Raw genomic sequence first — 229473 nt, 5'->3', positions numbered from 1 at the left:
AACGTGCCGGTCAGCGTCACCCAGTTGCCCACCGGTGCCGGCGGCGCGGCGGGCACCGACCTCGGCGGGGCGTTCTCGGTCCGCAACGACTACGGCGCGCAGGGGTACGGCGGTGCCGCCCCGCCGGCCGGCGACCGCCCGCACCGGTACGTCTTCGCGGTGCACGCCCTGGACGTCGACCGCCTGGACCTGACCCCGGACGCCACCCCCGCCTACGTCGGCTTCAACCTCACGTTCCACACCCTGGCCCGAGCGGTGATCCGCCCCACGTACCAGATCAAGGAGTGACCGGTACCCCGCGATCTTGCGCGTGACCGTGAGGCACGGTGCAAGATCGCGGGGGTGGGGTCAGGCTGGGACGCGGGCTACGGCGAAGACGGACTGGCCGAAGGGTGGGAGGACGAGCTGCTCGGCGGCCTTGGTGGCGGGCAGGACGAGGGTGTCGTACACCTTGACCATCGGGCCCTCCTTCGGCATCAGCCGGAAGACCTTGGTGGCCATGAAGTAGCCGATCAGCCCGAGCGCGTTGGCGTAGTGGATCTTCTCGATGGTCAGGCCGGCCTCGGTCATCGCCGCCCCGAGCGTCTTCTTCGTGTAGCGGCGGACGTGCCCGGTGGCGATGTCGGCCGGGCCCATCGCGAACTGGAACGCCGGCACGATGATGATCACGGCGCCGCCGGGTCGGACCAGGTCGCGCATGCTCTGCAGCGCGCCCACGTGGTCCTCTATGTGCTCCAGGACGTTGTACGAGACGGCGGCGCTGTAGTCGCCCCGGTCGTTGTGTGGCAGCAGCATCTGCCGGACGTCGATGTTCGGACGGTCGGCGAGGCGCTCCTTGAGCTGCACCAGTCGGTCCGGGTCGGCCTCGGTGGCGGTGAACCGGGGCAACCGCTCGGACCATTCCAGCGCGTAGTCACCAAGGCCGCTGCCGATTTCGATCGGGTCGTCGCCGAGGTACGGCACGGCCAGTTCGATGAACCAGCGGCGGTGGTTGACAGCTGTCGCAAGGCCTTCCAGCACCTCGGACTGAACGCGCTGATCCCCAGTGATTTCTGCCATGCGTCGATTCCTCACGATATGAACTCGACCCGTGCCTGGACCGACAGAGTGAATCATCCGCTGGGACGGCGAAAAAATCGAGGCATCGGGGTGGCCGAATTGTGGTCGGGGGGTGGGTTCGTGATCGGCGGTCGGCGAACCCGGCACATAGTACGGCAGTACCCCGAAACATGTCACGGCGGTGCCATACGCTGACTACCCTATGAATTGTCATGACTACTCCTGAACCGGACGTGCCCAGCGACAGCGGCGGCCCGGCCGCCGCTTCGTCGGCGGAGGGGGTCTCCGGTGCCGTTCGGCCTTCCCTCAGGCGGAAGTGGGCCGATCTGGCTGCGGTGCTGAGCTTCGTGGTGCTCGGCTTCTGGGTCACCGGCCGGCTCTGGCTGGACCCGGGCAGCGATGTGCGGGACAACCAGTCCGATCAGTCGCAGTTCGAATGGATGATGGCCCACGGTGCGCGAGTGGTCACGCACTTTGCGTATCCGTTCCATTCCAATCAGATGAACGTCCCCGACGGCGTGAATCTGATGGCCAATACGTCCGTATTATCCATTTCATTGCCAATGACGCCGATCACCCTGCTTATCGGACCTCGAGCGTCATTCCTGGTCTTTCTCACCGTCGGCATGATTGCCACCGCCACGGCCTGGTATTTCCTGCTCTCCCGGGTCCTGATCGGCAGCCGGGGGCCGGCGTGGCTGGGTGCCGGCTTCTGCGCGTACGCGCCGGCCATGGTGTCGCACGCCAATGGACACCCGAACATCGTGTCGCAGTTCGTCGTCCCCTTGATCATTTGGCGCACGCTGCGACTCGGCGATCCGGGCCGCTGGCTGCGGAACGGGGTCCTTCTCGCGCTGGTCATCGTCTGGCAGGCATTCCTCAACCTGGAGATCCTGCTGATGACCGCGATCGGGCTCGGCGTGATCATCGGTGTGCTCGCCATCGGCCGCGCGGACCTGCGGTCGCGGGCCCGACCGTTCCTCGCCGGCCTGGCCGTCGCGGCCGGTGTCGCCCTCCTGCTGCTGGCGTACCCCCTGTACGTCCAGTTCTTCGGACCGGGCGCGTACTCCGGGTTGTCCCGCCTGATCCGCGGCTACTCCAGCGACGTTGCCTCGTTCGCCGCGTACTCCCGGGAATCACTCGCCGGGAGCGCGCGCACCGCCGCGGGCCTGGCCAAGAACCCGACCGAGGAGAACAGCTTCTTCGGGTGGGCGCTGCTGGTTCTGGTGGTCGCACTGGTCTGGTGGCTGCGCCGCTCGATCGTGGTGCTCGCGCTGGCGGCGCTCGGGTTGCTCTTCGCCGTGCTCTCGCTGGGTCGGGAGGTCCGGTTCGACAACCGGGGTACGGGGGTGCCAGGCCCCTGGGCGGCGCTGGAGAACCTGCCCATCCTGCACTCGGTGGTGCCGACGCGCTGGGCGCTGGCGATCACCCCGATCATCGGGCTGCTGCTCGCCTACGGCGCCGAACGTGCCCGTGAGTTGGCCGCCGCGCACCCGGCCGCCCGGGGGCAGGTCCGCTTCGGCACCGCGACAGTGCTCACGATGGCCCTGTTGCCGATCGTCCCCACCCCGCTGCCGGTGGCCCACCTCGACCCGGTCCCCACCTTCGTGACAGGTGGGGCCTGGCGGCCGTACGTGACAGGTGGGCGCAGTGTGGTGACCCTGCCGTTGCCGGACAGCACGTACGCGGAGCCGCTTCGTTGGTCGGCGGCGACCCGGCTGGACATGCCGTTGGCCCGTGGTTACTTCCTTGGCCCGGACACCCGCCCGAACGCCGACCCGCCGAAGGTGGCGCTGTTCGGCGCGACGCCCCGCCCCACCAGCAGCTTCTTCGCCACCATCCGACGCACCGGCGCGGTGCCGCCGATCACGCCGCAGAGCCGGGTCCGAGCTGTCGACGACCTGCGCTACTGGCGGGCCGGGGTGGTCATCCTCGGGCCGCACGAGCACGAGGCCGCGCTGCGCCGGGGGATGACCGAGCTGACCGGCATCCAACCGGTCTTCACCGGCGGCGTGTGGGTGTGGGACGTCCGGTCGTTGACCGACTGACCCCGTGCGGCCCAGCCCTCAGCGGACGCAGCCCCGCCTAGCGGACGCAGCAGCCCTGGCAGACCTTCGGCCGGGGCAGGGTGAAGGCGAGGCAGCAGGTGCGGCGCTGCACTGTCGGCTCACCTGTCGGCCCCGGCACCAGCTCGATCAGGTCGGTCAGGTCGAGGGCGCCGAGCAGGGTGTCGATGCTCTGCACCGTGGAGCCGGGCAGACCGTCCGCGGCCCGCAGGAGACCGTGCGCGATGCCGGAGGCGACCGAGCCGAGCAGCGTCCGGGTGCCCACCCGGACCTCGGACTGGATCGCCGTGATGAGCGGTGCCAGGTGGGCGTCGAGCAGTGCCGCGCGCAGCGCGACCAGCAGCTCCGCCTCGTCGGCGACGACCCGCACCTCCGGCAGGCCGGCGAGCGCCAGCGGATCGTTCGGCAGCACCGCCACGGTGGTGCCCCGGCGCAGGCCCATGGTGAGCAGCTGCCGGTGGTCCTCGAAGTGGATCAGCACGTCGGCCGGATCGAGCAGCGGCACCCGCCGGGCGGAGGCCCAGCCGAGCACGACCGGCAGGGCGGTCCAGTAGCTGTACGACTTCCAGGCCAGGGCGGCGCAGGCGTGCGGGGTGCCACCCCAGCGGACGGCAGCGCCGTTCAGCAATTCCGGCAGTCGGCTGCCGTCGATCAGGGTGGTGGCGGGCGCCCAGCCGAGCTCGTCGTCGACAAGGAGGCCACGGGCGAGCCCGGGGAGGTCGTCGGTGCCGAACATCGCCCGGAGCGCTGCGGTGACGGGAGCGAGCGGCGTGGTGGCGGCTTCGCGCCTCGGCATCACCGCTGTCACCTGAGTCGTCCCCTGTCTGTGTGACCGAGGAGTGCGCCCCGGCGGACGAACACGTGCCGTCCTGAGCTAAGGCTAGCCTAACCAGACCCTCCGCCGTAAGGGAAGCCTCACCTTGGTCACATCCCCGACGCCCAGGTCACCCCGCATTCGCGGGAGTAGCGCTCCGCCTACTACCCGGAGTCAACGCTGGGAAACGCCGCCGCACAATCGATGGTCATCAGTTGTTTGTCAAGCGGTGTGTCGAAAAGATGCCACATGCGTGTGTGCCCGCGTACGGAACGTGAAACTTATATCCCCGGCCACGAGGAAGCTGATGACGACCTCACCCCTCGAACGGGCTGCCGACTCCTTCGCGGCCGAACTCGCCCGGCAACGGACCGGGCGCGGGCTGTCCAAGAAGCAACTGGCCGTCCTGATGGGGTTCGACCCGTCCTACGTGAGCCACGTCGAGGGGCGCCGGCACCGCCCGACCGAGGATTTCGCCCGCCGCGCGGAGGCCGTCCTGGAGGCCAGCGGCGCGATCTGGCAGCGCTTCCGGGAGTACGACGATCTGCGGCACGCCCGGGTGGGCCAGTCGCACCGCGAGCCGCACCTGCCGGGACAGTGGCTGCCACCCGGCACCGGCCTGGTCGTGGAACGGGAACTGGCCACCCTCACCCACACCGAGGACGGCTACCGGTGCGTCATCCACCGTGAGCTGTACAACGCCGGCACCGAGCCGGTCACCCGCTACCTGGTCCGGGTCGCCGTCGACCGCTACCCGAACGACCCCGGCCGCTCCAACCGGCACCACCGGGAGCACCCCCTCACGTTCGCCGAGCTGCAGATACAGGCCCGTCGAGACGACAGCGGCGGCGACCCGGAGCCGATGCACTGGCGAGCCAAACACGATCGGGACGCGTTCAAGGAGATCTGGCTGCTCTTCGAGAACGGGGAGCGACGCTTCCCCCTCTACCCGGGCGACCGGGCCACCATCGAGTACGCGTACAGCGTCGGGCACGAGAAGTGGGGCCCCTGGTTCCAGCGGGCCGTCCGGCTGCCCACCCGGCAGCTCGCCGTACGCCTGGACCTTCCTGCGGGGCTCGACCCGCAGGTCTGGGGCGTGGAGACCTCGCTCAGCGCGGAGGAGGGCCCGCTGCGGACGGCGCCGCAGCGCCACGACGAGGGTGACCGGGCGCTCTACGACTGGCAGACCGACGACCCGCCGTTGAACGCCCGCTACCGGATGCAGTGGCGTTTCCGCGCCCGCCCGGACACCGAACCGGACATCGGCCCCGGCGGTTCCCGGGTCCGACCCAGCGACCGGATGCGCGGCCTCGGCATCGTGCAGCGCGGGGACGACCTGCTCCGCCAGCGCGCCCGCCCGTTCGACCTGCCCGGGGAGGAACACGTGGCCCGGGACGTGGTCGACCGGCTCACCATGGCCCTGGCCCGCCTCGACGAGCTGCACCCGTTCAGCAAGGGGGTGGGTGTCGCCGCGCCGCAGTTCGGCATCGGCCGCGCGGCGGCCGTCGTGCGGCCCCCCGACCGGTCGGCGGAGCCGGTCGTGCTGCTCAACCCCCGGGTGGTCGACGCCGACCTGGAGACCGACGAGCAGTACGAGGGCTGCCTCTCCTTCTTCGACCACCGAGGTCTGGTGCCCCGGCCGCTGCGACTGGACGTGGAGCACGCCCAGTGGGACGGCAGCCGGATCATCACGTCGTTCGAGTTCGGCATGGCCCGGCTGGTCGCACACGAGATCGACCACCTGGAGGGCCGGCTCTACGTCGACCGGATGGCACCCGGCGTGCCGTTGGTGCCGGTGGAGGAGTACCGCGAGACCGGGCACCCCTGGCGCTACTGACCGAGGAAGGGACCGGGGCGCGTGCCCCAGGGGGCAGGGGCACGCGCCCCGGTGTGGGGGGAGGAACGTCTAGAGGTCACCGAAGGTGTCGTACCGGATGTGCGGCGGCGGCACGTCGTCCGCGGCGAGCACCCGCAGGGTGGACCGGACCATCCGGGCGGCACCGGAGACGTAGCAGTCGTGGGTGGTCCACGGGCCGTACCGGGCCACCACCTCCGGGATGTCGCCCTGCTCGCCGTCGAAGTCCGGCTCCTCGCTGCACGCCGGGGTCACCGACAACCACGGGTGTACGGCCACCAACTCCTGCAACCCGGCCAGCCCGTACAGGTCGGCTGCCTGCCGGGCACCGTAGAAGACGTGCACCCACCGGGTCCGGTTGAAGGTCGCCAACTCCTCCACCAACGCCTTGATCGGCGCGAGCCCGACGCCGCCGGCCACGCACAGGATGTCCCGTTCCGAGGTGCGATCCAGGGTCATCGACCCCATCGGCGCTGCCAGGCGGAGCAGGTCACCCGGCCGCACCCGACGCACCAACGCCCCGGACACCCAACCAGCCCCCGGGGACCGCACGTGGAACTCCAGCACGCTGTCGTCGTTCGGGGCGTTCGCCACGGAGTAGTTGCGCCACACCCGGGGGTGGTAGCGCGGTACCTCCAGGCTCACGTACTGCCCCGCCTGCCAGCGCAGCGGATGCTGCAACGCCCGGCAGGTCAGCACGGCGGTGTCCGGGCCGTGCCGCTCGTGGGTCAGCACCTCGGCGTGCCAGAACGGAGGGTCGTCGTCGTCGGCCGCGCCGGCCACCATCAGGGAGGCGATCGCCGCGTACGCCTCCCGCCACGCCTGGTCGTACTCCAGGTTCCAGCCGTCGCCGGCGGTGCTGCGCAGCGCGTCCAACAGCGCGACTCCCATCGTCGCGTAGTGCCGCTCGTCGACGTGGTACTTACGGTGGTCGCGGCCCAGCGCCCGGAGAAACTCGTCGAAGCTCTCCGGGTCGTCGACGGTGTGGATCGCCGCGATGATCGCTTCGAGCAGGCGGTCGCCCTGGCCGGTCATCTGCACTGGAAAGAGTTGCCGCAGGGCGGGGTCGAGCAGGAACAGCCGAGCGTAGAAGTGACCGCTCAGCCGGACCCGGTCGTCCTCGACCAGGGTCCAACTCTCCTTCAGCAACCGCGCGAGGTTGTCCACGGACGCTCCTTCTCCAGACGGCAACGGATCGGGCGTCCATAGAATCTCCACGGAGAGTGTCGACTGGTCGCACAGAATGTGCGATCGGCTCACGCTGGCCGGTCGGCCGTGTCACCGGTGCCGCACGTCGGGCAGAGTGGTGCGGTGACAGTTGAGCTGACCCGCCCGGTGTCCCGCCGACTGCTGGGCACCGAGACGCTGCTGGTCCTCGGCCTCTCCCTCGGCCAGTCGGCGATCTACGCGGTGGTCTCGATCATCGCGAAGCTGACCGCCGACGGTCCGCTCTCCAAGCAGACCGCCTCGCTGAACACCTCGGCGTCGGCCCGCCCCTGGCTGGACCTCACCTACCAGTTGCTCGGCATCGTGTTCGCGCTGCTGCCGGTGCTGCTCGCCGTACACCTGCTCAGTCGTGACCCCGGCGACCCGGCGCGGACCCTCGGCCTGGACGCCCGACGGCCCGGTCAGGACGTGGCGCGCGGGGCCGGCCTGGCGGCGCTGATCGGCCTGCCCGGGCTGGCGCTGTTCTGGGCGGCGGCCCACCTGGGCCTCAACGCCACACTGGTGCCGGCCGCGCTGCCGCCGGTCTGGTGGGCGGTGCCGGTGCTGATCCTCGCCGCCGTGCAGAACGCCGTGCTGGAGGAGGTGATCGTGGTCGGCTACCTGGTCACCCGGCTGCGCCAGCTCCACTGGCGGCTCGCCACGATCATCGCGGCCAGCGCGCTGCTCCGCGGCTCGTACCACCTCTACCAGGGCTTCGGCGCGTTCGTGGGCAACGCGATCATGGGCGTCGTGTTCAGCCTCTTCTACCTACGCACCCGGCGGGTGATGCCGCTGGTCATCGCGCACACACTGCTCGACGTGTTCGCCTTCGTCGGCTACGCGCTGCTGCCCCGGGAGTGGTTCGACTGGCTCTGACCGGTCACCGCCGGTCAGGTCGGTAGACGGCCACCGCCCGGGCCGCGAGCCGGTCGGCCGCCGCCGCGTCGCCAAGCGCCGCCGCGAGCACCGCCGCGCCCGGCAGCAACCGGGCCACCAGCCGCAGAGCGACCCAACCACCGGCCTGCGCCGTGAGCGGCGCGGCCAACCGCCAGGCCGCCTCCGCCGCCCGCGGCCACGCCCCCTCGACCGGGTCGCCAGCCGTCTCGGCGGCGGCCAGTGCCGCCGCCGCGCTCGCCCGATCCGGGTGCACCTGGGTCAGTACCAGCAGGTCGACGGCCCGGTCGGGATGCGTCGGATCCTTGCCGTACGCGGCGGCCAGGTGCAGCACCAACTCCGAATGCGTCCACAGCACCGCCGCCAACTCGGCCAGCGGCGCGAACAGACCAGCCAGCGCGGCGGTCGCCCCACCCGCACCCGCCGAGCGGACGAACCGCCGGGTCGCCAACCGGGCCAGGCCGTCGGCGGAGGCGTCCGGGTACCGGGTGCGCAACCCCACCGCCCACCCGGCCGCGCCGGGCCCGAGCGCCCGCACCGCGGCCAGAGCCAACAGCTCCGGTGCGAAGCCTGGGTGGTCGAGCACGCGCGCGGCGACCGCGCGCAGCTCCGATTCCGGGGTACGCCCCAGAGTCGGCCCCGCCGCCCGCACGGCGGATTCTGCCGGTGCCGTCTGCTGCTCGGTGGGTGCGGTCGGTTGCTGGGCGGGTGTCGCCTGTTGCTCGGCGGGTGTTGCCTGCTGCTCGGCCACGGGTTCGGGGGCGGGCTTCGGCGGGGTGGTGCTCTTGCGTGGGGTGGCCGCGCGCCTGGTGGTCTTTGCGGCCCTGGTCGGGGTCGCTGGACTGGTGGTGTCCGCCTCTTCGGTGGCGCTCGCGGCTGTGGTGCTCCCTGCCGTGGTGGTGCTCGCGGGCTTGGTGGGGCTCGCGGCGCGCCTGCGGGGTGCCGGCGCGGTCGGGGTCACCTCGGTGGGCGTCTCGGCTGCTTTCCGGGGTGCGGCCTTGCGAGCGGGGGTGGTCCGGGCCTGCGGCGGAGTCGGCGCGACGCCTGCTGCTGGACCTGGTTGGTCGCCGTTCGGCTGTTCCGGCCGTTCTGGCTGTTCTGGCTGCTCCGCGCTCGCGGCGGTGGTCAACTCGGTCGGCGCAGGTCGGGGCTGTCGAGGCAGGGGGCGGTCCGGCTCCGGTGGCTGGAAGAGCACGGCGGGGGCAGCCTTGGCCCGTCGAGGACGCTGGCTCGCCGGGGTGGCTGCCGGCGGTGCTGTCGACTCGGTGGGCTCCACCGTCCCGGTGGGCTCCTCGGCCACCGTCGGCGGCCTGAAAGTGGCCCGTGGAGAGCGCTTACGCGCTCGTTCAGCAGGCTCTCGACGGGTCGACTCGCTGGGCGGCTGCTCCTGCATATCGATGGAGCGTAGTCCCGATCACGCCGGCGCACAGCGTTGAAACACGTGGGCGGGCGGGCGCTGGTGGGCGTACCCCGGAAGTCGTTTTGCTCCCGGTGGGTGGCGACCTGTATCCTCGGGCGCGGTGGTCTGAGGATCACCAGGGAGACTTCGCCTAGTCTGGTCTATGGCGCCGCACTGCTAATGCGGTTGGGGTCTTAAAGCCCCTCCCGGGTTCGAATCCCGGAGTCTCCGCGCGAAAGCCGGGTGTGTACACTGGCTGAGCACAAGCGCCCGTAGCTCAATGGATAGAGCATCTGACTACGGATCAGAAGGTTAGGGGTTCGAGTCCCTTCGGGCGCACAAGATCATCAGACGTCTGGCCTGCGGAAACGCGGTCAGGCGTTTTTTGTTGATCGCCCCGTTTGGACAGTGGGTGTCGCGTGGGAGTCATGTGGGCCCCGTCACTTTCCGTAGTCAGGCCTGAGGCGCCTGGACGTTGACCTGCCCCTCTCGTGGCCGAGCTGATCTTGCACGGCGTCGAGAGGATGCCCGACTGCTCAGCCAACAGACGGACTTCCTTTACGGGCATGACCTTCGATGTACATGGTCATCAGCGACGGTTGGGCTCCACCCCCTGACGAAAGGCTGCCGCCCATGCCGATCGCGCCCTCTGCTACTCCCTTCTCACGTCTCATGCACCGTGTCGGCGCGATCGCGGTCACCGCCCTCGCGGGGGCCTGCCTGGCTGTTGTGAGTGCGCAGCCGGCCTTGGCCACGCCTCCCGGGATCCCGTCCAAGGCGACAGCACAGTCCCAGCTCAACGCCCTGACCGTGGCCACCCAGGGCTCGACCAGCGGCTACTCCCGCGACCTGTTCCCGCACTGGATCACGGTCAGCGGCAGCTGCAACACCCGCGAGCAGGTCCTCAAGCGCGACGGAACCTCCGTCGTCGTCGACAGCTCCTGCGCGGCGACCTCAGGCCGCTGGTACAGCCCGTACGACGGGGCGACCTGGACTGCCGCCGCCGACGTCGACATCGACCACGTCGTGCCCCTGGCCGAAGCCTGGCGCTCCGGCGCCAACTCCTGGACAACCAGCCGCCGACAGAGCTTTGCCAACGACCTCACCCGACCCCAGTTGATCGCGGTGACGGACAACGTCAACCAGTCCAAGGGCGACCAGGACCCCTCCACCTGGCAGCCTTCACTGGCGTCGTACCGGTGCACCTACAGCAAAATGTGGATCACCGTGAAGTACAGCTGGGGCCTGACCCTGCAGTCGTCGGAGAAGTCGGCGCTACAGGGCATGCTCAACACCTGCGCCTCCTGACCAGCGAGCGGTCACCCGGTCGACAGCCATGCGGCGAAGAGGTCGGCCGGGTCGCTCGGCGATAGACCTGACCTGGAGCTGCATCGGCTTCCACGAGAGGAACACCTGCGGGCGGTGCATGCCAGAAGGCTCGCGACCGTCGGGCTGCGGCAGAGCCACGGTCGTCCCGGAGACGGCATCCGGTCCCGCCGCAGGTCCAGTCTTCGTGACCGAACCTGTGCGGGACCGGATGCCAGACCTTCACGGCCTGACTGTTGAGGCGATCGGGTGATCAGCCGAAGCAGTTGGGAACAGGCGGTGAGCTGGGTGTGCAGTTCGTGGGCCGGTTGCCGCTGATGACCGTCTTCTGGTCCACGGTGACCTGGCCGCCGTCGTTGAAGATCCCGCCGGGTGCCAGGGTGGAGATGTTGTCGGTGACCTTGCTTTCGGTCAGGTTGAGCGTGGCGTTGTTGTAGATTCCACCGCCCTGGGAGCTTGAGCCGATGGCCCGGTTCCGGTCGACGTGGGTGCGGCGCAGTACGACGGTGCCACTGCCGTTGTAGATGCCACCGCCGTGTTCGATGGTGCTGTTCGTGCTCGCGACGTTCTCGCTGATCCGGCTGTCTTCGGCAACGAACTGGTTGATCTGGTTGAAGACGCCGCCGCCGCGTTGGCCGGCTTCGTTGTGGTGGACCTTGCTGTGCTTGAGGTGGAAGACGCCGTCGCTGAAGATCCCGCCGCCCTCGCTGCCGGCTCGGTTCTCGTTGACCTCAACGTTCCTGGCCTCGGTGGTGGAGTTGATGCCGCCGCGGATGCCGCCGCCACGGAAGCCTGCGGTGTTGTTGTGCAGGTGGACGTTCTCGAGCACGGCGACGCTGCTGTTCGACAACCCGCCACCGGCGCCACCGATGGGCGTGATGCTGAAGACCCCGATGGTGTTGTTGTAGCTCAGTCGGGTGTTCTGCACGGTGAGGTTGCCGTTGGTGAAGATGCCACCGCCGTCGAACACGGCGCTGTTGTTGCTGATGTTGCTGACGCCGCCCTTCTTCTTGTCCTTGTCCTTGCCGTCCCAGTCCTTGCCGTGGTCGCTCCCGCCAAGGATCTTCGTGACGCCGAAGTTGGCGATGCCGCCACCCGGGCCGTTGGTGTGGTTGTAGACCACCTCGGTGTTCTCGATGACGGCCCTGCCGCCGACGTCGATCCGGATGCCACCGCCGCCTTGGCCGATCCCACCGTCGGCCAGGCCGCCCTTGATGGTGGCGTCGCGCAGCGTCAGGTCGCCGCCGGTTCCGACCTCGAGGATCCGGAACGGGGTGGCGTTGGCCGCGCGGACGATTGTGGAGCCGTTCCCGTCGATCACGACCTGCTGGGTGATGATCGGCAGGCCGACCGCACCGAAGGGCACCGGTGGCTGGGGTGCCGACCTGGTGAGCGTGTAGGTGCACTTCTCGGCGAGCCGGAGCTTCGCGCCGGAGCCGGCGTTCGCGCGGACGATCGCCGCGATCAACTCGTCAGCGTTGCAGGGCACGGACCGGAAGTCGTCGCCCCTGTCGTCCCGATGGTCGTTGTCCTTCTTGTGATCCTTGCCGTCGCGGCCGCCCGGGTCCTGGCCTCCGTGGTCGTCGCCGCTGCTCCGGCTGCCGTCGGCGAGGACCTGCGTTCCGGCGTTCGACGGGCTGTTACCGCTCTCCCCGAACGCTCCGCTCGCTCCGGCCGGGGTGAAGGCGGCCAGACCGACCACACCTGTCAACCCGGCCACCCCGGCGACGAGCCAACGCGCCCGCCGCCTCTTCGGCAGAGCGGCCTGACCTGCCGCTACTTCGCTCATGTTCGGGTGCAGATAGTTGGACATCGAGCTACCCAGCCCTTCTCCGTACACCATGTCCCTGCACGTCACAGTCAGTGCAGAAGGCGACAAATCGGTTGTCGCCACCAAGGCGAACGTAGTCGAGCGTTCCTCACATCAAACGGTCTTATGCGAAAAAGACCTACATTCGGTGTACGTGCCACTAGCGTCTCGGTGGCACCACCTTGCCCATCGGAACCGGAGTGGATCACGCTGATCCCGGTGCGCGTCGACCGGAGCTTCCGGTGCTTGACGTAGGGCAGGTCAGCGACAAGAATTTACAGGGATCGCTGTTAGCGTTAACAATCCGTCCCAGTGCTGCGACGGCATCGTCATGCCGATGTGGCGTCGTCGCGACGGCCTGACTCCTCCGTCAGCACTACCACTGCAGGGGAGAAACCTATGCGAACGAGGGCAAGATGGCTCGCGGCGACTGCCGCACTCGGTGTTGTCCTCGCCGGGGTGCTGACGTCGACCGGTCCGGCCAACGCGGAATCCAACGGCGGGGTGCGGGTGATGCCGCTCGGCGACTCCATCACCGAGGGCACCCAGGTGCCGGGCGGGTACCGCATCGGGCTCTGGCAACGCCTCGTCAACGGTCGATACACGGTGGACTTCGTCGGGTCGCAGTTCAACGGGCCAGCCAGCCTGGTGACCACGACCACCAGGGGCATCCCGGCTGGCGCATCGACCAGATCGACGCGAACATCGTCGGCTGGCTGAACACCCAACGGCCGCAGACCGTCCTGCTGCACATCGGCACCAACGACATCCTTCAGAACTACAACGTGAGCACCGCGCCGAACAGGCTCTCCACCCTGATCGACCGGATCACCGCCACCGCTCCCAACGCGGAGGTGTTCGTCGCGCAGATCATCCCGCTCTCCAACAGCAACCAGGATGCGGCCGCACGCACCTTCAACGCGGCGATCCCCGGCATCGTGCAGAGCAAGGTGAACGCCGGCAAGCGGGTGCGCCTGGTCGACATGCACAGCGCCCTCACCACCGCCGACCTGATCGACGGCGTCCACCCCACGTCCGGGGGCTACGACAAGATGGCTGCCCGCTGGTACAGCGCCCTGCAGTCGGTGCCCGGCAGCATCGGCGACCCGGGCAGCGGCACCGCACCGACCACTGCGATCGTGGGCGCCCTGTCCGGCCGCTGCGTCGACGTCCCCGGCTCCTCCACCACCAACGGCACCCAGGTGCAGTTGTGGGACTGTCACGGCCGCACCAACCAACAGTGGACCTACACGAGCAGCAAGACGCTGACCGTGTACGGCAACAAGTGCCTCGACGCCGCCGGCTACGGCACCTCCCCGGGCACCCTGGTCACCATCTACGACTGCCACGGCGGAACGAACCAGCAGTGGAACGTCAACGCCAACGGCACCATCACCGGCGTGCAGTCCGGCCTCTGCCTGGACCCCTACAACGTGGGTACCGGCAACGGCACGAAGCTCGTCCTCTGGACCTGCACCGGTCAGACCAACCAGCAGTGGAGCCGCCGATAGTTCGTGCGATCGCGCCGGGTGGTCGGATCGTTGATGATCCGACCACCGTCTGCCCCACTCCTGGACGGCATCGACGGGGCTCGGTGGTCGGGCGATAGGCTGCGGCCGGCGTCGGAGTGACCTAAGGGGAACTGGTGATAGGCGGAACGGTTCGCGCGGTGGTCGCGGCGTGAGCGACGGGTTGCGCCCCGGTGACCCGGCACGCCTCGGTGGGTACGAGGTGCTCGAGCGGCTCGGCGACGGGGGCATGGGCACTGTCTTCCTGGCCCGCTCGCCTCAAGGGCGGCGGGTGGCGGTCAAGGTCGTCCGTCCGGAGCTCTCGCACGACGAGGAGTTCCGGGGGCGGTTCCGTAGTGAGGTGAACCGCGCCCGCCAGGTTCCACCGTTCTGCACGGCCGAGGTTCTGGACGCCGACCCGGACCATGACCCGCCGTATCTGGTGGTGGAGTACGTCGAGGGCCCCAGTCTGGCCCAGGTGGTTCGGGAACAGGGGCCGCTGGGGGCCGCGCAACTGCACAGCATCGCGGTTGGGGTGGCCACCGCGCTCACCGCCATCCATGGCGCCGGGGTGATCCACCGCGACCTGAAGCCGGCGAACGTCCTGATCGCACCGGGTGGGATCAAGGTCATCGACTTCGGCATTGCCAGAGCGTTCGAGGCGACGAGCCAGCACACCCGGACCAACCAGATGGTCGGCACCGTCTCGTACATGGCTCCGGAGCGGTTCGATACGGCGTCCGGCCGTCCGGTGGGCCCGGCCGCGGACATCTTCGCCTGGGGTGCCCTGGTCGCCCATGCCGCGACCGGCCGCAACCCGTTCGGGGGTGACTCCGCCACCGCCACCGCGATGCGGATCCTCACCCAACCGCCGGACCTGACCGGGCTCGGCGGGCCGATGCGGGAGTTGGTCTCCCGTGCGTTGGAGAAGGATCCCGCTGCCCGGCCCACCGCCCGGGAGTTGCTCGACGGGTTGTTGACCGCGGCGTCGCCCGGGGGTGCCGGCGGGGCGGCACAGCTCCTCGGCGGGACGCCTGCGGCGACTGTGTCGCCCACTGCCGCTGGTGATGACCAGGGCCAGCGGTCGACGCCACCGGGTCTGGCCACTGCCGGTCGCGCCAACTCACGCCGGCGTCGCCTGCTCACCGCACTGGGGGTGACCGCCGCAGTGATCGCGGTGCTGGTGCCCGCTTCGCTGTTCGGCCCGAAGCTGCTGCGGGGGCAGTCCAACCCGGACCCCGACGGTTCGACGACGACCGGCAGCCCGGCGGCGAGCGGGCCGACGGCCGCCACGCCAACGCCCACATCGGGTACGCCGACCGCCTCACCGTCGGCAAGCGTGGACCCCACCCGGGCCATGCTGGCCGGTCAGCGGCGATTCCTGCTGCACGTGGTAGAGATCAACCGTGACCTGTCGCTGCCGTCTCACGGCGAGGTCGAGGTCGGCGACGGGACCGGCAAGGATGCGCTCTTCGTGCTCGAACCGGTCGGTGTCGACTACATGATCAAATCCGTCAACCCGGACATCGCCCACCGACCGTGCCTCGGGGTCAAGATCGATTCAGAGGGGTACGCGTCGCTGGTGGGAGCCGACTGTCAGCCGACCAAGGCGACAGTGTTCGCGATGTCCCGCGAGGGCAAGGACGACAAGGGGCGCACCTCCTACTCCATCATCAACGACGAGTACGGCGTGGTGCAGTGGAGCCCGAGCAAGAAGGTGATCTACGTCGAGTTCCTCGGCGACGCCCCGATCGACACCACTTTCAGCCTGGTTGACCGAGGCGCGGTCTGACTCGTCGCCGCGCCAGCGCTTTACCCGGTCGAGGTGCAGGGCTGAGTCGCACCGCCCCCCAGGCAATGGGCAAACGTCGATGTTAACGTGCTCGCGGCGGCTCCTCAAGGGTCCCGCCCATGGTCTGGTCCGGGATCCAGGGCGATGCCTGCGGGAAGTCGGTGGAAGAGGTTTCGCGCCAAGATCCGCAGCTCGACAACGACCGATGTTCCCAGCACGTTACGTCTTGACGAACGGCATGTTATCGCTCACAGTCGATGCCTAAGGACGACGACACCTCGGCTTTCCGGGCAAGCCCTGCTTCGTCGATCTCGAATCAGGCGTGCGCCACAGCTCGCAGGCATCGTGTTAACGCTAACTCTCTGACGCCTGCGTGCTCGGCCACGCGTCGCGGTACGCCCACCCTCGGGCAGGCCGTTCGGCTCTTGGTCACTGAAGGAGGATCATGTCTGCGCTGGATAGGTCTCCATCGATCGAACCCTCGTCGCGGCGGCGACGTTGGTGGTTGCCCCGCCTTCTCGCCGCCAGCGCGGCGGCGCTGATGGTCGGTGGCGCCGCCGTAGTGGTGGTGTCGTCACCCGCAGCGGCGGCGACTGTCGACACGAGCGCGTGGTACGTGTTGGTCAACCGCAACAGCGGCAAGGCCCTGGACGTCTACAACCTGGCCACGAATGACGGCGCCCGGATCACGCAGTGGGCCCGCAACAACGGCAACCAGCAGCAGTGGCAGTTCGTCGACTCCGGTGGTGGCTACTACCGGGTGAAGTCGCGGCTGTCCGGCAAGGTGCTGGACGTCTCGGGCTTCTCGACCGCCAACGGCGCCAGCATCGTGCAGTGGGCCGACAACAACAGCACCAACCAGCAGTTCCGGTTGGCCGACTCGGACAGCGGCTACGTCCGGCTGATCAACCGCAACAGCAACAAGGTGATGGAGGTGCAGGGCGCGTCGACCGCCGACGGCGGAAACATCGTGCAGTACGACGACTGGAACGGCAGCAACCAGCAGTGGCAGTTCGTCCGCGTCGACGGCGGCACCACGCCGCCCCCGACGACGACCCCGCCGCCGAGCGGCACGTGTGATCTTCCGTCGACGTACCGGTGGTCGTCGACCGGGGTGTTGGCGAATCCGAGGTCGGGGTGGGTGTCGTTGAAGGACTTCACTGTTGCTCCGTACAACGGGCAGCAGTTGGTCTACGCCACCACGCACGACAACGGCTCGTCGTGGGGTTCGATGAACTTCGGTCTCTTCTCGAACTACTCGCAGATGGGCTCGGCCAGCCAGAACGCGATGAACAACGCGACGGTGGCGCCGTCGTTGTTCTACTTCGCGCCGCGCAACATCTGGGTGTTGGCGTATCAGTGGGGTGGGCCGGCGTTCTCGTACCGGACCTCGAGTGATCCGACGAATCCGAACGGTTGGTCCGGGGCGCAGACGTTGTTCAGTGGGAGCATCACCGGTTCGGGTACCGGTCCGATCGATCAGGCGGTGATCGGTGACGGTACGAACATGTACCTGTTCTTCGCCGGTGACAACGGCAAGATCTACCGGGCCAGCATGCCGATCGGGAACTTCCCGGGCAGCTTCGGCAGCAACTACACGACCATCATGAGCGACACCACGAACAACCTGTTCGAGGCCGTTCAGGTCTACAAGCTGCAGGGTCTGAACAAGTACCTGATGATCGTCGAGGCGATCGGTTCGCAGGGCCGCTACTTCCGTTCGTTCACGGCCACCAGCCTGGGTGGTTCGTGGACGCCGCAGGCCACCAGCGAGAGCAACCCGTTCGCCGGTAAGGCCAACAGCGGCGCCACCTGGACCAACGACATCAGCCACGGTGAGCTGCTACGGACCAGCGCCGACCAGACGATGACCGTCAACGCCTGCAACCTGCAACTGCTCTACCAGGGTCGTTCCCCCAACTCCGGCGGCGACTACGGCCTCCTGCCGTACCGGCCGGGCCTGCTGACCCTGCAACGCTGACACGATTTGATCAAGCTCGACTGATCCGGAACGGGCGGGCTCGGCGTCACGCCGAGCCCGCCCGGCTCATGTCGACGCTGCGGTCAGCCCGGGCTCACGGGATCGGCGTGCCGGTGACACAGGTCAGCACCTGGCCCTGACCACGGGTGGCGCTCGATGTGGTGGTGGCGAAACCGTGGGTTTCGAGCAGCAGTTCGGTAGCGGTGAGGTTCGCGGTGGCGTGTGCGGCCGTGGGTCGCTCGCCGAAGACGTAGAGCCGTCCTCCCGGCGCCAGCAGGCTTCGCATCCGAGCGATCTGCTGCGCGGCGTCGCCCAACCAGAAGAGGCTGACGTTCACCGCGAAGATCTTGGTGAAGTGCTCAGCCGGAAGGTCGGCCGACTCGAACCCGGCACACCGGATCTCGGCCGTGCCGGCGTCGATGTGGCTCAGGTTGCGCTGGGTCGCGAGCCGCACCATCGTCGCGGCGCGGTCGATGGCGACGATCCGGCCGGTGGTGAGTTGGCCGGCGACCAGGGAGACGGCCGCTCCCCGACCGCAGCCGATCTCCAGGACCTGGTCGTCGGGCGCGACAGCCATGGTCTCCACCGCCCAGCGCTGCCGTTGGGCGGCCGTCACCCGGATCGGGTCGTTCGCCGTGGACGTCGTGCCGGCGCTGGGCGAAAGAGCTGACCTCACCACGTCACTCTCCGGTGCCTTCTCTGCCCACACCTCTGATTCCACTACCTCAGCGGAGTCAGTGCACCGTGTCCTCGGTCACCGCACCCCGATCGACAGGTGTGACAGCCAGCCGGGACGGGCTCCGGGGCGGCGGCTCAGGCGGGCCGCCGCCCCGGGACCGGGCGGTGCGTCAGGCGATCCGATAGGCCCGCAGGATCGTCTGCGTGACAGTGTTGCCGGCAGTGTCGGTGGCGGTCAGTCGCAGCGAGACGAATCCGGCCCGTCGCGGGTGACTGATGAGAGCGACGTTCCGGAGCACCGGCAACGCGACCCAGGTACGCCCGTCGTCGAACGACGCGGACACGCCGAGCGTGCGGTTGGCCGCGGCCTTCGAGCCGGCCTGCCGGTCCAGCGCCACGGGGATCGCCATGATCCGGCCCGTCCGTGCCGTGTTGGTGTCGTCGAGCGCCGGCGTCGGGCGGGCCGTCGTCAGCGGCAACCGCTCCGGCGACGTGGTGTGCGCCGAGGTGAAGGTCCAGGCCACCGAGACCGACGTCGACAGCGTGTCCGGGGCGCCTCGGGTGGCGCTCGCCTCCAGACGGTAGGTGGCCTTCCCGGCGGGCACCGCGAACTCGGCCCACGGGCTGTCCGAGGTGCCGATCTCCTTACCGTCGCGCAGCAGCCGGAGCCGCACCGGCCGGTCGTCGCGGCTCGCCGGGCGCCCTGTCGCGTCCCCGAAGAGGGGCACCGACGCGAGCGAGATGGTGTCGCCGTCGCGGCCCGCGTACCCCACTGGTGACAGGGTCGGTGCCTGGGCCACTGTAGGCCCGAAGGGTGCCGCGTTCCACGTCTGGGCGTACGTACGCCCCGCCGTGAACGTCGAATCCTGCGTCGTGAGGTTGTCCCCCTCGACGAACGTGGACGTCCAGACGATGCCGCCGTCGGTGTTGTAGTACTCGGTGCCCGTGAACGGCAGGTCGACAGGCGTGTTCGACCCGATCGGGCCCGAGCCTCCGGGCGCCGAGGCGCGGTGGAACCGGGTGGCCGTCGTCGTCTCGGACTGGCTGCGGTAGGTCGTCCTGACCGTGGCCAGGTTCTTCGGCGACAGCTTCCTGGCCAGGCCGGTGAACATGTCGCCCTTGCCGACGTACGCCAGGTCGTAGGTGTAGGGGCTGTTCCGGAAGGTGCCGTCCTTGCCCGGTCGCGCGAGCCCCACGCCCAGCGTCGCGGTGAACTCGGGTGCCGCGACGGCGGGCCCGATCCGGCCGAAGAAGACGTCCGCGAAGGACACCCCGCTGAGCTGGACGCCCGGGTAACGGAAGCCGTCGTCCCAGTTGGCGCTCACGTTGATCGAGATCGGGGCGGCGTCGCGCTGCGGCACTGTCACCGCGACCGGCTTGGCGGTGCGGGCGTCGACCGCCTCGGTGACCGGCCCGCGTACGTCCAGGACCGGCTGCGCGAGCAGAGTCGACACGGTGCCCTCGTGGATGGTGCTGTACAGCGCGTACCGACCCTTGGGCAGCCGCAGGACGCCGCCGCCCGGTGTCGCGTCGAGGGTGCTGAACTCGCCGGTGGTCAGGTTCGCCGCCACTGTCGTGTACTCGGTGGCCGGCTTGCCGTCGCGTCCGGTGTGGTTGAGCCGTACGTCGTAGCTCTCGATCTCACGGTTCAGCGCGAAGGGCGTCCGTACCCGCAGGTCGCCGGCGCCGGTCGCGGTGAGCGCCCCCTGGTAGACGCCGTCCGGGGCGTCCACCCGGGTGTCCACCGTGATCGTCGCCTCGGCGCGGCCGCCGGCCGGCACCACGAGCGAGGTCGGGCTGACGGTGAGCATGCCGGCCGGGGCCGGGGCGATGGCCAGCGCCAGGGTGACCGGCGCGGTGCCCGTGTTGCGGTAGCCGACCACCTGGGTGATCGGGCTGTCGTCGCCATGCGGCCAGCGCTGCACCGGAAAGTCGATGGCGGCGACGTCGGCGGCGACGGGCTGGGCGACCGCGCGGGCGATGTCCACCCGGCCGGCGCCCTGCTCGTAGATGGTGTCCGCGCCGGTCGGCTTGGCCGAGCCCATCAGGGCGGCCTTGAGTTGCGGGCCGGTCCAGTCCGGGTGCTGTCCGGCGAGAATCGCGGCGGTGCCGGCCACGTGCGGAGTCGCCATCGACGTACCCGACATGGTGGCGTAGTCACCGCCGGGGGCGGCGGCCACGATGTCGACGCCCGGCGCGCTGATCTCGGGCTTGATGTGGTTGTCGCCGACGCGCGGGCCCCGGCTGGAGAAGTAGGCCCGCTGGTCGTCGGCGTCCACCGCGGCGACGGCGAGAGCGTCGTCGGCGGAGGCCGGCGAGGAGACCGACTTCGGCTTCCCCTCGTTGCCGGCCGCGACCACGAAGAGGGTGCCGTACTGGTGGCTCAGCTCCTGGACCGCGTTCTCCAGCGGGTCGAGGCCGGGTGCGTCGTCGCCGCCCACGCTCAGGTTGACCACCCGGGTCCGCGGCGCGAGCCACTGCATGCCGGTGATGATGTCCGAGTCCTGGCACTCGGTGGTGGCGCAGACCTTGCCGACGAGCAGCTTCGCCCCCGGCGCCACCCCGCGGTACCTGCCACCGGATGCCGCGCCGCTGCCGACGATCGTCGACGCCACGTGGGTGCCGTGGCCGACCGAGTCGCTGGGGTCGTCGCCGCCGGTGAAGTCCCGGACCTCGGTGAGGTGGCCGGCGAAGTCGGGGTGGCTGGCGTCGATCCCGGTGTCCAGCACGCCGACGGTGACGCCTGAGCCGTCGAAACCGGCCTGCCACGCCGCCGGGGCGCCGATCTGCGGCACGCTTCGATCGAGGGAGACCGTGCGCTTGCCGTCCAGCCAGATGTGGGTGACCCCTGCGGTGAGGGTGCGCGCGGACGACGTACCGCGGGTGAGCGACGCCCAGAGCGTCACCCGGTCCTCCCGGTCCGCCCGGACCGCGAGCGCGTGGGCGGCCGGGAGGTCGGCCCGCACGCGCCCGGCACCCCCGGTGGTCGCGGTCCGCGCCCGCGCCGCCATGTTCTCGGGGTACGCGACCAGCAGCGGCAACTCGGCTGCCCGGTCGTCGTAGCCGAACTCGCCGAGCGTGGTGAGGTCGAACAGCCGCCGGTCGAGCCGCCCGTCCCGCACCAGTGGCATCGCGTCCACCGGGATGACGTACTCGTGACCGTCCTCCCGGCTGCTCACGAACCGCATCCCGGCCCGACCCGGCCCGCGCTGGATCTGCGGGCGACCCGCCGCGTCCAACGACACCCGGTCCCCGGTGATCAGGGTGAAGGTCCCGTGGGCGCCGGGGACGGTGGCCGCCGGCCTCTCCCGCGCGTTCGCCGGTTGGGCGGTCAGGCCCGCCGCAACCAGCGTGGTCGCGAGTACGCCGGCTGTCAGGGCGCGTCGTTGCCGTCGTCGCACATCGTCCTCTCCGCCACGGGCATCTCCCGGGTCGGCACGATGACGCCTGGCCAGCTCGTAAGGTTGATCACTCCGGTGTGACAGAGGCCACAAACTCGCCCCGCGCCGACGCGACCGCTCCACCCGGGCGAGTTCCATGCGGCGGTGACCAGGGGACGAGGCGTTGGAGGGCACCGGTCGGATGCGTGATGCCGAAGAGTTCGACGCCCTCTACGCGGCCTGTGCGGGTCGCGTCGTGGGTCACGTGTACGCGCTCACCGGCAACCGGGCCGAGGCCGAGGACGCCGTCGCCGAGGCGTTCATGCGGGCCTGGCAGCGGTGGCGGACGGTGCGGGAGACGGACAGTCCGGAGGCGTGGGTCCGCCGGGTGGCCTCCCGGATCGCGGTGAGCAGCTGGCGCAAGGCGTTCAACCGGGTACGCGCACACCGCCGGGCCGCTGTCGACCAGGGTGTGCCCGGCCTGAACGAGGACCATGTCGCACTGTTGCAGGCGCTGCAACGGCTGAGCGCCAACGAGCGGCGGGCCGTCGTGCTGCACCACCTCAACGATCTCAGCGTCGCGGAGGTGGCAGCCGAGATGCAGGCCCCCGTCGGAACGGTGAAGACGTACCTCGCCCGTGGGCGGAGAGCGATGGCCGGGTTGCTGACCGATGCGCATCAGGAGGAGACCTCCCATGGCTGATCCGCGCGACGATCTCACCGCGATCGTGGACGAGGTCCGGCGAGTCACCACGCTGCCGGGGGCACAGACGTTGCGGCATCGCAGCGACAGGCGTCGGCGGCGTCGGGCGGCCGTCGGCGCGGCGGGGCTGGCCGTGGTGGCCGTCGCCGCTGGCACCACTCTGCTGCAGGTGCGGAAGAACGTCGAAACGCCAGGCGTCGGCCCGGCCACCCAGGTCGCACCGTCAGTGGTTCCGTCCGCGACCCCGTCGGCGGGACCGCAGGAGATCCTCGGCGGCCGGCGGCAGGTCCAGATCGTGCTCCCCGGCATGCGCGGGGCCACCCTCGCGATCGACAGCGACGGCGATCAGGTGCGGGCCACCACCGAACAGGGCATCGACGATCGGGCGCTGTGGGTGCTGCGCCCCGAGGGCGACAGGTACCGGATCCTCCTGGCGTCCGGTGCCGACGCGGTCTGCATGACAGTCGTGCACGACGTCGCGCCGGGCAGCGTACGCGGCCGGGCGTGTGACGCCGCCGCCTCGACGCAGCTCTTCCGGATCGACCAGGTTCCTGACGGCAGCTACTCGATCTTCCAGGGGAAGCGCTACGTCCAGGTGGTCGACGGCACCAACGCCCTGGTCCCCGACCTGCCCGAGGGCCTCACCACCACCTACGAGTTCCTGGACCGCGGGCCGAGATAGCCAGCCTCGACACTGCGGCAACACAGCGGGGGTGGGCCAGAGTCGGCCCACCCCCGTTGTTGTCTGTTGCTGAATCAGTCGCGCGGGAGCTGCAGCACCACGCGGCGACGGCGGAACAGCACGAACAGCACAGCGCCGAGCGCGAGCACCGCCGCACCGCCGCCGGCGAGCATGGCCGCCGGTGCGCCGGTGATGGGAAGGCTGCCGCCGTCATCGTCACCGTCACCGCCACCTCCACCGGCGGCGCCGGTGGTGATGACGATCTGCGCGGTGTTGTTCTCCGGCTTGGACTCGGACGCCGGGGTGACGCTGCGGGCCACGATCGTGCCGTCGGTGCCCGGAGCGGACTTGATCTTCACCTGGACCGTCGACTTGATACGGCCCCAACCGGAAGCCGTGGTCGGGAACTCGCTCTCGAAGTTGCACCGGAGCTTGGCCGATTCCGGCAACGTCTCGTACTCGGTGCCGTCGGTCCAGCACCACTCGCTGGGCAGCAGGACCGTGCCGGTCGGCGCAGTGATGATCACGGACGGGCCGCCGCCGTCGGAGGGGCCGTTGTTGACGACCTCGTAGGCGACGTTGACCGTCTGACCGACGGCGCCCTTCACGGCCGGCGCGTTCACCGAGATGTCGAGGGTGTTCGGCTTGCTCCAGAACCCGAACGACGCGTAGTTGTCGGACTCGTCGAGCTCGCGCTGCGCGGCGCGCTGCTTCGCGAGACCGCCCTTCGCGCCCTTCGCCTCGAGCTTACGAACGGCGTCGGCGAACGACGGCCCGGTGCCCTTGGTACGGGCGCTGCCCTTGGCCGAGCGCTCCTGCCCGGCGAGGGCGACATCCACCGAGCCGTAGTTCTCGCTCGGGCCGTCGAGGTTACGGCCAAAGGTGATGTTGAACAGCGACTTCCCGGTCTCGTCGTCGAAGAAGAGCAGACCGTCGCCGGGTTCGAGGCTCGTCGGGACCACGCAACTGACCTCGCCGGGCCCGTACACGTAAGGCTTGCCGATGTCGTTCGGGTAGTAGTCGGTGTAGGTGCAGTCGCTGTACCGCTCGGCGAACGTGGCGCCGGTGGGAACGACGACCCGCACTGTGAAGTTCTCGGCGGCGGTGTCGCCCTCGTTGCCGACGCCCGCGTACAGCGGGACGGTGTCACCAGGGCCGACCGGCTCGTTCTTGCCGTTCAGGTCCTGTGCGGCGGCCACCAGATCGGGGCCGGACGCGATCACCGTGACCGGGAAGGAGGTGGTGTCGTTGCCCGGTGCCATGTCGTCTTCGATGCCGTCGATGGTGACGGTCACCGAACCGGCGTCGCCAGGGGCGGCACCTTGGCGGCTGGCCAGCGACAGGGGGTGCACGGTCGTGATCTGGCCGGCATCGAGGGCTCCGACCTTGCAGGTGACCTTGGTGCCGGCGAGCTTGCAGAGGTCGTCCCAGTCCGGCACGGAAACGGTGACCGCGTCGGAGACCTTGCTCAGGTCCAGGGTGACGGTCACCCCCGTCGCGGGAGCTTCGCCGTAGTTGTAGACGTACATGCCGACGGTGCTGCCGTTGTTGTCGATCTCAGCAACGGGCTCGCGGTCGAACGAGACGAACAGATCGGGCAGGGCCTCGGCGGCAACTGCCGCGTTCGGGGCGCTGAAGAGGGTGGCCGTTGCCAGCAGCGCTGTTGCCGTGGCAAGGCGCGACATTGTGGAAGATATACGGTTCACGTGATCTCCGGTGAGGGGGTGTTGGCCGCACTCTAGCTGCTGATCATCAGAAATTCCGTCCCGATCCTCGCGGTCCGGCGCTGCCCGTAGCAGGGTGTCGGATCGGCCGTTTCCGAGCCGCAGTCCCGGCGTGTCCGACCGCTGGCCGTCAGAGCCAGACCACGATCCCGGTCAGGTCGTTGAGGACCGCTGCCGTGCCCGCCCGGATGGCCGCCGAGCAGCGCTCCGCGGTGAACGAGTTCGGGTCGTACGTCGAGGACATGCCGAGCCCCTCACCACGGAACGACGCACCGTCCCAGTCGACAGCCGTGACGTTGTGGGTGGGCTCGGCCAGTTCCGCGCCGACCACGAGGAACTTCTCGTCCAGGTGGTTCGGGGTGACGAGCGCCAGTGCGTCGACGAGGTCGTTGCCCGCGCTGACGATGAGGTCCGGGCCCATCTCCATCGCCTTGGCGATGCTGGGAACGGTGTCGTGCGCACTGCCGACGACCATCGTCCTGAGGTCGACGTCCTCGTCGTCGGCCCACTCCTTGACCGCCGTCACGAGGGCCTTCGTCGGGTTGTCCGTACCGCTGGTCAGCAGGACGACCCGGTAGTCCTTCGGCGGGTGGACGCCCGCCCACGAGCCGGGCTGCGGCGTGATGGTCGCCTCCGGCGCGGGCTTCGTGGAGGGGTCGACGAACCCCGGGCCGAGAGTGCCGATGGCGCTGGGCGCCGGACGTGGCTCGGACCAGTCGTCGCCGGAGTTGCAGGCGGTGACCAGAGCGGCGGTCGCGGCCAGCATGGCAAGGGCCCGAAGCGGGGGGCGCAAGGTGATCGTCCTCCGGGTGGTGGCGGAAAGTGCGCGTACTTCTGCGTATTCCTATCTCAATTCCGGTCACCGGCAATCGGTGGGCGGTCCTGCGGGAGTTTTGTTCTCCGGTGGTTCGTCGGTGCGCGGGCTGGTGTTCACCCAGGCCATGCAACGTGCACTGGCCAACCGAGGGAGTCGAATGTCAGGCCGCATCCGCCGTACCGTTATCGTCGCCGCTGTCGGTTTCGCCGCAGCGGTGGTTCCGTTTCTGGGCGCCGAACCGGCGTCCGCGCACGGTTTCTCGTCGACTGTGTACACGGAAATTGCGGCGGGAGATGAGGGTCACATTCGGACGACGGTGGAGCTCGAATACGACCTCCTCGTCGTCTCCGCCGCGGATGCCGGTGACGACGACCCGCTCTTCCAGTCGGGAACGGCCGCCTTCGAGGCGGGCGACAGCGGTGCCCAGGCCGCCGCTCTGAGGAGTCACACGTCGGCGGTCCTGAAGTACGTCTCCGACCGGTTCTCGGTCAGTTCCCGGGGTGCGGCCTGCCTCCCGACCCAGGTGGGTGACGCGACGATCGGCGAGCGCGAGGGCGTGCCGTACGCGGACCTGCTGCTCGACTGGACCTGCCCCGAGCGGGTCGACGAGCACGTCGTGCGCAGCGGCCTCTTCCCGGACGGCGAGGGCTACGTCAAGGGTACGAAGACGATCGTCACCTACGAGATCGACGGCCGTTCTGGCAGCGCGGCGCTCGACGCCGCCAACCCGTCCTTCTCGACCGCGCAGACCTGGTATCAGCGGTTCGGCGAGTTCTTCCTCCTCGGCGCCGAGCACCTGCTGACCGGGATCGACCACATCCTGTTCCTGCTGGCGCTCATCGCCGGCTCGCGGCGGCTCCGGGAGATCGTGCTCGCGGCGACCAGCTTCACCCTGGCGCACTCGGTGACGTTCATGCTCGCCGCGCTCGGTCTGGTCGAGGTGTCGGGCGCGATCGTGGAGCCGGTCATCGCGCTGTCGATCGCGGTCGTCGCCGGCTGGCACCTGTGGGGGATCTGGCGGCGTGGTCAGCACGCGACCGACCTGGAGACGGAAGGGCGCGGGCACCTCAGCCTGGACCGGGCCGGCTGGATCCGCCTCGGTGTGGTGTTCTGCTTCGGCCTCGTGCACGGCCTGGGCTTCGCGGGCGCGCTGGGTATCAACGAGGCGTGGTCGTGGACCCTGCTGTGGTCCCTGTTGGTGTTCAACGTCGGCATCGAGGTCGTTCAGTTGACGATTATCGCTGTCGTCTTCCCGCTGTTGTTCCTGCTGCGCCGCCGTGCGCCGAAAGCTGGCCTCTGGGCGACCGGGGCCGTTTCCGCAGCCGTGTCCATTATGGGGCTGATCTGGTTTGTGCAGCGCGTTTCTGGATCATGAGTAAGGCTAAGTAGTTCGTGAAGTGCAGTCTTTCGCAAGATCACGTTCATGGTTGGTTCATCGGGCGGCGAAAGCGTGGATTTGCTTCCCCAGCGTCGGGTGAAGGCACAATCCATTTCTCTATTTGAAAAGGGAACAATGTCGATGACATTGAGCACCTCGACACGGGCCTCCGCGCTCGTGCGGCGGCGCCTGGTCGCCGGGGTCGCAGCCGGCTTCCTGGGAATGGGCGCGGCCCTCGGTAGTGGCCTGATGGCCACCGCGAGCGCGGCCGAGTCCACCACGATCAGCAGCGTGATCCTCGGCGTCGGCGCCAACGAGACCCAGCGCATCGTGACCTGGTACTCCTCCGCCGACACCGCCCAGAAGATCCAGCTCGCCCCGACCGCCGAGATCGTCAACGGCGAGTTCCCGACCAGCGCGGTCAGCTTCGACGCCGTCGGTGCGGCGAACACCTCCACCACCGGGTTCAACCGGCATGCCACGATCAGCAACCTGCGCGAGAACACGGCGTACTCGTACCGGGTCGGCGCCGAGGGCAGCTGGTCCCCGGCGTACGCCTTCAAGACGCAGGACTTCGAGGGCGACTACGACTTCCTGTTCTTCGGCGACCCGCAGATCGGCTCCTCCGGCGACCGGCTGAAGGACCAGGCCGGCTGGGAGGACACCCTGAAGGTCGCCACCGCGGCCAACCCGAACGCCGAGCTGCTGGTCTCCGGCGGCGACCACGTCGAGTCCGCCAACGACGAGGGCCAGTGGACCTCGTTCATGGCGCCCGACCAGCTTCGTCAGTACCCCCTCGTCGCCACCATCGGTAACCACGACGTCGGCGGCAAGTCCTACGAGCAGCACCACTTCACCCCGAACACCGACCGCACGGCCCCGTACTACGACAACGGGAACCCGGCGGGCACCAAGTCCGGTGGTGACTACTGGTTCGTCTACAAGGACGTGCTGTTCATCGACATCAACAGCAACAGCTACAAGCTGCCGACCGACGGCAGCAACGCCGGCGACGCCGCGCACGTCGCGTACATCACCGACGTGGTGAACAAGCACGGCTCCGAGGCCAAGTGGAAGGTGCTGGTCTACCACCACTCCATCTACTCGCCGGCCAGCCACGCGACCGACACCGACAACAAGCAGCGGCGGGAAGACTTCACCACTGCCTTCTCGAACCTCGGCATCGACATGGTGCTGCAGGGTCACGACCACAGCTACTCGCGCAGCTACTCCATCAAGAACGGCCAGAAGGAGAACCCGGCCGAGAAGCCGGGTGCTGCTGATGTGTTCCCCGGCCCGGGCGGCGTCATCTACGTGACGGCCAACTCGGCCTCCGGCTCGAAGTACTACGACATCAAGAAGCCGGACGCCACCGGCACCGGCATCCGTGGCAACGGCCCGGACCCGCTGGACCCGAACAAGTACTGGTACAACTCGGTGCAGAACCAGGAGCACGTCCGCAGCTACGTCAAGGTGCAGGTGCGCGGCGACAAGCTGGTCCTGGCGAACGTGCGCAGCGGCACCTGCGCGGCGCCGAACGCGGCGGTCGAGGCCGGCCTCTCCTGCGTCAACACCCCGGACGGCCAGCCGGTCGGCTCGATCGTCGACAACGTGACGGTGCACCCGTTCAACGGTGACGGCCAGGCCATCCAGGTGAACGTGCCGAACCCGGCTCCGGGCGAGTTCGGCTGGACGATCGACGGCTACAACGGTCTGGTCGACCTGGGTACCGCGCAGGAGCGCGACGGCACCTACTTCCAGGCCAACGGCAAGATCAACCCGATCCTCGTGTCGGACAGCCGCCGCTCGCTCGCCCCGTGGTCGATCTCGGCCAACGTCGGCGACTTCCAGGACGCCGACAAGAAGTTCTCCGGCTCCTACCTCGGTTGGAACCCGTACGTGCTCGACGCCGGCGCCGGCGCCGAGGCCGGTGCCCCGGTCCTGTCGTCCCTCGACGACCAGGGCAAGGGCCTCTCGGTCTCCAGCGCACTCGCCGCGGCCGCGCAGGGTCACCCGCGCGGCGGCGCCAAGCTCGGTGCTGACCTGGATCTGAAGATCCCGGACAGCATCGCGAAGGGCAGCTACCGCACCACCCTCACGATCACTGCGCTGAGCAGCTGACCGGACAGTTCCATCGGGCGGGGTAGGCACCTTCGGGGCCTACCCCGCCACCGGTTCACCCACTACCAAGATCACCACAAGGACTTGAGATGCAACCGTCCGTAACTCGCTGGAAGACCACGACCGCCGCACGTCTCCGTACGACCGCACTGTCCCTGCTCGCCGTCGTCGCGGCCGTCGGTGTCGGTGCCGGTCCCGCCCTGGCCGCGGACGGAAACGTCGCCTGGACGGTCCGGACGGCCTCCAACGGCTACGGCGAGGCCCGGTCCAGCTACAGCTACAACGTCAACCCGGGCGGTGCCGTCGAGGACGCCATGGTGGTGGCCAACCGCGGCCCGGCGCCGCTGACCCTCGCCGTGTACGCGGCCGACGGCTTCACCACCGACGCCGGCCAGCTCGACCTGCTCACCAAGGACAAGAAGTCCATCGCGATCGGCGCCTGGGTGAAGCCGAACGCCGGCAGCGTCGTGATCCAGCCCGGTAAGACCGCGCAGGTCCCCTTCACGGTCAACGTCCCGGAGAACGCCACGCCCGGTGACTACGTCGGCGGCATCCTCACCACGCTGACCCAGGCCGACCAAGCTGAGGGAATCAACGTCGACCGTCGCCTCGGCATCCGGATCAAGTTGCGGGTGGGCGGCGAGCTGAAGCCGAACCTCGCCATCGAGAACCTGCACGTGACGTACGCCGGACCGGCCAACCCGTTCAGCAAGGGTGACGCCACCATCACCTACAAGGTCCACAACGTCGGCAACGCGGCGCTCTCCGGTAAGCAGGCGGTGACGGTCTCGGGCCCGTTCGGCCTGCTGCGGGTGCGGGCCGAGGACGTCGCCGCGCCGCCGGAGCTGCTTCCGGGTGAGAGCTGGGACGTGACGGTTCCCGTACACGGGGTGGCTCCCACCATCTCGCTGGCCGCGACCGCGACCCTGACACCCCTGCTCACCGATGCCTCGGGCTCCACCACCTCGCTCAAGCCGGTCGAGGTGACCGCGCACGGATGGGCCCTGCCCTGGACGCTGGTGCTGGTGCTCGTCGTGCTGATCGCCGCGCTCGTCGGGGCGTACCTGTACCGGCGCCGCACCCAGGCGCAGCGCAAGGCGCGCGAGGACGCCCGCGTCCGCGACGCCGTCGAGCAGGCGCTCCGTGGCCCGGAGCCGCAGACCTCCTGATCGCGGCTCCGGTCAGCTCGGCTGGCTTCGGCCGGCGGCGGTTCCCGCGCGCTGGGTCAGACCGATCGCGAACGCGATCACGGCGACCACCAGCACCGCCGCCGGCACGGATGCCCAGGTCGGGGCCGTACGCAGCACCACAGTGCCGAGCGCCGCGCCCGCCACCAGCCCGGCCAGCCGGCCGACGCCGCCCACGTCGGCGAACCGGTGCGGGTCGACGACGCGCCGCCGGACCAGGTCGGTGAGCGAGCCGGTCAGGTAGGTGGTCGACGCACCCCGTACGCCGGCAGCCACGGTGATCACGCTCTGGATGCCGCTCGACACGGCCGCCATCGCCAGCAGCACGAGCCCGAAGCCGTACCCCGGACGTGCCGAGCAGGCGAACCAGCCGACCGTGAAGCCGAGCAGCAGCACCGCCTCGGCCGACGTCACCACCGCGGTACGGCGGTTCCAACCCGGCGGGGTGTGGCGCAACGGCACCGTGGCAGCGGCCACCCCCACCGCGTACCCGCCAACCGCCACCACCGCCCCCGCCAGCGAGCGGCCGTCCGCCGTGCTGAGCGCGTGGCCGAAGTGCACCAGATTGCCGGTGATCACGCTGGCGAAGTAGCCGTCGAGCCTGGTCAGACAGATCACGTCCACGCAGCCGGAGGCCGCGGCGAGTGCCACCAGGAGCCAGGCCGTGGCCCGTGTCGACGGCGCGTGCACGATGCCCCTCCCGTGGGTTCCGCGGCCGGCCCGCCGCGCCCGGCGTGGTTCGCGGACATTCCCGTGCCCGCCTCGGCTACGCCCGGCGAGGCCCGTCGAGCGTGGGCGTTCGTCCTTGTGGGTGAACGACGCTCAGCTCCGGGCCACGCCTGTTCCCGAGCCGGCATGCTGCGACGGTGACGCCGGCACGGAGAGGGAATCCACATGGTTGACGGGGATGTGCCAGAGCGGATGCAGGCCGCGGCCTTCGACGAGTTCGGCGGGCCGGAGGTGATCACGCTGCGAAAGCTGCCGGTCCCGCAGGTCGCCGACGACGAGGTGCTGATCAAGGTCTGGAGCGCCGGCGTCGGGGTGTGGGACGCGTACGAGAGGCAGGGTGTGCTGGTGCCGGAGGGCTCCGCGCTCCCGATCGTGCCCGGCTCCGACGGTGCCGGAACCGTCATCGCGGCCGGCAGCAAGGTGACCAGCCTGGCGGTGGGCGACCTGGTCTACGTCTCCGCCACGGCCCGCCCGAAGGGCGGCTTGTACGCCGAGTACGCCTCGGTCAAGGCGGAGTACGCGGCGAAGGTGCCCGACGGTGTGCCCGCCGAGCACGCCGGTGCCATGCCCACCGACGCGCTGACCGCGCTGGCCGGGCTCGACGCGATCAGCCTGTCGGCGGGTGCCTGGCTGCTGATCTTCGGTGCGAGCGGAGGTCAGGGCCACCTGGCCGTGCAGCTGGCGAAGCGGCAGGGGCTCAACGTGATCGCTGTGGCGTCCGGGGCGGACGGCGTCGCGCTGGTGACCCGGCTCGGGGCCGACGTGTCCCTCGACGGGCACGGCGACATGACCGACGTGCTGGCCCGGATCCGGGACGCGGCGCCGGGCGGGGTGAACGCCATCCTGGCGATGGCCGGCGGCGGAACGCTGGACCAGCTCACCGAGGCGCTGGCCGACGGCGGGGTGGTCGCGTTCGCCCACGGGGTGAAGCCGGAGCCCCAGGAGCGGCCGGGCGTCACGGTCCGGGCGTACGACGGCGAATCGAACCCTCGACAGTTGCAGCGCCTCAACGAACTCATCGAGGCGGGGCCGTTCGTGGTGCACGTCGCGGAGAAGTTCCCACTGGGCAAGGTGCGGGAGGCGCACCAGCGCCTACAGACGTCCTACGCCGGGAAGCTCCTGCTGACGGTGGCCTGAGACCTCAGGGCGTGCGCTGTTGCGGCACGCGTACCGATGCCATGCCGGCCGCCGTCGCGGCCTGGATGCCCAGGTCGGTGTCCTCGAAGACCAGGCAGGACTCCGGGGGTACGCCGAGCTGGTCCGCCGCGAGCAGGAACGCCTCCGGGTCGGGCTTGGCCCGGGTGTAGTCGTCGGCGCAGACCAGCACGTCGAACCGGTCCAGCAGGCCGAGCGCGTCCAGGGAGGCGGTGACCGACGCGCGGGTGCTGCCGGAGACGACGGCGAACGGGACCCGCCGGTGCGCGTCGTGGATGTGCGCCAGCACCTCGGGCACGGCGGCGAGCTGCGGCAGCAACTCCTGGTAGTAGCTCTCCCGGCGCTCGACGACGGCAGCCACCGGCATGGCCAGACCCTGCTGCTCGTTCAGGGCGACGATGATGTCGGCGGTGGGCCGACCACCCCACGCGTAGAAGAGGTCCTCCGGGAACTCGCAGCCCCACTCCTCCAGGGCCCGCTGCCAGGCCAGATAGTGCAGCGGCATCGAGTCGACGATGGTGCCGTCGCAGTCGAACAGGTACGCGGCGAACGGCCCGGGAGGCAGAGGCAGACTCACCCGGGGAAGGGTACAGCTCACTCGGTCGTGACGGCTTTCAGTTGGCTGAGCAGGTACGCGCGCTCCGGTTCGGTGCCGTCAAGCGTCAACGCGCTGCGGTACGCGGCGGCGGCCTCGTCGTACCGGCCGAGCCGGCGCAGCAGGTCGGCCCGCGCCGCCGGATAGGGGTGGTGGCCACGCAGGCGCGGATCGTCGGCCAACTCGTCGAGCAGCGTGAGCCCCGCCTCCGGCCCGTCCCGCATGGCCACCGCGGCGGCCCGGTTCAGCGCGACGACAGGTGAGGGCACCAGGCTGAGCAGCACGTCGTAGAGCGCCACCACCTGCGGCCAGTCGGTGCTGGCGACGTCGGCGGCCTCGTCGTGCAGAGCGGCGATGGCGGCCTGCAACCCGTACGGGCCGGGCCCTCGGCCGGTCAGCGCGACCACCACCAGGCCGCGCCCCTCCTCGATCATCTGACGGTCCCAGCGTCCCCGGTCCTGGTCGTCGAGGAGGATCATGGCGCCGTCCGGTCCGGTACGCGCGTCGCGTCGGGCGTGGACCAGCAGCATCAGGCCGAGCAGTCCGGCGACCTCCCGCTCGGCCGGCAACAGCCGGCGCAGGATCCGGCCGAGCCGGATGGCCTCCTCGGCCAGGCCGATCCGTTGCAGCTCCGGGCCGGAGCTGGCCGCGTACCCCTCGGTGAAGACCGAGTAGACGGCCTGGAGCACCGTGGGCAGCCGACCGGGCAACTCGTCGGGGCCCGGCACCCGGAACGGGATGCGGGCGTCGCGGATCTTCCGTTTGGCCCGGACGAGTCGCTGGGCCATGGTGGCGGGCGGCACCAGGAAAGCCCGCGCGACCTCGGTGGTGGTGAGGCCGGCCAGGAACCGCAGGGTGAGAGCGCCACGATCCTGCGCGGCCAGGGCCGGGTGCGCACAGGTGAAGAAGAGCGCCAGCCGGTCGTCGGGCAGGTCCCGGTCCGCGTCCGCGGGCGGGGCGTGATCGGCCCGCTCGGCCTCCGCCTGGAGTACGGCGAGCCTGGTCGCCAGCACCCGGTCGCGGCGCAGTCGGTCCACGGCTCGACGTCGCGCCGTGGTGAGCAGCCAGGCACCCGGTCGGCTCGGGACGCCGTCGGTCGGCCAGTGCGTCAGCGCCGCCTCGATGGCCTCGGACGCGACCTCCTCGGCCAGGTCGAGGTCGCCGAAGCGGCGCACGAGCGAAGCGAGGAGTCGGCCGCGCTCCTCCCGGAACACCGCCTCCACCGACGACCCGACGGCTGCCCTCTCACCCGGCATGGTCAGACCGGAATGTCGATCTCGGCGATCGGGCGGACCTGGACCGATCCGGTGCCGATGGCCCCGGGACTGCGGGCCGCCCAGTCCAGCGCGGCGTCGAGGTCCGGCACGTCGATGATGTCGTACCCGCCGAGCAGCTCACGGGTCTCGGCGAACGGCCCGTCGGTGACCGTGCGCTCGCCGTCCGGGCCGACCTGCACTGTCGTGCAGGTGGTCAGGTCCTGTAACGGATGCCCGGAGACCCAGACCCCGGCGTCCTTCATCTCCCGGTCGAAGCGGATCCAGTCCTCGAAGCTGCACCCGTTGTCGACGACCTCCCCGTCGGCCATGGGACTCATGAACAGCAGCATGTACTTCACGTCTCGGCTCCTCTCGGTGCGGCGTGTCGCCGTACAGCATGACGACGAACGAGGGCCGCCGACATCGACACGGCGCGTCAGGTTTCTCCTGGCCGTTCGTCGCGTCGGTCCATCCGTCGCTCGAACCAGGTCACCCCGATCAGGAACGCGGTCAGCAGGGTGAGCGCCGCCAGGGGCGGCAGAGACCGACCGATCGGCAGCAGGGCCAGCGGCAACAGCGCGGCGACGACCTGCGCCGCGTACACCGCACCGACGGTCAGTCGACGGAAGAGCAACCTGCTGAGCAGATAGAGGGCACTGCCGCCGTAGAGCGCGGCGGCAGCCTCCCAGCCCAGCCGGCCGGGATGCGCCGACCCCTCGGTGAGCTGGGCGATCACCTCCTCGATGCCGAGCGCGACGTAGATGGCGCCGATGATGAGCGTGGAGTGCCCGAGGCCGTACGCGTCGCCCGCCACGCTGGCCCGTCGCTCACCCGGCACGTTGCTGACCGCCTCCCGGGCGGTGGGCGCCAGCCGATCGAAGTAGAGCCACCACAGGCACACCGTGCTGGTGAGGCCGAGCAGCGCTGCCAGCAGGGCAGAGCCGACCGGCGCCATCGCCCTCGGGCCAGCGCCGGCAGAGATCAGTGACTCACCCAGCGCGATGATGAGCACCAGACCGAACCGCTCACTGAAGTGGTCCACGCTGCGCAGTTGCCACGGCCGGAAGGTGGACGCGATCCGCGCACCGCCGATGTTCAGCAGAAACGCCACAGTCCAGAGCGCTGTCTGCGCTGCGCCACCGAGCAGAGCACCGATGATCAGCGGGACCCAGCCCAGCACCACAGGCACTGTGAAGAACCGCAGCGTCGAGCGCAGCGCAGGGTTCGTCGCGCTCGCCCAGAACAGGATCACGAGCTGTACGGCCCGGCCGACCACGTAGGCCAGGGCGAGTGTCAACGGCGCGTCGAACAGCTCCGGGCTCTGCCGCCACGCGTCCGGCAGCACCAACGCGGCCACGAAGATCGCCGCCATCGCGACCAGGGTGATGGCGCGGACCGGCCCGACGTCCGGCCGGACCAGGTTCCCCACCCAGATGTACGGCGACCAGGAGTAGAGCAGCAGTAGCAGGAGGAGTAGCCCCTGGGCCAGGGTGAGCGCGCTCGGCGATGCCGCCATGAAGGTGATGACCCGGGTGAGTGCGAAGACGAAGACCAGGTCGAAGAAGATCTCGAACATCGTGGTCCGGTGCGTCACCCCCGCCGGCACCGGACGAATGTCGAGAATCCTCCTCATCACCGCATTCTGCGCCATGGAGGTCGACGGTTCAGCCGGCTCGACGGCCCCGGCCTCAGGTCGAGGCGTCCGTTCGGCGCCGGCTCCGCTCGGCCCGCCGCCGCACCTGCTGGTACGCGCCGGTCAGCCCCATCGCCCGGCGTACCTCGAGGACGGTCTGGCGCACCTCCAGGCGGGTCCGTTCCGTGCCCTCGACGATCAGCCGGTCGACCAGACCCCGGTCGGCTTCGATCTCGGCCCGCCGCTGCCGGATCGGCGCCAGGAACCCCTCCAGCGCGACGACCAGCCGTTCCTTGACCTCCACGTCGCCCACCCGCCCGGCCCGGTAACGCCGGGCCAGGTCGGCGACCTCGTCGCGGTCCGGATTGAAAACCTCGTGGTACGCGAACACCGGGTTGCCCTCCACCGTGCCCGGCACGTCGGCCCGCACCCGGTTCGGGTCGGTGTACATGCCGAGCACCTTGCGACGCACCGTCGCCGCGTCGTCGGAGAGCGCGATCGAGTTGCCCCGGCTCTTGCTCATCTTGGCGGCGCCGTCGGTCCCCACCAGGCTCGGTGTGTCCGCCGGGATCAACTCGGGCACCGGGAAGACCGGGCCGTACAGGTGGTTGAACCGTCGGGCGATCTCCCTGGTCACCTCGACGTGTGCGGCGTTGTCCCGACCGACCGGGACCACCTCGCCCTTGACGCAGAGGATGTCCGCGGCCTGGAGCACCGGGTAACCCAGCAGCCCGTACGGCATCTCCTCCTTGCCGGCGTCGCGGGCCATGTCCTTGAGCGACGGCACCCGCTCCAGCCGGGGAACTGTCACCAGGTTCTGCAGGAGGGTGTTGAGGTCGCCGACCTCGGGGATGGCCGACTGGAGGTAGAAGGTGGCCCGGTCCGGGTCGACCCCTGCGGCGAGGATGTCGGTCACCATCTCGCGGGCGTTGCCGGAGACCTGGTCGATGTCCTCGCGGCGGTTGCGAGTGGTGAGCATGTGCAGGTCGGCGATGATGAAGAAGCTCTCGTAGCGGTGGTGCAGGCGTACCCGGTTGGCGATGCTGCCGACGTAGTGGCCGAGGTGCAGGCGGCCGGTGGGCCGGTCCCCGGTGAGCATTCGTGCGACGGACATGGTGGTGCCTCTCGTTACCGAAGGTGGGTCACGCGTGGGCGCGCCGAACAGGGCTGGCTCAGCCCTGCTCGGTCAGCGGGATCGACTCAGCGAGTCGCCCGCCATCGCGCGCCGGCGCGGAACCGCAGACCACCGGCACGGAGGACGTTCAGAAGTTGCTCTCGGCCGTCACCGGAGCTGGTCGGGATCCCGGGCACGGCACCGAGGCGGAGGCCGTCGACCAGGTCGACCGCCTCCGGTGCGCACTTGCCCGTCCGGACCACGGCCTCAGATTACCCGCGGAATGGCGCCGGGAGGCGGGAGGTAGCTGTCGGCGTAGTAGGTGCCGATGCGGTCCCGGTGCTCCTGGTCGGCCGAGTCAGGATCGAACGGCGGTGCGTCCCTGATCTGCTGTCGGGTCCGGTCGACGTGCACGACGCGTTCCTGGTGATCAACCCGGACCACCGTCCCGGCCGGCAGCAACACCTTCTGCCCGAAGATCCACGGGCCGGTGTCCACCACCAGGTGCGCGGCGTCCGCCTCGTCGCTCGTCTCGTCGATGCTGCCGATGCGCCCATCGCTCGCCTGCACCTGATAGCCCACCAGGTCGACGGGCGTGCCCGGGCCGGGTGCGTCCGGGCCGTCGTGGCCACCCTCCTGGTCGTCCGGCGGGATGACCGAGGGTGTGGCCTGCGTGTACCCACCGGCCAGGGCGGACGGGTCACGCCAGGCCCAGGGGTTGACGATCGAGGATTGCATGGGGCACCTCCGGGGGGCGGTCCTCAGCTGTCCTCCTTCGTAGTGCCCACCCCGCCGCCGCCGGAAACAGCCCTGCCATCCAGGCGTGGCAGTACGTTCGCTTTCGCACCGCCGGTCCGCTGAGCAGCTGCGCTGGCATACTCGGCTGCCATGGTGCTGTCGCGAGGGTGGAGTCTCTTCCTGGTCGGAGTCGGCGTCTGGACCTGGGTGATCTGGCCGAGGTTCGCGGTGGCCATCTGGCAGGACCCGCGGTCCTGGGCGTCCGGCACGGTGGCCGACGGCGCAGTCACCAGCTTCCTGTGGGTGCACGCGCTGCTGATCGCCGCGTCGCTGGCGATCGGGACCACCGCCGGCGTCCTCGGCGTCCGGGGATGGCTCGCCGCCCGGCGGCGGCGGACGTCCTGATCGCCGCTGACGCTCCCGAGGTCAGGTGGTCGGCCCCCGGCTCCGGAAGCCCCGACCGCACCTGTTTGTGCCTAGATGCTGCTGACCTGCGGAAACCGTCCGAAGGTGCGAATGTGACGCGCGCCGCTACCCGTGGATTTGACGATCAAACCCGCAGACGCGTAACTTTCTCTCTGCCAGCGCGGAACGGGGCAAACGGGACGAAGGTCCTGGAGCACCGGAACGGGGTGGCAACCGGGTCAAGCAGGGGTTCGCTCCTGCCGGACACGGTCCGGGCGGGGCTCGCCAGATCGGCCGCGAGGCGGATTTGGTGCGGCGAAGCCGACCGGGTAAGGTTCACGACCGGCAGGGAACCGGGCGAGACTGCGGGAAACCGCAGCGGCCGGTCTGCCGAATCCGACGACCTGACGCAGCGGTTTGCTGCTGCGTGAGTGCGCCGGCGCTGACCCGTACGAAGCATGACAGACCGGGACACACGGTTTGACACGGCGAAGACGGTGAGGTAACGTAGTAAAAGTGCCCGGCGCGAGAGCGGCGGGGACACAGTACGAAAGCCCCGGTTGGGGTTCCACTGTGGTGGGGCTTCTGGCTGGTGTGTGGTTGTTCTTTGAGAACTCAACAGGGTGCTTGTAAAGCCAGTGCCAATTATGATTTATACCCCGGACTGGTCGGTTCTTGTAACTGGCTGGTTGGGATTCCTTTGGCAACATTTGTTTGTTGTCAGGATGCTGTTCAACTAATTTTTGTTGGAGAGTTTGATCCTGGCTCAGGACGAACGCTGGCGGCGTGCTTAACACATGCAAGTCGAGCGGAAAGGCCCTTCGGGGTACTCGAGCGGCGAACGGGTGAGTAACACGTGAGCAACCTGCCCCAAGCTTTGGGATAACCCTCGGAAACGGGGGCTAATACCGAATAGGACTGCTGGCCGCATGGCTGGTGGTGGAAAGTTTTTCGGCTTGGGATGGGCTCGCGGCCTATCAGCTTGTTGGTGGGGTGATGGCCTACCAAGGCGACGACGGGTAGCCGGCCTGAGAGGGCGACCGGCCACACTGGGACTGAGACACGGCCCAGACTCCTACGGGAGGCAGCAGTGGGGAATATTGCACAATGGGCGGAAGCCTGATGCAGCGACGCCGCGTGAGGGATGACGGCCTTCGGGTTGTAAACCTCTTTCAGCAGGGACGAAGCGAGAGTGACGGTACCTGCAGAAGAAGCACCGGCCAACTACGTGCCAGCAGCCGCGGTAAGACGTAGGGTGCGAGCGTTGTCCGGATTTATTGGGCGTAAAGAGCTCGTAGGCGGCTTGTCGCGTCGACCGTGAAAACTTGGGGCTCAACCCCAAGCCTGCGGTCGATACGGGCAGGCTAGAGTTCGGTAGGGGAGACTGGAATTCCTGGTGTAGCGGTGAAATGCGCAGATATCAGGAGGAACACCGGTGGCGAAGGCGGGTCTCTGGGCCGATACTGACGCTGAGGAGCGAAAGCGTGGGGAGCGAACAGGATTAGATACCCTGGTAGTCCACGCTGTAAACGTTGGGCGCTAGGTGTGGGGGGCCTCTCCGGTTCCCTGTGCCGCAGCTAACGCATTAAGCGCCCCGCCTGGGGAGTACGGCCGCAAGGCTAAAACTCAAAGGAATTGACGGGGGCCCGCACAAGCGGCGGAGCATGCGGATTAATTCGATGCAACGCGAAGAACCTTACCTGGGTTTGACATGGCCGCAAAACCTCCAGAGATGGGGGGTCCTTCGGGGGCGGTCACAGGTGGTGCATGGCTGTCGTCAGCTCGTGTCGTGAGATGTTGGGTTAAGTCCCGCAACGAGCGCAACCCTCGTTCGATGTTGCCAGCGCGTTATGGCGGGGACTCATCGAAGACTGCCGGGGTCAACTCGGAGGAAGGTGGGGATGACGTCAAGTCATCATGCCCCTTATGTCCAGGGCTTCACGCATGCTACAATGGCCGGTACAATGGGCTGCGATACCGCGAGGTGGAGCGAATCCCAAAAAGCCGGTCTCAGTTCGGATCGGGGTCTGCAACTCGACCCCGTGAAGTCGGAGTCGCTAGTAATCGCAGATCAGCAACGCTGCGGTGAATACGTTCCCGGGCCTTGTACACACCGCCCGTCACGTCACGAAAGTCGGCAACACCCGAAGCCGGTGGCCCAACCCTTGTGGAGGGAGCCGTCGAAGGTGGGGCTGGCGATTGGGACGAAGTCGTAACAAGGTAGCCGTACCGGAAGGTGCGGCTGGATCACCTCCTTTCTAAGGAGCACCTTCCGACGAAAGTCGGTAAGGAGCCCGCACTGCCCGAATGTGGTGGTGGGGTGCTCGAATGGCGGAGACACTGGCAAGTTTTTCCTCGGCAACGGCCGGGTTCCTTCTAGTACAGCCTTCCTTCGGGTTGGTGGGAACGAAGCCCTGGTGCGGCTGAGAAGAAATGTGAGCACCCTGTTGGGTCCTGAAGGAACAACCATCGTGTTGTTGTTTCAGAGACTTGTCCGGCCCCCTTGGTGGGGCTGGAAGTCTGCCAGGCATGGCCTGGCCCCATATACCGCTGGTCTGAGGATCGGGTTTGGTGTGGGGCGGATCGGGTTGTGGGTTGGTCGTTTGTTGAGAATTGCACAGTGGACGCGAGCATCTTTGTGGTCAAGTTGTCAAGGGCGAACGGTGAATGCCTTGGCACCAGGAGCCGATGAAGGACGTGGGAGGCCGCGATAGGCCTGGGGGAGCTGTCAACCAAGCTGTGATCCCAGGGTGTCCGAATGGGGAAACCTGGCACCAGTCATGTGGTGTCACCCACACCTGAACACATAGGGTGTGTGGAGGGAACGCGGGGAAGTGAAACATCTCAGTACCCGTAGGAAGAGAAAACAATTTAGTGATTCCGTGAGTAGTGGCGAGCGAAAGCGGATCGAGGCTAAACCGGCTGCGTGTGATACCTGTCAGGGGTTGCGTGGTCGGGGTTGTGGGACCCCGCTGAACAAGCTGACACTTGTTCGAGGAGTTACAAAGTCAGTGGCTAGTCGAACAGTCTGGAATGGCTGACCGTAGACGGTGAGAGTCCGGTAGGTGAAAGTTGCTGACCTTCTGTGGGTGTTCCCGAGTAGCGGCGGACCCCTGAAATCTGCCGTGAATCTGCCAGGACCACCTGGTAAGCCTAAATACTTCCTGGTGACCGATAGCGGACAAGTACCGTGAGGGAATGGTGAAAAGTACCCCGGGAGGGGAGTGAAATAGTACCTGAAACCGTTCGCCTACAATCCGTCGGAGCCTTGCGGGGTGACGGCGTGCCTTTTGAAGAATGAGCCTGCGAGTTAGTGGCATGTGGCGAGGTTAACCCGTGTGGGGGAGCCGTAGCGAAAGCGAGTCTGAATAGGGCGATTCAGTCGCGTGTCCTAGACCCGAAGCGGAGTGATCTAGCCATGGGCAGGCTGAAGCGCGGGTAAGACCGCGTGGAGGGCCGAACCCACCAATGTTGAAAAATTGGGGGATGACCTGTGGTTAGGGGTGAAAGGCCAATCAAACTCCGTGATAGCTGGTTCTCCCCGAAATGCATTTAGGTGCAGCGTCGCGTGTTTCTTGCCGGAGGTAGAGCACTGGATGGTCTAGGGGGCCCACAAGCTTACCGAAATCAGCCAAACTCCGAATGCCGGTAAGTGAGAGCGCGGCAGTGAGACTGCGGGGGATAAGCTTCGTAGTCGAGAGGGAAACAGCCCAGATCACCAGCTAAGGCCCCTAAGCGTGTGCTAAGTGGAAAAGGATGTGGGGTCGCATAGACAACCAGGAGGTTGGCTTAGAAGCAGCCACCCTTTAAAGAGTGCGTAATAGCTCACTGGTCAAGTGGTTCCGCGCCGACAATGTAGCGGGGCTCAAGCACACCGCCGAAGCTGTGGCATTCACATTTTATCCTCGCTTGGACTTGATTCCTTGTGCAGGTGTGTGGATGGGTAGGGGAGCGTCGTGCCGCGAGTGAAGCAGCGGGGTGACCCAGTTGTGGACGCGGCACGAGTGAGAATGCAGGCATGAGTAGCGAAAGAAGGGTGAGAAACCCTTCCGCCGGATGACCAAGGGTTCCAGGGCCAGGCTAATCCGCCCTGGGTGAGTCGGGACCTAAGGCGAGGCCGAGAGGCGTAGTCGATGGACAACGGGTTGATATTCCCGTACCCGCGAAAGAGCGTCCCTGATGAACCTCGTTGTGCTAACCACCCGAACTTGGTGAGGTCTTCGGACTGAGCTGAGGGAGCGTGGGAACCTGATGGGTAGTAGTCAAGCGATGGGGTGACGCAGGAAGGTAGCTGAGCCCGGCCGGTGGTTGTGCCGGGGTAAGCGTGTAGGCCGTGTTGTAGGCAAATCCGCAACACATGAAGGCTGAGACGTGATGCCGAGCCGATTCAGGTGAAGTCAGTGATCCTATGCTGCCGAGAAAAGCCTCTAGCGAGTTCTTAGCGGCCCGTACCCCAAACCGACACAGGTGGTCAGGTAGAGAATACCGAGGCGATCGGGCGAACTGTGGTTAAGGAACTCGGCAAATTGCCCCCGTAACTTAGGGAGAAGGGGGGCCGGAGACGTGAAGCCCCGCGCGGGTGGAGCGTTGTATGGCCGCAGAGAGCAGGGGGAAGCGACTGTTTACTAAAAACACAGGTCCATGCGAAGAAGTAATTCGATGTATATGGACTGACGCCTGCCCGGTGCTGGAACGTTAAGGGGACCTGTTAGCTCTTCGGGGCGAAGCGGAGAACTTAAGCGCCAGTAAACGGCGGTGGTAACTATAACCATCCTAAGGTAGCGAAATTCCTTGTCGGGTAAGTTCCGACCTGCACGAATGGCGTAACGACTTCCCCACTGTCTCAACCACAGGCCCGGCGAAATTGCAGTACGAGTAAAGATGCTCGTTACGCGCGGCAGGACGGAAAGACCCCGGGACCTTTACTATAGCTTGACATTGGTACTCGAATTAGCTTGTGTAGGATAGGTGGGAGCCGGTGAAGTCCATACGCCAGTATGGGTGGAGGCAATCTTGAAATACCACTCTGGTTGATTTGGGTATCTAACTTCGGACCGTTATCCGGTTCAGGGACAGTGTCTGGTGGGTAGTTTAACTGGGGCGGTTGCCTCCTAAAAGGTAACGGAGGCGCCCAAAGGTTCCCTCAGCCTGGTTGGCAATCAGGTGTTGAGTGCAAGTACACAAGGGAGCTTGACTGTGAGACTGACAGGTCGAGCAGGGACGAAAGTCGGGACTAGTGATCCGGCACTTGCGAGTGGAAGCGGTGTCGCTCAACGGATAAAAGGTACCCCGGGGATAACAGGCTGATCTTCCCCAAGAGTCCATATCGACGGGATGGTTTGGCACCTCGATGTCGGCTCGTCGCATCCTGGGGCTGTAGCAGGTCCCAAGGGTTGGGCTGTTCGCCCATTAAAGCGGTACGCGAGCTGGGTTTAGAACGTCGTGAGACAGTTCGGTCCCTATCCGCCGTGCGCGTAGGATACTTGAGAAGGGCTGTCCCTAGTACGAGAGGACCGGGACGGACGAACCTCTGGTGTGCCAGTTGTCCTGCCAAGGGCACGGCTGGTTAGCTACGTTCGGAAGGGATAACCGCTGAAAGCATCTAAGCGGGAAGCCTGCTTCAAGATGAGGTATCCCACCCACTTTGTGGGGTAAGGCCCCCAGCTAGACGACTGGGTTGATAGGCCGGAAATGTAAGCCCGGTAACGGGTTCAGTTGACCGGTACTAATAGGCCGAGGACTTGACTACTAAGCTGCTACGCGTCCACTGTGCAACTCTGAACGAGCGAACACCCGTGAGTGTGTGCCGGTGTTGTTTGATATGTTCATAGAGTTACGGCGGTCATGGCGGAGGGGAAACGCCCGGTCACATTCCGAACCCGGAAGCTAAGCCCTCCAGCGCCGATGGTACTGCACTCGTGAGGGTGTGGGAGAGTAGGACGCCGCCGGACAATCTTCCAGAAAAAAAGGCCACCCCCAACGGGGTGGCCTTTTCTGCGTTCCACCAAAGGTCACGCCTGATCATGCGGCCTGCGGACCGGGCGGCGCCCTGGTGTGACACCACCCCTGCTGGACGGGGTCACGCTGGCACTGGCGGCGGTCAATACTCTCGTGATGACCCTCGAAACGTGTGAGTGCTCATGAGCCCGCCTGCCGGCGAACGCGGGCTGCCGGGCACGGCCCGGCTGGCAGTGGGCGCGCTGATTCTGTGGGCGGTCGTCGACGTGGTACGCACCATCCTCATGATGGGGCACTACGAGGATCGCATCGAGACTGCGACCCACGGCAACGTCGACCTGGTGCCGGCCTGGCTCGCGTACATAATCCTGAGCGAACCGTTCCCGTACGGCTTCGTGACCGCCGCGGCGGACCGGCTGTGGATACTCGCCGCACTTGTCGCGGCCGCCGCCGTCGTCACGTGGCGGTACTACGTGCGGCGCACGGCGGAGGGGCTGGGAGACGCGACGCCGGGGCCGCCAGCCCGGACGGCGTGGGCGTGGTTCGTGACAGTTCTCGGCGCTGGCGTTCTCTGCCTGGTCAGCTGGCTGCACCGCCTGGTTACCGCGGAGGGCGGCAGGTTTCACGAGACGTCGCTGGACACTCGTCCGGTGGCCTATCCGCTGTGGACCGTCGGGACGGTGTTGGTCGTGCTCACGGCGGTCCTGAGCGTGCGGGTCGTGCGGCGGACGGTCGAAGCTCAGGAAGGCTTGGGACCGCAGACGTAGCGGGGCTCCGCGTCGTAGCGCCAGGTGAACTTCTCCCGCTTGACCACCACGCCGCCCTTCTTGATGACGCGGAAGGCGTCCTGGGTGAAGCCGTTGATGCCGTTGGTCTCGATGCACGAGGGGCCGGGTGTCAGGTGGATCTGCTTCGGGGTCGTGATGTTGCGACGTGGCCCGTACTCCGTCTTCACGCTGTCGTAGATCTTCGTGCTCCACATCGAGACGGTGATCGTGCTTGACGTGTACGACGTGTCGATGAGCACGCCGTACTCGGTGTTGTTGCGGAACTTGAAGTCCAGACTCGGCCAGAAGATTGTCGACTCGATGACCGCCGGGTACCTGTCGAACCAGTACGAGTGCGGCTTGTGCTCGACATCCTCCAGGCCGGCGTAGTAGCTCGCGTTGAACAGCGTGGTGGTGAACTGTGACGTGCCGCCGCCGACGCCCGGCACCAGCTTGCCGTCGAGGATGACGGGTGCGTCCCGGTAGCCCTGGGCGTAGCCGCGCTCGCCGGTGTGCCCGTTGAGCGAGAACGTCTTCCCGGGCAGCACGACAGTGCCGTCCACCTTCCGCGCGATGGTCGCGATGTTCTGGCTGCGCGACGAGGCCATGCCGCCGGTGAACCGGGTGGTGAAGGTCGAGACCCGCTCCTTGATCCCCAGGCCGGCGAGCTTCTCCCCGGTCAGCTGCGGCGGGGTCGGCTTCAACTCGCCGGTCACCTCGCGGCCATCCGTCTTCGGCAGCACGGCCAGCAGGTCCCGACCGAGAGTCGCCGTGTCCAGCTGCTGCCCGGCTCTCCCCTCGGTTGCGGTGGGCCGGCCCCCGGAAATTGTCATCGTGGCGTCCTTCGGCGGCACCTCGATGGCGTCCAGGTCATCGCCGAGCGCCGTGCGCAGCCGCTTGACGTCCACCGCGGGGGTCAGTTTGCCGGTCTTGTCGGCGCTGAACCGCAGGCTCTTCGCGATGGCGGCGGGCGGGATCGTCACCGAGCCCTTGTTGGTGCGCAGGGTGACAGGTGCGGCGACCGCCGGCTTCGCCAGCTCGCTGACCAGCCGGTCCAACTCCTCCGGGGTGGTCGCCGGGTGGGTCTCCACCAGGGGCACGGTGACCGGGGCGCCGGCCAACCAGCCGGCGCGGACCACGTCGGCGGAGCGCTGCGGGTTCAGGGCCAGCCCGGGCTTGGGTTGTACGACCTTCGGCGTGGTGCCCTGGAAGGTGATCGCCGGCATCGTCATCCCCTGGGCCTGGTCGCCGAGCACCTTACGGAGCGCGTCGTCCAACCGGCCCACGTCGACTGTGACCACCGGCTCGACAGTGCGGGAGCCGACCAGCCGACTGACCGGGTGCGCGTCGGCCTCGGCCGCCGCCGCGACGGTCGCCGGAACGTCGACGGCCAGCCCGACGTCGGCCGGGTTGATCTCGGCGGTACGTCCGTCGACGGTGACCTTCAGCGGTGTGGCGAGCTCCGCCGCCCGTCGGTCCAGCTCCGCCCGCAACTCCCGGTCGGCGTCCGCGCGGCTCCGGCCGCCCAGCTCGGTGCCGAGCACGCTGGTGCCACGGGGAACGTCGCCGGCGTACGCCCAGGCGCCGGCACCCGCCACGGCGGCGAGGACGCCACCGGTGATGCCGGCGGCGAGCAGCATCCGCACCCGACGCGGGCGGCGCGGGCCGCCGGCCGGCTCGCCGGGAGTGGCTGTGGTGACCGGCGCAGGTCCATCGTCCGGCCAGGTGACCGCGGTGACCTGCACGGTGGGCCGGTCGTCGGCGGGTGGAGTCTTTTCGCCGTACAGCGTCACTGCAACCTCGATCGCCAGGGTGCCGCGGGAGGTTCTCCCTCCCGGAGGCACCTACGGTAACGAATGCCCGGCCGTCCCCGTGGGCTGCGCCCACCAGGTGCTGCTACCGCGTGTCGTTCGGCGTGTCGTACCGACCCGGGGGCGGTGCCGACGGCGGACCACCGACGTGGCACGGTGACCGGGTGGGCACTGCGGAGCGGGTGTTGGCGTACGGGGGCGGCTGGCTGGACCGGGCGGGCCCGTTGCGCACCGATCCGACGCGGTTGAGCGCGCTGCTCACCGAGCCGGCCACAGTGCTGCTGCCGATGTGGCGGGACCGCTGCCTCGTCGACGGCCACGGGCCGCTTCGGCTCAGCGCGGAACGTGCGGCGCTGGTCCGATCCGCCGCCAGCGAGACCGTCTTCCTGGGTCTCGACGCGGAGGTCGCCGTGTTCGCCGCGGACCTCTCCGCGCTCCCCGAGACTTCCGCCGTGGAGATGGCCGGCGCGGTGCGGTCCGTCGACGTGCGGGCACTCGTCGGGCGGCTCGGGCCCGGCGACGCGGCCGTCCAGGCGTACGCCAGGGGTTTGCTGCACTGGCACCGGCAGCAGCGATTCTGTGGGACGTGCGGCGCGCCGGCCGTCGCCGGCGGCGGCGGGCACCTGCGGACCTGCACCGGTGCGGAGTGCGGACGTCTGCTGTTCCCCCGGATCGAGCCGGCGATCATCGTGCTGGTCGAAGCGCCCGGTCGGCCGGGGCGCTGTCTGCTGGCCCGGCACGCGGGCGCGGCCGAGGACGCGTACTCGACGCTGGCCGGCTTCGTCGAGGTCGGCGAGAGCCTGGAGGACGCGGTCCGTCGGGAAATGGCCGAGGAGGCGGGTGTGACAGTCACCGACGTGACCTACCAGGGGTCGCAGGCGTGGCCGTTCCCCGCCGGCCTGATGGTGGGCTTCCGGGCCACCGCCACCTCCGACGAGGTACGCGTCGACGGCGAGGAGCTGCTGGAGGCGCGCTGGTTCACCCGGGAGGAGCTGCGGGACCGGGCGGCCTCGGGACGCCCGCTCGGTCGGGTGGACGCGATCGACCACCGTCTCCTGGAGGACTGGTTGGCAGGGGAATCGTGACAGGTGCTCCGTCGACCTGTTCAGGTGTGCCGTCGACCCGTACCCTTTGCGCTCATGCCGTCTTCGACCGGTCTGCTGACCGCGGTGAGCTCGCACGTGGCGTCGCTGCTTCCCGATCGGGCCGTGGCGGGGGCCATCCGCGCGGTCTATCCACGAATCGAGCCTGAGCTCGCGCACCTGGCGGAATTCATGCCGAAGGGTGGCACTGCCCTCGATGTCGGTGCCTGGTTCGGGCCATGGACTCGGCGGATGCGCAAGCTGGCCGACCACGTCGTCGCCTTCGAGCCGAACGAGGAACTGGCGCGCAGCATCGCCCGCGCCTTCCCCGAGGTACGGGTCGTCCGCGCGGTGGCGTCGGATCATGAGGGAAGCGCCGAGTTGTTCCTGCCGGAGAGTGGCCCCGCCGTGGGCACCTCATCCCTGGAGTACGGTGCCGGTCGCTCGGTGACCGTCCCCCGCGTGACGATCGACGGCCTGGGCCTCAACGATGTGCGGTTCCTGAAGATCGATGTCGAAGGGCACGAACTGCCGACGTTGCGCGGCGCGGCCGAGACGATCCACCGAGACGGCCCGGTGCTGCTGGTGGAGGTCGAGGAGCGGGTCCAACCGGTCGCCCCGATCATCGATCTGTTGACCGAGTGGGGTTATCGCGGCTACGTGCTGCCGGGGCGGGAGTGGTTGCCGCTCGCTGACTTCGACATCCGTGGCCATCAGCGCGACGCGATAGCCCGGATCCACCAGAGTTTCGCGCGACGGGTCGTCCTCCCACGGCCGCGATACGTCAATTCGGTCCTGTTCAAGAGGGACATCAGCTGACCCGACCGGCGAGGTCCGGGGGTGCGACAGTGTGCCGCGTCGGCCCCGCCGGTGGGCTGCGGCGTCGCGCCGACGCACGGACGACCACCGCCAGGGTGAGCGCGGCGGCCGCGGCAGCGGCGGTGGCGGTCCACATGATGCCGGCGAAGGTGTGCGGCACCAGAAAGACCGCCACGAGCACCAGCCCGCCGGCCGCCGCCCAGAGGGGCACCGAGGGCCAGCGGGCGCCGCTCGCGATCTGCGCGTTGATCAGCACGAATGCCAGAGCGTAGAAGGCGCCGGTGGCGGCGAAGAACGGCGCGTATCTGCCGAAGGCGGCGTAGTCCTGCCCGCCGGCGAGCCGGAAGGCGAGACCGCCGGCCAGCGCGGAGCCCAGGACGAGTGCGGCGCCGCACGCGCCGACGACGGCCCAGGCGGCCCGCCGTGTCCTGCCGTCGAGGCGGGCCATCCGGGGAAGGGCCAGCACGGTGACCACCTGCGGCGCCCAGAGCGCTCCCTTGGTGAGCACCGTCCCGACCGAATAGGCACCTGACTCCGCCGGTGTCAGCAGTTGCCGGGCCAGGATGAGATCGGCGTACGACGCGACCAACATAGCCAGGGTGGCGCTGCTGGCCGTGCTGACCTGCCGCAGACCCAGCGTCGACCCGACGGCCGCGCGGCCCCCGGTCGGCGGGGCCCCGAGCACCCCGGCTGCGGGGCCGGCGACCAGGCGCAGGATCGGCAGAGCGACGTAGGAGCAGACGAGACCGGCCAGCAACGAGCCGACCAGGCCGGCGCCGAGGGCGAGCCCACCGATCACGCCGGCGTAGCGCCCGACGGCCAGCACGCCCATTCCGACCGCCAGGCGCAGGAAGCGCTGGTCCCCCTGCAACTCGCCGAGCGAACCGGCGGCCAGGACGACGGGAAGCGTCATGCCCACCAGCAGTGCCACCACCGCGATCGGCAGGTGCAGGCCTGTGACGATCAGAGGAATGGCCGCCACCAGGATGCCGGCGGTGACAGCCGCCGTTGTGAGGGTGACGCGTACGGTCGGCGTGTGCGGATGACGTGCCCGGTGCACGGCGACGGCGGTCTGGAGACCCGCGCCAGCCACGCCGGCGATGGCGACAAGAGCCTGCACGGTCGCCAGTGCCCCGAGGTCGGCGGCGGTGAGGTGGCGGGCGCCGAGCATGGGCACCAGGTAGGCCAACCCGTTGGTCAGGGTCGCCGCAGCCATCACGGCGCCGCCGGTCACCGCCATCCGGCCGGCGTCCGAAACCGGTGCGGTCGTCCCTCTCATGCCGGCCGTCTGCCTCCGCTTCTCCCCGCCGTCGTGACGGCAGGGTGGGCAACCGTCGGGCGCACACAGGGTACAGAGAGGAACGGGGCGGTGCGGGGCGGTAGTCGGGCCGTCCGGCCGGTCGACTGCGCCCGGTGGAGCGGCTAACGTCTCCCCGCGCGACCGGCTCGGGCAGGGTCTCACCACTGACGATGTCCCGGCGTCGCCAGCACACCACCCCGTTCTGGCCCACACATAGGAGCCACGCGTGAAGCTCCCCGGTGCCCACCGCGCCGACCTGGCACGATCGGTGCGCCTGTTCCGTGCGTTTCGCGTGGAGCAGACCGATCCTGATTTCTTCTACGGCCTGCTCGCGCAGGACACCGTCGACCAGCTTCAGACCTACGCTGACCTGGCGGGTGCCGTCGTCCTGGACGTCGGAGGGGGCGCCGGCTACTTCGCCGAGGCCCTCGACCGGGCCGGTGCGCGGATCGTCTGCGTGGACTGCGACGCGGGCGAGATGTCCGCGCGAGGTGAGGTCGTGCCGGGCGGTGTGATGGGTAGTGCGCTCGACATGCCCGTTCGCAGCGGCGTGGTCGACGTCTGCTTCTCCTCCAACGTGCTCGAACACGTGCCGCGGCCGTACGCCATGGCCGACGAGATGCTCCGCGTGACCCGTTCCGGTGGCACGATCTTCCTGTCCTTCACCAACTGGCTCTCGCCGTGGGGCGGTCACGAGACGTCGCCCTGGCACTACCTGGGCGGGCAGCGCGCGGCGCGGCGGTACGAGCGCAAGCAGGGTCGACGGCCGAAGAACGTCTTCGGCGAGAGCATGTACGCCGTTTCGGTCGGCGAGATGCTCCGCTGGGCCCGGCGGCAGTCCGAGGCCGAGGTCGTCGACATCCTGCCGCGCTACCTGCCGGCGTGGGCCAAGGGAGTGGTCCGCGTTCCCGGCGTACGCGAGGTCCTCACCTGGAACCTGGTCCTTGTCCTCCGCAAGCGCTGACCAGCGCGGTCGGCTGCGCCTGCACGTCGCCGCCGCAGTCACCGCCCTCCTCGTGTTGGCGCCCCTGATCCGACCGGGCTACGTGCTGCGCTACGACATGGTCTTCGTACCTCGGCAGCCGCTGCGATGGGATCTGTTCGCCTCGGGTGACGCGCTCCCGCGTGCCGTGCCGCAGGACGCGGTGGTGTCCCTGCTCAACCTGGCGGTGCCCGGCTGGCTGCTGCAGCGGATCGCACTCGTCGCGATCATCTGGTTCGCGGTGGTGGGCGCGGGCCGTCTGGTGCCGGCGCGACGTGAGCTGACCCGCCTCGTCGCGGCCATCGGGTACGCCTGGACGCCGTTCCTGGCCGAGCGGCTGCTGTTGGGGCAGTGGGGTCTGCTGCTGGCGTACGCCGCGCTGCCCTGGCTGGTCCGGGCCGCGATCGGTTTGCGCGAGGGTCGACCCGGGGCGCTGCCGCGGTTGGTTGTGGCCGCTGCTGCCGCGGCGATCACTCCCACCGGGGGCCTGCTGGCCCTGACGACGGTCTCGGTCCTGCTCCTGGGTCGCGGTGGCCCCGGTAGGAGGGCGTGCGGCGCGGCGCTCGGTGCCGTGGCCGCGCTCAACCTTCCCTGGCTGGTCGCGGCTGCGGTGACTACTGCCGGTGGTCGTTCGGATCCCGATGGTGTGGCGGCCTTCGCCGCTCGGGGCGAGAACTGGGGTGGTCCACTCGTCGCGCTCGCCGGCACCGGTGGGATCTGGAACTCGCTGACCACCCCGGCCAGTCGGGGGGCCCTACTCGTGCCTGTCGTCACGGCCGGGCTGCTCGTCCTCGCGGCCCTCGGCTTTCCGGTGCTGCGTGACCGCTTGCCGAAGGGTGTGGCGACTCGGTTGGGCGTGCTGGCCGTCGGCTCGTTCGTGGGTGCAGCCTTCGCGACGCTGCCCGGTGGCGCGGCCGCTCTGCGCTGGCTGGTGGCGGAGGTGCCCGGTGCCGGCCTGCTTCGCGACGGTCAGAAGCTCCTCATCCCGTACGTGCTCTGCCTGGTGCTCTGCGCGGCGCTCGGTGGCGAACGGGTGGCAGCGCGACTGAAACAGCCCGGGGACCGCCTGGCCCTGGTCGGGCTGGTGCTGCTGCCGGTGGCGGTCCTTCCCGATCTGGCGTATGGCGTTGCCGGCCGGTTGCATCCGGTCCGTTACCCGCAGGAGTGGGGTGTCGTCGCGCGGGCGGTCGCCGAGGAGCCCGGGCCGACCCTTTCGTTGCCGATGAGCATGTACCGGTCGTACCTGTGGAACCACGGCACGGTGGTGATCGACCCGCTGGCGCGCTATCTCCCGGTGGAGGTGATCACGGACGACACTCTCCTCGTCGGTGACCGGACGGTGGACGGGGAGAGCGGCCGGGTGGCGCGGCTCCGCGCGGCGCTCGTCGAACGGCGTTCGCTGGCGGGCAGCGAGCTGCGGTGGGTGGTGGTGCAGCACCGGTCGGGGGGAACGGTCCCGCCGCAGGTGCTGGACGGGCTCCAGGTCGTCCACAGTGGTTCGGAGCTGACGCTCTACCGGAATCCGACGGTGCCGCCGGCCGGCGCGGGGCAGCCTGCCGGGTGGCCTCTGGTGCTGAGTCTCTGCTGCGCCGTGGCGATGCTCCTGCTCGCGGCTGTGAGCCTGTTGCGCCGTCCTACCGCGTGGTAACGTGCCGCCACGCTTATCGATGGAGGAGGGTACACAATGCCGAAGCCGCTTACCTTGATGCTGGCCGCGGTGGTCGGTGCGGTGCTGGCGGTGGTGGCGCTGAGTGCCATGACGCAGCAGCTCGTCGTTTCGTCGGGCACCGCGGCGAGCACGTCCGACGACAACGGCGACCCTCAGCACTACGGCGTCCGGTAGCCTGCCGCCGGCTTCGGCCCGCCGTCGGTGACGGCCCGCACGAGGTCGGCGAAACGGTTTCCCGATGCCGACCAGGTGAAGCAGGCAGCGTGCGACTGCGCCGCCTTTCCCATTTCGAGGCGGAACACGTCGTCGGCCAGAAGACTCCGTACCTGTGCGACGAAGTCATCCGTGTCATGGGCGAGTAAACCCGTTTCTCCGGCGACGATTGCCTCGGTGACACCACCCGCTTCGTGAAACGCTACGGTCGGCGTGCCAACTGCGCCAGCCTCGACGATCGTCAGGCCCCATCCCTCTTTCAGGGAGGGGGTCAGGGCGACCCATGTCGAGCAGAGCAATTCGTGCTTCTCCGACTCCGAGACGAAGCCAGCAAAATGCACCCGGTCGGCGATGTCCATTATGTCCACGACTTGGCGTAGTCTCGTTTCCCACCAGCCCTGCCCGGCGATGGTCAGCCGCAGGCTCGGGAATTCCGCAGCGAGTCGCGCCACCGCTTCCAGTGCGATCTCCACCCGCTTGTGGGGGACGAGCCGGCACAGCACCAGGAGCGAGGGGTAAGGGGTACGAGGGGCGGTGTCGGGCGTCAATTCCGGAGTCCCGTTGTAAACCACAGTGACGCGAGCCGGGTCGACGCCCAGCAATGCCAGTTCGTCACGGGTCGCTGACGAGACGGTCACGTAGCGGCACCGCCGGTAGATGCGCGTCGCGAAGCTCGACTCGATCCACCATCCGATCCGGGCACCCCAGGCGCCGAGGACCACGGGCCACTGCTCACGGTGCACGTGGTGCACGAGGATGACGATGGCGCAGCGTGCGTATAGCGGGGAGAGGAAGGGCAGCCCGTTGCACACGTCGACGATCAGGTCGGGTCGGCCGAGCGATCGCGCCCGCAACGGGCCGAGCCCGACCAGGCCGGCGAGATAGACGAGCGCGGCCCGCAGGTAAACGGTGTGCCGACCACCCCGACGAAGGATCCGTAAACCGTGCTCTGTCGTCTCCTCGCGGGGTGCACCCGGATGGTTGGCGCACAATAGCGTCGCGCGGTGCCCGTGCGCTATCAACTCTTCGGCGATGCGCTCGACATAGACCTCCGAACCCCCACCTTCCGGATTGCGCGTGTCGCGCCAGTTGAGGAACAGTACGTGCCGTCCGGGGCCGTCGAGGGTCTGCACCCGCTGCTCCTACTGCCGAGTAGTGTTCGCGATCGCGCCACCCTAAGGCGCTCGTGTCCGAACCCGCAATGGGTCGACGCGTCGGTCCGATGTGCACCTGGCGGCCGGCAGTAGACGGGAGAGGCGAAATGCGCGAGGCATCGCAGCCGGCGGGAGAGTCGGCGCCCTACGGCGCTTCCTCGGCGGTGTGGCGATTGCGGACAGCCTCGGTCTGCGTCGCACTCACGGCGCTCGCGTTCCTTCAGGAACCCGGCAAGATCGTGATGGACACCAAGGTTGATCTTGCGACAAATCCCGTCGGATGGCTCGAACGCGCATTGCACGTCTGGAATCCAGCAGGGTCGTTCGGCCAACTACAGAACCAGGCGTACGGCTATCTATGGCCGATGGGACCATTCTTCGCAGCCGGCGATGCCATGGGTGTACCCGCCTGGGTGGTGCAACGGCTCTGGTGGGCACTGCTGATGTGCGTCGCCTGCGTCGGGGTCATCAAACTGGCCGAGCGGCTGGCCATCGGCACGCCTGCTGCCCGGATCATCGCGGGCGTCGCGTTCGCGCTCTCTCCCAGGCTCGTCACCGAACTCGGGCCGATCTCGGTGGAGGCATGGCCCAGCGCGATCGCCCCCTGGGTGCTCGTACCCCTGATCGGGTTGGCCCACGGCGCGTCGCTGCGCCGGGCCGTCGCCTGGTCCGCACTGGCCGTTGCCTGCGCCGGCGGTGTCAACGCCACGGCCGTGCTCGCTGTCGTACCGCTGGCGGTGCTCTGGCTGGTCACCCTGCGGCCGATGCGGCGTCGGCTCCTCGCGGTCGGCGCCTGGGGAGCGGCTGTCGCCGCCGCGACCGCCTGGTGGTTGGTGCCGTTGCTGCTGCTCGGCAAGTACAGTCCACCGTTCCTCGACTACATCGAGACGGCCCCCGTGACCACTCGGGTGACCGACCTGGTGACGACCATGCGCGGGACGTCGCACTGGCTTGCCTACGGTCGATCCTGGGGCGCCGGTGCCCAACTCGCGCTCGACGGCCCGCTGATCATCGCCACCATCGTGGTCGCCGGTCTCGGTCTCGCCGGCCTGGCCCGCAGCGGCATGCCGCACCGGCGATTCCTGATCACCGGCCTGCTCGTCGGCATCGCCCTGGTCGCAATGGGGCACGTCGCCGCCGTCGACGGCTTCTTCGCCGAGTCGCAACGAACCTTCCTCGACCGCGCGGGGGCACCGCTGCGCAACGTGCACAAGTTCGACGTGGTGCTGCGACTGCCGCTGATCCTCGGCCTGGCGCACCTGCTCGGCGTGTTCGCCCGCACTGCCGCGGTGGCCGGCCGCCGATGGCACTCGGCCCAGAAACGCGCGATCGTGGTGAAGGTCGTGGCGTTGACCGGAATCGCCGCCATCGCGAGCCCCGCCCTCGCCGGTCAACTGCCGACCAAGGGCAGCTTCGAGAGCGTTCCCGGTTACTGGCAGGCCGCCGGCAGCTGGCTGGACGCCAACCTCGGGCGCGACCGTGTGCTGGTGGCACCGGCCGCCCGCTTTCCGGACTACCGGTGGGGAAGCCCCGCCGACGAGATCATCCAACCCCTGTTGAAGAGCTCCTGGGCGGTGCGCAACTCGATCCCGCTCACCCCACCGGCAACGATCAGGCTCCTCGACGCCGTCGAATCGGTGGTGAGCACCGGCGCTGGTTCGGACGGCCTGGCCGACCTGCTCGCCCGGTCCGGAGTGCGGTACGTCCTGCTCCGGTCGGACCTCGACTACGGGGCGTCCCGTGCGGCTCGCCCACTGCAGGCGCGGCAGGCCATCGACCGCTCTCCCGGACTGCGACTGGTCGCCGCCTTCGGCCCGATGGTCGGTGGCGGAAACGCCTTCGGCGGGTACCGCGACCAGGGCCTGGACGTGCCGACCCGCGCCCTGGAGGTGTACGAGGTCCAGCAGGTTGTGCAGCCCGTGGTCGCGTACGACGCCACGGCGGTCTCGACCGTGGTCGGAGGGCCGGAATCGCTGCTGGACATCGCCGCTGCCCGCCGGCTCGACGCGGCACCCACGGTGCTCGCCGGCGACCTGCCGAACGGTCAGGCGCTGGGCCCGGTGCTGCTGACCGACGGGATGCGTCGACGGGAGGTGACCTTCGGGCTGTTGCACGACAACGCGTCGGCCACCACCGAAGCCGACCAGCGGTCCCTGCTCGGCGGAATCGCGCGCGACTACCTGCCGGCTTGGGGGGACGAGTACGCCACGGTGGCACGGTACGTCGGCATCAACGGGGTCACTGCCTCCAGCTCCTGGGCGCAGGCCCATCCTCTGAGCGGCTCCCGCCCAGCCCACCTCCCGTACGCGGCGGTCGACGGCGATCCGTCGACCTCGTGGCGCACCGCCCCCAGCGCCCCCACTCGTCAGTGGCTGGAGGTCGAACTCGCCGAGCCGAGGAAGGTCTCGGAGGTGCGGCTGCGTTTCGACACCGAGGCGGACATGCTGCCCACGAAGGTGACAGTGCGCAGTGGCCCAGAGCGGGTCACTGTCGACTCGTTCGAGCCGACGTTGACTGTGCGGCTTCCCGGTGTGCACTCCAGCACCCGGATCAGGGTCACCATCGAGGCGGCGTGGCCGGTCCGGACCGGTCAGGGGCGAGTCGGCATCGCGGAGCTGGAGATCCCCGGGGTGCAGGCGGCGCGGACACTTGTCACGCCGCCGGGCCCGGACACCGAGCGGCCCGCGACGGTGGTGCTGACCTCGGCGCCGTCCATCGAGTCGTGCTTCTTCGTCAACGACGTGCCGCGTTGCGGTTCGGGAGTGGGCCGAGAGTCCGAGGACGGCGGTCAGATCGACCGGACGGTGGTCCTGCCGGCAGGTGCCTCGTACACACCGGCGGTCTGGGCGCGGCCGAAGGCCGGCCCACAGCTCAGTGCACTGCTCGACGCGGAGGTGGCGAAATCGTGGCCGCTGACGTTGCCACCGCGCGCCACCGCCTCGTCCAGCGCGGTGCCCGACCCGGTGGCCCGCCCCGGCGCCGTCATCGACGGGGACCCAGCGACGGCCTGGCTGCCGGCGGCCGAGGACGAGGGCCCGTGGTTGAAACTCAACTGGCTCACCACCCGCACGATCACCGGCCTGCGGCTGTCGTCTGCGGAGTCGGTCGCCCGTGCGCGCCCCTGGCGAGTCACCGTCATCGGCGACGGCGGGGTACGCGCGGGCGCAGTCGACAAGGACGGGTTGCTCAGGTTCGACCGGCCGTTGCGAACCGACGAGGTCACGATCCTCTTCCGTGCGAACACCTCAGTGAAGAGTTTCGACCCGTACAAGGGCAGGTCCGAGCGGCTGCCGCTGGGAATCGGCGAGGTGAGCACACTGCCCGCGGGCCCGCCGATCGGAGTGAATCTCGACGAGCGCGTGACGTTGCCGTGCGGCAGCGGGCCGACGCTTCAGGTTGCCGACAGGCAGATGCGGACGGCCATCACAGCCAGCCGCCGGGAGCTGCTGGAACTGCGGGAGGTGCGGGCCACCGGGTGCGGCCAGAAGGTGGCGAAGCCACTGGAGCTGCCCGCGGGTGAGCTGCGGGTGGTGGCGGCCGGGAGCGATCTGGCCACCCCGACGAGGCTCGTTCTGGACCCGGCTGGTCGCACCGGCCCGATCGCGACGCCGAGCCCCGTACGCATCGACGACTGGTCGGCGATGGAACGACGGCTGCACGTCGCCGCAAACCCGGGCGGCACCGTCCTGGCCGTGCGGGAGAACGAGAACCCTGGTTGGCAGGCGACAGTGGCGGGGCACAAACTGACGCCGATCGTGCTGGACGGATGGCAACAGGGTTGGTTGCTGCCACCCAACGTCGGCGGGGACGTCGTACTCCGCTTCACGCCGGACCGCACCTACCGGGTTGGCCTGGTGGCGGGTGCGGCACTGCTCGGGGTCGTCCTGCTGCTCGCGGTGCTTCCGTCCCGCCGCCCGCCGAGGTCGATCGTGGCCGCACCGGGACGGCGTCGGCGAGGATGGCTGCTGCCCGGCGTCGTCGGTGCCGTAGCGCTGGTGAGCGTCGGCGGAATCTGGGCTGCCGTGCTGGTGGTCGTCGGAGCGGCGTTGGTTGTCGCCCCCGGGATACTCGCGCCGCACCTGCACCGGAGTGAACTGCGGCGGCTTCGCCGGATCAGCCGGCTGGTGGCATGGCTGCTCCCGGTCGTCTGCTTCGGTGCGGCAGGCTGGATCTCGGTCGTCGGTCCCCTCCCGCACACGTCCGCGGCGCCTCAACTGGCGGCGCTGGCCGCCCTCACCGCCCTCTGGTGCTCGGTCACCCTGCCCGCACGGCGCCTCGCGTTCGCCGACCCCCAGCGCAGCAACGGGCGCTCGACGACGTAGTAGCTGACCGTCGCGAACACGATCGCACCGCACAGGGTGAGCGCGTAGGTCCGCAACGGGTTGCCTGTGAAGTAGGCGCGACCCTCGACGCGGTAGATCAGCTCCAGCACCAACGGGTGCCACAGAAACATGCCGTAGGAGAGCGTGCCGAGCCAGCGGATCGGTGCGCTACCGAGGGCCAGCGACATCAGCGTGGTCGGGCCGAACACCAGGGGGATCATGATCATTACCGCGACACCGGCGTAGAGCCCGAGCTGCGCGGCGAACTGCCCGGCCGTCGGGGCGGCGACGCCCCGCGGCCCGGTGACCGAGGTGCTGGCCACGGCGAGCAACCCGAGCGCGATGCCCCAACAGGCCAGTGGCGCGGAGCCGAGCTGATCGAAGACCTGCCACGAGCGGGGTGCCGTAGACGTCCGAAGCGCCACGTGGATTGTGGCGAGCACGATGCCCGCGGCGAACCACAGCGCGTACGACGGGAACCACATGATGTGCAGGCCGGTGTCCAGGAAGCCCATTCCCATCGCGACGATCCAGCCCACCGTGATCACCAAGCCGGCACCCGCGAGCGTCACCGTGCGGACAGGTCTCCATCGCCTCCCGACGAGTGCCGCCGCCGCCAACGGCAGCACCAGGTAGAAGACCACCTCGGTGGAGAGGCTCCAGGTCTGACCCAGACCGGGCCTGATCTGTGCGTGCTCGTAGATCTGGGTGAAGGTGAAGTGCCGCAGCCAGTCACCCCACGGAGCGACGCCGTGCTCTGGGAGGACCGTGAGGCAGACGATGACCGCGAGCCAGTACGCCGGCAGGATCCGTATCGCCCGCTTCCAGTAGAAGCGTCGGGCACCCGGCGTCGCGGAACCGGTGGCGGCAGCGCGGGCCCAGGGGCGGAAGAGCAGGAAGCCCGAGAGCGTGAAGAAGAGCGCGACCGCGAAATCCATCATGGCGATCCATCCGCCCCAGGTTTCCCGGGTGGTGACGCCCGTGATGAATCCGACGTGTTGGGCAATCACCGCTGCCGCACCGATTACCCGCACCCCGTCGAGGGCCGGCAGACGCGGAAGCGCGGGGGCGGAGGGGGCAGTAAACATCAAGCTTCCCGGGGGTCGCGGAGGGAGGTGACTGGAGAGTAACGTGCCGCCATGCCAGAGGCGTCCACTCGTGATGTCGATGTCTTCAGCGCTTGGCTGGCTGGCGCCTTTTCGCCTTGTCATTGAAGGAGGAGCAGTGAAGAGGATTGTCGGCGCCGCGCTTTTTGGCCTTGGCGTCCTGCTGGTCGTCGCCGCTGTGGGGCTGCCACTGTACGTCGCACCCGTGGTCGGTCAGTTGCCGTACGACCTGAAGCGGTCCGAGTCCGTGGCTGAGTCGGCCAACGCCGAGTTCCTCCAGATCAAGGCGGGCGCCGCGAACGTCGAGCGGGGTGGTCTCCGGTCGACTGTGGAGGTGGTCCCGCTGCCGAAGACCACCGAGGAGAAGATGACAGGTGACCTCAAGGGCGAGGCTGTTGTCTGGGACGTGTTCCAGTCGGTGAGGCGCGTCGACAACAACGAGATCATTAGCGAGTACAGCACTGAACTCGCCATTGACCGCCGCAGTGGTGCCGCTGCCAAGTGGGATCCTGCCTGGCTCGATGACGGCACCGGTCAACCCGCGAACTACGCGGGCCAGGTCTACAAGTTCCCCTTCGGCACGGAGAAGAAGGACTATCCGGTCTACGACCGTGAGATTCGCAAGACGGTCCCGGCGCAGTTCAAAGAGGTCACCGAGGTGCGCGGGGTCGAGGCCTACCGCTTCGAGCAGACCGTCCCCGAGGCGCAGTTGGTGGTGGCCGAGAGCAGCCTGAAGGTGCTGTTGGCGCGCTTCGCGCCAGGGGCCACGACCGCCCGACTCATGTACACCAACACGCGCACGTTCTGGGTGGAGCCCGTCACCGGCTCGTACGTGGACGTCCGCGACCAGCCGCGCAAGGTGCTGGTGCCGGACGTGGGCACGCCGACGGTGCTGCTGAACGCCGACTTCCGCTACAACGAGGCGACTGTGATCTCCAGTGCCGACCGCGCTGCGGAGAACGCCCGGTCCATCAAGCTCGTGAGCCTCTGGGGCCCGATCACGCTGGGACTGCTCGGTCTGCTGGCGCTCGTCGGCGGCATGCTGCTGGTTCTGCGCGGCTCCGGCAAGCAGGCCGTTGCCGCCGAAGGGGCCGTCGCTGCCGAGCCGGTCGAGGAGAAGCGGGGCGGTAGCCACCGGGCCGACCGGGATGGTGCGGTCGCCGAGTCGGATGCGCCGAAGCCCGATGCCGACTCCACCGAGCAGACGGTGCCCGAGCAGCGGTCGGCGACCGAGCGTTCCGCGACGCTCTGAGCCCTGAGAGTCACCTTTCGGTGGGCCCGGTTCGCCGGGCCCACCGAACTGCTTTTCAGCGCTTGACGGCGGACACCACGAGGATCGAGGCGAGCGAGGGTCGGCGGCTCATGGCCGCGTCGAACCAGGCCATGCTCGACGGGACCCCGTGGAACCCCGCGCCCCGCAGGGTGACCGGCTCGAACCCTTCGCGGCGGAGCAGGTCGAGCAACGCGGTGCGATTGAACAGGCGCAGATGCCCGACCGGCATGGTGTCGGTCTTGAGGCGACGCAGCACCCCGGCACCGACCTCGGTCGACCGCGTGGAGGTCTCGTAGAAGATCGGCTGGACGCCGGCCAGGAAGAGCGCCCTGTTGTACCAGGCTTGCAGGTTCGGCGTGGTCAGCACGAGGTGCCCGCCCGGCCGGAGCACGCGGGCGCACTCCTCCAACAGGTGGTCGGGGTCGTACAGATGCTCAAGCACCTCGCCGGCATGTACCAGGTCGATCGAGGCGTCCGGTAGGGGCAGGCCGTCTCCGAGGTCGCAGCGGTGGAACTCGTACGGCAGCTCAGCGGCCCGCGCGAGTTGGTGCTCCGAGTAGTCGACCCCGATCCAACGGATGTCCCGATCGGGAGCAGCGGACGCGAGATGGGCCAGGAAGCTGCCGTCGCCGCACCCGACATCGAGGACGCTCGACCGTGTTGCGGAGTCAGCGGCCAGCGCGGAGAGGATCAGGTCGGTTGCGACGTGTTGGCGCTGCCGCAACGGGGGTGATTGGCTGCCCCAGCCCTGGGGGCCGTAGTAATCGATCAGCGGCACGCCGCAGAGCATAGCCATCAGGTAGCGCCTGAGGGAGGGCCGCGCGACCCGAGATCGCGCCGAGCGCCCCCACCTGCTTTACATTTGTTATCTTTTTGTAATCCGTCGATACGCCGCTTACTCTCCGCTGCTTGAGTGGGGGTAAATGTCGGCCTTGGCGCTGAATTGGGGAAACTCTTCCCATGGTCTCTCAACGGAAAGTGATGCTTCGCCGCCTCCGAGTCGACAGTTGATTACCGGCCGGTAATCAGGGGGTTGTGACCTGCGCCGCAACGGGTGCACCATCAAGCCCGATGGTTACCAGCCGGTAACAGACCGCGGGCCCCAGTGCGGGCCGCCCGTCCGGGACCGGCCACTCGTGCGCATCGACCCGAGGAGGAACCCGTGCAGGATCGGTTTGACAGTCAGGGTCGTACCCGATGGCGGCGCTTCGCGGCCATGATGGTGCCCGCCACGGCGGCCGCCGGCGCCATCCTCTTCGGAATGTCGACAGGCGCGATCGCCTCCGACATCACCGTCTCCGGACAGACGTTCAAGATCGGCGCGGACCGCCTCGAGGGTGACGGCTTCAAGCAGTACGGCGGCATCGTTCGCGAGAAGGGCAAGGACGGGAAGGCCGGCCAGGTCCACCCGATCGCGCTCTCCGAGATCAGCAGCGCCGAGCTGTACAGCCTCTGCCAGTCCGTCCGCGCCGACCTGCCGGGCCTGCCGGTGGTGCTCACCATCAACGCCGGCGAGGGCAAGGAACCCGCCCGCGCCAAGGACCTGCTCATCGCGATGGACTCGTTGAACGGCAACGCGACCTTCACCAACATCAGGATCGGTCGGGACGCCACCGACCTGAACCCGACCGCGCAGGCCGGCTCGTTCGGCCAGAACTCCGACCACGTCACCATCACCAACCTGCAGCAGGTGTCCCGATACACCACGGCTGCCACGTTCAACCTGGTCGGCCTCCGACTCAAGGTCAACGTGGGTGACGACGCCAAGGGCAAGGAGTGCTTCTGAGATGAGCCACGGCCCGCGGTGGTCAGCACCGCGGGCCGGGCCCATGTCCCCGTCCCCGCTCGGCCAGGAGGAGTACGTGACAACCGCGAACCCGTCCCACGCCCGGCCCGGTGGCCCGGCTCAGGCGTGGCGGCTGTTCCGCCGCTGGCAGCGCAGCCGGCCGTTCTGGGGCGGACTGCTCATCGCCCTGGCCGGGCTGGAGATGTTCGCCTCCACCCGGATGACACTCAACGGGCTCAGCTTCCACAGTGGTGCGACAGGCCTGCTCTCGCTGTTGATCCCGATCATCCTGGTGACCTGTGGCCTGCTGCTCTGGTTCACCCCGGCGCAGCGGCTGTTCTACTCGGTCGTCGCGGCGGTCACCGCGGTCTACTCGCTGATCGGGCTCAATCTCGGCGGCTTCTTCGTCGGTCTGCTGCTCGGCATCGTCGGCAGCGCGCTCGCCTTCGCCTGGACGCCGATCCGCCCCGCACCACCCGCACCGCGACAGACCGAGATCGAGCAGGACGGCGTCGAGCAGGACGGCGTTGACCAGGACGGCGTCGAGCAGGACGGCGTCGAGCAGGTCGACGTTGAGCGGGCCGGCGTCGAGCGGGCCGATCCTCTGGGGGTCCGGGCGTCCGACGAGGTCGCGCCGCCGGAGTGGCCGGGACGTTCCGCTGATCCCCGGGCCTTCGCCATCGCCTTCGTGGTCCTCGGCCTGGCGGCCGTCGGCCTGGCCGCCCAGCCCCGAGCGGTGCAGGCTGCGCCGAGCCGGCCGGCCTCGACCGGCTGCCCCACCCCGCCCCGGCCCGTCACGCCGTCGCCCAGCCGCGGCGCGGCCACGCCGACGCCCAGCCCGAGCCCGGAGCGGGGCGGCAACGTGATCACCGACATCCTGGACGGGATCGGCGATCTGCTCGGCCTCGGAGGCGGAGAGGACCCGGCGCCCCCGGTACGCCCCACCGCCACGCCGACGCCCCGGCCGACCAGCACGGCGACGCCCCGACCCGGCCCCGCCGACTGCCCGTCGCAGCCCCCGAGCAAGCCCGGCACACCGCCAACCGGCAAGCCGGGGAGGGTGCAGCCGGGCAAACCGCTGCCGCGTATCGCCGCCGATCCGGCCCTGCCGACGGTGGCCCAGACGCCGTCGAAGCTCACCGGGTCGTCGGTGCGGATGACCGGGCTACGGTTCGACGGGGTCACCGACCTGCACACCGTGAAGGGCGACCTCAAGGTGCTGAAGTTCAGCATGCGGGAGGCGGTGACCAACGACTTCCTGCTGCGGGCCGACGGCCCCGCGGGGCGCAACCAGCGGTACGCGACCAACCAGTTGACCGTCCGGGGGGATGTGGCCTTCTACGCGACCCGGTTCGTCGGCCGACTACTCGGCATCAAGGTCACGTTGACTCCGGATCTGCCGCTACCGGATGGCATCCCGATCACCTCGCCCATCCCGATCACGTTCACCGACCCCGCCATCGACCTGGCGTACGTCACCAGCGACACGCTGACCGCCCGCCCGGCGTTGGCACTCACCCTCGGCTGAGCGCACAGCCGGGCGAGCGCCCTCGGGCGGAGTGCGGGAGCCTCGACTCGGGCGTGGCTGCGCGCGGCGACGGACTCGTCGTACCGTCGGCGCGCGCAGCCGTGGCTCGTCAGATCCGGGCCAGGGCCCGGCGCAGCGGGTCGAGACCCAGCGCACCCAGGTCCAACGCCTGCCGGTGGAACTCCCGCAGGTCGAAGTCGGCACCCTTGCGGGCCTTGGCGTCCTCGCGGGCCTGGAGCCAGATCCGCTCACCCACCTTGTACGACGGCGCCTGCCCCGGCCAACCCAGGTAGCGGTTCAGCTCGAAGCGCAGGTTCTCGTCCGGGACCCGGCAGTGCGCCCGCATGAACTCCCAGCCCAGCTCGGGCGTCCACCGCTCGCCCGGGTGGAAACCGAAGGGATTGTCCTTCGGGATCTCCAGCTCCAGGTGCATGCCGATGTCCACGATCACCCGTGCCGCGCGCATCGCCTGGCCGTCGAGCATGCCCAGCTTGTCGCCCGGATCATCCAGGTAACCCAGCTCGTCCATCAACCGCTCCGAGTAGAGCGCCCAGCCCTCACCGTGCCCGGAGACCCAGCAGAGCAGCCGCTGCCATCGGTTGAGCAGGTCGGCCCGGACGGCGGTCTGCGCCACCTGGAGGTGGTGACCTGGCACGCCCTCGTGGTAGACCGTGGTCACCTCTCGCCAGGTGGAGAAGTCGCTGATGCCCTGCGGCACCGCCCACCACATCCGACCGGGGCGGGAGAAGTCCTCACTCGGGCCGGTGTAGTAGATCGCGCCGTCGCTGGTCGGGGCGAGGCAGCACTCGATGCGGCGGACCTGCTCCGGGATGTCGAAGTGGGTGCCGTGCAGCTCGGTGATCGCCTTGTCGGCAAGCGCCTGCATCCAGTCCCGGAACGCCTCCTTGCCCTGGATGGTCCGGGCCGGGTCGGCGTCCAGGGTGGCGACGGCCTCGTCGACGGTGGCACCGGCGCCGGAGATGCGGCCCGCCACGACCCGCATCTCCGCCTCCAGGCGGGCCAGCTCCGCGAAGCCCCAGGCGTACGTCTCGTCCAGGTCGATCTTGGCGCCGAGGAAATACTGTGAGGCGAGCTCGTAGCGCTCCCGGCCGGCGGCCTGCTTGTCCCGCCCGTGCGGGGCCAACTCGGTCCGCAGGAACTGCCCGAACTCGGCGGTCGCCGCGGTCGCCGCCGCCGCACCCCGACGCAGCTCCGAGCCGAGCGTGCCCTCCGCCCCCAGCCGCTCGACCAGCCCGTGGAAGAAGTTGTCGCCGGTCGGGTCGACCCAGATGTCACACTGCTTGGCCACCTCGACCAGCTGCACCTTCGAGCTGACCTCACCGGCGGCGAGTGCCTCGCGCAGCGTGGTCTTGTAGCCCTCCAGAGCGGCGCCGAAGCCGTTGAGCCGGGCGGCGATGTTGGCCTGGTCGTCACTGGTAGCGGTGGGCATCAGGTCGAACACCATGCGGATCTCGTGCAGCCCGCTGGTGATGACGCTCACCTCGCTGGTCACCTCGCCGGCGTCGTACCGGGCGAGGTCCAGGCCGAGCCGTTCCTGCATGGCCTCCTTGGCGGTCCGTTCCGATTCGGTCTGCGGCTCGGTCACCTCCAGCTCGGCGAGCGTCCGGCGCGTGAGGTCCGCGCGTGCCCCGTAGCCGTCGGGCGAGAGGTCGTCGAGCTGGTCGTCATGGCCGGCGATGCCGACGAAGGTCGCGCCGGTGGGGCTCAACGGCGCCCACTCGGCCACGTAGCGGTTGGCGAGTTCATCAATTCGTCCCACGCTGCGACCCTACGTGACCACCCCACCCCCTTGTCGCCGACGTTTGTCGTGTTCGAGCTGCGTGTTCGGCACAGCGTGACGGCCGAAAGGCGCGCGACTTTGTCGTACGGTTGCGGCAGAGTGTCAGGGGTGACCACCGATACCACTCCTGACAAGGCGCCGGTCCGCGCCTGGTTGCCCGGCTTCATCGCCCTCGCCGCGATCTGGGGTTCCAGCTTCCTCTTCATCAAGGTCGGGGTGGCCGAGCTGCACCCGGTTCAACTCACCCTCTACCGGGTCGTCGCCGGCGCGTTGACCCTGCTCGTGGTCCTCGCCGTGCTGCGCGACCGGCTGCCCCGCGAGCCCCGGGTCTGGGCGCACCTGACCGTCGTCGCCGCCTTCGGCGTGGCGGTGCCGTTCACCCTCTTCGGCTACGGAGAGCAGCGGGTCGAGTCGATGCTGGCCGGCATCTGGAACGCCACGACGCCGTTGATCGTGCTGCCGCTGGCGGTGCTGGTCTTCCGCACCGAGCGGCTGACCATGCGCCGTGCGGTCGGGCTCGGGCTGGGCTTCGTCGGGGTGCTTGTGGTGCTCGGGGTCTGGGAGGGCATCGGCGGGGCGCACTTCACCGGGCAGCTCATGTGCCTCGGTGCCGCGGCCTGCTACGGCGTGTCCATTCCGTACCAGAAGCGCTTCGTTGCCGGCAGCGCCTACTCGGGGCTGTCGCTCTCCACCGCGCAACTGCTGCTCGCCGCTGTGCAGTTGGCCATCGTCACCCCCTTCGTCGCCGGCCTTCCGCCGCTGCCCACCGAGTTGTCGCCGGGGGTGGTGGCCAGTGTGCTCACTCTGGGCGCGCTCGGCACCGGGCTCGCGTTCGTGATCAACATGCGCAACATCCGGGTGGCCGGCGCGAGCACCGCGTCCACCGTCACGTACCTGATCCCGATCTTCGCGGTGTTGATCGGTGCCGTGGCGCTCGACGAACGACTCAACTGGCACCAACCGGTCGGCGCGCTGATCGTGCTGCTCGGGGTCGCGGTCTCGCAGGGGATGTTCGGTCGCCGCCGCACCAGCCCGGTCGTCGGCGTCGGCGCACCCGCAACCCCCGCCGCCGAGCCCGCCCGCCACTGATGAGCCGCTCGCGACCAGCTCAGCGCCGAGCCGGTCGGGCCTGAGCTGGTCGGGCACTGAACGGGCGGGGGTTGGGCCGGTCAGGGGCGGTTGTGCGTCCAGGCCACCAGTTGCTCTGCCGACCAGGTGTTGACGACGCGGTCGGCGGAGACGCCGCAGAGGGCGGCACGTTCGCAGCCGAATCGTTGCCAGTCGAGTTGGCCGGGCGCGTGCGCGTCCGTGTTGATGGCGAACCGGCAACCAGCCTCCAGCGCACGGCGGATCAGGCGCTTCGGGGGGTCCTGCCGCTCCGGCCGAGAGTTGATCTCGACGGCGGTGTCGTGCTCGGCGCAGGCGGCGAAGACGGCGTCCGCGTCGAAGTCGCTCTCCGCCCGGGTACGCGCGCGGTGCCCCCGATCGCCCGGACCTGTCACGCCGGCCGGGCGGGACGACACCATCCGGCCGGTGACGTGGCCGAGGATGTCCAGGTGCGGGTTGGCGACGGCGGCCAGCATGCGCCGGGTCATCTTCGACCGCTCGTCCTTCAGGCCGCTGTGCACCGACCCGACCACCACGTCCAGCCGGGCCAGCAGGTCGTCGTCCTGGTCCAGGGAGCCGTCGGCGAGGATGTCCACCTCGATCCCGGTGAGGATCCGGAAACCCTCGGGGAGCGCCGAGTTGACCTGCGCCACGTGGTCGAGCTGGCGGCGCAGCCGGTCCGCGGTCAGCCCCCGGGCCACCGTCAGCCGGGGCGAGTGGTCGGTCAGCACCAGGTACTCGTGGCCCAACTCCACAGCGGCCAGCGCCATCTCCTCGATCGGCGAGCCGCCGTCGGACCAGTCCGAGTGGGTGTGACAGTCGCCGCGTAGGGCGGCACGCAGCGCCGTGGCCTCGGCGTCCAGGTCGCTGCCCTCGGTCGCCACCAGCCGGCGCAGGTAGACCGGCTCCTCACCGGCGAGGGACTCCGCCACGCAGCGGGCCGTGACGTCACCGACCCCGGCCAGCTCGGTCAGCGTGCCGTTGGCGGCCCGTTCGGTCATCTCGGCCGCAGGCATGCCGGCCAGCGCCTTCGCCGCCGACCGGAACGCGCGTACCCGGTAGGTGGCCTCGTTGGCCCGCTCCAGGAGGAACGCGATCCGGCGCAGGTCGGCGATGGGATCTCTCGCGGGAGCCATGTCAGGGCGCCTTCGGGCAGCCGTGTCGGCGTTGCCACGTGGTGACCTCGGCGGCCGGCTCCCGGTTGCCGCCGCGCCGCCAGGAGTCCAGGTAACGCGCCGGCCAGATCACCCCGCGCCGGATCCACCAGCCGTCCTTGCCCGCGCACGCCGGCGAGATGCCGAAGTGCACGTGGCACACGTTGTTCGCGTTGCCGGTGCGGCCCACCTTGCCGAGCTGCTGCCCGGCGCGGACCCGCACCCCGGCGTCGACGCCGCCGGTCACGACGCTCAGGTGCGAGCCGTAGTAACGCACCCCGTCGTCGCCGAGCAGGGAGACCGACAGGCCGCCGTTGTCAGGCCCCTGCCGCCCGCGTTTGGTGTACCTGTCGACGCGGCTCACCTCCAGCACCGTCCCGTCCGTCACCGCCACGAACGGCTCGCCGCAGTCGGCGAAGAGGTCCGTCGCCGGGTACGCACCGTGCGTCGGGTGGTAATCGACGTTGCTGGTGCGTACCGGAAAGACATGCTTCAGCCCGGCGCGGGGTGCCGTCGCCGACGGACTGGCCGACGACGGCGCCGGGGGGCTCGGGTCGGTCGCCGTCGGCGTGGGTGACTGTGCCGGCGGCTGGTCGGCGGTCGCCCAGGCCGCCGGTGGCGTCGGCGCGGCGCCCCCGGGCACCCCCGGCCGGGTGGTCGCGCAGCCGGCGGCCAGCACCGGGGCGAGCAGCAGCAGGATCGGGTACGCCGGACGAGCGCGGCGGCTGATCGTCGGCGAGGACATCCGGTCATCCTGGCAGAGCCGGTACCGTGGGCACGAGCGGCACGCGTGAGGGAGGGCAGAGACGGTGACGATTGCCCGACCCGAACCCGGCCCGGATTTCGGTGCCGCCCGGCAGGCGCCGCGTACCCCGTCGGGTCTGTTCCCCTCCGGGCCCCCGACCCGGCCCACCTACCGTGAGCCGCACCCGATCACCGGCGGAGGTGTCGCCACCGGCGGCGGCGCGGCGGCCGCCTGGCTGCTGCTGTTCGGCCTGCTCGGCACCGACGTGGCCAGCTACGCGTGGTGGACGGTGATCGCCGGCCTGCTGGCCTGGGTCACCGCCCTGGTGCTGGTCCGCTACGGCGACCGAGGGGTGGCCACCGGTGTCGCCATCGTCACGGCGGGTGGTTGGAGCATCGCCGCCGCCGTGGTGGCCGTCCGCTGGGCCACCGGTGGTGACTGGCCGCTGTGGTGACCGGCACGGACCGGCCCCGGAAGGGCGCTCGGTGACTGCACCGTGTGCCCGGTTGGCTGCGTAGCGAACGCCGTCTTGACGTGGCCGCCGAGACTCGGCACGCTCGGGACTATGGCCTGGACCACTCCCCGGCAGGATCCCGATCGCAGTCGCCGTCGCCTGCAGTTGCTGGCCGAGTTGGCGGGCGCCCGGGCGGTCCGACAGCGCAGCCGACCGCAGCGGCAGCGCACCGAGCGTCTGCGCCAGCTCATCGCCACCCGCCGTCGAGTCGTCGGCTGATCCGACTTTGTCAGGAATGACCCGCCCTTCGGGGCGTTGACGGGTCGCCCGCCGACCCGACCGGCTAACGTGCACGCGTAACGAGTCGACGCTGTGTCGAGGGCTATTGGGGGGACCGTGTCGTACTTCGCTGCGGCCGTGGTGCGCGACGACAGTGGCTGGACCGCCGCCGAGGTCAGCCTGCGTGGCGCCACCGACATCGACGAGGTTGCCGACCGGCTGCGTGACGTCGACCAGGAGGCCGACGTGTCGCTGCTCTTCGTCGAGGCCGACGACGCGTACCTGGTGGTCCTGCGCCTCGACGAGGGCGAGGACCTGCGGGTGTTCGGTTCGGACTCCGCGTACGCCGAGGAGTCGCAGCTGGGGTCGCTGCTGGTCGGTGACCTGAAGACCTCGGTCACCGGGCTCGACGGCGACGACGAGCCACGCCCGGTGAGCACCGGTGACGAGGAGAGCGAGCAGCCCGTCGTCGACCCGGAGGCCGACCCGGTCGGTGACGCCGACCTGCTGGCCAACCTGGGTATCTCCGCGCAGAAGCTGCTGACCCTCTGCACCCACGAGGGAATGATGCCGGCGGACGTCACCGCCGAGATCTGCGCGGTGCTCGGCTGCGCCGACGAGGTCGAGGAGCTGCGTGAGGTCTGAGCCGGCCGACGCCACCGATCCGTCTCTGGAGTCGATCCGGCCGGGACAGCCGACCCCCGGTGTGGTGGGCCGCGCCGGGCCCGGTGCCCACGAGGGCCTGGCCGACCTGGGCGAGGTCGGCCGACGGCAGCGGCACGAGCTGTGGATGCGCCGTGCCCTGGAGGTCGCCGTGGCCGGTCCGCCGGTCGGCGACGCGGTCAGCACCGACGTCGACGACGTGCCGGTGGGGGCGGTCCTCTATGGGCCGGACGGCACCGAGTTGGCCACCGGACGCAACGAGCGGGAGCTGACCGGCGACCCCACCGCCCACGCCGAGGTGCTGGCCCTGCGCCGGGGCGCCGAGCGCACCGGCCGGTGGCGGCTGGACGGCTGCACCCTGGTGGTCACCCTCGAACCGTGCACCATGTGCGCCGGGGCGCTGGTGCTGGCCCGGGTCTCCACAGTCGTGTTCGGCGCCTGGGAGCCCAAGACCGGCGCGGCCGGATCGCTCTGGGACGTGCTGCGGGACCGGCGGCTCAACCACCGCCCCGAGGTCTACGGCGGGGTGCTGGAGGCCGAGACCGCCACAGTCCTGCGCGCGTTCTTCCGCTGAGGCCGTGCGGGCAGCCCGCCTCGCGCCGACCGAAGCGCCGGCCGCCGTCTGACTCTTCCGTCCTGATGTGCGAGAGCGTGATGACTCCGCAGAGTCATCACGCTCTTCGCGGTGTTGCGTTGCGCCCGAACAGGTCAGGCGATGATCGTGTCGAGGGCGATCTCGACCATCTGGCTGAAGGTCTGCTCGCGCTCCTCCGAGGTGGTCTTCTCACCGGTCTTGATGTGGTCGCTGACGGTCAACACGGTCAGCGCGCGGGCCTTGAACCGGGCGGCGATCGTGTACAGCGCCGCCGACTCCATCTCCACCGCCAGCACGCCGTAGTCGGCGAGGGTGTCGTAGAGGTCCGGCCGGTCGGTGTAGAAGGCGTCCGCCGCCAGAATCGGCCCGACGTGCATGCTGATGCCGCGCCGCTCGGCCACCTCGACCGACGTACGCAGCAGCCCGAAGTCGGCCACCGGGGCGTAGTCGATGAGCCCGTCGAAACGCATCCGGTTCATGTTCGAGTCGGTGGACGACCCGATCGCCGCCACCACGTCCCGCAGTTGCAGGTCGGTGCTGAGGGCACCACAGGAGCCGACCCGGATCAGCGTCTTCACGCCGTACTCGTTGATCAACTCGTGGGCGTAGATGGAGGCCGACGGCATGCCCATGCCGGAGCCCTGGACGGAAACCTCGACGCCGTTCCAGCGGCCGGTGAAGCCCAGCATGCCCCGAACCGTCGAGTAGCAGGTGGCGCCCTCGAGGTAGGTCTCCGCGATCCACTTGGCCCGCAGGGGGTCGCCCGGCATCAGGACCCGCTCGGCGATCTCTCCCGGCTTCGCGCCGATGTGCGTACTCATGGCAAAGATCCTGCCAGGCCGGCCCGGGCGATACCGGTTCGGCGTCGGAACCAGCGGTCCTGTACCCTCGTCGGCGGTGGCGTGTCCGAGCGGCCTAAGGAGCACGCCTCGAAAGCGTGTGAGGGTTAACGCCCTCCGAGGGTTCAAATCCCTCCGCCACCGCTCTGAAATGCCGAAACGCCCGGTCGATCCGCGAGGATCGACCGGGCGTTTCGGCATTTCAGAGCTGTTGCTCGCCGCCGTCGACGAAGAGCTCGCCGCCGGTCATGAAGCTGCTCTGGTCGGAGGCGAGGAAGAGCGCCGCGTTGGCGATCTCGTCCGGGTGTGCCATTCGCTGCATGGGTACGCCCGACGCGATGGCCTGGAGCAACCCGGGGGCCTCCGCGGGGCTGGGCGCGAGGCCCGCGAGCCCGGGGGTTTCGGTCGAGCCGGGGATCAGGGTGTTGACCCGGATCTTCCGGCCCATCAACTCGGCGGCCCAGGTGCGACCGAACGAGCGGATGGCTGCCTTGGACGCGGCGTAGATGCTGAACGCCGGCGTGCCGTTGCTGGCGGCCGTCGAGCCGGTCAGCACGATCGAGGCGCCCTCGTTGAGCAGGGGCAGGGCCTTCTGCACTGTGAAGACGGTGCCGTAGATGTTGGTGTCGAAGGTGTTCGCGATGTGCTCGACAGTGATCGAGTCGAGCGAGCGGAACTCGCCACCACCGGCGTTGGCGAACACCACGTCCAGCCCAGCGCCCCGCTCCTCGATCGCCCGCATCACCCGGTCCAGGTCGTCGAGCTTGCTGACGTCGCTGGCGATGCCTGTGGCGTTGGCTCCGATGCTGGCCACTGCCTCGTCCAGCGGGCCCTTGCGGCGGCCGGTGACGAAGACGTGTGCGCCTTCGGCGGCGAAGCGGCGGGCGGCGGCCAGGCCGATGCCCGTGGTGCCCCCGGTGACGAGGGCGGTCTTGCCGTCGAGCTGTCCCACGATGGATCTCCTCTGTTGCGGGGTGGTCGTGTGCGGCCGGCCGGGCCTCGAACAAGTTCTGTACCGAGCGGTACGTATTCGACCGTAGCAACCCACGGCCGGGTCCGCAAATTTCTGTACCGATCGGTTTTGCCGACGGTAGGATGTGCGGAGGAAAGGTGGTGAGCTGTGCCGCAGCGAGGACGACCACGGGGCTTCGACGCCGACGAGGCGCTGGAGCGCGCGGTGGAGGTGTTCTGGCGTCAGGGGTACGAGGGCGCCTCGGTGAACGACCTCGCCGAGGCCATGGGGATCAACAAGCCCAGCCTCTACGCCGCCTACGGCGGCAAGGAGGAGTTGTTCCGCAAGGCCGTGGCCCGCTATGCCGAAAAAGACATGGGGTACGCCCGGGACGCTTTCGCCCAACCGAGCGCGTACGAGGTGGTTGCCACCCTGCTGCGCGAGAACGTGGTCGCCGTGACCAGGCCCGACCGACCACTCGGTTGTCTGTCGATCCAGGGCGGCGTTGCCTGCTCCACGGAGAACGCGCCAGTCGCCGGATTCCTCGCCTCCAGCCGCCTGGCCGGTGAAGGCGCCCTCGCCGACCGGCTCGCCCGCGCCGTCGCCGACGGTGACCTACCCGCGCACGCCGATCCCGTCGCGCTCGCCCGCTTCGTCATGATCGTCACCGAGGGGCAGGCGGTGCACGCCGCAGCCGGTGTCAGCAGGGAGGACCTGCGACAGGCGGCGGAGATCGCCCTCGCCGGTTTCGCCGCCGCGTCCGGGGCGCGACTGCCGGAGCAGGCCGGCCACCCGGTCTGAACGGTCACCGTTCGAGCAGCGCCGCCATGCCGTCGAGCAGACGGTGCAGACCGAATTCGAAGAGACTCTCGACGTTGAGGTCGACCGGCGTCCGGCTGAGTCGGGCCAGATGCGGGAACTCGCCCGCGGCGAGCAGTCCACCGAACACGTCGGACTGGGCCTCCATCCACTCGTCGTCGGTCAGGCCGGTGTCCTGCTCCGCCTCGGCCTCCCGCTCCAGGTTGATGGCGGTGCCTCGAACATGGTTGGCCAGTGCGGCCACCAGGTGGAGCTGGGTGTGCTGGTCCAGGCCGTGCCGCGCGAGGGCGCGCAGCGCCCACTCGGTGTGCGCGACGGCGTGCGGTGCCATCAGTGGGCGGGTCAGTGAGATGACCTGGGCCAGCCACGGATGCCGCCGGTAGATCGACCACTGGAGCCGGCTGAGCAACTCCAGTTGGGCTCGCCATCCGGGCGGGAACGTGCGCGGCAGCCGATGCGCGGCGAAGGCCGCGTCCGCCATCAGCACGAGAAGTTGCTCCTTGCCCCGCACCTGCCGGTACAGCGACATGGTGGGGACGTCCAGCTCCATCGCGATGCGCCGCATGCTCAGCGCCGGTAACCCTTCGGCGTCGGCGATCTTCATGGCGGTCCGTACCACCTGGTCGCGGGTCAACCCCTGGGCCGGCAGGCGGCGAACACCGGACGGCGAGCTCCGACTCGGCGAGGTCGGCGCCGTGCCGGTCACCACCATGCCCACACCCGGCACCGCCCGCACAAGGCTCGCCTGCCGCATCGCGGTGAGGGCGCGGCTGGCGGTCGCCATGGCGACACCCCACTCCCGGACGATCTGCCGGGTGGACGGCACTCGGTCGCCGGGGCCCAACTCGCCCGCCATGATGCGCCGCCGCAACTCCCCGACGATGCGCAGATAAGGAGGAGTGGTCTCGTCGATCTCCTCCACAATCGCCTCCCGCCGGTCTCGCGGTGACCGTAGCGCACTAGAGCACTGGCAGGCGCCCCCGTTCTTCCTGCCCTGGCGTACTAGAGCTCCATGGCCGGGTGGTTGCCAGCTCGACATGCTCAGTGCAGCCGGTGCGTACGCCGTACCGGCGTCGACGAGATGGGGAGAGTCATGACAAGCATCCCGTACCCCCGATGGGCCGTCACACTGGGCGCTGTCGTCCTCGTCGGCCCGGCGATGGCCGTCGGCCCGGCAGCGGCCGACAACGACCGCCGGACCGCGGCCGTCGTCCGGACCGACCAGGGCGTGGTGCGGGGGGCCGTCGCGGCGGATCACCTGTCGTTCCAGGGCATCCCGTACGCCAGCCCGCCGCTGGGCGCGCTGCGCTGGGCACCGCCCCAGCCCGGTCCGACATGGACCGGAGTACGTGACGCGACCCGGCCCGGTGCCGCCTGCGCGCAACTGAAGGGGTTGCCGATGGACGCACCCTCGGAGTCCGAGGACTGCCTCTACCTGAATGTCACGACCCCGCGCTCCTCCGCCCGAACGCCTCGACCGGTGATGCTGTGGTTGCACGGCGGGGACTTCAGGTTCGGTAGCGGCGACGGATACGGCGGGCAGCGGCTGGCGGCCGGTGGTGACGTCATCGTCGTCATGGCGAACTACCGGCTCGGCGCGCTCGGCTTCCTGGCACATCCGGCGCTGGCGGGTCGGAACGGAATAATCGGCAACTTCGGCTTGCAGGACCAGCAGGCCGCCCTGCGCTGGGTACGGCGCAACGCGGCGGCCTTCGGCGGCGACCCGGGCAACGTCACCCTGTTCGGCCAGTCCGCCGGGGCGACAAGCGTCTGCGCCCAGCTCGCCGCCCCGGGCTCCGCTGGCCTGTTCCACCGCGCGATCATGCAGAGCAACTCGTGCGCCAACCCGGTCCAGACCCGGGCTGAGGCGATCGGGGCGGCCGAGGAACTCGCTCGGAGGATCGGCTGCACCGACCCGGCGGTGGTCGCCACCTGCCTGCGCGGACGTACCCCCGCCCGGCTGATCGAGGCGGTCGGCTATCCCGGCGCGGGTGTCGACCTCGGCCCGGTCGTCGACGGCCACACGCTGCCGGTGGCCCCGGCCGAAGCGCTGACCACCGGGAGGCTGCATCGGGTGCCGGTGTTGACCGGGATGAACCGGGACGAGTCCCGGCTCGCGGTGTGGGGGATGGAACGGGTTGGGTTCAACTGCCCGGAGCCGCCAGGGCCGGACCAGGAGCCGGAGTCGTGCCCGCTCACCGATGACCAGTACCGCGACCAGGTGCGGGCCATGTTCGGTGACCACGCGGAGGAGGTGCTGGCCCGCTATCCGCGCGACCCCGCACATCCCGCCAGCGCGACGTTGGGCGCCGTGCTGACCGATCACGACTACGCCGAGCCGGTCTACACCGCCGCGTTGGCATTCGCGCGGCGGGTGCCGACCTTCGCGTACGAGTTCGCCGACGAGGACGCGCCGTTCTTCACCGAGGGGCCCGAACCGACGTTCGCCACCGGCGCGTACCACTGCGCGGAGCTGCCGTACCTGTTCACGGTCGACTATGCCGAGGCGCTCACGCCGACCCAGCGGCGGCTCTCCGACGAGATGGTCCGGACCTGGAGCGACTTCGCCAGGACTGGTCGGGCGGGCTGGCCCCGACTGCGCTCTGACACCCCGTACGTCCGGGTGTTCGCCGGTGGCGGCGGGTCGGGCACGACGGACTTCGCGGCGGCCCACTCGTACGACTTCTGGCTGTCGCTCCGTCGCTGATGCCGTGGCCGACACGAGCGGGCCGGCCCTCGGGGGACCCGGCCCGCTCAGCGGCCCGGATCATTCAGGAAGGTGAGCACGGCGGCGACCCGGCGATGCACGTCGCTGTCGGGTGGTAGGTCGAGCTTGGTGAAGATGTTCCCGATGTGCTTGCTCACCGCGCGCTCGGTGATCACGAGCTGGGCGGCGATGCCCGTGTTGGTGCTGCCACCGGCCATCAGCGCGAGCACCTCGCGTTCCCGTGCGGTCAGCTCGGTGAGCGGGTTGCGTCGGGCGGTGACGAGTTGGGCCACCACCTGCGGGTCCAGCACGGTGCCGCCGGCGGCGACCCGACGCAACGCGTCGAGGAACTCCTCGACCCGGGACACCCGATCCTTGAGTAGGTAGCCGACGCCTCCCTGCCCGTCGACGAGCAGCTCGGCGGCGTAGGCGCGCTCGACGTACTGGGACAGCAGCAGCACCGGCAACCCGGGGTGCAGTCGGCGGGCGGCCAACGCGGTGCGCAACCCCTCGTCGCGGAACGTCGGCGGCAGTCGGATGTCCATGATGGCGACGTCGGGCCGCTGCCGATCGATCGCCGCGATGATGTCGTTCGGGGTGTCCACCGCTGCCGTGACCTCGAAGCCGGCGGTGCTCAGCAGCAGGTTGAGCCCTTCCTGGAGTAGGACGTTGTCCTCGGCGATCAGGACGCGCACGGCAACTCCACCCGTAGCACTGTCGGCCCGCCGATCGGACTGCTCAGCTCGACCCTGCCGTCCAGTGCCGCGACGCGATGCCGGATGCCGGTCAGGCCGGTGCCGGCCGACGACTGGGCGCCCCCGACGCCGTCGTCGGTCACGTTGACGACCAGTTGACCCGCCCGGTGCTCCACCCGCAGGTCGCCCCCGGTGGCCCTGCTGTGCCGGGTGATGTTGGCCAGCGCTTCCGCCACGACGAAGTAGGCAGCGCTCTCCAACGCCGCCGGGAGCCGTTGCAGCGGGGTGACCCGGACCGTGAGCGGCACCGGACAGTCGGCAGCGAGCGCGTGCACCGCGCCCGGCAGCCCTCGGTCCGCCAGAATCGGCGGGTAGATGCCCCGCACCACCGCGCGCAGCTCGGCCAGCGCTGCCTCGACGCTCGTCCGCGCCCGTTCAATCAGCTGGTCCGCCAGCACCGGGTCGGCTGCCCTCTGACCTTGCGCGACGCCGAGCTGGATGGCGATCGCCACCAACCGTGCCTGGGTGCCGTCGTGCAGGTCGCGCTCGATTCGCCGCAGCTCCGCCGCGTGGGCGTCGAGCGCGCCGGCCCGGGTGGCGGTGAGTTCCGTGACGCGCCGCTCCAACCGGCTCCGCGACGACGGTGCGAACGACGCCCGCGCCGCATGGGCGTACGCCACGGCACAGGCGGGGACGGCCCACCGGAGAAGCGCCAGCCCGGCGAGCCCGAGCAGAGGTGGCACCAGCAGTGCCTGGGCCCAGCTCCGGATCGGGACGACGAAGGTGAGCGGTGCCTCGACCGGCACGGCCCACCACATCAGCGGCACGATCAACCCACCCAGCGCGATCAGCCAGAGCAGCAGCACACCGGCGGCGAGCGGCACGCCGGCGATGGCGTGCACGGTCAGCCAGAACGCACTTCGGTAGGTGGTCGGATCGCCTGCGGCGACCCGCAGCCAGGCGGCCCGACTGGCGCACCGCACCTGGGGCTCGGCCGGAGCTGCCACGCCCAGCAGCCGGTCCGCGCGGCGCCGCTCCAGGCGAGCGAGCGACCCGAGGAGACGCACGGCTGGCGGCAGCAGCGCGATGCCGACCACGAGAAGGCTCAGGCCAAGCGCCCCGACGAACGTGCCGATCGCGACCGCCGACGCCACCGCAGTGGCACCGCCGGTCACCAGGTACGTCGTCGCGAACCATGCCCCCCGCATCGTCACATTCTCCGTCCACAGAGGCGGCCGGGCAGTGTAGCCAGCTACACCATCGATCCGGGTCTCTACTCCCTCGTGGGTCCACCCGGCCGTCCCTAGCGTCGACGACATGAGAAGACCGACACGACGACGGCACGCATTCGGCGTGCTCGCCGGGGTTGTCCTGCTCGCCCTTGCCGGCGCGGGTGCGCCAGCCGTGGCCCGTCAACCGGGGCCGGCATGCTCCGACCGACCGGCGACTATCGCCGCGATGCGCGACCTGACCGGCATTCATCGGTTGGTCGGCGCTGCCATCGAGGTGGACGGACCCCGGTGCGGTCGATGGTCTGCTGCCAGCGGCCGGGCCGACCTGCGAACAGGCCGGCCGATGCGGGTCGACGACCGGATCCGGATCGGCAGTTCGACGAAGACCTTCACCGCGACAGTGGTGCTGCAACTCGTCGCGGAGGGCCGGCTCGCCCTGGACGCCCCGATCGAGAGATACCTGCCGGGCCGGGTCCGGGGCAACGGGTACGACGGTCGGCGGATCACCGTCCGCGATCTGCTGCGGCACACCAGCGGCCTGCCCGATCACGTCGATGCGCTCGACTGGGACCGGGTGGATCGATGGCGGTATCGGCACTTCACGCCGGAGGAGCTGATCGCGCTGGCGCTGGCCCAGCCGCCACCCGTTCCGAGCTGGCACTACTCGACCGCCAACTACGTCCTCGCCGGCCTGATCGTCGAGCAGGTGACCGGGCGCGACATCAGCGTGGAGATCACCCGGCGGATCATCGGGCCGTTGGGCTTGAGCGATACCTACTGGCCGGGCGACTCGGTGCGGATCCGGGGGGCTCATCCGCGCGGCTACGCGTTGGTCGGCGCGCAGCGGCGGCGCGATGTCACCGAGTTCAACATGTCGTACGGCGGAGCTGGCGGAGCACTGGTCTCGACCCTCGCAGACCAGAACCGATTCTTCGCCGCGCTGCTCGGCGGCCAATTGCTGGACCCCGTCCGCCTCGCCGAGATGACCCGCACTGTGCCTACCGATCCGGACCGGCTGTGGCCCGGCGCCCGTTACGGGCTCGGGATCATCTCGACGCCGTTGGCCGGCTGCGGCGGAACCCTGTACTGGGGCCACGGTGGAACGACGCCGGGCTTTCGCACCCTGGGCGGGGTCACCGCCGACGGTCGCCGGGCGCAGCTGGTGGTGAACGACGAGCCGGCGTCGTACGAGAGCTGGCAGGCGTTGTCCACGACCCTGCACGCCGCCTTGTGTGAGGCCCGGTGATCCGCCGCCGGGCCGATTCCCCAACCGAGGAGATGACGATGACCGGGAACAGATGGACCACTACGGCGATGAGGATGGTGGCGGCGCTGACCGTGCTGGGAATCACCGTCACCGCCGTCGGGCCGGTGCCGGCTGTCGCTGCGGCCGACGGCCTGGCCGGCGCCCAGCGACAACGGCTCGACTGGCACACCTGCCAGCGAGGATCCGCCGACGCGGCTGGTGCCGAGCTGGATCGGGCCGGCGCGACCTGCACCGAGCTGACCGTTCCGCTGGACTACGCCCGCCCGGATGGCCGCACCATCACACTGGCGCTGTCCCGGCTGCGGGCGACCGACACCGCGCACCGGCTCGGCGTCCTTCTGCTGAACACCGGCGGTCCCGGTGCGCCGGGGATGTCGGACGTTCTGCCGATCCGGCAGTGGCTGGGTGATGTCGGGGCGCGGTTCGACCTCATCGGGCTGGACCCTCGGTTCGTCGGTCGCAGCACCCCACTGGACTGCGGCTGGTCAACGGGCACCTGGACCCGCTCCGCGGGGCCGGACCGCGCCACGTTCGACCGGCTGACCGCATTCGAACGGGACTTGGCCGCCCGATGCGCCCGCCGGCACGCCGACCTGCTACCGCACATCAACACCCGAAACACGGCGCGTGACATCGATCTGCTCCGGGCTGTTCTCGGCGAGCAGAAACTTTCCTACCTGGGCTACTCCTACGGCACCTACCTCGGCGCGGTCTACACCCAGATGTTCCCGGCGCGCGCCGATCGGTTCGTCCTGGACAGCGCGGTCGACCCCGCCAGCTACGGCGCGAGGGTGCTGCGCGAGGCCGGGCCCGCCAACGAGGTCGCACTGCGCGACTGGGCGGACTGGGTGGCCCGCCACCACGACCGGTACGGCCTGGGTGGCACCGGTCAGGAGGTGCTGGCCGTGGTGGACGGCATCCTCGCCGCCGCGACCCGCCGCCCGATAGAGGTGGGTGGTTATGAGGTGGACCGGCAGTCGGTGCCGTACCTGCTGCTCAATCGGCTCAGCGACGATCGGGACGAGACCCAGGCCGACCTCGCAGAGACGGTGCAGGTGCTTCGGCGTGCCGTGGTGTCGGGCTCGGCGACACCGACCGCCTCTTTGGCGGACACGCTGTCGTTTCTGTTCACCGGTGCGCAGTCAGCGACCGGCAGCGTGCAGGCCGCGATCCTCTGCGGAGATGTGCCGGTGCGCCGCGACCCCGGGGACTATTGGCGCGACGTTCGGCAGCACCGGACGAGCGAGCCTCGATTCGGGGAGTTGACCAGGGCCATCAACCCGTGCGCGTTCTGGCCGGCGCAGCCCCGGGAGCGGCCGACAGTGGTGCAGAACGCCGTGCCGACCCTGATCGTGCAGTCCACGGGGGACACCCGCACGATCTACCGGCACGGCCAGGCCATGCACCGGGCGCTCACCGGCTCCCGGCTGATCACCCTGCGCGACGCTCGGATTCACGGTGTCTTCGGCAACTACGGCAACACGTGCGTGGACGATGCGGTCGTCGCCTATCTGGCCGATGGGCAGTTGCCGGCCAGAGACCTCGACTGCGTCGGCCACACGTCGCAGTGATCAGTCCGCGCGGGTCAGCACGGGCCCGCACCCTCGTCGAAGAGGCGGCGGGCCCAGTCCGCATACCCGGCGATGGTTTTTCGGACCGTGCGCCCGTCGTGCAGGAACAGGTACGCGCGGTCGCCGCTGCGGGCGAGCAGCCCGTCGAGACGGTGCGTCCCCTGTGGAGCGCGAAGTCGGCTGACCTCCGGATAGTGGTCCCAGACCTCGTCGATGGGCGAGCCCGCAGCTATGCCCTCCGGTGTGCGCATCGGGTCGCCGACCCAGAGCAGCACGAGTTTGTCCTCCACGAAGACCGGGCTGACCGTGTCGTGGCCGGCGAGCATCGGCCCGCAGGCATCCAGGCTGGTGCGCAGGATGCCGCGCCGGGTCAGCTCGTCCTCGGTGGCACCGAACTCGATGTTCTGCAGGCCGTTCAGATCGATGACCTCCACGCTGCCGGCGGGCCGGCCCTTCGGGATCGGCCCGGTGGGCGGTACGCCGCTGCCAGCGATCGAGGCAGCCGTCATCAACGTAGCGATAAACGCAAATTGTCGCAATTTCATGGAATCCCCCAGTCCCCAACGGAACGGGAGCGTTCAGGTTGCTGCCGATGGCCGGATTACTGGTTTTCCCACTGTTCGACCAGCTCATCCCAGTAGTCGGCGCTGAGTCGACGCCGCCCGTGCGCCAGCCAGCCCTCGGTGTTCCGCTCCAGATGCAACCCCAGTTCGGCGAACGGGTCGATCCAGGTGCCGGGCTCGACGCCCAGTCGGGTCAGCGCCCCGTTGATCGGCCACTGCTCGCGCGGCGCGTCCAACTCGTCGTCGAAGCACGGCCCCCAGGACAGCGCCCCGCCCAGCCACACCGCCGCCGACTGGTAGCCGGCGCCACCACCGAACTCCGCCTCCAGGTAGGCCACCGGTCCCGACCGTGACCAGCGGGTCAGCACCTCGACCAGCGCCGACGACAACACCAGACCGAATGGGCGCGCGGCGCTCCGGTCGTCCGTCGCGAAATCCGGCAACGACCCGGTCAGCTCGATCACCAACTGCGGGGTGACCGGCAGCAACGCAAAGTCCTGGCGCAGCTCGCCGAGGACCGCGTGATCCAGTTCGGCGGTGTGCTCGCGGAGCAGTTCAGCGTCCGAGACCACCGCGCTGAGCTGGTAACCCATCGAACCCTCCGCCGTCCACAGCCTGTGGATAGAACATGTGTACGACGGTCCTCGACCCGCCGGCTCCCGGACGGTACCCGCCGTCCGCGCCCGCGCCTCCAGCCCCCTGATCGCCCACCTGGCGGTAACTGTCCAAGATCTCGACGGGGCTGAGGGGCGGGCCGCGTCCGACCGTGCTGGGCGCGGGTACCGGCCGGAGGGGCGACGGGCCCGCGCCTGACCGAGTGTCAGGGACGCCAGATCGCCACCTCGATGTCGCGTCGCCGTTCGGCGAAGCGGCCGTTCCGTGCCGCCGTGATCAGGAGCTGGCGCAGGTCCGCCGAGAAGGCCGGGAGTCGGTCGGCGAACAGGTGTGGTGCCGCGCTGGACAGCGAGAACACCGCCGAGGTGATCTCGTCCACGGTGCGTTCCACGACCATCCCCTGTTCGACATTGACTCGGATGGGGCCGGTGAACCCCGCCGCGCGCATGATCTCCCCCTCGCCGGAGGGGGTGCCTGCCGGCAACAACCCCTGCCCGGCCCGGCGGACCGGCCCCAGGTAGCCCGCCACCAGCTCGTCGATCTGCTGCCAGGGCGGTCGGGGGTACGGCAGCGGGTCGTCCCCGGTCACGCCCTGGTGCGTGTTGGCGCCGACGTGGACCCAGGCCCCGTCGGGCGTGAGCATGTCGCGGACCCGATCAACCACGAGCGGCCGATCCATCCAGTGGAACGACTGGGCGAACGTGACCACCCGGAACGTACCCAGGTCGGACGGCAGGGCCTCGGCGCGCAGGTGTCGCCACTCGACGTTGGTGGCCCCGACCTCGTCGGCTCTGCGCTGGGCCTCGGTGAGCATGTCCCGGTCCGCATCGACGCCCACCGCCGCCTCGAACAGGGGCGCGAGCAGCAGGGTCACCGATCCGGGCCCACAGCCGACGTCGAGGAGTCGCCCGGTGCCGTCCAGGTCGAGCGTGGTGCCGATCGCCTCGGCGAGGCTTGGCGGGTAGGGCATACGGCCGACGCGGTAGTGGCCGGCGCTGCCCGCGTACAAGGTTTCGTCCCACTCCCACGCCGCATCAGTCACGACGTCGATGAGACCACAGAGCCGAGCGTGCGGGTGGTCACGGCATCCCAGGTGGACCGTGGTGCAGCTCGACGACGCCGTTCTCGAAGGGGCGGATCTCCGCTACGCGATTCTTAATTCCGCCAAGCTCTACAAGACCGATCTGCGCGGCGCCAATCTTGAGTTGGCCAGCCTGCGCTGGTGCACGCTCGGCGGCACGAGCATGCCCACGGTGCTGACCGGCGCGAGGATGTTCGGCTGCCGGTTCGAGGGCGCGAAGGGTGCCGTCGTCGGTCCGGTCCTCGTGGACGAGGGAGCGACCCGGTCCCTCGGCGGCGCGGAGCTGGAGGCGTGGTTCTCGGGGCAGGGCGCGGAGCACGTCCAGGTGGTGGGCTGACGCCACCGCACAGACGATTCAGGGCCGGTCCCCGTGGGGCCGGCCCTGTCGTTCGTGCTGCTCAGGCGAGCGGAGGATACGAGATTCGAACTCGTGAGGGTGTAAACCCAACACGCTTTCCAAGCGTGCGCCCTAGGCCTCTAGGCGAATCCTCCGCGAGCCAGGATACAGGCCCCTGTCGGCCGGGCCACCCCACCACCCCCTGAAGATCGACGGGCGGTCGGGTAGGCTTGGCGTCACCTCCCGTGCGGCGGTATCTCGTGAACCTCCCCAGGGCCGGAAGGCAGCAAGGATAAGCGAGCTCTGCCGGGTGCACGGGAGGCCTTTTTGTCTGTGGACCGGTTGATCCACTCGGCATCCGTGATGTCGCGGTGTCCCGGTCACGCGGATACCGCGGTTTCCAGGAAGCCGAGTTGATCAAGCGCGGCGGCCGGGAAGCCGAAGTCGATCAAGCCCGAAGGCCCGGGCGCCCGGGGTGGTGGGTGGTCACCCGCGCCCGACCGGCGCAGAATGGCTCGGTCGAGAGGAGGCGGGACGAGTGACGCTGGCGCTCTACCGCAAGTACCGGCCGCGTACCTTCGCTGAGGTCATCGGTCAGGAGCACGTGACCGAGCCGTTGTCGCAGGCGCTGCGCAGCGGACGGCTCAACCACGCCTACCTCTTCTCCGGCCCGCGCGGCTGCGGCAAGACCACCAGCGCCCGGATCATGGCCCGCTCGCTCAACTGTGAGCAGGGCCCCACCCCCGAGCCGTGCGGCAAGTGTGCGTCCTGCCGCTCGCTGTCGACCGACGGTGCCGGCTCCATCGACGTGATCGAGATCGACGCGGCCAGCCACGGTGGCGTCGACGACGCCCGCGAGCTGCGCGAACGCGCCTTCTTCGCGCCGGCCAACAGCCGCTTCAAGATCTACATCATCGACGAGGCGCACATGGTCTCGACCCAGGGCTTCAACGCCCTGCTCAAGCTGGTCGAGGAGCCCCCGGAGTACGTCAAGTTCATCTTCGCCACCACCGAGCCGGAGAAGGTCCTCGGCACGATCCGGTCGCGTACCCACCACTACCCGTTCCGGCTGTTCCCGCCGAAGGTGGTCCGCCCGTACCTGGAGCAGCTCTGCGAGGCGGAGGGGGTCACCGTCGAGCCGGCGGTCTTTCCGCTGGTGGTTCGCGCCGGTGGCGGCAGCATGCGGGACAGCCTCTCCGTGCTCGACCAGCTCATCGCCGGCGCCGGTTCGGAGGGGGTCAGCTACGGCCGGGCCGTCGCGCTGCTCGGGGTCACCGACTCGGCGCTGATCGACGAGATGTGCGACGCGCTGGCCGCCGGGGACGGCGCCGCCGCGTACGCCACGGTCGACCGGGTCGCCGAGGCCGGGCACGACATGCGCCGGTTCGCCTCCGACCTGCTGGAACGGCTGCGCGACCTGATCGTGATCCAGCAGGTGCCGGACGCCGCCGCGAAGGGCCTGATCGACGGCCCGGCCGACCAGATCGAACGGATGGCCGCCCAGGCTTCGCAGCTCGGCTCGGCCACGCTCTCCCGCTGCGCCGACATCGTGCACAACGGGCTGGTGGAGATGCGCGGCACCACAGCGCCCCGCCTGCTGCTGGAGCTGATCTGCGCCCGGATGCTGCTGCCCGGCGTGGACGACTCCACCGGCGGTCTCCTCCAGCGCCTCGAGCGGATGGAACGTCGTCTCACCCTGGGCGGCACCGACGCGCCGTCGGCCGCCGCCGGCTCCGCGCCAACCAACCACCCAGGGGTACGCCCACAGCCAGCCACCCCGGTCCCGGCTGCCGCCACCCCGACACCGGCGAACGCCCCGACCTCCGCACCGCCGTGGGCTGTCGACCCGGCAGCGTCCCCGACCCGGAGCGTTGCGGCCTCGGGCGCCACCGCCCCGGCTGCTGCGGTCACCGGGGTGTCTGCCTCGCCCGCTCCGACCTCCGGTGCACCTGCCTCGCACGTCTCGGCGGCCGACTCGCCGATCCCGACGTCCCCCGGTGCGTCGACCGGGCCGGCACCCGCTGACCAGGCCGTACCCGTCTCGCCCGCCGGGCCGGCCCCGCGTCGCGTGGTGCCACCGTCGGCGGTGCTGCCCGACCCGGCCACGCCCGCGCCGCCCCGACCCGGGGCGCCGGCCGCCGCGCTGGACGCGGTCGCGGTCCGCCGCGTCTGGCCCGACGTGGTCGGCAAGGTCAACCGGACCAACAAGCGGATCGCCGCCCTGATGCGCGACGCGGTCGTCCGCGAACTCGACGGCGACATGCTGGTGCTGACTGTGAAGTCCACAGTGCTGGCCAAGATGATGGCCGACCACGCGGCGGTGCTCACCGACGCGCTCTACGAGGAGTTGGGCGGGCGCTGGCAGATCCGGTGCGAGGTGGCCGGCGAGCGCGGAGGCGTGTCGCTGTCCAGCCAACCGCGTACGCAACCCACCGCACCGGCCCGACCCGCCGCGACGCCAGCCCCGTCGGACACCCCGCCCGCCGAGACGAACGCCGCGACCGCGGCTGCCGCCGCCAGCCCGACGAGCGCGCCGCCAGCCGCACCCGGCTCGAACCCCGCGCCCGGCTCGAACCCCGCGCCCGGCTCGAACCCCGCGCCCGGCTCGAACCCCGCGCCCGGCTCGAACCCCGCACCCGGCTCGAACGCAGCACCTGGCTCGAACGTCGCGCCCGGCACGAACGCCTCCGCCGGTCCGGCGAGCGCGCTGCCGACCTCGGCGACTCCGACCGGCGCCGCCGGCACGGCCTCGCGTGGCGGTGTCGGCGCGGGTTCCGGTGGTCACGGTGCCGGTCGGCAGGGCGTGGCGCCGTCCGCCCCGGCGGCGGACGACGAGGGTGACTGGCCGGAGGCGGCCCGACCTGGCGGCGGTGCCCCGCCGCCGAGGCGACGGATGACGAGGACTGGCCGGAGGCCGCCCGACCCGGCGGCGCGTCGGCCGGCACGAACGGCAGCGCCACGAGCGGCAGCGCCACCAACGGCAGCGCCGCCAACGGGAGCGGCACGAGCGGCAGCGCCACGAACGGGAGCGGCACCAACGGCAGAAGCGCCAACGGGAGCGGCACCGACGGCGGTGGCGCGAACGGCACCGGACCAGGCGGTTCGGGCGGCCCCGGGGCGGCGGCCGGTGGCGGTAAGCCGGGCGGGCGGGGTAACTCGACGCCTGCGGCCCGGCAGCCGGCGACAGCCGGTGGCGCACCGGTGAGCAGCGCCATCGCCGCGGCTCGCGCGGCGGCGGCGGGGCGCGGTGCGCGTACCGGAGCGGCAGCCCGGCCCGTCGCGGACGCCGAGTGGGCGGGCGAGCCGCCCTACGACCCGGACTTCGACGGCCCGGCGCGGGCCGGCGGCGCGGCACCGGCGGCGGCCCCGGCCTATGAGGGGTTCGATCCGGGCGACGAGCCGTTGGACGAGATCATCGATGAGAAGACGGCGCGAGAGTCGAGCGAGGAGCAGGCGGTACGACTGCTCCGCGAAACCTTCGGCGCCGAGAAGATCAACGAGATCGACGCCCGCTGAACCCCGGCCCCCGACTCGGCGATCTTGCGGTTTCGGTCGCCGTCCTGCGCAGAACGCCCCCTTATGTCGAGGCAGAAAGTGCAAGATCGCGCAGGGGAGGGGGTTCGGCCAGTAGGACGCCCAGGGCGCAGGCCCAGAGGGGGAACGGGAGCACCGCCACCCGTTCCATGCCGCCTACCCCGATGCCGAGGCCCTGCTGGGCGGCGAACAGTGTCGTGCCGATCAGCGCGACCAGGCCGGCGGTGAGGGTCAGCCGTCTCCACCTGCCGAGCGTCGTGCTGTGTGGTGCGAAGCCGGCGAGGAGCAGGCCGACGTTGCCCATCCCCATGATCAGGAAAGCGCCGAGGACGTGCAGGTTCTCGTCGACGTCCGCCGGGTAGAGGGCCGCCAGGGCGTATCCGCTGGTGGCCAGCAGCAGAAGCGTCTGGGCCGAGCGCACCACAGCGCCACGACCGAGGACGCGCCAGGTCAGCAGGAGCCCGATGGCGAGCAGCGCGGCGGTGGCCAGTGTCGCGGTGTTCATCAGTGGGTGCCATGGCGAGCAGACGTGGCGGGGTCGGGTGGTGTCCCAGATCCCGCAGTGGGCGTTGCCGAGGTCGCTGATGTTGTGGGTGGCCCAGCTGTAGGTCGGCTCGCGCCACCGCAGCCCGGTGATCAGGCTGGCGACGAGGAAGAGGGGCGCGGCCGCGAGCCAGCACAGCGCGCCGACCCGGCCTGTGCGGGTGAGATTCATGCCACGAGCACACCAGTGCGACCGCCCTGGGCGCACTACCAGCAGATGGCCGGTTCGGGGTAGTGGTAGCCGTACCCGAAGGCTCGGCGCGGACGGACGAACCGGGCGGGGCGAGGTCGGTCCCAGCGGATAGGCTGAGCGGCGGTCGAGCAGACGAGTGTGAGAAGGAGCCATCCCGTGCGCCCAGGTGGACAGCCGAACATGCAGCAGATGCTGAAGCAGGCGCAGAAGATGCAGCAGCAGATCGCCGCCGCCCAGGCCGAGCTGGCCGAGGCCGAGCTGACCGGCACCGCCGGTGGCGGGCTGGTCACCGCGACCGTCTCCGGCTCCGGTGAGCTGAAGGCCATCAAGATCGACCCGAAGGCCGTCGACCCGGACGACGTGGAGACGCTTGAGGATCTGGTCGTCGCGGCCGTGCACAACGCCGCCGAGGCGGCCCGGGAGCTGACCGAGCGCAAGATGGGCCCGGTTGCCGGCGGCATGGGCGGCCTCGGCCTGCCCGGTTTCTGAGCCGGCAGATGTACGAAGGTGCCATCCAGGATCTGATCGACGAGCTGGGTCGGCTGCCGGGCGTGGGTCCGAAGAGCGCTCAGCGGATCGCGTTCCATGTCCTCTCGGCGGATCCGGCCGACGTCAACCGGCTGGCCGGCGCGCTGCGCAAGGTCAAGGAGCTGGTGCGGTTCTGCACGACCTGTTACAACGTGGCCGAGTCCGAGCAGTGCCGGATCTGCCGCGACCCGCGCCGCACCGACGAGGTGCTGTGCGTGGTGGAGGAGCCCAAGGACGTGGTGGCCGTCGAGCGGACGGGTGAGTTCCGCGGCCGCTACCACGTGCTGGGCGGCGCGATCAATCCGCTGGAGGGGATCGGCCCGGACAATCTGCGCATCCGGGAGCTGCTGATCCGGCTCGGTGGTGGTGGGGTGCGGGAGTTGATCCTGGCCACGGATCCGAACACCGAGGGCGAGGCGACCGCCACCTACCTGGCGTTGATGGTGAAGCCGATGGGCATCTCGGTGACCCGGCTGGCCAGCGGGCTGCCGGTCGGCGGCGATCTGGAGTACGCCGACGAGATCACCCTCGGTCGGGCCTTCGAGGGGCGTCGCTCGGTCTGATCCCCTGACGTACGGCCGGTGGCCGGCACCCGCGTGGGTGCCGGCCACCGCTGCGTCTCTGCCCGGAAATGATCTGACACCTGTGCCCCCATCGGGGCTGTTCGACGTAACAGTTTGGCATCGCGGATGCAGATTGATCGGTTTTCGCCGCTGTTTGCCTACGAATCGAATGTCAAGCGGCGGTTGAGGCACGATCCGATACCAACCATCCACCCAACGGTTTCCGGCTGGACGCATCGGGAGCTATGGTCACCGCCATCGGTGACCCCTGTCACCACGTTGTCCGTACCCCCAAGGACGAGGTGAAGCACACATGCGTGCACCCAGGCCGAAGGTCGCCATCGCGGCCATCGCGGTCGCGGCCCTCGCGGTAGCAGGCTGCGCCGAGAGCAACCGTGACGACAAATCCGGTGGTAGCAAGAAGGACACCCTCGTCTTCGGCGTCGCCGGAGACCCGAAGGTGCTCGACCCGAGCTTCGCCAGCGACGGCGAGTCGCTGCGCGTGGCGCGTCAGGTCTTCGAGACCCTGGTCCGTCCGGAGGAGGGTGGCACGAAGGTCACCCCCGGTCTGGCCGAGACCTGGACTCCGGACGCCGCCGGCACCACCTGGACCTTCAAGCTCCGCTCGGGCGTGAAGTTCCACGACGGCACCGACTTCAACGCCGAGGCCGTCTGCGCCAACTTTGACCGCTGGTACAACGCCAAGGGCCTCATGCAGAGCCCGGACGTGACCGCGTACTGGCAGGACGTCATGGGCGGCTTCGCCAAGAACGAGAACGCGGACCTCCCGCCGAGTCTCTTCAAGTCGTGCGCCGCCAAGGACGCCACCACTGTGGACCTGTCCTTCACCCGGGTCTCCAGCAAGATCCCGGCCGCGCTGATGCTCCCCTCGTTCTCCATCCACAGCCCGAAGGCGCTGCAGGAGTTCGACGCGAGCAACGTCGCGGGCACCGCCGAGGACATCAAGTACCCGGCGTACGCGACGGAGCACCCGACCGGCACCGGCCCGTTCAAGTTCAAGGCCTGGGACGTCGCGAACAAGACGCTGACCCTTGAGCGCAACGAGGACTACTCGGGCACCAAGGCCAAGCTGAAGACCCTCATCTTCAAGACGATCTCGGACGAGAACGCCCGCAAGCAGGCGCTGCGCTCCGGTGACATCCAGGGCTACGACCTGGTCGGCCCGGCCGACGTCGACCCGCTGAAGAGCGAGGGCTTCAACGTCCTCACCCGCCCGGCGTTCAACGTGCTCTACCTGGCGATCAACCAGAAGGGCAACCCGAAGCTCGCCGACATCCGTGTCCGCCAGGCCATCGCGTACGCCCTGAACCGTCAGCAGCTGGTCACCTCCAAGCTGCCGCCGGGTGCCAAGGTCGCCGACAACTTCATGCCGGACACCGTCGAGGGCTGGAACGGTGACGTCACGAAGTACACCTACGACCCGGCCAAGGCGAAGGCGCTGCTGGCCGAGGCCGGCGCGTCGAACCTGACGCTGAAGTTCCACTACCCGACCGAGGTCACCCGGCCGTACATGCCGAACCCGAAGGACATCTTCGAGTTGCTCTCGGCGGACCTGAAGGCCGTTGGCATCACCGTCGAGGCGATCCCGCTGAAGTGGAGCCCGGACTACCTGAACGCCACCACCTCGGGTAGCAAGCACGACATCCACTTCCTCGGCTGGACCGGCGACTACGGCGACGCCTACAACTTCATCGGCACCTTCTTCGACCGGCCGAAGGACGAGTGGGGCTTCAACAACAAGGCCCTGTTCGACCAGTTCAAGGACGCCGACGGCACCGCCGACATCGCGGCCCGGACCGAGAAGTACAAGGCCCTGAACAAGTCCGTGATGGACTTCCTGCCCGGTGTGCCGATCTCGCACTCGCCGCCGGCGATCGTGTTCGGCAAGGACGTGACCGGCGTCAAGGCGAGCCCGCTCACCGATGAGCGGTACGCGACCGCCGAGTTCAAGTAAGTCCTGATCTGACGCAGCAAGGAACGCGGGCGGGCGCTGTCGCACAGCGCTCGCCCGCAACCCTCCGCACCCCTTCGAGGCCGCCGTGTTCCGGTTCATCGTCAGGCGCCTGCTTCAGCTGATACCCACGCTGTTCGGGCTCTCCCTCCTGCTCTTCATCTGGCTCCGCCGGCTTCCCGGCGGCCCCGAGACCGCCATTCTCGGCGAGCGCGGCACGCCCGAGATGCGTGCCGCGATCCGCCGCAACATGGGGCTCGACGAGCCCATCCTGGTGCAGTACGGCCGTTTCGTACGGCGGATGATCAAGCTCGACCTGGGCACCTCGACCTCCACCAAGCGGGCGGTCACCACGGAGTTCATCGAGCGCTTCCCCGGCACCGTCGAACTGACCATCACCGCGATGATCATCGCGATCGGTGTGGGCATCCCGCTGGGCTACCTGGCCGCCCGTCGTCGCGGCCGTTTCCTGGACCACGCGTCCGTGGGCGGCTCGCTGATCGGCATCTGCATCCCGGTCTTCTTCCTGGGCTACGTGCTCAAAGCGATCTTCTCGGAGAACCTGCACTGGTTCCCGTCCAGCGGACGGCAGGATCCGACGCTCGGGGCTACCCGGGTCACCAACTTCTTCGTCCTGGACGGGCTGATGACCCGTGAGTGGGACGCCGCGGCCGACGCCCTCTGGCATCTGGTGCTACCCAGCATCGCGCTGGCCAGCATCCCGCTGGCGATCATCGTCCGGATCACCCGGGCGAGCGTGCTGGAGGTGCTGAACGAGGACTTCGTTCGGACCGCCGAGGCGAAGGGCCTGACCGAGCAGACGGTTCGTCGCCGGCACGTCCTGCGCAACGCCATGCTGCCGGTGGCCACCTCGATCGGTCTGCTCGCGGGCGGCCTGCTCTCCGGCGCGGTGCTGACCGAGACCGTCTTCGCCTTCAGCGGCATCGGAGCGTTCGTCGCCGAGGCCATCGGCCAACGCGACTATCCGGTGCTGATGGGCTTCATCCTGATCATCGCGGTGGTGTACGTGCTGGTGAACCTCCTGGTCGATCTCTCCTACAGCTTCATCGACCCGAGGGTGAGGGTGCGATGACACTCAGCCCGGGCAAGAAGCGCGAAAAGATCGACCGACTCTCCGAGTTGGCCGCCCGTGACGACGAGCGGGGTGTCAGCCTCTGGCAGGAGGCGTTCCGCCGGCTGCGCGGTAACCCGGCCGCGATCGTCGGCGCGGTCATCCTGGCGATCTTCGTGCTGGTCGCGGTGGTCGGCCCGTTCCTCGTGCCGTACGCCGCGACGGACACGATCGGCATCCGGGAAGGGCTGATCAAGCCGGGTGTCATCCCCGGCCCGACCGGTGAGCACTGGTTCGGTTACGACCACCAGGGCCGTGACGAGTTCAGCCGGATGATCGTGGGCGCCCGCCAGACCCTGCTGGTCGGCGTGGTCTCCACCCTGATCGGTCTGGCGATCGGCGCGCTGATCGGTGGCGTCTCCGGCGCTGCGGCCGGTCTCGGTGGCCGCTGGGGGCGGTGGATCGACACGACCCTGATGCGCTTCATCGACATGCTGCTCGCGATGCCGAGCCTGCTGCTGGCCGTGAGTATCGCCGCCCTGCTCGGGGCCAGCCTGACCACTGTGATGATCGCGGTCGGCGTGGTCTCGGTGCCGGTGTTCGCCCGGCTGCTGCGCGGCTCGATGATCTCCCAGGCCAACAGCGACTACGTGCTGGCGGCGACCTCGCTCGGCGTCAAGAAGTCGAAGATCGCGCTGACCCACGTGGTGCCGAACTCGCTCGCCCCGGTGATCGTGCAGGCCACGTTGACCCTGGCCACCGCGATCATCGAGGCCGCGGCGCTCTCCTTCCTCGGCCTCGGCAACCCGGACACGGCCGTACCGGAGTGGGGTGTCATGCTCGCCGACGCGCAGCAGTACCTCGGCATCCGGCCGTCGCTGGCGATCTACCCGGCGGTCGCGATCATCATCACCGCGCTCGGCTTCACCCTGCTCGGTGAGGCGATGCGTGAGGCCCTCGACCCGAAGCTGCGGAAGTAGGCCCCCAATGGCACTGCTCGAAGTTGAAGATCTCTCCGTCACGTTCGCCCGCCGTGGTCAGCGGGCCGTGCACGCGGTCGACGGGGTGTCCTTCTCGGTCGACGCCGGTGAGGTGGTCGGCCTGGTCGGCGAGTCCGGCTGCGGCAAGAGCGTCACCTCGCTCGCGATCATGGGCCTGTTGCCCAAGCAGCCCGGCCTGCGGGTCGGCGGCAAGGCCGTCTTCGACGGCACCGACCTGCTCCAGCTCGACGACCGGTCGCGGCGGGACATCCGGGGCCGCGACATCGCGATGATCTTCCAGGACCCGCTCTCCTCGCTGAACCCGGTGATCCCGATCGGGTTGCAGGTGACCGAGGTGCTCACCCGGCACCGGGGCATGAAGGGCGAGACCGCGGCGAAAGAGGCGGCGGCGCTGCTGGACCGGGTCGGCATCCCCGACCCGAAGCGGCGGCTCAAGGAGTACCCGCACCAACTCTCCGGTGGGATGCGCCAGCGTGCGCTCATCGCGATGGCGGTGGCCTGCCAGCCTCGGCTGCTGATCGCCGACGAGCCGACCACCGCGCTGGACGTCACCATCCAGGCCCAGATCCTGGAGCTGCTCAAGGAACTGGTCCGGGACTCCGGCACCGCGCTGCTGATGATCACGCACGATCTGGGTGTGGTCGCCGGCATGTGCGACACCGTCAACGTGCTCTACGGCGGCCGGGTGGTGGAGACGGCCCGCCGTCGTCCGCTGTTCCGCCAGCCGCGTCACCCGTACACAGTGGGTCTGCTCGGCTCGGTGCCGCGCCTGGACGCCGGGCGGGGCGAGAAGCTCAACCCGATCCCCGGCTCGGTCCGCGACCTCCTGCCCTGGCCGGACGGTTGCGCCTTCGCCCCGCGCTGCGCCCGACGGACCGACGAGTGTGTGGGTGAGCCGCCGGAGCTGGTGCACGCGCACGACGGACGGAGCTACCGGTGCGTCAACCCGGAGCCGGTGCCGGGCATGGTGCCCGCCCCGCGCGAGGAGGAAACAGCGTGAGCGAGAACGACATCCTCGTCGAGGTGCGCGACCTGAAGGTGCACTTCCCGATCAAGCGGGGGGTGCTCTTCGACCGGGTGGTCGGCCAGGTGAAGGCCGTCGACGGGGTCGACCTGAGCATCGCGCGGGGCAAGACGTACGGCCTGGTGGGTGAGTCCGGCTGCGGCAAGTCCACGTTGGGTCGGGCGCTGCTCCAGCTCACCCCGCCGACCGCCGGCGAGGTCAGCTTCGACGGCGTCGAGCTGACCACGCTGGCGTCCGGCAAGCTGCGCAGCATGCGTCGCCGGATGCAGATGATCTTCCAGGACCCGATGTCCAGCCTCGACCCCCGGCAGAACGTCGAGTCGATCCTGACCGAGGGCCTGCAGACCCACGGGATCGGCACCGACCGCACCGATCGTCGACGGATCATCGGCGAGACCCTGGACGCCGTCGGGCTGCCGCGCTGGGCGCTGTCCCGCTACCCGCACGAGTTCTCCGGCGGGCAGCGGCAGCGCATCGGCATCGCCCGCGCGCTGGTGCTCGGGCCGGAGCTGATCGTCGCCGACGAGCCGGTCTCGGCACTCGACGTGTCAATCCAGGCCCAGGTGGTCAACCTGCTGGACGAACTCCAGGACAGCCTGGGGCTGACCTACCTGGTGATCGCGCACGACCTCGCGGTGGTCCGGCACATCTCCGACACGGTGGGCGTCATGTACCTGGGGGCGCTTGTCGAGGAGGCGCCGAGCGACAGGCTCTACACCGAGCCGCTGCACCCGTACACGCGGGCGCTGATGTCGGCGGTGCCGGTGCCGGACCCGGACGTGGAGGACCGCCGGGAGCGCATCCTGCTCGCCGGTGACCTGCCGTCGCCGGCCAACCCGCCGTCCGGCTGCCGCTTCCACACGCGCTGCCCGTGGGCGCAGCCCACCCGCTGCGCCGACGAGCGACCCGTGCTGCGGGAGATCGGTGCCAGCCGGGTGGCCTGCCACTTCGCCGAGCAGATCGCCAGCGGCGAACTGCGCCCGCACGGGGTCAGCGCGCAGATCGTCCGACCTGAGGGCGAGGGGGACGCGCCGGGCGTGGTCTCCGCGCCCACCGAGCCCGGTTCGTACGTCTGAGACTGGACGCGGTGCCGGCTGTCGTCAGCCCTCGGGGCGGTTCAGCAGCCCCACCGCGACGCCGTGCACCGCGTCCAGCCCAGCCGGGTCGGCCAGCGTGACCGACGTGCCGGTCACCGCGTACCACTCGTCCGCATCCTTGTACTGCACCCGCACGGTGACCTTGCCGTCCGCGTACTCGGTGCGCAGCGTCAGGTCGCCGGTGACGACGCCGACCTCGTCGGTCATCACGCCGCCGGGGCCGGGAACGATGTCGGTGGTGCGGCTCTGCGGGCCGGCCGCACCGCCCGAATCCGCGACCATGCCGGCACCCGGCACGGCGGCGGGGGTCTCGGCGGTGCCGTCCGCGGTCATGCCGGCGGCGGACGGGCCGCTCTCCCCGGCGGCGGTCACGAATCACTCCCCACTGAACAGCCCTCCAACATGTCGGTCAGGGCGGCCTTCTCGGCGCTTGTCACGGTCAGCCGCCAGTGGTGCTTGACCGTCACCCAGTCCTGGGCGTATTTGCACCAGTACGATCGGTTTGCCGGCTTCCACTGGGACGGGTCCTGGTCACCCTTTGCCCGGTTCGAGGAGGCGGAAACCGCGAAGAGCTGCGGACGGGTGGTGTCGTTGGCGAAATCGCCACGCTTCGCGTTGTCCCACTCGTCGGCACCCGAGCGCCACGCGTTGGCCAACGGCACCATGTGGTCGATGTCCACGTCGGAGGGATCCGAGAAGCTGCGCCCGTCGTACACGCTCTCCCAGCGCCCACCGACCACGTTGCAGCCGGAGAGCTTCACGTCCTTGCCGTCGCGCTGGAGGATGCTGTCCCGGACATCGCAGTTCTTGCCGGTGTCCCGCCAGTGCGGGAAACGCTCCCGGCTGTAGCCCTTCATCGAGCCGGCGGTAGCGACGGTGAGCTGGCTCAGCTGCTCCGCGGCGTTGCCGCCGTCGCTCGGCGGCGGTGTGGTCGGCTCATCCTGCGGGACGCAACCGGCCACGCCGAGCGCCAGCGCCGCGGCAAGCGCGGCCACCGCCGCTCGCGGTCCTGATCTGGTACGCACAGACGACACCTCTCCAGCTTGGGGGCTCCCGGCGATTGCGCACAGTACCCGGGCACGGTTTCGGCGTTTCGTGGCGTCTCCCACATGATGCAAGGCAGATTGGTGGGATGACCGCACCCGTACCGGCGTCCGCCCTCCGGATGGGCACCACCGCCGGCCGGGGCACGCTCCTCGCCGCCGTACTCGCCTCTGGCATGGTCTTCCTCGACAGCACTGTCGTCAACGTGGCGCTGCCGAAGCTCGGGCAGGATCTCGGCGCTAACGTGGCCGATCTCCAGTGGACCATCAACGGCTATCTGCTGATGCTGGCCGCGTTCGTGCTGCTCGGCGGTGCGCTCGGGGACCGCTTCGGCAGACGGCGCATCTTCCTCATCGGCGTGGTGTGGTTCACCGCCGCCTCCGTGCTGTGCGGGCTAGCCCAGGGCACCGGTTGGCTGATCGGTGCCCGGTTCCTCCAGGGCGCCGGTGGCGCGCTGCTCACACCCGGGTCGCTGTCGGTGCTCCAGGCGAGTTTCCACCCCGACGACCGGGGTCGCGCGATCGGCGCCTGGGCCGGGCTGTCCGGGGTGTCCACCGCGCTGGGCCCGTTCATCGGGGGCTGGCTCATCGACGCGCTCTCCTGGCGCTGGATCTTCTTCCTCAACCTGCCGATCGCCGTGCTGGTGCTGCTGGCCGCCCTGCGCTGGGTGCCGGAGAGCCGGGACGAGAGCGCCTCCCGGACCCGGGGACAGGGCCGGACCCGACGGCGGTTCGACGTCGCCGGAGCCCTGCTCGGAGCGCTCGCGCTCGCTGGCGTCACCTACGCCCTGATCGACGCGCCGGCACGCGGGTTCGACTCCGCCGAGGTGCTGATCGCGGCAGTGGTCGGGGTGCTCGCCGCGGTGGCCTTCGTCCTGCTGGAGCGGCGGCGTGGCGACGCCGCGATGCTGCCCACCGGGCTGTTCAGCAGCCGGCTCTTCTCGGTGCTGAACCTCTTCACAGTGGTCGTCTACGCGGCCCTCGGCGGCTTCACCTTCTTCTTCGCCGTCTACCTGCAGAACGTGGTCGAGTGGTCGGCCTTCCGCACCGGCATCGCGCTGCTGCCGATGACACTGCTGCTGTTGGTCGGGTCCGCACGGGCCGGCGCGCTGTCGGCGCGGATCGGCCCACGGCTGCCGCTCGCCATCGGACCGGTCGTCGCGGCGGTCGGTCTGCTGCTGCTGCGCGGCGTCGGGCCGGGCGCGTCGTACTGGCGGGACGTGCTGCCCGGGGTGCTGCTCTTCGGCATCGGGCTGACCCTGGTGGTGGCACCGCTGACCGCGTCGGTGCTGGCCGCCGTGCAGGACCGGTTCTCCGGGGTGGCGAGCGGCTTCAACAACGCCGCGTCCCGGGCCGGCGGCCTGCTCGCGGTGGCCGCGCTGCCGCTGCTCGTCGGGCTCTCCGGCGGCGGGTACGAGCAGAAGGACGAGCTGACCGACGCGTTCCGGGGGGCGATGGAGTGGTGCGCCGGGCTGCTCGTGGCCGGCGCGGTGCTGGCCCTCGTGCTGGTCCACCGACCGCCCCGGGAAGCCCCGCCGTCCCAGCCCTGCCATTCGCTGCCCGCTGCCACACCGCCGGCCCGGCCGAAGTGAGGGGAGGGCCCCCGAGCGGGGCCCTCCCTCACCGACAGCTAGCGGCGTGCGCGGTTGACAGCGCTGGTGACCGCCTTGATCGACGCGGTGACGATGTTGGCGTCGGTGCCGACACCCCAGACCGTCTTACCGTCCACCTCACACTCCACGTACGCGGCGGCCTGCGCGTCACCACCGGAGGAGAGCGCGTGCTCGTGGTAGTCGAGCACCCGCACGCCCACCCCGACCGACTGGAGCGCGTTGACGTACGCGTCGATCGGGCCGTTGCCGACCGCGGCCAGGGACCGCTGCTCGCCGCCCACACCGACCTGGGCCTCGATCTCGACCTTGCCGTCCGCCGTGCCGATCGTGTAGCCGGCCAGCCGGACCGCCGGGTCGGGCTGGTGGTCGAGCAGGTAGTGCGTCGCGAAGATCTCCCACATGGCGGCCGGGTCGACCTCGCCGCCGTCGTGGTCGGTGACCTGCTGCACCACTCCGGAGAACTCGATCTGGAGCCGGCGCGGCAGGTCCAGTTGGTGCTCGCTCTTCATGATGTACGCGACGCCGCCCTTGCCGGACTGCGAGTTGACCCGGATGACCGCCTCGTAGGTGCGGCCCAGGTCCTTCGGGTCGATCGGGAGGTACGGCACCGCCCAGGTGTGCTCGTCAACAGGTACGCCGGCCGCCTTCGCGTCGGCGGTGAGGGCGTCGAAGCCCTTCTTGATGGCGTCCTGGTGGGAGCCGGAGAAGGCGGTGTAGACCAGGTCACCGGCGTACGGGTGGCGCTCGTGCACAGGCAGCTGGTTGCAGTACTCGACGGCTCGCCGGATCTCGTCGATGTTCGAGAAGTCGATCATCGGGTCGATGCCCTGGGAGAAGATGTTGAGCCCCAGGGTCACCAGGTCGACGTTGCCGGTGCGCTCGCCGTTGCCGAACAGGCAGCCCTCGATCCGGTCCGCGCCGGCCAGCAGGCCCAACTCGGCGGCTGCCACGCCGGTGCCGCGGTCGTTGTGCGGGTGCAGGCTCAGCACCACGCTGTCCCGACGCGGCAGGTGCCGGTGCATCCACTCGATCGAGTCGGCGTACACGTTGGGGGTGGCCATCTCGACGGTGGCCGGCAGGTTGATGATCAGCGGCCGGTCGGGGGTCGGGTCGATCACGTCGATCACCCGGGAGCAGACCTCCAGGGCGTACTCCAGCTCGGTGCCCGTGTAGGACTCCGGCGAGTACTCGTAGAAGATCTCCGTGTCCGGGGTGTGGATCTCCGCGTACTTCTGGCAGAGCCGCGCCCCGGTGGTGGCGATGTCGGCGATGCCGTCCCGGTCCAGGCCGAAGACCACCCGCCGCTGGAGGGTGGAGGTCGAGTTGTAGAAGTGCACGATGGCCCGCTTCGCGCCGCGCAGCGACTCGAACGTCCGGTCGATCAGGTGCTCCCGGCACTGCGTGAGCACCTGGATGGTGACGTCGTCCGGGATCATGTCGTCTTCGATGAGCTGCCGGACGAAGTCGAAGTCGGTCTGGCTGGCCGACGGGAAGCCGACCTCGATCTCCTTGTAGCCCATCTGGACCAGCAGCTGGAACATCCGGCGCTTGCGCTCCGGCGACATCGGATCGATCAGGGCCTGGTTGCCGTCACGGAGATCCACAGCGCACCAGCGGGGGGCGGCCTCGACGGTGCGGGTGGGCCAGGTGCGGTCCGGCAGCTCGACCCGGAACTGCTCCCGGTACGGCTGGTAGCGGTGGTACGGCATCCGGCTGGGGCGCTGCCGGGCGATCGGATCGGTCTCGGCGTCGGGGACAGGTTGAGCCATCTCAGAGTGCTCCCTGGAACATGTGGCGTCAGCAGATCGGAAGGTGTCGGCGAAGTGCCGGGCGACGGTGCGCGGCGGTGCCGAGAAGAAACTCGGATGTGCTGGACGGCGCGATGCGACTCCGCGACGAGGTGCCGGCCGGTCAGGCCTCGTCGCGGCGGCTAAGGAGGAGCAGCGCCTGCCACATGACCAGGTCACCCTACGTGATGGAACGGGGGGTGGAAAGACAGGTCCGGACTATGGGACCGATGTCATCGTCGGCTCCGGGGCCTGGGAACCCAGCCTCGGGGTCCGTTCGGCCCAGGCCACCGCGGGCACGATCGCCACTCCGACCAGCACGAAGATCGCTGCCGTCGGTAACCAACCCCAGCCGCCGGTGGTCACACCGAGCGCGGTCAATCCCGCCGGGGCGATCATGTACTGCACCTGCTCGCCGAGCCGCAGCGCCCCCACGTACGCGCCGCGCTGATCGTCCGGCGGGAGGGTGGCGGTGAGCCCCCAGGTGCCCGCCGACTCGATCAGCTCGGCCAGGATCAGCAACATCGCGGCGGCCACCAGCACCACGACGGTGAGCACGCCCCGGGTGAGCCCGGAGATCGGCAGAACCAGACAGAACAGGGCAATCAGCAGGGCACCCCGGCGGGAGGCCCGTGCCGCGCCCGCGGCGGTGTCCGCGCCCCGGCTGACGCGTACCTGGAGCAGCACGATCAGGACCGTGTTGAGCAGCACCAGAGCGGCGATCACCGTCTTCGGGGCGTCGGTGTGGGTGAGGATCCAGAGCGGCATGACCGTCAGGTAGAGCACCCCGTGCGCGGTGAGCAGCCCGGACAGCACTGACACCGCCATGAACGGCCGGTCCCGGAGCACGGCGAGCCGACCCATCGGCTCCGCCGGCCGGGTTACCTGTGGCAGCCGGGGCAGTCGCCGCACGAAGAGGGCCGTCACCAGGATCACCGCCGCGATGAACCAGACCATCCCCCGGTACACCGCCATCGTGTCCACCGCCAGCACCAGGCCGCTGATCACCGCGCCGAGCCCGAACCCGACGTTCAGCGACGACCGCTGGTACGCCATCGCAGTGACCCGTTCGGCCGGCGGCAGCGCGTTGATCGAGTAGACCTGGCGGGCCACGCCGGTCGACGCGTCCACCGCCGCCAACGCCACCACCACGGCGAGGAAGCCGGCGAAGCCGCCCACGAACGGGTACGACGCGAAGAGCGCGGCGTCCAGCACCAACCCGACCACCCAGACCCGCTGCGGTCCGTACCGGTCGGTGAGCCCACCCAGCGGCACCGTGCCCAGCAGCGACACCCCCGCCGCGATGGACAGCCCCAGCCCCACCTGAGCGGCGCTGAGCCCGAGCGCCCGGGTGAAGAAGACGGCGCTGCCAGCGTGGAACAGTCCGCTGCCGACGGCGTAGACCATCGCCTGCACGGCCAGCGCGCGGGTCAACCCGGCCGGCGGGACGACGTCTCGGATGGCGGTGCGGATGGTTTCTCTGGTCCCCATGAGCGGAGTGAAGCGGGCCCCCATCGTTCCGGTCGAATCTTTTAGGCTGGGCCGAATCCTGCTCCGGGGGTGCGTGTGTCCGAGTTGCGGTTCAACGTGGCCGACGTTGCGGGAGTGCGGCTCGCCGTGTCGCCGGTCAACGAGACGGTCATGAGCATGTGGGCGCTGGCCAACCCGGTCCGCTACGCGGTGCACCTGCCCTGGATCGACCGGGCCCGGGTGACGTTGCGTCGTCCCGAGGTGGCCGACCGGGTCCGACCCCTGGTGGGGTTGGTCGTGCCGGGTCGCTGGCTACCCGACTTCCTCACCCCGGCGGCCCGACCGAACGTGGAGATGGCCGAGCAGCTCGACCAGATCGCCGCGACGCCGCCGGCCGTGGTGGTCCAGGACCTGCTGGCGACCACCTGGCAACGACCGCTGAGCCCGTTCGGCCGGGCGCTGCTCGCCGACCCCGGTGAGCTGCTGCCGCAGGTCGTCGACGCGATGCGGGTCTGGTACGACGAGGCGATCGCCCCGGACTGGCCGCGGATGCGGGCGCTGCTCGACGCCGACGTGGCGTACCGGGCCACCCAACTCGCCGAGAGCGGTGCCGGTCGGTTCTTCGAGCAGCTCCACCCGAGCCTGCGCTGGCACGGCGACCGGGTGATCAGCGACGACACGTTCGAGCGGGACTTCGACCTCCGCGGGCGTGGGCTGGCGCTGAACCCGACGGTGTTCACCGAACGGCACGTGCTGTGGAACCTGCTGGAGGATTCACTGCCGGCCGGGGCGTACCCGGTTCGTGCCGTCGGGACGCTCTGGGAGGCGACCGCGCCGCCGCCCGGCGACCCACTGGCACGGGTGATCGGCCCGGGGCGAGCCGCGCTGCTGCACCTGCTCGAGACGGCGCTGACCACCACCGACCTGGCCCGACTCACACGGATGTCCGCCGGGAACGTCTCCCAGCACCTGGCCGCGCTGCACCGTGCCGGCCTGGTGTCCCGGTCCCGTGAGGGTCGGCACGTGCGCTATCGCAACACCGATGCCGCGGCTGTCCTTCTCAGGGCCAGCCGGGGCGGGTGACCCCGGCGCTCGATCAGCGCAGCAGCAGGTCGGCAACCGGACGGCGGCGACGCAGGCCGGTCTCCCGGGCACGCAGCTCGGGCGGGAGGGCGAACGGGTCACCGAGGCGGCCGACGGCGGCGACCACCATCGGGCGTACGCCGCCGGGCAGGTCGAGTTCGGTGCGGAGTCCGGCCCGGTCGAACCGGGTGAGCTGGTGGACGTGCAGGCCGAGCGCGGTGGCCTGAACGGTCAGGTGGGCGATCGCCTGCCCCAGGTCGTACGCGGCCCGCTCGGTGTCGAGGCCGGTGTGGGCGCCGACCACCAGGGTCGCGGCGTGCCGGATCCAGATCTGGTCGTCGACCGGGAGGCTGATCAGGATCCGTTTCCAGGTCTCGTCGTCCCGGTGGCCGAGGGCGAAGCGCCAGGGCTGCCCGTTGTCCGCCGACGGGGCCCAGCGCGCGGCCTCGAGCAGTGAGGCGGACTCCTCCGTGGTCAGCTCGGCGCTCGGGTCGAAGGCTCGTGGACTCCAGCGGTAGGCGAGCAGCGGGGTGAGGTCGGCCATACGACGGATCGTCCTGTATGGGTGATTCGCCCCTCGGTGCGGGGTAGCCGAATGTGGGCAAGAGCACCCGTAACGGGACGAAGATCAGGACGTTCCCGCGCCCGGGCTCTCCGACGGGTCCGGGGTCGGAGGCGCCGCGGTGTCGAGCGGCTCCCGATCGACCACCACCGGGCCGGCGAGCTGCACCGTGGCGGGTGCCGGGCCGGGTGGCGCGGCCAGCCTCAGCGTCCCGGCCCCGGTCCGGACACCTGTCGGTGTGCCGTCCGGGTCGTAGCAGTAGATGCCCACATCCAGCGGGGCGTTGAGCGACGCCGAGGTGGAGTCCACCGAGTAGCAGGCGCCGGTGACGCCCTCGGGCGCCTTGGCCGGGGCGACCGCCAGGGGAGCGCGTCGGTCGGTGAGCACGTCCAGCCAGTCGGTGAGCGGGTGCTGGACCCGGGGGTCCGACCGGCGGGGAATCGTGTCGTCGCGCTCACCCAGGCGTACGCAGCTCGCCGACTCGGCATGGCCGGCCGACGGCAGGGCGCACTGGAACAACCCGTCGGCCGTGTTGGCCATCGAGACATCGGCGGTGCCGCCCAACGCGCCACCCGGCACGTCGACCCGCCAGCTACCGTCGTTCGCGCTGGTGAAGACGATTGTGCGATCGAGTTCGCCCGCCTGGCTGAACACGTACTGGGCCACCAGGTGACGATCCTGAGCCGCAGCGGCCAGCGCGGCCAGCTCATCCCGCGCGGCGTCCACCTCGACCGGCCCCGGATCGGCGGGCGGTGGAGCCGGAGGCTGCTCACTGGTGCAGGCGGCCAGGAGCGTCGGCAGGACGAGGACGAGCGGCCCGAGCACGCGGCCGGCCGAGCGGATGAGGACGGGCACCGGCCCATTCTGGTGGGTGCGGGCGGTTGGTGGGTGCCGACGCGTACCAGGCTCGTCCCGGCGTGTCGGGCGGGTCGTCTCCGCGTACCGCCCGACCTGGTGGGAGCGGCCCGGCCGGCCCCGGGCGGGCCGGATGGTGGGATCACCTGACCCGGCGTCGTTACCCGCCGGATACCCTCAAGGGGTCTGACACGCGCCGCCGGCCCCGGTTCCGGCGGCGTCGGCACGCTCAGGGTCGCTGGGAGGGAGTGCACCGTCGTGGCACTCGTGGTGCAGAAGTACGGCGGGTCCTCCGTCGCCAACGCGGAGCGGATCAAGCGGGTGGCCGAGCGCATCGTCGCCGCCCGCAAGGCCGGCGACGACGTGGTGGTGGTGGTCTCCGCGATGGGCGACACCACCGACGAGCTGCTCGACCTGGCCAACCAGGTCAGCCCGCTGCCGCCGGGCCGCGAGCTGGACATGCTGCTCACCGCCGGGGAGCGGATCTCCATGGCCCTGCTGGCCATGGCCATCCACAACCTGGGGTACGAAGCCCGCTCGTTCACCGGTTCGCAGGCCGGCGTGATCACCACCTCGGTGCACGGCCGCGCACGGATCATCGACGTCACCCCCGGGCGGCTCAAGGGCGCGCTCGACGAGGGGTCGGTGGTCATCGTGGCCGGCTTCCAGGGCGTCTCGCAGGACACCAAGGACGTCACCACGCTGGGCCGCGGTGGTTCGGACACCACCGCCGTGGCGCTCGCCGCCGCCCTGCACGCCGACGTCTGCGAGATCTACACCGACGTGGACGGCATCTTCACCGCCGACCCGCGGATCGTGCCCAACGCCCGGCACATCCAGCACATCACCTACGAGGAGATGCTGGAGCTGGCCGCGTGCGGCGCGAAGGTGCTGCACCTGCGTAGCGTGGAGTACGCCCGGCGGGCGGGGTTGCCGATCCACGTCCGTTCGTCATACTCGACCAACACCGGCACGATGGTCACCGGATCGATGGAGGACCTTTCCGTGGAGCAGGCACTGATCACCGGGGTCGCGCACGACCGCAGCGAGGCCAAGATCACGATCGTCGGGGTGCCCGACGAGCCGGGAGCCGCCGCGCGGATCTTCGACACCGTCGCCGGCGCCGAGATCAACATCGACATGATCGTGCAGAACGTCTCCACCGAGGGCACCGGCCGGACGGACATCTCGTTCACCCTGCCCAAGGCCGACGGCCCCACCGCGATGGCGGCGCTCAGCAAGATCCAGGAGCCGGTCAAGTTCAAGGGCCTGCTCTACGACGACCACGTCGGCAAGGTCTCGCTGATCGGCGCGGGCATGCGCTCGCACCCCGGTGTGGCGGCCGGCTTCTTCGCCGCGCTCGGCGCGGCCGGGGTCAACATCGAGATGATCTCCACCTCCGAGATCCGGGTCTCCGTGGTCTGCCGGGACACCGACCTCGACGCCGCCGTCCGCGCCATCCACGACGCGTTCGAGCTGGGCGGCGACACCGAAGCCGTGGTCTACGCGGGGACGGGTAGGTAGCGCCGATGACGGCGCTGCCCACCCTCGCCGTGGTCGGAGCGACAGGTGCCGTCGGCACCGTGATGTGTGAGCTGCTCACCGGGCGACGCAACGTCTGGGGTGAGATCCGGCTGCTCGCCTCCGAGCGCTCCGTCGGCCGCCGGGTGCGCTGCCGGGGCGAGGAACTCGTCGTCCAGGCGCTGACCCCCGAGGCGTTCGACGGGGTCCACGTCGCCATGTTCGACGTGCCCGACGAGGTCTCCGCCGAATGGGCGCCGATCGCCGTCGACCGGGGCGCGATCGCTGTCGACAACTCCGGCGCGTTCCGGATGGACCGCGACGTCCCACTCGTCGTTCCGGAGATCAACCCCGAGCAGGTCCGCAACCGGCCCCGGGGCATCATCGCCAACGCCAACTGCACCACCCTCGCGATGATCGTCGCGGTCGCGCCGCTGCACCGCGAGTACGGCCTACGAGAGCTGGTGCTCGCCTCCTACCAGGCGGTCTCCGGCGCCGGCCAGTCCGGCGTCGACATCCTGCACGACCAACTCGCCAAGGTCGCCGGCGATCGGGCGCTCGGCTCGCGCACCGGCGACGTACGCCAGGCGGTCGGTGACGAGCTGGGCCCGTTCCCGGCGCCCATGGCGCTCAACGTGGTCCCCTGGGCCGGCTCCCCGGCGGACAGCGGCTGGTCATCCGAAGAGATGAAGATCCGCAACGAGTCGCGGAAGATCCTCGGCCTCCCCGACCTCAAGGTGTCCGCCACCTGCGTCCGGGTGCCGGTGGTCACCGCGCACTCGGTGGCCGTACACGCGGTCTTCGCCACCGAGGTCGACGCCGAGGGTGCCCGCGAGGCGCTCCGCAACGCCCCCGGGGTGATCCTGGTCGACGACCCCGCGGCCGGTGAGTTCCCGATGCCGATCGACGCCGTCGGCACCGACCCGTCCTGGGTCGGGCGGATCCGCCGCGCCCTGGACGACCCCCGGGCTCTGGACTTCTTCGTCACCGGCGACAACCTCCGCAAGGGCGCAGCCCTCAACACCGCCCAGATCGCCGAACTCCTGGCCAAGGAACTCCGCAACCCCTGACCGCCCCCGCCCCCGCTGCGGCGATCTTGCAGTTTTTCTGCGGCGACATAAGGGGTCAGAGCGACAAAACGACGACCGAAAGTGCAAGATCGGCGGGGAAGAGGGGCGCGCGGGGAGGCGGGGAGGGCGGTTAGGCGGCGGAGAGGTGTACGCCGTCTCGGCCTTGGCGTTTTACCGCGTAGAGGGCCTGATCGGCTCTCTTCAGGGTGCGGTCGGGGGTTTCGCCGGGACGGGGTAGCGCGACGCCCACGCTGATCGTGCGGCCGACACGTCGGGCCGCCTCGGTCAGGCGTTCGGCGATCCGGACCGCCTCCTCCGGGCGGCTCACCTCGATCACCGCGACGAACTCGTCGCCGCCGATCCGGTACAACTCGTCGCCGTGCCGCAGCGCACCCTCCAGTGCCCGCGCCAACCCGATCAGCACCCGGTCGCCGGCCTGGTGGCCGTACGTGTCGTTGACGGTCTTGAAGCCGTCCACGTCGATCGCCAGCAGGGCCGTACGCCCGGGGGTGGCCGCCGCGATCCGCTGCCCGAACGGGCCGGTGTGCCCCAGCCCGGTCAGCGGGTCGGAGCTGGCCTGCTCCCGCAGCCGGGCCAGTGTGCGCAGTCGGTCCACGCTCGTCCACGCCTGCCCGGCGAGCAACTCCATCAGGCTGACAGTGGTCGGGTCCGGACGAAGCGCGCGTTCGTCGGCCACCAGCAACACCCCGCCGGCATCCGTCGGCCCGACCGGCACGGCGACAAGCGTGCGTACCCCCGCCCGGGTCAGCGGACGGTAGTCCTCGGTCGGGGGATGCCCGGCCTCGCCGAGCGTGTACCCGGCGCCGTACCGGTGTGCCCGGTCGACCATCCGATCCAGGGCGGCCGGACCCGCCCCGGACAGCTCGGCACGGATCCGGATCTCCAGGTCAGTCGGCGTCGCCGGGGACGGGCCGAGCTGACCGCCGATCAGCAGCAGCGCGGTGGAGAGAGTGGAGACCTCCCGGGCGGCGCGGGCCGCGGCCCCCATCACCTCCCCCTCGGTCGGTGCGGAGGAGAGCGCGGCGGCGTGCCGGAGCAGCTTCTCGCTGCGGCTCTCCGCAGGTGGGCCACCGAGGGCGGCGATCCGCGCGCCGAGCCGGTCGGCCAGCCGCTGCGCGGTCTCCCGCCACGGCTCCAGGTCGGTCGGCTCACTCCACTGCAGGTCGAGCACCCCGATGGCCCGGCCGGTCGGGTCCAGCACCGGTACGCACAGCTCGGCGGTCACGTCCGGGCGTACCGGTAGGTAGTCCGGGTCGACTGTGACGTCCGGGACGACGGCGGGAGCGCCGGTGGCGTACACCCGGCCGACGATGCCGGTCCGCGCCGGCACGGTGGCGAAGACCTGCCAGGCCCCGGTCGCCGCGACGCAGCGCAGGCGGTCGTGGACCCCGAGCAGTACGGAGATGGTCGCCGGGGTGTGGCGGGACAGCGCGGTGACCGTCCACCGACACGCCTCCGGCGTGCTCGACGCCATCGGCAGGCGGACGATGACGTCACGGATGACTCGCTGATGATCCACTCGCACGTCGTTCCAGGTAGGGGAGGGGCCCGGCCGACGCCGAACCGCTCGATCAAGCGTACTCACGGTGGCGGGGACCGACCGGGCTTCGTACACACGTGCTATCCACAGCCTGTGGACGCGGCCTGTGGACTCGTGCCCCCGGATGCCGTGCCCGGCGATAGCGTGGAGCACCCCGGCGTCGAGGAGGCGAGCCAGTGCTCATCGCCCAGCTCAGTGACCCGCACCTGACCACCGGCCTGCTCGCCGCCGAACCGGCCGCCGGGTTGCACCGAGCGCTCGGCCGGGTGCTGGCGTTGCGACCCCGCCCGGACTGCGTGGTGATCAGCGGCGACCTGGTCGACCACGGCCAGCCCGACGAGTACGCGGCGCTGCGCGAGGTGATCGGCCGTTTCCCGCTGCCGGTGCACCTGGCCACCGGTAACCACGACGACCGGGAGTCCCTGCTCGACGCGTTCGGGGGCACCCCGTGGCTCGGCGGCGGCTTCTCGGCCTACTACCACGTCGACCACGAGGCGGCGTCCGTCGTGGTGCTCGACTCGCTCGTCCCCGGCAGCGACGGCGGGCAACTCGGCGAGGAGCAGCTCGGCTGGCTCGACGGGGTGCTGGCCGGGCGGCCCGAGGTGCCCGCCGTGATCTTCCTGCACCACCCGCCGGTCGCGGTCGGCATCCCCGTGGCGGACTCCATCCGGCTCGCCGACGGTGACGCGCTCGCCGAGGTGATCGGCCGGCACCGACACGTCGTACGGGTCGCCGCCGGGCACCTGCACCGCCCGGTCACCACGGCGTACGCGGGCACGGTCCTCACCGTGGCCCCCAGCACGTGGAGACAGAGCACGCTCACCATGAGCGCCGACGAGCAGATCGGCTGGGTCAACGAGCCCACCGCCTTCCTGCTGCACTCGGTCGAGGCCGGTGGCTGCGTGACCCACACCGTGCAGGTCAGCCACTCCGCCGGGCAGACCTGCGGCTTCTGAGGCGTCGTCGTGCTGGTCTGGTACGTCTCGTACGGCTCGAACATGCACGCCGCCCGGCTGGCCTGGTACATCGGCGGCGGCTGCCCACCCGGCGGTAAGCGGACGTACCCGGGCTGCCGCGACCGGCGCCCACCGAGCCGGTCGGCACCCGTGTCGCTGCCCGGCGGCATCTACTTCGCCGGCGAGTCCGGTGCCTGGACCGGCGGCATGGCCTTCTACGACCCGCACCTGCCGGGCGAGGCCGCGGCCCGCGCCTACCTGGTCACCCTGGAGCAGTTCACCGACATCGCGGCCCAGGAGATGTACCGGCCGCCGGGCGACACGGCCGACCTGATCCCGGCGACCGGCGCGGCCATCGACGCCGCCGTCGCCGACGGACGGGCCACGCTCGGCCCGGGACGGTACGAGACCCTTGTCTGCCCGGGCAGCCGCGACGGTGTTCCGATGCTCACCTTCACCGCCCCCGAGGGGGCGTCAGCCGCGCGGTGCCGACCACCCGCGCCGATCTACCTCGGCATGATCGCCCGAGGGTTACGCGAGTCGCACGGCTGGCAGGCCGGACGGATCGCCACCTACCTGGCGGCCCGGCCCGGCGTGGCGGGTGCCTGGCCACCGGACGCCGTAGCGGCACTGGTCGACGAGGTGCTGGCCGGCAGCTGATCCGCCCGTGGCCCGCCGGCTCCCGTGGCCCGCCGGCTCCCGTGGCCCGCCGGCTCCCGTGGTCGGTTGGCTCCTGTGGCCGGCGGGCTCCCGGCCGTGCGCCGGTGCCGTCAACCGAGCAGGAACTCGCGCAGCACCGGTGCCAGCGTCGTCGGCGGCACGTCGTGGAAACCACCGTCGAGGCTGACGGATCGGCCGCCCGGGATTGCCTCGGCGGCGGCCCGCGTCGCGTCCCGCAACCACTGTGGACTGCCGGTGCTGTCGACCCCGAGGGTCGGCGCGGTGATGGCCCCCAGCCGGTCGGCGGGGAGTCGCCCTCCGGCGGTGACGATCGCGTCGTACACCAGGGTGTGCGCGATCGCCGTCAGCCCGGCCCACATCGGCTGCGACCGCATCCCGGAGACCTGCTCGGCCGGCAGCCCCACCGAGGCGCTGAGGAAGGTCTCCACCGCGCCGTCCCGGTCGTCGGCGGCGATCAGCTCGATGAGCTGCGGGGTGATGTCCTTGGAGACGCCCACGTGCGAACCGACCTGAAACGGTGGCTCGAACAGGACCAGCCCGGTCACCGGCAGGCCCTGCGCGGTGGCGAGGGCGGCCAGCACGGCGCCGGAGGAGATGCCGTAGACGGCGGCCGAACCACCTGCCGCCGCGATCAGGGCAGCCAGGTCGTCGATCTCACGGCCTATCTCGTACGGGGCGGTGTCGCCGCTGTGGCCCCGACCCCGACGGTCATAGCCGAAGGCGGTGAAATCAGGTGCCAATGCCGCACCCAGGTCACGGGTCGCGTTGCGATCACTGAACGCGCCGCCGACCAGGATGACCGCCGGCCCGGCACCGGACCGCTCGAACGCGATGGGCGTGCCGTCCGCCGATCGCACCTGCTCCACCACTGGAGTTGATCCGCCCACGATGCCTCCTGCCGGCGTTGACTGTCCCGTCCTTTCTAGACCCTGGCTCCGACACTGTCCGGCAGACCGCGTTAAACGGTGATCGATTCCGACCTCGGCGTACACGCTGCTCCGATGTGCTGCCCGGGTCGACCGGTGGGCATCCGGATGAGAGGCTGTCGGGGCGGGGGCCATGCTCAACCACCGCCATCCGCGAACCTTTCGACGGCGTTCGTCGGCGACCCCGGTCGACTCAGAGGCCGGGCACCGTACGCGCCGATTCTCACGAGGAGATCCATGTTCATACCCGGGATGCGTCGGGCCGCTGTCGGCCTGACCGCGCTCGCGGTGGCCGCCTTCGGCGCGGTCGCCACCAGCCCTGAGCAAGCCGACGCGCGGCCGAAGCCGGTCGACGTCACCCTGCTGGCCCTCAACGACTTCCACGGCAACCTCGAACCGCCGACCGGGTCCAGCGGCACCATCGCCGGGCAGTTCGCGGGTGGCGTCGAGTTCCTGGCCACCCACCTGGCCGAGTTGCGCGCCGCCGCCAAGAAGAAGAACACCATCACCGTCGCCGCCGGTGACCTGATCGGCGCGTCCCCGCTGCTCTCCGCGGCGTTCCACGACGAGCCGACCATCGAGGCGCTGAGCATGGCCGGGCTGGACTACGCCAGCGTCGGCAACCACGAGTTCGACGAGGGCGCCGCCGAGCTGCTGCGGATCCAGAACGGCGGCTGCCACCCGGTGGACGGCTGCATCGACGGCACCCCGTACCGGGGGGCCGGCTTCCAGTACCTGTCCGCGAACGCCTTCAAGACCGCGACCGGCAGGCCGCTGATGGCGCCGTACGCGATCCACAAGGTGCAGGGCGTCAAGGTCGGCTTCATCGGGATGACCCTGGAGGGCACCCCGCAGATCGTCAGCCAGCAGGGCGTGGCCGGCCTCACCTTCGCCGACGAGGCGGAGACCGCCAACCGGTACGCGCGCGAGCTGCGTCGCAAGGGCGTACAGGCGATCGTGGTTCTGCTGCACGAGGGCGGCACCCAGGCCGCGACCGGCGGGATCAACGACTGCGTCGGCATGACCGGGCCCATCGTGGACATCACCAACCGGATGGACCCGTCGATCGACGTGGTGGTCAGCGGGCACACCCACCAGGCGTACAACTGCGACATCAACGGCAAGCTGGTCACCAGTGCCAGCTCGTTCGGTCGCCTGGTCACCGACATCGACCTCAAGATCGATCGTCGGAGCGGCGACGTGCTCTCCGCCGCCGCGAACAACGTCGTGGTCAGCCGGGACGTGGCCAAGGACCCGAAGCAGACCGCGCTGATCGAGCGGTACAAGTTTGAGCTCGGCCCGGTCGCCGGCCGCCAGGTCGGTGTGACCACCCAGGCGATCACCAAGACCCAGGAAACCCTCTTCGGTACGAGTCTGGGCGAATCGCCGCTGGGCAACCTGATCGCCGACGCGCAGCTCGCCGCCACCGACGACGAGCAGAACGCGGTTGCCGCCTTCATGAACCCGGGCGGGGTCCGGGCCGACCTCGACGCAGGCCCGGTCACCTACGAGGAGGCGTTCACGGTGCAGCCGTTCGCCAACAACCTGGTGACACTGGACCTGACCGGTGCGCAGCTCTACTGCGTTCTGGAGCAGCAGTTCGTCACCGGTCGGACGCTGTACCCGTCGGCCACGGTCGGCTACGTGGTCGACCCGAACGGCACCACCGGGACCGTCGCCGACCCGTGCGCCGGCACCCGCGTGGTCCGGGGCAGCCTCACCCTCGGCGGCACCGCCGTCGACACCGCAGCCACCTACCGGGTGACGGTGAACAACTTCCTGGCCGGCGGCGGCGACGGCTTCAGCGCCCTCACCGGCGGCACGAACCTGGTCACCGGCCAGATCGACCTGGACGCCTTCGTGGACTACCTGACCGCCCAGTCGCCGGTCTCCGCACCGACGCTGGACCGGATCCGCACCACCGCCGAGGTCCCCGCCGCCTGACGGCCGACCTCGCGATCATCGGGCCCCGGAGCACCAGCTCCGGGGCCCGACCCGTCCCAGACACCACCTGCGCCGCGCCGTTCCGCCCCGGCGTCCGCGCTTGCCCGCGTCCGCCCGTGTCCGCCCGTGTCCGCCCGCCCCCGCGCGCGCTTCGGGCAAGATCGCGCTCGAACCAGGATGTAGTGGCCTCGGCGCGCGGGGACGCCACTACATCCAGGATCGAGCGCGATCTTGGTGCGGGGTGCGGGGTGCGGGGTGCGGGGTGCGGGGTGCGGGGTGCGGGGTGCGGGGTGCGGGGTGCGGGGTGCTTGACACGGGCAGGGGCGGCGCGGGGTGCGGGTGCGGGGTGCGGGCATGTCACGGGGGCGCGCGGAGGGGTCAGGTGAGGGCCGGGGTGGGGGACGCCGGGGCTGCGGTCGCCAGGCCGTCCTGCTCCGTGGTGAGGAGTCGGCGCAGGGAGAGCGCGACAAGCGACGCGATCAGGCAGCCGCCCACCACGGTCGCGACCCAGACCATGCCGTGGGCGGCGCCGATGAGCGGGCCGGCGGTCACTGGGCCGATCACGCCGCTGACGCCAAAGATCATCGAACTCATCGCGTTGTACCTGCCGCGTAGGTCGTCGGTGGCCAGCGCGTTGGTCAGTGCGGGCATCACCGGGGACAGCATCGTCTCGCCGAAGCCGAAGATCGCCGAGCAGAGCACCACGCACAGGGCGGCCAGGACGGCGTTCTCGCCACTGACCAGGCCGGCTGCGCCGAGGACCAGCCAGGCGGCGGCGAACACCGCCCCCACCACGGCCAGCGCCCCGGTGCGGCTGCGCCCCTCGATCCGGCGGATCACCAGCAGTTGCGCGAGCACGATCATCACGGTGTTGGCCGCGAGCGCCCAGGCCACGACCCGGGGGTTCACCTCGGCCACCCGCACCGCGAACGCGGCGAAGCCCACCTCCACCTGCGCGTACCCGCAGGTGGTGAGGATCAGCCCGAAGATCACCAGCCGCCGGAACGGGCGGTCACGGAGCACCGTCAGGTAGCCGCCGGGCGACGGCTCGTCGACGCCCCGACGTTTGCCGAGTCGGTGGCCCACCCCGGGCAGTGTCAGCAGGATCAGCGCCGGCAGCAGGTAGGTCACCGCGTCCAGCACGTAGATCGTCTGGAAGGTGCCGGGCCGTGCGGTGTCGACGATCGCGCCGGAGGTCATGCCACCGATGCCGATGCCGAGGTTGAGCAGGGCGAAGTTCAGCCCGAAGACGCGTTGCCGTTCGTCGTCGTCGGTCAACGACGCGAGGATGGTGTTCTGCCCGGACCAGATCGCCGAGCTGCCGATGGCGATCACCGTCATCACCAGCAGGGCGGAGCCGGTCGAGTGGACCAGCGCGAGCGAGCCGGTGCCGATCGCCTCGATCAGCAGGCAGGGCACCACCACCCGGCGGGCGCCGATTCGGTCGATCAGCGTCCCACCCAGCGGCGACAGGGCCAGGGTGACCACGCCGTACCAGCCGATCACGAGCCCGGCACGGGTGTCGGTGAGCCCGCGTACGTCGGTTAGGTAGATGAACAGGAACGGCAGGGTCAGACCCCGCCCGATCGCCGACAGCAGAGTGCCGATGAGGAGCCGGCGAGCTTCCGAACGGCGGGGCAGGGCACGACGCAGCATGCCGGCATTCTGTTCGGTGGGTCTGACGCCGCGCGAACTGTTTCGGCCACGCCTCGCGGTCACCGGGCCGTCGGGTGACCAATCCCACGTTGATCCACTCGCCGTGATCGCGGGCCGTCGCTGTCCGCCGGGTCTGCGATGCTGGCGCGATGACCGGCACCTGGCGACATCTCCCCGCTACCGCCCGCGCCATCGCGGTGACCGCCACGGCGGCCGTCGCCGCCGCCCAGGCACGCGACGGTCGGGCGTACGACGAGGCGGTCGTCGGTCTCGCCGCGGACGAGCGTTCCGGCCTGGTGCTCGGCGCGGTGGTCCGGTTGCTGCTGGAGGAGAGCCACCCGGACGGGTTGGCCGGCGACGACATCCGCCAGGTGTTGACCCGCTGCGTACAGGAGTCGACGCGGTGGCGTTCGGACGTCGACCCGCACGTGGTGCTCGTCCTGCTGGCCGGCGCGTTGGGGGTGTACGACCCCGACGGCGACGAGTCACCTCCGGACGCGTCGGCTCTGGCCCGACACGCCCCGCTGCTGGTGGCCGACCTGTTGACGGCGACCAGCGTGCCGTTGGACGACTACCTGGCCGCTGCGTTCGCGGAGATCGAGCGCACCGAACGGCAGGACTGACCTGCCCGTGCCACCTCCAACGATGTGGCACGGACAGGCGTCAGGCCGGGTCGGGGGTCCGTTGCGCCACGACCTCCAGGTATTCCCCGGGGATGCGGATCGTGGCGTCGGTGGCGCGGTTGTGCGTGCGGGCTAGCTCCGCCTTGAACGCCTTCAACGTCGGCCCGTAGTTGGCCCGGAAGAAGTCGGCGAACTCCTCGGGTGTGCCGAGGCGGAAGACGAACTCCCGGCGTACCGCCCCGCAGGTCGCTGACCGCGGCGCCGAGCAGCTCGCGGACCCGGCCCTCGTCACCCCATTCGACAGGTGGGCGCAGCCCCGCCGGTGGCGGCACATGCCGCCCCACCGTGCGGAACAGGTCGCCGATGAAGCCCTCCGGCGTCCACGACGCCAGCGCCACCGTGCCGCCGGGCCGGCAGACCCGAACCTGACGGTGTGGCGTGTCGCTGGCGTTAGGGGTGGAAGCGCCTCGGGGATCGGTAGAAACACCTATAAGTCGGCAGCACCGCCGGTCAGCGAGGCGTTCCCGCCAGCGGTTCACCCCGACGTGATCACTCCTGGTTCCAGGTGTCGGTCTCGGGTGTCCGCTGTGCACCCTGCTCGGCCACCTGGCCGCCGGCAATGGTCCTGCCGGACCCGTCGAGCGCCTCCAATACGAGGCCGTCGGTGGGGCGGGGTACCCGCATGACCGTTCCGGAGCCGTTGGCGGCGCTCCTCGCCACCTCCTGCCCATCCCGCAGGACGCGCACCGTGGTGGCGGCTGCCGGCGTCACCACGAGCAGGACCTGCTGGCCCTCGTCACCGGCGGCGCCATCGTCGACGGACACGGCAAGCACGCCGGAGGGATCGGTCGGGTCAGTCATCGTGGTGAAGGAGGCACCGGTGCTGAGCACGCCGTCGGACCGTGGCTGATCGGGGGCGATCGACACCTCGCCGACCCAGCCGCCGCCCACCGTCGGAGCAGTCAGGACCGTCACCTGGGCGCCCTCCGCCGACGGTTCTCCGGCGCTCGGCGACTCGCTGGCCGGGTCGGTGGGGAGGCCAGCGACGTGCCCGCCCCACACCACGCTCGGAAGGGCGGTCAGGCGGTAACCCTCCGACTGGGCCCACTCGTACACCAACTCTCGGGCACGCTGCTGCTCGACACTGCCGCGTACGTGGGACATCGCCGTCGCTAGCTGCGCGTCGGTGATCGGCTTGCTGGCCAGCGAACCCGGCCCGGGCATGAGCTGACGAGTCACCGCGCCGCAGTCGACCCGCCACCACTCGGGCCGTTTGGTCTTCGCCGTACGGACCAGGTAGGACCCGGTCGGCTCCGGGGCCCACCGGAAGGTGTCGCCGTCGGGCAACGGTGAGCTGAGGAAGACGCAGCCGGTCGGAGCGATCGCGACGTGCGCCGACTCCGGACCATCCACGGCCAGGCTCTCGTAGGGTTCCAGAGCGTCGCTGACCCCTCGGACGGCGGCAGTGCTGGCCAGTTCCTGAGCGCTGGCCCCCTCGTCGGCGACCAGCCACACCGCGGCGCTCGGCCAACCGGTGACCGGATCGGGCTGGCTACGGACGAAGGCGGCGAGCGCGACCCGCCGGCCGTCCACATCGTCGGCGAAGAGGATCTTCACCCCGCTCACCGGCACCGTCAGGCGGGAGAATTCTCCCCGGCGCTGGGCGGCCAACAACTGTTCGGAGAGCTGACGCACATAGCTGCTGTCCCCGGCGACCGCGCCGCGCGGCGGCGACTGGAGGAGCCGGTCCGACCACGCCAGCACGGGTGCGATGGACTCGGTCGGGTCGGCCGGTAGTGGCTGCGTGGTCCGGCCGGGGCTGGCGATGGCGAAGGCCGTGCTTCCGACCGAGACCACGAGGGCCAGGACCAGCCCGCCGAGGCGTCGCTGCCGGCTCCGTCGGTATCGCGCCCTTGCCCGGCCGTACGGATCCGGCTGCGGGGTGAGTGTCCTGCTCAGCTCGGACAGCGCCCGGCTCAGCTCATCGTCGACAGTCATGGTGTTACCCCCGTCATCCTCGTCGTCCCGGTCGGTGCTGGATCAGTTGACACTGGTGTCGGGGTCGCAGTCGGTGGCGGAGTCTCCGGTGCCAGCGCCAGACGCAGGCGAGCCAACCCTCGTGACGCGCGACTCTTGACCGACCCGACGGAGCAGCCGAGAGCGGCCGCGACCTCCGCCTCCGGCAGATCGACCACGTACCGAAGCACGATCACGGCACGGGTCCGAGGTGTCAGCGCCCGCATCGCCTCGTAGAGGGCGCGCCGCTCGGTCACCGTCTCGGTCATGTCCCGGGTGGGCCGCTCTGGGAAGAACGCCGTCACCACCTCGTGCATCCGGTGGCGGCGCCACATGCTGATGTGCTGATTGATCATGACTCGTCGCAGGTAGGCCATCGGATCGTCGACCCGACGCCACCGACGCATCACCTTCACCAGCGCGGCCTGCACGAGATCCTCGGCATCCTGGGTCGAACCGGTGAGGTGGTACGCCACGCGCAGGAGATCCATGTAGCGCGCCTCGACGAACTCTCGAAAATGCTCGTCGTCAACTGCCATAAGCCCTCGCCTCGATTGGTTACCTCTCACGACTCCGTCGAGGGCCAAAAGGTTGAAGGCTGGTGGCAGACGCGGCACAGAGTCCCGGTCCGCTGCGGTGGACCAGCGCGAACTCAACGGGACGTGGTCGCCGCTGGGGGCCGTGGATATGCCGGAGGGCACATCCACCGGATGTGCCCTCTTGCCTCTGGTCGGGGTGGCCGGATTCGAACCGACGACCTCTTCGTCCCGAACGAAGCGCGCTACCAAGCTGCGCCACACCCCGAGGCGTGCCGACAAATAGTAGCCCACCCGCCCTGATGGTCAAACTCGGTACCCCCGCCGCCCCGACCCCGCCGCGGATCTTGGATCGGGGGAGGGGGAGAGGGCGGCGGGCAACCCGGGTCAGCGGGGGATGAGGGTGAGGATGCTGGCCTCCGGGGGGCAGGCGAAGCGGACCGGGGCGGTCGGGTGGGTGCCGAGGCCGGCGGAGACGTGCAGCCAGGAGTCCGAGCCCGGCCACCGGTGCAGACCGCGCGCCATCGAGCGGGGCAGGCCGCAGTTGGTCACCAGCGCGCCGAAGCCCGGTACGCAGACCTGACCACCGTGGGTGTGCCCGGCCAGCAGCAGCCCGAAGCCGTCCGCCGCCATCTGGTCGAGCACCCGTGGCTCGGGTGAGTGCGTCAGCGCGATGGACAGGTCCGCCGAGGACGACACCGCGCCGGCCACGGCGGGGTAGTCGTCCCGGTCGATGTGCGGGTCGTCCACGCCGACCAGGTCGAGCTGCCGGCCACCTGCCTTCAGCGTGGTCCGGGCGTTGTTGAGGTCGGCCCAGCCGGCGCCGGTGAACACCTGACGCAGTTCCTCGTAGGGCAGCTCGACGCCCTCGGTGTACTCCCGGTCGGGCAGGAAGTAGGTGAAGGGGTTCTTCAACACCGGCCCGGTGTAGTCGTTGGAGCCGAACACGAAGGCACCCGGGTAGTCCAGCAGTGGTTGCAGGGCCCGCAGCACCCCGGGCACCGCGCCCGGGTGCGCCATGTTGTCGCCGGTCACCACCACCAGGTCGGGGTCGAGGGCGGCCAGCGACGCCACCCAGCGCTGCTTGCGCGCCTGGTCGGGCATCATGTGCAGGTCCGACAGGTGCAGCACGCGCAGCGGCTCCGCGTCGGCCGGGAGCACCGGCACGTCGTACCGCCGCACTGTGAACATGTTGCGCTCGACGAGCGACGCGTACGCGAGGGTGGCCGCGCCGATCGTGGCGGTTCCGGCGGCGAGCCGGAATAGTGTGCGCTTTCGCATGGCGTTCAGGGTAGTTTGACCGTCCATGAGCACGCTGAAGGACCGCCTCACTGCCGACATGCGTTCCGCGCTCAAGGCGCGCGACGAGCTGACCACCTCCACGCTGCGGATGGCCCTGGCCGCCGTCGGCACCGCCGAGGTCGCCGGCAAGGCCAAGCGCGAGCTCACCGATGACGAGGTGCTCGCGGTGCTGACCAAGGAAGCCAAAAAGCGTCGGGAGGCGGCCACCGCCTTCGCCGACGCCGGCCGCGCCGAGCAGGCCGCGAAGGAGAGCGCCGAGGGTGAGGTGTTGGACCGCTACCTGCCCAAGCAGCTCTCGGACGCCGAGCTGACCGAGCTGGTGTCGGGGGCGCTCGCCGCGGGCGGCTTCACCGGCAAGGCCCAGATGGGCCCGGCGATGAAGGCGGCCCAGGCCGCGGTGGCGGGCCAGGCCGAGGGTGGCCGGGTGGCCGCCGAGGTACGCCGACAGCTCGGTCTCTGACCCGGCGCGACCAGCGACGTCACGCGGCGGTGGTCGCCGGCGACAGGTAGGGCTGGACAGACGGAACGGGCGGGCACCCAAGGAGGGTGCCCGCCCGTTGTGTCCTACCCGTCGGCTCAGCCGCCTGGACGTCCGCCGGGTCGATTGGGCTGGTTGCCGGGCGGGTTGCCGGGCGTGCCGTCCGTGTTGCCCGGTGTGCCGCCGCCGCTGCTGACCTGGATGGTGACCACGCCACCCTTGATCGTGCGTCCGTCCGGGCTGGTGCCGGCCGCGTCGCCCGCCTTGCAGGAGGACGGCACCTTCGAGCTGGAGACGACCGGCTCGAAGCCCGCGCCCTTGAGCCGGGACTTCGCCTGATCCACCGAAACGCACTTCACGTCGGGGATGCTGCGCTGGTCACCCTCGGAGATCTTCTGGCCCGGCGCCTCGAACTGGATCCGCGGTTTGCCAACCATGGCGTCCCGCAGCGTCTCGTACACCGGCGGGTTGATGCCGTCCTTCTCCTTGTGCTTCATCTTGACGTTCGTCTGCGGCCAGTCCGGGTCGGCCATGATGCCGGCCACCGAGTACTGCTTGGTCATGGCGACCAGGGCGGCCGTCTTCTCCGAGTCGGTGGTGCCGGACTTACCGGCCACCGGCGCGTTGACGATGCCCTTCACGTTGGCGGCCGTGCGGCTGCCGCCGCACTTGCTGGTGCTGGAGTTGTCGCCGACCGGGCAGCGTGCGGCATCCACGGCGGCCCGGGCCACCTCGGTGCTGAACCGCTTCTCACAGCGCGGGTTGGCGATGTCCAGCTTGTTGCCCTCCGGGTCCCGGATTTCCTGCACCGGGATCGGCTCGCAGTACTTGCCGTCCGCCGCGAGGGTCGCGTACGCGTTGGCCAGGTCGAGTGGCGTGGTGGAGGAGACACCCAGGGTGAAGGCACCCCACTGGTGGGCGGCCTCCTTGGTCGCGGCGAAGCTGGCGTCGTTGCTCGCCCGGAACTGGATGCCGGCCCGTCGGGCGGCGTCGACGACCTTCTCCGCACCGACCTGCTGTTGCAGCGGGACGAAGTAGGTGTTGACCGACGCGCTGAAGGCGCTCCACATGGTCTGCACGCCGCCGGCCTTGAGGCCGGAGTTGGTCGGGCAGTAGAAGTGGGTGCCCTTGCAGGCCGCCGGGCTGCTGCTGTCGATGATGTATTCCGACTTGAACTGCTGCGGCGCGTTCATCGAGTAGCTGAGCGGGATGCCCTTCTCCAACGCGGCGACGATGCTGAAGATCTTGAAGGTCGAGCCGGCCTGGTAGCCGGTGATGCCGTTGCCGCCGGTGAGCAGCGGGTTGACGGTCGCCGGGTAGTTGCCTCGGATCTTCTTCTTGCTCTTCGCCGGATCGCTGGAGAGTTTGTTCTTCGGGTTCTTCGGGTCGTCGAGCTTGAACTGCCGGTTGACCGCGAGCGCCCGCACCCGGCCGGTGCCCGGCTCGACGACCGCGACCATGGCGGCTTCCTTGCTGTTCACGCTCTTGGCCTTACGGACCGCCTTGTCCGCGCCGCGCTGCGCCTGGATGTCGATCGAGGTCACGACGGTGTAGCCGCCGCTCTTCAACCGGCGCTCCCGGTCGTACGTGGTCGAGCCGAACGTCTCCTGATCCATCCACCAGCGGTAGAAGTAGTCGCAGAAGAAGCCCCACTCGTTGACGTTGGCGGCGACGCAACCGTTCGGGGTGCGCTTGTCCTTCACCACCAGCTTGGTGGCCTTGGCGGCGTCCGCCTCCTGCTGGGTGATGGCCTTGATGTCGACCATGTTCTGGATGACGTAGTTGCGCCGATCCAGCGCGAGCGGGTAACCGGCCTCGGTGGTCGGATCGTTCGTCGTCGGCGCCTTGACCATGCCGGCCAGCAACGCCGCTTCCTCGATCTTCAGCTTGCTCGGTGGCTTGCCGAAGTAGACCTGGCTGGCGGCGTAGATGCCGTACGCGCCGTTGCCGAACGAGGCGAGGTTGAGGTAGCGGGTGAGGATGTCGTCCTTGGAGAATTCCTTGTCGACCTGGAGGGCCAGCTTCATCTCGCGGAGCTTGCGGGCGCTGGTGTCCTCGGTCGCCGCGACCACGTCGGCCGGGTGGGTGGCCGAGTAGGCGATGGCCAGCCGGACGTACTGCATGGTCAGCGTCGAGGCGCCCTGCCGGCCGCTGCCCTCGCTCTGGTTGTTGACGAACGCGCGGGCGACACCGTTGATGTCGACGCCGTTGTGCTTGTAGAAGTCATGGTCCTCGGCCGCGATGATGGCCTTCTGCATGAACGGCGAGATGTCGGCGAGCTTCACGTCGCGCCGGTTCTCGTCGTACATCGTCGCGAGCGGGGTCTTGCCGTCCGACGCCAGCAGGTAGCTGATCTGTGGCGCGCGGGCCACCGTCAGCTCCGTGGGTAGGGCACCGAAGGTCTCGGCGCCGGCCTTCGCGGCCAGGCCGGACATCGCTACCGCGGGGAAGGCCGCCGCAGCGACCACCACGCCGGCCAACAGGCCACACACGAGTAGCGATGCGGCGTTGGTCAGCACATTGTGGTCACGTTTCCGCATCCAGGTCACCTCGACAGGGTACGCGAGTAGGGAACGAGGGGCGCTGGGGCGTTCTTTCCCCATTTCCTGCGCGCGCTGCCCTCGTTGTGCTAAACGCACGACCCCCGGTGCTTGGTTGCGTGTGACCTGGCGTGAGTCTCCTCCGATTCAGTGAGGCGGCGCAGCGTTATCGCTGACCTCGGCGGGGTAACCGGCGGTCGAAGGCCCGGGAAGCCGGGAGTGTCCGGAATGATGGATTTCGCCGACAACGTTGCGTAATCAGTCGACTACAGAGCATGATGGGGGCGGCGACAGCGCCACATGTCGTCCGTGCCGCCTTGGGGAAGGCAGGCCGGGCGATCGGGGGGAATTGCCGGCTGACGTGCATCGACGAGGTCGGTAGGTACTGCAAGGGGGGACGTGTACACATGGGCATGATCACTGACTGGCCGTCACTGGCGGCATGTCAGAACGGGGACCCGGACGCGTTGTTCGTACAGGGCGCCGAACAGAACGTGGCGAAGCGGATCTGCCGGAGCTGCCCAGTTCGGTACGAGTGCCTGGCCGACGCGCTGGACAACCGGATCGAGTTCGGTGTGTGGGGCGGCATGACCGAACGCGAACGGCGGGCGCTCCTGCGTCGTCACCCGCAGGTGACGAGCTGGCGCAAGATGTTCGAGGCCGCGATGAAGAAGAACAGCAAGGACAAGGCTGGCAAGGACAAGATTCTCGTCAGCGCGGCCAACTGACGCCGGTCACGGCCGGCTGATCGCCGCGCCGATTGTCCGTAGCCCGTCGACGTCGTGCACGTCGGCGGGCTGCGCCGTAACCGAAACCGCCGGCACGGCCGGGAACGCCTCGGTGAAGCGCGCGGCGACCTGCTGCTCGCGTACCGCCTGGCGAGCCAGCGTCGCGTGCGCCCGCAGCACGTCCGCGGTGGCCTCGTGCCCACCCAGCTCGGTCAGCCGCTCGGCGGCGACCCGGCTCTGCTCGGCGTCCAGCTCCGGGACCGCCGGGCGGTGCACCCGGTTGAGCACCAGGCCGGCCAGCGGCATCCGCTCGTCCCGCAGACGGCCCGCGAAGTAGGCGGCCTCCCGGACCGCGTCCGGCTCCGGTGTCGCGACCAGCAGAAAGGCCGTCTCCCGTGCCTGCAGGATGCGGTACGTCTGCTCGGCGCGCTGCCGGAAACCACCGAACATCGAATCCAGTGCCGCCACGAAGCCGGACAGGTCGGTGAGCAGCTGCGCGCCGAGCACCTTCTGCACCACCTTCGAGAACATCCCGAACGAGGCCGTGACCAGGCTGAACATGCTCCGGCCGCCGGTGCGCGCCGGGGCCAGCAGCAGGCGCAGCATCCGGCCGTCGAGGAAACGGGAGAGTCGAGCCGGCGCGTCCAGGAAATCAAGTGCCGAGCGGGACGGCGGCGTGTCCACCACGATCAGGTCCCATTCGCCCCGGGCGTGCAGTTGGCCCAGCTTCTCCATCGCCATGTATTCCTGGGTGCCGGCGAAGGTCGAGCTCATTGCCTGGTAGAACGGGTTCGCGAAGATCTCCGCGGCCTTCGTCGGGTCGGTGTGCTGCAAGACCACGTCGTCGAAGGTGCGCTTCATGTCCAGCATCATGGCGTGCAACTCGCCGCCGTTGCTCTCGACGTCGATGCCCTTGACCTGGCGAGGGGTGTTGTCCAGCTCGGTCAGGCCCAGTGACTGGGCCAGCCGGCGGGCCGGGTCGATGGTGAGCACCACCGTGCGCCGGCCGTGGTGCTCGGCAGCCCGCAGCGCCAGCGCCGCGGCCGTGGTCGTCTTTCCCACTCCGCCGGCACCGCAGCACACGACGATCCGCACGCCCGGGTCGGCGAGGATCTGGTCGACGTCCAGCTGCGGCGCCGCGTCTTCGGAAGGCACCAATCGAGCGTATCGGGCCGGTGGGTCCGCGCGCCCGTGCTGCGCTCAGGTGTGAGTCATTCGGCGCGGACGAGGGCCTGGGCCAGCGTCGCGAGGCCGGCCCGGTCCACCCCGTCCGGCAGCAACGGCAGCTCGGTCATCGGCAGCCCCAACTCCACCAGGTCGGCGCGGAGCGAATCCTCCAGTTCGCGCCGGATGAGCTGGTCACGTGCCTCATCGTGCAGCCCGGCCACGATGCCCCTGTCGGCGGGCAGCCCGGCGGCGACCAGCCCGCGCCGCAACTCCGCCGCCGTGACCGCCGGTCCGGCGGGCAGCGGGGGTCGGACACCGTTGACGATGACCTTCCCGACGCCGAAGCCGAGGCCGGTCAGGTCGGCGATCGCGTCGACCGTCTCCTGGATGGGCATCTCCTCCAGCAGCGTGACCACGTGCACCGCGGTCATCGGGGACCGCAGCAACGCGGCGACCCCCTCGCTCTGGGTCTTGATCGGGCCCATCTTGGCCAACCGGGCGGTCTCCGCCGTCACGTTGAGGAACCGGCCGATCCGCCCGGTCGGCGGGGCGTCCAGCACCACCGCGTCGTACGCGCGCCGCTGCCCGGTGGTGCGGGTGGTGGCCTCCTTCACCTTGCCGGTGAGGAGGACGTCCCGCAGGCCGGGCGCGATGGTGGTGGCGAAGTCGATGGCGCCGAGCTTGCGGAGTGCCCGGCCCGCCGCGCCCAGTTTGTAGAACATGTCCAGGTACTCGAGCAGCGCCTCCTCGGCGTCCACCGCGAGCGCGCGCACCTCACCGCCGCCCGGGGCGTCGGCGAGGTGCCGTTCCTCGTAGGGCAGCGGGTCGATGCCGAAGAGCTGGGCGATGCCCTGCCGCCCCTCCACCTCGACCAGCAGGGTGCGCCGGCCACCGGCGGCGAGCGCGAGAGCCAGCGCCGCCGCCACGCTGGTCTTACCGGTGCCGCCCTTGCCGGTCACGACGTGGAGGCGCGCGGGCCATCCGGTACCGGCCGGGTCGATCGGACGCTCAGCTGCACACACCCGTCGAGCCTATCCAGGCTGGGCGGTCACGCGACCTCGCAGACCCACCAACCCGTCTTCTGCACCACAGTGAAGCGCAGCTCCTGGTCGGCCACCTTCTCGTCGGCGGTGGTCATGGTGAGCCGGGTCGAGACGGTGGCCCGTTCCCCGGTCTGGTTGTCCACCTTCGGGGTGGTCCACCGGAAGCGCGGGTTCTGGTAGGTGGAGGCGAACTTCTCCACCTCGGCCACCTTCGCGGCGATCTTGTCGTCGTCGCGGGAGGCGGCGCAGACGTGACTGGCCGCCTTGGTCGCGTCGCGATCCTTGTAGACCGCGGTCAGGAACTCGTCGACGGCGACCGCAGGCTCCTTGGCGCCCTCGCCGGTCTCGGCATCGCGCAGGGTCAGGAAGGCCACCACACCGCCGCCCACGCAGAGCACCATGATCACGACCAGTGCGATCGCCGCGATCAGCAGGCCGCGCTTCTTCTTCGGCTCAGCCGTGCCCTGGTAGGGCGGGTAGGCGGCCGGGGGCGGGGGAATCGGCGAGGGGTTCGGGGTGCCCGGCGACGTCGGCGCGGCGGCCGAGGTGGGGCCGCCATGCCCGTCCGGCTGCCCGGGGAAGGTCGGCTGGGTGGGGCCGGCTGGCTGCCCGGGGAAGGCCGGTGAGCTGGGGGCGGCGGGGAGCGCCGGCTGGGCGGGGGATGCGGGGAGGGCGAGCTGCCCGGGCGGCGAAGCGGGAGTCGGCTGGCTGGGGATGGCCGGCGTGCCGGGCTGACCGGCGGGCTCCGGGTGGGCCGGCGGGTGAGTGGGTGTGCCGGCCTGGTCGCCGCTGGGCGGGTGGGTCATGTCTTTCCCCCAGGGGTGCGGCGCCCGCCGCCACCCCTGGCGCCGAGCGTGATCGAGCGGGCGGCCGGGCGCTGCGCGACCGTCCGACCGGAAGGGTAGCGGTCGATGACCGGATCGGTGTCTCCGCGGCCGTGCCGCACGGCCCACCGATCCGGTCGGCGGTACCCGGGTCCGATTCGGTGTCGGGCCTCCGACCTGCGGTGTGTCGCATATGTGACTGTTGGTGCCCCCTTGTGCGCGTCCTGTTGGCGGGACTGCGGCCACAGACCTACCTTCGTCCCGGTGCGGGGGCCGGAACGGACGAATGGGTCCGGGCCGGAAGCATGGTCCGAGAGGTACGACCGGAGGCAGTGCATGCGCGACGCGGACAACATCCCTCGCACCCAGTTCCCGACGAACGACCGGCCCCGCCGGCCCGGGTCCGTGGTCGAGGCCGGCGGGCAGGTCACCAACCAGCCGATCAACGAACGGTCGTACCGCCGGATGCCGGAGCAGGTGGAGACGGCTCGGGTGTCGACTCAGCCCGCCGAGCGGACCCGCGACGACGACGAGGCGGGCTTCGTCATCCACCTGCCGATCCGGGTGCCGAATCTGGCGGCGGCGACAGTGCTGGCCGGCCGGGTCGCGGTGTCCCTGGGGTTCCTGCCCGAGCTGGACGCCGGCGAGACCACCGTGTCCAACGCCGACGATCAGAACAACAGGCACCGGGTCTTCTGTGATCTGCTGCTGCCCGACCGGTCCCGCTGCCCCCAGGGGTACGAGCACGAAGGGCGCTGCGGGGAGCTGCCGGCCGCGCCGGAGCAGCGTCCCGTACCTCGTCCGGTCAGCGGACCGTAGGCTGTCCCTCGAACAATTCCGCACCGAGAGGGAGCCCTTCAGCGATGCAGAAGTGGGAATACTCCACGGTCCCGCTGCTGGTCCACGCGACCAAGCAGATCCTCGACAACTGGGGCGAGGACGGGTGGGAACTCGTCGCCGTGGTCCCCGGCCCGAATCCGGACCAGCTGGTCGCCTACCTGAAGCGGCCCAAGGCGTGAGCAACGGTCCGCACGCGAAGCTCGCCGAGCTGGGTCTCGAACTGCCCGAGGTCGTGCCGCCGGTGGCCAGCTACGTCCCGGCCGTGCAGTCCGGGCAGCACGTGTACGTTTCCGGCCAGTTGCCGATGGCCGAGGGCAAGCTGCTCGCGACCGGCAAGGTGGGCGCCGGGATCTCCGCCGACCAGGCGAAGGATCTGGCCCAGCGGTGCGGGCTCAACGCGCTGGCTGCGGTCGACTCGCTGGTCGGCCTGGAGAACGTGGTCAAGGTGGTCAAGGTGACCGGTTTCGTGGCGTCCGCGCCCGGCTTCACCGGTCAGCCCGCCGTGATCAACGGTGCTTCCGATCTCTTCGGCACCGTCTTCGGGGAGGCCGGCCGCCACGCGCGCAGCGCCGTAGGTGTGGCCGAGCTGCCCCTGGACGCCCCGGTGGAGATCGAGCTGATCGTCGAGGTCGCCTGACACGTCCCCATCGCCCCGCGATCTTGCACTTCCTGCCCGGACGAAAGCCCTGAACGGGGATGAATCAGGGGCCGCAAGTGCAAGATCGTGGGGTGTGGCGGGCGGGGTCGTACGATCGCAGCCATGAGCGGGCACGTGACGGGGGCGGTGGCGGCGCTTGCCGACGAGTTGCCCCGCTGGGTTTCACTGCTGCGTGCGCCGAACCCGGGGCCGATGACCCTCGACGGCACCAACACCTGGGTGCTGCGCGCCCCGGCAGCCGAGCACGCCATCGTGGTCGACCCGGGGCCGGCGGACGAGGGGCACCTGACCAGGATCGCCGAGCACGGCCCGATCGGGCTGATCCTGATCACCCACGGCCACCCCGACCACACCGAGGGCGCGGCCCGGCTGAGTGAGCTGCTCGGCGGCGTGCACGTGCTCGCCGTCGACCCGGCGCACACCATCGGCGGGGAGCCGCTGACCGCGCCGGGCGAGCACTTCGGCGGCTTCGGTCTGCACATCAGTCTGGTGCAGACGCCGGGGCACACCGCCGACTCGGTTTGCTTCCTGGTCGAGCACGACGACGAGCGGGTGGTGCTCACCGGTGACACCATCCTCGGCCGGGGCACCACCGTGGTCGCCCACCCGGACGGACACCTCGGTGACTACCTGACCAGCCTGGAGCTGCTGTCCGCGTACCGGGGGATTCCGGCGCTGCCCGGGCACGGCCCGGCGCTGGCCGACTGCGCCGCCGCCGCCGATTTCTACCTCGCCCACCGCCGGGCCCGGCTCGACCAGGTCCGGGCGGCGGTCGCCGCCGGCGCCCACACCCCTGCCGACGTGGTGGCGACGGTCTACGCGGACGTGGACCGTTCACTCTGGTGGGCGGCCGAATGGTCGGTCCGTGCCCAGCTGGAGTATCTGGGCGTCGACACCGGGGAATCCGCGCCCGGGGTCAGTGGGTTGGAGCACATGTGACCTGCCCCGTGTGTGGAACCGTTGCCGTTCCCGGCGCGCGGTTCTGCCACAACTGTGGTGCCGCGCTGCCGGCAGCCGCCACGTTGCCGGCGGCCGAGCGCCGGGTGGTCACCGTGCTCTTCGGTGACCTCTCCGAGTTCACCTCCTGGTCGGAGGACCTCGACCCGGAACGCGTCGGCGCGGTCACCGACCGGGTGCTCGCCGCGCTCGCCGGTGCGGTGAAGACGTTCGGTGGGCACGTCGACAAGCTGACCGGTGACGGCATCATGGCCGTCTTCGGCGCCCCGGTGGCGCACGAGGACGACGCCGAACGCGCTGTCCGGGCCGCCCTGTCCATGCAACGGGCCGTCCGCCGGGTGCTCGACGACGAGCGGGGCGGCGGCGCGCCGCTCGGGCTGCGGGTCGGGTTGAACACCGGCGACGTCATCGCGGGCATCCAGGCCGCCATCGAGTACACGGTCATCGGCGACACGGTGAACACGGCGGCCCGGCTCGCCGACGCCGCCGCGGTCGGGGCCGTCTACGCCGGTGGACGCACCGCCGCGGCCACCAGGCACGTCTCCTCCTGGCGGGCGCTGCGCCCGCTGCGGCTCAAGGGCAAGCGTGAGCCGGTCGAGGCGTACGAGCTGCTGGGTTTGCTGGACGCCCCGGGTACCCGCTCGGGGCTCGGCGACGAGGCGCCGTACGTCGGTCGGGAGACGGAGATCGGCCGGGTCGCCGGCCGGCTCGCCGAGGTGATCGACCAGGGCGATCCACGGGTACTGCTGATGACCGCCGAGGCGGGTATCGGCAAGTCCCGGTTCGCCGCCGAGGTGGAGCGCCTCGCCGCCGGGTACGACGTCGGTGCTGGCAGGTACGCCGCGCACACCGGGGCCCGGGTGCTGTCGGTGCGCTGTGCCGCGTTCGGGGAGCGGCGACGGCTCGCGCCCCTGGCCGACCTGGTGCGGGCCGCCGTCGGTCTGCCCAGCGACGCGTCCACCGCGCTGACCCGCCCGGCGGTGGAGGAGCGGCTGCGTCGGCTCGGGCAGCGGCTCGCCCGTTCCGGTGCGGAGACCGCGCCGATCGCCACGGAGCAACTGCTCGCCCTGCTCGGCTATGCCGAACTACCGGCGCACGGTGGCACCGACAGCGGCGAGTGGGGCGGATCGGGCACTCCGGCCGCCGATGCCGAGGTGGTGCCGAACGCGGTCGCCGACCTGCTCAGCGGGCTCGCCTCGGAGGCGCCGCTGGTGATCGTGGTGGACGACCTGCACGATGCCACTGCCGAGACGATAAGTGCGCTGGGGTGGACCCTGTCCAGGCTCACCGGGCCGGTGCTGGTGCTGCTGCTCGGCCGTCCCGAGCTGGTGCGTACCGCCGGCGCGTTGACCCGGGTCGCGGACGCCGAGGTGCACTCGCTGCCGCCGCTGCGCGGCGCCGACGCGGCCCGGCTGCTCACGAGTTACCTCGGCGGCGGCAAGCTGCCGCAGGCCGACGCCGACCGGTTGCTCGCCACCGCGCAGGGCAATCCGTTCTACCTGGCTGAGCTGGTCACCCTGCTGATCGAGCGGGGTGCGCTCACCACCGAGTCGGTGCGCGGTGCCGCGTCCGCACGGGGTGCCGCTGTGGAGCGTCCCGGCGCCGGTGAGCGGGAGCCGAGCGGGTCGACCGGCTGGCGGTTGGTGCCGGGTTCGCTGGGCAGCCGGCTGCTCTCCCGGGACCTCGCCGCCGTGCTCGCGGCCCGGATCGACGCGCTGCCGCCGGACGCCCGGTCGGTGCTGCGCGACGCGGCGGTCACCGGCGACACGGTGCCGACCGGCGCGCTGGAGGCGATGCGGGAGCAGCGCGGCGGCCGCGACGGCAGGCCGTCGGCAGTGGTCGCCGTGGAGCTGGACCGGGCGGTCGAGGAGTTGCTGCAACGCCGGATGCTGCACCGCTCGCGTAGCGGCTACGCGTTCGCGACACCACTCATGCGGGAGGCCGCGTACGCCGGGGTGAGCAAGGCCGAGTTGGCTGAGCGGCACGCCGCGCTGGCCCGCTGGGCGGCGCCGGTGGACGACGCCACGGCCAGCACGGTGGGTGGGTTCACCGACGAGGCTCGGGACGACTTCGTGGCGACGCACGTCGAGCGGGCCGCCACGCTCGCCGACGCGGTGAAGCTGCGCCCGGACGCGCCGGCCCGCGCGGTGGTTCCGCTCGGCGTCGCCGCGCTCGGTCGGGCCGCCCGCCGGTCGCTGTCCGCCGGTGAGCCGGCAATGGCCGTCGAGTACGCCGAGCGCGCCACCGAACTGGCCCGCGACGGGGTGCCGGCAGCCGATCGGGTGGTGCACGCACGGGCGTTGCTCCAGGTCGGTCGCGTCGCCGACGCGTTGGCGTACGCCGAGAAGATCGCCGCGAACGCGGGGGACGAGGCCACCCGGGTCAGTGCCCTGCTGTTGGCGGGGCAGGCGCAGGAGACCCTCGGCGACCAGGGTCGGGCGGTGACCGCCTGGCAGGAGGCGTTGCAGGTGGCGACCGAGGGTCGGTTGCCCACGCAGCGGGCCACGGCGATGCGCCGGCTCGGCATGGCCGACTTCGTGGCGGGGCGGCTGAGTCAGGCGAGCAGCCGGTTGGCGGCCGCGTACCAGGTCAGCCTCGGCGCGCAGGACCGACGCGGGCAGGCGTGGTCCCTGCAGAACCTGGCCTGGGTGACCACCACCCGCGGTGACTTCGCCGGTACGGACGCGGTGCTCGGCCGGGCCGCCCGGCTCTTCGCCGAGCTGAAGGACCCGTACGGGCGGGCCTGGCTGCGCGGCACGACGGCGTTCGCCCGGCTGCTCGCCGGCCGGTTGCGCGAGGCGTGTCGGATGGCGCAGGTGTTCCTGCCGTTCGGCGAGCGGGTCGGTGAGGCGTGGGCGGTCGGCACGTTGCGCGCGGTGGCGGCGTTCGCCACCGCCGAGCTGGGTGACCTGGCCGAGGCGGACCGGGAGGCCCGGCGGGCGTACCGGGAGTTCGCCGCCGCCTCGGACGACTGGGGGCGGGGGTTCGCCCTGGTGGTCCGGGCGGTGGTGGCGCGCGGGTTGGGTGAGCCCGAGCACGCGGCGGATCTGCTCACCGACGCCCTGGCGTACGCGGAGCGCACCTCGCATCCGCTGCTCACCGGGATGGCCGGGACACTGCGCGGCTTTGTCGCGTTGGACATGGGCGACTGCGAGACGGCCGAGCGGGTGGCCCGCGCGGTGCTGACCGCCGTGGAGCCGCACAACCCGCAGGCTCCGGCCCAGGTGGCGCCCCGGGTGTTGTTGGCGACGGCCCGCCTCGCCGCCGGCGACCCCGCGACCGCGGTCGGGCTGCTCGCTCCGGTGGCCACGGCCGCCGCGAACGCACCCTCGCTGCTCTTCTCCCGCCGCCAGACGATGGCCCAGTACGCTGCGGCGCTGCTCGCTCACGGTCAGCGGGAGCAGGCGTTGGACTGGGCCCGCCGGGCGGTCACCGCACCTGCCGAGGACGTGCGCAGCCAGGTGATCGCGGCGAGCGTGCTGGCCGAGGCGTTGGCCGCCTGCGGGCAACCGGCGGAGGCGCTGTCCTGTGCGGACGAGGCGGTCCGCCTGGCGTACGCGACCGAGCAGCGCAGCGAACGCGCCGCAGCCGACGCGCTCCGTACCCGTCTCTCCGCCCTGGTCTGACCTCCCGCTGGTGATCAGAGGGTTGGGTCATCTTGATCAACTTTGGCGAGGGCGCAGGGGTGCAGGTTCTGCCGGTTCCGGGGATGTGGTGGTCGGGGTGAGCGGCTAGCGTGTCACCACCGCGTACGGGTCCACAGTGGTGACCGTCGCCGTGCCTGGGGAGGCCCTTCATGAAGCTGCCGCGATCCATCGCGGGCTGGACCATCGCGGTCTTCGGCGTGTTGGCGCTGGTGATGGGCGCGGTCGGGCTGCTCTGGCCGGAGGCGCAGCTACGGATGCTCGGGTTCGAGGTGCCGGAGACGCGGGCCGTCGGTGATCACACCGGGACGTTCCTGCTGGCGTCCTCGATGGCGGCCTTCAACATGGGTGTCTACTACCTGCTCGCCACGGTGACCGAGTGGCGGGCCTTCTACCGGTTCACAGTCGTCTTCCGACTCGTCACGTTCACCGTCTTCACCATCGCGGTGCTGGCCGACATCGCACCCGGCCGGTTCTTCGGGGTGGCGGCGTGGGAAGGGCTGGGCGCCGTGGCCACCGCCATCGGTCTACGTCTGGACGCCCGCCGGGGCATCCCGGCCGGCGGGGTCGGATCGTCCGAGGGTGCCGGGACGGCCGCGGTCGCCGAGGAGGGTACCGGTCCTGCCGGTGCGGCTCCGGCGGACGCGGTGCGCTGAGCCATCGGTCGGGTTGGGTATTTTCGAGCGGTGACCGACACCCCGACCGGCGGCCTGCCAGTGCCGATCGTGCCCGGCCTGACTGATTTGCGGGTCTTTGCCCGGGGCGGGTACGCGACCGTCTACCAAGCCACCCAGATCTCCGTGGGTCGCGAGGTCGCCGTCAAGGTGGAGAACCGGACGCTGGACAGCGAGCGGGATCAGGCCCGCTTCCTGCGTGAGGCGCGGGCGGCCGGCCGGATGTCGTCACACCCGCACGTGGTGGACCTCTTCGACGTGGGGGTCACCGTCGATCAGCACCCCTACCTGATCATGGAACTCTGCGACGGCTCGTACGCCGAACGGATGCGCACGTCGCCGCTGGGCCCGGTGGAGGCCCGCGACCTGGGCATCAAGATCGCGGATGCGCTGGCCCACTCGCACGCCGCCGGGGTGCTGCACCGGGACGTGAAACCGGCAAACATCCTCTACTCGCCCTTCAACTCGGCGGTGCTCGCCGACTTCGGGCTCGCCGTCCTCGCCGAGCACCGGGACGCCTCGGTCACCCTGGAGGTGCTCACTCCGGCGTACGCGCCACCGGAGATGTTCAGCCACAGCCCGCCGTCGCCGGCCGTCGACGTGTACGCGCTCTGCGCCACCCTCTACGCGGTGATGCACGGCCGGCCGCCGCGCTGGCAGTCCGAGCGCAACCCGAGCCTGGTCACCGTGCTGGAGATGTTCAACCAGCCGCTCCCCGCCCTGCCCGGGGTGCCGGACGAGCTGATCGACGTGCTGCGCGCCGGGATGGCCAACGACCCGGCCGAACGCCCGTCCGCCCTGGAGTTGCACGACCTGCTCAGCAACCTGCCACTCGGCTCGCCGGCGGCACCGGTCAGTGGCGCTCCGGTCAGCGGTGGCGCGACGCTCTCCGGCCCGTACGCGGCCAGCCAGCCGGTGCCCCGCCCGCCCATCGAGGACACTCAGCGAACGGTCCCCGCCGGTAGGCGTTGGCGGCGTTGGCTCTTCGGCGGTGCCGGTGTGCTCGCGCTCGCCGCCTCAGCGACCGCCGGGGCCTGGGTCGCCGATCGGGCACCACCACCTGCCCCGTACCCGTCGGCCACCCAGATCGCCGCACCGGCGACCGGGCCGCTGCCCGGCTGCGCGACAGGCACCGGCGCGCCGACCGCCCTGCCCGAGGGTGCCCGGTGTCTGCCCGAGCTGGAGTGCTTCGGCCCGATGCGGATCCGGGGCAGCCGCGCCGAGGCGACCCGGCTGTCCTGCGTCGGCCGACACACCTGGGAGACGTACGCCGAGGGAATCCTGCCGGTGTCGCTCGTCGGGGCCGACTACGACGAGGTGGCCGCCGCTGAGCCGGTGCGGCAGGTGTGCAGCGCCACCACGTTCCGCTTGACCACCGGGATCGCCGAGGCGAGCGGCTGGCACCTGGAGGTGCTGCCGCCGGTCGACGGCAGCATCGACCGGACCTACAGGTGTCTGGCGGGGCGGGGCGTCGACGCGCTCTCCGCGCCCACGCTCACCGGCCGCTGAGCCCGTTCGACCCGCGTCGGCGGTCACGCACCGCACGCAACGCGTCCCGGCTGTCCAGCGCGTCGAGGGTGTCCGCGTCGATCCCGTACGGCATCAGCTCGGGCGGCCCGACGGCTGCCGACCGGTCCGCCGGCTCGGGATCGTTGACCTGACGAGCGGCGGAGACCGCGACCCCGGCGACCATGGTCATCAACACGCAGAGCAGCGCGAGAACCACGCCGAGTAGGTCCTGTCGGCGCCACACGACCAGCATGACCAGCGGCGCAAGGGCTCCCAGCGCCGCGAGCACCGCCACCGTGCGCGCATCGGGTCTCGACAATCGGCTCACCTGTCCAGGATGTCGCGACGAGGCCGGCTGTCAACCGCAGAGCCGACCGCCGCGCCGATGGACGTCGATCCGAGCGACCCGTTCGACATGACCCGCAGCACGCACACGGATTGGACAAGAACGGCTACTCTCGGTGTCCCGCAGGCTCTTCCGGCAGCGAGGTCGCCCATGAACTCAGGCAGTTCGCAACCCCGGCTCCGTTCGATCGCGTCGACGTTGGCGGTAGCCCTCACTCTCGTGCTCGCCGCCGCCGCCGGTTGCGACAGCCGAAGGGAACCGGAGCTGCCCTCAGTGCAGGAGAAGATGCGCGAGACGCACATCTACGGTCAGTCGAAGCTCCGCATCGGTGTAGCCACGAACGAGCCGCTCATGGGCGACCTGCGAAACGGCCAGCATGTCGGGTTCGACGTCGAGATCGCCAGGTACGTCGCGGCCTCCCTCGGCTACGAGGGGGAACAGCGGCTGGAGTTCGTCTCGGTCGCCACCGAGGACCGCATCCCGTCGCTCCAGGGCGGCACCGTCGACCTCGTGGTGTCCAGCTTCTCCATGACGGAGGACCGTAAGCAGCTGGTCAGCTTCGCCGGGCCGTACTTCGTCACCACACAGGAGGTGATGGTGCCGACCCGACTCAAGGACAGGATCCGCACCATCGAGGATCTGCGCGACCCGGCCTACAAGGTCTGCACCAGCGGCGGCTCCACCACCGAGGCCGAGTTGGAGAAGCACCAGGTCAAGACGTTCGTGGTCAAGGACGTCGGCGACTGCGTCGATGGCATCCGGAAGGGCCGGTACGACGCCGTCAGCTCCGACGAGTCGATCCTTGCCGGGTTCCTGGCCAGCTTCCCCAAGGAGTTCGAGATCGTCGACATGCCGTTCGGCACCAGCGAGTTGCTGGGCATCGGCGTGCCGATCGGCGATCCGGCGCTGCGCGACCTGGTCGCGTTCTTCCTGCAGAAGAGCTACGAGCAGGGCCGCGACGGAGATGCCAGCCCCTGGCAGACCGCGTACAACCGGACCCTGGGCCCGTGGTTGAAGGCCGAGAAGCGCCAGCCGCAGCCGCTGGAGGTGCCGAAGCTTGTCGACTTCGACGACAAGGCGCCGGCGAAGTGAGCGCGGCGCCGACCGCCACCGGCGGTGACGGGCCGGTCCCGCCGCCACGCACGTCGGGGCTCGGCGACGACGCGCCGACAATCGACGGTACGGGCGCAGCGTCGCCGTCCATCGACAGCCCGGCGGCCAATGACGTCGCCTGGCCTGCCGGCGTGCCGGTCGCCGAACCGGCCGAGCCGGTCGTCGCCGACGTCGAGCCCGGGCGGGTGCGCTGGGATCCGGCCGAGCGGCGCGCCCGCGCCAGCCAGTCGTTCTGGACGGCCGCAGTGGGCGTACCCGCGATCTTCTCGGTGCTCCGCCTCGGCGTGGAGGCCGGCGGGGAGCTCCAGACCACGCTGCTGCTGGTGGCCAATGTCGGGCCGGTCAACCTGCTCGCCGGCTTCCTGACCACTGCGGCCCGGCTGCTCTCCACCGGCCTGGTCGCCGTCTTCGCGCTCGGCGCTGTGCTGGCCGTCAGCGCGGATCGACTGCCGCCGGGCACTCGTCGCCGCCCGCTCTTCGCCCGCTGGGCCGACATCACCCCGGCCTGGGTGGTGCTGGCCAGCTTCCTGCTCGCCCTGATCACCTGGCCACTGCTCTATCTTCCGCTGCTGTTGCCGGCGTTCGTGGCCGCGTTCCAACTGCGCCCCGGGCGGCTGCACGAGCGGGTCGTGCCTCGGCTGCTGCTGATCGGCGCGCTGCTCGCCGGGTACGGCTGGCTGATGCTGCCCACGCTGCGTGCGGCGGTGCAGCAGGGCGATGAGTTGCTGGTGCTGGCGCTTCTCGTGGTGCCTCCGCTGCTGGCGCTCTTCATCGCGGGGCCACTGCCGGGCATGGTGATCCGGCCGCTTGCGTCGGTGACCGAGGTGGCGGTGCTGGCCACCCTGCTCTGGGCTTCGGTGCCGGTGATCAGCACGCCGGTGTTGCCGCTGACCGTCACCACTGTGGGTCCGGAGAGTGGGCCCACCGAGGACGTCCGCGGGCATGTGGTCACCACCGACGACGTCAACATGGTGATCCTTCAGGAACAGGGCGGCGTCCGGTACGTCCCGGTCGGCCTGGTCCGCGCCCAGGTGCTCTGCCCCAGCGAGGAGGAGCTGCCCCGCCACCAACTGCGCATTCACAACTTCCACGTCGAGGACTCGCTGTTGGAGGGCATGGGCCGCCGGGTCCGCCCGGTCCACCGCATCGACGCCGCCTGCCGTACCCCGGCCTGAGCGCCGTCGGCGCGGCTCGTGCGAGATCCTGGAACGAACTTGTCCGGCAGCCCCGGAACCTCCAGGATCTCGCGCGCCCCCGATCGGCTACCTGTACTCGATCTGCCTACTGGTCATGACGAAGCCAGGCCCCGCGCACTCGGCCCAGCTGATTCCGTTGGGCGACCGCCACGGGCCGACTCGCCAACCGCCGCCGAACCAGCCGCAGTTCCCCTTGACGCGGTACTCACCAGTGCCGCTCTGGCACTGCCCCCACGCGTCCCAGGGCAGGGTGCTGCCGACCGAGCAGTTGGACGGCGCGGCCTGTGCCGGACTCGCCGCCAGCACCCCGGTGGACAACGCCAGGGTCGCCACAACAGCGATCCGTAGCGCCTTGGTTCCAATGCTTGACATAGGGCCTACTCCCGTCGACGACGTTCTGGGGTCCTGAACAGAATCGGCCGCCGGAGAGCCGCCTTCATTGACGTTGAGCGCAGACCCCTTGACCGTCAGCGCACCCTTCGAGTTCGAGCTGCTGACGGCGATAGTCACCGGGTGGGACGCCGAACGCCTGCTTGAACGCCCGGTTGAAGGCGGTCGGGTCAGGAAGACCCCAGCGAGCGCCGATCGCGTGCACCGGACGTCCGGCGAGTGCCGGGTCACGCAGGTCGCGACGGCAGCGATCGAGGCGGCGTTCGCGGATCCATCCGGAGACCGTCAGCCCTTGGTCCTGGAACAGCAGTTGGAGATACCGCACCGAGATGTTGTGCGCCGCCGCGACCACCGACGGCGACAGGGCCTGGTCCGGGAGCCGTGTCTCGATGAAGTCGAAGATCCTCCGTTGCAGCAGCCGTTGCGCGGCGTCCCGGGCCGCGCCACCGTTGTGGAGATGACCGGCCAGGACGGATGTGACGAGATCGACGACCACGTTCGCGAGCCGCATCCCCTCGGCCGGCCGGAACGCGTCGACCGAACCCATCATTTGCTGGGCGACGTTCACCAGGAGTGCGCCGATTCCCCCGCCGATCGGAAGGGGGCGTGCCACGGCGGTGTTCAGCGCCGACGGCTTGAACGGCAACTCCGCGCGAGGCACCTGAACGATGAGGTGCTTCACCGGCTCGCTGTTGACTACCACCCCCGGCTGCGAGGTGTCGATGACAACGAAGTGGTCGGTGTCGATGTCGGCGTCCCGGCCGACGTGGCGTACGCCGAGCCGACCGCGCAGCGGCAGCGACACGTAGTAGAGGTCGGGGTCGGACCGTCGGATGATCCGGGCGGTACGGGTGGCGCGTAGTGGTGGATAGGACACCGTGGACAACTGCACCGCGCCGAGGTCGAGCACTTTGACCGTGGCGGTGAAGTCGTCGACGCTCTCGGTGGTCACGACGGTGCTGATGAGCGCGTTGGACGTCATCTCGTGCCAGGCGTCGAAGCGATCGCCTGCCGGAAGGTCGGCCGTACGGAACTGAGCCAGGTGCACGCCCGTCTCCTCACGCGTGGCTACCCCGGCATCTACCGCTGCGCCGGGCTACCTCGGAGGCTGGCAGGGCGGCCTGACCAAACCCTTACCAAGATCTACTCGGGCGGGCGTCAGTAGGACTTGTCCTGGCCGAGGACGTGTTGGGCCACGAAGTTGAGGATCATCTCGCGGCTGACCGGGGCGATCCGACCGGCCCGGACCGCGCCGAGCAGGGTCGCCACCCCGTACTCGGTGGTCATGCCGGCCCCGCCGAGCACCTGGACGGCGGTGTCCACGGCGAGCGCGGCGGCCTCCCCGGCCGCGTACTTGGCCATGTTGCCGGCCACCCCGGCCTCCAGGTCGCGGCCGGCGTCGTACAGGGTGGCCGCCTTCTGGATCATGAGGCGGGCCAGCTCCACCTGCACCGCCGCATGGGCCAGGGGATGCGACACGCCCTGGTGGGAGCCGATGCTCCGACCGCCCCAGACCTTCCGGGTTGCCGTGTAGTCACTGGCCCGCTCGATGGCGTACCGGCCGGTGCCGGCGCCCATCGCGGCCACCGTGATCCGCTCCGGGTTGAGCCCGGCGAAGAGCGCCGGCAGCCCGGCGTCCAGCGACTCGCCGAGCAGCGCGTCGGCGGGCACCCGCACGTCGTCCAGGTAGAGCAGGAACTGGTTCTCCGGAGACACGATCTCCATGTCCAGCCTGGACCGGGTCAGCCCGGCCGCGTCGGTCGGCACCAGGAACAACGCGGGCTTCAGCTTTCCGCTGGAGGAATCCTCGGTGCGGGCCACCACCAGCACGTGACCTGCCTCGTCGACCCCGGAGATGTAGCACTTGCGGCCGTTGAGCAGCCAGCCGTCGCCGTCGCGGCGAGCCACAGTGCCGAGCCGGTGGAAGTTCGAGCCGGCCTCCGGCTCGGTGATCGCGAAGACGATCTTCTGTGAGCCGTCGGCGAGGCCGGGCAGGTGCTTCTTGCGCTGCTCCTCGGTGCCGTGCCGGCTCAGCACTGTCGCCGCGATGGCGGGGGAGACCACCAGCAGCAACAGAGGGCACCCCGCAGCCGCCAACTCCTCGCAGACGATGGCCAGTTCGGTGATGCCACCGCCCCCGCCGCCGTACTCGGTGGGGATGTTGACCCCCAGGTAGCCGAGCTGTCCGGCCTCCGCCCACAGCTCGGTGGTGTGCTCACCCGATTTCGCCTTGGCTACGAAGTAGGAGTGCCCGTAGCGACGGCCCAACGCCCGCACGGCGTCGCGTAGCTGGTCCTGTTCGGGGGTGAGGTCGAAGGTCATCGGGAGTCCTTTTCGTCGACAACGGCCAACACGACGCCCGTCTGCACCTGGCCACCGGTCGGCACCGGCAGCTCGGCGACCACCCCGTCGATCGGGGCGAGCACGGGATGTTCCAGCTTCATCGCTTCCAGCGTGAGCAGCGGTTCGCCGGCCGTGACCCGCTGGCCGACCTCGACGTGCACCCGGGTCACCACGCCGGGCAGCGGCGCGAGCAGCGACCCGGAGGCCACCGCCGCGGTGGGCAGCGGGAGACGCGGCAGCTCGGTCAGGCTCGTCGCCCCGTCCGGGCCGTCCACGAACACGGCCGACCCCACCCGGTGTACGCGGTACGCGCACCCGACCCCGTCGACGTCGAGCACCACCCGCGCCGGGGTGGCCTCCACAACCGCCACGGTGGGTGCTGCCGGCCGCTCGGCGGAGTCGTCGACCGCCGACGTGCTGGACCAGTCGGCGAGTCGCCCGGTCCGGTCCAGGCGGTAGCGAATCTCGATCTCGTCGCCGTCCGGCCCGACGAACCTGCTGACCTGGGGGACGGCGGGCACGTTGCGCCAGCCGGAGGGGAGCCCGGGGAGCACCGATGCGGTCGCTCGACGGTGTGCGGCGCCTGCCAGCGCGGCGGCGAGGGCGGTGAGTGGGACCTGATCGGCGGGGAGCAGCGGGGCGAAGACCTCCGGGTGCCGGTCCAGGAAACCCGTGTCGATCTCGGCAGCCGCGAACTCCCGGCTGCGCAGCACCCGGACCAGCAGATCGCGGTTGGTGGCCACCCCGTGCAACTCGGCCCGGGACAACGCGCCGGCCAGTAGCCGGGCCGCCTCGGATCGGGTCGGCGCCACGGCGATCAGCTTGGCGAGCAGCGAGTCGTAGTGGACACCCACCACCGATCCCGCCACCACGCCGGAGTCGAGCCGCAGACCAGACCGCTGGAGCCAGCCGAACTCGCGGTCCACCCCCGGAACGTGAAAGCGGTGCAGGGTGCCCGTCGCCGGCCGCCAGCCCTGCGCCGGCTCCTCGGCGCACAGCCGTACCTCGATCGCGTAGCCGCGGACGGCCGGGTAGTGATGATGTGCGGGCAGTGGTGCGCCCTCGGCCACCAGCAGCTGCATCCGGACCAGGTCCAGGCCGGTCGGGGTGACCAGTTCGGTGACGGGATGCTCCACCTGGAGTCGGGTGTTCATCTCCAGGAAGAAGAATTCGCCGGTCGGGGCCAGCAGGAACTCGACGGTGCCGGCGCCCACGTAGTCGACCGCCTGGCCGGCGGCCATGGCCGCCTCGTGCAGCCGATCATGCAGCCCCGACGGGAGGTCCCCGGGTGCCTCCTCAATGATTTTCTGGTGTCGGCGCTGGATGGAGCACTCCCGGACACCGAGCACGTGCACGGTTCCATGGGTGTCGCCGAAGATCTGCACCTCGACGTGCCGGCCGCGCTCGACGTACCTCTCGATGAAGACAGTGCCGTCGCCGAACGCGGCGGCCGCCTCCCGGCTGGCGCTGGCGGCGGCCTCGGCCAGGTCGTCGGCGTCCCGCACGATCCGCATCCCGCGCCCGCCACCACCGGCGGACGCCTTCACCAGCACCGGGAAGTCGGTGACCTCGTCGGCGTCGGTCCAGCTCGGCAGCATCGGCACACCCGCCTCGGCGAGCAGCGCCTTTGCGGCCAGCTTGTCGCCCATCGCGGCGATCACCTTGGCCGGCGGCCCGACCCAGGTCAGCCCCGCGTCGGTCACCGCCGCCGCGAACTCCGCGTTCTCGGCGAGGAAGCCGTAGCCCGGGTGGACCGCGTCCGCGCCGGCCTTGCGGGCCGCGTCCAGGATCAGATCCGCCCGCAGGTACGTCTCGGCCGGCGAACTCCCCGGCAGGTGTACGGCCCGGTCGGCCTCGGCCACGAAGGGCGCGTCGGCGTCCGCGTCGGAGTACACGGCGACGGTCTGCACGCCCATCGCCCGGCAGGTGGCGAAGACCCGGCGGGCGATCTCGCCCCGGTTGGCCACGAGCAGTCGGTTGATCACTGGGCCCGCCTTTCGTTCGCGACTGCGGGACTCCGCTTCGCTGCATTCCTCGCGCTCACGGGTGTGGCCCCTCTACATCCGGAAGACGCCGAAGCCGTCGGCGCCCTTCACTGGTCCGTTGTGGATCGCCGAGAGGCAGAGCCCCAGAACGGTCCGGGTGTCCCGCGGGTCGATCACCCCGTCGTCGTAGAGCCGGCCGGAGAGGAAGAGCGCGCCGGACTGCGACTCGATCTGCTGCTCGACCATCATCCGCATCGCCGCGTCGGACTCCTCGTCGTAGTCGCGCCCCCGGGCGGCAGCCGCCTGCCGGGCCACGATCGACAGCACCCCGGCGAGCTGCGCCGGGCCCATCACCGCCGACTTCGCGTTCGGCCAGGTGAACAGGAACCTCGGCTCGTACGCCCGGCCGCACATGCCGTAGTTGCCGGCCCCGTACGACGCGCCCAGGTTCACCGTCAGGTGCGGCACCGTCGAGTTCGACACCGCGTTGATCATCAGGGCGCCGTGCTTGATGATGCCGCGCTGCTCGTACTCCGTGCCGACCATGTAGCCGGTGGTGTTCTGCAAGAAGATCAACGGGGTGTCCGAGGCGTTCGCGAGCTGGATGAACTGGGCCGCCTTCTGCGCCTCCGCGCTGAACAGCACCCCTCGGGCGTTGGCCAGCACCCCCACCGGGTACCCGTGCAGCTCGCCCCAACCGGTGACCAGCGCGTCCCCGTACGCCGGCTTGAACTCGTCGAAGTCGCTGCCGTCCAGGATCCGGGCCAGCACCTCCCGGGGGTCGAACGGCACCTTCAGGTCGGCGCTGGTGATGCCGAGCAACTCCTCCGGGTCGTACTTCGGCGGCTGCGGCACCGCCGTACGCGCCGACGGGCCCTGCTTGCGCCAGTTCAGGCGGCGGACGCACTGCCGGGCCAGCCGGATGCCGTCCCGCTCGTCGGCGGCCAGATAGTCGGCGAGCCCGGACGTGCCGGCGTGCATCGCCGCGCCACCCAACGACTCGTCGTCGGTGACCTCACCGGTCGCCATCTTCACCAGTGGCGGACCGGCCAGGTAGACCTGCGACCGGTCCCGAATCATGATCACGTGGTCGGACATCCCCGGCACGTAGGCGCCACCGGCCGTGGCGTTGCCGAAGACCACGCTGACCGTGGGGATACCTGCCGCCGAGAGCCGGGTCAGGTCACGGAACACCCGACCACCGGGGATGAAGATCTCCGCCTGGGTGGGCAGGTCCGCCCCCGCCGACTCGACCAGGTTGACCATGGGCAGCCGGTTGGCCAGGGCGATCTCGCCGGCCCGCCGGGTCTTCGCGAGCGACCACGGGTTGACCGCTCCGCCGCGTACCGTCGGGTCGTTGGCGACGATCAGACACTCCACGCCCTCGACCACCCCGATACCCGTGACGACGCTGGCCCCGACCGGGAAGTCCGAGCCGTACGCGGCGACCGGCGACAACTCCAGGAACGGGCTGTCGGCGTCCAGCAGCAGCTCGATCCGCTCCCGGGGGAGCAACTTGCCGCGGGCGTGGTGCCGGGTCACGTACTTCTCGCCGCCACCCGCCCGCGCCTGGTCCAGCGCGGCGTCCACCTCGGCCAGCCGCTCCAGCAACGCCGCCCGATTCGCCAGGTACGAGGGCGCGGACGTGTCGACCGCGCTGTCCAGGATGGTCACCGTGCCTCCTTGGTTCGCGACTGCGGGGCTCGCAGACCCGGCTCACTCCTCGCGCTCACAGGCCCATGCCTTTCGCGATGATCTCGTTCATGATCTCGGTGGTGCCGCCGCCGATGCCGAGGATCCGCGCGTCGCGGTAGTGCCGCTCCACCTCGGCGTCGCGCAGGTAACCGAAGCCGCCGTGCAGCTGCAACGCCTGGTCGACGACGTGGTCGCAGGCGGCCACCGCCACGTTCTTCGCCATCGCCACCTCGGTCACCACCGGCTCACCGGCCGCGACCCGGGCCGCCACCCCGTGCACGTACGACCGGGCTGCCTCGGCCCGGGTGTGCATCTCGGCCAACCGGTGCCGGATCAACTGCCGGCTGGCCAGCGGACGCCCGAAGGTCTCCCGGTCCCGGCACCAGCGCACCGCCAGCTCGACGCAGCGCTGCGCTGTCGCGTACGCCTGCGTCGCCAGCGACAGCCGTTCCGCCGCGAAGTGCTGCATGATCGCCAGGAAGCCGGTGTTCTCCGCGCCGATCCGGTTGCCCACCGGCACCCGTACGTCCGCGAAGGACAGCTCGGCGGTGTCCGAGCAGTGCCAGCCCAGCTTCTCCAACCGTCGTCCCACGGTGAAGCCGGGCGACCCCTTGTCGATGACCAGCAGGGTGAGCTCACCGCTGCCCGGGAAGTCGGTACACACGGCGGTGGTCACGAAGTCGGCCCGGTGCCCGCTGGTGATGTACGTCTTCGACCCGTTCACCACGTAGTGGTCGCCGTCGCGGCGGGCGGTCGTGCGGATGCCGGCCACGTCCGACCCGCCGTCCGGCTCGGTGATGGCCAGCGCGCCGATCATCGTGCCGGCGAGGGTGGGTCGGACGTACCGCTCGATCAGGCCGTCGTCGCCCGGTGGCGAGACGCCGGCGAGCCTGCCGCCCAGCGAGCCACCGGTGCGGGCGCCAGCCGCCGCGACCATGTGCGGCAACGCGATGCCGTGCGTGAACAGGGCCGCCACCAGCCCGGACGAGCCGCCGGAGCGGATCAGCTCCTCGGTCACGATGATCGAGTCGAGGAGGTCGCCGCCGCTGCCTCCCACCGACTCCGGGAAGCCGATGCCGAGCAGGCCGAGCTTCGCGGCGGTCGCGTGCAGCGCCCGGGGCACCTCGCCGGCCCGCTCCCAGTCGTCCAGGTGCGGCAGCACCTCCCGGGTCACGAACGCCCGGGTCAGCTCGCGCAGTTGCCGGCGCTCGGGCGTGTCCACGATGCTCACGACGCCACTCCTGCCGGCAGGTCGACGATCCGGGCCCGGAGCAGTTCGCCGAGCGCCTTGGCCTGTGGATCGAACCGGGTGGACGCGGCAACTCCCGCACCGAGCAGGCCCTCGATCACGAAGTTGACCGCGCGCAGGTTCGACAACTCGTAGCGCCGCACCGACAGCGGCGCGGTCTCCGGCAGCAGCTCGGCCAGCCGGTCGACTGTCAACCAGGTCCGCAGCCACGCGTACCCGGCGTCGGAACGCGCCCAGACACCGAGGTTGGCGTCCCCGCCCTTGTCGCCGGAGCGCGCGCCGACCACCTCGCCGAGCGCCCCGCGCCGGGTCGGGCCGTCGACCACCGCGTCGCCACCAGGGGCGGTCTCGTCCGGCGAGGTCGGGGCGGTGCGGATCGGCGGGGCGATCGGCACCCGCTCGCTGCCGGGCAGCACCGCAACGTGCGCCACCGCGTCCTGCGGCACCGCGTCGGCGGTGAACACGCCGTACGGTGTCGCGTCACCGGGCACTGTGGTCAGCGTGCAGCCCGGGTACGAGGCCAGGGCCAGCTCCACAGCGGCGGCCGAGAAGGCCCGCCCGGCCCGCGCCTTGTCGCCGTCGCGCAGGTGTACGTGCAGCAGGGCGCTGGCCGCCTCGGTGTCGGCGGCGTCCGGATGGTCGGTCCGGGCCAGCGTGAACTCCAGCCCGTCCTTGCCCACCGCCTCCTCAACCTGCCCCCGGACCAGTGCCGCCTTCGCCTCGATGTGCAGACCGCAGAGGACGAACGTCATCGAGTTACGGAAGCCGCCGAGGTTGTTGACGCCCACCTTGAGCGTGGGCGGTGGTGGCGTGCCCCGGACGCCGGTGACCCGGACCCGGTCCGGCCCGTCGGGGCGCAGCGTCACCGTGTCCAGTCGGGTGACCACGTCCGGCCCCAGGTACGACGGCCCGCCGATCTCGTAGAGCAGTTGGGCGGTGACCGTCTCCACGGTGACCGCGCCGCCGGTGCCCGGGTGCTTGGTGAGCACTGATGAGCCGTCGGCGTGCACCTCGACGATCGGGAACCCGGGTCGGTGACCGCCGTCGGGCAGCTCGGTGAAGAAGCTGAAGTTGCCGCCGGTGACCTGTGCGCCGCACTCGACGAGATGCCCCGCGACGGTGGCCCCGGCCAGCTCGTCGAGGTCGTCGCGGCCCCACCCGTACCGGGCGATGGCCGGGCCGACCACGAGCGACGCGTCGGTTACCCGGCCGGTGACCACCACGTTCGCACCGGCGTCGAGGCAGGCGGCGATCCCGAACGCGCCGAGGTAGGCGTTCGCGCTCAACGCGTCCGCCCGCTGGATCGTGTCGCCCTCGACGTACCCGACCTGGGCCGGCAGGCCGAGCCGGTTGGCGAGCTTCTCGATGGCGGCGGCCAGCCCGGCCGGATTCAACCCGCCGGCGTTTGTCACGATCCGCACGCCCCGGTCGAGGGCGGTGCCGAGGCAGGTCTCCAGTTGCCGCAGAAACGTCTTCGCGTAGCCCAGGTCGCTGTCGCGCAGGCGGTCGCGGGCGAGGATCAGCATGGTCAACTCGGCCAGGTAGTCGCCGGTGAGCACGTCCAGCTCACCGCCGTCGAGCATCTCCCGCCAGGCGGTGAACCGGTCGCCGTAGAAGCCGGAGGCGTTCCCGATGCGGATCATCCCCGTACCCCCGTCCGGCCGGCCGGCTTCCGGCCGTCACCCGGCGGACCGGCGAAGGCCTGTGCCACGTCGAGCCACTCGTCGGCGACCGGGCCGGTGGCGACCAGGGCCAGGTCCGCGCGGTGTCGGCGCTGGGTGACCAGCAGGCAGAAGTCCCGAGCCGGGCCGGTGAGCCGGTCGGCGGCGTCCGTCGGCCCCCAGCTCCACATGTCGCCGTCGGGCCCGACCAGCTCGACCCGGACCGGCACCGTCGGCGCCTCCCGGCCGTGCGCGGCGAAGCCGTGCCCGAGGGTACGCACGCCCAGGTGCGCCACGTGCCGAAGTCGGTGACTGTCGGGGCGGACCACGTCAAGGGCGTCGGCCACGTCCGCGCCGTGCGCCCAGGTCTCCATGATCCGGGCGGTGGCCATCGAGGTGGCCGACATCCGGGTGCCGTACCAGGGCAGCTTCGTGTCGGCCGGGACGGCGGCCAGCGCGGCGACGAGCGCGGTCCGCCCGGCCCGCCAGCGGGTGAGCAGCTCGGCCGGCGGGGCGAGGAACTGCTCGGCGCCGACGTCGACGAGTCGGGTCACGTCCGACGCGGAGGTCACCGTCGCGTAGAAGGCCTCAGGATCGGTCGCGGCCAACAGCGCGACGTGGTCGGTCCAGGCCAGGTGGGCGATCTGATGCCCGATGCTCCAGCCCGGCGCGGGGGTCGGCCTCGCCCAGTCGGCTGCTGGCAGTGCCGCCACCAGGGCGTCCAACTGGGCGGACTCGTCGGCCAGGTCCGCGAGCAGGTCGCTGAGGTCGACCATGGTGCCTCCGGTCGGTGGTGGCCGGTGCGGCCGGCGGTCAGGGCGTGAGCAGGGTGGTGAGCTGACGCTTCCAGGTGGTCAACAGGGCGGCCCGACGCGCGGAGTCGTCGCTGAGCAGGTTGGCCACCCCGAGCCCGCGGAGCAGGTCGAGCGTGGCCTGCACCGCTTCGCGGACACCGGGTCGACGCTCGTCGAGACCGAGCAGGGCGACGGTGAGCCGGTGCATCTCCCGGCCGACCGTCGCCTCCAGCGGCACCAGGGCGTCCCGCAGCTCCCGGTCGGTGCGGGCGGCGACCCAGAGCTCGAGCGCGGCCACGAACAGCGGCCCGGTGAATGCCACGGCGAGCAGGTCGACGACCCTGTCCAACCGCTGTGGGCCGGCCGGCAGCCCCTCGGCCTCGGTGCGTAACTCGTCGGCCCGGCGCTCGGCCAGATGGGCGACGGCGGCCGTCACCAGCGCCGCCTTCGTCGGGTAGTGGTGCAGCTGAGCCCCCCGCGAGACACCGGCCCGCGCGGCGACGACCGTGGTAGTGGTGCCGGACCAGCCGTGCTCGATGAGGCAGTCGACTGTCGCCTCCAGCAGCCGGGCCTGGGTGGCGCGGCTGCGTTCCTGCTGAGGGACGCGCGTCGATGCGGTGGGCACGGGGACAGCCTGCGGCCTATGAAACAAACAGTCAAGACTGACTTTTTCCGGCGTCTCGTCGGAGGTTGGGCTCGGGCGTGGGTCTGAGCCGTCAGCGGTGGTCGGTAACGGGACGGCAGCTACCGGCACTGGTGCCCAGCGGCTCCTGCAGAGCTGCCCCGCCAGTGGGGCAGGCCAGCCCTTCCCCTGAGCCCGGCCCGGGCGCTGACCGGTGCGTGCGCCCGACCCCTGATCCGCAGTACTCGGTGAGGCTCGCTATGGAGCTGATGTCGCAAACGAATCATCCGCGGACCGGTGCCGTCCGACCGGGGATGTCCGACCGGGGCCGTGCGGCCGGGGCCGTGCGGCCGGGGATGTCCGACCGGGGCCGTCCCGACCGGGGCCGTCCCGACCGGGCCGTCCCACCGGGCCGTCCGACCGGTGCCCTCCGACCGAACCCCTCGACCTCGCCCGCCGGTCGGGCTCCGCTGATGTCGCAAACGATTCAGCTCCAAAGGCAACCCGACTAAGGTCTTCCAGCCGCCCAGCCGCCCAGCCGCCCAGCCGCCCAGCCGCCCAGCCGCCCAGCCGCCCAGCCGCCCAGCCGCCCAGCCGCCCAGCCGTCCAGCCGTCCAGCCGCCCAGCCGGCCCGCCGAGGCGCTCCGCCCGTCCGGCCCGCCGAGGCGTCCCGGCTCAGCGGCCGTCGCGGGGGCCGAAGACCTCCAGCGCAGCGGCGTCGCTGTGCTGGGAGCGCAGGTACTCGTCAGCCCACGCGGCGGCGTCGGGAAAGGTCGACTCCGCCGCCACGCGGGCGCAGGCAGCGTCCACGTCGAAGGCGGTGCGGCGCAGTTGGACGCCCGGCCCGAGCAGTGCCCACCACGCGCCAGCGCCCCCGTACGGCATGCCGATGCTGCCCGGGTTGACCACCAGACGCCGATCGACGAGCCGGGTGAAGGGCATGTGCGTGTGGCCGCAGACCACCGTGGCGACGTCGGCGGGGAGACCGTTGAACACCTCCGCCCAGCGCGCCATCCGGGAGTCGACGAGCACCATCTCCTCGTCATCGCGGGGAGTCGCGTGGCAGAACAGCGTCCGTCCGAGGCCGTCGATCTCCAGCGTCGCCGTCGCCGGCAGCGCGGCGAGCCGGGCCACCTGGTCGTCGCGCAGTTGCCCGGCGGCCCAGTTCGACACCTCGATCGACGCCGGGCGGCCGGCACGGGCCTCGACCAGCTCGCGGTCGGCGTTGCCACCGACCCAGCACACCCGGTCGCCCAGACCGGCGAGCACGTCCAGCACCTCGACCGGTTGCGGGCCGGCGGCGATGTCGCCGGTGAGCACGATCAGATCGGCGGCGACGACGTCCGGCTCGGCCAGTACGGCCTCCAGCGCCGGGAGGACGCCATGGATGTCGGAGAGCACGGCAACACGGTTCACCATGGCCCCACCCTCACCGCTGACACCGCCCCGAGGCCAGGGTTTCTGCGCCAGGCAGACGAGAAACGTCCCCGCCCGCCGTCGGTGACGGCAGGCGGGGACGCGCTGTGCTGCTCAGACGCGGGCGCGACGGGCCAGGCGCTCCGGGTCCAGGATGATGATGCTCTTGCCGTCCAGCCGCAGCCAGCCGCGCGACGCGAAGTCGGCGAGCGCCTTGTTGACGGTCTCCCGAGAGGCGCCGACGAGCTGGGCGATCTCCTCCTGGGTGAGGTCGTGGGTCACCCGCAGAACGCCGCCGTCGCGGGTGCCGAAGCGGCCCGCCATCTGGAGCAGGTTCTTGGCGACCCGGCCCGGCACGTCCGTGAAGATCAGGTCGGCGAGCGAGTCGTTGGTCCGGCGCAGCCGCCGGGCGAGCACCCGGAGCAACTGCTCGGCGATCTCCGGGCGGTTGTTGAGCCACGGCCGCAGCGCCTGCTTACGCAGCCGCACCAGCCGGGTGTCGGTCACCGCGGTGGCGGTCGCCGTACGCGGACCCGGGTCGAAGAGCGACAGCTCACCGACCATGTCCGACGGCCCCATCACCGCGATCAGGTTCTGTCGGCCGTCCGCAGCGCGGCGACCAACCTTGATCTTCCCGGACAGCAGGATGTAGAGGCTGTCACCGGGCTCGCCCTCATTGAAGACGATCTCGCCCTTGCGGACTTCGATCGTCTCCATCTCCTTGGCAAGCGCCTCGGCAGCTTCCGGGTCAACACCCTGGAAGATCCCGCTGCGGGCCAGTACCTCGTCCATTGCGCACCTCCGGTTGCGCGTGCCGTCCGTCGGCCGGGGCCGCCGTCCGCTGATCCCCTCGCGCGCCGCCAAGTCTAGGCGCACGTGAGCATGAATCAGAGGTCGCCCCTGGAATCTTGATCGGTGGGCGTAACCTGCCCGACGTGCTGAGCGAGCCGATTCTGACCAGCCGCGCCGAGGACGGGCGCCACGTACCGCTGCTCGTCTGGCGCGCGGACGTGCCCCTGCGGGCGGTCAGCAGCGGCCCGCTGGGTGGTGGCATCGGGGTCCGGCGGTGGGTGCTGAACGCGACAGTGCCGATGTCGTACGACCGGGAGGACCCGGCGGCGCACCTGGCCTCACTCGCCGCCGAGCTGGCCCTCGACGGGGCCGGGGTCGGTCTGCTGACCGGCGTCGACGTGGCCGAGGTGGTGGCGCGGACCGACACCGGGGTCAGGGCCTGGGTGACGGTCGGGCTCGGCACGCCGGTGCCCGCGGCCGCGCCGACGCCGGCCGCGCTCGCCCAACGCGTCGGCACCGTCAACATCGTGGTGTACCTGCCGGCCCGACTCGCCGACTCGGCGCTCGTCAACGCCGTGGCCACCGCGACCGAGGCGAAGACCCAGGCGATCACGGAGCTGGGGCTGCCGGGGACCGGCACGCCCACCGACGCGGTCACCGTGCTCTGCCCGGTGGACGGGCCGGAGGCCGCGTACGGCGGCCCGCGCTCCACCTGGGGTGCACCGCTCGCCCGAGCGGTGCACGCGGCGGTGCTCGCCGGTGGCGCCCGGCCGGTCGTACCGTGGTCTGAGCAGCTCAGGGGCTGAAAGTCCAACCGATCGGCTGTCGTTGGCGCGTTTAACGACCGGTAGGGTCGCGGACGATGTACGCTCCCGCCCCCCTCGCGTCCCGCCCGCGCCGCCGCGTCGCCCTTGTCCTCGCCGCGCTGCTGGCCGCCCTCCTCGTGGCCGGCTGTGCCGACTCCGGTGGTGAGGCGCCCGTCTGGCAGCCCGGCGCGGGAGGTGGTGGCACCGGCGCGCCGGTCTCCACGGCCGGCCCGAAGGCCACCGGGCCCGCGTCCTCCGGTCAGGGTGGCGCGATCTCGCTCTCCGCCACCGGCGACATCATCATGGGCAACGCGCCCAGTCGGCTCCCCGCCGCCGGTGGTAAGGGCTTCTTCGACTCGGTCACCGGGGCGCTGAAGGCCGATCTGGTGATGGGCAACCTGGAGGAGCCGCTGACGGTCGACACCGGCACCGGCAAGTGCGGGGCCAACTCGACCCGCTGCTTCCAGTTCCGTGCCCCACCGGAGTACGCCGGGCACCTGCGTGACGCCGGCTTCGACGTGCTCAACCAGGCCAACAACCATGGGTACGACTACGGGCCCAAGGGCTACGAGAACACCCAGAAGGCACTGAAGAAGTACGACCTGGAGCACACCGGCGCCCCGAACGAGATCACCGTGGTCGAGGTCAAGGGCGTCAAGGTCGCGGTCGCCGGTTTCTCGTCGTACGTCTGGTCCAACAGCCTCGTTGACATCGCCAAGGCCAAAGCGGTGGTCGCCAAGGCCGCGACCCTGGCCGACCTGGTCGTGGTGCAGGTGCACATGGGCGGCGAGGGCGCCGACAAGACCCGGGTGAAGCCGGGCACCGAGATGTTCCTGGGCGAAAACCGGGGCGACCCCGTGAAGTTCTCGCACGCCATGATCGACGCCGGGGCCGATCTGATCGTCGGGCACGGCCCGCACGTGCTGCGTGGGATGGAGTTCTACCAGGGGCGGCTGATCGCGTACAGCCTCGGCAACTTCGCCGGCGGCGGTAACTCGCTGAGCAACAACGGTCGCCTCGGCTGGGGTGGGGTGCTGAAGGTGTCGCTCAAGCCGGACGGCAGTTGGGCCGGCGGCTCGTTCACCTCGACGTACATGAACGCCGCGGGCAAGCCGACGATGGACCCGGACGACCGCGGTCTGGGTCTGGTCACCGAGTTGAGCCGCGCCGACTTCCCGAAGGGCGGCGCTCGCCTCGACGGGCAGGGAAAGATCTCGCCGCCGACCGCCGGCTGACCCGACGAGGAGCGTCCGGGGTGCGACGTAGGCTGACCGTCGTGACCAGTAGCCCTCCCGGTGCCAGCGAGACCGACCTCGGGCGCAAACGCCGTGCCCGCAAGATCGGCCGGGTGCTGGCCGAGACGCATCCCGACGCGCATTGTGAGCTGGACCACTCCAACGCCCTTGAGTTGGCCGTCGCCACGATCCTGTCCGCGCAGTGCACGGACAAGAAGGTCAACGAGGTCACCCCGAAGCTCTTCGCCCGCTACCCGAGCGCTGCCGCGTACGCCGCCGCCGACCGGGGCGAGATGGAGGAGCTGATCCGGCCCACCGGCTTCTACCGCAACAAGACCGACTCGCTGCTCAAGCTCGGTCAGGCGCTCCTCGACAGGTACGACGGCACGGTCCCGGGCCGGCTCGTCGACCTGGTGACGCTCCCCGGCATCGGCCGCAAGACCGCCAACGTGATCCTCGGCAACGCCTTCGACGTCCCCGGCATCACCGTCGACACGCACTTCCAGCGGCTGGTCCACCGTTGGCGGCTGACCACCGAGACCGACCCGGTCAAGATCGAGCACGCGATCGGCGCGCTGTACGACAAGCGCGACTGGACCATGCTCTCGCACCGGATCATCTTCCACGGGCGACGGGTCTGCCACGCCCGTAAGCCGGCCTGTGGTGCGTGCACCCTCGCGAAGCTCTGCCCTTCGTACGGCACCGGCCCGACCGAGCCGGCGGCCGCCGCGAAGCTGCTCAAGGGCCCCCGGGCGCGTGACCTCGCGGTTGCCGCCGGGGTCGATCCGGAGCTGGTGCCCGCGCAGGCGATCGCGGCGGAGGTGCCGTGAACCGCCGCCTCGCCCTTGCCGCCCTGCCGCTGCTGCTGGCCGTCGCCGGTTGCACCAGCGGCACCGCCGACGACGAGCCAGCCCCCGTCCGGCCGCCGCTGAGCGACCATCCCCGTTCCGGGACTGCGCCACGCTGAGCACGGCACCCACGGCCGCGTCGCCCGGCTCCCGCACGACTGCGCCCGGCACGTCGGGCCCGACGGCCCGCGCCGCTGGCGGGCAGGCGCTGCCGGAGCTGACGCTCTCCTGCTTCACCGGCGGTACCCCCGTCGCGCTGCGGGAGGTGGCCGGGCCGGCGGTGATCAACGTGTGGGCCTCCTGGTGCCCGCCGTGCCGCAAGGAGTTGCCCGCTTTCCAACGCCTCAGCGAACGGGCCGCCGGTCAGCTCCAGGTGGTCGGGGTCAACAGCCGGGACAGCCGCAGCGGCGCCCAGTCCATCGGTGAGGACTTCGGCGTCCGGTTCCCGATCCTGGTGGACCAGGGCGAGGCGTTACAGCGCGAGCTGAAGCGCAACGCCATCCCGCTGACCCTCTTCGTCGACGCCGACGGTCAGGTCCGGCACATCGACGCCACCGGCGCTCTCGACGACGCCACGCTCGCCAGCCTGGTCCGCCAGCACCTCGGCCTGGCGGTGCCGGCGTGACCCGTCGGCCACCCGAGTGGATCGAGCCGTTGCTGACCCGGCTGGGCACCGCCCGCGCCGAGGACTTCACCCGGCTGACCACCCCGGCCGAGGGCGGTCGGGAGAGCGCGGTGCTGGTGCTGCTCGGCGAGCAGCCCGGCGCGGGTCCCGACGTGCTGGTCCTGCAACGCGCCGCCACCCTGCGCAACCACGCCGGGCAGCCGGCCTTTCCCGGGGGTGCGGCCGACCCGGAGGACGCCGACGTCCGCGCCACCGCCCTGCGCGAGGCGAACGAGGAGGTGGGCCTCGACCCGGCCAGCGTGACAGTGCTGGCCGAGCTGCCGAAACTGTGGATCCCGGTCAGCGACTTCGTGGTCACGCCGGTGCTGGCCTGGTGGCACGACCCGCACCCGGTGCACCCACGGGAGCCGGCCGAGGTCGCCCACGTCGCCCGCCTGCCAGTCAGCGAGCTTGTCGATCCGGCCAACCGACTGCGGGTCCGCCACCCCAGCGGCTGGATCGGGCCGGCGTTCTCGGCGCGCGGAATGCTCGTCTGGGGCTTCACCGCCGGGGTGCTCGCCACCCTGCTCGAGATGGGCGGCTGGGCCCGTCCGTGGTCGCCTGGCCGGGTGGTGGAACTTCCGCCGACCGGGGCGACACCTGCCCCGTCCGCCGGCACCGACGAGGCCGACGAGAACGCCCTGCGCTGACCGCACGGTCACCATCCGCAAGCGATGGTCATCCGCCGGGCGCACTGCCCGTACGCTTGACCCGTGTCCGTCGTGGATCTCGTCCTGCTGCTGCTCATGCTCGTGTTCGCGATCAGCGGATACCGCCAGGGTTTCGTCATCGGCGTCACGTCGTTGTCCGGCTTCTTCCTGGGTCTGCTGCTGGGTCTCCAGCTCGGGCCGCTGTTCGCCAGACAGTTCGTGGACGCCGGCACCCGCGTGCTGATCTCGCTCGTGGCGATCTTCGGGCTGGCGGTGGTCGGGCAGGCACTCGCCGGTTGGCTCGGCTCGCACCTGCGCAAGACGATCACCAGCGACGTGGGCAAACGGATCGACGACGTCGGTGGGGCGTTCGTCTCGCTCTTCGCGGTGCTCCTGCTCGCCTGGCTGGTCGCCGTGCCGCTCGGCTCGTCGTCGGTGCCCTGGCTCGCCGCCTCGGTCCGCAACAGCGCCTTGATCACGGTGGTCAACCAGGTCCTGCCGGAACAGGCCCACCAGTTGTCCACGGCGTTGGAGGACACCGTCGACACCGACGGGTTCCCGGACGTCTTCGGTGACCTCGCGCCCACCCGAGCCCGGCAGGTCGACCCCCCGGACCCGGCACTGGCCGGCTCGCAGGTGGTGGTCAGCGGTCAGCAGTCGGTCGTCAAGGTGCTCGGCTCCGCGCCCAGCTGTTCACGCCGGATCGAGGGGTCCGGCTTCGTGTACGCGGACGACCGGGTGATGACCAACGCGCACGTGGTGGCCGGCACCCGCTCGGTCGCCGTGGAGTTGGGCGGCGAGCGGTATGACGGCAAGGTGGTGGTCTACGACCCGAACCGGGACCTGGCGGTGCTGCTCGTGCCGGGGCTGCCCGGGCCGTCCCTGCGCTTCGCCGCCGGCAACGCGGGCAGTGGCGCAGATGCCATCGTGCTCGGCTTCCCGCTCGACGGCCCGTACAACGCGCAGTCGGCGCGGGTCCGGGACGTCGACCGGATCAAGGGCCCGGACATCTACTCCTCCAACGAGGTGACCCGGGAGATCTACACGATCCGGGCGCTGGTCCGCAGCGGCAACTCGGGCGGTCCGCTGCTCTCCGCCAACGGTCTGGTGCTCGGCGTGATCTTCGCGGCGGCGTCGGACGACCCGAACACCGGCTTCGCGGTGACGGCGGCCGAGGCCCGCCCGGTGGCGTTGGCCGGGGCCGAACGCAACAGGCAGGTCGGCACCGGCGAGTGCACCTGAGCGTCGCCGCGAGGTCGGCTCAGCCCCGGGCCGCGAGGGTGGGACGCCCGACGGTCGGCAGCTTCGTCCGGCCCCACCGCAGCCCCCGGTCCAGCACGGCACGGGCCATGATCGCGACGCACGTGCCGCCGTTGAGGAAGGACGCCACCACGTCGCTCGGGTGGTGCATCCCCCGGTACATCCGGGTCAGCGCCACGCCCAGCGGCACCGTCAGCAGCAGCGTCCACCAGGCGACCTTTGCTCCGGTGCTCCGTGCCCGCAGCGCCATCAGCACGGCGATGCCGACGTAGAGCGCCACCGCCGCCGAGGTGTGCCCGGACGGGAAGCTCGACGTGGGTGGCGACACGTCCATGTGCTCCACCGCCGGCCGCTGCCTGTCGATCGCCAGCGTGGTCAGCAGGAATACCAGTGCCTGGGCGGTCACCGCAGCGCACAGGAACAACGGCTCGCGCCAACGCTTCAGCCAGAGCCGCAGCGCCAACGCCACCAGCACGGTGACCACGACGATCATCTGCGTGCTGGCCAGCGTGCTGAAAACCAGCGAGATGTTGTTCCAGTCGCCGGTGCGGTCGGCGGCCAGTTCCCGGTTCACCGCGTCCTCCACGGTGAACGGCCAGGTCCGCGCGAACACCCGGGTGACCAGCACCCCGAGCAGCACCATGAGCCCCAGCAGGAGGGACACCGGCAGCAGCACCCGCCGGACGATCTGGACCACGGTCTCGGACATGGGTCGGCCAGTACCCGGCCGAGCCCGTCGTCACGCCTCAGGTCGCTCCCGGGTACCGCTCGACCTCGGGAGCGACGCCGTCACGGGTCGGCCGGACCGGCCGCAGACCTGTGTGTGCCCGCCAACTGGTGAATGCGGCGGTGGTCGCCGCGACCACCGCCACCCCGAGCAACCATCCGCCCAGCACGTCGCTGGTGAAGTGCACTCCGAGCGCCACCCTGCTCAATCCGGTCACCACGGTGATCAGCACCGCCGCGACCCAGAGCGCGGTCCGCGCCGCCCCCCGCCCGGCGTACGGAAGGAGGACCAGCAGCAGCACCCCGGCGGCCAGTGTGGCGTTCAGCGCGTGCCCCGAGGGGAACGAGTAGCCGGCGGCCCGCGCCACCGGGTCGAGCAACTCCGGCCGGTCCCGGCCGACGAGCAGCTTGAGCAGCGGACCGACCAACCCGCCGACGACCATGGTGGTGGCCGCCCAGAGGGCCAGGCGGCGGGCTCCCCGGCGCAGGAGCCAGACCACCAGGAGCAGGGCGACGGCCCGCAGCGGCATCGGTGCGAACACCTCGGTCCAGACCCGCATCAGCATGACCCAGGCCGGGTGCTCCTGCGCGTAGCCGTGCAGCGCGTCGGTGACCGCGGTGTCCAGCCGGTGCAGCGGTGCCCAGGCGCCGAGCACCAGCAGTGTGAGCAGCGCGAACGGCACCAGCACCAGGAAAGCCGCCGCCGCGGCGAGGGTGAGCCGCAGCCCCAGCGCATGGTCCCTGTCGAATCGGCGTTGTCGCCAGGACGGCTGGCCGGTGGGGGCGAGGGTGGGCGGCCGCTGCGTACTCATGGGTCCGTTCTACCCGGCCGGGCAGCCGGTCAGACCTGCCGGTCGGTCGGGATCAACGAGTCCGCTGACGCAGTCGGCGGACCATCAGGGCCGCACCGGCGACCAGAGCGACGAGGAGCACGACAGTTGTCCACAGTTGTTCCGGCGCGGACGTGTCCTGACCGCCCGCCGCCCGAGCCGTCCACCGACTCTGCTGACCGGATGCGGCGAGGCCGAGTGGGTCGCTGCCGGCACCGGCCACCGGATCGTCGTCGGCCGAGCCGGGCGCCGGACCGAAGCCGGTCACACCCGGCGACGTCTGGTCGTCCAGCGGGTTGACGGTCACCGGCGGCACCTGAGCGGTCAACGCGGCCACCGGGTCGACCACCCCGTACCCGAAGCGGTCGTCCCGACCGGTCGGGCCGAGGTCCCGGGCAGTGGACAGCAGTCGGTTGACCACCTCACCCGCGGGCATCTGCGGATAGCGGGACCGGACCAGCGCGGCGGTCGCGGCCACAAGTGGCGCGGCGAAGCTGGTGCCCTGCACCCGCCAGTACCCGCCGGGGGGCTTCGCGCCGACCAGCCCGCTGGCGGGGGCGGTGAGCACCGTCGCCCGGCCGGTGATCGAGCCGGACCACAGGTTGTCGCTACTGCGTTCGAGACCGGAGACCGCGATCACACCCGGCTCCCGAGCCGGATACCAGACCTTCGTGCTGGTGGAGGTGGCCAGGTTGCCGGTGCAGGCCACCACGACCACGTCCCGGACGAACGCGTAGTCCAGGGCGGCGGCCAGGGCCGGGCTGTCGCCGCTGCCGCCCAACGACAGGTTGATCACGCGGGCCCCGTTGTCGACCGCCCAGCGCACCCCCTGGGCGACGATCAGCGCGTCGTCGTAGCGGTTCTCCTCGTCCAACACGCGGACCGGCAGGATCCGGGCGTCCGGCGCCAGGCCGACCACGCCCCGCTTGTCGTCGCTACGCCCGGCGATCAGGCCGGCGACAGTGGTGCCGTGGCCCACCGGATCCGGGCCCGGAGCGCCGCCGGGGCCGACCAGGTCCTTGCCGGGCAGCACCTGGCCGACCAGGTCGGGGTGGGTGCCATCCACTCCGGAGTCGACCACCGCCACGGTCACGCCACGGCCGGTGGAGCTACGCCACGCCGTCTCGGCCTGCAACTCGTCGAGTTGCCACTGCTCGTCGCGGACCTGGTCGGTGCGGGCGATGGTGTCACCGGGGGCGAACGCCATCGGCGCGCCGGCGAGCTGTCCACCGTTCGTGGGCGCGGCGACCGGCACGGCCGCCGCGGTCGGGGCCACGACGGCGAGCGCCGCGGCCACGCCGAGCAGAGCCCGGCCGGTCGCTCGTCGGGCCGCTGACGGACCGCTGTACCGCACCCCAGTCACATCCCCAGCCATTCATCCCGACGGAACCATGACGATCGGAGATTACCGGTTTCCCCACCCGTCACGGGAAGAACCGGCGAGTCAGGTCACTGCGGCGGCAGTTGAGCCAGCTGAACGAGGCGTACTCCCTCTCGCCGGGTGACCAGCCGACCACGCCCCGGCGGCAGCGGTCCGGGCCGCACCGGCCCGACGAGTGCGCCCTCCTCGGGGCTGCCCGCCATCACCAGGCCGGCGGTGGACAACTCCCGCAGGCGCTGCACGATCGGCTCGTACTGTGCGCGGCCCGCCCCACCGGACCGGCGGGCCAGCACCAGGTGCAGCCCGATGTCCCGGGCGTGCGGCAGGTGCTCCTCCAGGGCCCGCAACGGGTTCGCCGGCCCCGCCGCCACCAGGTCGTAGTCGTCCACCAGCACGAACAGCTCGGGGCCCGACCACCAGGACCGGTCCCGCAGCTGTTGCGGGGTGACCTCCGGCCCGGGGGCCCGCCGCTCCAGGTAGCCGGCGGCCGACTCGACCAGGTCGGCGGTGTGTGCCGCGGCGGTGCCGTACCCGATCAGGTGTGGCGTCTCGATGGCGCCGAGCAGGCTGCGCCGGTAGTCGACGAGGATCACCCGGGCCTGCTCGGGAGTGAACCGGGTGATGATCGACGTGGCGAGCGCGCGCAGGAACGACGACTTGCCGCACTCCGAGTCCCCGAAGACCACGAAGTGGGGCTCGGTGGCGAAGTCGATCAGCACCGGGCGCAGATCGGCCTCCGCGATCCCGATCGGCAGCCGCAGCCCGGTCGTCGAGGCGAGGTCCAGATCGGCGTACGGCAGCACCGGCGGGAGCAGCCGTACCCGGGGCGCCGGAGGGCCCGCCCACCCGTCCGCGGCCCTCTTGACCAGGTCGGCGGTGTCCCCGCTGGAGGTGCCGAGCTGAGGGAACGCGGTGAGGAAGTGCAGGCCCTCAGCGGTCACCCCTCGCCCGGCCCGCTCCGGCACGTTCGCGGCCGCACGCCGAGCCACAAGCGAGTCGGCCGGATCACCGAGGCGCAGCTCCAGCCGGGAGCCGAACAGGTCTCTGATCGCCGGCCGGAAATCCAGCCAGCGCAGCGCGGTGGCGACCACGTGCAGCCCGTACGACAGGCCCCGGGTGGCCAGGTCGGTGACGAGTGGCTCGAGATCGTCGTACTCGCCGCGGATGGTGCTCCATCCGTCGATCACCAGGAACACGTCACCGTACGGGTCGGCGCCCGGCTGACCGGCCGTACCCGCTGCCGCTCGACGCTGCCGGTACGCGGCCATCGACTCCACGCCCAGCTCGGCGAAGCGGCGTTCCCGGTCGACGAGCAGGGTGGTCATCTCGCCGACGGTGCGCCGTACGGCTGTCGGGTCGGCGCGGCCGGTCACGCCGCCCACGTGCGGGAGGTCGCGCAGCGCGGCCAGCCCACCGCCACCGAAGTCGAGGCAGTAGACCTGCACCTCGGCAGGTGTGTGGGTGAGCGCCAGCGCGCAGATCAGCGTGCGCAGGGCTGTCGACTTGCCGCTCTGCGGCGCGCCGACCACCGCGACGTGCCCGGCGGCGCCGTCCAGCGCCAGCCAGAGCAGGTCCCGGCGCTGCTCCAACGGTTTGTCCACGACCGCCATCGGCACTCCGAGTGCGCCGTGCAGCTCCGGGTTGCCCACGGTGAGCCCGCGCTTCGTTTGCACCTCGACCGGCCCGAGCAGCTCGTCCAGGGCCGGCGGTTGACCGAGCGGCGGGAGCCAGACCTGGTGCGCGGGCGGCCCCTGCCCGACGAGCCGGTCCACCAGCAGGTCGAGCAGCGTCCTACTGCCCTCATCCTCGGCCACGACGGGCACGACCGGGGTTGCCGGCTCGGGCACCGGTACGACGTGTGTGGTGAAGGTGAGCAGCCGCGTGCCCCCGTCGGCGGCGACGCCACCCGGCGCGGCCCGTCGGCGGACGGCACCGGAGACGTACGCGGCCTTGAAGCGGGCCAGCGGGTCGGTGCCGGCACGGAGGTAGCCGTGGCCCGGTGAGCGGGGCAGCTCGTGCGCGTCCGCCACGCCGAGCACCGTCCGGGACTCCAGCGCCGAGAAGGTGCGCAACCCGATCCGGTACGACAGGTGCGTGTCCAACCCTCGGAGCCGGCCCTCCTCCAGCCGTTGGCTGGCCAGCAGCAGGTGCACGCCGAGCGACCGGCCCAGCCGGCCGATCTGCACGAACAGGTCGATGAAGTCGGGCTTGGCGGAGAGCAGTTCCGAGAACTCGTCGCAGATCAGCAGCAACGACGGCAGTGGAGCGAGAGGGCTTCCGGCCGCCCGGGCCCGCTCGTAGTCGCGCACGCTGGCGAAGTTGCCGGCGCGGCGCAGCAGTTCCTGGCGGCGGACCAGCTCCCCGTTGATCGCGTCCACCATGCGATCGACCAGGGGCAACGCGTCGGCCAGGTTGGTGATCACGGCCGCGGTGTGCGGCAGCCTGTCGAACGACGTGAAGGTGGCACCGCCCTTGAAGTCGACCAGCACGAAGTTGAGCTGCTCGGAGCTGTGCGTGGCGGCGAGCCCCAGCACCAGCGTGCGGAGCAGCTCGGACTTGCCGGAGCCGGTCGCACCGATGAGCAGGCCGTGCGGGCCCATGCCGTCCTGGGCGGACTCCTTGAGGTCCAGTTCGATGGCGCCGCCGTCCGCGCCCACCCCGATCGGCACCCGCAGCCGGTCCCGGGCCGAGCGCGGCAGCCAGCCCTGCTCCGCGGTGAAGCTCTCCGGGTCACCGAGCCCGAGCAGCTCGGGGAGGCCCAGGTCGGCCTGGAACGGGGCGTCCGGCCCGCGTGCCGCGCCGGCGAGCCGCAGCGGCGCCAACCGTCGGGCGACCGCCTCGGCGTCGGCCAGGTCCAACTGGTCGGCGGTGCCCACCTCGGCGTGCCCGTCGGACGACAACGAGTGCAGCCGCCGGCCGTGCAACTCCAGCAGCAGCGCGTACCGGTCCAGCAGTCGGGGCGGCGGCGTGTCCAGGTCCAGCACGGTGACGGCGTCGATGCCGCCGTCGCCGGTCAGGTCACTGGCACCGGTCAGGTCGCCGCCGTCGAGGACCACCACCACGTGTGGACCGTCGGTGGCCGGGCCGGTCGGGCTGAACCGGGACCGCGTGGCCAGCACGTCGGCCAGCAGCGACTCCAGCTCGGCGGCCGAGCTGGTGACCAGCCGTACCGGGCCGAGCGCGTCGGTGCGGCCGGGATGGTGGGCGTGCGGGAGCCACTTCGCCCACTCCCAGCAGGCCCGGCGCTCCGGCCCCGCGCAGATCGCGATGAGCAGCTCGTCGGGGGCGTGGAACACCGCCAGCTGGGTCAGCACGGCCCGGACCAGCGCCTGCGCCGCCGGGTCGCCGGTGGGCGGGCCGCCGGTGGTCGGGGTGGTCGCCCGGCCACGGCCGGCGGGTCGCACGTGCACCCGGGCGAAGCTGCGCAGCGACAGCGCCACCGGCAGGTCCGGCACCACGGAGTACGCGTCCAGGAAGCGACGTAGCGCGCCGGCCGTCATCGGCTCCAGCTCCTCCAACGGCCGGGTGACCGGTGGGACGAGCGGGGTGGCCAGGGTCTGCGGCCCGACGGCGACCCGCACCACGGCGAAATCCGGGTCGGCGGGGCGGCGCTCCCAGACCCGGTGGCTGTCCACTGTCGACCAGAGCCGGCCCGGATCCGGGTGCCGGTAGTAGAGCCCGGCCCGTTGCTGGCCGGCGGTCCGCCGGACCCGCCGCCGCAGCGTGGCCAGGTGGCGCAGGTACTCCCTGCGGGCGGCCATCATCTCGGACTTCTTCGGGGTGCCGGAGGCGCTGCCCCAGGACGTCACGAGCATCGCCAACGAGGAGAGCCCGAACATCCCGCCCACCACGTACGAGTAGGCGCCGCCGCCCCGGCCGAACATCATCGCCATCGCCACCGTGCCGCCGAGCATGGGCAGCAGCATGAGCATCTGCTGCCAGCGTCCGCCGGTCACCACGGGGATCTCCGGCGGTGCGTCGACCGACAGCTCGCCGGCGGGAATCTCCGGTGCTGGTCGGCGCGGTGGCCGCTTGATGACGACTGTGGACACTCGGCCTCCTGACAGCGCTGGGTAACCCGAGCCTGGCTCATGGTAGGTAAAGTCCTGTCGTCCGCGCAGCCTCCGATCCCCCTCGATATGGAGACCAGTCGATGACTACCGGGCTGGCACGCGTCACCATCAGCGCGCCGCAACGACGGGTGGACGTCGCCCTGCCGGAGCAGGTGCCCCTGGCTGAGCTGCTGCCCGACGTGCTCCGGCACGCCGGTGTCGGGCTGGCCGACGACGGCGAGCAGCACGGCGGTTGGGTGCTGCGCCGTACCGACGGGGCGTTGCTGGTGACGGCACAGGCGCTGCTGCCGCAGGGGGTCCGCGACGGTGAGGTGCTGCACCTCGTGCCAGCCCGCGCGCACTGGCCCGAGTTGGAGTACGACGACGTCATCGAGGCGATCGCCGACGGCGCCCGCCGCCGTGGCGGCGCCTGGTCGCCCACTGCCACCCGGGCAGCCGGTCTGGCCGGTGCCGCCGTACCGCTCGCGGTCGGACTGCTCGCCCTGCTCGCCGGGGGCCCGACGCACCGGGCCGGCTGGCTGGCGGCTGTCGCGGTGGCGCTGGTGCTCACCGTGGCCGGCACGGTGGCCTCCCGTGCCAACGGCGACGGCGCCGCCGGTGCGACGCTCGGCGGCTACGCGCTGCCCTACGCGTTCACGGCCGGTGCCCTGGCCGTCGGCTCCGGCGACCCGGTCGGGCCGTTCGGGCCGGCCCGCTGGGTGGGCGCTCCCGAACTGCTGGCCGGCTCGGTCGCGCTGCTGCTGGTCGCGTTGATCGGCCTCCTCGGGGTGGCCAGCCGGCTGCGGGTCTTCGTGGCCGGTGTCACTGTCGGCCTGATCGGCGCGGGCGCGGCGCTCGGTGGGCTGCTGATGACCACCGCCGGTACGGCGGCGGTGCTGCTCAGCGCACTGGTCTTCGCCGTCGGCGTGATCCCGCTGCTGGCCATCCGGCTGGGCAAGCTGCCCCTGCCGCCGATCACCCTGCCGGCCTCGACCGCCGCGGAGGAGCCGGAGCGGGCCCGGGATCTGCCGGACCGGGGCCGGGTGCACGCCGCTGTGGTCCGCACCGAGGAGATGCTCACCGGGATGCTGATCGGCCACGCCCTGCTGGTGGTGGCCACAGCCGTCGTACTCGTCTTCGCCGGTGGCACGGCCGGTCGGGTGCTGGTGGCGGTCACCTCGGCCGTACTGCTGCTGCGGTCGCGGCTGTTCGTGGCCCTGCGACACCGGGTGCCGACGGTGCTCGCCGGGCTGGCCGGCTACGCGGTGCTGGGCGCGGTGCTTGTCGGTCGGGCCGACGAGGCCGGGCGGTTGGTGCTGGTCCTCGGCGGGGCGGCGCTGGCCCTGGTGGCGGTCGCCAGCGGCACCGGGTACGCGCGTCGGCCGGTCTCGCCGTACCTCGGAAGGATCGCGGACCTCACCGACACCGCCCTGGTGGTCGCCGTGGTGCCGATCGCCTGCGCGGTGCTCGACCTGTACGACCGGGCCCGAGGGTTGCTCGGTTGAGCGACCCTCGGGCCCGGTGTGTCAGCTGTCGTCAGTGGGTGGATTCGCCGCGCGCCTCGGCGTCCCTGGCCCGCTGGTAGGAGGCGTGGATCTCGGCCTCGGCCTCGGTGCGGCCGACCCAGGTCGCGCCCTCCACCGACTTGCCGGGCTCCAGGTCCTTGTACACCTCGAAGAAGTGCTGGATCTCCAGGCGGTCGAACTCGCCCAGGTGGTGGATGTCGCGCAGGTGCTCCTGGCGGGGGTCCTCGTAGGGCACGCAGAGGACCTTGTCGTCCCCGCCCTTCTCGTCGGTCATCCGGAACATGCCGATGGTGCGGCAGCGGATCAGGCAGCCCGGGAAGGTCGGCTCGGGGACCAGCACGAGGGCGTCCAGCGGGTCGCCGTCCTCGCCCAGCGTGCCCTCGATGAACCCGTAGTCGGCCGGGTACTGGGTGGACGTGAAGAGGGTGCGGTCCAACCGGATCCGGCCGGTCTTGTGGTCCACCTCGTACTTGTTCCGGTGACCCTTGGGGATCTCAACCGTCACGTCGAAATCCATCTGCACGCTCCCTCGTCTGCCCACGCTGGCTAACGGAACCACTGGCGACCCCCCGGACAGGTGAATGCCCACCCGCCGACTCCGGCCGCCGCATAGTCTTCGGACCGAAGTAGTGTCACCCAAGCCGTTTTTCGCTGGGGGAGGAGGGGGTCGTGGGGAGGGAAGATTCACACTACCGCCCGGACGGGGGCTCCGCGCACGGTACCGGACGATCCGGCTCCGGCAGTGCCAAGGGGCGGGTCCCGGTGCCGGAGGCGCACCTCCCACGGGCTCCCGAACCATCGACCCCGGCGCCGGAGACGGTGCCCGAGCGGCCGCCGCCGCTGCCCTGGCGCCCGCCTACCGGTTCGGCGTCACCCCCTCCGAACACCCCGCACTCTCCGGTGACCGGCGGTGACCGGCCGGTGAGCGGCCCGCCGCGCGGCAGTGCCACGGTCCCGGTCAGCCCTGCGCCGGTCAGCCCGTCGTTCGGTCCCGCGCCGGCCGGCCCCAACCCCGGTGGGGTCCCCCGTTGGGCCCGCCGATCTCCGCGCTGCCGGCACCCGCCGGCGCCGCACCCGCACCCGCACCCGAGCCCCCGCCCGCCCCGTCGCGCCGCCGAGGGCGGCTGCCGGTGGTGCTGGCCGCCGTGCTTCTGCTGGTGCTCGTCAGCGTCGGAGTCGTGATCACCCGTCCCGGCCCGGTCGCCGGGTGGCTCGGCGACGACGCCGGGTCCGGGCCGAACGCCGCAGGCGCGACCCCGGAACCCGCCCCGTCGGACGTGCTGGCCGGGCCGGATTCGAACGCCCCGGTACCCACCCAGGACGGGGTTCGTGCCGTGCTCGATCCACTGGTCGGCGTCGCCACACTGGGCGACCGGGTGAACGTCTCGGTCGCCGACGTGATCACCGGTCAGACGCTGTTCGCCAAGGGGGCGGACGACGGCACCGTCCCCGCCTCGGTGACCAAGCTGGCGACCGCGGTGACAGTGCTGGCGGCCCGGGGTCCCGGCTACCGGATTCCCACCCGTGCGCTGGCCGGCGCGAAGGCCGGCGAGGTGGTGATCGTCGGTGGCGGCGACCCGACCCTCGCGATCACCAAGAAGAGCTACTACCCGGGTGCTGCGCGCCTCGACGATCTGGCCGCCCAGGTGCGTACCGCGCTCGGCGGCACACCCCCGACCAGTGTGACCGTCGACGGCTCGGTCTACTCCGGCCCGGTCTACGGCCCTGGCTGGGACGACGACATCCCCACCGGCGGGTCGGGCGGCGCGGTGACCGCGTTGATGACCGACGGCGCGCGTACGGACCCCGGTGTGGAACACGGGTCCGCCCCACGGTTCGCCGAGCCGGACCTGGCCGCCGGCAAGGCGTTCGCCCGGTTGCTCGGTGTGCCGACCGACGCCGTGCGGCGTGGCACGGCTCCGGCCCAGGCGGCAGCCGGCGCCAACCCGGCACCGGGCACCGAGCTGGGCGTGGTGCAGTCTCCGCCGATGATCCGGCTCGTCGACGTCATGATCAGCGAGAGCGACAACCTGGTGGCTGAGGCGCTCGCCCGTCAGGTCGCGTTGGCCCGCAACCAGCCCGCCTCGTTCGACGGGGGCGCCGCCGCCATGGACGCCGAGGTGGCCGAGTTGGGCCTGCCGGCCGACGAGATCAGCGTCTCCGACGGCAGCGGCCTGTCCCGTCGTAACCGGATCAGCCCGTCGCTGCTGACCGATCTGATCCGGTTGGCCGCCAGTCCGGACCATCCGGAGCTGGCCGGCGTCTTCGGTGGTCTACCGGTGGGCGGTTGGTCCGGGACCCTGAACGAGCGCTACCGCAACGCACCGGGCACCGCTGCGGGCGCGGGCAGCGTCCGGGCCAAGACCGGCACCCTGACCGGCGTGCACTCCATCGCAGGCCTGGTCACCACCGCTGATGGTCGGCTGTTGGCCTTCGCGGTGCTCACCGACAAGGTGCCGGGTGACCGGGAGACCGCCCAGCCGGCGCTGGACCGGATCGCCGCCGCGCTGGCCGGCTGCGGCTGCGGCTGACCGTCCCCGGACCGGGGTGACGCGGTCGCCATCGGCGTTGATCGAGGGCGCGAGCCCGGGCCGGGGTGTCGCGGCGCGGGTACGGTGGGTCCATGGCGCAGTTCGTGGACTGGGATCTGGCCGCCGCCACAGCGGGGGCGTTGAGCAAGTCTGGCCCCCGCGTGTCGTACGCCGAAGCCACCGACGTGGTCGGCGACCTGCGCCGGCTGACCGACGAGGCGGCCGGGCACGTGGCCGACTACACGGGGCTGCGGGCGCAGGTGTCGCATCCGCCGGTCCGGGTGGTCGACCGCCGCGACTGGGCCGCGACCAACATCGCCGGGCTCCGCGAGGTGATCACACCGCTGGTGAGTCGGCTCTCCGGCGACAAGCAACCTGGCGCGTTGACCGAGGCGATCGGGTCCCGGCTGACCGGGGTGCAGGCCGGCACGGTGCTGGCGTACCTCTCCGGCCGGGTGCTCGGCCAGTACGAGGTCTTCTCGGCTGACCCGGGCCAGTTGCTGCTTGTCGCACCGAACATCGTCGAGGTCGAGCGCAAGCTCGGCGCCGATCCTCGGGACTTCCGGCTCTGGGTGTGTCTGCACGAGGTCACCCACCGCACCCAGTTCACGGCCGTGCCGTGGATGCGTGCGTACTTCCTCAGCGAGGTGCAGGCGTTCGTCGACGCGTCGTCCAGCGGGAGTGAGCACCTGGTCGAGCGGTTGCGGCGCGGGGTGGCCACGTTGTCCGAGGCGGTCCGTGACCCGGAGAGCCGCACCAGCGTACTGGACATCGTGCAGACCCCGGCGCAGCGGGCCGTCCTGGACCGGCTCACCGCGTTGATGACCCTGCTGGAGGGGCACGCCGAGTTCGTGATGGACGGCGTCGGCCCGCAGGTGATCCCGAGCGTGGAGCGGATCCGGGCGTCGTTCAACCGACGCCGGGAGGCGGGCAACCCGCTGGAGAAGGCGATCCGCCGGCTCCTCGGCGTGGACGTCAAGATGCGCCAGTACGCCGAGGGACGCAAGTTCGTGCACGGGGTGGTGGAACGCGTCGGCATGGACGGGTTCAACTCGATCTTCAACTCGCCGCTGACCCTGCCGCGGCTGTCGGAGTTGGGCGACCCGGACGCCTGGGTCGCCCGGGTGCACGGCCCGGCCGGCACCTTCCCGGCCGCTGGCTGATCACCCGCCGGTGGCCGCGCTCGCTCCGCCGGTGGCCGCGATCCGGGTGGCGGTCCGCCGCGCCCTGACCGGTCTGCCGGCCGGCGGTCCGGTGCTTGTCGCCTGCTCCGGTGGTGCCGACTCGCTCGCGCTCGCGGCGGCCACCGTGTTCGTGGCGCCCCGGCTGGGCCGCGCCGCAGCGCTCGTCACCGTCGACCACGGCCTGCAGGAGGGCTCCGCGGACCGCGCCGAGGCGGTGGCCGCCTGGGGTCGGGGTGTCGGCTTCACGTCGGCGACGGTGGTCCGGGTGGAGGTGGCCGGCCGTCCCGGCGGGCCGGAGGCGGCTGCCCGCGAGGCCCGCTACCAGGCGCTGACCGAGGTGGCCCGGCAGCAGAACGCCGTCGCGGTGCTCACCGGGCACACCCGTGACGACCAGGCGGAGACGGTGCTGCTCGCGCTCGCCCGGGGCGCCGGCCCACGGGGGCTGGCCGGGATGCCCGCCCGCCGTGATCTGGGCGGGGTGCCGCTGCTGCGCCCGCTACTGGAGATCGGTAGGGAGCAGACGCGTGCCGCCTGCGCCGTGCTCGGGCTGAGCCCGTGGCAGGACCCGCACAACACCGACCCGTCGTACGCCCGGTCGCGGGTGCGGGCCGACCTGCTGCCGGCCCTGGTACGGGCGCTCGGCCCCGGCGTGGTCGACAACCTCGCGCGTACCGCCCGGCTGGTGGCCGCCGACAACGCCGCGCTCGACGAGTTGGCCGGGACGGCGCTGGAGGCGGCCAGGTGCCCCGACGGTGGTCTGTCCGTACCAGCGCTGCTCGGCCTGGTCCCTGCCGTCCGTGGCCGGGTGCTGCACGCCTGGGCCCGCGAGTTGGGCGCGCCGTCCGGCGCCCTGTCCCATCGGCACGTCGCCGCCCTGGACGCCCTGGTGGCCGACTGGCATGGTCAGGGTCCGGCCGATCTGCCCGGGGGTGTCCGGGTGCTCCGCCGCGACGGCCGGTTGGCGTCGGTGGACCCCACCTGACCTGACCGGTGGCGAGCAGAGCGGAGGGGTGCTCGGTAGGCCGGCCTCAGCCGCTGTGCGCCCGGTCCCGGAAGGTCGTCCGGTAGCTGTGCGGGGTGGCACCGACCCGGCGGCTGAAGTGGTGGCGCAACGCGGCCGCGTCGCCGAAGCCGGACTGGTCGGCGACCGCCTCCACGCTCAACGGGGTCTCCTCCAGCAGCCGGCGGGCGAGCAGCACCCGCTGGTTGGTCAGCCAGTCGTGCGGGGTGGTGCCGGTCTCGGCACGGAACCGGCGGGCGAACGTGCGGGGCGCCATACCGGCGCGGGCAGCCAACTCCTCCACCGTGATCGTCCGGTCCAGGTGACCCATCAGCCACTCCAGCACCGGTTCGAGGGTGGGTGCCTCGGGCGCCTTCGGGATGGGCGCCTCGACGTACTGGGACTGGCCGCCGTCGCGGTGCGGCGGCACCACCATCCGCCGGGCCAGCCGGGTCGCGGTGGCCGAGCCGTGCTCCTGGCGGATCAGGTGCAGGCACGCGTCGATGCCGGCCGCCGTGCCGGCGCTGGTGAGCAGCCGACCGTCCTGGACGTAGAGGGAGTTGCAGCGCACCCGGGCGCGCGGGTGCCGGCGTTGCAGCTCGTCCACGTACCGCCAGTGGGTCGTGCACTCGCGGTCGTCGAGCAGCCCGGCCTCCCCGAGCAGGAATGCCCCGGAGCAGACGCTGAACAGGTGCGCGCCACGGGCGTCGGCCCGGCGTAGCGCGTCGAGCACCGGGCCGGGGACGGTGGTGCCCTGGCTGTGCGCGGGGATGGCCACCAGGTCGGCTTCGTCGACCGGGCCGAGGTCCGCGTGTGGGGTGAGGTGGAAGCCGGACGAGGTACGCACCGGAGCGCCGTCCGGGCTGCACACCTGGAAGCGGTAGGCGGGGAACCCGTCGGCCGTCCGGTCGGTGCCGAACACCTCGGCGAGCACGCCGAGCTCGAAGGGAGCGACCTGGTCGAGGGCGAGGACGGCAACGGACCGCAGCATGTGACGAGGGTAACCCGACGGGTGGCAGTAAATCGATGAGCAATGGCATTTCTGCCACTGTCCGGTCGGTTCGAGTGGGCGCAGACTGGTCTCAGTCCGGTGCGCACCGGCGGCGAAACCGACAGCAATCATGCGAAAGCGAGCGCCGCCATGGAGTTCCTGCTCTTCCTCCTGTTCCTTGTCCTGCTCGTCGCCGCCTCGGCGGCCGGCCTCACCGTTGACAGCCACGATTCGGCCGACTGGAAGCCCAGCGACGGCGGCCGCCGCTGGCGGTCACGCACCAACTGATGTGATTAGCGTTGTTTGCGCAGAAAATCCTTGGCGGGACCGCGCCAAAAGGTGCGGCCCCGCCGACGGAGGCCATCCGACGTACGGCAGGCTAGGAGTCATGGCTGACGGCTCCTGGTACGACGCCGACATCGACCACGTGATCATCTCTGAGGCGCAGATCCGCGAGAAGACGGCGGAACTGGCCAAGCAGGTCTCCGCCGACTACGCCCACGTGGGCGACGGGCTGCTGCTGGTGTGCGTACTCAAGGGCGCGGTGATGTTCATGGCGGACTTCGCCCGGGCGCTGGGGCGTAACGGCCCGCCGGCGGAACTCGACTTCATGGCCATCTCGTCCTACGGCCAGGGCACCACCTCCTCCGGTGTCGTCCGCATCCTCAAGGACCTGGACCGCGACATCGCCGGTCGGCACGTGATCGTCGTCGAGGACATCGTCGACTCCGGGCTCACGCTCTCCTGGCTGCTGCGCTACCTCGAGTCGCGCTCGGCGGCCAGCGTCGAGGTGGTCGCCCTGTTCCGCAAGCCGGACGCGGTGAAGGTGCCGGTCCCGGTGAAGTACGTCGGCTTCGACATCCCCACCGAGTTCGTGGTCGGGTACGGTCTCGACTTCGCTGAGCGTTACCGGGAGCTGCCGTACGTCGGAGTGCTCAAGCCCGAGGTCTACGCCCGCTCCTGACGACGGGCCCGACCCCCGGGGCGGCCCGCCGGTCGCGGCATGAGCCCGACTCGCATCGGCACCCATCAAGCCGACGTTCAGCGCGCTCTCAGCTGATGCGGTTACCGTGTAACACGGTGGCCCGGAGGTTACTCCGCGCTTGAACCCCTCGATCGCGTGACCGGCGCTCGGGTGGCCGAGCCGGACTCCCCGCCACGCCGGCTTCAACCCGGACTCGCCGTACGTTGGCTGCGGGGCTGGTGGGCCTGCCCACGGTGCGTGTCGTCGATGTCGAAGGCGCGCCGAGTGCGGGGGCTCGCAGGCCTACTGCTGGCGTACACGGTCTTTTGATGGTGCACGACTGCGGGGCTCGCAAGCTCACTCCTCGCGTGCACGGTGTACCGTCGAATGACCGCGGCGCGGCAGTTTTCGCGCCTCGGGGTCGAGGCCGGCCCGCACGGCGGCTCCGGCCGCCGCTCACCGCGGCGACACCATCAGACGGTCAGGACGTCGATCAGGAGGATGCGGGCGCCCCGGCGCTCGACAACAGTATGGAACGTACGCGTTTCTTCCGCCGACCGGTGGTCTGGATCATCCTGGTCATCCTCGGCGCCGTTGTGCTCAGTCAGCTGTTCACCAGTGGTCCCAGCTACCACCGTGTGGACACTTCCGTTGCGCTCGATCAGCTGCACACCGCCAAGATCAACAAGGTGGTCTTCCAGGACAAGGAGCAGACGCTCCAGCTGGACCTGGCCCAGAAGACCAAGTTCGGTAAGACCGAGACCAACAAGATCGAGGCCCAGTTCCCGTACCAGGCCGGCGACCAGGTCTGGAACGAGGTGCTGGACGCCAAGGCGGCCAACCGGGTCACCGGCCCGGCCGACGCCAAGGTCTCCTCGGACAGCATCTGGGTGAGCCTGCTCGTCAACCTGCTGCCGATCGCGCTGCTCGTGCTCCTGCTGCTGTTCTTCATGTCGCAGATGCAGGGCGGCGGCTCCCGGGTGCTCAACTTCGGCAAGTCCAAGGCCAAGATGATCACCAAGGACACCCCGAAGACGACCTTCGCGGACGTCGCGGGTGCCGAGGAGGCCGTCGAAGAGCTGTACGAGATCAAGGACTTCCTGCAGAACCCGGCCAAGTACCAGGCCCTGGGCGCCAAGATCCCGAAGGGCGTGCTGCTGTTCGGCCCGCCCGGAACCGGCAAGACGCTGCTGGCCCGCGCGGTCGCCGGCGAGGCCGGGGTGCCCTTCTACTCCATCTCCGGCTCCGACTTCGTGGAGATGTTCGTCGGCGTCGGCGCCAGCCGGGTCCGTGACCTGTTCGAGCAGGCCAAGACGAACGCCCCGGCGATCGTCTTCGTCGACGAGATCGACGCCGTCGGCCGGCACCGTGGCGCCGGCATGGGTGGCGGCCACGACGAGCGGGAGCAGACGCTCAACCAGTTGCTCGTCGAGATGGACGGCTTCGACACCAAGGGCGGGGTCATCCTGATCGCGGCCACCAACCGGCCGGACATCCTCGACCCGGCGCTGCTGCGCCCCGGGCGGTTTGACCGGCAGATCCCGGTGGACGCCCCCGACATGGAGGGCCGTAAGGCCATCCTGCGGGTGCACGCCAAGGGCAAGCCGTTCACGCCCGACGTCGACCTCGACGCGGTGGCACGTCGTACGCCGGGCTTCAGCGGCGCCGACCTGGCCAACGTGATCAACGAGTCGGCTCTGCTCACCGCTCGTAAGGAGCAGCGGGCGATCTCCAACGACTCGCTCGAAGAGTCGATCGACCGGGTGGTCGCCGGTCCGCAGCGGCGGACCCGGGTGATGAGCGACCAGGAAAAGAAGATCACCGCGTACCACGAGGGTGGCCACGCGCTCGTCGCCTGGGCGCTGCCGCACGCCGCGCCGGTGCACAAGGTGACGATCCTGTCCCGTGGTCGCTCGCTGGGCCACACCCTGGTGCTCCCGACCGAAGACAAGTACACCCAGACCCGTGCCGAGATGATCGACACCCTGGCGTACGCGCTTGGCGGTCGCGCCGCCGAGGAGTTGGTCTTCCACGAGCCGACCACGGGTGCCGGCAACGACATCGAGAAGGCCACCCAACTGGCCCGCGCGATGATCACCCAGTACGGCATGAGCTCGAAGCTCGGCGCGATCAAGTACGGCACCAGCGGGGACGAGCCGTTCCTCGGCCGCAACATGGGCCACGAGCGGGACTACTCGGACTCGGTGGCCGCCGAGATCGACGGCGAGATGCGGGCACTTGTCGAGCTGGCGCACGACGAGGCCTGGGAGATCCTGGTGGAATACCGGGACGTCCTGGACAACATCGTGCTCGAGCTGATGGAGAAGGAGACCCTCTCCACTGCCGACATGGCGCGGATCTGCTCCCGGGTGGTCAAGCGCCCGCCGCTGGCGCCGTACAACGGCTTCGGCAAGCGTCAGCCGTCCACCGAGCCGCCAGTGCTCACCCCCGCGGAGAAGGACAAGCTCAAGGCGCAGGCCGAGGCCGACGGCGCGCAGGCGTCGGTCGGTGGCGTGGCACCGTCCAACAACTCGGACGGCACGCACTGAGCAACGACCCGACGGCCAGCTCCCCACACCGGGAGCTGGCCGTCTCCGCGACCGAACCCGACGGCGACGACGAGCTGGACTACGTGGCCGCGCGGCTGATCAGCGGCAAGCTGACCGGCCGCCCCGTCGAGGACGCTGTCGACCTCGGCCGGATCGAGAAGGCCGTCCGCGAGATCCTGATCGCGGTCGGCGAGGACCCGGACCGCGACGGACTCCAGCAGACCCCCGCCCGGGTCGCCCGCGCGTACGCCGAACTCTTCGCCGGCCTGCGGGTCGACCCGGCCCAGGTGCTCAGCACCACCTTCGAGGCCAACCACGAAGAGCTGGTCATCGTCCGGGACATCGACGTGATGAGCCTCTGTGAGCATCACCTGCTGCCCTTCCGGGGCAGCGCGCACATCGGCTACATCCCGGGCCCCGACGGGCGGATCACCGGCCTGTCCAAGCTGGCCCGACTCGTCGAGGTCTTCGCCCGTCGGCCGCAGGTGCAGGAGCGGCTCACCTCGCAGGTCGCTGACCTGCTGATGAGCAGACTCGCACCACGCGGCGTCGTCGTCGTGCTCGAATGCGAGCACATGTGCATGGCGATGCGCGGCATCCAGAAATCCGGTGCCAAGACCATCACGTCGGCCGTACGCGGCATCCTGCAGACGGACTCCAAGTCGCGGGCCGAGGCGATGGCGCTGATCATCCCCCGCTGACACCCCGACGCACCACGGCCGGCCGACACCCTCCCGGGACGGCCGGCCGTCGCGTTCCGGCCCGGCGGTTCGGCCCGGCGGTTCGGGCCGGCGGTTCGGGCCGGCGGTTCGGGCCGGCGGTTCGGGCCGGGCGGGTCAGCCGGCGAGGAGCGCCAGCAGCAGACCGGCCGTGGCCAGCACCGCCGGCACCAGGCACACCAACGCGCCGAAGCGCACCGTACGGTCCAGCCGCTCGGTGGGGCTGACCCGGAACAACCGCCCGATGGCGATCCAGCCCGCGACGAACGCGACCGCCGGCATCGGCAGCCCGCAGATCAACGCCGCCACACTTGCCGGTCCCACCCCCGTCGCCGCGTACACCGCGACCTGGATCAGTGGCACCAGCAGCGCGAACGGCCCGTACACCAGGAGGTTGCGCGCTCGCGCTGGCCAGGACGCCGGCCGGAACCCGCGGCGTGCGGCCAGCGCCGCGTCCGCCGCCTCGGCCCAACCTCGCGCGGCCCGCAGCGCCGCCAGCACGGCCGCCGGGCCACCCGCCATCGTCCGGGCCGCCTCGGTCAGCTCCGGCGGCGACGGCACCAGGGAGATCGTCGGTACGCCCAGCTCGCGCAGCCGTTCCTGCTGGCTCGCCAGCCCGGTACGGACCACAGTCAACTCCTCCCGGGCGGCCTCCGCTGACCGGGCCTGCTCACCGGCGGCGGCAGCCGCGCCACGGCGTACCCCGTCCAGCTGGCGGGCGGCCGCAAGGTACTCCGACCAGGCCGTGCTGGGCTCTACCGCCGGCGGCGCGGCGTCGGCCGCAGCGGCCCGCTGCCGCCCCGGCCCGGTCGCCGTCGCGTTCGGATTCACCTCGACACCCTCCACGCGCGCCACCCGATCACCCGGCCTCGTCGGCGAACGGCACCAGAACCGTGCCCCGCTCGTCCGGACCGTCCCAGAGCACCGCCCGGTCGGGGCGCGCCTGCCACTCCACCGGCCGACCGAAGACCGCGGTGAGCTGCGCGACCGGCACGTCCAGCACGGCCACCGCGGCCAGCTTGTCGACCTCACCCGCCGGCTCGAACAACGCGGCGAACGGCGGCACCGCACGCCACCAGCCCAGTAGATGCCTCCCGGCCGGGGGCCCGTCCCGCAGGAGCGACCGCAGCCGCTCCACCGGCAGCTCCCGAGGCCCCGGCCGGTCCAACCCGAAGACCACCAGGTACGTCGGCAGGTCGTCGGTGGCGTCCGCGAGAAGCGTCGGCAGATCCACCATCTCGGCCGGATGCCGGGTCGCCAGCTCGGTCGTCAACGCCTCCGCCAGCGCCCGGGAGCCCGGGTCCGGTGCCGCCACCAGGAAGCGGGCGCTGCCCGGCGCGTGGTGAGCCGACGTGCTCCGCGCCGCCGTCGCCAACAGCCCGCCCGCCGCGGTGCCTGAACCCAGCACCGCGAGGTTGCGGCCGGCGGCCGGCCCCAACGGTACGGCGACCGTCGAGCGGGCCACGTCCACCGCACGGCCCAATAGAGCAGCCGGCCCGTGCGCCTGCCCCGCCAGCGCCGCCCGGTGGCGCGGATCGTTGCCGAGCAGCGGCCGGGCGTAGCCCGCGAAGACCACCGGCGGCACCGACCCGGACGGTCGGGCCGCCCACAACTCGTGCCGCAGCTTCTCCACGACCTCCGGATGATCCTGCGGATCCGGGTGACGGATCAACCGTTCGTGACCCCGGGTCGCGCCCCGAGGGCCGCCGAGCCCACCGGCCGTGTTCACCACCGCGCTGCCCACCGGAAGGCCGGCCGCCGAGTCGTTGGTCGGCTCCAGCACCGGACTGCCGCCCGGCAGCGCCACCCGAACCGGAAACTGCCCGAGCACCGAATCCCGATGGCCAGCATCCGCGCGCGTACTCAGCCCCAACTCGCCCGCGCCGGCCAACACCAGGTGCACGCCGTACGCCCGACCGGCCCGGGCCAGCCCGTCCAGCTGCGCGGCCACCTCGGTGGCCAGCCGGTCCCGCTCCGCGAAGAGCAGCGGCACATTGTCCACCACACAGACGATCCGTGGCAGCGGCTGGTGCTGACGCAGCTCGGCGAAGCGTTGCCCCCCGGCGCGGGCCCCGGCCTCCGTGCGGCGCTGAACCTCGGCCGTCAACTCGTCGAGCAGATCCCGCACGTACTCCCGGTCGGCCGCCATCGCGGCCGCGCGCACCTGCGGCACCCACGACCGGTCCCGTTCGGTCTGCAGGAACTCCACGAAGGACTCGCCGTCGCCGAGATCCGCCAGGTAGAACGCCAGGTCGTCCGGGCCGTACCGGGCGGCCAGGCCGAGCAGCGCGGTGGTCAGGAACGCCGCACGGCCCGCTGGGGACCTGCCACTCACCAGCCAGTGCGGGGTCAACTCGGTGAAACCCAGCGGCACCGGTCGGCCACCGGCATCACCGACCGTCGTGGTCAACCCGTCGGCCGAATCCGACTCCCACAGCCGCTCACCCGTCGGCGGAAGCAGAGCACCCAACGCCAACCGGGAACCCGCCTCCACCTGCTCGGCGAGCCGCCGACAGACCGCGTCGACCAACTCGGCCGGCGGGTCCGACTCGACGAAGACCGGCGAGTTCAAACCGCCCGGCGGATCGGCGCCCGGGCCGGCGAACGACGCCCCCGGCGGGTCACCGAGCAGCGCGTACGCATTGCGCAGCGCCAGCGAGGTGGTGTGCGGCAGCGGCGCCCGGGCCGAGTACGGGCCGGCGGGAGGCCAACCCGCCACCACCAGATGCAGCCCGGCAGCCGGCCCCTGCTCGGCCAACGTCTCGATGCGCGCCAGATCGGTCGGGCCCGTCGACTCCGGCAACGCGGCAACCACCAGCAGCAACGTCCGATCGTGGCGGCGTCGCCCACTCGCCCCCGGCGTGACCCACTGCTCCGCCTCGGTCAGCACCGCGCGCAGACCGGCCACGTCCACCGCCGGCGGCGGCAGCAGGCCAGCATCCGCGAGCGCCGCGAACGGCGTCAGCACAGCCCCGGTGGCATCCACCGCGCGCACCAGCAGGGCACCCGCCGGTGCCGCACCCAACAACCGCAGGAGTACGGCCCGGAGCAACCCCGCCACCCTCGGCTCCCGCGCGTCAGCGTCCACGCTGAGGTGACCGATGCCGACAAGCGGCACCAACGCGGGGAAGCGAGCGTCGTCCAACGGTGCGGCGGTGCCGACCCGAACAAAAGGCGGCGGACCATCACCCGCCGGTGAGTTCACGGTGAGTGAGTCCAGCGCCGCGCCCGACCAACCCGGGGCCAACGACGCCGCGGCCGTCCGTAGCCGATCTGCCACCTCGTACTGACGGCGCTGATCGGCCGGAGCCGGCCGCGTCTCGTCCAGGATCCCGGCAGCTGCCGTCGCGACCGCCGTAGCCCGACGGTGCAGGGCTGCGGCGCGGTTCGTGCGAGCCTTCGGACCGGCCACCGCGTCCACCCCCTCTACCCGAGGTTGGCAACCCCTCCCCGAGCAGAGACGGTATCCCAGCCGAGGGCACTCCTCCGGGAGGTGCCTCGGCGCTGCGCCGGTGATGTCGTGGAACTCACCGGTGGGGAGGGGTCCGTCACGATCCGCTGGATCTGAGGCATTGGCTCCGGAGCGTCCAGCCGTTAACTTCAGGAGGTGGAATCAGTGCAGCCCCCCGCCGGTTCCCAGGTCTCCCGCGTACCGGCCCAGCGGACACCGTCCGAGCAGCTGCCGCCCGCCCCGGCGCCGCCGGCACCGCAGCCGCCACGTCGTCGAATGCGGACGGTGCTCACAGTCGTCGCTGGCGTGCTCGCCCTGCTCTGCCTCGGCGGGGTCGCAACGGCGTACGTGTGGTACAACCGCGCCGCGACACCCGACCGCAGCGCGCCCGACGTTGTGGTGGACAACTACTTGCGCGCTTTCCTCGTGGATCGCAACGACACAAGAGCAGACCTCTTCACCTGCGAGAGCGGGGCGCAGTTGGAGGCTGTGCGTGCTCTGCGGTCTGATCTACTCGCGCGAGAGCAACAACTCGGCGTCACCATTCTCGTTAGCTGGGGCAGCCTTGGCGTGGATTTCCAGGGTGATACCGCCTCCGTTACGACGGTTATTCGGCGTAGTGCCACTGTGGATGGCGTGCCACAGAGTCTGACGGACAATTGGCGGTTCGACGTCGTGAAGCAGGACGAGTGGCGCGTCTGTGGCGGCCTGAGATTAGGTTGATCCTCACTCAATCCACAGCAGGTGAACCGGAACCTCAAGGGTGGTGGGTGACTGGCCGCGCCAGGCCCAGCGGTACCACTCCACCTCGGGTGTGATCCGCACGCAGATGTCGCCTTCGGCACCCGAGTAGGTCTCGGTGACGGCTCGAAGGTCACGGTGCTCCAGGCCACCCTCGACGTGCACCACGCGCCGACCGGTGACCGCGTCCGCTTCGAAGACCGGCGTGGGGGTCCGGTGTGCCGGGCCGTCCAGGGAGACCAACCGGATGCCGGTTTCCCGGGGGCTGTCCATCCCCGGTCGGCTACCGACGGTCTCCACCCAGACTCGCTCCACCGGCACCAGCGGCGCGAATACCTCGACCTGGTCGGCTTCGGCCCGATACCACTCGTGTTCGGGTATCACCGGCACGTAGGTCCGGGCACTCTGCACGACGCGGTCGTCCGCGCGCAGGTCACCTCGCCAACCCAACCCGGGCAGCCCGACCAGCACCCGTCGTCCGCGTAGCTCCACCCGCTCCGTCGCGGGGACGATGGTCAGCGGTCTGGGTGGTTGCGGTGCCCAGTCGGGCTGGTCGGCGAACGGGTCGGGTAACGGTCCGGTCATGCCAGTGGTGGCCTCACTCAGCGGCGCGCAGCGGGGCACCCCGCTCGCGCATGAACGGGACCGGATTCACCGCGCCGGACGCGTTGCGGTTGTTGCGCAGGTGCACCTCGAAATGCAGGTGTGGCCCGGAGGAGTTGCCACTGCTGCCGACCTTTCCGATCACCTGACCGGCCGTCACGATCTGGTCTTTCCTGACGAAGGGCTGAACCACCATGTGGCAGTACCGGGTGATGTAGCCACCGGCGTGCAGCAGGTCGACGAACCAGCCGCAGCCCCCCTTGCCGGGGAATCCGTCCACGTTGCAGTCATGGCGGCCGCGGTGGTCCTCGTCGCAGGTCGAAACCAGCACCCGACCGGTCGCTGCCGCACGGATCTCGGTGCCCTTGGCCGCGCCGATGTCGACTCCGTTGTGGCTGGGTCGGCTGGCGGTGCGGAAACCGGAGCCGACTCTGCCGGGGATCGGTGCGGTCCAGCCGGAGGCGGCGATCTGGCCGCGCTCGGCCGCGTTGCACACCGCCTTGCCGTTGATCTCGACGGTGCGGGCCGCGCCACCGGCCAACGCGTCCACGATCCGGCTGGCTACCTCTTCGTGCTTGGCGTACGCGTCCGGGTAGGCACTGACCTGCACCCGCTGCGCGACCACTGTCAGCGGTCGCCGTTGCCAGCTCTCCACCTTGACGAGCTTCTCGTAGAACTTGCGGGCCGCGTACGCCGGGTTCAACCGCTCGGCAACAGTGCCCCACCCCGGCCGTTGCTGGAACAGGCCCAGCGAGTCGTGGTCGGCGCCAACGCCCTCATGCGGCAGGGCCAGGGACTCGGGCACTCCGCTGTTCGCCAGGTTACGCAGGGCGGACTCCTGCATCGCGGTGGCGAGGGCCACCACCCAGCCTCGCGAGGGCACGCCCATGTCCTGGCCGACCTTGATGATGATCGCGGCATTGCGGACCTGGGTGTCGCCGTACTCGGAGAACCGCGGCAGCTTGCCAGCGATGTTCACCGCCCGGACCGGCCCGCACTCCATTCCGGCCAGGGCGTCCCCGTTCTCGGCGTCGTCGCCTCCGAGCCCGGTGAGGAAGAACGCCGCGGTGCCGCCGGTGCAGCAGAGCAGGAGCAGCATCCCGGTGAGCACTGCGGCGACCACACCGAGCCGGAGGGGGCCGCGGCGGGTTTCGCCGCTACGAACGTCGTTCATGGCCGCTCCCAGTCCAGAACGTCGACCAGCCAGCCATCGTCGGAGGTGACCAGCTCCAACCGGAGCCCGCCGGTATCAAGGGGGAGGAGCAACTCGACGAACGTCTCGGTCCGCTCGCGCATGGTTGCAGGACCCGCCACCTTCTCGGCGGGCACGCTCTCGGGCTCGGCGCCTGTCAACTTCTCCCTCAGCGCCGGCGTGGAGAGTGGCCGTAGGCCGGCCTGCCACTCTTCGGTGGTCATGCCGGGGCGGCCCAGCCAGGCCTTGGCGAAGCGGTCGGCGGTCTGTTCGGGCGTGCGGGCACCGGGCGATGTGACGGGTGACGGCGGGGCCTCGCTGTTGAGTAGACCGTCGTCGCCGGCGGTCGGGTCCACGGTGATGATCGGCCCGTCCGGACGGCTGCTCAACCCGTCCGCCGAATCCACCGGGTCGGAGATCAGGCGGGCCGCCCCGAGCACGCCGACGACCACCACTCCGATCACCAGTGCAATGCCCAGTCGGGACCGCAGCGCTCGAGTGAAGAGGAATTCCAACGCCCGTCGCATGACCGTCACCTCGCCTCTGATCGCACCCGAGGTCCGGTGCGATCCGGTGCGCGCTCGCTGGAGCCCGGGCGGTAGACCACGAACGACGGGTTCTCAGCCGGCACATCCGGCTCGGTCCAGGTCGCCGGCTGTCGGCGTCGTGGCTGCGGCGCGACCGGGCGACTCCGACCTTTGCCTTCCTCCGCCGGCGCCTCGTCGGGCCGTTCTCGACCGTCGGGGCGCACCGAGTCTGCGCGTCGCCCCTCGGCTGCGGCGGCCGGTACCGGGGCCGGATCCTCCCGCCGTGCCTCCGGTCGTAGCCGGGTCTGCTCGGCGTCGGGTGACCGTCGACGTCCGCCCACCGGCTCGGCGGTGCCGCCCGGCTCGGCCATGTCCAAGCGCGCGGCGGTCCGCATGTCGCGGAAGAACCGGCGGTGCCAGGACCCGGCGGAGCTGACCGCTTCGCTGCTGTCCTTGCCGCCGAGTTGCGTGATCCGCCGGTACGGCCGCAGCAGCAGCCATCCGACCACCCCGCAGAGCCACACCAGCACCACCTGAAGCCAACCCGCCATGGTGGGGGTACTCATGATCAGATCAACGGCGAACAGGTAGATGGCTGCCCCGGTGCCGAAGATGGCGATGTTGAACAGCGCGGCGACCACGGCGTTCGCCAACCGCCGCAGACCGGCGCTGGCCGGCCGCAGTAGACCGATGGTGCCCAGGATGGGTGCCGCGATCACCGCCCACCGGAAAATCAGGAAACCCAGCAGGACCAGCAGCGACGCGGTCAGGTCGAACATCGCAAAGAGTAGGGCCGCGAGCACAGCGATGAAACCTGCGCCGATCCGATCCATATCGCGCAAACCCTGGAGGTACTCGTACGCCTCTGGATCCTCAGTCTTAATCTGCTGCGCCACCCGTGCCCACTGCTGCTGCTTGGCCTTGATCGTTGCTGGACGGGTGGCCGGGTTGGCGCGCAGCTTCTCGACCTCCTCCCACGAAAGTGCCTTGGCGTCGTAGAGTGCCGGGCCGTATTTACGAGCGGTTTCACTGTCGGCCGAGCCGAGCACTCCGCGGAGCCAATTCCGGTAGAGCATCGTCTCGGTAGCGGTGTCGCTGGCTCGGACGGCAGGGGTTCGAAGGTCTTTGCAGCGGTCGGGATCGATACACCGCCCCGGGTCCGGCTCCTTCGCCTGCGGCCCAACGGCGTCATGCACCACTCCGAGGCTGGTGACAAGTGCACCGTCGGCGATGTTCGCTGACTTGACCGGCCAAGCGGCCAGCGCGGTGACAGCGACCATCACCAGCAGTGCCCAGCCTGCGGTGGTCATCGCGTTACTCATGTCTGACTGGCGGGACCGCCAGAGTAGGTAAAGTCCCACCACACACAGGGTGACGATGCCGAAGACGCTGAACACCTTCTGGTACACGGCCTTGGTCGCCTGCTCGACGAGTGGGTCAGCCCAGCCCCACATCGAGCCGGGGTCCCAGGCGCGCTCTCTGAGCGCATTTGAAGCGCCGATGATCGCCGTGGCAGCCATGAACTCGCCATTGGCGACCGTCGTTGTGAACTTGTAGTCCGGATGTAGCACGCTTGAGGCGCAGCCACCGTCGATGTCATAGGTGTTATAGCTGTAGCCACCGTAGCCATAGAGGCTGTACCGACCAGCTACTCCATTCGCCGCCTCCGTTGGTGGCGCGGCGGCGAACCAGCCGGCGAGCCCGGAGTCCGGTGTACCCGGTGTCGGTGCATTGCGGCAGGTGACCTGGTCCTCGCTGACTGCTTGCAGCTTTGCGACGCAGGCGCGGAAGTCGGCTTGCCATTCGGCTGTCGTGCAGAGGTCGGCGCGGGCCTGGGCAGCGCTGGGCGGTGCGGCGGCTGCGGCCTCCGCGCCGATCAGCGGCCAGGTGAGGGAGGCCCCGGCCAGTACACCAAGGGCGAGCAGGAACGACACGGTCCTTGCCCAGGCCCTAGCCATGTCACGCCTCCAGATCCGGCAGGGGGATGCTCGGTAGGACTCCGGCCGCCGCGGCGATCGCGGCGGGCGTCGTGTCGAGGTGGTCCAGCAGCCCTTCGACGTACGAGACGTCGACTCGGACCTTCTGCACCCGGCCGTCGACGTCGCGCATCACGAACTCGCGGAAGCCGAGGCGGGAGGCCGAGCTGGTGTCGGCGGCGGAGAGCGAGGCGAGGGTCGCCTCGTACCCGTCGTTGACGGGCACCCGCAGCAGCCGCAGCGCTTCGGAGGCGATCTCGGCGTCCTCGGCGATGCGGCCGACGAAGACGGTGGAGACGAGGTTCTGCACGTCGAGGCCGAGGATGTCGCGGGGGTTCTGGGAGGCGACGAGCGCGGCCAGGTTCCACTTGCGGGAGTCGCGGGCGAGCCGGACCAGGAAGGAGCGTCCGGACCGCCAGCCCTCCATGAAGTGCGCCTCGTCGAGGCCGACGAGCTTGCGGGACGACATCGAGCCGCCGTAGCAGCGTCGGACGGCGAGCCGGTGCGCGGTGTGCAGCATCGGCAGGGCCAGGGCCTCCTCGGCGGACCAGTACTCACGTTCGATCTTGAGGTCGGGCAGCCGTAGCCCGGCCATGGTGATCACGGTGAGTGCCGCGTCGGCACCGAGCAGCCCCTCCGGCGGTCGGCCGAAGAAGAGCATGGCCAGTGGCATCTCGGCGGTGTCCAGCAGGAGGTTGGCCAGTTCCTTGCCGGCGTCGTCGTCGAGCCGTCCGAGGCAGCTCACCACGTCGTCCAGGGTGGAGGTCTCCTCGGCGGGGACCTGGCGGACGGCGTGCCGGAAGAGGGTGGCGGTGGACGCCTCCCTGGCGACCTGCGGCGGGACGAGCATCATGCAGATGTCCTGAACCAGCATCCGCCGCTCGGCTCGGGCGTTGGAGACCGCGATCTCGAACTCCCGGTCGCCGGCGGCCCCGGTGCCGAACTCGGAGCGCAGCGGCGTCGGGATGAGCGAGTAGGGCGCCAGGGTGCCGTGCTCGGAGCCGGTCAGGTTCAACACCCGGGAGTACGGCCGCAGTTCTGGCATCGCGCAGAGGCGGGCCAGCGGGCCGGACGGGTCGAGCAGGGTCACCTGGACACCTCGGCGGGCGGCCAGGTAGCCCAGGGCGCCGAGCAGTGTTGACTTGCCACCGCCCGGTTCGGCGACGAAGACCGCGAGCCCGGAGCGTTCCCGGACCTCCATGGGGAAGTGCAGGTCGAGGAAGACCGGGCGGCGGCAGGTGCCGGCGGTCCGGCCGATGAGGTCGCCCCGCCGGTCGCCCACGTTCGATGCGGCCTGGGGGAGCGCGGCGGCGAGCAGCGGCACCGGCATGCGACGGACGTAGCCGGTGTTGGCGATCGGCTCGCCGGGGATGAACTCGCGGGCCAGCCAGTCCTGGTTCTTCGGGTGCTGCAGCGAGATGCGCAGTTCCCGGGAGTAGAGCTGGATGAGTCGGCGGGCCCGCTCCAGGCACTCCTCCCTGGTCCGGCCACCTACCGCGATCCGGTGCCAGCCGTGTGCGCGGGCCGAGTCGACCGGCAGGCCGGTGGTCATCTCGTCGCCGATCACCAGGGCGCGCTTGGCCAGTCGTTCCAGCTCGGGGGGCGCGTCGATGCCGTGTTCGGCGTAGTCGAGCTGTTGCGAGCGGATCATCCGCAGCCGGTGTTCGAGATTGCGGAAGGAGTCGCCGGAGCCGAGGATGTCGACGCGGGTGGAGATTTCCATCGGCCAGGGCAGCCGCTCGTGGAAGTGCAGCCAGGGCTCGTGCCGTTCCGGGATCTCCAGCGGCTCCATCCGGCCGACGGCGAGCACGGCCACGTGCCGCTCCTCACCGGTCATCCGATTGACCAGCTTGACCGTCGAGCCGTACGGGGTGCGGTAGCGCTCGACCTGCTCGGTCATGGCGAGCAGGTCGCCGCGCTCCCAGCGCCCGTCGGTGACGGGGGAGAGGGTGCTCGGCGGCGACATGCACAGCGCCACCGAGCGGTAGAGCAGCCACTCCAGCTCCTGTGCGGTGACCCGCCGGCCGCGCATGCCGAACGCGCCGAGCACTTCGTCGAACTGCTCCACGGTGCGGCCGAGCTTGCGGCGTTCGCCATCGGCGGTGCCCCGCCCGAAGGTGCGCAGCAGTCGCTCGGTGAGCGAGTCGCCGAGGGAACGGCGGGCGAAGGTGACACCCAGGTAGGTCTGCCCCTCGGCGTGGTTGACCGCCATCAGGTGGCGTTGGGCGGCGACCAGGTGATCGGCCCAGCCGGTGGTGCCGGGTACGTCGGGCAGTGGCGCCGCGGTGTGCGTGTCGATCGTGCGCGCCCACTCGTCGGCGGGGAACGGCCGGGTGGTGCGGCGCAGGTGCAGTCGGAAACCGGCCAGGCCGGCGTACTGCTCGGAGATCGCCGACAGCAGTGCCTCGCGTTCGGCGTCCGGCCGGAACGCCCAGCGGACCTCGGGCAGCCAGTACCAGGCGGTGACCGTGTTCGGCGTGAAGGTCAGGTGGCCGGCGATCTCGGTGATGGCCAGCTCGACCGACGGGTCCCGATCTCCGAATTTGATCTTTGGAGCCCGAACCCGGGTGGGCTTGATCGGCCGGTCCGGTCGGCTCGCCGTGCGCTGCCGGGGTGCGGCGACCTCCTTCCCGGTGGCCCGCCGTGCCGTGCGCTCCAGTGCTGGTCGATCCGTTGCTGTGCTGCTGGCCGCCGGCTTGGCCGGCGCCGGAGGCCGGGCCGCTTGGGCTGCGGGCGCGGGCGTGGGTCGGCTGCCCGGCGGGGTGCCGGTTGGCCGGCCGGCGGGACCGGTGAACGCCGCCGGTGAGCCACGGTCAGCGGGGCCGGTGGTGGCTGCTGGTGAGCCCCGGCCGGTGGACGGGTCGGGCTCGTCCGGCGGTCGCAGCATCGGCCGTCGATCGCCGGCCTGATGTGGCACCCGGGACTCGCTGACCGGGTGGTTGTCCGCGTGCCGTGGCTCGACCGGTCGGCCAGCCCTGCCGGGCTGGTCGGCGGGTGTCCACGGGGGCTCCAGCTCGGGAACGGCGCGGGCTGGAGCCGGGCCGGTGGCGGGTGGTGGCTGATGCGGGATTGCCGGGTGCTCGCGGGTGCTCGGGCCGGCCGTGACGGCTCGTGCCGTGCCGGGTCGGCCACCGCCGCCGAAGAGGTCCAGGAAGGGGGAGTCGATGTCGGCGTTCTCGCCTGCCGACACGGCTGAGGGCTCGGCCGGTGGCGTCCGGCGGGGGACCGGTCGGGGTGCCTGGAACACGCCGACGGCACCGTGGCCGGGCGACGTCACCAGCGCAGGGTCGAGGGCAACCTCGTCCTCGTCCCCCGAGTAGTCGAATGAGTGCGCACGGTGATCGGCCGGCGCGCCCGGGCGGCCGGCCGGGGAGCCCGGCGTGGAGGAGCGGCTCATGCGACCGCCCCAGCGACCGCCGGCAGGCCCCTGCCCGCGTCCTGCGACGGACCGTTCGACGTACGTCCGGTCATGCCAGCTCCTCCCGAATCCTGATCCGGCTGCCGACCAGGCGCGGGTCGCGCTGCTCGACCGCCGGCTCCCGGGTGCGTCGCCAGTCGGTCAGCGCGGTGCGGATGACCACCCGCGCCGGTCGATCGGGGTCGACGTGCCGGAAGATGAACGACGTGGTCACGATGGCGAGCGCGATCTCCCAGGCTGGGAAGAGCTCGACCGTCAGCGTGAACAGCCAGTGGATGAACATGTAGAGGGGGACCAGCAGCATGAAGAGCCCGTACTGGGCGTAGGGCAGGTGGACCGGAAGGGTGTAACCGGGCGGCCCGAGGTAGACCAGGCGGGCCCGGTAGATGTCGTCGTCGGTGCGTAGCCGCATCTGGTGAACGCGCCTATTCGAAGATCAGGTCGATCAGGTAATCGCCGACGAAGAAGAGTGTGGCCGCCCCGGCGATGAAGGCGAGCCCGACGATGGCGATCGCGGAGCTGGTCAGCACCTTGGAGATCTCGCCTCGGCTGGCACGGCCGATGAAGATGACGCCGAGGACGGCGAGCAGGATCGGCGCGATCTTGCTGGCGAAGAAGGTGACGACACTGTTGGTGTCGATCCCCTTCGGTGCCGGCTCCGCGAGTGGAGTCGACGCCAGGGTGGAGAGCGCGTGGGCGACGCCTGACGACGCCGTCTCCATGAGCTCGAAGGCGATCACTGGAACCTCCCCATAGCGCGGCCGGCGATGCCGCGGCGGTGCAATAGGCAAGCCTTGCGGGAAAAGTGCTCCACAGGGCATGGCGTTCTTGACCCTGTGTTCGTTACTCACCACGGAGGGTGGCGAGGTTTGGGCGGTTTTCCCCCGCTTCGGCCCTCCCTCCAAGCTTCGCCATCTCGATGCTGGCCAATTCCAAAGCGTACGGGCCGCCCCGGATTGCGACAAGCTGTGAAGGGGCTGCCCGATGCTGCCCGAATGACCGATCGTACACCTGTTCCAATCGCCACGTCAGGCGTGGTGGCGCGGGGCCGACCCGGGCCGGTCAGCGCCGCTGCCGCGACCGGTACCGTCTAGTCGTGACCGATCTGGTGCGGGCTTCGAGCCCGGTGGTGATGGGCGTCCTCAACGTCACACCGGACTCCTTCTCCGACGGCGGACGGTACGCCGACCTGGACGCTGCCGTCGGACACGGCGTCCGTCTGCGCGACGCCGGTGCGCACCTGGTCGACATCGGTGGCGAGTCGACCCGTCCGGGCGCTGAGCGGATCGACGCCGCGACCGAGATCGAGCGCGTCCTGCCGGTCATCCGCGAGCTGACCGCCGCCGGCGTGCGGGTCAGCGTCGACACCAGCCGCGCACGGGTCGCGGAGGCCGCCCTGGCCGCCGGCGCGACGGTGGTCAACGACGTCTCCGGTGGCCTGGCCGACCCGGACATGGCCCGCGTGGTCCGCGATGCGGACTGCCCCTGGGTGCTGATGCACTGGCGTGGGCACTCGCGTGGGATGCGCGAGCTGGCCACGTACACCGACGTGGTCGCCGACGTCCGGGCCGAGTTGGCCCAGCGGATAGACGCGGCGCTGACCGCCGGGGTGGCCGCCGACCGCCTGATCGTCGACCCCGGCCTCGGCTTCGCCAAGACCGCCGCGCACAACTGGGAGCTGAGCGCCCGCCTGCCGGAGCTGCTGGACCTCGGCTACCCGCTGCTCTTCGGCGCGAGCCGTAAGTCGTACCTCGGCGGGTTGCTCGCCGCCGCGGACGGCACGCCGCGGCCGACCGCCCAGCGGGAGGCGGCCACCGTGGCCACCAGCGTGCTGGCGGTCGCCGCGGGCGCCTGGGGCGTGCGCGTGCACGACGTGCGGGCCACCGCCGACGCGCTCGCGGTCTGGGCCGCGACCGGCAGTCCGCGCCTGGCCGTGCCGTCGCACGACAAGAGGCGAGCGCAACACGATCACGAGCATGGGGTACGGCGATGACGACGGACCGGATCCAGCTGACCGGCCTGCGGGCGCGCGGCCGGCACGGGGTGTACGACTTCGAACGCGCACAGGGGCAGGACTTCGTGGTCGACGCCGTCCTGGAGCTGGACCTCGGCCCGGCCGCCGCCACCGACGACGTCACCGCCACAGTGCACTACGGCGAGCTGGCCGAACGCCTGGTCGCGGTGGTGACCGGCGAGCCGGTCAACCTGATCGAGACCCTGGCGGACCGGCTCCTCGCGGTCTGCCTGGCAGACGTTCGGGTCGACGCCGCGACGATCACCGTGCACAAGCCGGAGGCGCCGGTGCCGCACACCTTCACCGACGTGGCCGTCACCATGACCCGGACGCGTGTCAGGTGACCCGGGCGATCCTCTCGCTCGGCAGCAACCTGGGCGACCGCCTGGCGCACCTGCGCACGGCCGTCGCCACCCTCGGCGACGCGGTGCTCGTGCTCTCCGGGGTGTACGAGACTCCACCGTGGGGCGACACCGAGCAGCCGGCGTACCTCAACGCGGTGGTGCTCGTCCAGGACGGGAGCGCGACCCCGCGCGACTGGCTGGAGCGGGCCCGCGACGCGGAGCGCGCGGCCGGCCGGGTCCGTGACCCGCAGCGGCGCTTCGGTCCGCGCACCCTCGACGTGGATGTGATCGCGGTCTGGGGCGACGACGACGAGCCGGTGCTCAGCGACGACCCGGAGCTGACCCTGCCGCACCCCCGGGCACACCTGCGCGCCTTCGTGCTGCGTCCGTGGATCGACATCCAGCCGTACGGTCGGCTGCCCGGTCACGGCTGGCTGACCGATCTGCTGACCACCGGCCCCGCGGCCGACGAGGCGTTGGAACTGCGTCCCCGGCCGGAGTTGGCGTTAGAGTCGACGGCATGACCGAGCGGAACCGGCCGGCATGACGCAGGCGAAGCCCCCACCCCGCGGGTCGGGCCCGGACGGGTCCCGGATGGGCCCCACCCGGATCTCGACCCTGGTCGTGGCCGGCCTGGCTGCGGCGGCGGTGGCCTGGCTGCTGATCAGCAGCCTCTACTACAGCGGCATTCCCCGGCTGCCCTGGCTGCCGGTGGTGACGCTGGCCGGGCTCGCCGTGCTGGAGGCGTACGCCGCGATCAACACCCGGGGTCGGATCGAGCGCAAGCCGGGCCGCGAACCTGTCAATCCGCTGCTGGTTGCCCGTTTCGTGGTGCTGGCCAAGGCATCGGCGCTGGCCGCGGCGATCTTCGCGGGCTTCTACGCGGGGCTCACCGGCTGGCTCTTCGTGGAGACCACCCGCGCCGCCCTGGACGATCGACCGGCCGCCGGTGGGGGTCTGCTCGCCTCGCTGGCCCTGGTCGGCGCCGCGCTCTGGCTGGAACGCTCCTGCCGGGTGCCGGAGCGCCCGGACGACGAGCGCGAGCAGGACCCACGGGAGAGCCGCCCCGGCCAGCGCTGAGCAGGGGGTTACGCCCGGCTGCGGGCGCGGGTACGGTGCCTGCGATCGGAGAGCAAGGGCCGCCCGGGGTCCGTCCGCGCGCCGGACTGGGGACGGCCGGCCACTGGGGAGGCGGCGTCATGGGGTACGAAGAAGCGGGCCGGGACCGGTCGGCCGAACCTTCGTCGGGGGTGCCGGCCGCCGTACTGGAGAACGTCTTCGACGACCCCACCCACGGTGAGCCCGGCCGGGACCGGATCGGCGTACACCTGGGGTGGGAGTTGCTGCTGCTGGCCGGGCTGGCGGCCGTGAGCTGGCTGCTCTGGCAGGAGGATCCGTCCGCCGTACGTGACGGCAACCTGCGCACGCTGCTGATCGACGCGGTCGGGCTGGGCCTGCTCGCCCTGGCCGCCGGGCTGAGCCTGCGTACGGCCGCACCGAACCTGGCCGTCGGCCCGGTCGCGGTGGCGGCCGCCCTGCACTACGCCGAGCAGGGTGACCGGGGCCTGCCGGCCTCGATCGGCCCGGCCGTGGCGGTCGCCGCGGTGGGCGGGCTCGCGCTGGCGCTGGCCGTGGTGGTGTTGCACGTGCCGGGCTGGGCCGCCAGCCTGGCCGGCGCCGCCGCCGTGGTGGTGTACATCGAACGCCGCTCGGCGCCCGTGCTGGTGCAGGGCGACTACGACCCGGCCGGCAGCGCCGGGTATCTCTTCGCCGGCTTCGCCGCGCTTGCCGTCCTCGGCGGGTTGTTCGGCGCGATCCGGGCGATCCGCCGGCTCGTCGGCCGGTACCGTCCGATCGCCGATCCGGCCCGTCGGCGGGGCGTGGCGGCCGCCGTGGTGACCGCCGTCGCGCTCGTCGTCTCCACGGTGCTGGCCGCCCTCGCCGGCGTGCTGCTCGCCGCCAACGACCCCGGGCCGGTGGCGCCGACCTCGGGGCTGGACTGGACGGTGCTGGCGATCGGCGTGGCCCTGCTCGCCGGCACCAGCGCCTACGGTCGCCGGGGCGGTGTGTTCGGCACGGTGCTGGCGGTCGGCCTGGTCAGCGTCTTCCAGGTGTACGCGCCGGAGCGCGGCTGGACGCTGAGCAACTGGGTGGTCGGCGGGGCCGCGCTCGGCGTCGGGCTGCTGGCCACCCGGCTGGTCGAGACACTCGGGCGGCCCCGCGCCGGCAGCCCCGGTAGCCCTGGCAGCACCGGCAGCAGCGAGCGGCCCGAGCCGGTCAGCGACGGCACGATCAGTTCGGGCTGGACCATGCCGCAGCCGCAGTCCGTCGACAACTGGCCTCCCACGCTGCCGACCCAGGCCGCACCCCAACCGGTCGACCCGTGGCGGGATCCGCGGTGGGAGGACGGCCCACGGCGGTGGGACACAGACGAGCGGTGAGCCGCGTCGCGTCCGCCGAGCCGGAGCTGATCTCGACCGTTAGGCTCGGCGACATGACCGACACACCTGCCGCCACCCCCGGCGGAACCTCGTTCGAGGAGCTTGACGCGCTGTCCACCGAGGAGTTGCGGGAGCGGGCGTTCGCCCGGGCCCGGGAGCGTCGGGACGTGGGGTTCTACTGGTCGGTGCTGCGCCACCTGCCGAACGCGGACGAGGCCACGGTGCTGGACGGCGCCCCGAACTCGATCGGCCCGACGATCGACGAGGCCAACGCGCTGTGGCGGGAGCTGACCGGCCACGGCTACGAGGAGTCGGCGCCGCTGCTGCGGGCCGCCTTCATCGACTATCTGATGAAGCACTGAGCCGCTCGGGGCAGCCCAGGTCCGCCCGACCCACCGGTTCGGGGCCTGGGCGGATCGCGTCGTTCATCCACCGCTCCGGCCCGGTCAGCCGCTACGGCACGGCCGCCGGCACCGGCGCGCTGGCCGTGTTGCTGCTTGTCGGCATCTGCGGCAGTCCGGCGTACACCGGTTGGGCCGTCACCCTGACCGACCCCGACTCGGCAGGCGCCTTCTACGCGCGCCTGCTCGCGTGGCCGGCCTGGCGGCTCGACGCGGACGGTCAGGCCGGCGGGTTGTTCGCCGCCGACCTGCGGGCCGTGCTGCTGGTGGTCCTCGCGGTGGCCCTGCTCTACCTGTTGCCCGCCGCCCAGATCGCGCGGGTGCCCGGCCCGGTCAGCCAGTTCTTCTCCGGCTGGGCCGCGTACGTGCTGGCCGGCGGGCTCGCCGCCGTGCTGGCGGCGCTGCTCGGCCCGGCACCGTCACTGCTGGGAGCACTTCAGGACGCCAGCGCCGGTGCGGGTTACGGCTTCCTCACCGGGTGGATCATCGGCATCGCCAGCCTCGGCGGTCGCGCCTGACCTGACCGGGGTCGGGCGCGGCTGGTGCGCCCGACCCGGCCCGGGGCGGGTCAGCTGGTCGGGCGGCCGAGGTCGAGGAGACGCTGTCGGCTGAGCGCGCCCACCGGCCGGCCGTCGTCGGTCACGAGGAGCCGGTCCCGACCCGAGGTGAGCAGGGCCGCCAACGCGTCGTACGCGGTACCGTCCACCGTGACCGTGGGCAGGTCCGGTGCGGCGTCCTCGGGTACCGGCTCCAGCGCCTCCCGGTCGAGTGGGGTGACCGCCAACCGGCGGATGCCCCGGTCGGCGCCGACGAACTCGCGTACGAACGGGGTGGCTGGTGCGCCGAGCAGTGCGGCCGGGGTGTCGTACTGCTCCAGGTGCCCGCCCGCGGAGAGCACGGCGATCCGGTCGCCGAGCCGGACCGCCTCGTCGAGGTCGTGGGTGACCAGCACGATCGTCTTGCGCACCTCGGCCTGAAGGCGCAGGAACTCCTCCTGGAGGCGGGCCCGGACGATCGGGTCGACGGCCGAGAACGGCTCGTCCATCAACAGCACCACCGGGTCGGCGGCGAGCGCGCGGGCCACCCCGACCCGTTGCCGCTGGCCACCCGACAGCTCGTGCGGGTAGCGACCGCCGAACTCGGCCGGGTCCAGCCCGACCAGATCGAGCAGCTCGTCGACCCGGGCCCGGGTCTGGCCCTTGGGCCAGCGCAGCAGGCCCGGCACGGTGGCCACGTTGGCCCGTACCGTCTGGTGTGGAAAGAGACCGACGTTCTGGATGACGTACCCGATTCGACGGCGTAGCCGTACCGGGTCGACGTCGGTGACATCCTCGTCGCCGAGCGTGATGCGACCAGCGGTCGGCTCGATCAGGCGATTGATCATCCGCAGCACCGTCGACTTGCCGCAGCCGGACGGGCCGATCAGCACCACCAGCTCACCGGCCCGGACATCCAGGCTGAGGTCCCGGACGGCCTCGGTGCCGTTCGGGTAGCGCTTCTGGATGCCCTGCAGCGAGATCGACGCCGCACGAGGGGATTGGGCCACGTTGACAGCCTCCGGGGTAACGTCCACGTATGTCCTTCCGCCTGAGCTACCGGGCCGACCCGGGTAACCCCTGGTTCTCCTGGCAGTACGTGCGGGACAACTCTGACACGATCCTCGCCGCGGTGCGCGAACACGCCTCCCTCACCGGGCGAGCGGTGTTGATCGCGGTGCTGATCGCCCTGCCGTTGTCCGTGCTGGCGTACTGGGTTCGTCCGCTCGCCGGTCCGATCCTCGCCGTCAGCGGTGTGGTCTACACCATCCCGTCGTTGGCGCTCTTCGCGTTCATCGCCCCCTACCTGGGCACCGGGACGACCACGGTGCTGGTCGGGCTGGTCCTCTACGCGCTGCTGCTGATCGTGCGCAACGTGGTGGCCGGTCTCAACCAGGTGCCCCCGGAGGTTCGTGAGGCCGCCGAGGGCATGGGTTACGGCCGGTGGAGACGCCTGTTCCGGATCGACCTGCCGCTGGCGCTGCCGGGCATCGTGACCGGCGTACGCCTGGCGACCGTCTCGACGGTGGCGCTGGTCACGGTCGGGGTGCTGGTCGGGCACGGAGGGCTCGGGCAGTTGATCTTCGCGGGCTTCCAGAACAACCTCTACAAGGCCGAGATCATGACCGCCGCACTGCTCTGCGTGGCGCTCGCGGTCGTGCTCGACCTGCTGCTCATCCTGGTCGCCCGACTGGTGACCCCCTGGTCCACCCGGAGGGCACGGTGACCGTCGCGGCGAACCCGATCGGCCAGGCGATCACCTGGATCAACGACCCACTCAACTGGACCAACCCGGGCGGCATGCTCGACCGGCTCGGTGAGCACCTGACGATCTCGGCCCTGGCGGTGGCGCTCGGTTGCCTGGTGGCCTGGCCGCTCGGGCTCTGGCTGGGGCACCTCGGCCGAGGTGGCGGCCTCGTGGTGCTGATCTCCAACGCCACCCTGGCCATCCCCACCCTGGCGCTGCTGACCATCCTGCCGGTGGCCTTCGCCAGCGGCTTCGGGCGGACGCCGGTCGTGGTGGCACTTGCCGTCTTCGCCGTGCCACCACTGCTGGCCAACGCGTACACCGGGGTACGGCAGGTGGACCCGGAGGCCCTCGACGCGGCCCGGGGGATGGGTCTGTCCAGCGGACAGCTGCTGCGCCGGGTGGAGTTGCCGCTCGCGGTGCCCTATCTGGCGGCCGGCTTCCGGACCGCAGCGGTCCAGGTGATCGCGACCGCGGCGCTGGCGTCCTTCGTCAACGGCGGTGGCCTCGGCCAGATCATCCGGACCGGCTTCGGCATCGGCATCGCGGCCGGCGGCGGCCAGATCGTCGCCGGCGGTGTGCTGGTGGCCGGGCTCGCGCTGCTGGCCGAGGTGGTCCTCGGCGGCGTCGAACGGCTGGTCACCCCCAAGCCACTGCGGCGCGGGCGGCAGCGGCTGGGGCGGCCCCGGGCCGCCGATGCCACCGGGAGTGCCTGACCCGTCCGGGTGAGCCTGCGTCGAGCCGCCGACCCACGCCCGTCCGATCGGTGACGATGAGGTGACGAAGTCCATCCCAAGTTGTCGGTCGGCTGCGGAGCATGTTGGGTGGATATTCGCGGGCGACCGACAGTAAGGATCGCCCGTCGGACACGCGGCCGGCCCGGGACGGGCCGCGCCGGGACACGGAAGGCGGGCACATGCGCGCACGTACACGGCTGGCGATCGGGGCGATCAGCGCCGTCGCCGGGGCAGCGCTCCTCACCGGATGCGGTGACGCCGGCTCCTCGGGCACCGACGCACCCCAGACGAGCGCCTCCGGCGCCGGGTGCGCTCCGGTCGCCGGCCAGCAGCTCATCGCTCTGCAGGACGACAAGAAGCTCCAGAACTCCGACAACGTCATTCCGGCGGTCAACAGCAAGGCGGCAAACCCGCAGCTGATCGCCGCACTGGACAAGGTCTCCGCCACGCTCGACACCCCGAAGCTGATCCAGCTCAACAAGGCGGTCAACGAGGACCGCAAGACCGCCAAGGTGGCGGCCGAGGAGTTCGCCAGCGCCAACAACCTCACAGCGGGCATCGCCAAGGGCCCGGGCGGCAACATCACGGTGGGTGCCGGCAACTTCGCCGAGAGTCAGATTCTTGGCGAGCTGTACCGGATCGCGCTCACCGCCGCCGGCTACCAGGTCAAGGTGCAGCAGATCGGCAACCGGGAGCTCTACGCGCCGGCTCTGGAGAAGGGCGAGATCCAGGTCGTCCCGGAGTACGCGGCGACCATGGCCGAGTTCCTCAACACCAAGGCCAACGGCCAGAACGCCCAGCCGATCTCCTCGCCGGACATCAACACGACGGTGACCGCGCTCAAGGCCGAGGGCGACAAGGCCGGCCTCACCTTCGGCACCCCGGCCGCCGCGCAGGACCAGAACGCCTTCGCGGTGACCCAGGCCTTCGCCGACAAGCACGGCGTGCGGACCCTCTCCGAGCTGGCGGCGAAGTGCTCCGGCAGCGCGACTGTGCTGGGTGGCCCGCCGGAGTGCGAGCAGCGTCCGTTCTGCAAGCCGGGCCTGGAGAAGACGTACGGACTGTCGTTCGGCAAGTTCTCCTCGCTGGACCAGGGCGGGCCGCTGACCAAGAGCGGGCTGCGCGACGGTTCGATCAGCGTGGGCCTGATCTTCTCCTCGGACGGTGCCTTCGCCACCAGCTGAGCCCTCCCCGCACGTGCTGAGGACGCCCCCGCCCCCGACCGGGCGGGGGCGTCCGTGCGTCCCGGGGACCCCGTTCCCTCCGATGGATATCGTGGGTAGGCTGCACATCCATGCCAGCCCCGGCCACCTCTGACGCCCGGCGTCAACCACCGCTGCTGACCATGCTCTTCTGGGCGGGCGTCGCGCTCGCGCCGGTGGCGGCGCTGATCCTGCTGGTGGCCGACGGCAACGGCCCGCTGCGCTTCGCCGCGGTGCTCGCCATTCTCGCGGTGGTGCTGATCGGTCTCTCCATCGCGCTGCGGCCCGACGGCGAGGGCGACTCGGCGCGGACCGACGAGCTGCTGGACGAGATCGAGGAGCTGCGCCGGGAGCTGCGCAGCGAGATCGTGGCCGCCGCCCAGCGTGGCAACCAGGCGCTCGACCAGGCGCAACGGGCCCACGAGGGGATCGCCGCGGTACGCCGCCGCCTCGACGCCAGCGGTGCCGCCCTCGCCGGTGCCGCCCCCGGTGTCGACCCGGCAGGTGCCGGGCGGGCTCGGGTGGCTGCCGGCGAGCCGCCGGTGGCCGACGTGCCGGCGGCCCGTAGCCGGGTCCCGGTGCCGGGCGACGCGTCGGCCGGCCGCGCCCGGGTGTCCGGCCCCGACGACGCGCCCCGCTGGGGGCGCTCCGAGCACACTGACGACGAGCCGGCGTACGCACGGGAGGCCCCCAAGCCACCGGCCACAGCCGGGGTGTACGGCGGGGAACGGCCCGCCGGCACCGCGTACGGCGCAGCCCGACCCCGGGAGCACGACCGCCCCGAACCCGCGCACCGGTCGGGTGGGGTGGTCCGACACACCGAGACCGTGCACGTCACCACCCGGCACACGGTGGTGGACGGCGGCGCGGCCGAGCCGGCCGGGCGCTACGGCGGCGGGTACGCAGGTCAGTGGAGCCCGCCCGCGCAGGAGTGGACCCGGGGCGGCGACGCGGACGAGCGCCCCCGCCCGGCCGGCCGAGCAAGGAGCGAGCCGGAGGAACGCCCCAGAACCGGGTACGGCGACGAGCCGGGCTGGACGGGTCGCCGCGACGAACCTGAGTGGACTGATCGGCGCGACGCGTACGCCCAACCGGACGAGCCCGCTCCGGCGGCCCGTTCGCACCGCACACCGGAGCGGCCGGCGGCGGGCTCCTGGGACAGCCCGGACGATCGGGGCTGGTCGGAGCAGCGCGACCGGACGGGCGCCGCCGCGCCGCAGCCCGGGCCGCCTCTGCGGGCCGACGACACCGGCGAGTACTGGTCGCAGCTGCGGGCCGGTGACCGGTGGGCCGCCGTCCGCGACGACGAGAACGGCCGTGAGCTGCGGGTCGGCGAACGCCGGGCCGAGGTGCACGCCGACGCCACCGGCACCGAGTACCGGGTGGCCGACCGCTGGGCCGCCGTCCGCCACGAGGAGCCGCGCCGCCACGAGGACGCCGGCCGCTACGAGGAGCCGCGCCGTCACGAGGACGCTGGCCGGTACGAGGACGCTGGCCGGTACGAGGACGCTGGCCGGTACGAGGACGCTGGCCGGTACGAGGAGCCGCGTCGCGACGGTGGCCGGTGGGCCGAGCCGGGACGGCCCGCGCTGCCGGTGGGTGGTGTGCCGGTGCCGGACGAGTGGCGTCCACCGCGCCAACGCGGCCACCAGGCGGAACCCGCGCCGGAGCGGGCCGGCCGGCGGCGGGTCGACGAGCGCTACGGCTACCCGCCCCAGGACGACGTACCGCGTGCCGGCGGCGCGCCACCCGCCGACCGCTGGCGGTGATCGGTCAGGCGGCTCGCGTCACTTGTCGATGTCGCCGACCACGAAGAACATCGAGCCGAGGATCGCGATCAGATCCGGGACCAGGCAGCCGGGGAGCAGGGTGGCCAACGCCTGCACGTTCGCGTACGAGGCGGTGCGCAGCTTCAACCGCCACGGCGTCTTCTCGCCCCGGGACACCAGGTAGTAGCCGTTGATGCCGAGCGGGTTCTCCGTCCAGGCGTACGTGTGCCCCTCCGGCGCCTTGAGCACCTTCGGCAGCCGGGTGTTGATCGGCCCGGTCAGCCGGTCCACCCGGTCCAGGCACTGCTCGGCGAGGTCCAGTGACGCGTACACCTGGTCGAGCAGCACCTCGAAGCGCGCGTGGCAGTCCCCGGCGGTCTTGGTGACCACCGGCACGTCCAACTCGTCGTAGGCCAGGTAGGGGTCGTCGCGGCGCAGGTCCAGGTCGAGCCCGGAGGCCCGGGCCACCGGCCCGGACGCGCCGAACGCGGCGGCCTCCGCGGCGGACAGCACCCCCACGCCGACCGTACGGGCCAGGAAGATCTCGTTACGCCGGATCAGGTGGTCCAGGTCGGGCAACCGCCGGCGTACCTCACCGATGGCCGCGCGGGCCCGTCCGGTCCACCCGTACGGCACCTCCTCCTTGAGGCCACCGACCCGGTTGAACATGTAGTGGATCCGGCCGCCGGAGACCTCCTCCATCACCGCCTGGATGGTCTCCCGTTCCCGGAACGCGTAGAAGATCGGCGTGATCGCACCGATCTCCAACGGGTACGAACCGAGGAACATCAGGTGGTTGAGCACGCGGTTCAGCTCCGCGAGGGCCATCCGCAGCCAGGTGGCCCGCTCCGGCACCTCCATGCCCATCAGGCGTTCCACAGCGAGCACCACACCCAGCTCGTTGGAGAACGCCGAGAGCCAGTCGTGCCTGTTGGCCAGCACGATGATCTGCCGGTAGTCACGCACCTCGAAGAGCTTCTCCGCGCCCCGGTGCATGTAACCGACGATCGGTTCGCAGGCGACCACCCGCTCGCCGTCGAGCACCAGCTTCAACCGCAGTACCCCATGCGTGGAGGGGTGCTGTGGGCCGATGTTCAGCACCATGTCGGTGCCGAGCTGCTGATCACCGGTGCCGGCGATCAGCCCGGCCCCGGTGCCGACGGTCAGTTCACGGAGGTCCCCGGCGTCGGTGGTCATGCCCGTCATCGTGCCACGGCCGGCCCGAGCGGGATGCCGACCGGCTGGCGCAACCACAGGTGGCTGCCGAGCCCGGCCAGGTCGGTCAGCTCGGCCACCGCCGACGCGGCGGCCAACGCGCGCACGTAGCCGACCGGGTCGGTGCCGGCCAGGCTGAGCGGCGGTCGGCCGCCGTCCGCCCCGAGCGCCCGCAGCGCCTCCCGCTGCACGACCAGGGAGTACGCGCACTCGGCGACCGCCGCACCAGCGGAGGCGACCGAGTCCATGGCCACGTGCGCGGTGACGTCACTCGACCCGTCCGGCACCGGAGGCACCTGCCGCCCACCCCGGTACCCGGTCAACGTCCCGTCCACCGGCCGAGCCTCCCGCAGGTGCCCGTAGTCCACAGCCGCCGCCAGGCCCTGGCTGATCTTCCCCACCGCGGTTGCCCAGGCTTCGTCTCTGGTGCGTCCGATCTCGGCTCGGTGGTTGCTGTGGGGGGTTGCGGGGCTGGGCCACCAGGTGGTGAGCCAGTCGAGGTCATCGGGGCTGACCACCTCACCGATCGACTCGGTGCCGCTCTCCGGGTCGACCAGCAGGTATCGCCAGCCGTCTTCGGTGTGCACCGCGACGTCAAGTGGGACGTTGTCCAGCCACTCGGTGGCGAGCAGCACTCCGGTGATCCCGGTGGGGATCTCGGGTGTCCAGTTGATCTCTTCGGGCAGGTTCTCGGGGCGTTCCGCGTACTCCACCGCTGTGAAGCGGACCCGCTCCGCGAGTGGCGGTCGGACCGTGCCGGACGACGGCTCGTCGGGCGGCCGACGCGCGGAAACCCTGACCGCGCCCCCGACGGACGCCAGCAGAGCGCGGAGTAGCTCTCCTCGACCCGCGCCCACGTCGACCACATCGAGCCGGTCAGGGTGGTCGAGGGCCGAGTCGACGTCTGAGATCAGGCGGAGGAGCGCGGTGGCGAATGCTGGGGACGCGTGCACGCTGGTGCGGAAGTGGTCGGCCGGCCCGGTGCCGGCGACGAAGAAGCCGCCCGGCCCGTAAAGGGCGCTGGCCATGGCGTCCCGCCAGAGGATCGACATCAGTGCGTCCCGTGTTGCGCGTGTGTCACCGTGCCGACCCTACGGACACCGGATACGAGACGACCCGCGATCCCCGCACCCGCAGTCCACCCTCGCGATCGTGCATTTTCTGTCGCGAGCTAAGGGACATTCCACGCATCAGGGCGACCGGAACTGCAAGATCGGCGCGGCGTGGTCTGGCGTGCGGACGGGGCGTTGCGGGGGTGGTGAAGGTTTTCACACATGCTTGTCCGGGTTCGGTGGGCCGGGCGCATACTTGCGATCGACCGGTACCCCTTCTCGAGGACTGGATCGTGGTCATGAGCGCACCGTTGCGCCCGCGTCCGGCCGCCCCACATGGGCCCGCCGCATCGTGGGATCGCGCCGTTCCCGGCGCCCGTCTGCTCACCGTCGGCGTCGTTGGCGCCGGTCGGGTCGGCACCGTCCTGGGCGCCGCGCTCGCCGCCGCCGGGCACCCGGTGGTCGCCGTCTCCGGCAGTTCCGGAGCCAGCCGCGCCCGCCTCGCCCTGCTGTTGCCCGAGGTGCCCCGCCGCCCGGTCGCCGCCGTGGCCCACGCCGCCGCTGACCTGCTGCTGATCGCGGTGCCGGACGACCGGCTGGCCGAAGTGGTGGCCGACCTCGCGGAGCGGGGTGCGCTGCACCCGGGCCAGATCGTCGCGCACACCTCGGGAGCGCACGGCCTGGCCGTGCTGGCGCCCGCCGTCGCGGCCGGTGCCCGACCGCTCGCCCTGCACCCCGCGATGACCTTCACCGGTACGCCTGACGACCTGGCCCGGCTGGACGGCATCTCGTACGGGGTGACCGTCCCTGCTGACTTGCGCCCGCTGGCTGCCCGGCTGGTCGCCGACCTCGGTGGGGTGCCCGAGTGGGTGGCCGAGTCGGATCGCCCGCTCTACCACGCCGCGCTGGCCCACGGCGCGAACCACCTGGTCACGCTGGTCAACGAGGCGACCGACCGGTTGCGGGACGCCGGGGTGTCCCGGCCGGAGAAGGTGCTCGCCCCGCTGCTGCGGGCCGCCCTGGAGAACGCGCTGCGGCTCGGCGACGACGCGTTGACCGGCCCGGTCTCCCGTGGCGACGCGGGCACCGTGCAGCGGCACCTGGCCCGGTTGGCGGCCACCGCACCGGAGTCCGTCCCCGCGTACCTGGCGCTGGCCCGTCGTACCGCCGATCGGGCGATCGCCGCCGGCCGGCTGCGGCCGGTGGACGCACAGTCGCTGCTCGGCGTGCTGGCCGACAGCGGTCGGGAGGTGGCGGCGTGAGCGTGCGGAGTGAGCCGATCTTGCGAGCCCCGCAGTCGCGAACCGAGGTGGCGGCATGACGCAGGTGGTGCACACGCGCGCCGAGCTGGCTGAGGCCCGGGCCGGGCTGAAGGGCACGGTCGGGGTGGTGATGACCATGGGCGCGCTGCACTCCGGGCACGAGACGCTGCTGCGCGCGGCCCGGGAGCAGGCCGACCATGTGCTGGTGACGGTCTTCGTGAACCCGTTGCAGTTCGGGCCGAACGAGGACTTCGACCGCTATCCGCGCACCCTCGACGCCGACCTTGAGGTGTGCCGGCGGGCGGGCGCCGATCTGGTCTTCGCCCCGTCGGTGGCGGACATGTACCCGGACGGGCAGCCCCGCGTACGCCTCGACCCGGGTCCGCTCGGCGCTGAGCTGGAGGGGGCGAGCCGCCCCGGCTTCTTCCACGGGGTGCTCACCGTGGTGCTGAAGCTGCTCCAGCTCACCCAGCCGGACCTGGCGTTCTTCGGCGAGAAGGACTACCAGCAGCTCACCCTGGTCCGGCGGATGGCCCGCGACCTGGACGTGCCGGTCGAGGTGGTCGGCGTGCCGACCGTTCGGGAGCCGGACGGGCTGGCGCTCTCCAGCCGCAACCGTTACCTGAGCGAGCCGGAGCGGGCCGCCGCGCTGAGTCTGTCCGCCGCGCTGCGGGCCGGTGCGCGGGCGGCCGACGACGGCCTGGACGCGGCAGCGGTGCTGACCGCCGCGCACGCCGCGTTCGGCGCGGGTACGCCCGGTGCCCGCCTCGACTACCTGGTGCTCACCGATCCCGAGCTGGAACCGGGGCCGGTGTCCGGGCCGGCCCGGCTGGTGATCGCCGCCTGGGTGGGCGCCACCCGGTTGATCGACAACGCGGCGATCCACCTCGCCCCGCGCCCCTGACCCCGGCCGCACCACCCTCCACCAATCCCGCGAAAGGCCACCCCGATGTTGCGGACCATGCTCAAGTCGAAGATCCACCGGGCCACGGTGACCCAGGCCGACCTGCACTACGTCGGTTCGGTGACTGTGGACGAGGACCTGCTCGACGCCGCCGACCTGCTCCCCGGCGAGCAGGTGGCGATCGTGGACATCACCAATGGCGCCCGGCTGGAGACGTACGTGATCCCGGGCGAGCGGGGCAGCGGCGTGATCGGCATCAACGGTGCCGCCGCGCACCTGGTGCACCCCGGCGACCTGGTCATCCTGATCTCGTACGGGCAGATGGACGACGCCGAGGCCCGGTCCTACCGGCCACGTGTCGTGCACGTCGACGCCGACAACCGGGTGATCGAGTTGGGTGCCGATCCGGCTGCGGCGGCACCCGGCACGGCCGGGAACCCGGTGCCCAGCCCGCTGGCTGTGTCCGGAGTCTGATCCCGCGTACCGTGATTCCGGTCTGTTACCGGAAGGTCATTTCCGGTTACCCTGGGCACGCTGGCGGAAGCCGGTCGGTGGCTGGGGGAGGCCGCGATGCGCCGTGCCATGACGACCCTGTTCGCCACTGCCGTGACGGCAGTGCTGCTGGTGGGCTGTGCCGGGTCCGATGGCCTGGACGGTGATCTGACCGACGACTGGGCGGCGCTGCCGGCACCGTCGGCGTTCACCCCGGCCGCCGGTGTGTGTCACGCCGCCGACTTCACCGATCTGGTCAGCCTGGCCGGCTATGAGCCGGTGGACTGCGCCGGGCCGCACCGCCTGGAGACCGTGCATGTCGGGGCGTTCCCGGTCGAGCGGACGACCGCTCCGGCTGGTGGTTCGACCGAGTTGCGGGGCGCGTTCGCCGAGTGCGACACCCGGGCGACCGGCTACGTGGGTGACGACTGGCGGGCCGGCCGGCTGCGGCTGTCAGTGGCGCTGCCCAACGGGCCAGGTTGGGCGGCGGGTTCCCGCTGGTTCCGCTGCGACCTCACCGAGCTGACCACCGTCGAGGCGGGGGCCACGGTGGTGGTCCGGTCGGGCAGCCTGCGGGACGCGTTGAAGGTGCCGAGCGGGCTGCGACTCGGTTGCCAGCAGACCCGGGGCGGCGCCGGCCGGGGCGTGCAGACGCTGATCCCTGTGGAGTGCGGCACGCGGCACGACGCCGAGTTCGTCGGGGTGTGGCGCGCACCGGACACGGCGTACCCGACCCGGGAGGCCGACTGGGTGCCGCTCTACAACGGTTGTCGCAGTGCCCTCGCCCGGTACGCGGGCGTACCGGACAACGCCGAGCTGCGCTTCCGCAGTGGTGTGGTGGTGCGACCGCCGGGGGCGGGGCGCTGGAAGGTGGGTGATCGGGGCGTCCGCTGCTATCTGTGGCTCAGCGACCGTACGGTGACCGCCTCGTTGAAGGGCGCGGGCCCGGCCGGTCTGCCGTTCCGGACGAAGTGACCACGGCCTGATGGTCGGCGTGCGCCGGACGGGGTAGCCCAAAACACTCGTCCCGCCCCCGCCGCCCCGGGCGAGGATGGTTCGGGTTGACTGAGGGGATGGACCTTCCGACCGTCGACCTGCCTGCCCTGCCCGCGCTGCTGGCCGCGCCCGCGCCCGGCTGGGTGGAGACCACCGACGTGATCGTGGTGGGTTCCGGCGTGGCCGGGTTGACCGCGGCGCTGCACCTGCGTGAGGCGGGTCTGCACGTCACGGTGGTCACCAAGGTCAACATTGACGACGGCTCGACCCGGTGGGCACAGGGCGGCATCGCCGCCGTGCTCGACCCGGCCGACACCCCGGCGGCGCATGCCCGCGACACCGAGGTCGCCGGGGTCGGGCTGTGTGACCCGGGGGCGGTCCGGGTGCTTGTCGAGGAGGGTCCGACCCGGCTCCGTGAGCTGATCCGGATCGGCGCCGAGTTCGATCGGCACCCGGACGGCTCGCTGATGCTGACCCGCGAGGGCGGGCACCGGGCGGACCGGATCGTGCACGCCGGCGGGGACGCCACCGGCGCGGAGGTGCAGCGGGCCCTGCACGCGGCGGTGCAGCGCGACCCGTGGATCCGGCTGGTCGAGCACGCCCTCGTGCTGGACCTGCTGCGCGCGCCGGGCGACGGCCCGGACGGCCTCGGCCCGGCCTGCGGGATCACCCTGCACGTGCTGGGTGAGGGCAGTGAGGACGGCGTCGGCGCGCTGCTGGCCCGTGCGGTGGTGCTCGCCACCGGCGGGATGGGGCAGGTCTTCTCGGCCACCACCAACCCGGCGGTCTCCACCGGGGACGGGGTGGCGCTGGCGTTGCGGGCCGGCGCGGCGGTGACCGACGTGGAGTTCGTCCAGTTCCATCCGACCGCTCTGCTCACCCCGTCCGGCACGGGGGTGCCCGGGGCCGGGCACGCACAGCAGCCGCTGGTCTCCGAGGCGTTGCGCGGCGAGGGCGCGTACCTGGTGGATGGGGACGGCAAGAGGTTCATGGTGGGCCAGCACGAGTTGGCCGAGCTGGCACCTCGGGACGTGGTGGCCAAGGGCATCCACCGGGTGCTGCTGGCCACCGGCGCGGACCACGTCTTCCTCGACGCACGGCACCTGGGCGGCGACTTCCTGGCCGCTCGGTTCCCCACCATCGTGGCGTCCTGCCTGGCGATCGGCGTGGACCCGGCGACCGACCTGATCCCGGTGGCGCCGGCCGCCCACTACGCCTCGGGCGGGGTCCGGACCGATCTGCGCGGCCGCACCTCCATCCCCGGCCTGTACGCCTGCGGCGAGGTGGCCTGCACGGGCGTGCACGGCGCGAACCGACTGGCCAGCAATTCGCTGCTGGAGGGTCTGGTCTTCTCCCGGCGGATCGCCGAGGACATCGCGGCAGGCCTGCCCGAGCAGGCCCAGCCGGCGGACACCGGCGCCTGGCGCGGGGGTACGGGCTGGGTGCTGCCCGCGGAGGTGACGCCGACCCTGCAACGGGCGATGACCCGGGGGGCCGGGGTGCTCCGATCCGCGGCGACGCTTGCCGAGACGGCCGGGACGTTGACCGAGCTGGGCGTCGCCCGGGGTCGGCCGCGCACCGCCGACTGGGAGGCGACGAACCTGCTCACCGTGGCAGCGACGCTTGTCGCCGCCGCGTACGCCCGCGGTGAGACCCGGGGCTGCCACTGGCGGGAGGACTTCCCGACGGCCGACGAGCGGTGGCTGGGCCATCTCGTCGGGGCGGTCGGGGCGCAGGGTCGGGTGACGCAGCAGTGGGAGGGGACCCAGTGAGCGCGAGGAGTGAGCCGATCTTGCGAGCCCCGCAGTCGGGAGCGAAGGAGGCGACGATGACGGAGTCGACGGACATGGCGTTGCGGGCGGCCGGGCTGGATCCGGCGCACGTACGGCAGGTGATCGAGGGTGCGCTGGTCGAGGACCTGGGCCCGGATTTCCTGGACGTCACAAGCGTGGCCACCATTCCGGCGGAGCAGACCGACACCGCCGACCTGGTGGCCCGCGCGGACGGGGTGTTGGCCGGGATGGCGGTGGCCGCCGCCGTGTTCGAGCTGGTGGGCGAGGTGACCGGCTTCGGTCGTACCGTCGAGGTGTCGGTGCTGGCCCGCGACGGCGAGCGGGTGGCCCGTGGCGATGTGCTGGCGACGGTGACCGGCCCGACCCGGCTGCTGTTGACGGCCGAGCGGACGGCGCTCAACCTGCTCTGCCGGATGTCCGGGGTGGCCACCCACACCCGCGCCTGGGCGGACGCGCTGGCCGGCACGAAGGCGATGGTGCTGGACACCCGCAAGACGACGCCGGGCCTGCGGGCGCTGGAGAAGTACGCGGTGCGTGCCGGCGGTGGCACCAACAAGCGGATGGGCCTCTACGACGTGGCCATGATCAAGGACAACCACAAGCTGGCGGCCGGGGGCATCACGGCGGCCTACCGGCGGGTCCGGGAGGCGTTCCCGGAGGTGCCGGTACAGGTCGAGGTGACCACCGTCGACGAGGCGGTGGAGGCGGTGGAGGCCGGGGCGGACTTCCTGCTCTGCGACAACATGACGCCGGAGGTGCTGGCCGAGGCGGTCGCCGCGGTGGGTGACCGGGCGGAGTTGGAGGCGACCGGCGGGCTGACCCTGGAGGTGGCCGGCAGGTACGCGGCCACCGGCGTGGACTTCCTCTCGGTGGGCGCGTTGACGCACTCGTCGCCGATCCTGGACATCGCGCTGGACCTGCGCACGGACTAGTTGTCTAGGCTGCGTGCGTGCTGCTCTGCATCGACATCGGAAACACCAACACCGTGCTGGCGACCTTCGACGGCGACAAGCTGGTGCACTCCTGGCGGATCAAGACCGATGCCCGTTCGACGGCGGACGAGCTGGGCCTGATGTTCCGGGGTCTGCTCGCCGGGGACAACGTCGAGATCACCGGCGTGGCCGCCTGCTCCACGGTGCCGGCCGCGCTGCGGTCGCTGCGCACCATGCTCAGCCGGTACTACGCCGATCTGCCGAGCGTCGTGGTCGAACCGGGAGTGCGGACCGGGGTGCAGTTGGCGATCGACAACCCGAAGGAGGTCGGCGCCGACCGGGTGGTGAACACCCTGGCCGCGTACACCCTCTACGGCGGCCCGTCGATCGTTGTGGACTTCGGCACCACCACCAACTTCGACGTGATCAGCGATCGCGGTGAGTTCCTCGGCGGCGCGTTCGCCCCGGGCATCGAGATCTCCTTCGACGCGCTGGCCGCGCGGGCCGCGCAGTTGCGCAAGGTCGAGGCCACCAAGCCCCGCTCGGTGATCGGCAAGAACACCGTGGAATGCCTCCAGGCCGGCCTGTACTTCGGCTTCGCCGGGCAGGTGGACCGGATCGTCGAGCGGATGACCGAGGAGCTGGGCGAGGTGCGGGCGGTGATCGCCACCGGTGGCCTCGCCTCCCTGGTGATCAACGAGTGCCGCAGCATCACCCACCACGAGCCGATGATCACGCTGATCGGCCTGCGGATGGTCTACGAGCGCAACCTCTGACCCCGGCCGGCGTCGGTGCCGGCCACCGGGCGGGCGTCAGCGCCGCCGGGCGCGCAGCACCAGCGTCCGGTACGGCAGCTCGACGGTGTCCCGGCCGACCAGGGCGGGGTGGGTGTTCAGGAGTTCGTTCAGCTCCCGCTCGACCCGCCTCTGATCGTCAGTGGATGCGGTGAGCCAGTACGAGCGGGTGCGGACCATCCCGAGCAGCTCAGCCGGGGTGAGCGTGGTGCGGTGCGTGAACTCGCGCTGTTCGATGGCGTCGAAGTCCGGGCCGAAGTCGGGGTACTCGCCGACGACCAGGCCGCTGGACTTGTCCCCGAGGTGGGCGATACGGCTCAGGTCGGCCACCCAGTCGACGCTGTCGTCCCGGATGTTCCAGATGGGGGCGAAGGGGCCGCCGGGGCGAAGCACCCGGGCGATCTCGGCGTGCGCGGGCTCCCGGTCGAACCAGTGGTACGCCGTCCCCGCCAGCACGGCGTCCGCCGTCGAGTCGGGCAGGGGCATCGCCTCGGCGCTGCCCGCCAGCGCCGTCGTGCCCGGGGTGCTGGCGGCGAGCTGCGCCCGCATCCCCGGATCGGGCTCGACGGGTACGACCTTGTGGCCCAGGGCCAGCACAGCGCGGGTCAGGATGCCGGTGCCCGCCGCGAGATCGACCACCCGGGCCCCGCTCAGCCCGTCGAGTGCCCAGCGGACCGCGGCCTCGGGATAACGTGGTCGAAACCGGTCGTAATCACTCGCGGCGACGCCGAATGACAGGGCGTGAGTGTGATCGACCATGACGGGCAGGTTATCCCGTAACAGCCTCCGGACCGCTTGAGTACGCTCGGGCCTGACCCCCTGTATCTCCGTGACGAGGAAGCGTGCCGTGAGCGAGCAGAACCCCGTGCCAGTGGACCCCGCCGACGACCTTCCCGAGCAGATGAAGGTCCGCCGGGAGAAGCGGGACCGGATGCTCGCCGAGGGCGTCGAGCCCTACCCGGTCGGCTTCCCCCGCACCACCACCCTGGCGCAGGTCCGGGCGGGCTATGCCGACCTGGCGACCGACACCGCGACCGGCGACCAGGTCGCGGTCACCGGCCGGGTGATCTTCGTACGCAACACGGGCAAGCTCTGCTTCGCGACACTGCGGGACGGCGACGGCACCGAGTTGCAGGCGATGCTTTCGCTGGACCGGGTCGGCCCGGAGCGGCTGGAGGCGTGGAAGCGCCTCGTCGACCTCGGCGACCACGTCGGCGTCACCGGCGAGGTGATCACCAGTCGCCGGGGTGAGCTGTCGGTGTTGGCCCAGCAGTGGGAGATGACAGCAAAGGCGCTGCGACCGTTGCCGGTGGCCCACAAGCCCCTCTCCGAGGAGGCGCGCGTCCGGCAACGTTACGTCGATCTGATTGTCCGGCCGCAGGCACGGGAGATGGTGCGCACCCGGGCCGCCGCAGTACGCAGTCTGCGCGATTCACTGCACGGGCAGGGCTTCATCGAGGTGGAAACGCCGATGTTGCAACTGCTGCATGGAGGCGCGGCCGCCCGACCGTTCGTGACCCACAGCAATGCGTTGAACACCGATCTGTATCTGCGAATCGCTCCGGAACTGTTTCTCAAGCGCGCTGTGGTCGGTGGCGTCGACCGCGTCTTCGAGATCAACCGCAACTTCCGTAATGAGGGTGTCGACTCTTCGCACTCGCCGGAGTTCGCGATGCTGGAGACGTACCAGGCGTACGGCGACTACGACACGATGGCCGAGTTGACCCGCAATCTCGTGCAACAGGCGGCGATCGCGGTGAGCGGCTCGACGGTGGTGACCCACGCCGACGGTCAAGAGTTCGACCTGGGCGGCGAGTGGCGGTCCGTGACGTTGTTCGGTGTGCTTTCCGAAGCACTGGGCGAGGAGGTCACGGTCCGCACCGAACGCTCCCGCCTGGTGGAGTACGCCGACAAGCTGGGATTGGCTGTGGACCCGAAGTGGGGCCCGGGCAAGCTGGCCGAGGAGTTGTTCGAGGAACTGGTCGTTCCCGGCCTGCAGGCGCCCACCTTCGTGCGGGACTACCCGGAGGAGACGAGCCCGCTCACCCGGGCACACCGCAGCGAGCCGGGGCTGGCCGAGAAGTGGGACCTCTACGTGCTCGGCTTCGAGCTGGGCACCGCGTACTCCGAGCTGGTCGACCCGATCGTGCAGCGGGAGCGGCTGGTCGCCCAGGCGCAGTTGGCCGCCCGTGGCGACGACGAGGCGATGCGTCTCGACGAGGACTTTCTTCGGGCGATGGAGTATGGAATGCCGCCGGCCGGCGGTATGGGAATGGGAATCGACCGGCTGTTGATGGCCCTGACCGGGCTCGGAATTCGGGAAACGATCCTCTTCCCGTTGGTCCGCCAGGAGTAGTCCCGCCCGGGCGCACGCCGAGCCGTAACGGCATCCTATTGACGCGACGAGCGGCGCACGGGTTATTGTGCTCTCGTTAGCAGGAGCACCCTGCTCGAAAGGAATGTGGGACGTGGCCAAGCAGATCATTCACAAGCTGGTCGATGACCTGGACGGCGGGGACGCGGACGAGACCGTCAAGTTCGCTCTCGACGGCGTTCAGTACGAGATCGACCTGTCGAGCGCCAACGCCGCGAAATTGCGCGATGCATTTGCCTCGTACGTCGGTGCCGGCACCAAGGTCGGCCGGGGTGGCGTCGTGATCGGCGGGCGGGCTGCCCGCGGTCGGGGTGGCGCGACCGCCGACCGGGAACAGAACAAGGCGATCCGGGAGTGGGCCAAGAAGGCCGGCAAGGACATCTCGGACCGGGGTCGTATCCCGCAGGAGATCGTGGACGAGTTCCACGCGAAGCGCTGATCCGTCAGCAGTTTGGTGGCCAGCCGCCACCGCAGGCGACACCGACGCCGGGCCGGAGGAGTTCTCCGGGCCGGCGTCGCCGTATCCGGATGGCGTCGTTGTGCCCGTTCCGGGCCGGGAAGCATTCCGGACCGACCGGCGTTGTCCACAACCAGTGGAACAGCTGTCCACAGCCTGTGGACAACCTCCCCCAGGGCCGGGCGCGGCGCTCGTCGTGATCGCCGATCCGCCCTTCCGGAGCCTCCTGGAGCGCTTCCGGACCCTGGATCGGCCTTCCGTCGAGCCAGTCGGATTTCGCTCTGCGCGTAGCGACAGGGCTACCGGAACACCTCCTGAGCGCGGACGGTTGTTCAAAACGACGTGCAACCGACCCAGAGCAGAGACACACGACCTCAGCTGAGTCGGTCAGCGACGATAGAGTAAGGAGGCACGGACGCCCGTCCTGGACGTTCGTGCACCGGCCCCGCCAAGATCTTGACCATCAAGGCGCACGGCACGTGAGGAGCACGAGGGCATGTTCGAGCGGTTCACCGACCGAGCGCGACGGGTTGTCGTCCTGGCCCAAGAAGAGGCCCGGATGCTCAACCACAACTACATCGGTACGGAACACATCCTGCTGGGCCTGATCCACGAAGGTGAAGGCGTCGCGGCAAAGGCCCTGGAGAGCCTCGGCATCTCCCTTGAGGGCGTCCGTCAGCAGGTCGAGGAGATCATCGGCCAGGGCCAGCAGGCGCCGAGCGGGCACATCCCGTTCACGCCGCGGGCCAAGAAGGTGCTGGAGCTGTCGCTGCGCGAGGCGCTGCAGCTCGGCCACAACTACATCGGCACGGAGCACATCCTGCTCGGGCTGATCCGTGAGGGCGAGGGCGTCGCTGCCCAGGTGCTGGTCAAGCTCGGCGCCGACCTCAACCGGGTCCGCCAGCAGGTGATCCAGCTGCTCTCCGGCTACCAGGGCAAGGAGCCTGCTGCTGCGGGCGCCGCGCCGGGTGAGGCCGCGCCGTCGACCAGCCTGGTGCTGGACCAGTTCGGCCGCAACCTGACTCAGGCCGCCCGCGAGGGCAAGCTCGACCCGGTCATCGGGCGCGAGAAGGAAATCGAGCGGGTCATGCAGGTGCTCTCCCGCCGTACCAAGAACAACCCGGTCCTGATCGGTGAGCCCGGCGTCGGTAAGACCGCCGTCGTGGAGGGCCTGTCCCAGAAGATCATCAAGGGCGAGGTGCCCGAGACCCTCAAGGACAAGCAGCTCTACACGCTCGACCTCGGTGCGCTCGTCGCCGGTTCCCGCTACCGCGGTGACTTCGAGGAGCGCCTCAAGAAGGTGCTCAAGGAGATCCGCACCCGCGGCGACATCATCCTGTTCATCGACGAGATCCACACCCTGGTGGGTGCGGGTGCCGCCGAGGGCGCGATCGACGCCGCGAGCATCCTCAAGCCGATGCTGGCCCGTGGTGAGCTGCAGACCATCGGTGCCACCACGCTCGACGAATACCGCAAGCACCTGGAGAAGGACGCCGCTCTCGAGCGCCGCTTCCAGCCGATCCAGGTGGGTGAGCCGTCGCTGGCCCACACCATCGAGATCCTCAAGGGCCTGCGTGACCGCTACGAGGCTCACCACCGCGTCTCGATCACGGATGCCGCTCTCGTGGCTGCCGCAACCCTGGCCGACCGGTACATCTCCGACCGCTTCCTCCCGGACAAGGCGATCGACCTGATCGACGAGGCCGGTGCCCGGATGCGGATCCGTCGGATGACCGCGCCGCCAGACCTGCGTGACTTCGACGAGCGCATCGCCCAGGTGCGTCGCGACAAGGAGTCCGCGATCGACGCGCAGGACTTCGAGCGCGCCGCGCAGCTGCGCGACAAGGAGAAGCAGCTCCTCGGCCAGAAGGCTCAGCGGGAGAAGGAGTGGAAGGCCGGTGACCTGGACGTCGTCAGCGAGGTTGACGACGAGCAGATCGCCGAGGTGCTCGGCAACTGGACCGGCATCCCGGTCTACAAGCTGACCGAGGAGGAGACCTCACGCCTGCTGCGCATGGAGGACGAGCTGCACAAGCGCGTCATCGGCCAGGAGGACGCGGTCAAGGCGGTCTCGAAGGCGATCCGGCGTACCCGGGCCGGCCTGAAGGACCCGAAGCGCCCGTCGGGCTCGTTCATCTTCGCCGGCCCGTCCGGTGTCGGTAAGACCGAGCTGTCCAAGGCGCTCGCCGAGTTCCTCTTCGGCAGCGAGGACGCCCTCATCCAGCTGGACATGTCCGAGTTCCACGACCGTTACACGGTCTCCCGGCTCGTGGGTGCCCCTCCCGGCTACGTCGGCTACGACGAGGGCGGGCAGCTGACCGAGAAGGTGCGGCGTCGGCCGTTCTCGGTGGTCCTCTTCGACGAGATCGAGAAGGCCCACCCGGACGTGTTCAACACGCTCCTGCAGATCCTCGAAGACGGTCGGCTCACCGACGGTCAGGGTCGGATCGTGGACTTCAAGAACACGGTCATCATCCTGACCACCAACCTGGGCACCCGAGACGTCGCCAAGGCGGTGTCGCTGGGCTTCCAGCAGTCGGAGGACTCCGAGTCCAACTACGACCGGATGAAGCAGAAGGTCAACGACGAGCTCAAGCAGCACTTCCGGCCTGAGTTCCTCAACCGGATCGACGACACCATCGTCTTCCACCAGCTGCGCCAGACCGAGATCCTCTCGATCGTGGACATCATGATCCAGCGGATCGAGGGCCAGCTGCGGAACAAGGACATGGGTCTGGAGCTGACCGACAACGCCAAGAAGTACCTGGCCGCGAAGGGCTTCGACCCGGTGCTCGGTGCCCGTCCGCTTCGTCGCACGATCCAGCGCGACATCGAGGACAACCTCTCCGAGCGCATCCTGTTCAACGAGCTGACCCCGGGCCAGATCGTTGTGGTCGACTGCGAGGGCGACCCGGACGACATCGACAACTCCAAGCTCGTCTTCCGGGGCTCGGACAAGCCGGTCGAAGTTCCGGACGCTGTCCCCGCCGACCTCGGTGGCACTGCCGCTGGCACCGCCGCCGCAGGCGTGGACGAGTAGCACAACAAGCAAGGGGCGGGGCCCCGGTGGCGCAAGCTACCGGGGCCCCGCCTTTTGCGTTCCCCCCACAGGCAACACCCGCCGCCCCCGCTCGCCGGCGCCGCGCCCGCCCCCGCTCGCCGCCGCCGCACCCGCCTGCGCTGCCGCGTCCTTCAAGATCCGCGCAACATCAGGGAAAGTGCTGCCTCGCCGCGTCCGGAGGCAGCACTTTCCCTGATGTTGGGCCGTGATGGTGGGGCAGGGTGGTGAGCTCGCGCTTTCCTCGCTCCCGGGAGGGCTTCCACCCGCAAGATCGCGCAACATCCTGGATGTAGTGGCATCTGGCGCGGCCGCACACCACTACAACCAGGATCGAGCACGATCTTGGGTGAGGTGCGCGGTACGTCGGCCGCCGAACTCCGCGCGCGAGCCGCCGCGTGCCGCGCGGCGTGCGGCGTGCGGCAGCGCATGGGACCCCGGGCGTGCGGACGGCGCGTGGGGCAGAGGCCTGTGGGGCGTGCGGGCGTGGGGCGGGCCTGCGGCCGTGGGGCGTGTGGGCGTGAGGCGTGTGGGCGGCCCGGCGCGCAGGGCGCGCAGGGTGGGGCGGGCGCGCAGGGTGGGGCGGGTCAGGTGGTGAGGTCGGCGGTTGGGAGGGACGGGCCGTCGCCGACCAGACGGAAGGAGTCGGCGCCGGCGGGTTCGACAAGTCCGTCCTGCACCAAGCCGGCGAGGGCGCGGGCGCGCTGCACGTCGTCGGTCCAGACCTCGTCCAGCCGCTGGTGCGGAACTGGGCCGGTGCTGTCCCGGAGCACTCCGAGCAGCAGGCCGCGTACCTGTCGGTCGGTGCCCGCGTACCGCTGGGGTCGGCGGGTCGGCCCGGCCGGTGCCTCCTGGCCGGACGCCCGCCACGCGCAGACCGACTCGACGGGGCAGGCGGGGCAGCGTGGTGACCGGGCTGTGCAGATCACCGCGCCCAGTTCCATGAACGCGGCGCTGGCAAGCGCCGCTGCGGCCGGTTCCGCTGGGAGCAGCTCTTCGGTGGCGACCAGGTCGGCTGGTCGGGTGACGGGCCCGGCGTCGGGTTCGCCGGCCACCGCCCGGGACACGACCCGCCGTACGTTGGTGTCGACCACCGGGTGCCGCTGCCCGTACGCGAAGGCGGCCACCGCCCGCGCCGTGTAGGTGCCGATGCCGGGTAGTGCCAGCAGTTGCTCCAGGCGATCCGGCACCTGGCCGCCGTGCCGGTCAACGATCGCGACGGCGCATTCGCGTAGCCGGACCGCCCGACGGGGGTAGCCGAGGCGTCCCCACATCCGGATCGCCTCGGCGGGGGTGTCCGCCGCCAGCGCGGCCGGCTCCGGCCAGCGGGCAAGCCATGCCTGCCAGGCTGGCACCACCCGGACCACTGGTGTCTGCTGGAGCATGACCTCGCTGACCAGGATGGCCCACGGGGTGACTCCTGGCTCGCGCCACGGGAGGTCACGGGCGTGCTGTTGGAACCAACGGCTGACCAGGGTGGCGAAGTCGGATTGCGTCATGGCGTCGTCGATGATGTCACGCCCCGCGTTCCCGTTGGGTGGGCGGCTCGGGCGGGGTGCCACGTCGTTGTTCGGCGGACGGGGGAGAATGCGCGGATGAACGAGCTCGCGATCACCGTCATCGGTCGGGACCGGCCGGGCATCGTGGCCGACGTCGCGGAGGTGCTGGCCCGGCTGGGCGCGAACCTCACCGACAGCACGATGACGCGGCTGCGGGGGCATTTCGCGATGACCCTCATCTGCACCGGTCCGGCCGCCGCCGAGGTCGAGGCCGCACTGGCGCCGCTGGCCGCCGAGGGCCAACTGCTGGCGACGGTACGCGCGGTCACCCCGGACGGCGACGTGCCTCCGGTGGGTGAGCCGTACGTGATGGCGGTGCACGGTTCGGACCGGATGGGGATCGTCGCGGCGATGACGCGGGTGCTTGTGGATGCCGGGGGGAATGTCACCGACCTGAGCACCCGTTTGACAGGTGCGCTCTACGTGGTCCTGGCGGAGGTCGAGTTGCCGGCCGGTGTGGCGGACACTCTTGTCGACCGGCTGCACCGGACGGCTGCCGAGTTGGGCGTGGAGGTCACCCTCCGGCCGGCGGACCCGGATCTGTTGTGACAGGCGAGGAGCGCGGGCCCGACGTCGGCCTGGGAGACTGGACACCGGAGTCGTTGGACGTGCCGGGCGAGGTGCTGGTGGTGGTGTCCGCCCCGCACCCGGTGTTGAGTCGGGCCGCGGACGAGGTCGACCCCACGGCAAAGGAGACGGTCCAACTCGCGGCCGACCTGATAGCCACGATGAAGGTCTCTCCGGGCTGCGTCGGGCTGGCCGCGCCGCAGGTCGGGGTGGGCGCTCGGGTCTTCGCCGTCGACGTGACAGGGCATCCGAAGGCGGTGACGGTGCACGGCACCTTCGTGCTGTGCAATGCGCGTGTGGTCGAGGCGACGCGGTGGAAGCCGGGCCGGGAGGGTTGCATGTCGGTGCCGGACCTGACCGGGGACGTGAAGCGGGCCAGCCGGCTGGTGGTGGAGGGTGACCTGCCGGGCAGCGGCGAGCAGGTCCGGCTGGTGACCGACGGCTTCGAGGCTCGGGCGTTGCAGCACGAGATCGACCACTGTGCAGGGCTACTCTTCCTGGATCGGGTGGCCGGTGCCCACGCGGTCTATCAGCGCAAGGTCTACCTGTGACCGGGTGCTCGGCTGTCCCCAGTGGACGGTGTGGGGAGCGCCCCGGAGTGGCTCCGGCGCGTCGCGCCGCACTGCCGGGTACGGCGCGGCTACGGTGGAGGGCATCATGCGTCTGACGGTCGGCCCCCTGCCACCCGCCGTGTACTGGCGGCGTCGCGCCGTCGTACTCGGAGCGGGGTTTCTGTTCCTGATTGTCCTGCTCTACTCCTGCACCGGCTCGGGTCGTTCCGGCGGTCAGGAGCCGAAGGCGGGAGGTTCCCCGTCGGCGACGTCCGCCGCGACGTCGGGTCCCGCCGGGCCGGTGCTGACACCGCAGACCGGGGGACCGTCCGCGTCCGCTGATCCGGGTACGACGAACCCGAGCCCGGCGATCACCAGCAACACACCGCCGCTGGGTGCGGCAGCCGGTTCGGAGGACGACGGCACCTGCACCAACGAGGAGATCAGCGTGGTCTCGTCGGCGAGCCCGACCTCGGTGCAGCGGGGCGCGGTGGTCGAGCTGCAACTGAAGATCAAGAACACGTCGGACCGGACCTGCAGTCGCAATGTCGGCGCCGACCTTCAGGAGATCTTCATCAAGTCCGGTGCCGAGAAGGTCTGGTCGTCGGACACCTGCGGCAAGGTCCAGGGCTCGGACGTGCAGTCCTTCACGCCGGACTTCGTGCGGTCGTACCAGGTGCCGTGGAACGGGCGGGACACCAGCCGCTGCGACGGCGCGCTGGCCGCCGGGCCGTTCCCGCCGGCCGGGTCGTACCAGGTGTTCGCTCGGGTCGGCACGAAGCTCAGCGACCCGGTGAAGCTCACCGTCACCGGCTGAGCCGGGTCAGACGTAGCGTTCCAGGATGGATGCCTCGGCGAGCCGGGACAGCCCCTCCCGGACGCCGCGGGCCCGGGCGTCACCGACCCCTTCGACGGCCTGCAGGTCCTCCACTGTCGCCCCGAGCAGCCGCTGGAGGCTGCCGAAGTGCAGCACCAGGCGGTCGACCACCGCCACCGGTAGCCGGGGCACCTTGGCCAGCAGTCGGAAGCCACGCGGGCTGACCGCGGCGTCGAGCGCGTCGGACGCGGCCGGGTAGCCGATCGCCTTGGCCACCGACACCAGGTCGATCAGCTCGGTGGCACCGAGCAGGTCCAGCTCGACGAGGGCCTCGTCGAGGGTGCGCGACTTGCGGCCGACGGGAAGGTAGTCCCGGATGACCAGGGTGCGGTCGGCGTCCACGCCTGCCATCAGCTCGTCGAGTTGCAGGGCGAGCAGACGACCGTCGGTGCCCAGCTCCACCACGTAACCGGCGATCTCGTCCGCGATCCGGCGGACCATCTCCAGTCGCTGCACCACTGCCACCGCGTCCCGTACGGTGACCAGGTCCTCGATCTCCAGGGCGGAGAGCGTGCCGGAGACCTCGTCCAGCCGGAGCTTGTAGCGCTCCAGGGTGGCGAGCGCCTGGTTGGCCCGGGAGAGGATCGCCGCCGAGTCGTCGAGGACGTGCCGTTGGCCGTTGACGTAGAGGCTGATGATCCGCATGGACTGGCTGACCGAGATGACCGGGTAGCCGGTCTGCCGGGCCACCCGCTCGGCGGTCCGGTGCCGGGTGCCGGACTCCTCCGTCGGGATGGACGGGTCGGGCATCAGGTGCACTGCCGCCCGGACGATCCTGGTGCCGTCGCTGGAGAGCACGACGGCGCCGTCCATCTTGCACAGCTCGCGCACCCGGGTCGCGGAGAACTCCACGTCCAGCGGGAAGCCGCCGGTGCACAGGCCCTCGACCACCTTGTCGTAGCCGAGCACGATGAGCGCGCCCGTGCGACCCCGCAGGATGCGCTCCAGACCGTCGCGCAGGGCGGTGCCCGGGGCCATCAGGGCAAGGTTGGCCCGCAGCGGATCTCCGGCGCTCCCGGCGGCTCCCGCAGTCACGCTCACGCTGATCGGGCGGGCGGGCGAGCCCACGGCGCCGGTGCGGGCCTGGGGCGGCGCTCCGGCTGGCTTGGTGGTATCGCGGTCGATCGGCACGGGCACAGTCTACGGACTGCCGTGCGGTGGGTGCTGTCGTGGTTACTGTGATGTGTCACGATGCCGCCCTCTTCCACGTTTCCCGCTTGCGACGTGCTGTCCGGTTTCGCCGCCCTCGTCGGCACGGTGGGTCACTCGGCGGACGCACGGGCCGCATGGTGCAGCGCCGAACGGACGTCGGTGACCTCGGTCACCCGCATCTGCTCGGGGCCGGCGCCGGTGCTGGTCGGGCCGCAGCCGGGCGGCACCAGGGCCACCTTGAACCCCAGTCGGGCCGCCTCGGCCAGCCGGCGCGGCACCGCCCCGACCCGGCGCACCTCACCGGTCAGCCCCACCTCACCGATCGCCACCAGGTGCGGCGCGATCGCCAGGTTGAGCCCACCGGAGGCGACCGCCAGAGCCACCGCCAGGTCGGCGGCCGGCTCCACCACCCGGATCCCGCCCACGGTGGCGGCGAAGACCTCCCGGTCGTGCAGGGTGAGCCGCTCGGTGCGCCGTTGCAGCACCGCGAGCACCATCGCCAGTCGCGCCGAGTCGAGGCCGGAGACGGTGCGTCGGGGAGAGCCGGCCACTGTCGCGCCGATCAGAGCCTGCACCTCGGTGACCAGGGCTCGCCGCCCCTCCATGGCCACTGTCACGCAGGTGCCCGGGACCGGCTCCGCGTAGCGGGTCAGGAAGAGCCCGGACGGGTCGGCCAGGCTGCTGATGCCGCCCTCGTGCATCTCGAAACAGCCGACCTCGTCGGCCGCGCCGAACCTGTTCTTCACGCCGCGCACCAGGCGCAGCGACGAGTGCTTGTCGCCCTCGAAGTGCAGCACCACGTCGACCAGGTGCTCCAGCACCCGGGGCCCGGCCACCTGGCCGTCCTTGGTGACGTGCCCGACCAGCACCGTCGCGATGCCCCGCTCCTTGGCGACCGAGACCAGCGCGGCGGTGACCGCGCGGACCTGGGTCACCCCACCGGGCACCCCCTCGGTGCCGGTGGTGGAGATGGTCTGCACCGAGTCGAGCACCAACAGGCCCGGCTTGACCGCGTCGAGGTGACCGAGCACCGAGGCCAGGTCGCTCTCCGCGGCGAGGTAGAGCTGCTCGTGCAGGGTGCCCATGCGCTCGGCGCGCAGGCGCACCTGACTCACCGATTCTTCGCCGCTGACCACCAGCGAGGGGCTGCCGGCGTTGACCGCCCACTGCTGCGCCACATCGAGCAGGAGGGTCGACTTGCCCACGCCGGGCTCGCCGGCGAGCAACACCACGGCACCGGGGACCAGGCCGCCGCCGAGCACCCGGTCGAGCTCGCTCACCCCGGTGGGACGGGCACGTGCCGGAGCGGCGCTGATGGTGGCGATCGGCCGGGCCGGCTCGGACGGCATCCGGGAACTGACCACCCGACCGGAGACGGTCGGGCCGGTCACAGTGCTCTCGACCACCGCCCCCCACTCGCCGCACTCGGGGCAGCGCCCCACCCACTTGGGCGGCTGGTGCCCACAGGCGTCGCACTGGTAGGCCGGACGCGGCTCGCGGGCGGCGGACCGACCACGGGCGGCACCGGCCGTGCCGCCACGCGGAGGGGTCGATCGGGAGGTGGTCACATCAGGACGCTAGCCCTCGCGTACGACGAAAACACCCCGGCGTGGTGGTCACCACGCCGGGGCGTTTGTCGATGTTCGGGGTCGGGTCACTCGTGGGTCGTGCCGCCCTCGTCGCCCTCGTAGCCGCCCTCGCGCTCGATGATCGGCGACGGAGGGGCCGCCGGGGTGAGCGGCACCGCGACCGGGGCCTGCCCGGTGACCGTGTTGCCGTTGCCGAAGTCGAAGGTCACGACGACGTTCTGGCCGGAGCGCAGTGCCTCGGTCAGGCCGATCAGCCGGAGCTGCGTGGTGGCCTCGGAGTTGAACTGGATGTAGCTCAACGGCGCCAGCTCGATCCGGGCCGGCTGGCCCGGGGCGGAGGGGCTTGCCGAACCGGACGCCCGCGCCGACTCCGGGGCGGACGGGGTGGCCGAGGACGACCCGGTCTCGGAGGGCGTCACGGACGGGCTCGGCGAACCGGACGTCGAGTTCGACGGGCTGGCCGAACCGGACGGCGACGGGCTCATGGAGGCGGACTCCGCGGCGGACGGCGACGGGCTCGCCGAGCCGCCGCTGATCACCACCTCACGGGCGCTCTCGGTGGTGACGGTGACGGTCACCGTCTCCTTGGAGTCGTTGTAGATCACGGCGCCGAGCCCGGCGTCCTGCCCGGCCTTGTAACCCTCGGTGCCCGGGAAGTCCACGAGCAGGCCCCGCACGGAGAAGGAACCGTTGCTGGTCGTGAGGTTGACGCCCTGGACCGAGGGCTCCTTCAACGCGGTCTCGGCGATCTGACCGGCGCCGCATCCGGACAGCAGCAGGCTGGTCGCCGCAATCCCGGACAGCAACAGGGCCGCCCGCCGGGATCCCCTGATCGAGCGCGTCACGTCGGTCCTCCTCGTCACAATCCCCACCCGGGCCGTACGCCGGGCACGGTGGCCATACCCGCGCAGACCGCGCTCCAGGGTAGTTGGGGCTGATCGAGGCCCGCACGCGGACCCGGCAATGCCACCTGCCCGGGTGGCGCTCACACCACCCGACCGCTCGCCACCAGCAGAACCACGTCGATGAGGGCCACCAGCATCACCGCCCGGAAGGCCGCCACCGGGCGCCGGCCGGCCCGGATCGCCGAGCGCCCGGCGTACCAGCTCAGCGGCGGCACCACGGCGGCCGTGCCGACCGCCGCCCAGCCGATCACCGACGGCGGCCCGGGTGGTCCGAGGACCAGGGTCGCGGTCGCCGCGAGGAGGAGACCCGCCGCGGCCACCCGGCTGCCGGCGGCGCCCAGCCGGTGGGGCAGGCCGCGCACGCCGGTGCGGGCGTCGTCGGCCAGGTCGGGCAGCACGTTGGCGAAGTGCGCGCCGGCGCCCAGGCACGCCGCCGCCACCACCAGCCAGACGGGCGGGGCCGGCTGACCGGGCAGTGCCAGCACCACGAAGGCGGGCAGCGCGCCGAACGACACGGCGTAGGGCAGCACCGAGAACGCGGTGGCCTTGAGCGGCCAGTCGTAGAGCAGGGCCGAGACCAGGGCGAGCGTCAGCCAGAACGCCGCCACCGGGTTCGTGGTCAGCGCCAGCAGCGGGCAGGCCACCGCGGCCGCCGCGGCGGCCCAGGCCGTGGCGCGGCGACCGACCGCGCCACTGGCGACCGGTTTGTCGGTACGCCCCACAGTGGCGTCCCGCTCGGCGTCCAGCGCGTCGTTGGTCCAGCCGACGGCGAGCTGGCTGGCCAGCACGGCGAGCACCACCGAGACGATCCCGGCCGGCCGGTGGCCCACTCCCCACGCCAGCAGACCGGCCACCGTGGTCACCGCTGCGGCCGGTTCCGGATGGCTCGCTCTGACCAGCCCTAACACCCTCGACGACATAAGGGAAGTCTGGTCGTTACCGAGCAGTCGTGCCACGCTCGGTTCCATGCGAGACGTGGCTGCGGCCGGGGCGTCCACCGGTCCGAGGGTGCTGCCGCGAAACGATCCGCGTCAGTACGACGATCTGGCCGGTGAGTGGTGGCGGCCGGACGGCGCGTTCGCGATGCTGCACTGGCTGGCCGAGGCACGTGCGGCGCTGGTGCCTCCGGCCACCCGCCCGGGCGCGTTGCTCGTCGATCTGGGGTGCGGTGCCGGCCTGCTCGCGCCGCATCTGGCCGGCAAGGGCTACCGCCACGTCGGTGTGGATCTGACGCGCTCGGCGCTTGTCCAGGCGGCGGAGCACGGGGTGCGCGTGGTCCAGGGTGACGCCACTGCGGTCCCGCTGCCCGACGGCTGCGCCGACGTGGTCTCCGCGGGCGAGCTGTTGGAGCACGTGCCGGCCTGGCCGCGCGCGGTGGCCGAGGCGTGTCGGCTGCTGCGCCCCGGTGGCGTGCTGGTGCTGGACACCCTCAACGACACGGCGCTGGCCCGGCTCGTCGCGGTCCGGATCGCCGAGCGGCTGCCGACGGTGCCACGCGGCATCCACGATCCTCGGTTGTTCGTGGACGCGCGGGCGCTGGTCGCCGAGTGTGCCCGACACGGCGTCGACCTGCGGCTGCGCGGCATCCGTCCGCAGGTCGGCGGCATGCTCGCGTGGCTGCTGCGCCGTGCCCGCGCGAGCCGAACCGCCGGTGTGGTGCCCGCCGGTCGCGCCCCGCGCATCGTGCCGACCCGGTCGACCGCCGTGCTCTACCAGGGCCGGGGGGTCCGCAAAGGATAGTCAGGCCGTGGCGGGGTATGGAACGCCGAGGAGGATCGAGATGACGGTGCACGCGCTCGAGGCAGCACGCCGGTTGGCACCACGGTTCGCCGCGCGGGCGGCCGAGCACGACCGGGACGGTTCCTTCCCCGTGGACGACTTCGCCGACCTGCGCGAGGCCGGTCTGTTCGGGCTGATGGTGCCCCGGGCGCTCGGCGGCCTGGGAGCGACCTTCGCCGAGTACGCCGCGGTGGCCACTGAGCTTGCCCGGGGCAACGGTGCGACCGCCCTGGTGTTCAACATGCACGCCTCGGTGACCGGCGCGCTGGGTGCGGTCACCGAGGAGTTGGCCGAGGCGCTGGGCGTACCGGACGAGGCGCTGGCCGCCCGCGACCGTCTGCTCAGCGCGGCGGCGCAGGGCTCCTGGTACGCGGTCGCGATGAGCGAACGGGGCGCGGGCGCGCGGCTGTCCCAGCTCACCACGGCGTACGAGCCGACCGACGGGGGCTGGCACCTCAAGGGCAGCAAGACCTTCTGCTCCGGCGCCGGGCACGCGGACGGCTATCTGGTGGCGGCCCGCAGCGCGGCCGACCAGTCGGTGGTCTCACAGTTCCTGGTGCCGGCCGGCGATGGGCTGACGGTGGAGCCGACCTGGGATTCGCTCGGCATGCGCGCCACCTCCTCCCACGACCTGCACCTGGACGTCAGCGTGCCCGCCGACCGGCTGCTCGGTGGGGTGGAGGGGCTGGCGCTGGTGGTCGCCCAACTGATGCCGCACTGGCTGGTGGCCAGCTACGCGGCCGTCTACGTGGGGGTCGCCCGGGCGGCGATCGACGCGGCGGCCGAGCACCTCAACGCCCGTAACCTGGCCGGTCTGCCGGCGGTGCGGGCCCGGCTGGGGCGGGCGGACGCGGCGACGGCCGCCGCGCAGCTGGTGGTGGCGGAGGCGGCCCGCCGGGTGGACGAGGCACCCGGTGACGAGGAGACCAACCGTTGGGTGTGGCGGGCGAAGCTGCTTGCCGGCACCACTGCCGCCGAGGTGGCGGCGTCGGTGCTGGAGGCGGCGGGCACCTCGGCGACCCGCCGTGGTCATCCGCTGGAGCGGCTCTACCGCGACGCCCGCTGCGGCTCACTGCATCCGGCCACGTCGGATGTCTGCGCCGACTGGCTCGGCATCGCCGCGCTGGGCGGCGACCCGGATCGTGACGGATCGGCACCACGTTGGTGAGCCCGCGCCACCGGGCTCACACGGAAGGACGACCAGCCGAGGTGGCTGGTGGGACGGCCAGGGGGAGGACAGCATCTGACGAGAGGTGGGGATCGTGTCCGTACCAGTGATCGCGGGGCTCGGGACAGCGCAGCCGCCGTCCGCTTCGCAGGACGAGTTGTGGGAGGGCTTCTTCTCCCGGCACTTCTCCGGCACCACCCGGTCGTTGGCCCAGCGAATCTTCGCCAACTCGGGGGTGACCCGGCGGCAGGCCGCGGTCAACCCTCTGCTGGAGGACGTCTCGGACTGGCCCACCGAGCGCCGGATGCGCCGCTACCAGGTGGAGGCGCTGCCGCTGGGCAAGGAGGCGGTGGGCCGCGCGTTGACCGCGGCCGGGCTGGGCGCCGGTGACATCGGGCTGTTCATCGTCTGCTCCTGCACGGGGTACGCCACTCCCGGGCTGGACATCCTGCTCGCCCGCGACCTGGGCATGGCCGCGGACACCCAGCGGATGTTCATCGGCCACATGGGCTGTTACGCGGCGCTGCCGGGGCTGGGCGCGGCGAGTGACTTCGTCACCGCCCGGGGGCGACCGGCGCTACTGCTCTGCGCGGAGCTGACCAGCCTGCACATCCAGCCGTCCAGCGCCCGGGTGGACACCCAGCAGATCGTCTCCCACGCGCTCTTCTCGGACGCCGCGGTCGCCGCCGTGGTCGTGCCGGGCGGCCCGGGGTACGCGGTGCGCGAGGTCACCGCCGTCACCGACACCTCGACCGCCGACCACATGACCTGGGACGTCACCGACGCCGGGTTCCGGATGGGGTTGTCGCCGAAGGTGCCGCAGGTGCTGTCGAAGCACGTCCGGGGGCTTGTCGACGATCTGTTGGCCCGGCACGGCGTCGCCAGCTCCGAGGTGGACGGTTGGGCGGTGCACCCGGGCGGGCCGCGGATCCTCAACGTGGTCGAGCGGGAGCTGGCGTTGCCTCCGCTGGGGCTGGCGGCGTCCCGGGCGACCCTGGACGAGCACGGCAACTGCTCGTCGCCGACAGTCCTGCTGATCCTGGACCGGTTGGGCCGGACGACACCGGCGGCTCGGCGCATCGTCATGCTTGCCTTCGGCCCCGGCCTCACCCTGTACGCCGCCCTGCTCGATCGACAGGACTGAACCTCCGCCCGGTAGGCTCATACGCGTGGATGCGACCTCGGACGACCGGCTGCGTTCGGTGGTCCTGTTCGGTGCTGCGGTGGCAGTCCTGGTCGTCGGTGGCTGGTGGTGGCACTCTGCCGCGCCCGCGTCGACGGTCGGGTCGGCTGTCTCTCCGACGGCGGTGCCATCTGTCGAGCCGAGCGTCAGCACCCCGCTGGAGCGTGTCCTCGTGTCGGTGCCTGAGGAGCCCGACAGGCGGGTGACGGTGCGGATGGACCCCAACACCGGCGAGGTGATCCGGGTGCGCAGCGACTCGCGGGCGGTGATCGACCCGGCGACGGGCTCGATCACCGACATCGAGGGCGATCCCGGGGTGCTCTTTCACACGGGCGACCTGCCCGCGTTCCAGGAGACGATCTGGCGGGAGCGGCGGGAGCTCGCTCCTGGCCAGGGGCTGACCCGGCAGGCCGGCAACGACGGTGCCCGCTACCTGCTCCAGTACCGGTGCACCCGCCCCGGCACGATGGCGGTGACGAGCACCGGGGCCGAGCTCGTCGGTCAGTCGCGCATCGACTGCGACGGCACGATCGCCAGTGCCGAGGTGCTGCCCGGTAGCGGGCCCTTCCGGGTGTCGCTGTCCGCCGTCGACCGGCCCATCGACGTCCAGGCGCAGCTCGTGGCGCTGCCCCGGTAGCCGCGCCGGGTCAGGCGGCCAGGGCGCTCAGGTCGTTCCGGTAGGACTCGACGGTGCCCAGGTCGGGCAGCACCCGGGTCACTGTGCCGGTGCGGTCGACAAGCAGGGCGGTCGCGGCGCCGGGGCGAGCCGGTTGATTCAGGAACGCGCGCAGCCCTCCGGCGGGGTCGGCCAGGGCGCGAGCCTGTCGCTGGGCGGTGGGCCCGGCCGGGGCCGACCTCCCTCCGGTGACGGTGACCACGGAGACGCCGGCGGGCGCGGTCGCCAGGGCGTCGGTGACCCGGTCCGGGCAGGGGCAGCCGTCCAGCAAAATGATCATGGCGGGTAGCAGGCCGCGCAGTGGCACTGGCGCGTCGTCCGCGTCCACCAGGTCCAGTGCGGGCAGCGCCTGACCGGTGAGGGTCGCGGGCGGCGCGTAGGGGGCAGGGGTCGGACGGTCGGTGCCCCGGTTGGCGCGGGGCCAGGTGACCACCAGCAGGCCGGCCAGCGTGGTGAGGACCGCCACCAGCAGGACCAGCAGCGGCAGGCCCAGAGCCCGGTGGCCCGGGAGGCCGCTGGCCCGGTGCAGCTCACGGCGGACCTGCGCGGCCTCGGCGGCCAGCGCGGAGGCGTCGTCGGGGACCACCACGCGGCCCCATTCCGGCGGTAGCCCGGGCAGGCCGTCGGCTGGCCCGTGACCCTCTGCGTCCGGCTTGCCCATCGGACCTCCTGGAAGCGTCTCGAGAGCGGAGTGCGGCTCGGACTCCAGGGTCGCGCACCAGGGGCTCCTCCCGCTACATCTGGGCGCGGTCCTGCTGGCCGGGCTACCATGGGAGGAGCGCATAGCCCTTGATCTCGACGTTCTGTTCACCCGTACCGGGCAGTCATTTGCGCGTTACGGAGCGTGTTCGAACCATCGGTTTGACCGCCTGTCAAGCTGAAGCAAGACCTCTCACAGGGCCCCTGAGCTGCGCCAACGGTCAGGACATCGGTGAGACATCGGTGCCTGAGCGTGTTACCCTAGACACAGCGAAAGGGGTTTCGAACCTATGGTTTTCAGTGTCGGCGAGACCGTTGTTTACCCCCACCACGGGGCCGCACTCATCGAGGCAATCGAGACTCGGGTCATCAAGGGCGAGCCTAAGCAATACCTCGTCCTGAGGGTCGCGCAGGGTGACCTGACGGTCCGGGTGCCGGCCGAGAACGCCGAGATCGTGGGCGTCCGCGAGGTGGTCGGCGAAGAGGGCCTCGGTAAGGTCTTCGACGTTCTGCGGGCTCCGCACACCGAGGAGCCGACCAACTGGTCGCGGCGTTACAAGGCCAATCTGGAAAAGCTGGCTTCCGGCAACCCGCTGAAGGTCGCCGAGGTCGTGCGTGACCTGTGGCGCCGGGAGCGGGAGCGGGGCCTCTCTGCGGGCGAGAAGCGGATGCTCGCCAAGGCCCGCGACATTCTCGTCGGCGAGGTCGCGCTGGCCGAGAAGAGCACCAAGGATGAGGCGGAGACGCTGCTCGACAAGGTCCTCACCGAGGCCTAGTCCGCACAGCATCGTCGTACCCACTTCGTAGTGAAGAAACCACCGAGGACCGCGACGTGACCGCGCAGCTCAATCCGCGCGGTGACGTCGCGGTCCTCGTGCCTGCGGCGGGTGCCGGCGTACGGCTCGGCCCCGGCCGACCCAAGGCGCTGCGCCTGCTCGCCGGTGAGCCGCTGTTGGTGCACGCCGTGCGTCGACTGGCCGCCGCGCCCTCGGTGCACACCATCGTGGTGGCCGCGCCAGCCGCCGAGGTGCAGGCCGTCCGCGAGCTGCTGGCTCCGGTCGCACCGGTGATCGTGGTGCCCGGTGGTGCCGAACGACAGGCGTCGGTGGCCGCCGCGCTGGCTGCGGTGCCCGTCGGCCCGACGATCGTCCTGGTGCACGACGCCGCCCGCGCGCTCACCCCGCCCGAGCTGGTCGAATCCGTCGCCGCGGCGGTCCGCGGCGGGCGGGACGCGGTGATTCCGGTCCTGCCGGTCGTCGACACGATCAAGGAAGTCGGCGCCGACGAGGTGGTGCTCGGCACCGTCGACAGGTCCGCCCTGCGCGCGGTGCAGACCCCGCAGGGTTTCCGTCGGGCCGTGCTCAGCGCCGCCCACGCCGCCGCCGGTGACTCCCTCACCGACGACGCCGGGCTGGTCGAGAAGCAGGGTGTCGCGGTGAGCTGTGTGCCCGGCTCGGAGTACGCGCTGAAAATCACCCGACCGTTCGACCTGGCTCTGGCGGAGCATCTGCTTGCCTCGGCCGGTTGACGCGTACCCTCTGATCATGATCGTTCCCCGGGTGGCCATCGGCACCGACGTGCACGCGTTCGAGCCGGGCCGGCCCTGCTGGGTGGCTGGGCTGCTCTGGCCGGACCAGGACGGCCTCGCCGGGCACTCGGACGCCGACGTGGCCGCGCACGCCGCCTGCAACGCGCTGCTCTCCGCCGCCGGTCTCGGTGATCTCGGTTCCGCCTTCGGGGTGGGCCAGCCGGAGTGGGACGGCGCGTCCGGGGTGGCGCTGCTGACCGAGACGGCCCGCCGGGTGCGGGCCGCCGGCCTGGAGATCGGCAACGTGTCGGTGCAGGTCATCGGCAACCGCCCCAAGATCGGCCGGCGCCGCGCGGAGGCGCAGGAGGTCCTCTCCGCCGCGGTGGGCGCCCCGGTCACCGTCTCGGCGGCGACCACCGACGGGCTCGGCTTCGCCGGCCGCGAGGAAGGGTTGGCCGGGGTCGCGGTGGCCCTGGTGTACGACGCGCCGGCCGCCTAAGCTCGCCGCGATGTCCAGCGACCCCACCCCCGACCAGTCCGCCGCCGACGGCTACGTCCAGCGGGCCCAACTCCTCGCCGAACTCGGCCGCTACGACGAGGCGGCCGGGGAGTTGGCCTACGGGCTGGCCCTCCAGCCGAATGACGTCGACGCGCTGACCATGCTGGCCCGGGTGCACCTGGCCGCCGACCGCCCGGCCGAGGCGCTCACCGCCGCCGACACGGCAGTGGCCGCCGCACCGGAGGCCCTGCCGCCGCTGGTGGCCAGGGGCATGGCCCTGGCCGACCTGGAGCGCTACACCGAGTCGGCGGCCACCGCCGACCGGATCCTCGGCCTCGGCCCGACCGACGCGTACGCCCAGCGGAGCGCGGCGGCGATCCTGGCCGGCGCCCGCAACGGTCAGCCGGCGCTGAATGCGGCCTGGCGCGGTGTCGAGTTGGCCCCACAGGAGCCGCAGGCGCACCTGGTGCTCAGCCTTGTCGCCGCCCGCCTGGACCTGTTCGACCTGGCCGAGCGGGCCTACCGGGAGGCGCTGCGGCTCGACCCGCGGATCGCCGAGGCCGGCCACGACGTGGGTGTCATGCGGCTGGAGCAGCGCCGCTGGTCGGAGGCGTTGGAACACGTCGCCGAGGCGGTGACGATCAGCCCGAGCCGGATCGACTCGCCACGGACCCTCGCGTACGGGTTGCACCGCCTGGTGCTCTACGGCGCGGGCTGGTCGCTGGTGGCGGCGGTGCTTGTCGCGTTCGCGGCGTCGGCGAGTGACGGGTTCTCCCGCATCCTGGCGGTGCTCGCCGCGCTCACCGGCGGGATCGTCGTCTGGCAGCTCGCGGCCCGGCTGCCGGGGCTGACCCGGACCGTTCTGCCCGCCCTGCTGCAGGCGGACCGCGCGATGGCCCTGGCGATCTACGCCGTGGCCGCCGCGCCGCTGCTGCTGCTGGTGTACGCCATGGTCGGCTCCCCGTGGCCCCTGGTGCTGGCCATCGCCGTCACGGCGGTAGCCGAGTTCGCCGTCTTCACCAGGACCGCCATCCGTTAGCCGCGACGCGCCCACGTCCAGGCGTAGCCGTCGTCCTCGCAGGTCTGGGCGGCGTCGCAGAGATCCAGCGGGCGGAAGGTGTCGACCATGACGGCCAGTTCGTCGAAGTAGTCCGCGCCGATGGAACGCTCGGCGGCACCCGGCTGGGGGCCGTGGGTGAAACCGGACGGGTGCAGCGAGATCGAGCCCTGCTCGATGCCGGAGCCGCGCCGTGCCTCGTAGTTGCCCCCGGTGTAGAAGAGCATCTCGTCGGAGTCGACGTTGTGGTGGTTGTACGGCACCGGGATCGACTGCGGGTGGTAGTCGACCTTGCGGGGCACGAACGAGCAGATGACGAAGTTGGGCCCCTGGAAGGTCTGGTGCACCGGTGGGGGCTGGTGGATGCGGCCGGTGATCGGCTCGAAGTCGTGGATGGAGAACGCCCACGGGTAGAGGTGCCCGTCCCAGCCGACCACGTCGAACGGGTGCTGGGCGTAGACGTAGCGGGTCCAGCCGCGCTTGTGCCGGACCAGCACCTCGACCTCCTCGCCGTCAACGAGCAGCGGGGCGTCGGGGCCGCGCACGTCCCGCTCGCAGTACGGCGAGTGCTCCAGGAACTGGCCGCGTACGGAGAGGTAGCGCTTGGGCGGGCCGATGTGCCCGGACGCCTCGACGGCGAGCAGTCGGACGGGCTGGTCGCCGGTGGGCACCAGCCGGTGGATGGTCGAGGTGGGGATGACGACGTAGTCGCCGGCGACCGCGTCCAGCACCCCGAACGGGGACTCGACCCGCAGGGTGCCCGACTCGACGTAGAGGCAGTGGTCGCCGGTGGCGTCGCGGAACAGCGGTGAGGGCCGGTCGGCGAGGACGTACCCGATCCGTACGTCGTCGTTGGCGAGCAGGTACTGCCGGCCGAGGATGGGGTCGGAGCCGCCGGTGTCGAGCTTGTGGGTGCGCAGGTGGCGGGGCTTGAGCGGCAGGTTCGGCGCGCGGGTGAACGCGGGCGGGGTGAACTCGTCGGCGGCCAGGATCGCGGTGGGCGCGTGGCGGTGGTAGAGCAGGGACGAGTCGGAGGAGAAACCCTCCTGGCCCATCAGCTCCTCGGCGTAGAGGCTGCCGTCGGGCTGCCGGAACTGGGTGTGGCGCTTGCGCGGCACCTCGCCGACGCTGCGGTAGTACGGCATCTCGCCTCCCGATATGTCCCGTTCACCGGCCGAAGGCGTCCGATAATCGGACGCTGTTGTCCGTTCCTCGTAGCGTCCCGTACATTCTTGTTCCGTGTCAACGCAGGTGCCCGCACTCCTCCACGGCCTGGTGGACGACGCAGCCGTCTTCCCTCCGGGCAACGCCGCGCTGCACGACGCCCTGGCCGCCCACCGCCAGCACCGCGCCGCCTGGTACGCCGACCTGGTCGGCCCGCTGCTGATCCCCGCCTCGGACGTGGTGGCCGGTGAGCTGAGCGGTCTCGTCGACCCGGGCGAGGGCCTCGTGGTCGGCGTGATCGGTGACACCGGGATCGGGAACCTGCCGTTCGCGCTGTCGTTCCTCGCCCCGGACGGCGTCACCGCGCGTCAGGTCGAGGTGGCGGTCGCCAAACGCGGTGAGGACCCGCTGCCCGGCATCGCCGAGTTGCTGCGGCTGACCGACGCGCTACCGGGCGTGCAGGCCGTCTACGCCGAACTGCCGCTGACCTTCGGGCTGATGGGCGCGTTGGACGCGCTCGTCGCCGCGCGGGCCGACGGGGTGCCGATCGCGGCCAAGTTCCGCACCGGCGGCCTGGCCGCCGAACTCTTCCCCACGCCGACCGAGCTGGCCGCGGTGATCTGCGCCTGCCGGGACCGGGACCTGCCGTTCAAGCTCACCGCCGGGCTGCACCAGGCGATCCGACACCTGGACCCGGAGACCGGGTTCACCCACCACGGCTACGCCAACGTGCTGGCCGCGACCCTGGCCGCCGCCGACGGTGACGGTGTGCGCTCGGTCGCCGAGCTGCTGACGGTTGTCGATCCGCGCCCCGTGGTGGAGCGCACCACGGCACGGCTGGACTCGCCCCGCCCCCTGTGGGTGGGCTTCGGCTCGTGCAGCATCCTGGAACCACTTACCGATCTGATCCGGCTTGGGCTGGTGAACGGGGGCTACGACGCATGACCTGGGTGACCGGCGCCGACGGTTCGCCGTACGGGGTGACGAACCTGCCGTACGGGGTGTTCCGGCAGAACGGGGGTCCGTCCCGGATCGGCGTACGGATCGGGTCCTGGGTCTTCGACCTCGCCGCGGCGGAGGCCGCCGAGCTGGTGCTGGCCGCCGGCACGCTGTGCCGACCCGTGCTCAACGACTTCATGGCCCTGGGGCGTCCGCAGTGGACGGCGGTACGCCAGCGGCTCACCGAGCTGCTGACCGACCCGTCGCACCGGGCGGCGGTGGAGCCGTTGCTGGTGCCCCTCGACGACGTGGAGCTGCTGCTCCCCGTCGAGGTGGCCGACTACGTCGACTTCTACTCATCCGTTCACCACGCGGCGAACGTCGGGCAGATCTTCCGCCCTGGCCAGCCGCCGCTGCTGCCCAACTGGAAACACCTGCCGATCGGCTACCACGGCCGGGCCGGCACTGTTGTCGTCTCCGGCACGCCGGTGACCCGGCCGACCGGGCAGCGGGCCACCGCCGAGGGCCCGGTCACCGGCCCATCGGTACGCCTCGACATCGAGGCCGAGGTCGGCTTCGTGGTGGGCGTA

At 71.0% G+C, this 229473-nt stretch carries 200 protein-coding genes, 5 tRNA genes, 3 rRNA genes, 1 other RNA gene and 3 pseudogenes (2 of these 212 only partly in view); 121 read left to right on the top strand and 91 right to left on the bottom strand.

The window, feature by feature from the left end:
• On the top strand, nucleotides 1–288 hold the 3' portion of the coding sequence (locus ACQP0U_RS31755; RefSeq protein ID WP_433314299.1) for a YbhB/YbcL family Raf kinase inhibitor-like protein. 255 nt of this gene lie to the left of the window's left edge; the window shows 288 of its 543 coding nt (coding positions 256–543); its start codon lies off the left edge, out of view; the stop codon is at nucleotides 286–288.
• A 60-nt stretch (nucleotides 289–348) separates the two neighbouring features.
• Here ACQP0U_RS31755 and ACQP0U_RS31750 read toward each other — a convergent pair whose 3' ends face one another.
• A complete protein-coding gene (locus ACQP0U_RS31750) occupies nucleotides 349–1059 on the bottom strand; it encodes a class I SAM-dependent methyltransferase (protein WP_355418073.1) in 711 nt (236 codons plus the stop codon).
• A gap of 212 nt (nucleotides 1060–1271) precedes the next feature.
• On the opposite strand from ACQP0U_RS31750, the gene ACQP0U_RS31745 reads away from it, so the two are divergent.
• A complete protein-coding gene (locus ACQP0U_RS31745; protein WP_433314296.1) occupies nucleotides 1272–3107 on the top strand; it encodes a hypothetical protein in 1836 nt (611 codons plus the stop codon).
• Between the two features lie 37 nt (nucleotides 3108–3144).
• On the opposite strand, the gene ACQP0U_RS31740 is transcribed toward ACQP0U_RS31745, so the two are convergent.
• Nucleotides 3145–3921, bottom strand: a complete 777-nt coding sequence (locus ACQP0U_RS31740) for a hypothetical protein (RefSeq protein WP_433314293.1) — start codon at nucleotides 3919–3921, stop codon at nucleotides 3145–3147.
• 325 nt (nucleotides 3922–4246) lie between these two features.
• On the opposite strand from ACQP0U_RS31740, the gene ACQP0U_RS31735 reads away from it, so the two are divergent.
• Nucleotides 4247–5776 carry a peptide deformylase gene (locus ACQP0U_RS31735; protein ID WP_433314290.1) on the top strand — a complete coding sequence of 510 codons (1530 nt, stop codon included), beginning with the start codon at nucleotides 4247–4249 and terminating at the stop codon, nucleotides 5774–5776.
• Between the two features lie 69 nt (nucleotides 5777–5845).
• On the opposite strand, the gene ACQP0U_RS31730 is transcribed toward ACQP0U_RS31735, so the two are convergent.
• Nucleotides 5846–6961 carry a globin domain-containing protein gene (locus tag ACQP0U_RS31730; protein WP_433314287.1) on the bottom strand — a complete coding sequence of 372 codons (1116 nt, stop codon included), beginning with the start codon at nucleotides 6959–6961 and terminating at the stop codon, nucleotides 5846–5848.
• A 144-nt stretch (nucleotides 6962–7105) separates the two neighbouring features.
• On the opposite strand from ACQP0U_RS31730, the gene ACQP0U_RS31725 reads away from it, so the two are divergent.
• On the top strand, nucleotides 7106–7876 hold the full coding sequence (locus ACQP0U_RS31725; RefSeq protein ID WP_433314284.1) for a CPBP family intramembrane glutamic endopeptidase: 771 nt from the start codon (nucleotides 7106–7108) through the stop codon (nucleotides 7874–7876).
• A gap of 4 nt (nucleotides 7877–7880) precedes the next feature.
• Here ACQP0U_RS31725 and ACQP0U_RS31720 read toward each other — a convergent pair whose 3' ends face one another.
• Entirely contained in the window at nucleotides 7881–9194 is a 1314-nt protein-coding gene (locus ACQP0U_RS31720; protein ID WP_433314282.1) for a hypothetical protein, read from the bottom strand.
• A 239-nt stretch (nucleotides 9195–9433) separates the two neighbouring features.
• On the opposite strand from ACQP0U_RS31720, the gene ACQP0U_RS31715 reads away from it, so the two are divergent.
• The 3 genes from ACQP0U_RS31715 (at nucleotide 9434) to ACQP0U_RS31705 (ending at nucleotide 10601) form a co-directional block, all read left to right on the top strand.
• A tRNA-Ser gene (locus tag ACQP0U_RS31715) sits at nucleotides 9434–9524 on the top strand.
• Nucleotides 9525–9559: 35 nt separating this feature from the next.
• Nucleotides 9560–9632, top strand: a tRNA-Arg gene (locus ACQP0U_RS31710).
• Between the two features lie 333 nt (nucleotides 9633–9965).
• Nucleotides 9966–10601, top strand: coding sequence for an HNH endonuclease family protein (locus tag ACQP0U_RS31705; protein ID WP_433314279.1), 636 nt, complete (start codon nucleotides 9966–9968; stop codon nucleotides 10599–10601).
• A 271-nt stretch (nucleotides 10602–10872) separates the two neighbouring features.
• Here the strand turns inward: ACQP0U_RS31705 and ACQP0U_RS31700 are convergent, their stop codons facing one another.
• Complete coding sequence (locus tag ACQP0U_RS31700; RefSeq protein WP_433314276.1) at nucleotides 10873–12462, bottom strand: hypothetical protein; 1590 nt, start codon at nucleotides 12460–12462, stop codon at nucleotides 10873–10875.
• A 366-nt stretch (nucleotides 12463–12828) separates the two neighbouring features.
• Between ACQP0U_RS31700 and ACQP0U_RS31695 the strand changes: the two genes are divergently transcribed.
• The 5 genes and pseudogenes from ACQP0U_RS31695 to ACQP0U_RS31675 all read left to right on the top strand — a co-directional run bounded on the left by ACQP0U_RS31695 (nucleotide 12829) and on the right by ACQP0U_RS31675 (nucleotide 17710).
• Complete coding sequence (locus tag ACQP0U_RS31695) at nucleotides 12829–13149, top strand: hypothetical protein (protein ID WP_433321367.1); 321 nt, start codon at nucleotides 12829–12831, stop codon at nucleotides 13147–13149.
• Nucleotides 13113–13436, top strand: a pseudogene (locus tag ACQP0U_RS31690) (SGNH/GDSL hydrolase family protein); the annotation flags it as partial. The gene ACQP0U_RS31695 and the pseudogene ACQP0U_RS31690, both read left to right, overlap by 37 nt.
• Nucleotides 13413–13940: a ricin-type beta-trefoil lectin domain protein gene (locus tag ACQP0U_RS31685; RefSeq protein ID WP_433321316.1), complete on the top strand. Its 528-nt coding sequence runs from the start codon at nucleotides 13413–13415 to the stop codon at nucleotides 13938–13940. The pseudogene ACQP0U_RS31690 and the gene ACQP0U_RS31685, both read left to right, overlap by 24 nt.
• A 169-nt stretch (nucleotides 13941–14109) precedes the next feature.
• On the top strand, nucleotides 14110–15729 hold the full coding sequence (locus tag ACQP0U_RS31680) for a serine/threonine protein kinase (protein WP_433314273.1): 1620 nt from the start codon (nucleotides 14110–14112) through the stop codon (nucleotides 15727–15729).
• A gap of 445 nt (nucleotides 15730–16174) precedes the next feature.
• Entirely contained in the window at nucleotides 16175–17710 is a 1536-nt protein-coding gene (locus ACQP0U_RS31675) for a non-reducing end alpha-L-arabinofuranosidase family hydrolase (protein ID WP_433314271.1), read from the top strand.
• Between the two features lie 94 nt (nucleotides 17711–17804).
• Here the strand turns inward: ACQP0U_RS31675 and ACQP0U_RS31670 are convergent, their stop codons facing one another.
• Both ACQP0U_RS31670 and ACQP0U_RS31665 read right to left on the bottom strand, forming a co-directional pair.
• On the bottom strand, nucleotides 17805–18386 hold the full coding sequence (locus tag ACQP0U_RS31670) for a class I SAM-dependent methyltransferase (protein WP_433314268.1): 582 nt from the start codon (nucleotides 18384–18386) through the stop codon (nucleotides 17805–17807).
• Between the two features lie 172 nt (nucleotides 18387–18558).
• Entirely contained in the window at nucleotides 18559–21789 is a 3231-nt protein-coding gene (locus ACQP0U_RS31665; RefSeq protein WP_433314265.1) for a S8 family peptidase, read from the bottom strand.
• A 181-nt stretch (nucleotides 21790–21970) separates the two neighbouring features.
• Here ACQP0U_RS31665 and ACQP0U_RS31660 point away from each other — a divergent pair, with 181 nt between their 5' ends.
• Together ACQP0U_RS31660 and ACQP0U_RS31655 are read left to right on the top strand one after the other, a co-directional pair.
• Nucleotides 21971–22471, top strand: a complete 501-nt coding sequence (locus ACQP0U_RS31660; protein ID WP_124822440.1) for a sigma-70 family RNA polymerase sigma factor — start codon at nucleotides 21971–21973, stop codon at nucleotides 22469–22471.
• Nucleotides 22464–23153 (top strand): hypothetical protein, encoded by a 690-nt coding sequence (locus tag ACQP0U_RS31655; RefSeq protein WP_433314262.1) that lies wholly within the window; start codon nucleotides 22464–22466, stop codon nucleotides 23151–23153. The genes ACQP0U_RS31660 and ACQP0U_RS31655 overlap by 8 nt, the downstream gene beginning before the upstream one ends.
• Nucleotides 23154–23227: 74 nt before the next feature.
• Here ACQP0U_RS31655 and ACQP0U_RS31650 read toward each other — a convergent pair whose 3' ends face one another.
• Nucleotides 23228–24838, bottom strand: coding sequence for a peptidase (locus tag ACQP0U_RS31650; protein ID WP_433314259.1), 1611 nt, complete (start codon nucleotides 24836–24838; stop codon nucleotides 23228–23230).
• Nucleotides 24839–25007: 169 nt separating this feature from the next.
• Nucleotides 25008–25670, bottom strand: coding sequence for a hypothetical protein (locus ACQP0U_RS31645; RefSeq protein WP_433314256.1), 663 nt, complete (start codon nucleotides 25668–25670; stop codon nucleotides 25008–25010).
• Between the two features lies 1 nt (nucleotide 25671).
• Here ACQP0U_RS31645 and ACQP0U_RS31640 point away from each other — a divergent pair, with 1 nt between their 5' ends.
• The 3 genes from ACQP0U_RS31640 (at nucleotide 25672) to ACQP0U_RS31630 (ending at nucleotide 30362) form a co-directional block, all read left to right on the top strand.
• Nucleotides 25672–27069 (top strand): HupE/UreJ family protein, encoded by a 1398-nt coding sequence (locus tag ACQP0U_RS31640; RefSeq protein ID WP_433314253.1) that lies wholly within the window; start codon nucleotides 25672–25674, stop codon nucleotides 27067–27069.
• 144 nt (nucleotides 27070–27213) lie between these two features.
• Entirely contained in the window at nucleotides 27214–29193 is a 1980-nt protein-coding gene (locus ACQP0U_RS31635; protein WP_433314251.1) for a fibronectin type III domain-containing protein, read from the top strand.
• A gap of 89 nt (nucleotides 29194–29282) precedes the next feature.
• Entirely contained in the window at nucleotides 29283–30362 is a 1080-nt protein-coding gene (locus ACQP0U_RS31630) for a WxL protein peptidoglycan domain-containing protein (protein WP_433314249.1), read from the top strand.
• 12 nt (nucleotides 30363–30374) lie between these two features.
• On the opposite strand, the gene ACQP0U_RS31625 is transcribed toward ACQP0U_RS31630, so the two are convergent.
• Nucleotides 30375–31070, bottom strand: a complete 696-nt coding sequence (locus ACQP0U_RS31625) for a YoaK family protein (RefSeq protein WP_433314246.1) — start codon at nucleotides 31068–31070, stop codon at nucleotides 30375–30377.
• Between the two features lie 204 nt (nucleotides 31071–31274).
• Between ACQP0U_RS31625 and ACQP0U_RS31620 the strand changes: the two genes are divergently transcribed.
• Entirely contained in the window at nucleotides 31275–32246 is a 972-nt protein-coding gene (locus tag ACQP0U_RS31620; RefSeq protein ID WP_433314243.1) for a quinone oxidoreductase family protein, read from the top strand.
• Nucleotides 32247–32250: 4 nt separating this feature from the next.
• Here ACQP0U_RS31620 and ACQP0U_RS31615 read toward each other — a convergent pair whose 3' ends face one another.
• From ACQP0U_RS31615 to ACQP0U_RS31585, 7 genes are all read right to left on the bottom strand, one after another.
• On the bottom strand, nucleotides 32251–32841 hold the full coding sequence (locus ACQP0U_RS31615) for an HAD family hydrolase (protein WP_433314240.1): 591 nt from the start codon (nucleotides 32839–32841) through the stop codon (nucleotides 32251–32253).
• Between the two features lie 17 nt (nucleotides 32842–32858).
• Complete coding sequence (locus ACQP0U_RS31610; RefSeq protein ID WP_433314237.1) at nucleotides 32859–34115, bottom strand: RNA polymerase sigma factor; 1257 nt, start codon at nucleotides 34113–34115, stop codon at nucleotides 32859–32861.
• Between the two features lie 2 nt (nucleotides 34116–34117).
• Entirely contained in the window at nucleotides 34118–34465 is a 348-nt protein-coding gene (locus tag ACQP0U_RS31605; RefSeq protein ID WP_433321313.1) for a YciI family protein, read from the bottom strand.
• A gap of 86 nt (nucleotides 34466–34551) precedes the next feature.
• Nucleotides 34552–35748: a low temperature requirement protein A gene (locus ACQP0U_RS31600; protein WP_433314234.1), complete on the bottom strand. Its 1197-nt coding sequence runs from the start codon at nucleotides 35746–35748 to the stop codon at nucleotides 34552–34554.
• Nucleotides 35749–35803: 55 nt separating this feature from the next.
• Nucleotides 35804–36862, bottom strand: coding sequence for a tryptophan--tRNA ligase (trpS, locus tag ACQP0U_RS31595; protein WP_433314231.1), 1059 nt, complete (start codon nucleotides 36860–36862; stop codon nucleotides 35804–35806).
• 86 nt (nucleotides 36863–36948) lie between these two features.
• The gene (locus ACQP0U_RS31590; RefSeq protein ID WP_433314229.1) at nucleotides 36949–37125 is read right to left on the bottom strand and encodes a hypothetical protein; all 177 of its coding nucleotides are present in this window, start codon (nucleotides 37123–37125) and stop codon (nucleotides 36949–36951) included.
• Nucleotides 37126–37129: 4 nt separating this feature from the next.
• Nucleotides 37130–37600, bottom strand: a complete 471-nt coding sequence (locus ACQP0U_RS31585) for a PRC-barrel domain containing protein (RefSeq protein ID WP_433314226.1) — start codon at nucleotides 37598–37600, stop codon at nucleotides 37130–37132.
• A gap of 150 nt (nucleotides 37601–37750) precedes the next feature.
• Between ACQP0U_RS31585 and ACQP0U_RS31580 the strand changes: the two genes are divergently transcribed.
• The 5 genes from ACQP0U_RS31580 to ACQP0U_RS31560 all read left to right on the top strand — a co-directional run bounded on the left by ACQP0U_RS31580 (nucleotide 37751) and on the right by ACQP0U_RS31560 (nucleotide 44730).
• Nucleotides 37751–38005 (top strand): SCO4848 family membrane protein, encoded by a 255-nt coding sequence (locus tag ACQP0U_RS31580; RefSeq protein ID WP_433314224.1) that lies wholly within the window; start codon nucleotides 37751–37753, stop codon nucleotides 38003–38005.
• A 743-nt stretch (nucleotides 38006–38748) separates the two neighbouring features.
• A 16S ribosomal RNA gene (locus ACQP0U_RS31575) occupies nucleotides 38749–40263 on the top strand.
• A 382-nt stretch (nucleotides 40264–40645) separates the two neighbouring features.
• Nucleotides 40646–43754: ribosomal RNA gene (locus ACQP0U_RS31570) — 23S ribosomal RNA — on the top strand.
• A gap of 85 nt (nucleotides 43755–43839) precedes the next feature.
• Nucleotides 43840–43956, top strand: a 5S ribosomal RNA gene (gene rrf / locus ACQP0U_RS31565).
• The 16S, 23S and 5S rRNA genes sit together here, the layout of an rRNA operon.
• Nucleotides 43957–44145: 189 nt before the next feature.
• Complete coding sequence (locus ACQP0U_RS31560) at nucleotides 44146–44730, top strand: hypothetical protein (protein ID WP_433314222.1); 585 nt, start codon at nucleotides 44146–44148, stop codon at nucleotides 44728–44730.
• Here the strand turns inward: ACQP0U_RS31560 and ACQP0U_RS31555 are convergent.
• Entirely contained in the window at nucleotides 44703–46523 is a 1821-nt protein-coding gene (locus tag ACQP0U_RS31555) for a VanW family protein (protein WP_433314220.1), read from the bottom strand. The genes ACQP0U_RS31560 and ACQP0U_RS31555 overlap by 28 nt on opposite strands.
• A 182-nt stretch (nucleotides 46524–46705) precedes the next feature.
• On the opposite strand from ACQP0U_RS31555, the gene nudC reads away from it, so the two are divergent.
• Nucleotides 46706–47626 (top strand): NAD(+) diphosphatase, encoded by a 921-nt coding sequence (nudC, locus tag ACQP0U_RS31550; RefSeq protein WP_433314218.1) that lies wholly within the window; start codon nucleotides 46706–46708, stop codon nucleotides 47624–47626.
• A 54-nt stretch (nucleotides 47627–47680) separates the two neighbouring features.
• Nucleotides 47681–48442 (top strand): FkbM family methyltransferase, encoded by a 762-nt coding sequence (locus ACQP0U_RS31545; RefSeq protein ID WP_433314215.1) that lies wholly within the window; start codon nucleotides 47681–47683, stop codon nucleotides 48440–48442.
• Here ACQP0U_RS31545 and ACQP0U_RS31540 read toward each other — a convergent pair.
• Nucleotides 48435–49721 carry a lipopolysaccharide biosynthesis protein gene (locus ACQP0U_RS31540; RefSeq protein WP_433314213.1) on the bottom strand — a complete coding sequence of 429 codons (1287 nt, stop codon included), beginning with the start codon at nucleotides 49719–49721 and terminating at the stop codon, nucleotides 48435–48437. The genes ACQP0U_RS31545 and ACQP0U_RS31540 overlap by 8 nt on opposite strands.
• A gap of 247 nt (nucleotides 49722–49968) precedes the next feature.
• Between ACQP0U_RS31540 and ACQP0U_RS31535 the strand changes: the two genes are divergently transcribed.
• The 3 genes from ACQP0U_RS31535 to ACQP0U_RS31525 are packed head-to-tail and all read left to right on the top strand — an operon-like array spanning nucleotide 49969 to nucleotide 52567.
• Nucleotides 49969–50706, top strand: coding sequence for a methyltransferase domain-containing protein (locus tag ACQP0U_RS31535; protein WP_433314210.1), 738 nt, complete (start codon nucleotides 49969–49971; stop codon nucleotides 50704–50706).
• Nucleotides 50687–52372 (top strand): hypothetical protein, encoded by a 1686-nt coding sequence (locus tag ACQP0U_RS31530; RefSeq protein WP_433314208.1) that lies wholly within the window; start codon nucleotides 50687–50689, stop codon nucleotides 52370–52372. Before ACQP0U_RS31535 ends, ACQP0U_RS31530 begins: the two co-directional genes overlap by 20 nt.
• A gap of 36 nt (nucleotides 52373–52408) precedes the next feature.
• Entirely contained in the window at nucleotides 52409–52567 is a 159-nt protein-coding gene (locus ACQP0U_RS31525) for a hypothetical protein (RefSeq protein WP_433314206.1), read from the top strand.
• Here the strand turns inward: ACQP0U_RS31525 and ACQP0U_RS31520 are convergent.
• Nucleotides 52552–53739 carry a glycosyltransferase family 4 protein gene (locus ACQP0U_RS31520; protein WP_433314204.1) on the bottom strand — a complete coding sequence of 396 codons (1188 nt, stop codon included), beginning with the start codon at nucleotides 53737–53739 and terminating at the stop codon, nucleotides 52552–52554. The genes ACQP0U_RS31525 and ACQP0U_RS31520 overlap by 16 nt on opposite strands.
• A gap of 68 nt (nucleotides 53740–53807) precedes the next feature.
• Between ACQP0U_RS31520 and ACQP0U_RS31515 the strand changes: the two genes are divergently transcribed.
• Complete coding sequence (locus tag ACQP0U_RS31515; RefSeq protein WP_433321310.1) at nucleotides 53808–58082, top strand: alpha-(1->3)-arabinofuranosyltransferase; 4275 nt, start codon at nucleotides 53808–53810, stop codon at nucleotides 58080–58082.
• Here the strand turns inward: ACQP0U_RS31515 and ACQP0U_RS31510 are convergent.
• On the bottom strand, nucleotides 57971–59170 hold the full coding sequence (locus tag ACQP0U_RS31510; RefSeq protein ID WP_433314202.1) for an acyltransferase family protein: 1200 nt from the start codon (nucleotides 59168–59170) through the stop codon (nucleotides 57971–57973). The two genes, ACQP0U_RS31515 and ACQP0U_RS31510, sit on opposite strands and share 112 nt — an antisense overlap.
• Nucleotides 59171–59306: 136 nt before the next feature.
• Here ACQP0U_RS31510 and ACQP0U_RS31505 point away from each other — a divergent pair, with 136 nt between their 5' ends.
• Nucleotides 59307–60440 carry a DUF3068 domain-containing protein gene (locus ACQP0U_RS31505; RefSeq protein ID WP_433321308.1) on the top strand — a complete coding sequence of 378 codons (1134 nt, stop codon included), beginning with the start codon at nucleotides 59307–59309 and terminating at the stop codon, nucleotides 60438–60440.
• Nucleotides 60441–60495: 55 nt separating this feature from the next.
• Here ACQP0U_RS31505 and ACQP0U_RS31500 read toward each other — a convergent pair whose 3' ends face one another.
• The gene (locus ACQP0U_RS31500; RefSeq protein ID WP_433314198.1) at nucleotides 60496–61239 is read right to left on the bottom strand and encodes a class I SAM-dependent methyltransferase; all 744 of its coding nucleotides are present in this window, start codon (nucleotides 61237–61239) and stop codon (nucleotides 60496–60498) included.
• A gap of 384 nt (nucleotides 61240–61623) precedes the next feature.
• Between ACQP0U_RS31500 and ACQP0U_RS31495 the strand changes: the two genes are divergently transcribed.
• A complete protein-coding gene (locus ACQP0U_RS31495; protein ID WP_433314196.1) occupies nucleotides 61624–62247 on the top strand; it encodes a DUF6230 family protein in 624 nt (207 codons plus the stop codon).
• 76 nt (nucleotides 62248–62323) lie between these two features.
• Nucleotides 62324–63775 (top strand): DUF6114 domain-containing protein, encoded by a 1452-nt coding sequence (locus ACQP0U_RS31490; protein ID WP_433314193.1) that lies wholly within the window; start codon nucleotides 62324–62326, stop codon nucleotides 63773–63775.
• Between the two features lie 109 nt (nucleotides 63776–63884).
• On the opposite strand, the gene ACQP0U_RS31485 is transcribed toward ACQP0U_RS31490, so the two are convergent.
• Nucleotides 63885–65555 carry a DUF885 domain-containing protein gene (locus ACQP0U_RS31485; protein WP_433314191.1) on the bottom strand — a complete coding sequence of 557 codons (1671 nt, stop codon included), beginning with the start codon at nucleotides 65553–65555 and terminating at the stop codon, nucleotides 63885–63887.
• A 129-nt stretch (nucleotides 65556–65684) separates the two neighbouring features.
• Here ACQP0U_RS31485 and ACQP0U_RS31480 point away from each other — a divergent pair.
• Nucleotides 65685–66863: pseudogene (locus ACQP0U_RS31480) on the top strand (DMT family transporter); the annotation flags it as partial.
• Here the strand turns inward: ACQP0U_RS31480 and ACQP0U_RS31475 are convergent.
• The gene (locus tag ACQP0U_RS31475) at nucleotides 66746–67819 is read right to left on the bottom strand and encodes a PHP domain-containing protein (protein ID WP_433314188.1); all 1074 of its coding nucleotides are present in this window, start codon (nucleotides 67817–67819) and stop codon (nucleotides 66746–66748) included. The pseudogene ACQP0U_RS31480 and the gene ACQP0U_RS31475 overlap by 118 nt on opposite strands.
• Nucleotide 67820: 1 nt before the next feature.
• Entirely contained in the window at nucleotides 67821–68582 is a 762-nt protein-coding gene (locus ACQP0U_RS31470; RefSeq protein WP_433314186.1) for a M23 family metallopeptidase, read from the bottom strand.
• A 64-nt stretch (nucleotides 68583–68646) separates the two neighbouring features.
• On the opposite strand from ACQP0U_RS31470, the gene ACQP0U_RS31465 reads away from it, so the two are divergent.
• The 4 genes from ACQP0U_RS31465 to ACQP0U_RS31450 all read left to right on the top strand — a co-directional run bounded on the left by ACQP0U_RS31465 (nucleotide 68647) and on the right by ACQP0U_RS31450 (nucleotide 70552).
• Nucleotides 68647–69036, top strand: coding sequence for a hypothetical protein (locus ACQP0U_RS31465; RefSeq protein ID WP_433314183.1), 390 nt, complete (start codon nucleotides 68647–68649; stop codon nucleotides 69034–69036).
• A 111-nt stretch (nucleotides 69037–69147) separates the two neighbouring features.
• Nucleotides 69148–69315, top strand: a complete 168-nt coding sequence (locus tag ACQP0U_RS31460) for a hypothetical protein (RefSeq protein WP_167493094.1) — start codon at nucleotides 69148–69150, stop codon at nucleotides 69313–69315.
• Between the two features lie 117 nt (nucleotides 69316–69432).
• Nucleotides 69433–69960 carry a tRNA adenosine deaminase-associated protein gene (locus tag ACQP0U_RS31455; protein ID WP_433314180.1) on the top strand — a complete coding sequence of 176 codons (528 nt, stop codon included), beginning with the start codon at nucleotides 69433–69435 and terminating at the stop codon, nucleotides 69958–69960.
• A gap of 145 nt (nucleotides 69961–70105) precedes the next feature.
• Nucleotides 70106–70552 (top strand): nucleoside deaminase, encoded by a 447-nt coding sequence (locus ACQP0U_RS31450; protein ID WP_433321305.1) that lies wholly within the window; start codon nucleotides 70106–70108, stop codon nucleotides 70550–70552.
• 134 nt (nucleotides 70553–70686) lie between these two features.
• Here ACQP0U_RS31450 and deoD read toward each other — a convergent pair whose 3' ends face one another.
• Entirely contained in the window at nucleotides 70687–71394 is a 708-nt protein-coding gene (gene deoD, locus ACQP0U_RS31445) for a purine-nucleoside phosphorylase (RefSeq protein ID WP_030328147.1), read from the bottom strand.
• Nucleotides 71395–71469: 75 nt separating this feature from the next.
• On the opposite strand from deoD, the gene ACQP0U_RS31440 reads away from it, so the two are divergent.
• Nucleotides 71470–71556, top strand: a tRNA-Ser gene (locus ACQP0U_RS31440).
• 58 nt (nucleotides 71557–71614) lie between these two features.
• Here the strand turns inward: ACQP0U_RS31440 and ACQP0U_RS31435 are convergent.
• Complete coding sequence (locus ACQP0U_RS31435; RefSeq protein WP_433314177.1) at nucleotides 71615–72364, bottom strand: SDR family NAD(P)-dependent oxidoreductase; 750 nt, start codon at nucleotides 72362–72364, stop codon at nucleotides 71615–71617.
• Between the two features lie 168 nt (nucleotides 72365–72532).
• Between ACQP0U_RS31435 and ACQP0U_RS31430 the strand changes: the two genes are divergently transcribed.
• Nucleotides 72533–73165, top strand: a complete 633-nt coding sequence (locus ACQP0U_RS31430; protein WP_433314175.1) for a TetR/AcrR family transcriptional regulator — start codon at nucleotides 72533–72535, stop codon at nucleotides 73163–73165.
• 4 nt (nucleotides 73166–73169) lie between these two features.
• Here the strand turns inward: ACQP0U_RS31430 and ACQP0U_RS31425 are convergent, their stop codons facing one another.
• The gene (locus tag ACQP0U_RS31425) at nucleotides 73170–74105 is read right to left on the bottom strand and encodes a TetR/AcrR family transcriptional regulator C-terminal domain-containing protein (protein ID WP_433314172.1); all 936 of its coding nucleotides are present in this window, start codon (nucleotides 74103–74105) and stop codon (nucleotides 73170–73172) included.
• Nucleotides 74106–74276: 171 nt separating this feature from the next.
• Here ACQP0U_RS31425 and ACQP0U_RS31420 point away from each other — a divergent pair, with 171 nt between their 5' ends.
• The gene (locus tag ACQP0U_RS31420) at nucleotides 74277–75890 is read left to right on the top strand and encodes a carboxylesterase/lipase family protein (protein WP_433314169.1); all 1614 of its coding nucleotides are present in this window, start codon (nucleotides 74277–74279) and stop codon (nucleotides 75888–75890) included.
• Between the two features lie 47 nt (nucleotides 75891–75937).
• On the opposite strand, the gene ACQP0U_RS31415 is transcribed toward ACQP0U_RS31420, so the two are convergent.
• Both ACQP0U_RS31415 and ACQP0U_RS31410 read right to left on the bottom strand, forming a co-directional pair.
• Nucleotides 75938–76585 carry a response regulator gene (locus ACQP0U_RS31415; RefSeq protein ID WP_433314168.1) on the bottom strand — a complete coding sequence of 216 codons (648 nt, stop codon included), beginning with the start codon at nucleotides 76583–76585 and terminating at the stop codon, nucleotides 75938–75940.
• Nucleotides 76573–77793, bottom strand: coding sequence for a sensor histidine kinase (locus ACQP0U_RS31410; RefSeq protein WP_433314166.1), 1221 nt, complete (start codon nucleotides 77791–77793; stop codon nucleotides 76573–76575). Before ACQP0U_RS31410 ends, ACQP0U_RS31415 begins: the two co-directional genes overlap by 13 nt.
• Before the next feature lie 109 nt (nucleotides 77794–77902).
• On the opposite strand from ACQP0U_RS31410, the gene ACQP0U_RS31405 reads away from it, so the two are divergent.
• Nucleotides 77903–79063 carry a serine hydrolase domain-containing protein gene (locus ACQP0U_RS31405; RefSeq protein ID WP_433314164.1) on the top strand — a complete coding sequence of 387 codons (1161 nt, stop codon included), beginning with the start codon at nucleotides 77903–77905 and terminating at the stop codon, nucleotides 79061–79063.
• Between the two features lie 38 nt (nucleotides 79064–79101).
• Nucleotides 79102–80655 carry an alpha/beta hydrolase gene (locus ACQP0U_RS31400; protein WP_433314162.1) on the top strand — a complete coding sequence of 518 codons (1554 nt, stop codon included), beginning with the start codon at nucleotides 79102–79104 and terminating at the stop codon, nucleotides 80653–80655.
• Between the two features lie 14 nt (nucleotides 80656–80669).
• On the opposite strand, the gene ACQP0U_RS31395 is transcribed toward ACQP0U_RS31400, so the two are convergent.
• From ACQP0U_RS31395 to ACQP0U_RS31385, 3 genes are all read right to left on the bottom strand, one after another.
• Entirely contained in the window at nucleotides 80670–81164 is a 495-nt protein-coding gene (locus ACQP0U_RS31395; RefSeq protein ID WP_433314159.1) for a hypothetical protein, read from the bottom strand.
• 92 nt (nucleotides 81165–81256) lie between these two features.
• Nucleotides 81257–81811: a hypothetical protein gene (locus ACQP0U_RS31390; protein ID WP_433314157.1), complete on the bottom strand. Its 555-nt coding sequence runs from the start codon at nucleotides 81809–81811 to the stop codon at nucleotides 81257–81259.
• 227 nt (nucleotides 81812–82038) lie between these two features.
• Nucleotides 82039–82875 (bottom strand): class I SAM-dependent methyltransferase, encoded by an 837-nt coding sequence (locus ACQP0U_RS31385; RefSeq protein WP_433314154.1) that lies wholly within the window; start codon nucleotides 82873–82875, stop codon nucleotides 82039–82041.
• 61 nt (nucleotides 82876–82936) lie between these two features.
• On the opposite strand from ACQP0U_RS31385, the gene ACQP0U_RS31380 reads away from it, so the two are divergent.
• Nucleotides 82937–83251, top strand: coding sequence for a pentapeptide repeat-containing protein (locus tag ACQP0U_RS31380; protein ID WP_433314151.1), 315 nt, complete (start codon nucleotides 82937–82939; stop codon nucleotides 83249–83251).
• A 70-nt stretch (nucleotides 83252–83321) separates the two neighbouring features.
• On the opposite strand, the gene ACQP0U_RS31375 is transcribed toward ACQP0U_RS31380, so the two are convergent.
• A tRNA-Ser gene (locus ACQP0U_RS31375) sits at nucleotides 83322–83406 on the bottom strand.
• A gap of 82 nt (nucleotides 83407–83488) precedes the next feature.
• Here ACQP0U_RS31375 and ffs point away from each other — a divergent pair.
• The 3 genes from ffs to ACQP0U_RS31360 all read left to right on the top strand — a co-directional run bounded on the left by ffs (nucleotide 83489) and on the right by ACQP0U_RS31360 (nucleotide 86767).
• Nucleotides 83489–83578, top strand: an RNA gene (ffs, locus tag ACQP0U_RS31370) — signal recognition particle sRNA small type.
• Between the two features lie 211 nt (nucleotides 83579–83789).
• Nucleotides 83790–86456: a DNA polymerase III subunit gamma and tau gene (locus ACQP0U_RS31365; protein WP_433314147.1), complete on the top strand. Its 2667-nt coding sequence runs from the start codon at nucleotides 83790–83792 to the stop codon at nucleotides 86454–86456.
• Entirely contained in the window at nucleotides 86453–86767 is a 315-nt protein-coding gene (locus tag ACQP0U_RS31360; RefSeq protein ID WP_433314144.1) for a hypothetical protein, read from the top strand. The genes ACQP0U_RS31365 and ACQP0U_RS31360 overlap by 4 nt, the downstream gene beginning before the upstream one ends.
• A gap of 61 nt (nucleotides 86768–86828) precedes the next feature.
• On the opposite strand, the gene ACQP0U_RS31355 is transcribed toward ACQP0U_RS31360, so the two are convergent.
• A complete protein-coding gene (locus ACQP0U_RS31355; protein WP_433314142.1) occupies nucleotides 86829–87500 on the bottom strand; it encodes a DUF998 domain-containing protein in 672 nt (223 codons plus the stop codon).
• 201 nt (nucleotides 87501–87701) lie between these two features.
• Here ACQP0U_RS31355 and ACQP0U_RS31350 point away from each other — a divergent pair, with 201 nt between their 5' ends.
• The 7 genes from ACQP0U_RS31350 (at nucleotide 87702) to ACQP0U_RS31320 (ending at nucleotide 94757) form a co-directional block, all read left to right on the top strand.
• A complete protein-coding gene (locus tag ACQP0U_RS31350) occupies nucleotides 87702–88010 on the top strand; it encodes a YbaB/EbfC family nucleoid-associated protein (RefSeq protein ID WP_007466279.1) in 309 nt (102 codons plus the stop codon).
• 8 nt (nucleotides 88011–88018) lie between these two features.
• Entirely contained in the window at nucleotides 88019–88612 is a 594-nt protein-coding gene (gene recR / locus ACQP0U_RS31345; RefSeq protein WP_433314139.1) for a recombination mediator RecR, read from the top strand.
• Nucleotides 88613–88925: 313 nt separating this feature from the next.
• Complete coding sequence (locus ACQP0U_RS31340) at nucleotides 88926–90587, top strand: ABC transporter substrate-binding protein (RefSeq protein ID WP_433314138.1); 1662 nt, start codon at nucleotides 88926–88928, stop codon at nucleotides 90585–90587.
• 85 nt (nucleotides 90588–90672) lie between these two features.
• Nucleotides 90673–91677, top strand: a complete 1005-nt coding sequence (locus tag ACQP0U_RS31335; protein WP_124776655.1) for an ABC transporter permease — start codon at nucleotides 90673–90675, stop codon at nucleotides 91675–91677.
• Entirely contained in the window at nucleotides 91674–92636 is a 963-nt protein-coding gene (locus ACQP0U_RS31330) for an ABC transporter permease (protein WP_433314136.1), read from the top strand. Before ACQP0U_RS31335 ends, ACQP0U_RS31330 begins: the two co-directional genes overlap by 4 nt.
• Before the next feature lie 7 nt (nucleotides 92637–92643).
• Complete coding sequence (locus ACQP0U_RS31325; RefSeq protein ID WP_433314133.1) at nucleotides 92644–93657, top strand: ABC transporter ATP-binding protein; 1014 nt, start codon at nucleotides 92644–92646, stop codon at nucleotides 93655–93657.
• Complete coding sequence (locus tag ACQP0U_RS31320) at nucleotides 93654–94757, top strand: ABC transporter ATP-binding protein (RefSeq protein ID WP_433314131.1); 1104 nt, start codon at nucleotides 93654–93656, stop codon at nucleotides 94755–94757. The genes ACQP0U_RS31325 and ACQP0U_RS31320 overlap by 4 nt, the downstream gene beginning before the upstream one ends.
• Nucleotides 94758–94781: 24 nt before the next feature.
• Here ACQP0U_RS31320 and ACQP0U_RS31315 read toward each other — a convergent pair whose 3' ends face one another.
• Entirely contained in the window at nucleotides 94782–95150 is a 369-nt protein-coding gene (locus ACQP0U_RS31315; RefSeq protein ID WP_366635240.1) for a hypothetical protein, read from the bottom strand.
• The gene (locus ACQP0U_RS31310) at nucleotides 95147–95803 is read right to left on the bottom strand and encodes an HNH endonuclease family protein (RefSeq protein ID WP_433314129.1); all 657 of its coding nucleotides are present in this window, start codon (nucleotides 95801–95803) and stop codon (nucleotides 95147–95149) included. Before ACQP0U_RS31310 ends, ACQP0U_RS31315 begins: the two co-directional genes overlap by 4 nt.
• A gap of 107 nt (nucleotides 95804–95910) precedes the next feature.
• Between ACQP0U_RS31310 and ACQP0U_RS31305 the strand changes: the two genes are divergently transcribed.
• Nucleotides 95911–97413 (top strand): MFS transporter, encoded by a 1503-nt coding sequence (locus ACQP0U_RS31305; protein ID WP_433314126.1) that lies wholly within the window; start codon nucleotides 95911–95913, stop codon nucleotides 97411–97413.
• Nucleotides 97414–97451: 38 nt separating this feature from the next.
• On the opposite strand, the gene leuA is transcribed toward ACQP0U_RS31305, so the two are convergent.
• Entirely contained in the window at nucleotides 97452–99203 is a 1752-nt protein-coding gene (gene leuA / locus ACQP0U_RS31300) for a 2-isopropylmalate synthase (RefSeq protein WP_433314124.1), read from the bottom strand.
• A 237-nt stretch (nucleotides 99204–99440) separates the two neighbouring features.
• On the bottom strand, nucleotides 99441–100712 hold the full coding sequence (locus ACQP0U_RS31295) for an MFS transporter (protein WP_433314122.1): 1272 nt from the start codon (nucleotides 100710–100712) through the stop codon (nucleotides 99441–99443).
• A 69-nt stretch (nucleotides 100713–100781) separates the two neighbouring features.
• Here ACQP0U_RS31295 and ACQP0U_RS31290 point away from each other — a divergent pair, with 69 nt between their 5' ends.
• The gene (locus ACQP0U_RS31290; RefSeq protein WP_433314119.1) at nucleotides 100782–101774 is read left to right on the top strand and encodes an ArsR family transcriptional regulator; all 993 of its coding nucleotides are present in this window, start codon (nucleotides 100782–100784) and stop codon (nucleotides 101772–101774) included.
• Between the two features lie 13 nt (nucleotides 101775–101787).
• Here the strand turns inward: ACQP0U_RS31290 and ACQP0U_RS31285 are convergent, their stop codons facing one another.
• The gene (locus ACQP0U_RS31285; RefSeq protein WP_433314117.1) at nucleotides 101788–102318 is read right to left on the bottom strand and encodes a nitroreductase family protein; all 531 of its coding nucleotides are present in this window, start codon (nucleotides 102316–102318) and stop codon (nucleotides 101788–101790) included.
• Between the two features lie 84 nt (nucleotides 102319–102402).
• The gene (locus ACQP0U_RS31280; RefSeq protein ID WP_433314114.1) at nucleotides 102403–103191 is read right to left on the bottom strand and encodes a hypothetical protein; all 789 of its coding nucleotides are present in this window, start codon (nucleotides 103189–103191) and stop codon (nucleotides 102403–102405) included.
• Nucleotides 103192–103449: 258 nt separating this feature from the next.
• On the opposite strand from ACQP0U_RS31280, the gene ACQP0U_RS31275 reads away from it, so the two are divergent.
• Together ACQP0U_RS31275 and ACQP0U_RS31270 are read left to right on the top strand one after the other, a co-directional pair.
• Nucleotides 103450–104715 (top strand): aspartate kinase, encoded by a 1266-nt coding sequence (locus ACQP0U_RS31275; protein WP_030489892.1) that lies wholly within the window; start codon nucleotides 103450–103452, stop codon nucleotides 104713–104715.
• A gap of 5 nt (nucleotides 104716–104720) precedes the next feature.
• Entirely contained in the window at nucleotides 104721–105782 is a 1062-nt protein-coding gene (locus ACQP0U_RS31270) for an aspartate-semialdehyde dehydrogenase (protein WP_433314112.1), read from the top strand.
• A gap of 130 nt (nucleotides 105783–105912) precedes the next feature.
• Here the strand turns inward: ACQP0U_RS31270 and ACQP0U_RS31265 are convergent, their stop codons facing one another.
• Nucleotides 105913–107277: a diguanylate cyclase gene (locus ACQP0U_RS31265; RefSeq protein WP_433321302.1), complete on the bottom strand. Its 1365-nt coding sequence runs from the start codon at nucleotides 107275–107277 to the stop codon at nucleotides 105913–105915.
• A 242-nt stretch (nucleotides 107278–107519) separates the two neighbouring features.
• Here ACQP0U_RS31265 and ACQP0U_RS31260 point away from each other — a divergent pair, with 242 nt between their 5' ends.
• Together ACQP0U_RS31260 and ACQP0U_RS31255 are read left to right on the top strand one after the other, a co-directional pair.
• Nucleotides 107520–108299 carry a phosphodiesterase gene (locus tag ACQP0U_RS31260; protein WP_433314110.1) on the top strand — a complete coding sequence of 260 codons (780 nt, stop codon included), beginning with the start codon at nucleotides 107520–107522 and terminating at the stop codon, nucleotides 108297–108299.
• A gap of 9 nt (nucleotides 108300–108308) precedes the next feature.
• The gene (locus ACQP0U_RS31255) at nucleotides 108309–108959 is read left to right on the top strand and encodes a histone deacetylase (RefSeq protein ID WP_433314109.1); all 651 of its coding nucleotides are present in this window, start codon (nucleotides 108309–108311) and stop codon (nucleotides 108957–108959) included.
• Nucleotides 108960–109069: 110 nt separating this feature from the next.
• Here the strand turns inward: ACQP0U_RS31255 and ACQP0U_RS31250 are convergent, their stop codons facing one another.
• Nucleotides 109070–109867 carry an alpha/beta fold hydrolase gene (locus tag ACQP0U_RS31250; RefSeq protein WP_433314106.1) on the bottom strand — a complete coding sequence of 266 codons (798 nt, stop codon included), beginning with the start codon at nucleotides 109865–109867 and terminating at the stop codon, nucleotides 109070–109072.
• Nucleotides 109868–110143: 276 nt separating this feature from the next.
• On the opposite strand from ACQP0U_RS31250, the gene ACQP0U_RS31245 reads away from it, so the two are divergent.
• Nucleotides 110144–111850, top strand: a complete 1707-nt coding sequence (locus tag ACQP0U_RS31245; RefSeq protein ID WP_433314104.1) for a bifunctional metallophosphatase/5'-nucleotidase — start codon at nucleotides 110144–110146, stop codon at nucleotides 111848–111850.
• A gap of 378 nt (nucleotides 111851–112228) precedes the next feature.
• Here the strand turns inward: ACQP0U_RS31245 and ACQP0U_RS31240 are convergent, their stop codons facing one another.
• Nucleotides 112229–113506 (bottom strand): MFS transporter, encoded by a 1278-nt coding sequence (locus tag ACQP0U_RS31240; RefSeq protein WP_433314101.1) that lies wholly within the window; start codon nucleotides 113504–113506, stop codon nucleotides 112229–112231.
• A 149-nt stretch (nucleotides 113507–113655) separates the two neighbouring features.
• Here ACQP0U_RS31240 and ACQP0U_RS31235 point away from each other — a divergent pair, with 149 nt between their 5' ends.
• Complete coding sequence (locus ACQP0U_RS31235) at nucleotides 113656–114129, top strand: hypothetical protein (protein WP_433314098.1); 474 nt, start codon at nucleotides 113656–113658, stop codon at nucleotides 114127–114129.
• Nucleotides 114130–114169: 40 nt separating this feature from the next.
• Here ACQP0U_RS31235 and ACQP0U_RS31230 read toward each other — a convergent pair whose 3' ends face one another.
• The 5 genes from ACQP0U_RS31230 to ACQP0U_RS31210 all read right to left on the bottom strand — a co-directional run bounded on the left by ACQP0U_RS31230 (nucleotide 114170) and on the right by ACQP0U_RS31210 (nucleotide 117962).
• Nucleotides 114170–114421, bottom strand: coding sequence for a hypothetical protein (locus ACQP0U_RS31230; RefSeq protein WP_433314095.1), 252 nt, complete (start codon nucleotides 114419–114421; stop codon nucleotides 114170–114172).
• Between the two features lie 257 nt (nucleotides 114422–114678).
• The gene (locus ACQP0U_RS31225; RefSeq protein ID WP_433314092.1) at nucleotides 114679–116127 is read right to left on the bottom strand and encodes a hypothetical protein; all 1449 of its coding nucleotides are present in this window, start codon (nucleotides 116125–116127) and stop codon (nucleotides 114679–114681) included.
• Nucleotides 116124–116684, bottom strand: coding sequence for a SigE family RNA polymerase sigma factor (locus ACQP0U_RS31220; protein WP_433314091.1), 561 nt, complete (start codon nucleotides 116682–116684; stop codon nucleotides 116124–116126). The genes ACQP0U_RS31225 and ACQP0U_RS31220 overlap by 4 nt, the downstream gene beginning before the upstream one ends.
• Nucleotides 116685–116872: 188 nt before the next feature.
• A tRNA-Pro gene (locus ACQP0U_RS31215) sits at nucleotides 116873–116949 on the bottom strand.
• A 119-nt stretch (nucleotides 116950–117068) separates the two neighbouring features.
• The gene (locus ACQP0U_RS31210; protein ID WP_433314088.1) at nucleotides 117069–117962 is read right to left on the bottom strand and encodes a metallophosphoesterase; all 894 of its coding nucleotides are present in this window, start codon (nucleotides 117960–117962) and stop codon (nucleotides 117069–117071) included.
• Nucleotides 117963–117987: 25 nt separating this feature from the next.
• Between ACQP0U_RS31210 and ACQP0U_RS31205 the strand changes: the two genes are divergently transcribed.
• Nucleotides 117988–118443 (top strand): GatB/YqeY domain-containing protein, encoded by a 456-nt coding sequence (locus tag ACQP0U_RS31205; RefSeq protein ID WP_030328082.1) that lies wholly within the window; start codon nucleotides 117988–117990, stop codon nucleotides 118441–118443.
• Between the two features lie 116 nt (nucleotides 118444–118559).
• Here the strand turns inward: ACQP0U_RS31205 and ACQP0U_RS31200 are convergent, their stop codons facing one another.
• Complete coding sequence (locus ACQP0U_RS31200) at nucleotides 118560–121001, bottom strand: transglycosylase domain-containing protein (protein ID WP_433314085.1); 2442 nt, start codon at nucleotides 120999–121001, stop codon at nucleotides 118560–118562.
• A gap of 407 nt (nucleotides 121002–121408) precedes the next feature.
• On the opposite strand from ACQP0U_RS31200, the gene ACQP0U_RS31195 reads away from it, so the two are divergent.
• A complete protein-coding gene (locus ACQP0U_RS31195; RefSeq protein WP_030328078.1) occupies nucleotides 121409–121729 on the top strand; it encodes a WhiB family transcriptional regulator in 321 nt (106 codons plus the stop codon).
• Between the two features lie 6 nt (nucleotides 121730–121735).
• On the opposite strand, the gene ACQP0U_RS31190 is transcribed toward ACQP0U_RS31195, so the two are convergent.
• Genes ACQP0U_RS31190 through ACQP0U_RS31180 form a run of 3 tightly spaced genes read right to left on the bottom strand, consistent with a single transcriptional unit; the run spans nucleotide 121736 to nucleotide 124439 of the window.
• Nucleotides 121736–122887 carry an ArsA family ATPase gene (locus tag ACQP0U_RS31190; protein ID WP_433314083.1) on the bottom strand — a complete coding sequence of 384 codons (1152 nt, stop codon included), beginning with the start codon at nucleotides 122885–122887 and terminating at the stop codon, nucleotides 121736–121738.
• A 53-nt stretch (nucleotides 122888–122940) separates the two neighbouring features.
• The gene (locus ACQP0U_RS31185) at nucleotides 122941–123918 is read right to left on the bottom strand and encodes an ArsA-related P-loop ATPase (protein WP_433314080.1); all 978 of its coding nucleotides are present in this window, start codon (nucleotides 123916–123918) and stop codon (nucleotides 122941–122943) included.
• Between the two features lie 26 nt (nucleotides 123919–123944).
• On the bottom strand, nucleotides 123945–124439 hold the full coding sequence (locus tag ACQP0U_RS31180) for an Rv0361 family membrane protein (RefSeq protein WP_433321299.1): 495 nt from the start codon (nucleotides 124437–124439) through the stop codon (nucleotides 123945–123947).
• Between the two features lie 660 nt (nucleotides 124440–125099).
• Here ACQP0U_RS31180 and ACQP0U_RS31175 point away from each other — a divergent pair.
• The 7 genes from ACQP0U_RS31175 to ACQP0U_RS31145 all read left to right on the top strand — a co-directional run bounded on the left by ACQP0U_RS31175 (nucleotide 125100) and on the right by ACQP0U_RS31145 (nucleotide 133045).
• On the top strand, nucleotides 125100–125582 hold the full coding sequence (locus ACQP0U_RS31175; RefSeq protein WP_433314078.1) for a hypothetical protein: 483 nt from the start codon (nucleotides 125100–125102) through the stop codon (nucleotides 125580–125582).
• Between the two features lie 44 nt (nucleotides 125583–125626).
• Nucleotides 125627–125782, top strand: coding sequence for a DUF4177 domain-containing protein (locus ACQP0U_RS31170; RefSeq protein WP_007466198.1), 156 nt, complete (start codon nucleotides 125627–125629; stop codon nucleotides 125780–125782).
• On the top strand, nucleotides 125779–126240 hold the full coding sequence (locus tag ACQP0U_RS31165) for a RidA family protein (RefSeq protein ID WP_433314075.1): 462 nt from the start codon (nucleotides 125779–125781) through the stop codon (nucleotides 126238–126240). The genes ACQP0U_RS31170 and ACQP0U_RS31165 overlap by 4 nt, the downstream gene beginning before the upstream one ends.
• A 123-nt stretch (nucleotides 126241–126363) precedes the next feature.
• Complete coding sequence (locus tag ACQP0U_RS31160) at nucleotides 126364–127200, top strand: MBL fold metallo-hydrolase (protein WP_433314073.1); 837 nt, start codon at nucleotides 126364–126366, stop codon at nucleotides 127198–127200.
• Nucleotides 127197–130844 (top strand): adenylate/guanylate cyclase domain-containing protein, encoded by a 3648-nt coding sequence (locus ACQP0U_RS31155; protein WP_433314071.1) that lies wholly within the window; start codon nucleotides 127197–127199, stop codon nucleotides 130842–130844. The genes ACQP0U_RS31160 and ACQP0U_RS31155 overlap by 4 nt, the downstream gene beginning before the upstream one ends.
• A gap of 170 nt (nucleotides 130845–131014) precedes the next feature.
• A complete protein-coding gene (locus ACQP0U_RS31150; protein ID WP_433314069.1) occupies nucleotides 131015–131518 on the top strand; it encodes a hypothetical protein in 504 nt (167 codons plus the stop codon).
• 30 nt (nucleotides 131519–131548) lie between these two features.
• Nucleotides 131549–133045, top strand: a complete 1497-nt coding sequence (locus ACQP0U_RS31145; RefSeq protein ID WP_433314068.1) for a serine/threonine-protein kinase — start codon at nucleotides 131549–131551, stop codon at nucleotides 133043–133045.
• Here the strand turns inward: ACQP0U_RS31145 and ACQP0U_RS31140 are convergent.
• A complete protein-coding gene (locus ACQP0U_RS31140; RefSeq protein WP_433314066.1) occupies nucleotides 133032–133364 on the bottom strand; it encodes a hypothetical protein in 333 nt (110 codons plus the stop codon). The two genes, ACQP0U_RS31145 and ACQP0U_RS31140, sit on opposite strands and share 14 nt — an antisense overlap.
• A gap of 177 nt (nucleotides 133365–133541) precedes the next feature.
• Between ACQP0U_RS31140 and ACQP0U_RS31135 the strand changes: the two genes are divergently transcribed.
• On the top strand, nucleotides 133542–134483 hold the full coding sequence (locus ACQP0U_RS31135; protein WP_433314063.1) for a transporter substrate-binding domain-containing protein: 942 nt from the start codon (nucleotides 133542–133544) through the stop codon (nucleotides 134481–134483).
• Nucleotides 134480–135679 (top strand): hypothetical protein, encoded by a 1200-nt coding sequence (locus ACQP0U_RS31130; RefSeq protein WP_433314060.1) that lies wholly within the window; start codon nucleotides 134480–134482, stop codon nucleotides 135677–135679. The genes ACQP0U_RS31135 and ACQP0U_RS31130 overlap by 4 nt, the downstream gene beginning before the upstream one ends.
• Before the next feature lie 87 nt (nucleotides 135680–135766).
• Here the strand turns inward: ACQP0U_RS31130 and ACQP0U_RS31125 are convergent, their stop codons facing one another.
• The 11 genes from ACQP0U_RS31125 to ACQP0U_RS31075 all read right to left on the bottom strand — a co-directional run bounded on the left by ACQP0U_RS31125 (nucleotide 135767) and on the right by ACQP0U_RS31075 (nucleotide 148647).
• Complete coding sequence (locus tag ACQP0U_RS31125) at nucleotides 135767–136072, bottom strand: hypothetical protein (RefSeq protein WP_433314058.1); 306 nt, start codon at nucleotides 136070–136072, stop codon at nucleotides 135767–135769.
• A gap of 64 nt (nucleotides 136073–136136) precedes the next feature.
• Nucleotides 136137–137138 (bottom strand): helix-turn-helix domain-containing protein, encoded by a 1002-nt coding sequence (locus ACQP0U_RS31120; protein ID WP_433314055.1) that lies wholly within the window; start codon nucleotides 137136–137138, stop codon nucleotides 136137–136139.
• 110 nt (nucleotides 137139–137248) lie between these two features.
• Complete coding sequence (locus ACQP0U_RS31115) at nucleotides 137249–138412, bottom strand: acyl-CoA dehydrogenase family protein (RefSeq protein ID WP_433314052.1); 1164 nt, start codon at nucleotides 138410–138412, stop codon at nucleotides 137249–137251.
• Entirely contained in the window at nucleotides 138409–140418 is a 2010-nt protein-coding gene (locus ACQP0U_RS31110; RefSeq protein WP_433314049.1) for a biotin carboxylase N-terminal domain-containing protein, read from the bottom strand. Before ACQP0U_RS31110 ends, ACQP0U_RS31115 begins: the two co-directional genes overlap by 4 nt.
• Nucleotides 140419–140490: 72 nt before the next feature.
• Nucleotides 140491–142092, bottom strand: a complete 1602-nt coding sequence (locus tag ACQP0U_RS31105; protein WP_433314047.1) for an acyl-CoA carboxylase subunit beta — start codon at nucleotides 142090–142092, stop codon at nucleotides 140491–140493.
• Nucleotides 142093–142147: 55 nt separating this feature from the next.
• On the bottom strand, nucleotides 142148–143344 hold the full coding sequence (locus ACQP0U_RS31100) for an acyl-CoA dehydrogenase family protein (protein WP_433314044.1): 1197 nt from the start codon (nucleotides 143342–143344) through the stop codon (nucleotides 142148–142150).
• The gene (locus ACQP0U_RS31095; RefSeq protein WP_433314041.1) at nucleotides 143341–145005 is read right to left on the bottom strand and encodes an acyclic terpene utilization AtuA family protein; all 1665 of its coding nucleotides are present in this window, start codon (nucleotides 145003–145005) and stop codon (nucleotides 143341–143343) included. Before ACQP0U_RS31095 ends, ACQP0U_RS31100 begins: the two co-directional genes overlap by 4 nt.
• The gene (locus ACQP0U_RS31090) at nucleotides 145002–145799 is read right to left on the bottom strand and encodes a TIGR03084 family metal-binding protein (RefSeq protein ID WP_433314038.1); all 798 of its coding nucleotides are present in this window, start codon (nucleotides 145797–145799) and stop codon (nucleotides 145002–145004) included. Before ACQP0U_RS31090 ends, ACQP0U_RS31095 begins: the two co-directional genes overlap by 4 nt.
• Before the next feature lie 37 nt (nucleotides 145800–145836).
• A complete protein-coding gene (locus ACQP0U_RS31085) occupies nucleotides 145837–146442 on the bottom strand; it encodes a TetR/AcrR family transcriptional regulator (RefSeq protein ID WP_433314035.1) in 606 nt (201 codons plus the stop codon).
• Between the two features lie 672 nt (nucleotides 146443–147114).
• Nucleotides 147115–147858, bottom strand: coding sequence for a metallophosphoesterase family protein (locus ACQP0U_RS31080; RefSeq protein ID WP_433314032.1), 744 nt, complete (start codon nucleotides 147856–147858; stop codon nucleotides 147115–147117).
• 111 nt (nucleotides 147859–147969) lie between these two features.
• On the bottom strand, nucleotides 147970–148647 hold the full coding sequence (locus ACQP0U_RS31075; protein ID WP_007466162.1) for a Crp/Fnr family transcriptional regulator: 678 nt from the start codon (nucleotides 148645–148647) through the stop codon (nucleotides 147970–147972).
• A gap of 143 nt (nucleotides 148648–148790) precedes the next feature.
• Between ACQP0U_RS31075 and ACQP0U_RS31070 the strand changes: the two genes are divergently transcribed.
• The 6 genes and pseudogenes from ACQP0U_RS31070 (at nucleotide 148791) to ACQP0U_RS31045 (ending at nucleotide 154092) form a co-directional block, all read left to right on the top strand.
• Nucleotides 148791–149453, top strand: a complete 663-nt coding sequence (locus ACQP0U_RS31070; protein ID WP_433314029.1) for an adenosylcobinamide amidohydrolase — start codon at nucleotides 148791–148793, stop codon at nucleotides 149451–149453.
• A gap of 56 nt (nucleotides 149454–149509) precedes the next feature.
• Complete coding sequence (locus tag ACQP0U_RS31065) at nucleotides 149510–150688, top strand: CapA family protein (protein WP_433314027.1); 1179 nt, start codon at nucleotides 149510–149512, stop codon at nucleotides 150686–150688.
• 41 nt (nucleotides 150689–150729) lie between these two features.
• Nucleotides 150730–151518: an endonuclease III gene (gene nth, locus ACQP0U_RS31060; RefSeq protein ID WP_308193408.1), complete on the top strand. Its 789-nt coding sequence runs from the start codon at nucleotides 150730–150732 to the stop codon at nucleotides 151516–151518.
• Nucleotides 151515–152161, top strand: a pseudogene (locus ACQP0U_RS31055) (TlpA family protein disulfide reductase). The gene nth and the pseudogene ACQP0U_RS31055 overlap by 4 nt, the downstream one beginning before the upstream one ends.
• Nucleotides 152158–152850: an NUDIX hydrolase gene (locus ACQP0U_RS31050; RefSeq protein WP_433314023.1), complete on the top strand. Its 693-nt coding sequence runs from the start codon at nucleotides 152158–152160 to the stop codon at nucleotides 152848–152850. Before ACQP0U_RS31055 ends, ACQP0U_RS31050 begins: the two are co-directional and overlap by 4 nt.
• Nucleotides 152851–152913: 63 nt before the next feature.
• On the top strand, nucleotides 152914–154092 hold the full coding sequence (locus ACQP0U_RS31045) for a MarP family serine protease (protein ID WP_433314020.1): 1179 nt from the start codon (nucleotides 152914–152916) through the stop codon (nucleotides 154090–154092).
• Nucleotides 154093–154111: 19 nt separating this feature from the next.
• Here the strand turns inward: ACQP0U_RS31045 and ACQP0U_RS31040 are convergent, their stop codons facing one another.
• The 4 genes from ACQP0U_RS31040 to eccCa form a co-directional block, all read right to left on the bottom strand.
• Nucleotides 154112–154819, bottom strand: a complete 708-nt coding sequence (locus ACQP0U_RS31040) for a phosphatase PAP2 family protein (protein WP_433314017.1) — start codon at nucleotides 154817–154819, stop codon at nucleotides 154112–154114.
• A 37-nt stretch (nucleotides 154820–154856) separates the two neighbouring features.
• Nucleotides 154857–155648: a phosphatase PAP2 family protein gene (locus ACQP0U_RS31035; RefSeq protein ID WP_433314014.1), complete on the bottom strand. Its 792-nt coding sequence runs from the start codon at nucleotides 155646–155648 to the stop codon at nucleotides 154857–154859.
• Between the two features lie 52 nt (nucleotides 155649–155700).
• Nucleotides 155701–157041, bottom strand: a complete 1341-nt coding sequence (gene mycP, locus ACQP0U_RS31030; protein ID WP_433314012.1) for a type VII secretion-associated serine protease mycosin — start codon at nucleotides 157039–157041, stop codon at nucleotides 155701–155703.
• 74 nt (nucleotides 157042–157115) lie between these two features.
• Nucleotides 157116–161099 carry a type VII secretion protein EccCa gene (gene eccCa / locus ACQP0U_RS31025; protein ID WP_433314009.1) on the bottom strand — a complete coding sequence of 1328 codons (3984 nt, stop codon included), beginning with the start codon at nucleotides 161097–161099 and terminating at the stop codon, nucleotides 157116–157118.
• A gap of 101 nt (nucleotides 161100–161200) precedes the next feature.
• On the opposite strand from eccCa, the gene eccD reads away from it, so the two are divergent.
• Nucleotides 161201–162604 carry a type VII secretion integral membrane protein EccD gene (eccD, locus tag ACQP0U_RS31020; protein WP_433314007.1) on the top strand — a complete coding sequence of 468 codons (1404 nt, stop codon included), beginning with the start codon at nucleotides 161201–161203 and terminating at the stop codon, nucleotides 162602–162604.
• 31 nt (nucleotides 162605–162635) lie between these two features.
• Here eccD and ACQP0U_RS31015 read toward each other — a convergent pair whose 3' ends face one another.
• The gene (locus ACQP0U_RS31015) at nucleotides 162636–163142 is read right to left on the bottom strand and encodes an inorganic diphosphatase (RefSeq protein WP_210780802.1); all 507 of its coding nucleotides are present in this window, start codon (nucleotides 163140–163142) and stop codon (nucleotides 162636–162638) included.
• Nucleotides 163143–163665: 523 nt separating this feature from the next.
• Between ACQP0U_RS31015 and dacB the strand changes: the two genes are divergently transcribed.
• The 3 genes from dacB (at nucleotide 163666) to tilS (ending at nucleotide 167322) form a co-directional block, all read left to right on the top strand.
• Nucleotides 163666–165156 carry a D-alanyl-D-alanine carboxypeptidase/D-alanyl-D-alanine endopeptidase gene (dacB, locus tag ACQP0U_RS31010; RefSeq protein ID WP_433321296.1) on the top strand — a complete coding sequence of 497 codons (1491 nt, stop codon included), beginning with the start codon at nucleotides 163666–163668 and terminating at the stop codon, nucleotides 165154–165156.
• Nucleotides 165157–165248: 92 nt separating this feature from the next.
• On the top strand, nucleotides 165249–166319 hold the full coding sequence (locus ACQP0U_RS31005) for a zinc-dependent metalloprotease (RefSeq protein ID WP_030489939.1): 1071 nt from the start codon (nucleotides 165249–165251) through the stop codon (nucleotides 166317–166319).
• A 10-nt stretch (nucleotides 166320–166329) separates the two neighbouring features.
• Nucleotides 166330–167322: a tRNA lysidine(34) synthetase TilS gene (gene tilS / locus ACQP0U_RS31000; RefSeq protein ID WP_433314003.1), complete on the top strand. Its 993-nt coding sequence runs from the start codon at nucleotides 166330–166332 to the stop codon at nucleotides 167320–167322.
• A gap of 46 nt (nucleotides 167323–167368) precedes the next feature.
• On the opposite strand, the gene ACQP0U_RS30995 is transcribed toward tilS, so the two are convergent.
• Nucleotides 167369–168331 (bottom strand): GlxA family transcriptional regulator, encoded by a 963-nt coding sequence (locus ACQP0U_RS30995; protein WP_203121473.1) that lies wholly within the window; start codon nucleotides 168329–168331, stop codon nucleotides 167369–167371.
• A gap of 42 nt (nucleotides 168332–168373) precedes the next feature.
• Between ACQP0U_RS30995 and ACQP0U_RS30990 the strand changes: the two genes are divergently transcribed.
• The 4 genes from ACQP0U_RS30990 to folE all read left to right on the top strand — a co-directional run bounded on the left by ACQP0U_RS30990 (nucleotide 168374) and on the right by folE (nucleotide 172545).
• The gene (locus ACQP0U_RS30990; RefSeq protein WP_433321365.1) at nucleotides 168374–168619 is read left to right on the top strand and encodes a hypothetical protein; all 246 of its coding nucleotides are present in this window, start codon (nucleotides 168374–168376) and stop codon (nucleotides 168617–168619) included.
• 100 nt (nucleotides 168620–168719) lie between these two features.
• Nucleotides 168720–169295, top strand: coding sequence for a hypoxanthine phosphoribosyltransferase (gene hpt / locus ACQP0U_RS30985; RefSeq protein WP_210817758.1), 576 nt, complete (start codon nucleotides 168720–168722; stop codon nucleotides 169293–169295).
• A gap of 530 nt (nucleotides 169296–169825) precedes the next feature.
• Entirely contained in the window at nucleotides 169826–171844 is a 2019-nt protein-coding gene (gene ftsH, locus ACQP0U_RS30980; protein WP_433313998.1) for an ATP-dependent zinc metalloprotease FtsH, read from the top strand.
• A gap of 35 nt (nucleotides 171845–171879) precedes the next feature.
• Nucleotides 171880–172545 (top strand): GTP cyclohydrolase I FolE, encoded by a 666-nt coding sequence (folE, locus tag ACQP0U_RS30975; RefSeq protein ID WP_282264734.1) that lies wholly within the window; start codon nucleotides 171880–171882, stop codon nucleotides 172543–172545.
• Nucleotides 172546–172680: 135 nt separating this feature from the next.
• Here folE and ACQP0U_RS30970 read toward each other — a convergent pair whose 3' ends face one another.
• Complete coding sequence (locus ACQP0U_RS30970; RefSeq protein ID WP_433313995.1) at nucleotides 172681–173394, bottom strand: hypothetical protein; 714 nt, start codon at nucleotides 173392–173394, stop codon at nucleotides 172681–172683.
• 28 nt (nucleotides 173395–173422) lie between these two features.
• On the bottom strand, nucleotides 173423–175984 hold the full coding sequence (locus tag ACQP0U_RS30965; protein WP_433313993.1) for an FtsK/SpoIIIE domain-containing protein: 2562 nt from the start codon (nucleotides 175982–175984) through the stop codon (nucleotides 173423–173425).
• A gap of 195 nt (nucleotides 175985–176179) precedes the next feature.
• On the opposite strand from ACQP0U_RS30965, the gene ACQP0U_RS30960 reads away from it, so the two are divergent.
• Nucleotides 176180–176737 (top strand): hypothetical protein, encoded by a 558-nt coding sequence (locus ACQP0U_RS30960; RefSeq protein ID WP_433321293.1) that lies wholly within the window; start codon nucleotides 176180–176182, stop codon nucleotides 176735–176737.
• Between the two features lie 3 nt (nucleotides 176738–176740).
• Here ACQP0U_RS30960 and ACQP0U_RS30955 read toward each other — a convergent pair whose 3' ends face one another.
• The 7 genes from ACQP0U_RS30955 to ACQP0U_RS30925 form a co-directional block, all read right to left on the bottom strand.
• A complete protein-coding gene (locus ACQP0U_RS30955) occupies nucleotides 176741–177340 on the bottom strand; it encodes a hypothetical protein (protein ID WP_433313990.1) in 600 nt (199 codons plus the stop codon).
• Between the two features lie 13 nt (nucleotides 177341–177353).
• Entirely contained in the window at nucleotides 177354–178532 is a 1179-nt protein-coding gene (locus ACQP0U_RS30950) for a M23 family metallopeptidase (RefSeq protein WP_433313987.1), read from the bottom strand.
• Nucleotides 178529–179077, bottom strand: a complete 549-nt coding sequence (locus tag ACQP0U_RS30945; RefSeq protein WP_433313984.1) for a hypothetical protein — start codon at nucleotides 179075–179077, stop codon at nucleotides 178529–178531. The genes ACQP0U_RS30950 and ACQP0U_RS30945 overlap by 4 nt, the downstream gene beginning before the upstream one ends.
• Before the next feature lie 5 nt (nucleotides 179078–179082).
• A complete protein-coding gene (locus tag ACQP0U_RS30940) occupies nucleotides 179083–181035 on the bottom strand; it encodes an MFS transporter (RefSeq protein WP_433313981.1) in 1953 nt (650 codons plus the stop codon).
• A 1-nt stretch (nucleotide 181036) separates the two neighbouring features.
• Nucleotides 181037–184450, bottom strand: coding sequence for an ATP-binding protein (locus ACQP0U_RS30935; RefSeq protein ID WP_433313978.1), 3414 nt, complete (start codon nucleotides 184448–184450; stop codon nucleotides 181037–181039).
• Between the two features lie 70 nt (nucleotides 184451–184520).
• A complete protein-coding gene (locus ACQP0U_RS30930) occupies nucleotides 184521–184883 on the bottom strand; it encodes a hypothetical protein (protein ID WP_053654782.1) in 363 nt (120 codons plus the stop codon).
• A 13-nt stretch (nucleotides 184884–184896) separates the two neighbouring features.
• On the bottom strand, nucleotides 184897–185211 hold the full coding sequence (locus ACQP0U_RS30925) for a hypothetical protein (RefSeq protein ID WP_074315118.1): 315 nt from the start codon (nucleotides 185209–185211) through the stop codon (nucleotides 184897–184899).
• A 356-nt stretch (nucleotides 185212–185567) separates the two neighbouring features.
• Between ACQP0U_RS30925 and folP the strand changes: the two genes are divergently transcribed.
• The 7 genes from folP to ACQP0U_RS30890 all read left to right on the top strand — a co-directional run bounded on the left by folP (nucleotide 185568) and on the right by ACQP0U_RS30890 (nucleotide 190189).
• Entirely contained in the window at nucleotides 185568–186464 is an 897-nt protein-coding gene (gene folP, locus ACQP0U_RS30920; protein WP_433313976.1) for a dihydropteroate synthase, read from the top strand.
• Entirely contained in the window at nucleotides 186461–186829 is a 369-nt protein-coding gene (gene folB, locus ACQP0U_RS30915) for a dihydroneopterin aldolase (RefSeq protein WP_433313973.1), read from the top strand. The genes folP and folB overlap by 4 nt, the downstream gene beginning before the upstream one ends.
• Nucleotides 186826–187353: a 2-amino-4-hydroxy-6-hydroxymethyldihydropteridine diphosphokinase gene (folK, locus tag ACQP0U_RS30910; RefSeq protein WP_433313970.1), complete on the top strand. Its 528-nt coding sequence runs from the start codon at nucleotides 186826–186828 to the stop codon at nucleotides 187351–187353. The genes folB and folK overlap by 4 nt, the downstream gene beginning before the upstream one ends.
• A gap of 19 nt (nucleotides 187354–187372) precedes the next feature.
• Nucleotides 187373–187909, top strand: coding sequence for a DUF3180 domain-containing protein (locus tag ACQP0U_RS30905; protein WP_433313968.1), 537 nt, complete (start codon nucleotides 187373–187375; stop codon nucleotides 187907–187909).
• 119 nt (nucleotides 187910–188028) lie between these two features.
• Nucleotides 188029–189270 (top strand): ABC transporter permease, encoded by a 1242-nt coding sequence (locus ACQP0U_RS30900; RefSeq protein ID WP_433313965.1) that lies wholly within the window; start codon nucleotides 188029–188031, stop codon nucleotides 189268–189270.
• 53 nt (nucleotides 189271–189323) lie between these two features.
• The gene (locus tag ACQP0U_RS30895) at nucleotides 189324–189632 is read left to right on the top strand and encodes a hypothetical protein (protein WP_279515403.1); all 309 of its coding nucleotides are present in this window, start codon (nucleotides 189324–189326) and stop codon (nucleotides 189630–189632) included.
• A 125-nt stretch (nucleotides 189633–189757) separates the two neighbouring features.
• A complete protein-coding gene (locus ACQP0U_RS30890; RefSeq protein ID WP_433313962.1) occupies nucleotides 189758–190189 on the top strand; it encodes a hypothetical protein in 432 nt (143 codons plus the stop codon).
• Between the two features lie 50 nt (nucleotides 190190–190239).
• Here the strand turns inward: ACQP0U_RS30890 and ACQP0U_RS30885 are convergent, their stop codons facing one another.
• Nucleotides 190240–191244: an ABC transporter ATP-binding protein gene (locus ACQP0U_RS30885; RefSeq protein ID WP_433313959.1), complete on the bottom strand. Its 1005-nt coding sequence runs from the start codon at nucleotides 191242–191244 to the stop codon at nucleotides 190240–190242.
• 2 nt (nucleotides 191245–191246) lie between these two features.
• Here ACQP0U_RS30885 and ACQP0U_RS30880 point away from each other — a divergent pair, with 2 nt between their 5' ends.
• The 4 genes from ACQP0U_RS30880 (at nucleotide 191247) to ACQP0U_RS30865 (ending at nucleotide 195662) form a co-directional block, all read left to right on the top strand.
• A complete protein-coding gene (locus ACQP0U_RS30880) occupies nucleotides 191247–191933 on the top strand; it encodes an ABC transporter permease (RefSeq protein WP_357354264.1) in 687 nt (228 codons plus the stop codon).
• Nucleotides 191930–192670, top strand: coding sequence for an ABC transporter permease (locus tag ACQP0U_RS30875; protein ID WP_433313956.1), 741 nt, complete (start codon nucleotides 191930–191932; stop codon nucleotides 192668–192670). Before ACQP0U_RS30880 ends, ACQP0U_RS30875 begins: the two co-directional genes overlap by 4 nt.
• A 200-nt stretch (nucleotides 192671–192870) precedes the next feature.
• On the top strand, nucleotides 192871–193875 hold the full coding sequence (locus ACQP0U_RS30870; protein ID WP_433313953.1) for a glycine betaine ABC transporter substrate-binding protein: 1005 nt from the start codon (nucleotides 192871–192873) through the stop codon (nucleotides 193873–193875).
• Nucleotides 193876–193985: 110 nt separating this feature from the next.
• Nucleotides 193986–195662, top strand: coding sequence for a hypothetical protein (locus tag ACQP0U_RS30865; protein ID WP_433313950.1), 1677 nt, complete (start codon nucleotides 193986–193988; stop codon nucleotides 195660–195662).
• A gap of 18 nt (nucleotides 195663–195680) precedes the next feature.
• On the opposite strand, the gene ACQP0U_RS30860 is transcribed toward ACQP0U_RS30865, so the two are convergent.
• Together ACQP0U_RS30860 and ACQP0U_RS30855 are read right to left on the bottom strand one after the other, a co-directional pair.
• The gene (locus tag ACQP0U_RS30860; protein WP_433313947.1) at nucleotides 195681–196868 is read right to left on the bottom strand and encodes an NADH-quinone oxidoreductase subunit D; all 1188 of its coding nucleotides are present in this window, start codon (nucleotides 196866–196868) and stop codon (nucleotides 195681–195683) included.
• A complete protein-coding gene (locus ACQP0U_RS30855; protein WP_433313945.1) occupies nucleotides 196865–197929 on the bottom strand; it encodes an SAM-dependent methyltransferase in 1065 nt (354 codons plus the stop codon). Before ACQP0U_RS30855 ends, ACQP0U_RS30860 begins: the two co-directional genes overlap by 4 nt.
• Before the next feature lie 299 nt (nucleotides 197930–198228).
• Between ACQP0U_RS30855 and ACQP0U_RS30850 the strand changes: the two genes are divergently transcribed.
• The 7 genes from ACQP0U_RS30850 to ACQP0U_RS30820 all read left to right on the top strand — a co-directional run bounded on the left by ACQP0U_RS30850 (nucleotide 198229) and on the right by ACQP0U_RS30820 (nucleotide 205084).
• Nucleotides 198229–199191 carry a Rossmann-like and DUF2520 domain-containing protein gene (locus ACQP0U_RS30850; protein ID WP_433313943.1) on the top strand — a complete coding sequence of 321 codons (963 nt, stop codon included), beginning with the start codon at nucleotides 198229–198231 and terminating at the stop codon, nucleotides 199189–199191.
• 55 nt (nucleotides 199192–199246) lie between these two features.
• Complete coding sequence (gene panC / locus ACQP0U_RS30845; RefSeq protein ID WP_433313940.1) at nucleotides 199247–200095, top strand: pantoate--beta-alanine ligase; 849 nt, start codon at nucleotides 199247–199249, stop codon at nucleotides 200093–200095.
• Between the two features lie 45 nt (nucleotides 200096–200140).
• Entirely contained in the window at nucleotides 200141–200569 is a 429-nt protein-coding gene (gene panD / locus ACQP0U_RS30840) for an aspartate 1-decarboxylase (RefSeq protein ID WP_030327945.1), read from the top strand.
• Nucleotides 200570–200665: 96 nt separating this feature from the next.
• Nucleotides 200666–201562, top strand: a complete 897-nt coding sequence (locus ACQP0U_RS30835; protein WP_433313937.1) for a septum formation family protein — start codon at nucleotides 200666–200668, stop codon at nucleotides 201560–201562.
• Nucleotides 201563–201660: 98 nt separating this feature from the next.
• The gene (locus ACQP0U_RS30830; protein ID WP_433313936.1) at nucleotides 201661–203355 is read left to right on the top strand and encodes an L-aspartate oxidase; all 1695 of its coding nucleotides are present in this window, start codon (nucleotides 201661–201663) and stop codon (nucleotides 203353–203355) included.
• Between the two features lie 56 nt (nucleotides 203356–203411).
• Nucleotides 203412–204308 carry a carboxylating nicotinate-nucleotide diphosphorylase gene (nadC, locus tag ACQP0U_RS30825; protein ID WP_433313933.1) on the top strand — a complete coding sequence of 299 codons (897 nt, stop codon included), beginning with the start codon at nucleotides 203412–203414 and terminating at the stop codon, nucleotides 204306–204308.
• 17 nt (nucleotides 204309–204325) lie between these two features.
• Complete coding sequence (locus ACQP0U_RS30820) at nucleotides 204326–205084, top strand: type III pantothenate kinase (RefSeq protein WP_433313930.1); 759 nt, start codon at nucleotides 204326–204328, stop codon at nucleotides 205082–205084.
• Nucleotides 205085–205120: 36 nt separating this feature from the next.
• On the opposite strand, the gene ACQP0U_RS30815 is transcribed toward ACQP0U_RS30820, so the two are convergent.
• Nucleotides 205121–205861 (bottom strand): class I SAM-dependent methyltransferase, encoded by a 741-nt coding sequence (locus tag ACQP0U_RS30815; protein ID WP_433313927.1) that lies wholly within the window; start codon nucleotides 205859–205861, stop codon nucleotides 205121–205123.
• Nucleotides 205862–205949: 88 nt separating this feature from the next.
• Here ACQP0U_RS30815 and lysS point away from each other — a divergent pair, with 88 nt between their 5' ends.
• From lysS to ACQP0U_RS30800, 3 genes are all read left to right on the top strand, one after another.
• The gene (gene lysS, locus ACQP0U_RS30810) at nucleotides 205950–207458 is read left to right on the top strand and encodes a lysine--tRNA ligase (protein ID WP_433313924.1); all 1509 of its coding nucleotides are present in this window, start codon (nucleotides 205950–205952) and stop codon (nucleotides 207456–207458) included.
• A gap of 112 nt (nucleotides 207459–207570) precedes the next feature.
• Nucleotides 207571–207915, top strand: coding sequence for a histone-like nucleoid-structuring protein Lsr2 (locus ACQP0U_RS30805; protein WP_036392792.1), 345 nt, complete (start codon nucleotides 207571–207573; stop codon nucleotides 207913–207915).
• A 514-nt stretch (nucleotides 207916–208429) separates the two neighbouring features.
• The gene (locus ACQP0U_RS30800) at nucleotides 208430–210973 is read left to right on the top strand and encodes an ATP-dependent Clp protease ATP-binding subunit (RefSeq protein WP_196920089.1); all 2544 of its coding nucleotides are present in this window, start codon (nucleotides 208430–208432) and stop codon (nucleotides 210971–210973) included.
• Between the two features lie 605 nt (nucleotides 210974–211578).
• Here ACQP0U_RS30800 and ACQP0U_RS30795 read toward each other — a convergent pair.
• Nucleotides 211579–212490: an A/G-specific adenine glycosylase gene (locus ACQP0U_RS30795; protein ID WP_433313921.1), complete on the bottom strand. Its 912-nt coding sequence runs from the start codon at nucleotides 212488–212490 to the stop codon at nucleotides 211579–211581.
• Nucleotides 212491–212586: 96 nt separating this feature from the next.
• On the opposite strand from ACQP0U_RS30795, the gene ACQP0U_RS30790 reads away from it, so the two are divergent.
• The 3 genes from ACQP0U_RS30790 (at nucleotide 212587) to ACQP0U_RS30780 (ending at nucleotide 214485) form a co-directional block, all read left to right on the top strand.
• Entirely contained in the window at nucleotides 212587–213099 is a 513-nt protein-coding gene (locus ACQP0U_RS30790; protein ID WP_210817734.1) for a glycine cleavage system protein R, read from the top strand.
• Nucleotides 213096–213668 carry a peptide deformylase gene (locus ACQP0U_RS30785; RefSeq protein ID WP_433313918.1) on the top strand — a complete coding sequence of 191 codons (573 nt, stop codon included), beginning with the start codon at nucleotides 213096–213098 and terminating at the stop codon, nucleotides 213666–213668. The genes ACQP0U_RS30790 and ACQP0U_RS30785 overlap by 4 nt, the downstream gene beginning before the upstream one ends.
• A gap of 106 nt (nucleotides 213669–213774) precedes the next feature.
• On the top strand, nucleotides 213775–214485 hold the full coding sequence (locus ACQP0U_RS30780) for a hypothetical protein (protein WP_433313915.1): 711 nt from the start codon (nucleotides 213775–213777) through the stop codon (nucleotides 214483–214485).
• A 6-nt stretch (nucleotides 214486–214491) separates the two neighbouring features.
• On the opposite strand, the gene disA is transcribed toward ACQP0U_RS30780, so the two are convergent.
• The 4 genes from disA to ACQP0U_RS30760 form a co-directional block, all read right to left on the bottom strand.
• The gene (disA, locus tag ACQP0U_RS30775) at nucleotides 214492–215676 is read right to left on the bottom strand and encodes a DNA integrity scanning diadenylate cyclase DisA (RefSeq protein WP_030327921.1); all 1185 of its coding nucleotides are present in this window, start codon (nucleotides 215674–215676) and stop codon (nucleotides 214492–214494) included.
• A 131-nt stretch (nucleotides 215677–215807) separates the two neighbouring features.
• A complete protein-coding gene (gene radA / locus ACQP0U_RS30770; protein WP_433313913.1) occupies nucleotides 215808–217265 on the bottom strand; it encodes a DNA repair protein RadA in 1458 nt (485 codons plus the stop codon).
• Nucleotides 217266–217351: 86 nt separating this feature from the next.
• Nucleotides 217352–218131 carry a hypothetical protein gene (locus ACQP0U_RS30765; protein ID WP_433313910.1) on the bottom strand — a complete coding sequence of 260 codons (780 nt, stop codon included), beginning with the start codon at nucleotides 218129–218131 and terminating at the stop codon, nucleotides 217352–217354.
• Nucleotides 218132–218271: 140 nt separating this feature from the next.
• Entirely contained in the window at nucleotides 218272–219111 is an 840-nt protein-coding gene (locus ACQP0U_RS30760) for a UbiA family prenyltransferase (protein WP_433313907.1), read from the bottom strand.
• A 46-nt stretch (nucleotides 219112–219157) separates the two neighbouring features.
• On the opposite strand from ACQP0U_RS30760, the gene ACQP0U_RS30755 reads away from it, so the two are divergent.
• From ACQP0U_RS30755 to ACQP0U_RS30740, 4 genes are all read left to right on the top strand, one after another.
• Nucleotides 219158–219931 carry a class I SAM-dependent methyltransferase gene (locus tag ACQP0U_RS30755; RefSeq protein ID WP_433313904.1) on the top strand — a complete coding sequence of 258 codons (774 nt, stop codon included), beginning with the start codon at nucleotides 219158–219160 and terminating at the stop codon, nucleotides 219929–219931.
• A 40-nt stretch (nucleotides 219932–219971) separates the two neighbouring features.
• A complete protein-coding gene (locus ACQP0U_RS30750) occupies nucleotides 219972–221138 on the top strand; it encodes an acyl-CoA dehydrogenase family protein (RefSeq protein ID WP_357755780.1) in 1167 nt (388 codons plus the stop codon).
• 94 nt (nucleotides 221139–221232) lie between these two features.
• On the top strand, nucleotides 221233–222282 hold the full coding sequence (locus ACQP0U_RS30745) for a type III polyketide synthase (RefSeq protein WP_433313901.1): 1050 nt from the start codon (nucleotides 221233–221235) through the stop codon (nucleotides 222280–222282).
• A gap of 25 nt (nucleotides 222283–222307) precedes the next feature.
• On the top strand, nucleotides 222308–222958 hold the full coding sequence (locus tag ACQP0U_RS30740; protein ID WP_433313898.1) for a hypothetical protein: 651 nt from the start codon (nucleotides 222308–222310) through the stop codon (nucleotides 222956–222958).
• Between the two features lie 10 nt (nucleotides 222959–222968).
• Here the strand turns inward: ACQP0U_RS30740 and ACQP0U_RS30735 are convergent, their stop codons facing one another.
• Nucleotides 222969–223658, bottom strand: coding sequence for a hypothetical protein (locus ACQP0U_RS30735; RefSeq protein ID WP_433313896.1), 690 nt, complete (start codon nucleotides 223656–223658; stop codon nucleotides 222969–222971).
• 328 nt (nucleotides 223659–223986) lie between these two features.
• On the opposite strand from ACQP0U_RS30735, the gene ACQP0U_RS30730 reads away from it, so the two are divergent.
• Genes ACQP0U_RS30730 through ACQP0U_RS30715 form a run of 4 tightly spaced genes read left to right on the top strand, consistent with a single transcriptional unit; the run spans nucleotide 223987 to nucleotide 226762 of the window.
• Nucleotides 223987–224472 (top strand): CarD family transcriptional regulator, encoded by a 486-nt coding sequence (locus tag ACQP0U_RS30730; protein ID WP_007073334.1) that lies wholly within the window; start codon nucleotides 223987–223989, stop codon nucleotides 224470–224472.
• 56 nt (nucleotides 224473–224528) lie between these two features.
• Nucleotides 224529–225224: a 2-C-methyl-D-erythritol 4-phosphate cytidylyltransferase gene (gene ispD / locus ACQP0U_RS30725; protein WP_433313893.1), complete on the top strand. Its 696-nt coding sequence runs from the start codon at nucleotides 224529–224531 to the stop codon at nucleotides 225222–225224.
• 13 nt (nucleotides 225225–225237) lie between these two features.
• Nucleotides 225238–225723, top strand: a complete 486-nt coding sequence (gene ispF / locus ACQP0U_RS30720; protein WP_357715111.1) for a 2-C-methyl-D-erythritol 2,4-cyclodiphosphate synthase — start codon at nucleotides 225238–225240, stop codon at nucleotides 225721–225723.
• 10 nt (nucleotides 225724–225733) lie between these two features.
• The gene (locus tag ACQP0U_RS30715; RefSeq protein WP_433313891.1) at nucleotides 225734–226762 is read left to right on the top strand and encodes a tetratricopeptide repeat protein; all 1029 of its coding nucleotides are present in this window, start codon (nucleotides 225734–225736) and stop codon (nucleotides 226760–226762) included.
• Here the strand turns inward: ACQP0U_RS30715 and ACQP0U_RS30710 are convergent.
• Nucleotides 226759–227925: a homogentisate 1,2-dioxygenase gene (locus tag ACQP0U_RS30710; RefSeq protein ID WP_433313888.1), complete on the bottom strand. Its 1167-nt coding sequence runs from the start codon at nucleotides 227923–227925 to the stop codon at nucleotides 226759–226761. The genes ACQP0U_RS30715 and ACQP0U_RS30710 overlap by 4 nt on opposite strands.
• A gap of 94 nt (nucleotides 227926–228019) precedes the next feature.
• Here ACQP0U_RS30710 and ACQP0U_RS30705 point away from each other — a divergent pair, with 94 nt between their 5' ends.
• Together ACQP0U_RS30705 and fahA are read left to right on the top strand one after the other, a co-directional pair.
• Nucleotides 228020–228889 (top strand): hypothetical protein, encoded by an 870-nt coding sequence (locus ACQP0U_RS30705; RefSeq protein ID WP_433313885.1) that lies wholly within the window; start codon nucleotides 228020–228022, stop codon nucleotides 228887–228889.
• Nucleotides 228886–229473, top strand: the start of a protein-coding gene (gene fahA, locus ACQP0U_RS30700; protein ID WP_433313882.1) for a fumarylacetoacetase. It continues 609 nt past the right edge of the window; the window shows 588 of its 1197 coding nt (coding positions 1–588); it begins with the start codon at nucleotides 228886–228888; its stop codon lies off the right edge, out of view. Before ACQP0U_RS30705 ends, fahA begins: the two co-directional genes overlap by 4 nt.

The organism is Micromonospora sp. CA-269861 (genome assembly GCF_050948505.1).
Taxonomy (GTDB): Bacteria; Actinomycetota; Actinomycetes; order Mycobacteriales; family Micromonosporaceae; genus Micromonospora.
The sequence above is the reverse complement of the archived record's forward strand: the minus strand, read 5'-3'. Positions and strand labels throughout refer to the sequence as shown.

Coding starts and splice junctions, on each gene's coding strand:
- folB (WP_433313973.1), top strand. CDS start 186,461: ATGACGACGGACCGGATCCAGCTGACCGGCCTGCGGGCGCGCGGCCGG.
- ACQP0U_RS30710 (WP_433313888.1), bottom strand. CDS start 227,925: ATGCCGTACTACCGCAGCGTCGGCGAGGTGCCGCGCAAGCGCCACACC.
- ACQP0U_RS31420 (WP_433314169.1), top strand. CDS start 74,277: ATGACAAGCATCCCGTACCCCCGATGGGCCGTCACACTGGGCGCTGTC.
- ACQP0U_RS31405 (WP_433314164.1), top strand. CDS start 77,903: ATGAGAAGACCGACACGACGACGGCACGCATTCGGCGTGCTCGCCGGG.
- ACQP0U_RS30870 (WP_433313953.1), top strand. CDS start 192,871: ATGCGCGCACGTACACGGCTGGCGATCGGGGCGATCAGCGCCGTCGCC.
- ACQP0U_RS30815 (WP_433313927.1), bottom strand. CDS start 205,861: ATGGTCGATCACACTCACGCCCTGTCATTCGGCGTCGCCGCGAGTGAT.
- ACQP0U_RS31080 (WP_433314032.1), bottom strand. CDS start 147,858: ATGGTGAACCGTGTTGCCGTGCTCTCCGACATCCATGGCGTCCTCCCG.
- ACQP0U_RS31395 (WP_433314159.1), bottom strand. CDS start 81,164: ATGACGGCTGCCTCGATCGCTGGCAGCGGCGTACCGCCCACCGGGCCG.
- mycP (WP_433314012.1), bottom strand. CDS start 157,041: ATGGCTGGGGATGTGACTGGGGTGCGGTACAGCGGTCCGTCAGCGGCC.
- ACQP0U_RS31540 (WP_433314213.1), bottom strand. CDS start 49,721: ATGAGAGGGACGACCGCACCGGTTTCGGACGCCGGCCGGATGGCGGTG.
- ACQP0U_RS31515 (WP_433321310.1), top strand. CDS start 53,808: ATGGGTCGACGCGTCGGTCCGATGTGCACCTGGCGGCCGGCAGTAGAC.
- ACQP0U_RS31510 (WP_433314202.1), bottom strand. CDS start 59,170: ATGTTTACTGCCCCCTCCGCCCCCGCGCTTCCGCGTCTGCCGGCCCTC.
- ACQP0U_RS31525 (WP_433314206.1), top strand. CDS start 52,409: ATGCCGAAGCCGCTTACCTTGATGCTGGCCGCGGTGGTCGGTGCGGTG.
- ACQP0U_RS31700 (WP_433314276.1), bottom strand. CDS start 12,462: ATGGTGTACGGAGAAGGGCTGGGTAGCTCGATGTCCAACTATCTGCAC.
- ACQP0U_RS31400 (WP_433314162.1), top strand. CDS start 79,102: ATGACCGGGAACAGATGGACCACTACGGCGATGAGGATGGTGGCGGCG.
- trpS (WP_433314231.1), bottom strand. CDS start 36,862: ATGTCCGTCGCACGAATGCTCACCGGGGACCGGCCCACCGGCCGCCTG.
- ACQP0U_RS30795 (WP_433313921.1), bottom strand. CDS start 212,490: ATGACGCAATCCGACTTCGCCACCCTGGTCAGCCGTTGGTTCCAACAG.
- ACQP0U_RS31635 (WP_433314251.1), top strand. CDS start 27,214: ATGACATTGAGCACCTCGACACGGGCCTCCGCGCTCGTGCGGCGGCGC.
- ACQP0U_RS30955 (WP_433313990.1), bottom strand. CDS start 177,340: ATGACCGGACCGTTACCCGACCCGTTCGCCGACCAGCCCGACTGGGCA.
- leuA (WP_433314124.1), bottom strand. CDS start 99,203: ATGGCTCAACCTGTCCCCGACGCCGAGACCGATCCGATCGCCCGGCAG.
- ACQP0U_RS30735 (WP_433313896.1), bottom strand. CDS start 223,658: ATGGGCAAGCCGGACGCAGAGGGTCACGGGCCAGCCGACGGCCTGCCC.
- ACQP0U_RS31675 (WP_433314271.1), top strand. CDS start 16,175: ATGTCTGCGCTGGATAGGTCTCCATCGATCGAACCCTCGTCGCGGCGG.
- ACQP0U_RS31265 (WP_433321302.1), bottom strand. CDS start 107,277: ATGGCGTCGAGCACGCCGGAGGCGTGTCGGTGGACGGTCACCGCGCTG.
- ACQP0U_RS30930 (WP_053654782.1), bottom strand. CDS start 184,883: ATGCGGCTACGCACCGACGACGACATCTACCGGGCCCGCCTGGTCTAC.
- ACQP0U_RS31090 (WP_433314038.1), bottom strand. CDS start 145,799: ATGGTCGACCTCAGCGACCTGCTCGCGGACCTGGCCGACGAGTCCGCC.
- ACQP0U_RS30895 (WP_279515403.1), top strand. CDS start 189,324: ATGACCGACACACCTGCCGCCACCCCCGGCGGAACCTCGTTCGAGGAG.
- ACQP0U_RS30750 (WP_357755780.1), top strand. CDS start 219,972: ATGACGGTGCACGCGCTCGAGGCAGCACGCCGGTTGGCACCACGGTTC.
- ACQP0U_RS30850 (WP_433313943.1), top strand. CDS start 198,229: ATGAGCGCACCGTTGCGCCCGCGTCCGGCCGCCCCACATGGGCCCGCC.
- recR (WP_433314139.1), top strand. CDS start 88,019: ATGTACGAAGGTGCCATCCAGGATCTGATCGACGAGCTGGGTCGGCTG.
- ACQP0U_RS30900 (WP_433313965.1), top strand. CDS start 188,029: ATGGGGTACGAAGAAGCGGGCCGGGACCGGTCGGCCGAACCTTCGTCG.
- ACQP0U_RS31270 (WP_433314112.1), top strand. CDS start 104,721: ATGACGGCGCTGCCCACCCTCGCCGTGGTCGGAGCGACAGGTGCCGTC.
- ACQP0U_RS30945 (WP_433313984.1), bottom strand. CDS start 179,077: ATGCGACGGGCGTTGGAATTCCTCTTCACTCGAGCGCTGCGGTCCCGA.
- ACQP0U_RS31355 (WP_433314142.1), bottom strand. CDS start 87,500: ATGAATCTCACCCGCACAGGCCGGGTCGGCGCGCTGTGCTGGCTCGCG.
- ACQP0U_RS30905 (WP_433313968.1), top strand. CDS start 187,373: ATGACGCAGGCGAAGCCCCCACCCCGCGGGTCGGGCCCGGACGGGTCC.
- ACQP0U_RS31245 (WP_433314104.1), top strand. CDS start 110,144: ATGTTCATACCCGGGATGCGTCGGGCCGCTGTCGGCCTGACCGCGCTC.
- ACQP0U_RS31705 (WP_433314279.1), top strand. CDS start 9,966: ATGCACCGTGTCGGCGCGATCGCGGTCACCGCCCTCGCGGGGGCCTGC.
- ACQP0U_RS31460 (WP_167493094.1), top strand. CDS start 69,148: ATGGCCTGGACCACTCCCCGGCAGGATCCCGATCGCAGTCGCCGTCGC.
- hpt (WP_210817758.1), top strand. CDS start 168,720: ATGGCTGACGGCTCCTGGTACGACGCCGACATCGACCACGTGATCATC.
- panD (WP_030327945.1), top strand. CDS start 200,141: ATGTTGCGGACCATGCTCAAGTCGAAGATCCACCGGGCCACGGTGACC.
- nadC (WP_433313933.1), top strand. CDS start 203,412: ATGACGGAGTCGACGGACATGGCGTTGCGGGCGGCCGGGCTGGATCCG.
- ACQP0U_RS31325 (WP_433314133.1), top strand. CDS start 92,644: ATGGCACTGCTCGAAGTTGAAGATCTCTCCGTCACGTTCGCCCGCCGT.
- ACQP0U_RS30950 (WP_433313987.1), bottom strand. CDS start 178,532: ATGAACGACGTTCGTAGCGGCGAAACCCGCCGCGGCCCCCTCCGGCTC.
- ACQP0U_RS31075 (WP_007466162.1), bottom strand. CDS start 148,647: ATGGACGAGGTACTGGCCCGCAGCGGGATCTTCCAGGGTGTTGACCCG.
- ACQP0U_RS31470 (WP_433314186.1), bottom strand. CDS start 68,582: ATGTCCTCGCCGACGATCAGCCGCCGCGCTCGTCCGGCGTACCCGATC.
- ftsH (WP_433313998.1), top strand. CDS start 169,826: ATGGAACGTACGCGTTTCTTCCGCCGACCGGTGGTCTGGATCATCCTG.
- ACQP0U_RS31170 (WP_007466198.1), top strand. CDS start 125,627: ATGCAGAAGTGGGAATACTCCACGGTCCCGCTGCTGGTCCACGCGACC.
- ACQP0U_RS31240 (WP_433314101.1), bottom strand. CDS start 113,506: ATGCTGCGTCGTGCCCTGCCCCGCCGTTCGGAAGCTCGCCGGCTCCTC.
- ACQP0U_RS31585 (WP_433314226.1), bottom strand. CDS start 37,600: ATGCAATCCTCGATCGTCAACCCCTGGGCCTGGCGTGACCCGTCCGCC.
- ACQP0U_RS31295 (WP_433314122.1), bottom strand. CDS start 100,712: ATGGGGACCAGAGAAACCATCCGCACCGCCATCCGAGACGTCGTCCCG.
- ACQP0U_RS31605 (WP_433321313.1), bottom strand. CDS start 34,465: ATGCTGCTGTTCATGAGTCCCATGGCCGACGGGGAGGTCGTCGACAAC.
- ACQP0U_RS30835 (WP_433313937.1), top strand. CDS start 200,666: ATGCGCCGTGCCATGACGACCCTGTTCGCCACTGCCGTGACGGCAGTG.
- ACQP0U_RS31740 (WP_433314293.1), bottom strand. CDS start 3,921: ATGCCGAGGCGCGAAGCCGCCACCACGCCGCTCGCTCCCGTCACCGCA.
- ACQP0U_RS30865 (WP_433313950.1), top strand. CDS start 193,986: ATGCCAGCCCCGGCCACCTCTGACGCCCGGCGTCAACCACCGCTGCTG.
- ACQP0U_RS31095 (WP_433314041.1), bottom strand. CDS start 145,005: ATGATCCGCATCGGGAACGCCTCCGGCTTCTACGGCGACCGGTTCACC.
- ACQP0U_RS31040 (WP_433314017.1), bottom strand. CDS start 154,819: ATGTCCGAGACCGTGGTCCAGATCGTCCGGCGGGTGCTGCTGCCGGTG.
- ACQP0U_RS31475 (WP_433314188.1), bottom strand. CDS start 67,819: ATGGCTCCCGCGAGAGATCCCATCGCCGACCTGCGCCGGATCGCGTTC.
- ACQP0U_RS30830 (WP_433313936.1), top strand. CDS start 201,661: ATGGACCTTCCGACCGTCGACCTGCCTGCCCTGCCCGCGCTGCTGGCC.
- ACQP0U_RS30935 (WP_433313978.1), bottom strand. CDS start 184,450: ATGAGCCGCTCCTCCACGCCGGGCTCCCCGGCCGGCCGCCCGGGCGCG.
- ACQP0U_RS31195 (WP_030328078.1), top strand. CDS start 121,409: ATGGGCATGATCACTGACTGGCCGTCACTGGCGGCATGTCAGAACGGG.
- ACQP0U_RS31125 (WP_433314058.1), bottom strand. CDS start 136,072: ATGTCAAGCATTGGAACCAAGGCGCTACGGATCGCTGTTGTGGCGACC.
- ACQP0U_RS30940 (WP_433313981.1), bottom strand. CDS start 181,035: ATGGCTAGGGCCTGGGCAAGGACCGTGTCGTTCCTGCTCGCCCTTGGT.
- ACQP0U_RS31285 (WP_433314117.1), bottom strand. CDS start 102,318: ATGGCCGACCTCACCCCGCTGCTCGCCTACCGCTGGAGTCCACGAGCC.
- ACQP0U_RS31610 (WP_433314237.1), bottom strand. CDS start 34,115: ATGCCGGGTGAGAGGGCAGCCGTCGGGTCGTCGGTGGAGGCGGTGTTC.
- ACQP0U_RS31750 (WP_355418073.1), bottom strand. CDS start 1,059: ATGGCAGAAATCACTGGGGATCAGCGCGTTCAGTCCGAGGTGCTGGAA.
- ACQP0U_RS31115 (WP_433314052.1), bottom strand. CDS start 138,412: ATGACCTTCGACCTCACCCCCGAACAGGACCAGCTACGCGACGCCGTG.
- ACQP0U_RS31235 (WP_433314098.1), top strand. CDS start 113,656: ATGACCGGCACCTGGCGACATCTCCCCGCTACCGCCCGCGCCATCGCG.
- ACQP0U_RS30995 (WP_203121473.1), bottom strand. CDS start 168,331: ATGCTGCGGTCCGTTGCCGTCCTCGCCCTCGACCAGGTCGCTCCCTTC.
- ACQP0U_RS30790 (WP_210817734.1), top strand. CDS start 212,587: ATGAACGAGCTCGCGATCACCGTCATCGGTCGGGACCGGCCGGGCATC.
- ACQP0U_RS31630 (WP_433314249.1), top strand. CDS start 29,283: ATGCAACCGTCCGTAACTCGCTGGAAGACCACGACCGCCGCACGTCTC.
- ACQP0U_RS30860 (WP_433313947.1), bottom strand. CDS start 196,868: ATGACGGGCATGACCACCGACGCCGGGGACCTCCGTGAACTGACCGTC.
- ACQP0U_RS31065 (WP_433314027.1), top strand. CDS start 149,510: ATGTACGCTCCCGCCCCCCTCGCGTCCCGCCCGCGCCGCCGCGTCGCC.
- deoD (WP_030328147.1), bottom strand. CDS start 71,394: ATGAGTACGCACATCGGCGCGAAGCCGGGAGAGATCGCCGAGCGGGTC.
- ACQP0U_RS31390 (WP_433314157.1), bottom strand. CDS start 81,811: ATGGGTTACCAGCTCAGCGCGGTGGTCTCGGACGCTGAACTGCTCCGC.
- eccD (WP_433314007.1), top strand. CDS start 161,201: ATGACTACCGGGCTGGCACGCGTCACCATCAGCGCGCCGCAACGACGG.
- ACQP0U_RS31695 (WP_433321367.1), top strand. CDS start 12,829: ATGCGAACGAGGGCAAGATGGCTCGCGGCGACTGCCGCACTCGGTGTT.
- ACQP0U_RS31745 (WP_433314296.1), top strand. CDS start 1,272: ATGACTACTCCTGAACCGGACGTGCCCAGCGACAGCGGCGGCCCGGCC.
- ACQP0U_RS31450 (WP_433321305.1), top strand. CDS start 70,106: ATGCGCCGTGCCCTGGAGGTCGCCGTGGCCGGTCCGCCGGTCGGCGAC.
- ACQP0U_RS30730 (WP_007073334.1), top strand. CDS start 223,987: ATGGTTTTCAGTGTCGGCGAGACCGTTGTTTACCCCCACCACGGGGCC.
- ACQP0U_RS31580 (WP_433314224.1), top strand. CDS start 37,751: ATGGTGCTGTCGCGAGGGTGGAGTCTCTTCCTGGTCGGAGTCGGCGTC.
- ACQP0U_RS31685 (WP_433321316.1), top strand. CDS start 13,413: ATGCACAGCGCCCTCACCACCGCCGACCTGATCGACGGCGTCCACCCC.
- panC (WP_433313940.1), top strand. CDS start 199,247: ATGACGCAGGTGGTGCACACGCGCGCCGAGCTGGCTGAGGCCCGGGCC.
- ACQP0U_RS31350 (WP_007466279.1), top strand. CDS start 87,702: ATGCAGCAGATGCTGAAGCAGGCGCAGAAGATGCAGCAGCAGATCGCC.
- ACQP0U_RS30760 (WP_433313907.1), bottom strand. CDS start 219,111: ATGTCGTCGAGGGTGTTAGGGCTGGTCAGAGCGAGCCATCCGGAACCG.
- ACQP0U_RS31205 (WP_030328082.1), top strand. CDS start 117,988: ATGAGCACGCTGAAGGACCGCCTCACTGCCGACATGCGTTCCGCGCTC.
- ACQP0U_RS31560 (WP_433314222.1), top strand. CDS start 44,146: ATGAGCCCGCCTGCCGGCGAACGCGGGCTGCCGGGCACGGCCCGGCTG.
- ACQP0U_RS31135 (WP_433314063.1), top strand. CDS start 133,542: ATGAACTCAGGCAGTTCGCAACCCCGGCTCCGTTCGATCGCGTCGACG.
- ACQP0U_RS31650 (WP_433314259.1), bottom strand. CDS start 24,838: ATGTCGCGCCTTGCCACGGCAACAGCGCTGCTGGCAACGGCCACCCTC.
- ACQP0U_RS31410 (WP_433314166.1), bottom strand. CDS start 77,793: ATGCGGGGGGCATGGTTCGCGACGACGTACCTGGTGACCGGCGGTGCC.
- ACQP0U_RS31545 (WP_433314215.1), top strand. CDS start 47,681: ATGCCGTCTTCGACCGGTCTGCTGACCGCGGTGAGCTCGCACGTGGCG.
- ACQP0U_RS31220 (WP_433314091.1), bottom strand. CDS start 116,684: ATGGCAGTTGACGACGAGCATTTTCGAGAGTTCGTCGAGGCGCGCTAC.
- ACQP0U_RS31175 (WP_433314078.1), top strand. CDS start 125,100: ATGCGCGACGCGGACAACATCCCTCGCACCCAGTTCCCGACGAACGAC.
- ACQP0U_RS30800 (WP_196920089.1), top strand. CDS start 208,430: ATGTTCGAGCGGTTCACCGACCGAGCGCGACGGGTTGTCGTCCTGGCC.
- ACQP0U_RS31210 (WP_433314088.1), bottom strand. CDS start 117,962: ATGCGAAAGCGCACACTATTCCGGCTCGCCGCCGGAACCGCCACGATC.
- ACQP0U_RS31660 (WP_124822440.1), top strand. CDS start 21,971: ATGCGTGATGCCGAAGAGTTCGACGCCCTCTACGCGGCCTGTGCGGGT.
- ACQP0U_RS30990 (WP_433321365.1), top strand. CDS start 168,374: ATGGCATTTCTGCCACTGTCCGGTCGGTTCGAGTGGGCGCAGACTGGT.
- ACQP0U_RS31735 (WP_433314290.1), top strand. CDS start 4,247: ATGACGACCTCACCCCTCGAACGGGCTGCCGACTCCTTCGCGGCCGAA.
- ACQP0U_RS30880 (WP_357354264.1), top strand. CDS start 191,247: ATGTCCTTCCGCCTGAGCTACCGGGCCGACCCGGGTAACCCCTGGTTC.
- ACQP0U_RS30855 (WP_433313945.1), bottom strand. CDS start 197,929: ATGTCGATCCTCTGGCGGGACGCCATGGCCAGCGCCCTTTACGGGCCG.
- ACQP0U_RS30755 (WP_433313904.1), top strand. CDS start 219,158: ATGCGAGACGTGGCTGCGGCCGGGGCGTCCACCGGTCCGAGGGTGCTG.
- ACQP0U_RS31035 (WP_433314014.1), bottom strand. CDS start 155,648: ATGAGTACGCAGCGGCCGCCCACCCTCGCCCCCACCGGCCAGCCGTCC.
- ACQP0U_RS31005 (WP_030489939.1), top strand. CDS start 165,249: ATGGCGCAGTTCGTGGACTGGGATCTGGCCGCCGCCACAGCGGGGGCG.
- ACQP0U_RS31330 (WP_433314136.1), top strand. CDS start 91,674: ATGACACTCAGCCCGGGCAAGAAGCGCGAAAAGATCGACCGACTCTCC.
- ACQP0U_RS31305 (WP_433314126.1), top strand. CDS start 95,911: ATGACCGCACCCGTACCGGCGTCCGCCCTCCGGATGGGCACCACCGCC.
- ACQP0U_RS30780 (WP_433313915.1), top strand. CDS start 213,775: ATGCGTCTGACGGTCGGCCCCCTGCCACCCGCCGTGTACTGGCGGCGT.
- ACQP0U_RS31200 (WP_433314085.1), bottom strand. CDS start 121,001: ATGCGGAAACGTGACCACAATGTGCTGACCAACGCCGCATCGCTACTC.
- ACQP0U_RS30715 (WP_433313891.1), top strand. CDS start 225,734: ATGTCCAGCGACCCCACCCCCGACCAGTCCGCCGCCGACGGCTACGTC.
- ACQP0U_RS31340 (WP_433314138.1), top strand. CDS start 88,926: ATGCGTGCACCCAGGCCGAAGGTCGCCATCGCGGCCATCGCGGTCGCG.
- ACQP0U_RS31160 (WP_433314073.1), top strand. CDS start 126,364: ATGAGCGGGCACGTGACGGGGGCGGTGGCGGCGCTTGCCGACGAGTTG.
- ACQP0U_RS31600 (WP_433314234.1), bottom strand. CDS start 35,748: ATGAGGAGGATTCTCGACATTCGTCCGGTGCCGGCGGGGGTGACGCAC.
- ACQP0U_RS31655 (WP_433314262.1), top strand. CDS start 22,464: ATGGCTGATCCGCGCGACGATCTCACCGCGATCGTGGACGAGGTCCGG.
- ACQP0U_RS31150 (WP_433314069.1), top strand. CDS start 131,015: ATGAAGCTGCCGCGATCCATCGCGGGCTGGACCATCGCGGTCTTCGGC.
- ACQP0U_RS31015 (WP_210780802.1), bottom strand. CDS start 163,142: ATGGATTTCGACGTGACGGTTGAGATCCCCAAGGGTCACCGGAACAAG.
- ACQP0U_RS31620 (WP_433314243.1), top strand. CDS start 31,275: ATGGTTGACGGGGATGTGCCAGAGCGGATGCAGGCCGCGGCCTTCGAC.
- ACQP0U_RS31225 (WP_433314092.1), bottom strand. CDS start 116,127: ATGACTGTCGACGATGAGCTGAGCCGGGCGCTGTCCGAGCTGAGCAGG.